General features: G+C 71.3%; 195 protein-coding genes, 5 tRNA genes, 2 pseudogenes and 1 riboswitch (1 of these 203 cut by a window edge). Of the genes and pseudogenes, 133 read left to right on the top strand and 69 right to left on the bottom strand.

Annotated features, from left to right (window positions below; all coding sequences use genetic code 11):
* The 6 genes from ABFX81_RS34680 to ABFX81_RS34655 form a co-directional block, all read right to left on the bottom strand.
* Positions 1 to 956 carry the 5' portion of an ABC transporter ATP-binding protein gene (locus tag ABFX81_RS34680; protein ID WP_346139172.1) on the bottom strand. It extends 13 nt beyond the left edge of the window, so the window shows 956 of its 969 coding nt (coding positions 1–956); its start codon is at positions 954 to 956; its stop codon lies beyond the left edge, outside the window.
* Positions 946 to 2,700, bottom strand: a complete 1,755-nt coding sequence (locus ABFX81_RS34675; RefSeq protein WP_086844502.1) for an ABC transporter permease subunit — start codon at positions 2,698 to 2,700, stop codon at positions 946 to 948. The genes ABFX81_RS34680 and ABFX81_RS34675 overlap by 11 nt, the downstream gene beginning before the upstream one ends.
* Positions 2,701 to 2,708: 8 nt before the next feature.
* Entirely contained in the window at positions 2,709 to 4,202 is a 1,494-nt protein-coding gene (locus tag ABFX81_RS34670) for an ABC transporter substrate-binding protein (RefSeq protein ID WP_086844500.1), read from the bottom strand.
* 100 nt (positions 4,203 to 4,302) lie between these two features.
* Positions 4,303 to 4,533: a phosphatase PAP2 family protein gene (locus ABFX81_RS34665; RefSeq protein ID WP_346139171.1), complete on the bottom strand. Its 231-nt coding sequence runs from the start codon at positions 4,531 to 4,533 to the stop codon at positions 4,303 to 4,305.
* On the bottom strand, positions 4,533 to 5,591 hold the full coding sequence (locus ABFX81_RS34660; RefSeq protein ID WP_346139170.1) for a phosphatase PAP2 family protein: 1,059 nt from the start codon (positions 5,589 to 5,591) through the stop codon (positions 4,533 to 4,535). The genes ABFX81_RS34665 and ABFX81_RS34660 overlap by 1 nt, the downstream gene beginning before the upstream one ends.
* A 102-nt stretch (positions 5,592 to 5,693) precedes the next feature.
* Complete coding sequence (locus tag ABFX81_RS34655) at positions 5,694 to 7,052, bottom strand: helix-turn-helix domain-containing protein (RefSeq protein WP_086844498.1); 1,359 nt, start codon at positions 7,050 to 7,052, stop codon at positions 5,694 to 5,696.
* A 190-nt stretch (positions 7,053 to 7,242) separates the two neighbouring features.
* Here ABFX81_RS34655 and ABFX81_RS34650 point away from each other — a divergent pair, with 190 nt between their 5' ends.
* The 4 genes from ABFX81_RS34650 (at position 7,243) to ABFX81_RS34635 (ending at position 10,901) form a co-directional block, all read left to right on the top strand.
* Positions 7,243 to 8,169, top strand: coding sequence for a proline dehydrogenase family protein (locus tag ABFX81_RS34650; protein WP_086844496.1), 927 nt, complete (start codon positions 7,243 to 7,245; stop codon positions 8,167 to 8,169).
* A 104-nt stretch (positions 8,170 to 8,273) separates the two neighbouring features.
* Positions 8,274 to 9,905: an L-glutamate gamma-semialdehyde dehydrogenase gene (pruA, locus tag ABFX81_RS34645; protein WP_086844494.1), complete on the top strand. Its 1,632-nt coding sequence runs from the start codon at positions 8,274 to 8,276 to the stop codon at positions 9,903 to 9,905.
* Positions 9,906 to 9,978: 73 nt separating this feature from the next.
* Positions 9,979 to 10,521, top strand: coding sequence for a GNAT family N-acetyltransferase (locus ABFX81_RS34640; RefSeq protein WP_086844492.1), 543 nt, complete (start codon positions 9,979 to 9,981; stop codon positions 10,519 to 10,521).
* A gap of 248 nt (positions 10,522 to 10,769) precedes the next feature.
* Positions 10,770 to 10,901, top strand: coding sequence for a hypothetical protein (locus ABFX81_RS34635; RefSeq protein WP_005479955.1), 132 nt, complete (start codon positions 10,770 to 10,772; stop codon positions 10,899 to 10,901).
* A gap of 80 nt (positions 10,902 to 10,981) precedes the next feature.
* On the opposite strand, the gene ABFX81_RS34630 is transcribed toward ABFX81_RS34635, so the two are convergent.
* A complete protein-coding gene (locus ABFX81_RS34630) occupies positions 10,982 to 12,550 on the bottom strand; it encodes a fibronectin type III domain-containing protein (RefSeq protein ID WP_086844490.1) in 1,569 nt (522 codons plus the stop codon).
* A gap of 165 nt (positions 12,551 to 12,715) precedes the next feature.
* On the opposite strand from ABFX81_RS34630, the gene ABFX81_RS34625 reads away from it, so the two are divergent.
* The 6 genes and pseudogenes from ABFX81_RS34625 to ABFX81_RS34600 all read left to right on the top strand — a co-directional run bounded on the left by ABFX81_RS34625 (position 12,716) and on the right by ABFX81_RS34600 (position 20,081).
* Entirely contained in the window at positions 12,716 to 13,759 is a 1,044-nt protein-coding gene (locus tag ABFX81_RS34625) for a 3-isopropylmalate dehydrogenase (RefSeq protein WP_037668111.1), read from the top strand.
* A 242-nt stretch (positions 13,760 to 14,001) separates the two neighbouring features.
* Positions 14,002 to 15,090 (top strand): branched-chain amino acid aminotransferase, encoded by a 1,089-nt coding sequence (locus ABFX81_RS34620; RefSeq protein WP_086844488.1) that lies wholly within the window; start codon positions 14,002 to 14,004, stop codon positions 15,088 to 15,090.
* Positions 15,091 to 15,220: 130 nt separating this feature from the next.
* Positions 15,221 to 15,360, top strand: a pseudogene (locus ABFX81_RS34615) (transcriptional regulator); the annotation flags it as partial.
* Positions 15,361 to 15,487: 127 nt separating this feature from the next.
* Positions 15,488 to 16,729: a PD40 domain-containing protein gene (locus tag ABFX81_RS34610; protein WP_086855350.1), complete on the top strand. Its 1,242-nt coding sequence runs from the start codon at positions 15,488 to 15,490 to the stop codon at positions 16,727 to 16,729.
* A 300-nt stretch (positions 16,730 to 17,029) separates the two neighbouring features.
* The gene (cimA, locus tag ABFX81_RS34605; RefSeq protein ID WP_086855349.1) at positions 17,030 to 18,634 is read left to right on the top strand and encodes a citramalate synthase; all 1,605 of its coding nucleotides are present in this window, start codon (positions 17,030 to 17,032) and stop codon (positions 18,632 to 18,634) included.
* A gap of 94 nt (positions 18,635 to 18,728) precedes the next feature.
* Entirely contained in the window at positions 18,729 to 20,081 is a 1,353-nt protein-coding gene (locus tag ABFX81_RS34600) for a hypothetical protein (RefSeq protein ID WP_346139169.1), read from the top strand.
* Positions 20,082 to 20,588: 507 nt separating this feature from the next.
* Here the strand turns inward: ABFX81_RS34600 and ABFX81_RS34595 are convergent.
* Entirely contained in the window at positions 20,589 to 21,761 is a 1,173-nt protein-coding gene (locus ABFX81_RS34595; protein WP_086855356.1) for a Cmx/CmrA family chloramphenicol efflux MFS transporter, read from the bottom strand.
* Positions 21,762 to 21,917: 156 nt separating this feature from the next.
* Positions 21,918 to 22,856, bottom strand: a complete 939-nt coding sequence (locus ABFX81_RS34590; protein ID WP_346139185.1) for a DMT family transporter — start codon at positions 22,854 to 22,856, stop codon at positions 21,918 to 21,920.
* A 73-nt stretch (positions 22,857 to 22,929) separates the two neighbouring features.
* On the opposite strand from ABFX81_RS34590, the gene ABFX81_RS34585 reads away from it, so the two are divergent.
* Complete coding sequence (locus ABFX81_RS34585) at positions 22,930 to 23,532, top strand: TetR/AcrR family transcriptional regulator (protein ID WP_428837245.1); 603 nt, start codon at positions 22,930 to 22,932, stop codon at positions 23,530 to 23,532.
* A gap of 53 nt (positions 23,533 to 23,585) precedes the next feature.
* Positions 23,586 to 24,158, top strand: coding sequence for a YdeI/OmpD-associated family protein (locus tag ABFX81_RS34580; protein WP_086855357.1), 573 nt, complete (start codon positions 23,586 to 23,588; stop codon positions 24,156 to 24,158).
* A gap of 57 nt (positions 24,159 to 24,215) precedes the next feature.
* On the opposite strand, the gene ABFX81_RS34575 is transcribed toward ABFX81_RS34580, so the two are convergent.
* From ABFX81_RS34575 to ABFX81_RS34560, 4 genes are all read right to left on the bottom strand, one after another.
* A complete protein-coding gene (locus ABFX81_RS34575; RefSeq protein ID WP_086855358.1) occupies positions 24,216 to 25,001 on the bottom strand; it encodes a trypsin-like serine protease in 786 nt (261 codons plus the stop codon).
* 217 nt (positions 25,002 to 25,218) lie between these two features.
* The gene (locus tag ABFX81_RS34570; RefSeq protein ID WP_086855359.1) at positions 25,219 to 25,818 is read right to left on the bottom strand and encodes a YceI family protein; all 600 of its coding nucleotides are present in this window, start codon (positions 25,816 to 25,818) and stop codon (positions 25,219 to 25,221) included.
* 494 nt (positions 25,819 to 26,312) lie between these two features.
* Positions 26,313 to 26,543, bottom strand: coding sequence for a DMT family protein (locus ABFX81_RS34565; RefSeq protein WP_086855360.1), 231 nt, complete (start codon positions 26,541 to 26,543; stop codon positions 26,313 to 26,315).
* Positions 26,544 to 26,556: 13 nt separating this feature from the next.
* The gene (locus ABFX81_RS34560; RefSeq protein ID WP_086855361.1) at positions 26,557 to 26,775 is read right to left on the bottom strand and encodes a hypothetical protein; all 219 of its coding nucleotides are present in this window, start codon (positions 26,773 to 26,775) and stop codon (positions 26,557 to 26,559) included.
* Between the two features lie 365 nt (positions 26,776 to 27,140).
* On the opposite strand from ABFX81_RS34560, the gene ABFX81_RS34555 reads away from it, so the two are divergent.
* The 4 genes from ABFX81_RS34555 to ABFX81_RS34540 all read left to right on the top strand — a co-directional run bounded on the left by ABFX81_RS34555 (position 27,141) and on the right by ABFX81_RS34540 (position 32,420).
* On the top strand, positions 27,141 to 27,992 hold the full coding sequence (locus ABFX81_RS34555; protein ID WP_346139168.1) for an SDR family NAD(P)-dependent oxidoreductase: 852 nt from the start codon (positions 27,141 to 27,143) through the stop codon (positions 27,990 to 27,992).
* 93 nt (positions 27,993 to 28,085) lie between these two features.
* The gene (locus tag ABFX81_RS34550; RefSeq protein WP_086845289.1) at positions 28,086 to 30,452 is read left to right on the top strand and encodes a polysaccharide lyase family 8 super-sandwich domain-containing protein; all 2,367 of its coding nucleotides are present in this window, start codon (positions 28,086 to 28,088) and stop codon (positions 30,450 to 30,452) included.
* A 154-nt stretch (positions 30,453 to 30,606) separates the two neighbouring features.
* Complete coding sequence (locus tag ABFX81_RS34545; protein WP_086845285.1) at positions 30,607 to 32,190, top strand: carboxyl transferase domain-containing protein; 1,584 nt, start codon at positions 30,607 to 30,609, stop codon at positions 32,188 to 32,190.
* A 35-nt stretch (positions 32,191 to 32,225) separates the two neighbouring features.
* Positions 32,226 to 32,420, top strand: coding sequence for an acyl-CoA carboxylase subunit epsilon (locus tag ABFX81_RS34540; RefSeq protein WP_346139167.1), 195 nt, complete (start codon positions 32,226 to 32,228; stop codon positions 32,418 to 32,420).
* 56 nt (positions 32,421 to 32,476) lie between these two features.
* Here the strand turns inward: ABFX81_RS34540 and ABFX81_RS34535 are convergent, their stop codons facing one another.
* The 9 genes from ABFX81_RS34535 to ABFX81_RS34495 all read right to left on the bottom strand — a co-directional run bounded on the left by ABFX81_RS34535 (position 32,477) and on the right by ABFX81_RS34495 (position 46,252).
* A complete protein-coding gene (locus ABFX81_RS34535; protein WP_346139166.1) occupies positions 32,477 to 35,497 on the bottom strand; it encodes an NACHT domain-containing protein in 3,021 nt (1,006 codons plus the stop codon).
* 78 nt (positions 35,498 to 35,575) lie between these two features.
* Positions 35,576 to 36,157 (bottom strand): GTP-binding protein, encoded by a 582-nt coding sequence (locus ABFX81_RS34530; RefSeq protein ID WP_014675207.1) that lies wholly within the window; start codon positions 36,155 to 36,157, stop codon positions 35,576 to 35,578.
* Positions 36,138 to 36,722, bottom strand: coding sequence for a DUF742 domain-containing protein (locus ABFX81_RS34525; protein WP_086840352.1), 585 nt, complete (start codon positions 36,720 to 36,722; stop codon positions 36,138 to 36,140). Before ABFX81_RS34525 ends, ABFX81_RS34530 begins: the two co-directional genes overlap by 20 nt.
* 94 nt (positions 36,723 to 36,816) lie before the next feature.
* Positions 36,817 to 37,230, bottom strand: a complete 414-nt coding sequence (locus ABFX81_RS34520; protein ID WP_004983065.1) for a roadblock/LC7 domain-containing protein — start codon at positions 37,228 to 37,230, stop codon at positions 36,817 to 36,819.
* A 10-nt stretch (positions 37,231 to 37,240) separates the two neighbouring features.
* Positions 37,241 to 40,576: a sensor histidine kinase gene (locus ABFX81_RS34515; protein WP_346139165.1), complete on the bottom strand. Its 3,336-nt coding sequence runs from the start codon at positions 40,574 to 40,576 to the stop codon at positions 37,241 to 37,243.
* 377 nt (positions 40,577 to 40,953) lie between these two features.
* Positions 40,954 to 41,529 carry an ATP/GTP-binding protein gene (locus tag ABFX81_RS34510; protein ID WP_086840356.1) on the bottom strand — a complete coding sequence of 192 codons (576 nt, stop codon included), beginning with the start codon at positions 41,527 to 41,529 and terminating at the stop codon, positions 40,954 to 40,956.
* Positions 41,510 to 41,905 (bottom strand): DUF742 domain-containing protein, encoded by a 396-nt coding sequence (locus ABFX81_RS34505; protein WP_053668780.1) that lies wholly within the window; start codon positions 41,903 to 41,905, stop codon positions 41,510 to 41,512. The genes ABFX81_RS34510 and ABFX81_RS34505 overlap by 20 nt, the downstream gene beginning before the upstream one ends.
* Before the next feature lie 111 nt (positions 41,906 to 42,016).
* Positions 42,017 to 42,430 (bottom strand): roadblock/LC7 domain-containing protein, encoded by a 414-nt coding sequence (locus tag ABFX81_RS34500; protein WP_020271453.1) that lies wholly within the window; start codon positions 42,428 to 42,430, stop codon positions 42,017 to 42,019.
* Positions 42,431 to 42,439: 9 nt separating this feature from the next.
* Positions 42,440 to 46,252, bottom strand: a complete 3,813-nt coding sequence (locus ABFX81_RS34495; protein ID WP_086840358.1) for a nitrate- and nitrite sensing domain-containing protein — start codon at positions 46,250 to 46,252, stop codon at positions 42,440 to 42,442.
* Positions 46,253 to 46,853: 601 nt separating this feature from the next.
* On the opposite strand from ABFX81_RS34495, the gene ABFX81_RS34490 reads away from it, so the two are divergent.
* The 10 genes from ABFX81_RS34490 to ABFX81_RS34445 all read left to right on the top strand — a co-directional run bounded on the left by ABFX81_RS34490 (position 46,854) and on the right by ABFX81_RS34445 (position 53,208).
* A complete protein-coding gene (locus tag ABFX81_RS34490) occupies positions 46,854 to 47,045 on the top strand; it encodes a hypothetical protein (RefSeq protein ID WP_167537232.1) in 192 nt (63 codons plus the stop codon).
* 172 nt (positions 47,046 to 47,217) lie between these two features.
* A complete protein-coding gene (locus tag ABFX81_RS34485; RefSeq protein ID WP_086840360.1) occupies positions 47,218 to 47,994 on the top strand; it encodes a fumarylacetoacetate hydrolase family protein in 777 nt (258 codons plus the stop codon).
* Positions 47,987 to 49,471 (top strand): glutamate--tRNA ligase, encoded by a 1,485-nt coding sequence (gltX, locus tag ABFX81_RS34480; protein ID WP_086840363.1) that lies wholly within the window; start codon positions 47,987 to 47,989, stop codon positions 49,469 to 49,471. Before ABFX81_RS34485 ends, gltX begins: the two co-directional genes overlap by 8 nt.
* 177 nt (positions 49,472 to 49,648) lie before the next feature.
* Positions 49,649 to 51,865: a T9SS type B sorting domain-containing protein gene (locus ABFX81_RS34475; RefSeq protein ID WP_346139164.1), complete on the top strand. Its 2,217-nt coding sequence runs from the start codon at positions 49,649 to 49,651 to the stop codon at positions 51,863 to 51,865.
* A gap of 29 nt (positions 51,866 to 51,894) precedes the next feature.
* Positions 51,895 to 52,626 (top strand): HAD-IA family hydrolase, encoded by a 732-nt coding sequence (locus ABFX81_RS34470; RefSeq protein ID WP_086840367.1) that lies wholly within the window; start codon positions 51,895 to 51,897, stop codon positions 52,624 to 52,626.
* A gap of 91 nt (positions 52,627 to 52,717) precedes the next feature.
* A tRNA-Gln gene (locus ABFX81_RS34465) sits at positions 52,718 to 52,789 on the top strand.
* 40 nt (positions 52,790 to 52,829) lie between these two features.
* Positions 52,830 to 52,902 (top strand) — tRNA-Glu (locus ABFX81_RS34460).
* Positions 52,903 to 52,942: 40 nt separating this feature from the next.
* A tRNA-Glu gene (locus ABFX81_RS34455) sits at positions 52,943 to 53,015 on the top strand.
* 20 nt (positions 53,016 to 53,035) lie between these two features.
* Positions 53,036 to 53,107 (top strand) — tRNA-Gln (locus ABFX81_RS34450).
* Between the two features lie 28 nt (positions 53,108 to 53,135).
* A tRNA-Glu gene (locus tag ABFX81_RS34445) sits at positions 53,136 to 53,208 on the top strand.
* A gap of 193 nt (positions 53,209 to 53,401) precedes the next feature.
* Here ABFX81_RS34445 and ndgR read toward each other — a convergent pair.
* Entirely contained in the window at positions 53,402 to 54,118 is a 717-nt protein-coding gene (gene ndgR / locus ABFX81_RS34440) for an IclR family transcriptional regulator NdgR (protein ID WP_020270051.1), read from the bottom strand.
* Positions 54,119 to 54,315: 197 nt separating this feature from the next.
* On the opposite strand from ndgR, the gene leuC reads away from it, so the two are divergent.
* The 4 genes from leuC to ABFX81_RS34420 all read left to right on the top strand — a co-directional run bounded on the left by leuC (position 54,316) and on the right by ABFX81_RS34420 (position 57,624).
* Positions 54,316 to 55,746 carry a 3-isopropylmalate dehydratase large subunit gene (leuC, locus tag ABFX81_RS34435; RefSeq protein WP_086840369.1) on the top strand — a complete coding sequence of 477 codons (1,431 nt, stop codon included), beginning with the start codon at positions 54,316 to 54,318 and terminating at the stop codon, positions 55,744 to 55,746.
* Between the two features lie 5 nt (positions 55,747 to 55,751).
* Positions 55,752 to 56,345, top strand: coding sequence for a 3-isopropylmalate dehydratase small subunit (gene leuD / locus ABFX81_RS34430; RefSeq protein ID WP_086560324.1), 594 nt, complete (start codon positions 55,752 to 55,754; stop codon positions 56,343 to 56,345).
* Between the two features lie 276 nt (positions 56,346 to 56,621).
* Positions 56,622 to 56,852 (top strand): SCO5555 family protein, encoded by a 231-nt coding sequence (locus tag ABFX81_RS34425; protein WP_020270054.1) that lies wholly within the window; start codon positions 56,622 to 56,624, stop codon positions 56,850 to 56,852.
* Between the two features lie 136 nt (positions 56,853 to 56,988).
* Positions 56,989 to 57,624 carry an HU family DNA-binding protein gene (locus ABFX81_RS34420; RefSeq protein ID WP_086840371.1) on the top strand — a complete coding sequence of 212 codons (636 nt, stop codon included), beginning with the start codon at positions 56,989 to 56,991 and terminating at the stop codon, positions 57,622 to 57,624.
* Positions 57,625 to 57,695: 71 nt separating this feature from the next.
* Here the strand turns inward: ABFX81_RS34420 and ABFX81_RS34415 are convergent, their stop codons facing one another.
* Both ABFX81_RS34415 and cofC read right to left on the bottom strand, forming a co-directional pair.
* Positions 57,696 to 57,899: a hypothetical protein gene (locus ABFX81_RS34415; protein WP_086840373.1), complete on the bottom strand. Its 204-nt coding sequence runs from the start codon at positions 57,897 to 57,899 to the stop codon at positions 57,696 to 57,698.
* 9 nt (positions 57,900 to 57,908) lie between these two features.
* Complete coding sequence (cofC, locus tag ABFX81_RS34410) at positions 57,909 to 58,547, bottom strand: 2-phospho-L-lactate guanylyltransferase (RefSeq protein WP_086840375.1); 639 nt, start codon at positions 58,545 to 58,547, stop codon at positions 57,909 to 57,911.
* Between the two features lie 158 nt (positions 58,548 to 58,705).
* Between cofC and ABFX81_RS34405 the strand changes: the two genes are divergently transcribed.
* Genes ABFX81_RS34405 through ABFX81_RS34395 form a run of 3 tightly spaced genes read left to right on the top strand, consistent with a single transcriptional unit; the run spans position 58,706 to position 61,751 of the window.
* Positions 58,706 to 59,527, top strand: coding sequence for a 1-acyl-sn-glycerol-3-phosphate acyltransferase (locus ABFX81_RS34405; RefSeq protein WP_086840377.1), 822 nt, complete (start codon positions 58,706 to 58,708; stop codon positions 59,525 to 59,527).
* Positions 59,524 to 60,534, top strand: coding sequence for an NAD(P)H-dependent glycerol-3-phosphate dehydrogenase (locus ABFX81_RS34400; RefSeq protein ID WP_086840379.1), 1,011 nt, complete (start codon positions 59,524 to 59,526; stop codon positions 60,532 to 60,534). Before ABFX81_RS34405 ends, ABFX81_RS34400 begins: the two co-directional genes overlap by 4 nt.
* A 59-nt stretch (positions 60,535 to 60,593) precedes the next feature.
* Positions 60,594 to 61,751, top strand: a complete 1,158-nt coding sequence (locus ABFX81_RS34395; protein WP_086840381.1) for a D-alanine--D-alanine ligase — start codon at positions 60,594 to 60,596, stop codon at positions 61,749 to 61,751.
* A 62-nt stretch (positions 61,752 to 61,813) separates the two neighbouring features.
* Here the strand turns inward: ABFX81_RS34395 and ABFX81_RS34390 are convergent, their stop codons facing one another.
* Positions 61,814 to 62,335 carry a DUF3515 domain-containing protein gene (locus tag ABFX81_RS34390; RefSeq protein WP_346139162.1) on the bottom strand — a complete coding sequence of 174 codons (522 nt, stop codon included), beginning with the start codon at positions 62,333 to 62,335 and terminating at the stop codon, positions 61,814 to 61,816.
* 20 nt (positions 62,336 to 62,355) lie between these two features.
* Positions 62,356 to 62,589 (bottom strand): Lrp/AsnC family transcriptional regulator, encoded by a 234-nt coding sequence (locus tag ABFX81_RS34385; protein WP_003997603.1) that lies wholly within the window; start codon positions 62,587 to 62,589, stop codon positions 62,356 to 62,358.
* Between the two features lie 206 nt (positions 62,590 to 62,795).
* Here ABFX81_RS34385 and ABFX81_RS34380 point away from each other — a divergent pair, with 206 nt between their 5' ends.
* Together ABFX81_RS34380 and thiD are read left to right on the top strand one after the other, a co-directional pair.
* On the top strand, positions 62,796 to 63,761 hold the full coding sequence (locus ABFX81_RS34380; protein WP_086840385.1) for a thiamine-phosphate kinase: 966 nt from the start codon (positions 62,796 to 62,798) through the stop codon (positions 63,759 to 63,761).
* On the top strand, positions 63,758 to 64,549 hold the full coding sequence (gene thiD / locus ABFX81_RS34375; protein ID WP_086840387.1) for a bifunctional hydroxymethylpyrimidine kinase/phosphomethylpyrimidine kinase: 792 nt from the start codon (positions 63,758 to 63,760) through the stop codon (positions 64,547 to 64,549). Before ABFX81_RS34380 ends, thiD begins: the two co-directional genes overlap by 4 nt.
* Positions 64,550 to 64,664: 115 nt before the next feature.
* Here thiD and rpmB read toward each other — a convergent pair whose 3' ends face one another.
* Positions 64,665 to 64,850: a 50S ribosomal protein L28 gene (rpmB, locus tag ABFX81_RS34370; protein ID WP_004924906.1), complete on the bottom strand. Its 186-nt coding sequence runs from the start codon at positions 64,848 to 64,850 to the stop codon at positions 64,665 to 64,667.
* 248 nt (positions 64,851 to 65,098) lie between these two features.
* Here rpmB and ABFX81_RS34365 point away from each other — a divergent pair, with 248 nt between their 5' ends.
* Positions 65,099 to 67,036, top strand: coding sequence for a DAK2 domain-containing protein (locus ABFX81_RS34365; protein ID WP_086840389.1), 1,938 nt, complete (start codon positions 65,099 to 65,101; stop codon positions 67,034 to 67,036).
* A gap of 24 nt (positions 67,037 to 67,060) precedes the next feature.
* Here ABFX81_RS34365 and ABFX81_RS34360 read toward each other — a convergent pair whose 3' ends face one another.
* Together ABFX81_RS34360 and ABFX81_RS34355 are read right to left on the bottom strand one after the other, a co-directional pair.
* Positions 67,061 to 70,021, bottom strand: coding sequence for a hypothetical protein (locus ABFX81_RS34360; protein ID WP_086840391.1), 2,961 nt, complete (start codon positions 70,019 to 70,021; stop codon positions 67,061 to 67,063).
* Positions 70,018 to 71,856 (bottom strand): HSP90 family protein, encoded by a 1,839-nt coding sequence (locus tag ABFX81_RS34355; RefSeq protein WP_086840394.1) that lies wholly within the window; start codon positions 71,854 to 71,856, stop codon positions 70,018 to 70,020. Before ABFX81_RS34355 ends, ABFX81_RS34360 begins: the two co-directional genes overlap by 4 nt.
* Before the next feature lie 188 nt (positions 71,857 to 72,044).
* Between ABFX81_RS34355 and ABFX81_RS34350 the strand changes: the two genes are divergently transcribed.
* The 8 genes from ABFX81_RS34350 to mutM all read left to right on the top strand — a co-directional run bounded on the left by ABFX81_RS34350 (position 72,045) and on the right by mutM (position 80,488).
* A complete protein-coding gene (locus ABFX81_RS34350) occupies positions 72,045 to 75,296 on the top strand; it encodes a helicase-related protein (protein ID WP_086840396.1) in 3,252 nt (1,083 codons plus the stop codon).
* An 80-nt stretch (positions 75,297 to 75,376) separates the two neighbouring features.
* Complete coding sequence (gene rsmD / locus ABFX81_RS34345) at positions 75,377 to 75,964, top strand: 16S rRNA (guanine(966)-N(2))-methyltransferase RsmD (protein WP_086840399.1); 588 nt, start codon at positions 75,377 to 75,379, stop codon at positions 75,962 to 75,964.
* A gap of 26 nt (positions 75,965 to 75,990) precedes the next feature.
* On the top strand, positions 75,991 to 76,470 hold the full coding sequence (gene coaD / locus ABFX81_RS34340) for a pantetheine-phosphate adenylyltransferase (protein WP_086840401.1): 480 nt from the start codon (positions 75,991 to 75,993) through the stop codon (positions 76,468 to 76,470).
* A gap of 121 nt (positions 76,471 to 76,591) precedes the next feature.
* The gene (locus tag ABFX81_RS34335) at positions 76,592 to 77,707 is read left to right on the top strand and encodes a cell division initiation protein (RefSeq protein ID WP_086840403.1); all 1,116 of its coding nucleotides are present in this window, start codon (positions 76,592 to 76,594) and stop codon (positions 77,705 to 77,707) included.
* Positions 77,708 to 77,836: 129 nt separating this feature from the next.
* Entirely contained in the window at positions 77,837 to 78,481 is a 645-nt protein-coding gene (locus ABFX81_RS34330; RefSeq protein ID WP_059421930.1) for a YceD family protein, read from the top strand.
* A 2-nt stretch (positions 78,482 to 78,483) separates the two neighbouring features.
* Positions 78,484 to 78,657, top strand: coding sequence for a 50S ribosomal protein L32 (gene rpmF / locus ABFX81_RS34325; RefSeq protein WP_003951102.1), 174 nt, complete (start codon positions 78,484 to 78,486; stop codon positions 78,655 to 78,657).
* Between the two features lie 19 nt (positions 78,658 to 78,676).
* A complete protein-coding gene (gene rnc, locus ABFX81_RS34320) occupies positions 78,677 to 79,513 on the top strand; it encodes a ribonuclease III (protein WP_373304907.1) in 837 nt (278 codons plus the stop codon).
* Positions 79,514 to 79,627: 114 nt separating this feature from the next.
* Entirely contained in the window at positions 79,628 to 80,488 is an 861-nt protein-coding gene (mutM, locus tag ABFX81_RS34315; protein ID WP_086840407.1) for a bifunctional DNA-formamidopyrimidine glycosylase/DNA-(apurinic or apyrimidinic site) lyase, read from the top strand.
* Here the strand turns inward: mutM and ABFX81_RS34310 are convergent.
* Positions 80,478 to 80,876 (bottom strand): winged helix-turn-helix transcriptional regulator, encoded by a 399-nt coding sequence (locus ABFX81_RS34310; protein WP_086840409.1) that lies wholly within the window; start codon positions 80,874 to 80,876, stop codon positions 80,478 to 80,480. The genes mutM and ABFX81_RS34310 overlap by 11 nt on opposite strands.
* Before the next feature lie 69 nt (positions 80,877 to 80,945).
* On the bottom strand, positions 80,946 to 82,091 hold the full coding sequence (locus ABFX81_RS34305; RefSeq protein ID WP_086840411.1) for a CAP domain-containing protein: 1,146 nt from the start codon (positions 82,089 to 82,091) through the stop codon (positions 80,946 to 80,948).
* Positions 82,092 to 82,253: 162 nt separating this feature from the next.
* Between ABFX81_RS34305 and ABFX81_RS34300 the strand changes: the two genes are divergently transcribed.
* From ABFX81_RS34300 to ABFX81_RS34285, 4 genes are all read left to right on the top strand, one after another.
* Positions 82,254 to 82,535, top strand: a complete 282-nt coding sequence (locus ABFX81_RS34300) for an acylphosphatase (protein WP_086840414.1) — start codon at positions 82,254 to 82,256, stop codon at positions 82,533 to 82,535.
* A 381-nt stretch (positions 82,536 to 82,916) separates the two neighbouring features.
* Positions 82,917 to 83,120, top strand: coding sequence for a hypothetical protein (locus tag ABFX81_RS34295; protein ID WP_086840416.1), 204 nt, complete (start codon positions 82,917 to 82,919; stop codon positions 83,118 to 83,120).
* A gap of 210 nt (positions 83,121 to 83,330) precedes the next feature.
* A complete protein-coding gene (gene smc / locus ABFX81_RS34290) occupies positions 83,331 to 86,909 on the top strand; it encodes a chromosome segregation protein SMC (protein WP_086840418.1) in 3,579 nt (1,192 codons plus the stop codon).
* A gap of 222 nt (positions 86,910 to 87,131) precedes the next feature.
* On the top strand, positions 87,132 to 88,550 hold the full coding sequence (locus ABFX81_RS34285) for a sugar porter family MFS transporter (RefSeq protein ID WP_086840421.1): 1,419 nt from the start codon (positions 87,132 to 87,134) through the stop codon (positions 88,548 to 88,550).
* Between the two features lie 336 nt (positions 88,551 to 88,886).
* Here the strand turns inward: ABFX81_RS34285 and ABFX81_RS34280 are convergent, their stop codons facing one another.
* Positions 88,887 to 89,858, bottom strand: coding sequence for an LLM class flavin-dependent oxidoreductase (locus ABFX81_RS34280; protein ID WP_346139161.1), 972 nt, complete (start codon positions 89,856 to 89,858; stop codon positions 88,887 to 88,889).
* Between the two features lie 150 nt (positions 89,859 to 90,008).
* Here ABFX81_RS34280 and ftsY point away from each other — a divergent pair, with 150 nt between their 5' ends.
* Positions 90,009 to 91,208 carry a signal recognition particle-docking protein FtsY gene (gene ftsY / locus ABFX81_RS34275; RefSeq protein ID WP_346139160.1) on the top strand — a complete coding sequence of 400 codons (1,200 nt, stop codon included), beginning with the start codon at positions 90,009 to 90,011 and terminating at the stop codon, positions 91,206 to 91,208.
* Positions 91,209 to 91,325: 117 nt separating this feature from the next.
* Here ftsY and ABFX81_RS34270 read toward each other — a convergent pair whose 3' ends face one another.
* Positions 91,326 to 91,991, bottom strand: coding sequence for a bifunctional DNA primase/polymerase (locus ABFX81_RS34270; protein WP_346139159.1), 666 nt, complete (start codon positions 91,989 to 91,991; stop codon positions 91,326 to 91,328).
* A 445-nt stretch (positions 91,992 to 92,436) separates the two neighbouring features.
* On the opposite strand from ABFX81_RS34270, the gene nsdA reads away from it, so the two are divergent.
* The 5 genes from nsdA (at position 92,437) to ffh (ending at position 100,063) form a co-directional block, all read left to right on the top strand.
* Positions 92,437 to 93,936 (top strand): transcriptional repressor NsdA, encoded by a 1,500-nt coding sequence (gene nsdA, locus ABFX81_RS34265; protein WP_346139157.1) that lies wholly within the window; start codon positions 92,437 to 92,439, stop codon positions 93,934 to 93,936.
* Positions 93,937 to 94,274: 338 nt separating this feature from the next.
* Positions 94,275 to 95,618, top strand: coding sequence for an ammonium transporter (locus tag ABFX81_RS34260; RefSeq protein WP_086843215.1), 1,344 nt, complete (start codon positions 94,275 to 94,277; stop codon positions 95,616 to 95,618).
* Complete coding sequence (locus ABFX81_RS34255) at positions 95,615 to 95,953, top strand: P-II family nitrogen regulator (RefSeq protein WP_003993253.1); 339 nt, start codon at positions 95,615 to 95,617, stop codon at positions 95,951 to 95,953. Before ABFX81_RS34260 ends, ABFX81_RS34255 begins: the two co-directional genes overlap by 4 nt.
* Positions 95,954 to 95,981: 28 nt before the next feature.
* Entirely contained in the window at positions 95,982 to 98,429 is a 2,448-nt protein-coding gene (locus tag ABFX81_RS34250; RefSeq protein WP_086843214.1) for a [protein-PII] uridylyltransferase, read from the top strand.
* An 83-nt stretch (positions 98,430 to 98,512) separates the two neighbouring features.
* Positions 98,513 to 100,063 (top strand): signal recognition particle protein, encoded by a 1,551-nt coding sequence (gene ffh / locus ABFX81_RS34245; protein ID WP_086843212.1) that lies wholly within the window; start codon positions 98,513 to 98,515, stop codon positions 100,061 to 100,063.
* 116 nt (positions 100,064 to 100,179) lie between these two features.
* Here ffh and ABFX81_RS34240 read toward each other — a convergent pair whose 3' ends face one another.
* Positions 100,180 to 100,782 (bottom strand): hypothetical protein, encoded by a 603-nt coding sequence (locus ABFX81_RS34240; protein WP_086843210.1) that lies wholly within the window; start codon positions 100,780 to 100,782, stop codon positions 100,180 to 100,182.
* Positions 100,783 to 100,918: 136 nt separating this feature from the next.
* Positions 100,919 to 101,773 (bottom strand): methyltransferase domain-containing protein, encoded by an 855-nt coding sequence (locus ABFX81_RS34235; RefSeq protein WP_086843208.1) that lies wholly within the window; start codon positions 101,771 to 101,773, stop codon positions 100,919 to 100,921.
* A gap of 199 nt (positions 101,774 to 101,972) precedes the next feature.
* On the opposite strand from ABFX81_RS34235, the gene proS reads away from it, so the two are divergent.
* From proS to ABFX81_RS34145, 18 genes are all read left to right on the top strand, one after another.
* A complete protein-coding gene (proS, locus tag ABFX81_RS34230) occupies positions 101,973 to 103,388 on the top strand; it encodes a proline--tRNA ligase (RefSeq protein ID WP_086843221.1) in 1,416 nt (471 codons plus the stop codon).
* Positions 103,389 to 103,639: 251 nt separating this feature from the next.
* The gene (locus tag ABFX81_RS34225; protein ID WP_086843206.1) at positions 103,640 to 104,248 is read left to right on the top strand and encodes a hypothetical protein; all 609 of its coding nucleotides are present in this window, start codon (positions 103,640 to 103,642) and stop codon (positions 104,246 to 104,248) included.
* Positions 104,249 to 104,543: 295 nt separating this feature from the next.
* Positions 104,544 to 104,963, top strand: coding sequence for a 30S ribosomal protein S16 (rpsP, locus tag ABFX81_RS34220; RefSeq protein ID WP_010044494.1), 420 nt, complete (start codon positions 104,544 to 104,546; stop codon positions 104,961 to 104,963).
* Between the two features lie 2 nt (positions 104,964 to 104,965).
* Complete coding sequence (locus ABFX81_RS34215) at positions 104,966 to 105,205, top strand: RNA-binding protein (RefSeq protein WP_005479813.1); 240 nt, start codon at positions 104,966 to 104,968, stop codon at positions 105,203 to 105,205.
* An 80-nt stretch (positions 105,206 to 105,285) separates the two neighbouring features.
* On the top strand, positions 105,286 to 105,882 hold the full coding sequence (rimM, locus tag ABFX81_RS34210) for a ribosome maturation factor RimM (protein ID WP_086843204.1): 597 nt from the start codon (positions 105,286 to 105,288) through the stop codon (positions 105,880 to 105,882).
* The gene (gene trmD / locus ABFX81_RS34205) at positions 105,882 to 106,715 is read left to right on the top strand and encodes a tRNA (guanosine(37)-N1)-methyltransferase TrmD (protein WP_086843202.1); all 834 of its coding nucleotides are present in this window, start codon (positions 105,882 to 105,884) and stop codon (positions 106,713 to 106,715) included. Before rimM ends, trmD begins: the two co-directional genes overlap by 1 nt.
* Positions 106,716 to 106,851: 136 nt before the next feature.
* Positions 106,852 to 107,202, top strand: a complete 351-nt coding sequence (gene rplS / locus ABFX81_RS34200) for a 50S ribosomal protein L19 (protein ID WP_086843200.1) — start codon at positions 106,852 to 106,854, stop codon at positions 107,200 to 107,202.
* Between the two features lie 45 nt (positions 107,203 to 107,247).
* Positions 107,248 to 107,973, top strand: coding sequence for a signal peptidase I (gene lepB / locus ABFX81_RS34195; RefSeq protein WP_086843198.1), 726 nt, complete (start codon positions 107,248 to 107,250; stop codon positions 107,971 to 107,973).
* Complete coding sequence (lepB, locus tag ABFX81_RS34190; protein ID WP_086843196.1) at positions 107,966 to 109,057, top strand: signal peptidase I; 1,092 nt, start codon at positions 107,966 to 107,968, stop codon at positions 109,055 to 109,057. Before lepB (ABFX81_RS34195) ends, lepB (ABFX81_RS34190) begins: the two co-directional genes overlap by 8 nt.
* Positions 108,945 to 109,907 carry a signal peptidase I gene (gene lepB / locus ABFX81_RS34185; protein ID WP_086843194.1) on the top strand — a complete coding sequence of 321 codons (963 nt, stop codon included), beginning with the start codon at positions 108,945 to 108,947 and terminating at the stop codon, positions 109,905 to 109,907. Before lepB (ABFX81_RS34190) ends, lepB (ABFX81_RS34185) begins: the two co-directional genes overlap by 113 nt.
* A 51-nt stretch (positions 109,908 to 109,958) precedes the next feature.
* A complete protein-coding gene (gene lepB, locus ABFX81_RS34180) occupies positions 109,959 to 110,738 on the top strand; it encodes a signal peptidase I (protein ID WP_086843192.1) in 780 nt (259 codons plus the stop codon).
* The gene (locus tag ABFX81_RS34175) at positions 110,728 to 111,252 is read left to right on the top strand and encodes an NUDIX domain-containing protein (RefSeq protein ID WP_086843190.1); all 525 of its coding nucleotides are present in this window, start codon (positions 110,728 to 110,730) and stop codon (positions 111,250 to 111,252) included. Before lepB (ABFX81_RS34180) ends, ABFX81_RS34175 begins: the two co-directional genes overlap by 11 nt.
* Positions 111,253 to 111,308: 56 nt before the next feature.
* Positions 111,309 to 111,617, top strand: coding sequence for a DUF2469 domain-containing protein (locus tag ABFX81_RS34170; RefSeq protein WP_003993268.1), 309 nt, complete (start codon positions 111,309 to 111,311; stop codon positions 111,615 to 111,617).
* Between the two features lie 107 nt (positions 111,618 to 111,724).
* Complete coding sequence (locus ABFX81_RS34165) at positions 111,725 to 112,087, top strand: YraN family protein (RefSeq protein ID WP_346139156.1); 363 nt, start codon at positions 111,725 to 111,727, stop codon at positions 112,085 to 112,087.
* Positions 112,087 to 113,712 carry an ATP-binding protein gene (locus ABFX81_RS34160; protein ID WP_086843186.1) on the top strand — a complete coding sequence of 542 codons (1,626 nt, stop codon included), beginning with the start codon at positions 112,087 to 112,089 and terminating at the stop codon, positions 113,710 to 113,712. The genes ABFX81_RS34165 and ABFX81_RS34160 overlap by 1 nt, the downstream gene beginning before the upstream one ends.
* Positions 113,709 to 114,869: a DNA-processing protein DprA gene (gene dprA, locus ABFX81_RS34155; protein ID WP_086843184.1), complete on the top strand. Its 1,161-nt coding sequence runs from the start codon at positions 113,709 to 113,711 to the stop codon at positions 114,867 to 114,869. Before ABFX81_RS34160 ends, dprA begins: the two co-directional genes overlap by 4 nt.
* Before the next feature lie 272 nt (positions 114,870 to 115,141).
* On the top strand, positions 115,142 to 115,984 hold the full coding sequence (gene whiG, locus ABFX81_RS34150; protein ID WP_086843182.1) for an RNA polymerase sigma factor WhiG: 843 nt from the start codon (positions 115,142 to 115,144) through the stop codon (positions 115,982 to 115,984).
* Between the two features lie 94 nt (positions 115,985 to 116,078).
* Positions 116,079 to 116,636, top strand: coding sequence for a TetR family transcriptional regulator (locus tag ABFX81_RS34145; RefSeq protein WP_086843180.1), 558 nt, complete (start codon positions 116,079 to 116,081; stop codon positions 116,634 to 116,636).
* Positions 116,637 to 116,686: 50 nt separating this feature from the next.
* On the opposite strand, the gene ABFX81_RS34140 is transcribed toward ABFX81_RS34145, so the two are convergent.
* The gene (locus ABFX81_RS34140) at positions 116,687 to 117,265 is read right to left on the bottom strand and encodes a peptidoglycan DD-metalloendopeptidase family protein (RefSeq protein ID WP_086843178.1); all 579 of its coding nucleotides are present in this window, start codon (positions 117,263 to 117,265) and stop codon (positions 116,687 to 116,689) included.
* 273 nt (positions 117,266 to 117,538) lie between these two features.
* Here ABFX81_RS34140 and rpsB point away from each other — a divergent pair, with 273 nt between their 5' ends.
* The 6 genes from rpsB (at position 117,539) to ABFX81_RS34110 (ending at position 122,890) form a co-directional block, all read left to right on the top strand.
* Complete coding sequence (gene rpsB / locus ABFX81_RS34135; RefSeq protein ID WP_086843176.1) at positions 117,539 to 118,468, top strand: 30S ribosomal protein S2; 930 nt, start codon at positions 117,539 to 117,541, stop codon at positions 118,466 to 118,468.
* Positions 118,469 to 118,643: 175 nt separating this feature from the next.
* Entirely contained in the window at positions 118,644 to 119,480 is an 837-nt protein-coding gene (tsf, locus tag ABFX81_RS34130) for a translation elongation factor Ts (RefSeq protein ID WP_086843174.1), read from the top strand.
* A gap of 184 nt (positions 119,481 to 119,664) precedes the next feature.
* On the top strand, positions 119,665 to 120,423 hold the full coding sequence (gene pyrH / locus ABFX81_RS34125; RefSeq protein ID WP_010044452.1) for a UMP kinase: 759 nt from the start codon (positions 119,665 to 119,667) through the stop codon (positions 120,421 to 120,423).
* A gap of 167 nt (positions 120,424 to 120,590) precedes the next feature.
* Complete coding sequence (gene frr, locus ABFX81_RS34120; protein ID WP_059422066.1) at positions 120,591 to 121,148, top strand: ribosome recycling factor; 558 nt, start codon at positions 120,591 to 120,593, stop codon at positions 121,146 to 121,148.
* Entirely contained in the window at positions 121,148 to 122,299 is a 1,152-nt protein-coding gene (locus tag ABFX81_RS34115) for a phosphatidate cytidylyltransferase (RefSeq protein WP_086843172.1), read from the top strand. The genes frr and ABFX81_RS34115 overlap by 1 nt, the downstream gene beginning before the upstream one ends.
* A gap of 132 nt (positions 122,300 to 122,431) precedes the next feature.
* Positions 122,432 to 122,890: an SRPBCC family protein gene (locus ABFX81_RS34110; protein ID WP_086843219.1), complete on the top strand. Its 459-nt coding sequence runs from the start codon at positions 122,432 to 122,434 to the stop codon at positions 122,888 to 122,890.
* A gap of 29 nt (positions 122,891 to 122,919) precedes the next feature.
* On the opposite strand, the gene ABFX81_RS34105 is transcribed toward ABFX81_RS34110, so the two are convergent.
* On the bottom strand, positions 122,920 to 123,696 hold the full coding sequence (locus ABFX81_RS34105) for a methyltransferase domain-containing protein (RefSeq protein WP_086843170.1): 777 nt from the start codon (positions 123,694 to 123,696) through the stop codon (positions 122,920 to 122,922).
* A 196-nt stretch (positions 123,697 to 123,892) separates the two neighbouring features.
* Between ABFX81_RS34105 and ABFX81_RS34100 the strand changes: the two genes are divergently transcribed.
* The 6 genes from ABFX81_RS34100 (at position 123,893) to ABFX81_RS34075 (ending at position 130,350) form a co-directional block, all read left to right on the top strand.
* A complete protein-coding gene (locus ABFX81_RS34100; RefSeq protein WP_086843169.1) occupies positions 123,893 to 124,246 on the top strand; it encodes a DUF1330 domain-containing protein in 354 nt (117 codons plus the stop codon).
* 182 nt (positions 124,247 to 124,428) lie between these two features.
* Complete coding sequence (rlmN, locus tag ABFX81_RS34095) at positions 124,429 to 125,535, top strand: dual-specificity RNA methyltransferase RlmN (protein ID WP_086843166.1); 1,107 nt, start codon at positions 124,429 to 124,431, stop codon at positions 125,533 to 125,535.
* A 40-nt stretch (positions 125,536 to 125,575) separates the two neighbouring features.
* A riboswitch (TPP riboswitch) is annotated at positions 125,576 to 125,682 on the top strand.
* A gap of 124 nt (positions 125,683 to 125,806) precedes the next feature.
* On the top strand, positions 125,807 to 126,844 hold the full coding sequence (locus ABFX81_RS34090) for a thiamine ABC transporter substrate-binding protein (RefSeq protein WP_346139183.1): 1,038 nt from the start codon (positions 125,807 to 125,809) through the stop codon (positions 126,842 to 126,844).
* Positions 126,820 to 128,508: an ABC transporter permease subunit gene (locus tag ABFX81_RS34085; RefSeq protein WP_086843161.1), complete on the top strand. Its 1,689-nt coding sequence runs from the start codon at positions 126,820 to 126,822 to the stop codon at positions 128,506 to 128,508. The genes ABFX81_RS34090 and ABFX81_RS34085 overlap by 25 nt, the downstream gene beginning before the upstream one ends.
* On the top strand, positions 128,508 to 129,527 hold the full coding sequence (locus ABFX81_RS34080; RefSeq protein WP_086843159.1) for an ATP-binding cassette domain-containing protein: 1,020 nt from the start codon (positions 128,508 to 128,510) through the stop codon (positions 129,525 to 129,527). Before ABFX81_RS34085 ends, ABFX81_RS34080 begins: the two co-directional genes overlap by 1 nt.
* A 25-nt stretch (positions 129,528 to 129,552) precedes the next feature.
* Entirely contained in the window at positions 129,553 to 130,350 is a 798-nt protein-coding gene (locus ABFX81_RS34075) for a maleylpyruvate isomerase N-terminal domain-containing protein (protein WP_086843157.1), read from the top strand.
* 69 nt (positions 130,351 to 130,419) lie between these two features.
* Here ABFX81_RS34075 and ABFX81_RS34070 read toward each other — a convergent pair whose 3' ends face one another.
* The 7 genes from ABFX81_RS34070 to ABFX81_RS34040 form a co-directional block, all read right to left on the bottom strand.
* Positions 130,420 to 131,148 (bottom strand): LAETG motif-containing sortase-dependent surface protein, encoded by a 729-nt coding sequence (locus ABFX81_RS34070; RefSeq protein ID WP_346139155.1) that lies wholly within the window; start codon positions 131,146 to 131,148, stop codon positions 130,420 to 130,422.
* Positions 131,149 to 131,295: 147 nt separating this feature from the next.
* Positions 131,296 to 132,417, bottom strand: coding sequence for an SLOG cluster 4 domain-containing protein (locus ABFX81_RS34065; protein WP_086843155.1), 1,122 nt, complete (start codon positions 132,415 to 132,417; stop codon positions 131,296 to 131,298).
* Positions 132,418 to 132,442: 25 nt separating this feature from the next.
* Positions 132,443 to 132,850 (bottom strand): VOC family protein, encoded by a 408-nt coding sequence (locus ABFX81_RS34060; RefSeq protein ID WP_086843153.1) that lies wholly within the window; start codon positions 132,848 to 132,850, stop codon positions 132,443 to 132,445.
* 119 nt (positions 132,851 to 132,969) lie between these two features.
* Entirely contained in the window at positions 132,970 to 134,502 is a 1,533-nt protein-coding gene (locus ABFX81_RS34055) for a hypothetical protein (RefSeq protein WP_346139153.1), read from the bottom strand.
* The gene (locus tag ABFX81_RS34050; RefSeq protein ID WP_086853995.1) at positions 134,484 to 135,233 is read right to left on the bottom strand and encodes an ATP-binding cassette domain-containing protein; all 750 of its coding nucleotides are present in this window, start codon (positions 135,231 to 135,233) and stop codon (positions 134,484 to 134,486) included. The genes ABFX81_RS34055 and ABFX81_RS34050 overlap by 19 nt, the downstream gene beginning before the upstream one ends.
* A gap of 207 nt (positions 135,234 to 135,440) precedes the next feature.
* A complete protein-coding gene (locus tag ABFX81_RS34045) occupies positions 135,441 to 136,802 on the bottom strand; it encodes an aspartate aminotransferase family protein (RefSeq protein WP_346139152.1) in 1,362 nt (453 codons plus the stop codon).
* Positions 136,803 to 136,821: 19 nt separating this feature from the next.
* Positions 136,822 to 137,361 (bottom strand): Lrp/AsnC ligand binding domain-containing protein, encoded by a 540-nt coding sequence (locus ABFX81_RS34040; protein ID WP_086853998.1) that lies wholly within the window; start codon positions 137,359 to 137,361, stop codon positions 136,822 to 136,824.
* Between the two features lie 164 nt (positions 137,362 to 137,525).
* On the opposite strand from ABFX81_RS34040, the gene ABFX81_RS34035 reads away from it, so the two are divergent.
* From ABFX81_RS34035 to ABFX81_RS34025, 3 genes are all read left to right on the top strand, one after another.
* Complete coding sequence (locus ABFX81_RS34035; protein ID WP_086854000.1) at positions 137,526 to 138,965, top strand: gamma-aminobutyraldehyde dehydrogenase; 1,440 nt, start codon at positions 137,526 to 137,528, stop codon at positions 138,963 to 138,965.
* 109 nt (positions 138,966 to 139,074) lie between these two features.
* Positions 139,075 to 139,602 carry a hypothetical protein gene (locus tag ABFX81_RS34030; RefSeq protein ID WP_086854002.1) on the top strand — a complete coding sequence of 176 codons (528 nt, stop codon included), beginning with the start codon at positions 139,075 to 139,077 and terminating at the stop codon, positions 139,600 to 139,602.
* Positions 139,603 to 139,730: 128 nt separating this feature from the next.
* On the top strand, positions 139,731 to 141,374 hold the full coding sequence (locus tag ABFX81_RS34025) for a sigma-70 family RNA polymerase sigma factor (protein ID WP_086854003.1): 1,644 nt from the start codon (positions 139,731 to 139,733) through the stop codon (positions 141,372 to 141,374).
* On the opposite strand, the gene ABFX81_RS34020 is transcribed toward ABFX81_RS34025, so the two are convergent.
* Both ABFX81_RS34020 and ABFX81_RS34015 read right to left on the bottom strand, forming a co-directional pair.
* The gene (locus ABFX81_RS34020) at positions 141,319 to 142,065 is read right to left on the bottom strand and encodes a glycerophosphodiester phosphodiesterase (protein ID WP_346139151.1); all 747 of its coding nucleotides are present in this window, start codon (positions 142,063 to 142,065) and stop codon (positions 141,319 to 141,321) included. The genes ABFX81_RS34025 and ABFX81_RS34020 overlap by 56 nt on opposite strands.
* Entirely contained in the window at positions 142,062 to 143,180 is a 1,119-nt protein-coding gene (locus tag ABFX81_RS34015) for an adenosine deaminase (RefSeq protein ID WP_086854005.1), read from the bottom strand. The genes ABFX81_RS34020 and ABFX81_RS34015 overlap by 4 nt, the downstream gene beginning before the upstream one ends.
* Before the next feature lie 182 nt (positions 143,181 to 143,362).
* Here ABFX81_RS34015 and ABFX81_RS34010 point away from each other — a divergent pair, with 182 nt between their 5' ends.
* Positions 143,363 to 143,998: a DUF4190 domain-containing protein gene (locus tag ABFX81_RS34010; RefSeq protein ID WP_346139150.1), complete on the top strand. Its 636-nt coding sequence runs from the start codon at positions 143,363 to 143,365 to the stop codon at positions 143,996 to 143,998.
* Between the two features lie 68 nt (positions 143,999 to 144,066).
* A complete protein-coding gene (locus ABFX81_RS34005; RefSeq protein WP_150483300.1) occupies positions 144,067 to 144,531 on the top strand; it encodes a DUF4190 domain-containing protein in 465 nt (154 codons plus the stop codon).
* Positions 144,532 to 144,584: 53 nt separating this feature from the next.
* Here ABFX81_RS34005 and ybiA read toward each other — a convergent pair whose 3' ends face one another.
* Complete coding sequence (gene ybiA / locus ABFX81_RS34000) at positions 144,585 to 145,154, bottom strand: riboflavin biosynthesis intermediates N-glycosidase (protein WP_086848835.1); 570 nt, start codon at positions 145,152 to 145,154, stop codon at positions 144,585 to 144,587.
* Between the two features lie 200 nt (positions 145,155 to 145,354).
* Here ybiA and ABFX81_RS33995 point away from each other — a divergent pair, with 200 nt between their 5' ends.
* The 7 genes from ABFX81_RS33995 to ABFX81_RS33965 all read left to right on the top strand — a co-directional run bounded on the left by ABFX81_RS33995 (position 145,355) and on the right by ABFX81_RS33965 (position 153,120).
* Entirely contained in the window at positions 145,355 to 146,890 is a 1,536-nt protein-coding gene (locus tag ABFX81_RS33995; protein WP_086848833.1) for an aminobutyraldehyde dehydrogenase, read from the top strand.
* 56 nt (positions 146,891 to 146,946) lie between these two features.
* Positions 146,947 to 148,194, top strand: a complete 1,248-nt coding sequence (locus tag ABFX81_RS33990; RefSeq protein ID WP_086848831.1) for an extracellular solute-binding protein — start codon at positions 146,947 to 146,949, stop codon at positions 148,192 to 148,194.
* Positions 148,195 to 148,200: 6 nt separating this feature from the next.
* The gene (locus ABFX81_RS33985; protein WP_086848829.1) at positions 148,201 to 149,346 is read left to right on the top strand and encodes a polyamine ABC transporter ATP-binding protein; all 1,146 of its coding nucleotides are present in this window, start codon (positions 148,201 to 148,203) and stop codon (positions 149,344 to 149,346) included.
* A complete protein-coding gene (locus tag ABFX81_RS33980; protein ID WP_086848827.1) occupies positions 149,346 to 150,275 on the top strand; it encodes an ABC transporter permease subunit in 930 nt (309 codons plus the stop codon). Before ABFX81_RS33985 ends, ABFX81_RS33980 begins: the two co-directional genes overlap by 1 nt.
* Positions 150,276 to 151,076: an ABC transporter permease subunit gene (locus ABFX81_RS33975; RefSeq protein WP_086848825.1), complete on the top strand. Its 801-nt coding sequence runs from the start codon at positions 150,276 to 150,278 to the stop codon at positions 151,074 to 151,076.
* Positions 151,077 to 151,094: 18 nt separating this feature from the next.
* Positions 151,095 to 152,522, top strand: a complete 1,428-nt coding sequence (locus ABFX81_RS33970) for an FAD-dependent oxidoreductase (RefSeq protein ID WP_086848823.1) — start codon at positions 151,095 to 151,097, stop codon at positions 152,520 to 152,522.
* A 142-nt stretch (positions 152,523 to 152,664) separates the two neighbouring features.
* Positions 152,665 to 153,120 carry a bifunctional DNA primase/polymerase gene (locus tag ABFX81_RS33965; RefSeq protein ID WP_086848839.1) on the top strand — a complete coding sequence of 152 codons (456 nt, stop codon included), beginning with the start codon at positions 152,665 to 152,667 and terminating at the stop codon, positions 153,118 to 153,120.
* A 3-nt stretch (positions 153,121 to 153,123) separates the two neighbouring features.
* Here ABFX81_RS33965 and ABFX81_RS33960 read toward each other — a convergent pair whose 3' ends face one another.
* On the bottom strand, positions 153,124 to 153,792 hold the full coding sequence (locus tag ABFX81_RS33960) for a phosphatase PAP2 family protein (RefSeq protein WP_086848837.1): 669 nt from the start codon (positions 153,790 to 153,792) through the stop codon (positions 153,124 to 153,126).
* Positions 153,793 to 153,855: 63 nt separating this feature from the next.
* Between ABFX81_RS33960 and ABFX81_RS33955 the strand changes: the two genes are divergently transcribed.
* A complete protein-coding gene (locus ABFX81_RS33955) occupies positions 153,856 to 155,682 on the top strand; it encodes a DapH/DapD/GlmU-related protein (RefSeq protein ID WP_086848821.1) in 1,827 nt (608 codons plus the stop codon).
* Positions 155,683 to 155,689: 7 nt separating this feature from the next.
* Here ABFX81_RS33955 and ABFX81_RS33950 read toward each other — a convergent pair whose 3' ends face one another.
* Positions 155,690 to 156,019 carry a winged helix-turn-helix transcriptional regulator gene (locus ABFX81_RS33950; RefSeq protein WP_086848819.1) on the bottom strand — a complete coding sequence of 110 codons (330 nt, stop codon included), beginning with the start codon at positions 156,017 to 156,019 and terminating at the stop codon, positions 155,690 to 155,692.
* A 144-nt stretch (positions 156,020 to 156,163) separates the two neighbouring features.
* On the opposite strand from ABFX81_RS33950, the gene ABFX81_RS33945 reads away from it, so the two are divergent.
* Positions 156,164 to 157,057, top strand: a complete 894-nt coding sequence (locus tag ABFX81_RS33945) for an NAD(P)-dependent oxidoreductase (protein WP_346139147.1) — start codon at positions 156,164 to 156,166, stop codon at positions 157,055 to 157,057.
* Here ABFX81_RS33945 and ABFX81_RS33940 read toward each other — a convergent pair.
* Both ABFX81_RS33940 and gabT read right to left on the bottom strand, forming a co-directional pair.
* Positions 157,057 to 157,281: pseudogene (locus ABFX81_RS33940) on the bottom strand (phosphatase PAP2 family protein); the annotation flags it as partial. The gene ABFX81_RS33945 and the pseudogene ABFX81_RS33940 sit on opposite strands and share 1 nt — an antisense overlap.
* A 186-nt stretch (positions 157,282 to 157,467) precedes the next feature.
* Positions 157,468 to 158,802 carry a 4-aminobutyrate--2-oxoglutarate transaminase gene (gabT, locus tag ABFX81_RS33935; protein WP_346139146.1) on the bottom strand — a complete coding sequence of 445 codons (1,335 nt, stop codon included), beginning with the start codon at positions 158,800 to 158,802 and terminating at the stop codon, positions 157,468 to 157,470.
* A 267-nt stretch (positions 158,803 to 159,069) separates the two neighbouring features.
* On the opposite strand from gabT, the gene ABFX81_RS33930 reads away from it, so the two are divergent.
* From ABFX81_RS33930 to ABFX81_RS33920, 3 genes are all read left to right on the top strand, one after another.
* Positions 159,070 to 161,265 carry an ATP-binding protein gene (locus ABFX81_RS33930; RefSeq protein WP_086855211.1) on the top strand — a complete coding sequence of 732 codons (2,196 nt, stop codon included), beginning with the start codon at positions 159,070 to 159,072 and terminating at the stop codon, positions 161,263 to 161,265.
* A gap of 124 nt (positions 161,266 to 161,389) precedes the next feature.
* Positions 161,390 to 163,063, top strand: a complete 1,674-nt coding sequence (locus tag ABFX81_RS33925; RefSeq protein WP_346139144.1) for a PucR family transcriptional regulator — start codon at positions 161,390 to 161,392, stop codon at positions 163,061 to 163,063.
* A 120-nt stretch (positions 163,064 to 163,183) separates the two neighbouring features.
* Complete coding sequence (locus ABFX81_RS33920; protein ID WP_086850916.1) at positions 163,184 to 164,629, top strand: aldehyde dehydrogenase family protein; 1,446 nt, start codon at positions 163,184 to 163,186, stop codon at positions 164,627 to 164,629.
* 97 nt (positions 164,630 to 164,726) lie between these two features.
* On the opposite strand, the gene ABFX81_RS33915 is transcribed toward ABFX81_RS33920, so the two are convergent.
* Entirely contained in the window at positions 164,727 to 167,561 is a 2,835-nt protein-coding gene (locus tag ABFX81_RS33915) for a glycoside hydrolase family 3 C-terminal domain-containing protein (protein WP_086850918.1), read from the bottom strand.
* A 370-nt stretch (positions 167,562 to 167,931) separates the two neighbouring features.
* On the opposite strand from ABFX81_RS33915, the gene ABFX81_RS33910 reads away from it, so the two are divergent.
* From ABFX81_RS33910 to ABFX81_RS33880, 7 genes are all read left to right on the top strand, one after another.
* Complete coding sequence (locus ABFX81_RS33910; RefSeq protein ID WP_086850920.1) at positions 167,932 to 169,623, top strand: extracellular solute-binding protein; 1,692 nt, start codon at positions 167,932 to 167,934, stop codon at positions 169,621 to 169,623.
* Between the two features lie 27 nt (positions 169,624 to 169,650).
* Positions 169,651 to 170,685, top strand: coding sequence for an ABC transporter permease (locus ABFX81_RS33905; RefSeq protein ID WP_086850922.1), 1,035 nt, complete (start codon positions 169,651 to 169,653; stop codon positions 170,683 to 170,685).
* Complete coding sequence (locus ABFX81_RS33900) at positions 170,682 to 171,617, top strand: carbohydrate ABC transporter permease (protein ID WP_086850924.1); 936 nt, start codon at positions 170,682 to 170,684, stop codon at positions 171,615 to 171,617. Before ABFX81_RS33905 ends, ABFX81_RS33900 begins: the two co-directional genes overlap by 4 nt.
* 110 nt (positions 171,618 to 171,727) lie before the next feature.
* Positions 171,728 to 173,926 (top strand): exo-alpha-sialidase, encoded by a 2,199-nt coding sequence (locus ABFX81_RS33895; protein ID WP_086850925.1) that lies wholly within the window; start codon positions 171,728 to 171,730, stop codon positions 173,924 to 173,926.
* Positions 173,926 to 175,905, top strand: a complete 1,980-nt coding sequence (locus ABFX81_RS33890) for a beta-galactosidase (protein ID WP_086850927.1) — start codon at positions 173,926 to 173,928, stop codon at positions 175,903 to 175,905. Before ABFX81_RS33895 ends, ABFX81_RS33890 begins: the two co-directional genes overlap by 1 nt.
* Positions 175,902 to 178,094 carry a glycosyl hydrolase family 95 catalytic domain-containing protein gene (locus ABFX81_RS33885; RefSeq protein WP_346139142.1) on the top strand — a complete coding sequence of 731 codons (2,193 nt, stop codon included), beginning with the start codon at positions 175,902 to 175,904 and terminating at the stop codon, positions 178,092 to 178,094. The genes ABFX81_RS33890 and ABFX81_RS33885 overlap by 4 nt, the downstream gene beginning before the upstream one ends.
* Before the next feature lie 35 nt (positions 178,095 to 178,129).
* Positions 178,130 to 178,843 (top strand): GH12 family glycosyl hydrolase domain-containing protein, encoded by a 714-nt coding sequence (locus ABFX81_RS33880; protein WP_086847556.1) that lies wholly within the window; start codon positions 178,130 to 178,132, stop codon positions 178,841 to 178,843.
* Between the two features lie 34 nt (positions 178,844 to 178,877).
* Here ABFX81_RS33880 and ABFX81_RS33875 read toward each other — a convergent pair whose 3' ends face one another.
* From ABFX81_RS33875 to ABFX81_RS33865, 3 genes are all read right to left on the bottom strand, one after another.
* Positions 178,878 to 180,065: a sulfotransferase gene (locus tag ABFX81_RS33875; RefSeq protein ID WP_086847558.1), complete on the bottom strand. Its 1,188-nt coding sequence runs from the start codon at positions 180,063 to 180,065 to the stop codon at positions 178,878 to 178,880.
* 109 nt (positions 180,066 to 180,174) lie between these two features.
* The gene (locus ABFX81_RS33870) at positions 180,175 to 182,217 is read right to left on the bottom strand and encodes a TIM-barrel domain-containing protein (RefSeq protein ID WP_086847560.1); all 2,043 of its coding nucleotides are present in this window, start codon (positions 182,215 to 182,217) and stop codon (positions 180,175 to 180,177) included.
* A 143-nt stretch (positions 182,218 to 182,360) separates the two neighbouring features.
* Positions 182,361 to 183,374, bottom strand: a complete 1,014-nt coding sequence (locus tag ABFX81_RS33865; RefSeq protein ID WP_086847563.1) for a LacI family DNA-binding transcriptional regulator — start codon at positions 183,372 to 183,374, stop codon at positions 182,361 to 182,363.
* A gap of 334 nt (positions 183,375 to 183,708) precedes the next feature.
* Here ABFX81_RS33865 and ABFX81_RS33860 point away from each other — a divergent pair, with 334 nt between their 5' ends.
* The 7 genes from ABFX81_RS33860 to ABFX81_RS33825 all read left to right on the top strand — a co-directional run bounded on the left by ABFX81_RS33860 (position 183,709) and on the right by ABFX81_RS33825 (position 192,991).
* The gene (locus ABFX81_RS33860) at positions 183,709 to 185,649 is read left to right on the top strand and encodes an acyl-CoA dehydrogenase family protein (RefSeq protein WP_086847565.1); all 1,941 of its coding nucleotides are present in this window, start codon (positions 183,709 to 183,711) and stop codon (positions 185,647 to 185,649) included.
* Between the two features lie 94 nt (positions 185,650 to 185,743).
* A complete protein-coding gene (gene dxr / locus ABFX81_RS33855) occupies positions 185,744 to 187,000 on the top strand; it encodes a 1-deoxy-D-xylulose-5-phosphate reductoisomerase (RefSeq protein WP_086847567.1) in 1,257 nt (418 codons plus the stop codon).
* Between the two features lie 8 nt (positions 187,001 to 187,008).
* Positions 187,009 to 188,301 (top strand): site-2 protease family protein, encoded by a 1,293-nt coding sequence (locus ABFX81_RS33850; protein WP_086847578.1) that lies wholly within the window; start codon positions 187,009 to 187,011, stop codon positions 188,299 to 188,301.
* A 168-nt stretch (positions 188,302 to 188,469) separates the two neighbouring features.
* Positions 188,470 to 189,627 (top strand): flavodoxin-dependent (E)-4-hydroxy-3-methylbut-2-enyl-diphosphate synthase, encoded by a 1,158-nt coding sequence (gene ispG, locus ABFX81_RS33845; RefSeq protein ID WP_086847569.1) that lies wholly within the window; start codon positions 188,470 to 188,472, stop codon positions 189,625 to 189,627.
* Positions 189,628 to 189,808: 181 nt separating this feature from the next.
* Complete coding sequence (locus tag ABFX81_RS33840) at positions 189,809 to 190,657, top strand: GNAT family N-acetyltransferase (RefSeq protein WP_086847571.1); 849 nt, start codon at positions 189,809 to 189,811, stop codon at positions 190,655 to 190,657.
* Between the two features lie 30 nt (positions 190,658 to 190,687).
* Positions 190,688 to 191,218 (top strand): GNAT family N-acetyltransferase, encoded by a 531-nt coding sequence (locus tag ABFX81_RS33835; protein WP_086847574.1) that lies wholly within the window; start codon positions 190,688 to 190,690, stop codon positions 191,216 to 191,218.
* Between the two features lie 72 nt (positions 191,219 to 191,290).
* Entirely contained in the window at positions 191,291 to 192,991 is a 1,701-nt protein-coding gene (locus ABFX81_RS33825) for a proline--tRNA ligase (RefSeq protein WP_346139141.1), read from the top strand.
* Between the two features lie 39 nt (positions 192,992 to 193,030).
* On the opposite strand, the gene ABFX81_RS33820 is transcribed toward ABFX81_RS33825, so the two are convergent.
* The 3 genes from ABFX81_RS33820 to ABFX81_RS33810 are packed head-to-tail and all read right to left on the bottom strand — an operon-like array spanning position 193,031 to position 194,979.
* Positions 193,031 to 193,930, bottom strand: coding sequence for an aminoglycoside phosphotransferase family protein (locus ABFX81_RS33820; RefSeq protein ID WP_346139139.1), 900 nt, complete (start codon positions 193,928 to 193,930; stop codon positions 193,031 to 193,033).
* A gap of 48 nt (positions 193,931 to 193,978) precedes the next feature.
* Positions 193,979 to 194,443 (bottom strand): DUF4439 domain-containing protein, encoded by a 465-nt coding sequence (locus ABFX81_RS33815; protein WP_086854354.1) that lies wholly within the window; start codon positions 194,441 to 194,443, stop codon positions 193,979 to 193,981.
* Positions 194,440 to 194,979: a hypothetical protein gene (locus tag ABFX81_RS33810; RefSeq protein ID WP_086854355.1), complete on the bottom strand. Its 540-nt coding sequence runs from the start codon at positions 194,977 to 194,979 to the stop codon at positions 194,440 to 194,442. Before ABFX81_RS33810 ends, ABFX81_RS33815 begins: the two co-directional genes overlap by 4 nt.
* A 371-nt stretch (positions 194,980 to 195,350) precedes the next feature.
* Here ABFX81_RS33810 and rimP point away from each other — a divergent pair, with 371 nt between their 5' ends.
* From rimP to ABFX81_RS33765, 9 genes are all read left to right on the top strand, one after another.
* Entirely contained in the window at positions 195,351 to 195,851 is a 501-nt protein-coding gene (gene rimP, locus ABFX81_RS33805) for a ribosome maturation factor RimP (protein WP_086854356.1), read from the top strand.
* A 2-nt stretch (positions 195,852 to 195,853) separates the two neighbouring features.
* On the top strand, positions 195,854 to 196,855 hold the full coding sequence (gene nusA / locus ABFX81_RS33800; RefSeq protein WP_086605958.1) for a transcription termination factor NusA: 1,002 nt from the start codon (positions 195,854 to 195,856) through the stop codon (positions 196,853 to 196,855).
* A 102-nt stretch (positions 196,856 to 196,957) separates the two neighbouring features.
* Complete coding sequence (locus tag ABFX81_RS33795) at positions 196,958 to 197,254, top strand: YlxR family protein (protein ID WP_086854357.1); 297 nt, start codon at positions 196,958 to 196,960, stop codon at positions 197,252 to 197,254.
* Positions 197,255 to 197,402: 148 nt separating this feature from the next.
* The gene (gene infB / locus ABFX81_RS33790) at positions 197,403 to 200,507 is read left to right on the top strand and encodes a translation initiation factor IF-2 (protein WP_346139138.1); all 3,105 of its coding nucleotides are present in this window, start codon (positions 197,403 to 197,405) and stop codon (positions 200,505 to 200,507) included.
* A gap of 256 nt (positions 200,508 to 200,763) precedes the next feature.
* Positions 200,764 to 201,057: a DUF503 domain-containing protein gene (locus ABFX81_RS33785; RefSeq protein WP_150483333.1), complete on the top strand. Its 294-nt coding sequence runs from the start codon at positions 200,764 to 200,766 to the stop codon at positions 201,055 to 201,057.
* Between the two features lie 44 nt (positions 201,058 to 201,101).
* Positions 201,102 to 201,554 (top strand): 30S ribosome-binding factor RbfA, encoded by a 453-nt coding sequence (gene rbfA / locus ABFX81_RS33780; RefSeq protein WP_346139137.1) that lies wholly within the window; start codon positions 201,102 to 201,104, stop codon positions 201,552 to 201,554.
* The gene (gene truB, locus ABFX81_RS33775; RefSeq protein ID WP_086855638.1) at positions 201,551 to 202,456 is read left to right on the top strand and encodes a tRNA pseudouridine(55) synthase TruB; all 906 of its coding nucleotides are present in this window, start codon (positions 201,551 to 201,553) and stop codon (positions 202,454 to 202,456) included. The genes rbfA and truB overlap by 4 nt, the downstream gene beginning before the upstream one ends.
* 246 nt (positions 202,457 to 202,702) lie before the next feature.
* Positions 202,703 to 206,203, top strand: coding sequence for a trypsin-like peptidase domain-containing protein (locus tag ABFX81_RS33770; protein ID WP_346139136.1), 3,501 nt, complete (start codon positions 202,703 to 202,705; stop codon positions 206,201 to 206,203).
* A gap of 168 nt (positions 206,204 to 206,371) precedes the next feature.
* Positions 206,372 to 207,328: a bifunctional riboflavin kinase/FAD synthetase gene (locus ABFX81_RS33765; protein WP_059418506.1), complete on the top strand. Its 957-nt coding sequence runs from the start codon at positions 206,372 to 206,374 to the stop codon at positions 207,326 to 207,328.
* A 25-nt stretch (positions 207,329 to 207,353) separates the two neighbouring features.
* Here the strand turns inward: ABFX81_RS33765 and ABFX81_RS33760 are convergent, their stop codons facing one another.
* Positions 207,354 to 207,959 carry a TetR/AcrR family transcriptional regulator C-terminal domain-containing protein gene (locus tag ABFX81_RS33760; RefSeq protein WP_086852505.1) on the bottom strand — a complete coding sequence of 202 codons (606 nt, stop codon included), beginning with the start codon at positions 207,957 to 207,959 and terminating at the stop codon, positions 207,354 to 207,356.
* A gap of 186 nt (positions 207,960 to 208,145) precedes the next feature.
* Here ABFX81_RS33760 and ABFX81_RS33755 point away from each other — a divergent pair, with 186 nt between their 5' ends.
* On the top strand, positions 208,146 to 208,856 hold the full coding sequence (locus tag ABFX81_RS33755) for an NAD(P)H-binding protein (protein ID WP_086852494.1): 711 nt from the start codon (positions 208,146 to 208,148) through the stop codon (positions 208,854 to 208,856).
* 38 nt (positions 208,857 to 208,894) lie between these two features.
* Here ABFX81_RS33755 and ABFX81_RS33750 read toward each other — a convergent pair whose 3' ends face one another.
* The 7 genes from ABFX81_RS33750 to ABFX81_RS33720 form a co-directional block, all read right to left on the bottom strand.
* On the bottom strand, positions 208,895 to 209,896 hold the full coding sequence (locus tag ABFX81_RS33750) for an oligopeptide/dipeptide ABC transporter ATP-binding protein (protein ID WP_086852496.1): 1,002 nt from the start codon (positions 209,894 to 209,896) through the stop codon (positions 208,895 to 208,897).
* Positions 209,893 to 210,942, bottom strand: coding sequence for an oligopeptide/dipeptide ABC transporter ATP-binding protein (locus ABFX81_RS33745; RefSeq protein WP_086852498.1), 1,050 nt, complete (start codon positions 210,940 to 210,942; stop codon positions 209,893 to 209,895). Before ABFX81_RS33745 ends, ABFX81_RS33750 begins: the two co-directional genes overlap by 4 nt.
* Complete coding sequence (locus ABFX81_RS33740; RefSeq protein ID WP_086852499.1) at positions 210,939 to 211,853, bottom strand: ABC transporter permease subunit; 915 nt, start codon at positions 211,851 to 211,853, stop codon at positions 210,939 to 210,941. The genes ABFX81_RS33745 and ABFX81_RS33740 overlap by 4 nt, the downstream gene beginning before the upstream one ends.
* A complete protein-coding gene (locus ABFX81_RS33735) occupies positions 211,850 to 212,896 on the bottom strand; it encodes an ABC transporter permease subunit (RefSeq protein ID WP_086852501.1) in 1,047 nt (348 codons plus the stop codon). The genes ABFX81_RS33740 and ABFX81_RS33735 overlap by 4 nt, the downstream gene beginning before the upstream one ends.
* An 18-nt stretch (positions 212,897 to 212,914) precedes the next feature.
* A complete protein-coding gene (locus tag ABFX81_RS33730) occupies positions 212,915 to 214,768 on the bottom strand; it encodes an ABC transporter substrate-binding protein (protein ID WP_086852503.1) in 1,854 nt (617 codons plus the stop codon).
* Positions 214,769 to 215,064: 296 nt separating this feature from the next.
* Complete coding sequence (locus ABFX81_RS33725) at positions 215,065 to 219,054, bottom strand: SCO5717 family growth-regulating ATPase (RefSeq protein WP_428837244.1); 3,990 nt, start codon at positions 219,052 to 219,054, stop codon at positions 215,065 to 215,067.
* Positions 219,055 to 219,408: 354 nt separating this feature from the next.
* Positions 219,409 to 219,720: a DUF397 domain-containing protein gene (locus tag ABFX81_RS33720; protein ID WP_086850422.1), complete on the bottom strand. Its 312-nt coding sequence runs from the start codon at positions 219,718 to 219,720 to the stop codon at positions 219,409 to 219,411.
* Positions 219,721 to 220,094: 374 nt separating this feature from the next.
* Here ABFX81_RS33720 and rpsO point away from each other — a divergent pair, with 374 nt between their 5' ends.
* The 5 genes from rpsO (at position 220,095) to ABFX81_RS33695 (ending at position 225,523) form a co-directional block, all read left to right on the top strand.
* On the top strand, positions 220,095 to 220,382 hold the full coding sequence (gene rpsO / locus ABFX81_RS33715) for a 30S ribosomal protein S15 (RefSeq protein WP_059415298.1): 288 nt from the start codon (positions 220,095 to 220,097) through the stop codon (positions 220,380 to 220,382).
* Between the two features lie 298 nt (positions 220,383 to 220,680).
* Positions 220,681 to 222,897, top strand: coding sequence for a polyribonucleotide nucleotidyltransferase (locus ABFX81_RS33710; protein WP_086850423.1), 2,217 nt, complete (start codon positions 220,681 to 220,683; stop codon positions 222,895 to 222,897).
* Positions 222,894 to 224,273: an insulinase family protein gene (locus ABFX81_RS33705; RefSeq protein ID WP_086850424.1), complete on the top strand. Its 1,380-nt coding sequence runs from the start codon at positions 222,894 to 222,896 to the stop codon at positions 224,271 to 224,273. The genes ABFX81_RS33710 and ABFX81_RS33705 overlap by 4 nt, the downstream gene beginning before the upstream one ends.
* Before the next feature lie 28 nt (positions 224,274 to 224,301).
* Positions 224,302 to 225,054, top strand: coding sequence for a 4-hydroxy-tetrahydrodipicolinate reductase (gene dapB, locus ABFX81_RS33700; RefSeq protein ID WP_086850425.1), 753 nt, complete (start codon positions 224,302 to 224,304; stop codon positions 225,052 to 225,054).
* A 13-nt stretch (positions 225,055 to 225,067) separates the two neighbouring features.
* Positions 225,068 to 225,523, top strand: a complete 456-nt coding sequence (locus ABFX81_RS33695; RefSeq protein ID WP_086850426.1) for a tetratricopeptide repeat protein — start codon at positions 225,068 to 225,070, stop codon at positions 225,521 to 225,523.
* A gap of 82 nt (positions 225,524 to 225,605) precedes the next feature.
* Here ABFX81_RS33695 and ABFX81_RS33690 read toward each other — a convergent pair whose 3' ends face one another.
* Positions 225,606 to 226,160: a hypothetical protein gene (locus ABFX81_RS33690; RefSeq protein ID WP_086850427.1), complete on the bottom strand. Its 555-nt coding sequence runs from the start codon at positions 226,158 to 226,160 to the stop codon at positions 225,606 to 225,608.
* A 112-nt stretch (positions 226,161 to 226,272) separates the two neighbouring features.
* On the bottom strand, positions 226,273 to 226,512 hold the full coding sequence (locus ABFX81_RS33685; protein WP_086850428.1) for a hypothetical protein: 240 nt from the start codon (positions 226,510 to 226,512) through the stop codon (positions 226,273 to 226,275).
* A gap of 177 nt (positions 226,513 to 226,689) precedes the next feature.
* On the opposite strand from ABFX81_RS33685, the gene thyX reads away from it, so the two are divergent.
* The 3 genes from thyX to ABFX81_RS33670 all read left to right on the top strand — a co-directional run bounded on the left by thyX (position 226,690) and on the right by ABFX81_RS33670 (position 230,382).
* Positions 226,690 to 227,430: an FAD-dependent thymidylate synthase gene (gene thyX, locus ABFX81_RS33680; RefSeq protein WP_086850429.1), complete on the top strand. Its 741-nt coding sequence runs from the start codon at positions 226,690 to 226,692 to the stop codon at positions 227,428 to 227,430.
* Positions 227,431 to 227,641: 211 nt separating this feature from the next.
* A complete protein-coding gene (gene dapA, locus ABFX81_RS33675; RefSeq protein ID WP_086850430.1) occupies positions 227,642 to 228,541 on the top strand; it encodes a 4-hydroxy-tetrahydrodipicolinate synthase in 900 nt (299 codons plus the stop codon).
* 155 nt (positions 228,542 to 228,696) lie between these two features.
* Positions 228,697 to 230,382: an RNase J family beta-CASP ribonuclease gene (locus ABFX81_RS33670; RefSeq protein WP_086850431.1), complete on the top strand. Its 1,686-nt coding sequence runs from the start codon at positions 228,697 to 228,699 to the stop codon at positions 230,380 to 230,382.
* The last annotated feature ends 304 nt before the right edge of the window (positions 230,383 to 230,686 follow it).

Here is a 230,686-nt window from a genome sequence, read left to right as displayed (position 1 = left end):
CGCTCCTTCAGGAACAACTCGGCGGCCGGGTGGGGGAGTTCCTCCCAGCGGTGGCAGGCGACCAGGCGGCCGGAAACCTGCTGGGGCTCCGGTTCCGCCGTGCGGCAGGGGTCCGCCGCGAGCGGGCAGCGCGGTGCGAAGGCGCAGCCCGGCGGAAGGGCGCCCGGGGCGGGCGGGGTGCCGCGCAGGGCGGGGAGGCGACGGCCCGGGGGCGCGTTCTGCGGGAGGGACGCCAGCAGTCCGGCCGTGTAGGGGGCGCGGGGGCGGGTCAGCACCTCGTCGGCGGCGCCGAGTTCGGTGAGGCGTCCGGCGTACATGACCAGCACCCGGTCCGCGTGGCCCCGCACGACGTCCATGTCGTGCGTGACCAGGACGAGCGCGGCGCCGACCGCCTCCCGTTGCTCGGCCAGCAGCCGCAGCACCTGGTCGCGGCGCTCCTGGTCGAGGGCGGTGGTGGGTTCGTCGGCGACCACGATGTCCGGTTCGTTGATCGTGGCCATGGCGATCACGGCCCGCTGCCGCATGCCGCCGGAGTACTCGTGCGGATACGCCCGCGCCCTGCGGGCCGCGTCCGGGATGCCCACCCGGTCCAGGGCCGCGACCGCCCGGGCCCGGGCCTCCTTGCGGGAGACGCCGGCCACCGACCGTACGGCGGCGGCCAGTTGGTCGCCCACCGGGTGCACGGGGGACAGCGCCGACAGGGCGTCCTGCGGGACCAGGGAGATGCGGCGGCCGCGGTGGGCCGAGAGGTCCGGGCGGATCGTCCCGCTCGTGGTCGCGTCGCGCGGCAGCATGCCGAGGAGGGCGCGGGCCGTGAGGGACTTGCCCGCTCCCGACTCGCCGACGATCGCCAGCACTTCGCGGGGACGGACGTCGAAGGACAGGCCGCGCACGGCCTCGGCCCCGTCGAAGGCGATCCGCAGCTCGCGCACCGACAGCAGTGGCTCAGACTCCAACGGGGGCCTCCTTCTTGACCGGAGCCGGGGTGGCGCGCCGCCGTACCCTCCGGCCCTGGGTGAGTGCCGCGCCCGACACCGCCAGTCCCGCCAGCAGGGCCAGCGCCACCGCCGGGGCGAGGGCCGCCCACGGGGCGCGTTCCACATAGGCGCGGGACTCGTCGAGCAGCAGACCCCACTCGGGGGCGGGCGGCTGGGCGCCCAGGCCCAGGAAGCCCAGCGAGGCCAGGGCCAGGGCGATGCCCGGCAGGCGCAGCAGGGCGTGGCGGGCGACCGGGGCGGCCACGGACGGCAGGACGTGCCGGGTGAGGATCCAGAACGGGCTCGCCCCGATGGCCCGTTGGGCGGTCAGGAACGCCGACGCACGCACCTCCTGCACCAGCGCCGCCGCGTGCGCGGACAGGGCCGGCCAGGAGATCAGCGCGACCGCGAGGGCCGCGCCGCCGGTGCCGGGACCGGCGGCCGCCGCGACCAGGATGCCGACGATCACCGGGGGCAGGGCGTTGGCGATGTCCGCCGCGCCCTCCGCGATCCGGGGCAGGAAGCCCAGGGCGAGCGCGATCAGCAGGCTCAGCAGGCAGACGGCCGCCGCCGTGCCGACCGTGGAGGCGGCGCCGTGGCCCAGCCGGGCGAGCACGTCACGGCCGAGACCGTCGGTGCCCAGCGGATGCGCCCAGGAGGGCGCGGCCAGCCGGTCCATGGTGTTCACGGCGTACGGGTCGCGCAGCAGACCCCAGCCGATGGTCACGGCGAGGACGGTGAACAGCGACAACGGGATCGCGGGATGGGCGCGCACCGGCCGTGCCGGAGGCAGCGACAGCGAGGCGTCGCGCAGGGCCGGGCCCAGCAGCCGCCGCCGGGCGAGCGCCGCCAGCGCGCCCGTGACCAGGCCCAGCGCGAGCAGCGCCAGCACCGCCCCCTGGAGCAGGGGCAGGTCCTGTGACTTGGCCGCGCCGAGCGCGGTACGGCCGATGCCCGGCACGGCGAAGACCGTCTCCACGGCGACCGCGCCACCGGTGAGCCCCACGGCGACCATCCCGAACTGCGGGACCAGCGGCGGAAGGACGCGCCGCAGGGCCGCCCCGGCGATCCGCGCCCGGCTCACCCCGGCGCCCCGCCACAGCTCCACCCACCGCTCGTCGAGCACGGCGGGCAGCGCGTCCGCGACCAGCCGGCCGAGCAGCCCGCCGCCGGGGACACCGAGGGCCACGGCGGGCAGGACCATGTTCTCCGGCCCCACCCAGCCCGACGTCGGCAGCCACCCCAGCCACACCCCGAACACCAGCAGCGCGACCGTGGCCAGCAGGAACTCGGGCACGGCGGCCAGCATCGCGGCCCACGCCCCGGCCGAGGCCCGGCCCCGCACCAGCACGGGCGCCACCAGCGCGCACGCCAGCAGCAGTGCCACGCCGAGCGAGGCGCCCATCAGCGCCAGCGACACCTGGATCCCGGAGACCACGGAGGGCAGGACCTCGGTGCCCGAGACCCAGGACGTGCCGAGGTCACCGCGCAGCAGGTCCGAGGCCCAGCCGCCCAGCAGGGACAGCGGGCCGGCGTCGAGACCGAGGTCCCGTCGTACGGAGTCCAGGGCTTCCTCGGTCGGGTCCTGCTCGGCGGAGCGGGCCCGCAGCACGGCCAGTGCCGGGTCCCTGCCGGAGAGCCAGGGCAGCAGGCCGACGGCGGCCAGGACGGCGATGAGGCAGAGGAGACGGGTCAGCGTGGCGGCGTCCGCCAACCGCCTCATGGGGACCTTCACTTGACGTAGGTGTCCGCCGTGACCAGCTCCCGCTCGCGCGGGTCGTGGGCGGCACCGGTCACACCGGAGGCGTCGCCCTGGATCACCCGCTCGTGCAGCATGGGCACGGCCGCGTCCGTGCCGAGTACGGCGGCCTCGGCGGCGACGACCGCCTTGCGCCGGGCGTCGCCGGTCGGCGTCTCGCCGGCCTTCTTCAGGGCCTTGTCCACGGCCGGGTCCGCGAGCTGGGCGATGTTGAAGGAGCCGTCGGAGGCGAAGTCGCTGTAGAGATAGGCGGCCGGGTCGCCGGAGTCGAGGACGGTGGCGCGGGAGAGGATGAACGCGTCGAACCGGCCCGCCAGCGCGTCGGACTCGATGTTGGCGTACTCGCGGGCGTCGAGCTTCACCTTGAACCCGGCCTTCTGGAGCTGCTGTTGCAGCGCGGCGGCGACCTCGGGCAGCTCGGCGCGGTCGGTGAAGGTGCCGATGGTGATCGTCTTGCCGGCCGGGTCGCCGGCCTCGGCCCGCCGCACCGGCTTGCGCAACTCGGCCGCCCACGGCAGGGCGGGGCCGAGCAGCCCCTCGGCGACGTCGGCGCGCCCCTCGTACACGCCCTTCACGATCGACTCGGCGTCGATCGCCTCACGGGCCGCCGCCCGCACCGCGGCGTCCTTGAAGGGGCCCTTCTCGGTGTTGAGGTACAGGGTGTTGGTGCGCGGCATCGGGACCTCGGTGATCAGGTCCTGGTCGAGGACGGCGGCCTGCGACACCGGCACCGCCTCGACGATGTCGGCTTCGCCACTGCGCAGGGCCGCGGCCCGGGCTGTGCCGTCCGGCACGAACCGGACGTCGATGCCGGGGGCCTTGGCCTTCTTCCCCCAGTAATCGTCGTAGCGGTCGAGGGCGGCGGAGGAGGTGCCGTTGACCTTCGTCAGCTCGAAGGGACCGGTGCCCGCGCCGACGGGACTGACGGTCTTCCCCTGGTAGGCCTTGGCGGCCAGGATCGACAGCTGCGGGGAGCTGAGCCGCTGCGGGACCAGGGGGTCCTCGGTGGCGGTGGTGACGGTGACCTTGTCGCCGTCGGCCTTCACGGTCAGGTCCACGCCGTCGAGAATGCGGGGCTTGGGGGAGGCTGCGGCGGCCTTGGTGAGGGAGTTGACGACGGCTTCGGCGGTGAGCTTCGTCCCGTCGTGGAAGGTGACGCCGTCGCGCAGGGTGAAGGTCCAGTTCCGGCCGGACTGGGCCCACTCGGTGGCCAGCGCCGGCTCGGCGTCACCGTCCGCGTCCAGTTTCACCAAGGTCTCCGCCGTGGACCAGCGCGACAGCTTGAAGGCGTCGTCCGACAACGGCGACAGCCCCGAGCGGGGTGGCTGCATCATCGCGACGCGTACGCGCTTGCCCCCTGCCCCGGAGTCGTCCGTGGCCGACTGCCCACCGGAGAAACAGCCGGTGAGCAGGGCGGAGGCCGCGGTGACGGCGGCCAGGGGGATGAGTCGGGCGGGGACGCGCACGGGGACACCTCGGTCAAGGCCTGGTAAATGGTTGAACGCGCCATGACCGTAGCATGATGACAATCGTTTTCAGAAGTGGCCGATCTTGAGGTGTCTGATTTCAGCGGACGGGGCGGAAGTACCTCCGCAATGCCCAGGCGGCGAGCCGGCGGCCGGTGGCGTTGCCCACCTCGTCGGCCGTCCGGGTGTGGATGCCGCCCCAGACCCGGGCGTCGACGACGCCCTGCTCGTACGCGTGGGCGTAGCGGTAGTGGCGGGAGGCGCCGGTGGTGGTCGACCGGATGTGCAGGTCGACGCGGGAGGTGCCGAGGATCCCGGTCAGCATGCGCATCAGCGCACCGCCCATGGTGGCGTGGCCGCTGAGGTAGTCGGGGTGCGCCGGGGTGACGAGCAGCGGCTCCCAGTGCCGGTCCGCCCGGGTCGCCGGGTTGCCGTCGGTGTCCGCTTCCCGGATGGCGGTGACGGGCCGCCAGGCGCCGTAGTGGAGTTTGGCGTCCCAGGCGGCGATGACGGCGTCGGCCTGTGCCGTGTTGGCCGCCGCGTACAGGCGTGCCGTCTCGGCGATGTCGAATCCGTGCCGGGTGCGTGGTCGCCCAGAGCCCCTTGCAGGTCCAGGTTGGTGAAATACCGTGCCGTGTCCGTCTGTTCGGGGGTCCGGTGCGAGCCGGTCCGGCCTCCGTAGGCCGCCAGTTCGTGGAGGTCCCTCGCGTACCGGGCGGAGCGGAGCGCCGGCGGCGGGCCGGGGCGGAACTGGTGCGGGGAGTCCAGCAGCAGCGGCCGGACCCTGCCGATCCAGGCGCTGGCGAAGGGCTCGTGTCCGGGCGGGGTGGGGCGCCAGACGCCGGGGCGCGGGCGCGCGGGAAACGGCACGGACGCGCCGCGGCCGTCATCGCGGCGGAGGTCGATGATGTGGTCGGCGGCGGACTTCCCGAACGCGACGCCCCGGTCCTCGGCCTCGCCGTCGGGGATCTTCGCGAGCGTGCCGGTCAGGGCGGTGTCCAGCCGGGGCGCGGCCCCGGGGAAGTGGTGGCGCAGCACCTGGTGGGCCGCCGAGGCGGCAGCCGCCGCGGACGAGGCCGTACGAGGTGCCCGCCCGTCCCACTTGTACGGGGTGAAGCGGCCCTCGATGCCGACGACGGCGTTGTAGACGGCGGTGGAGACGTACGCCTCCCAGATGAACATCTCGGCCGGGCCCGGGCGGGCCTCGGCCTCGATGGTGGTCTCCGCCGTGCGCATCCACTCGATGATGGCCGACGCGTCGGACGTCGCTCCCGCGGGACGGTCCTCCCCGGCACTGGCGTGGGCGCCCGGCAGCGCGAGTGCGAGCACCCCGCAGGCCAGCCCCGCCACCACCGTTCGCGTCGCAGACCAGGCGCGTCGGTTCCGCACGTGAACTCCTCCCAGTCGTTGGCACACCAGGAGAACCGTGACCGGGCTCGGCTTCCGACGGAGCGCGGGTCCGCCCTGAAACCGCCCGTTCGGGCGACGGACTCACTCGGACGGCCTGGTGTCCTGCCCCTGTGCCAGCCGGGCTCCCTTCAGCGCCATGTGCAGGAGCAGGCGGTCCTCGCCGTCGTCCAGGTCCAGGCCGGTGAGCTTCTCGATCCGGGACAGGCGGTAGTACAGGGTCTGGCGGTGGATGCCCAGCTCGGCGGCGGCCCGGGCGGCCTGGCCGGCGCAGTCGAGGTAGACCTCGGCGGTACGGGCGAGCTCCTGGTGGACGGGGAAGAGCAGGGCGTGCACCGCCGGGTCGCGGGCCACCTCCGGCGGCAGCGCGGTGAGCATCCGGAACGGCCCGATCGACGCCCACTGGGCGACGGGCCCCAGCCGGGGCTCGGCCGACGCGGCCCGCGCCGCCGCCGACGCCTCCCGCCAGGCCGTTCCCAGCTCGGCGAGGCCGGAACGGGGCGTTGAGAGACCGGCGGCGGCGGACCCGACCCCGGCGCCCGCCCCGCGCGAGGCGCCACCGGTCGCTCCGCGAGGGGTGGGGCCGGGGGAGGTGAGGTCTGTCGGTCTACCTGATGTGCCGGTCGCTCCGTGCGAGCCCGGGCCGGTCGGCGCCCGCCCCGTGCCGTCAGCCGGACCGCTTCCTCCGCCCGCCCGCTCCAGCAGACGGGCTGCCGCTGTCGTCGCCGGAGTCAGTACGTCGGCCGAGCGCAGGCGGATCAGGACGGCCACGCACTGGGACGACGCCCCCCACGGCAGGGTGCACATGGCTGTCGCGCCCGGCATCGTGCGGACCGACGGGGCGTCGTCGGGGTCGGCCGTGGGCCAGGGGGCGACGCAGAGCACCGTGTGGAGGCCGTCGGCGCGGGGGCCGAGGGCGGTGCGGAGTTCCGCGATGGCCATGTCGCGCTGCCAGTCGCGGTCGGCGGTGAGGACGGCCCGCAGCTCGCGGCTGAGGTCGGCACCGTGCTGGGCCTCGTCCGCGAGCAGCGCGCCGATCCGGGCCGTGACCCGCATGGCGGCGGACAGCTGGCCTTCGCTCGGGCCGGGATCGTCGTCGAGCAGCCAGACGTAGCCGTGGACCACTCCCCGGTGGCGGACGGGCAGGCAGATCCGGCCCCGGTACACCCCGGCCTCCGGCGTCGGCGGGATACGGACCGGGCCGGTCGCGCGCGTGATGCCGAAGCCCTCGAACCACGCCCGGACGGCCGCCGTCGAGCGGCGGGTGAGGATCGAGCGGGTGCGCACCGGGTCCAGGGCCGACGGATCGAGATCGCCCTCACTGTCGTACGCGCCGAAGGCGATCAGCTCGAAGTCCCGGTTCTCCAGCGTCGCGGGCGCCCCGAGCAGCTCGGAGATCTCGTCGACCAGCTCCTCGTAGTCATCCCTGTGTTCCGACGTCATCCGGGCATTGTCCCGCACCCGAGGGGACCCTTCATACATCTGTCTGAGATCTGCGGCACGGATGCGTGACAGCTGTCGATGGCCGACAGTCGGAGGGATCCTTAGGTTTCACGGTGGTTCTCCGTGCCGTACCCGAAGCGTCATCCGCCCGGCGTCCGGCCATCCGTTGGTTGTGCTCTGGAGGTGCCCCGTGCTGGGTCCCGTGATTCTCGCCGCGTCGCGCAGCGACCGGATGCGACGCCTGGTTTCGGCGGCACCGGTGACCAAACAGGTCGTCGACCGATTCATCGCGGGCGAGGGCGTCGACGACGTCGTGCCGGTCATCCGGGAGCTCACCGGGCAGGGCCTGGAGCTGACGATGGATGTCGTCGGCGAGGACATCACCAACCCCGCTCAGGCCGCCGCCGCACGGGACGCCTACCTGGAGCTGATCGACCGCCTGAAGCCGCTGGAGCTCGGCACCCGCGCCGAGATGTCCGTGAAGCTGTCGATGTTCGGGCAGGCCCTGGACGGCGGCCACGAACTGGCCCTCGCCAACGTCCGCCCGGTCGTCGAGGCTGCCGCCGAGATCGGCACGACGGTCACCCTGGACGCCGAGGACCACACCACCCTCGACTCGATGTTCGCCATCCACGAGGAGCTGCGGAAGGACTTCCCGCAGACCGGCTGCGTCATCCAGGCGTACCTCTTCCGCACCGAGGCCGACGCCCGCCGCCTCGCCGCGAACGGCAGCCGGGTACGCCTGGTCAAGGGCGCGTACAAGGAGCCGGGCTCGGTCGCGTATCTGGACGAACACGAGATTGATCGGGCATACGTTCGGGTCCTCAGGACGTTGATGGAGGGGGAGGGGTACCCGATGATCGGGTCCCACGACCCGCGCCTGATCGCCATCGGCCAGGAGCTCGCCCACCGCGCCGGGCGAAAGCTCGACGAGTACGAGTTCCAGATGCTCTACGGCATCCGCACCGAGGAGCACCTGCGGCTGGCCGCCGAGGGCCACCGGATGCGCGTGTACACCGCGTACGGCACCGACTGGTACGGCTACTTCATGCGCCGACTCGCGGAGAAGCCGGCCAACCTGCGCTTCTTCGCCCGCTCGATGCTGACAAAGGGCTGAGGCCCGACAAGGACCGAAGCCCGACAAGGGCTGAGGCTCACCGAGGACTGAGGCTCGTCAAGGGCTGAGACCGAATCACCGCTCAGTAAGGAGTTACGGAAAACATGGACGCTGTGACCCAGGTCCCCACCCCCGTCAACGAGCCGGTGCACGGCTATGCCCCCGGCTCGCCCGAGCGTGCCCGGCTGGAGGCCAGGCTGAAGGAGCTGGCCGACAACCCCGTCGACCTGCCCTGCACCATCGGCGGCGAGAAGCGGATGGGCGGCGGTGAGGCCTTCGAGGTCGTCCAGCCGCACAACCACAAGGCCGTGCTCGGCACGTACCGCAACGCCACGCAGGCGGACGCCCAGGACGCCATCGACGCGGCCCTGGCCGCCGCGCCCGCCTGGCGTGCGATGTCCTTCGACGACCGCGCGGCGATCATCCTGCGCGCCGCCGAGCTGCTGTCCGGCCCCTGGCGCGAGACGCTCGCCGCCTCCACCATGCTCGGCCAGTCCAAGACCGCCCAGCAGGCCGAGATCGACACGCCCTGCGAGCTGATCGACTTCTGGCGGTTCAACGTCTCCTACGCCCGCAAGCTCCTGGCCGAGCAGCCGCCGGCCAACTCCCCGGGTGTGTGGAACCGTCTGGACCACCGCCCGCTGGAGGGCTTCGTCTACGCGATCACGCCCTTCAACTTCACCGCGATCGCGGGCAACCTGCCGACCGCCCCGGCCCTGATGGGCAACGTCGTCGTCTGGAAGCCGTCCCCGACGCAGACCCACGCCGCCGTGCTGCTCATGCAGCTCCTGGAGGAGGCGGGCCTGCCCAAGGGCGTCATCAACCTCGTCACCGGTGACGGCATCGAGGTCTCCAAGGTCGCCCTGGAGCACCGTGACCTCGCGGGCATCCACTTCACCGGCTCGACCAAGACCTTCCAGTACCTGTGGAAGACGGTCGGCAACAACATCGAGAAGTACCGCACCTACCCGCGTCTGGTCGGCGAGACCGGCGGCAAGGACTTCCTCGTCGCCCACCCGTCGGCGGACCCGGCCATCCTGAAGACGGCGCTCACCCGCGGTGCCTTCGAGTACCAGGGCCAGAAGTGCAGCGCCACGTCCCGGGCGTACGTCCCCGCCTCGATCTGGAACTCCGGCTTCAAGGAGGAGTGGGCCGCCGAGGTCGACGGCATCAAGATGGGTGACGTCACCGACCTGTCGAACTTCATCGGCGCCGTCATCGACGAGCGTGCCTTCGCCAAGAACAAGGCCGCCATCGACCGGGCCAAGGAGGACCCCTCCTGCACGATCGTCGCGGGCGGCACCTATGACGACTCCGAGGGCTGGTTCGTCCGCCCGACGGTCATCGAGTGCACCGACCCGGAGAACGAGGTCTTCCGCACCGAGTACTTCGGCCCCGTCATCGCCGTGCACGTCTACGAGGACGACAAGTACGACGAGATGCTGACGCAGATGGAGTCCGTCTCCGACTACGCCCTGACCGGCTCGGTGATCGCGAACGACCGCGCTGCGGCGGCCTACACGGCCGACAAGCTCCGCTACGCGGCCGGCAACTTCTACATCAACGACAAGTCGACCGGCGCCGTCGTCGGCCAGCAGCCCTTCGGCGGCGGCCGTGCCTCCGGCACCAACGACAAGGCCGGCGCCCCGCAGAACCTGATGCGCTGGACCCTGACCCGCGCCATCAAGGAGACGCTGGTCCCGCCGACCGACTACACCTACCCGCACATGGGCTGAGCCCCGTGGCACCGACGGGCCAGGTCACGAAATGACCTGGCCCGTCGGCATGTCCGCGGGGAAGACTGGGCCGATGACCACCCGCGCGCGCACCGCCCACACCGCCGACCTCACGCCCGCCGAACTCGACGCCGTGCGGGCCCTGCTGGACGCCGCCTTCGACGGCGACTTCGGCGACGAGGACTGGGACCACGGCCTCGGAGGCATGCACGCCCTCGTGCACGACGGCTCCGGGCTCGCCGCGCACGGGGCGGTCGTGATGCGCCGGGTGCGGCACCGCGGCCGGTGGCTGCGCGCCGGGTACGTCGAGAACGTCGCCGTACGCGCCGACGCCCGCCGTACCGGCCTCGGCGGGCAGGTCATGGCGGAGCTGGAACGCGTGATCGACCGCGCCTACGACTTCGGGGCCCTCTCCGCCAGCGACGACGGTGCCCGGCTCTACACCTCCCGCGGCTGGCGACTGTGGCGCGGCCAGGTGCACGCCCTCAGCCCGCAGGACGGCGTCGTCCGCCTGCCGGAGGAAGAGGACAGCACCTACGTCCGGCCCGCCCTCGCGGGCTCGCTCGACCCCGCGCAGGAACTGCTCTTCGACTGGCGTGACGGAGACGTGCTCTAGGAATCACCACAGGTCAGCGCGGTGTGATGCAGTCCACCGTCTCAGATAGTAGGAAGTCCGAGTAATTGTGGAGACAGACGCTCCGGCCTCCCTTAGTTTTGTAGGAGCCGAACGTCTCGCTCGACCAAGCGAATGGCGGTCGTGAGCCGGGCCCCGCGCAGGCAACCCCTGCGGCACCGCTCCCCGCCCCATCCGGCGTCTCGTAACCCTCCCTGTGCACTCCGTGCTGTCGAAGGAGTCGATTCACCATGGCCGAGACGACCGTCCGCCGCCGAGTCCGTCACGTCTCCCGTACGACCGAGTCCGACCGCAAGAACGCCGCCGCCGCGCTCCAGCGCGCCCTCGACCGCAGGGACAACGGCGGATCCACCGGTCACTGAGGTCCTGAGCGCATTCACCGGTCACTGAGCCGCAACACCCCTGGTCCGGGAGCCGCACCCGACGAGGCGCGGTGCGGGGCTCACGCCCCGCGCCGCACCTCGAAATGGTCGATCCGCTCACCGCTCGACGCCAGCGCCGACACCTTCAGCCTCGCCGCGGCGCCGCTCTCCGCCTCCACGGAGAGGAACGAGAAACCGCGGTAGCGCACCCGCGACCACTGCACCGACTCCGCCTTGGTGTCCCGGGACTTCGTCCACCGGAACGTGTCGACCGACTCGCGGTCGGCGGTGTTCCTCTCGTAGCTCTCCTTCACGCCGTCGGGGAAGCCGTACAGCTCCTTGCCGCCACCGCCGGCCGTGACGTACACGATCCCGTCCCGCCGTGGATCCGTCGTCCCGCCGACCGGAACCGGCCTGCCCACCTCGCCGTTCCGGATGGCGTCGGTGCGCTCGTAGACGTGGTTGTGCCCGTTGATCACCAGGTCCACCTGGTGCTTGGCGAACAGCGGCAGCCACTCGGCACGCACCCCGCCGTCCGAGGCGTGCGTGGACGTCGAGTACGCGCAGTGGTGGAAGAAGACGACGACGAAGTCGACGGAAGCGTCGTCCCGCAGTTCGCCGAGCTTCCCGTCCAGCCACTTCGTCTGCCGCCCCTCCGTGTAGCCGAAGTTGGCGGGGATCTCGTACGACACGTCGTTCGCGTCCAGCGCGACCACGCCGACGTTGCCGTACGTGAAGGCGTACACCCCCGGTGCCGTGCGCGCGTCGAAGCCGCTCTCCGGCAGGGAGAAACGGGCGAGTTGGCCGCCGTAGCCGTCCGGCGAGTACCAGGCCTCCATGTCGTGGTTGCCGGTCGTCACCATCCACGGCACCGACCTGGCCACCGGCTCGGTCTGCTTCAGGAACCGGTCCCACTGCCCGGCGTCGAAGACGTCCGACTCCTTGCCCTTGCCGGTCGGGTCGGCATAGCAGATGTCGCCGGCGTGGAGGTGGAACGCCGGGCCCCGGCGCAGCAGCAGACGGTCGTTGAGGGCCGCCTCCTCGCCGACGCCCTGGTCGCCGAACGCGGTGAACACGAACCGCTCGGGCGGATTGGCCGGGGCCGTGCGGAAGGACGTGACGGTCGACCGGTGCCCCGGGGACGCCGGATCGAAGCCCTCGTGGCCGACGCCGTAGTAGTACGTCGTGTCCGGGCGCAGGCCGTCCAGGGCCGCGTGCAGGTAGTACTGCTCGACCGCCGGCCGTACGCCCTTCAGCTCCGGGGTGTGCAGGTCGCGCAGCTCCGCCTCGATCTTGCGCCCGATGTCGTCGGGGCGCAGGCCCACCCGGACGTACGGCCTGCGCACCGCCAGCGGTACCTGCCAGGAGATCCGCATCTGCGTCTTCGGGTCGGCGCCGAAGGCGAGATGGCGGCCGAAGGGCGTGATGTGGGAGCCGGGCGCCTTCGACGTGCTCGGCGACGGGCTCCTGGTCGCCGTACCGCCCGCCGGCCCGGAGCCGGAACAGCCGGTCAGCAGACCTCCCGCGACCGCGCCCGCCGTCACCAGCGTGCGGCGCCGCGACAGCCGCGTGCGCAGGTACTCGTGCTGTTCCGCCATGCTCATCCGGCGCGCGAGCTCGGGCGGGATGCCGAAGTGGGGGATCTCCATGTCGGGTCAATTTCCCAGCGAACGCCAACATCCGCCCCACATACGGGTGAACGGAATCCGTCGGCCGCGTGCGCTCCGCCGGGCGGGTGCCGTGTCGCCTGCCCTGCGCTGTCCGCATCACGGACACCCCGTGTCATCACATGGGACGAGGAGTAGGGTGCCCGCATGTCTCGCAGCATCAATCTCGCAGTGATTCCCGGTGACGGCATCGGCCAGGAAGTCGTGGCCGAAGGCCTGAAGGTCCTCTCCGCCGTCCTTCCGCAGGATGTGAAGCTGGAGACCAAGGACTACGACTTCGGCGCCAAGCGTTACCACGCCACCGGTGAGACCCTCACCGACGCCGACCTCGACGCCCTGAAGAAGCACGACGCCATCCTGCTCGGCGCGATCGGCGACCCGAGCGTGCCGTCCGGCGTCCTGGAGCGCGGCTTCCTGCTGAAGCTCCGCTTCGCCTTCGACCACCACGTCAACCTGCGTCCCTCGAAGCTGCTGCCGGGTGTCGCCACCCCGCTGGCCGGCGAGCCGCAGATCGACTTCGTCGTGGTCCGCGAGGGCACCGAGGGCCCGTACACCGGCAACGGCGGCACGATCCGCAAGGGCACCGAGCACGAGGTCGCCACCGAGGTGTCCGTGAACACGGCCTTCGGTGTCGAGCGCGTGGTCCGTGACGCCTTCGCGCGTGCTCAGGCCCGCCCGCGCAAGAAGCTGGCGCTGATCCACAAGAACAACGTGCTGACCTTCGCGGGTCACCTGTGGACCAACATCTTCAACAAGGTGGCCGAGGAGTTCCCCGAGGTCACCACCGAGTACATGCACGTCGACGCGGCGACCATCTACCTGGTCACCCAGCCCGAGCGCTTCGACGTGATCGTCACCGACAACCTCTTCGGCGACATCATCACCGACCTCGCCGCGGCCGTCTCCGGCGGCATCGGCGTGGCGGCCTCCGGCAACATCAACCCGTCCGGAGAGTTCCCCTCGATGTTCGAGCCCGTGCACGGCTCGGCCCCGGACATCGCCGGCCAGGGCAAGGCCGACCCGACCGCCACGGTGCTGTCCGTCGCCCTGCTCCTGCGCCACCTCGGCTACGAGGCCGAGGCCGCCCGTATCGACGAGGCGGTCTCCGCCGACCTGTCGGAGCGCACCGGCAAGCCCGCCCGCTCCACCTCGGAGATCGGCGACGCGCTCGCCGTACGAGTAGCCGGCTGACCCGCCGCTGCTTCACCCAAGCCGCCGGGTCGCATCCGCACCCGGCGGCTTCCGCATGTTCCCGCCGGGTGTCACCATCGACCACCGGGCCGCATTCACCCCGTTCCGTCCTCCGTCGCCCCCGGGCGATAATCGAACGCGAGGCCGCGGAACGAGGGAATGCTCGGACGTCCTAGCACTGGTCACCATCAGAGCTGTACCGAGCGCGGCCCGTCACTACAACCGGTGAAGGACTTCAATCCATGACGACGCCCACGATCGAGCTCAAGCCGTCCGCCAACCCGCTCTCCGCCGCAGACCGGGAGGCGATCCTGGCCAACCCCGGGTTCGGCCGCCACTTCACCGACCACATGGTGACGATCAAGTGGACGGAGGGCCGCGGCTGGCACGACGGCCAGCTCGTGCCGTACGCGCCGATCTCCCTCGACCCCGCCACCACGGTCCTGCACTACGCGCAGGAGATCTTCGAGGGGCTGAAGGCCTACCGCCGCCCCGACGGCTCGGTCGCCACGTTCCGGCCGGAGAAGAACGCCGAGCGCTTCCAGAGCTCCGCGCGCCGGCTGGCGATGCCCGAGCTGCCGGTCGAGACGTTCATCGAGGCGTGCGACGCCCTGGTGAAGCAGGACAAGGCGTGGGTGCCGGCGCACGGCGGGGAGGAGTCCCTCTACCTGCGCCCGTTCATGATCGCGACCGAGGTCGGGCTGGGTGTGAAGCCGGCCAACGAGTACCTGTTCCTGGTCATCGCCTCCCCGGCCGGCGCGTACTTCCCGGGCGGCGTCAAGCCGGTCTCCATCTGGGTCTCCGAGGACCGCGTCCGCGCCGTGCCCGGCGGCATGGGCGACGCCAAGACCGGCGGCAACTACGCGGCGTCCCTGCTGGCGCAGGCCGAGGCCGCGACCAAGGGCTGCGACCAGGTCTGCTACCTCGACGCGGTCGAGCACAAGTGGGTCGAGGAGCTCGGCGGCATGAACCTGTACTTCGTCTACGGCAACAAGATCGTCACGCCGTCCCTCACGGGCTCCATCCTGGAGGGTGTCACGCGGGACTCGCTGCTCGCCGTCGCCCGTGACCTCGGGTACGAGGCCGAGGAGGGCCGGGTCTCGGTCGACCAGTGGCAGCGGGACTCGGAGAACGGGTCGCTCACGGAGGTGTTCGCCTGCGGTACGGCCGCGGTGATCACGCCGGTCGGTACGGTGAAGCGCGCCGGGGCCGAGTGGCGGCAGAGCGGGGGAGAGCCGGGCGAGGTCACGCTCCGGCTCCGCCAGGCGCTGCTCGACATCCAGCGCGGTACGGCGGAGGACAAGCACGGCTGGATGCACCAGCTGGGTTAGGCGGCACTCGGCGTCGGTGCCGGACTCGCCGGGGCTCCGCCCCGGACCCCCGGCCCACGCCCGCCCACCCCCCGGACTCGGTCGGCCAAGAAGCCGCGTTTGCCGCATCCGCGCCCCGAACGCGGCCACCGACCGGTTCGCCGCCCGCCTGCGGGCGCTGCTGGACGGCTTCGCCATCCATGTGGCGATCGGCCTGCGCGGCACGGACCGGGCCAAGTCCTGCGGCACGTGCACGAGTTCCTCGCCGACAGCCTCCTCGCGGACGCCTGAACACCTGCCCGGGTTGTACTCGATATGACGGATTGACCCTGTGATCCGTGGTGCTGTTGGCTCTGGGGGAGCCCTCGGCGCGGGGCCGGGGGAGAAGCGTCAACGGGGAACACAGGGGGAACAGCACATGACCAGCACCAGGAGGGCCACGTCCGTCGCGCTCGGCGTGGCCCTGGCCGTCACGCTCGGCGGTGTCGCCGCGCTGCCCGCCACCGCCGCCGATGCGGTGCCACGGACCGAGAAGGCGAGCGTCGCCCCAAACGGCACCGACGGCAACGCCCCTTCCGGCGGGCCGAGCCTGAGCGCCGACGGCCGCCGACTGGCCTTCGTCTCCAGCGCCGACAACCTCGTCGCCGGCGACACCGACGGCGCCGCCGACGCCTTCGTGCGCGACCTGAAGACCGGCACGACCCGGCTGGCCAGTACCGCGGACAGAGGCTCGGTCGACGACGTCGCCCTCAGCGGCAACGGCCGGTACCTGGCCTTCGGCGCCACGGACGGTGACGGCCGCAGCCACATCTGGGTCAAGGACCTGAAGTCCGGCGCCCTCCAGCGCATCAAGGACACCGTCGCCACGGGCTACGACACCGGCAGGCAGCCCGCCATCAGCGCCGACGGCCGCTACGTCGCCTTCGTCGCCCAGCAGTCCGGACCCGCGGAGGGCGAGGACCGCTGGGGACGCGTCTACCGCGTCGACCGCACCAGCGGCGAGGCCGTCCGCGTCAGCCAGGTGCCCGCCGCCGGCGACCGGAAGACCGCCGCCACCCGCCCGTCCATCAGCGCCGACGGCAAGCGCGTCGGCTACCAGTTCTTCGTCCCGCACCCCGCCTCGGGCGACTGGAGCGACGCCTGCGTCCGGGACGTGCCGAGCGGCGAGCTGTTCCACGCCGACCGGGCACCGGACGGTCTGAAGTCCGACGGGCAGACCGAGTCCCCGCAGGTCAGCGCCGACGGCCGGTACGCGGTCTTCAACTCCCTCGACTCGCAGCTCACCCCGGGCGACACCAACAAGGGCCACAACGTCTTCGTCCGCGACCTGAAGACGGGCGGGCTGCGCCGGATCGACGCCGCCGACCCGGCCGCGTTCACCGCCCACCCGCGGCTCGGCGCCGACAGCCGGCACCTCGCCTTCGTCTCGTCCGACCCGGGCGACACGGACCGCACGACCCGCGCGTACGTACGTGACCTGCGCACCGGGCGCACGGTCCTGGCCAGCCCGGACGCCGAGGGCGGCCCGAACGACCAGAGTGTGTCCGCCCCGGTCCTCGACCGGCACGGCCGTACGGTCGCCTTCAGCAGCTCCTCGCCCGACCTCGTCCCCGGCGACACGTACGACACCTCGCACGTCTACGTCCGTCACATGAGGTGACCGACCGCATCCTGAGACACCCGTGAGCGAGGCGCGGGGGTTGTGCCAGACTGCCCCCGTGCTCTCGTTCGCCATGATTATTGGCAGCAGGCGCGCCGGTCCGCAGTGACCGCCACGTACGACCAGGTACGGGCGGACACCGTCGTCCTCGACCCGCGCGCAGACCTCTCGCACCCGCGAGAGGTTTTTCGCATTTCTGGCCCACCCACAGCCGGAGGCGAGAGCGCGAGGGAGTATGTGAGGGCGGTGGAGCCGGTCATTCCGGTACGACCGAGATCCCATCCTCAGGAGCCTTGACACATGACCGCACCCAGCGAGCTCGACGATTCCTTCCACGTCTTCGACACCACCCTGCGCGACGGTGCCCAGCGGGAGGGCATCAACCTCACCGTCGCCGACAAGCTGGCCATCGCGCGGCACCTGGACGACTTCGGCGTGGGCTTCATCGAGGGCGGCTGGCCGGGCGCCAATCCCCGGGACACCGAGTTCTTCGCCCGCGCCCAGCAGGAGATCGACTTCCGGCACGCCCAGCTCGTCGCCTTCGGCTCCACCCGCCGCGCCGGCACCACCGCCGCCGAGGACCCGCAGGTCAGGGCGCTCCTGGACTCCGGCGCGCAGGTGATCACGCTGGTCGCCAAGTCGCACGACCGCCATGTCGAGCTCGCCCTGCGCACGACCCTCGACGAGAACCTGGCGATGGTCCGCGACACGGTGTCGTTCCTGAAGGAGCAGGGCCGCCGGGTCTTCGTCGACTGCGAGCACTTCTTCGACGGCTACCGCGCGAACCCCGAGTACGCCAAGTCGGTCGTCCGTACGGCCTCGGGGGCCGGCGCGGACGTGGTGGTCCTCTGCGACACCAACGGCGGCATGCTCCCGGCGCAGATCCAGGCGGTCGTCGGCACGGTCCTGGCCGACACGGGCGCCCGGCTCGGCATCCACGCCCAGGACGACACGGGCTGCGCGGTGGCGAACACGCTGGCCGCCGTCGACGCGGGCGCGACGCACGTCCAGTGCACGGCCAACGGCTACGGCGAACGCGTCGGCAACGCCAACCTCTTCCCGGTCGTGGCGGCCCTGGAACTCAAGTACGGCAAGCAGGTCCTGCCCCAGGGGCACCTGCGCGAGATGACGCGCATCTCGCACGCGATCGCCGAGGTCGTCAACCTCACGCCCTCCACGCACCAGCCCTACGTCGGTGTCTCGGCCTTCGCGCACAAGGCCGGTCTGCACGCCTCGGCCATCAAGGTCGACCCCGACCTGTACCAGCACATCGACCCCGAGCAGGTCGGCAACACCATGCGGATGCTGGTCTCCGACATGGCCGGCCGCGCCTCCATCGAGCTCAAGGGCAAGGAACTCGGCATCGACCTCGGCGACGACCGCGAGCTGGTCGGCCGGGTGGTCGAGCGGGTGAAGGAACGCGAACTCAAGGGCTACACGTACGAGGCGGCGGACGCCAGCTTCGAGATCCTCCTGCGCACCGAGGTCCAGGGCAAGCCGCTGCGCTACTTCGAGGTCGAGTCCTGGCGTGCCATCGTCGAGGACCGGCCCGACGGCTCCCACGCCAACGAGGCCACGGTCAAGCTCTGGGCCAAGGGTGAGCGCATCGTCGCCACGGCCGAGGGCAACGGCCCGGTCAACGCGCTGGACCGGGCCCTGCGCGTGGGCCTGGAGAAGATCTACCCGCAGCTCGCCAAGCTGGACCTGGTCGACTACAAGGTCCGCATCCTTGAGGGCAAGCACGGCACCAGCTCGACGACCCGCGTGCTGATCTCCACGTCCGACGGCACGGGCGAGTGGTCGACGGTGGGCGTGGCGGAGAACGTCATCGCCGCGAGCTGGCAGGCCCTGGAGGACGCGTACACGTACGGGCTCCTGCGGGCGGGAGTGGCCCCGGTCGAGTAGGCGGGTGGCGACGGCGCCTTCCGCGCCGTCGCCTCAGCCGATCCATTGCGTCCGTCTGTGTCGATTCTGTGCCGATTCGGGTAGCTTCGAACATATGAAGGCCGCAACGGTGCGTACCCTCGTACGTTTGCTGATCGTGCCGGTCGTCGCCGTACTGGCGGCGCTCATGGTCGGTGCGCCCGGTGCGCACGCGGCCACCGACCTCTCGAAGGTCGCCGAGGAACTGCGTGAGAACCCGGTCTACGTCGATCCGGCCGCCTCCGGCCAGCTGGCCGAGTCGGACGCCGAGGCGCTCGCCGACAAGATCAAGGACGCGGACAAACCCGTCTTCGTGGCCGTTCTCCCGGCAGACTTCCCCACACAGGACCTCTTCCGTAACCTCCGCACCGAGACCGGCGTCACCGGCCTGTACGGCATCCGTGCCGGCGACGAGTTCGACGCCCGTGCGGACAGCTCGGTGATGAGCCCCCAGGCGGTGTCGAACCTGGTCACGGCCGTCGGGGGCGCGGGCGACGCCAAGGCCCAGCTGAACGACTTCGTCGACGACGCCCTGCGCAACGTGGGCGGCTCGGCTCCCAGCAGCTGGAGCGACGGCTCGGGCACCGACGTGCCGGTCGGCGGCCTGGTCACGGTCGGCGCACTGGTCGCGGCCGGCGGCGCGGGCGCCTACGCAGTGGCCCGCCGTAACCGCCGCCGCCACGAGGAGGAGCAGCGGGCCGCGCTGGAGAAGCTGCGCGTGGTGGTCGACGAGGACATCACCGCCTTCGGCGAGGAGCTAGACCGCCTCGACTTCCACCCCGGCGAACCCGGCGCCGACGACGCGATGCGCGCCGACTACGAGCGCGCCCTGGACTCCTACGAACAGGCGAAGTCCTTGATGGCCGCCGCGACGAAACCGGAGGACGTGCGGGCCGTCACCCAGGCCGTGGAGGACGGCCGGTTCTCCCTGGCACGACTCACGGCCCGCCGCGAGGGCGGTCCGCTGCCGGAACGCCGCCCGCCCTGCTTCTTCGACCCCCGCCACGGCCCCTCGGTCGCCGACGCGAGCTGGACGCCACCGGGCGGCGCCACACGCGACGTCCCCGTCTGCGCGGCCGACCGGACCCGGCTCTCCGAGGGCCGCGACCCGGTGATCCGCGAGGTCGACACCGAGTACGGCCGCCGCCCGTACTGGGAGGCCGGCCCGGCGTACGGCCCCTGGGCAGGCGGCTACTTCGGCGGCGGCATCCTGCCCGGCCTCCTCATCGGCACCATGCTCGGCAGCATGATGGCCGCCCCCGCCTACGGGGCCGACTACGGCGCCGGCTACGGCGACTTCGGCGGCTACGAGGGCGGCGACGTCTCCGGCGCGGACTTCGACAGCGGCGACTTCGGGGGCGGCTTCGGCGACGGTGGTTTCGGCGGCGGCGACTTCGGTGGGGGAGGGGACTTCGGGGGCGGGTTCTGACGGGAGTTCTGACGGGAGCGGCACAGTGCCCGGCGTCCGTGCCGGAGGTCGGTGCCTGGCGGCCTCCGGCACGGGTGCTTCGGTGACAGGTCGGTGCGTGGCGGTCTCCCGGCCAAGGGCCCCGGCCACAGGTCAGCGCCCGACCGCATTCCGGCCCGGTACCCCGGGCACAGCTCGGTGCCTGGCGGCTCCCGGCCCGGCGTCCCGGCCACAGGTCAGCGCCCGACCGCATCCCGGCCCGGGGCCCCGGCCACAGGTCAGCGCCCGACCGCATCCCGGCCCGGGGCCCCGGGCACAGCTCGGTGCCTGGCGGCTCCCGGCCCGGCGTCCCGGCCACAGGTCAGCGCCCGACCTCATCCCGGCCCGGGGCCCCGGCCACAGGTCGGTGCCTGGCGGCCCCCCGGCCCGGCGTCCCGGCCACAGGTCAGCGCCCGACCGCATCCCGGCTCGGTACCCCGGCCACAGGTCGGTGCCTGGCGGCCCCCCGGCCGGCGCCCCGGCCACAGGTCAGCGCCCGGCCGCCTCCCGGCCCAGCACCCGTTCCCGCTCCCGTGACGCGACCCCGGCCACCACGCCCGCCAGCGCGACCAGGCCCGCGCTGACCCACACCGGCGACCGGTACCCGAACCCCGCGCCGATCACCAGGCCACCGGCCCACGGGCCCAGCGCGGCACCGACGTTGAAGGCGGCCGTGGCGAAACCACCGGCCAGCGTGGGTGCGCCCGGCGCCGCGTACAGCACCTGGGAGATCAGCGTGGAGCCGACGCCGAAGGACAACGCGCCCTGGGCGAAGACGAGCCCGAGGGCCAGGACCGGGTGTCCGGCCCCGACGGCCAGGAGGCACCAGCCCAGGCACACGGCGACGCCCCCGCCGGCCAGGACCGCCGCGGGGCGCCGGTCGGCGAACCGCCCCGCGGCGGTCACCCCCGCGAACGCCCCGGCCCCGAACAGCGCGAGCACACCCGGAATCCAGGCGCTGCCCAGCCCCGTCACCTCGGTGACCAGCGGCGCGAGATAGGTGAAGGTGCAGAACGTCGCGCCGTTCACGAGGCCGCCCAGCAGCAGCGTGACGACCAGCCGAGGGCTGCGCAGCGACCGGAGTTCACCGCGCAGCGCGGGCGGCGCACCCCCGGCCGTACCGCCCGGCACCGACCTCGCCACCGCCGCCAGCGCGGGCAGCGACACCAGCGCCACGGCCCAGAAAGCCGCACGCCAGCCCCACAGCCCGCCCAGCACGGCCCCGGCGGGCACCCCGGCCACGCACGCCAGCGTCACGCCGCCCAGCAGCATGGACGTCGCCCGCCCCTTCGCGTCCGCCGGGACCATGTCCACGGCGGTCACGAGGGCGACGGCGAGGAACCCGGCGTTGGCGAGCGCCCCCACGACCCGGGTGGCGAGCAGTACCTCGAAACTGCCGGTGAGAGCACCGGCGACATGGACGGCGAGAAACACGACGAGGAACGGCAGCAGCGCGCCCCGCCGCGGCCAGCGCCGGGCGAGCCCCGCCACCAGCGGCGCCCCTACGACCATCCCCACCGCGAAGGCGGAGGTCAGCGCCCCCGCCGCGGGAACGGACACCCCCAGATCCCGCGCGATGTCCGGCACGAGACCGGACAGCATGAACTCGGACGTTCCCTGGGCGAACACGGCGAGGCCCAGCAGAAGAAGAGCGAACGGCATGAAGAAACTCCGCACCCTGAAGAGACGTCGGACACGACAGGTCGGACGACTTCCGGCAGCGGAGCGAACGGGCTTCAGCGGCCCGGCATCACGAGCAGCCACCGGAGAGCCGGTGGCCGCACTCTGGACGCCTCGGGGCTGGACATGCGCGAGACGTTAGACGGGCCCGGCGGCCCGGGTCCACCGGTTTTCCCCCGGCTCGCCTCGCGCGGCGGTCACAGCCGTGTCCTTCCGGCCGCCACCGCGGTGGACGACGACCACGGCCACCAGGCAGACGGCCAGGCCGAGAGCGGTCTGCACGCCGAACGGCTCACCGAACGCGAGCGCGCCCCAGACGGCCGTGACCGGGGCCATGAGGAACATCAGCGTGTTCACCTTCGTCACCCCGGAGCGCTTCAGGATGAGCCAGTACAGCCCGTACCCGCCGAACGTGGACAGACCCACGAGCCACGCGACGGCCACCCAGAACCCGCCCTCGGCGGGCGGCGCGGCGGCTCCGGTGCTCAGGGCCAGCGCGGAGAAGAGGACGGCGCTGGTGGCGCAGTGGACGGTCAGCGACACCGAGGGGGCGACCCGCGAGCGGGACCGGCTCTCCAGGAACGTGGCCGCGACCAGGGACAGCATGCCGAGCAGCGGGACGGCGTACGCCCACCAGGCCACGCCGGTCCCGGCCGCGGCGTCGGCCAGGGTGACCACGGCGACGCCGCTCAGCCCCAGACCGAGGCCGATCCACTGCCGGCCCGAGACGTACTGTCCCAGCAGCGGCCCCGCGAGGGCCCCGGCGACGAGGGGCTGGACCCCGTCGATGAGCGCCGTCGTGCCGCTGGAGACGCCGAGCTGGATGGCGTAGTAGACGCTGAGCAGATAGCCGCTCTGCGACAGCACGCCGATGACGGCCTGCCGGGTCAGGTCCCGGGCGGTGAGCCCTCGCCAGGCCGGGCGCATGACGACGGCGACGGCGACGAGGACGACGGCCAGCGGCAGGAAGCGCCACATCAGGACCGTGATCGCGGACGCGTTGCCCGCACCGAGCTTGGCCCCGATGAACCCGGAGCTCCAGCAGAGGACGAAGGCGACGGAGAGCAGGATGTTCACGGACACCACAACCAGTAGACAGATCGGTATACCCGTTCCCCGCCCACTATACAGATCGGTATACTTGGGTGTCATGGGTACCACCGCCACCACCGCGGCCACTGCCGGGAGTCCGCGCCGGATCGCGATGACGCCCGCCGCCCGTCGCGTCCTGGCGGCGGCCGCCCGGCTGTTCTACGAGCGCGGCATCCACGCCGTCGGGGTCGACCTCATCGCCGCCGAGGCCGGGGTGACGAAGAAGACCCTCTACGACCGGTTCGGCTCCAAGGAGCAGATCGTCGTGGAGTACCTCGCGGACCGCGACGAGCGCTGGCGGGCCTTCCTCGCCGAACGCCTCGACGCGGCCGGACCGGAGCCGGGGGAGCGCGTCCTGGCCGTCTTCGACGCCACGGGCGCCTGGGCGGCGGAGCTCAGCCCCAAGGGATGCAGCATGGTCAACGCCCACGCGGAGATCAGCGACCCCGCCCACCCGGCCCACCCGATCATCGCCGGGCAGAAGCAGTGGATGCTCGCCCTCTTCACCCGCCTCGCCTCGGACATCGACCGGGAGGGGGCCGACGCCATGGCCCGGGCGCTGATGCTGCTGCACGAGGGGGCGCTCGTCGCGCACGGCCTGGGCATCTTCCCGGACGCCGTCGCGCACGCCCGCGAACAGGCACGCGCGCTGCTGTCGTAGCGGACACGCCGTAGCGGACAGGATCTGTCCTAACCGGTCCCTACGGTGGTGCCATGACCGCCTCCGGAGACCCACTCCCCTTCGCGACCGTCGCCGACCTGGACTCCTGGCTGACCGCACACCCCGCCCCGCATCCGGGCCTCTGGGTCAAGGTCGCCAAGAAGGGCTCGGGCATCCCTTCCGTCAGCGCCGCCGACGTCAACGACGTGGCGCTGTGCCACGGGTGGATCACCGGGCAGCGCAAGGGACTCGACGAGTCGTACTACCTCCAGAGGATCACCCCGCGGCGCCCGGGCAGCCTCTGGTCCGTGGTCAACGTCCGGCGGGTCGGGGAACTGACCACCGCCGGGCGGATGCGGCCCGGCGGGCTCGCGGAGGTGGCGGCCGCGCGGGCGGACGGACGGTGGGAGGCGGCGTACGCGTCCCAGCAGGAGGCCGAGGTCCCGGAGGACCTCGCGGCGGCACTGGCGCGGAGCCCGCGGGCCGCGGCGGCCTTCGAGGCGCTCGGGCGGACCGACCGGTACCTGGCGATGCTCGGTGTGCTCCGCGCCCGGACCTCGCGGAGCCGGGCGGCGCAGGTGGCGGCGGCGGTCGCGAAGCTGGAGTCCGGCCGCAAGGCCCGATAGGGCGGGGGAAGGGCCCGGCACCGTACGGCGCCGGGCCCGCAGGATGTGGGGGCGGGGTCAGAGTGTCGACGCCGCCGAGGCGATGGCGGAGGCGAACGTCGAGACCTCCGTGTAGACGCCGGGGGCCTCGGGCCGGGCGCAGCCGTCGCCCCAGCTGACGATGCCGACCTGGATCCAGTTGCCGGAGTCGTCCTTGCGGAACATCGGGCCGCCGGAGTCGCCCTGGCAGGTGTCGACACCGCCCGCGTCGAAGCCGGCGCAGATCTCCTCGTTCGCGACGAGGCCGCTGTACAGGCCGCCGTAGGCCTTGCAGGCGGCGTCGCCGACGAACGGCACGGTCGCCTTCAGCAGGTAGCGCTGCTGGGAACCGCCCTCACGGTTCGCGCCCCAGCCCGCGACGGTGAAGTCGCCGGTGTTGTACTGCGCCGTGGTGGCGATCTTCAGGGTCGGCAGGTTGATGGGCTGGGCGAGCTTGATGAGCGCCCAGTCCTTGCCGGTGCCGTTGTAGCCGGGGGCGCGGAGCACCTTGGTGGAGCGGACCTGGACGCGGCCGCTGGTCGACTGGAGGTCGACGACCCCCGCCGTGGCGGTGATGCTCGTGTTGTTGCCGGAGCGGCCCACGCAGTGCGCGGCCGTGAGCACGATCTGCTGGGTGTAGAGCGCGCCGCCGCAGCCCATGGAGAGCCGGACCATGAACGGGAACTCGCCCTGCGCGGCCCGCGTCCCGCCGACGACGGGCGACGGGGCGGCCTGCGCGGCGGAGACGGGCTGAAGGCTGGCGATGGCGAGTGCGGCGGCGCCGAGGGCCGCGCATCTCTTGAGGGCCGTGAGGAGTCTCTTCAACGTGATGCCTTCCGTGGGGGGTTGACTGGGGAGGTGCAACCGAAGCATCAAATTGACGGGCGCATGACAGCAGCTGGGCAAAAAGAAAAGTCCATGTGCTGGCATGGACGGGTCAAAATTGTGCTGCTGGATTATGAGAACGCCGCCGGTCCTTCCACAAGAGGTGCGATCCGGCCAGTCCGGCCCGGCGGTACGCCGCCGGGCCGGCCGCGCGGGCTCACGCGTTCCTGATCGCCGAGATGTCGAAGTTGAGCTTGATCTTGTCGGAGACCAGGACGCCGCCGGTCTCGAGGGCGGCGTTCCAGGTCAGGCCCCACTCGGAGCGCAGGATCTCCGCCTTGCCCTCGAAGCCGACGCGCTCGTTGCCGAAGGGGTCCTTCGCGGCGCCGTTGAACTCGAGGTCGATGGTCAGGGGGCGGGTCGTGCCGAGGATCGTCAGGTCGCCGGTGATGCGGTAGTCCTCGCCACCGAGGGACTCCGCCTTGGTGGAGCGGAAGGTCATGGTCGGGAACTCGTCCGCCTTGAAGAAGTCCGAGCTCTTGAGGTGGCCGTCGCGGTCGGCGTTGCCCGTCTCGATGCTGTCCATCACGACGTCCAGGGAGGCCGTGGACAGGGAGGGGTCGGTGCCGTCGAGGTGGAGCGTGCCCGTGAAGTCCTGGAAGCTGCCCTTGACGTTGGTGACCATGGCGTGCCGGGCGACGAAGCCGAGCGCCGAGTGCGCGGGGTCGATCGTGTAGTCGCCGGTCAGGGCGGCCAGGTCCGGCTGCGCGGCGTCGGTGGTGGCGGTCGCGGTGTCCTTGCGGCTGAAGATGCTCATGGGGGTACGCCTCCTGCGATGAATGTTGAACGTTTAACTATGTAACGCGACCCACCGTAGACCTATTCCGGTTCAACGTTCAACATTCTTGGCGGGCGTGTCGCGATTGGGCCCGCGGCGCCAGTGGTACCCGGTGATCACGACCTCGGTCGCGGTCCTGGTCGAGCTGCTGCGGAGCGGCACGTCGGGCGGCCATGTGAAGTGCTGGGAGCGTTTCGCGGAGAGCGCCGCCCGCCTCCCGGAACGACTGCCCGGCGGCGTCCGGTCCGGCCTCGACCTGACCGTCTACTTCCTCGGCGAGCGCGAACGGGTCGACGTCCTCTCGCCGCGCGTGCGCGTCGTCACGCTCCGCCCGGTGCTCGGCACGGCCGCCCTGACCTCGGCCGACGGCGCGGAGGACGGCACCGATCTCGCCCCGTACCACCCAGGGCTCGCGGCCCTGCTCCCGCGCAGCCGCGCCGACAGCGGTACGGCGAAGACCGGTTCGGCGACGATCAGCGGCTGCACCAGACTGAGCGGCCCGCCAGCGCCAGCGACTGGAAGCCGTAGGCGAGTACGGCCAGTCCGATGCCGCCCAGCCACACCCGGTCACGCGCCAGATGGACCAGCAGGCGCGGTGACAGCGCCTCCGCGTCCGGGCGCCCGCCCGCGGCCCACTGCTGGAGCACTCCGGCCACGGCGAAGCAGACACCGGCGGCGAGGGAGGCCAGGACCGCGATCGGCATGCCGGGGCGGGAGTCAGCCGGTCGTCCGCCGGGACGGCGGGCCCTGCGTGTGGATGTACAGCGCCCGCCGGTCGTGGACGCCGAGGTGCCGCGGCAGGGGTGGTTCGCAGCGCACCGGCCGGCCGTGGTCGGCGAACCGCCGGCGCGGGTCGCAGACCTGGCTGAACTTCCACAGCACGCGGGCGATCTCCGAGCACATCAGGGCGCTGGGACGGACGAACAGCACACGCATGGTCACCTCGCCACGAGGGGCCGTACCGGACACGGGTGCCCCCTACGTAACCCGGCGCGGCCATTCCGTGTGGCGCCCATACCGCCGCCTGGCGGCACCCGGCGGCACGCAGGGGTGGTCCTGTCGCATCCCGTGTGCGGGGCGCCGGTCCGCAGACCGCCCACGGCACGGCGCACACCGGACCGGGTGGGCCCGGCCCGCCCGGTCCGGCCCCTGCACTGGCGCGGAACCCCGCAGTGGCGGTGTCCTGGAAGACGAGGTTCCGTTTCAAGGGACCGGCAGGCAGACGACGGGGTTCCGTTCCCAGGAACCCGCACCGAGACAGCCGAGACCACGGCGGACGTACAGCGCAGGGAGACCGACCGATGACACTCACCGGCTCCGGCTCGGCCTACGACCCACCGGCGGGCCCCGCCCCACGCCGTCCCGCTGCCCCCTCCCCGGCGCGGGAGCACGGGCCACCGCGGCGCCTGGACCGGCGCGTGGCCCTCGTCACCGGGGCCTCCTCGGGCATCGGGGCGGCCACGGCACGGCGGTTCGCCATGGACGGCTGGCAGCTTCTCCTCACCGGGCGCGACCGGAACCGCCTGGAGCAGACGGCGTCGGGCACCTCGGCCGTCGTGCTGCCCGCCGACCTCGCCGCCCCGGACGGTCCGCGCCTGCTGGCCCGGTCCGCGCTGCACACGACCGGCCGGGTCGACGTCCTGGTCGCCGGGGCGGGCATCGGCTGGGCGGGCCCGTTCGCCGCCATGCCGCACACCGACATCGACCGCGTGCTGGCCCTGGACCTCAACGCCACGCTCCACCTCGTGCGCGAGGTCCTGCCCTCCATGATCGCGGCCCGGCAGGGCCGGGTGGTACTGCTCGGCTCGATCTCGGGCTGCGTGGGCGTACGCGAGGAAGCCGTGTACTCCGCAGCCAAGGCCGCCCTGGCCACCTTCTCCGAGGCGCTGCGGCAGGAACTGCGCGGCACGGGCGTGGGCGTGACCCTCGTGGTGGCCGGCCCCGTCGACACGCCCTTCTTCGCCCGCCGCGGCAGGCCCTACGACCGCTCCCGTCCCCGGATGATCTCGCCCGGCTGCGTCGCCCGGGCCATCTGGGAGGCCGTACGCGAGGAGCGCGACCTGGTCTACATCCCCGCCTGGGTGGCCCTCCCGGACCGCCTCCGCGCCCTGGCCCCGAGGATGTTCAGACGCCTGCTCAACCGCTTCGGCTGACCCGGCCTCAGGCCCGGGGCACGTTCCGCCGTTCCGGTCACTCCGGCCGGATCCTCCGTTCAGGTGACCGCCTCCCCGTGGTAGGGCATGGGCATGACTCCCCAGCGTCGCGTCTTCTCCCGCCGCACGGCACGGCCCCACCCCGGCCGCCGCGCCCTGCTGCTCGCGGCCGCGGCCCTGGCGGCGACCGGCGGCACGACGCCCACACCCCGCGGCGCCGACGCCCGGGACGCCGGCACCGACCCGTACGACACCCTCCGCCGCCGCTGGCTCGGCATCGCCCTGGGCACCGGTTACGACCCGGCCGCGCAGCCGTACGCCTCCCGCCTCGCGGAGACCGGCGAGGTCGCCCGCGGTCTGCACTCCACCATGGCCCCGGCGGCGGACTCCCTCTGGCCCGGCCGCCCCTTCGACCCGCCGGCCGGCATCACCATGAGCTACAGACGCCTGTGGACCATGACCCAGGCCCACGTCCAGCGGGGCACCGGCTCGACCGCCGACCCGGACCTCCTCGCCGGCATCCTGCGCGGCCTCGACCACCTCTCCGCCACCGTCTACAACCCCGCCACCACCCGCTACGGCAACTGGTGGGAATGGCAGATCGGCAGCCCGCGCCTGCTCATGGACATCACGGCCGCCCTGTACGAGCACCTGGGCGACGACCGGATCCGGGCCGCCTGCGCCGCCGTCGACCACTTCGTCCCCGCCTCGGCCCTCGGCGACTACTCCGGCACGTCCACCGGCGCCAACCGCGTCGACCTGTGCCGCTCCGTCGCCCTGCGCGGCATCCTCGGCCGCGACCCGGACAGGATCGCCCTCGCCCGCGACGCGCTCTCCCCGGTCCTCCCGTACGTCACCCGGGGCGACGGCCTCTACGCCGACGGCTCCTTCGTCCAGCACACCTGGGTCGCCTACTCGGGCACGTACGGCCAGGTCATGCTCGACGGCCTCGGCCGCCTCTTCGCCCTGCTCGCCGGATCCGACTGGGAGGTCACCGACCCGAACCGGCAGATCGTCCTCGACAGCGTCGAGCACGCCTACGCACCGCTCATCCACGACGGTCTGGTCATGGACAGCGTCAACGGCCGGGCCATCAGCCGCGGTCTGCTCACCGCCGACGACCGCGCGGTCATGCGCGGCGACCACTTCCACGGCCGGCAGCTCATCGCGGCCATCTCGCTCCTCGCGGCCGGCGCGAGCCAGGCGGAACGCGACCGCTGGCACGCCCGCATCAAGGGCTGGATCGAACGGGCCACGGTCACCCCGATGCTGACGGCACGCCAGTTCGGCGTCGCCGACCTGGCCCGGCTGCACGCGATCGCCGCCTCGCCCGTCCCGGCCGCACCCGAGCCGACCGGTCACCGCCTCTTCGCCGCCATGGACCGCGCCGTCCACCGCCGCCCCGGATTCACCGTGAACATCGCCATGGCCAGCGACCGCATCGCCCACTACGAGTGCGGCAACGGCGAGAACCCACGCGGCTGGCACACCGGTGCGGGCATGGTGAGCTGGTGGGCCGGCGCGAGCGACCAGTACACCGACTGGTTCTGGCCGACCGTCGACTGGTACCGCCTGCCCGGCACCACCGTCTCCACCAAGCGCCTCGCCGACCGGGAAGGCGGCGAGTGGGGCACGGCCCGCCCGGACGCGCGCTGGGTCGGCGGCACCACCGACGGCGAGTACGCGGCAATCGGCCAGCACCTCAAGGGCCTCGGCTCCACCCTCCAGGCCCGCAAGTCCTGGTTCTGCGTCGCGGACGCGGTGATCTGCCTGGGCGCCGGGATCAGCTGCTCCGACGGCGTCCCGGTGGAGACGATCGTCGACAACCGCAACCTCGGCGCGTCCGGCACCCAGACCTTCGTACGGGGCCCGGGCTGGGCCCACCTGGAGGACCACGGCGGCTGGGTGCTGCTCCACGGCGAGCCGAAGGCGCTGCGCGAGGACCGCACCGGCGCCTGGTCCGACATCAACACCGGCAGCGCACCCGAGCGGCGCACCCGCCGCTGGCAGACTCTCTGGCTCGACCACGGCACCGACCCTGAGGACGCCACCTACGCCTACCTCCTCATGCCCGGCGCGTCCCGCCGCGAGGTCGCGCGCCGCGCCGCCGACCGCCACTGGATGTCGGTCCTCGCCAACGACGCCGGCCGGCAGGCGGTCACCGTGCCCTCCCTCGGCCTGACGGCCGCGAACTTCTGGCAGGCCGGTACGGCGGGCCCGCTCACCGCCTCCGCCGGCGCGAGCGTGCTGACCGTCCGCCGGGGCCGTACCGCCACCCTCTGCCTGAGCGAACCACGCCGTACGGGTGAACCTCTGGAGATCACCTGGAACCGCCCCGTCCGCCGGGTCCGCCACGCGGACGAGACGGTCGAAGTACTGTCCACGGGACCCCGGCTGCGCCTGCGCGTCACCCCGGGGAAGGCATGCGCCACGCACATCTGTGAGATGACTCTCGGCTGACGGCTTTGTTCGACCTCTACAACACACACGCCCCCTGAGCAGTCAGAAGGGCTGCACCCCGCCATGGTTCTGTTCAGGGGTACCAGGAAAACACGCCGGAGACTGTGAGGAGTCGACGGCCCGTAATCCTTGGTCGGCTTCGTAAGGTCGCTACATGACCGTTTTGGATGAGGCGCCGGGTGAGCCGACCGACGCGCGCGGACGCGTGGCCGAACTGCACGAGATCCGTGCGCAGGCGGTGGCCGGACCGAGCGAGAAGGCGACCAAGGCGCAGCACGCCAAGGGCAAGCTGACCGCGCGGGAGCGCATCGAACTTCTCCTCGACCCCGATTCCTTCCGCGAGGTCGAGCAGTTGCGGCGGCACCGGGCCACGGGATTCGGCCTGGAGGCCAAGAAGCCGTACACCGACGGCGTGATCACCGGGTGGGGCACGGTGGAAGGCCGGACGGTCTTCGTCTACGCCCATGACTTCCGCATCTTCGGCGGCGCGCTGGGCGAGGCCCACGCCACGAAGATCCACAAGATCATGGACATGGCCATCGCGGCCGGTGCCCCGCTGGTGTCGCTGAACGACGGCGCGGGCGCCCGCATCCAGGAGGGCGTCTCGGCGCTCGCGGGCTACGGCGGCATCTTCCAGCGCAACACCAAGGCGAGCGGGGTCATCCCGCAGATCTCGGTGATGCTCGGCCCGTGCGCGGGCGGCGCGGCCTACAGCCCGGCCCTCACCGACTTCGTCTTCATGGTCCGCGACACCTCGCAGATGTTCATCACCGGCCCGGACGTCGTCAAGGCGGTCACCGGCGAGGAGATCACACAGAACGGCCTGGGCGGCGCGGACGTGCACGCCGAGACGTCCGGCGTCTGCCACTTCGCCTACGACGACGAAGAGACCTGCATCGCCGAGGTCCGCTACCTCCTGTCCCTCCTGCCGCAGAACAACCGCGAGAACCCGCCGCGCGCGGAGTCCGCGGACGCGGTGGACCGCCGTTCGGACGTCCTCCTGGACCTGGTCCCGGCGGACGGCAACCGGCCGTACGACATGACCAAGGTCATCGAGGAGATCGTCGACGACGGCGACTACCTCGAGGTCCACGAGCGCTGGGCGCGGAACATCATCTGCGCGCTCGGCCGGATGGACGGCCAGGTCGTCGGCATCGTCGCCAACCAGCCCCAGGCGCTCGCCGGTGTCCTGGACATCGAGGCCTCCGAGAAGGCGGCCCGCTTCGTCCAGATGTGCGACGCCTTCAACATCCCGATCGTCACTCTTCTGGACGTCCCCGGCTTCCTCCCGGGCGTCGACCAGGAGCACGGTGGCATCATCCGCCACGGCGCGAAGCTCCTGTACGCCTACTGCAACGCGACCGTGCCGAGGATCTCGCTGATCCTGCGCAAGGCCTACGGAGGTGCGTACATCGTCATGGACAGCCAGTCCATCGGTGCCGACCTCACCTACGCCTGGCCGACCAACGAGATCGCCGTCATGGGTGCGGAGGGTGCGGCCAACGTCATCTTCCGCCGCCAGATCGCCGAGGCAGAGGACCCGGAGGCCATGCGGACCCGCATGGTCAAGGAGTACAAGTCCGAGCTGATGCACCCCTACTACGCGGCCGAGCGCGGCCTGGTCGACGACGTCATCGACCCCGCGGAAACCCGCGAGGTGCTGATCAAGTCCCTCGCGATGCTCCAGACCAAGCACGCCGATCTGCCCTCCCGCAAACACGGCAACCCTCCGCAGTAACACGGCGGACATCTCTCTCACGGAGACTGACACCCATGGACACCCCTGACATCCGCGTCGAGAAGGGCCACGCCGAGCCCGAGGAAGTCGCCGCCATCACGGCGATCCTCCTGGCCCGCGCCGCCGCCCACCCCACGGACCCGGCCCCGACGCACCGCGGCCGCGTGAAGGCCGGCTGGCGTCGCCTGGAACGCGAGCCGGGCTTCCGCGCCCCGCACAGCTGGCGCTGACTTTTTCACGCCCTTGCGGCCCCGTTCTCCTTCGGGAGGGCGGGGCCGTTGCGTTGTCATTCGAAGGTGACCTTCACGCCCGGGAAGTCGAGCTTGGCGAGGTCGTCAGGGAGGCCGCAATCCCTCAAGGACACGCGTCTCACAGTGGGTGGAAGGAAGGTGCCGGCCTTCAGCCAGGCGGTCACATCGACGCGCGTGAGGCGCAGGTGCGTCAGCAGGGGCAGGGTGAGCAGGGCCTGCACATTCTGCGGCAGGCAGAGGACATCGGCGTGCAGGTTCAGCCACCTGATCCGCTCGTGTGCGAGCGGAGCGAGATCGAGGGAGGCGTCGAAGTTGAGCACGCTCAGGTAGTTCACCTTCGGGCCGAGGCACAGCTCGCGGAGGTCCGGCAGGCAACGGTAGCCGAGATGGAGGACGTCCAGTTCCGAGAGCTCACCCAGGACATCGGCGTTCTTGAGCGACGCACGGCCGCCCAGCCCGAGTCGGAGTAACGAGTGTTGAGTCGTGAGCCTCGACAGGTCCACCTCGCCGCGAAGGGCGACGATGGTGAGCTCCTTCAGCGGGTGCAATTCGCCGAGAACTGTCAGGTCCGTCATGAACTGGGAAATCCACAGGTCGTCAATGCCAGGCAAGCGTCCCACTGCCCGCAACTGGCCGGAGTGCGTGACCTTGACCTGTCGGCCGGTCAGCGGCACCCCCGCCAGAACCTCGTCGGCATAGGAATCGGCGTCGAAATACCCCCACCCCTCGATGAGCGCGTCGACCACCGCCCCCCGACAGTCCCCCGCGTACCCCGCCAGAAGCCCCAGCGCCTCCACCCCACCGATCAACGCCACCGTCCGCACGGTCTGCGCCGCGGCCTTCTCCGTCAGCTCCCCCAAAGACCGCGGCAGCCTCCGCAGCAGACTCGACCCCACCGCCGCCAGCGCCGGCGGATCGGTCGGCCGGCGTGCGGGCAGGAGGCACGACACCGCGTCCTCCAACCGGACGGCCAGCCCCTCGGAAACCTCCGGCAACGTCTCTTGGCAGGACGCCGCCAGCAACCGCAGCGTCCGCGCGTGCCGAGGCTCCCGCTCCGCCCGGTCGAGGATGCCACCCAGCAGTTCCTCCCGCTGGCGGGCGTTCGCATGGCCGGCCGCCATGATGACCGTCTCCCGCCACAGATCCAGATGCGCCCGCCCGGCCAGGCTGCCCATCCGGTCCTCCTCGGCCGCCTCCTCCGCGGCGAGGTACTCCTGGAAGGTCCGGTGCACGAAGTCCAGACGGGCCTCGGCGGGGGAACGGAGGATCCCGGAACGGTGCCGCAACTGGTCCAGGACCTGCCCGCCCTCCAGGCCGTCCAGGTGTCTCATCGCCCGCAGCTTCCGGCCGACGTGCACGGTGGCCTGCTCCACGGAGATCTCGCTGCGGTTGTTGTCCGACAGCCGCCAGGCCAGGTCCCGCAGGAGGACGAGCTTGTCGCTGAGGCTCAGCTTGCTGTCCACCGCGCTCGGCACGTTCCGGTCGGCGTCGCGGTCATGGACCAGGGTGTGCAGCGCGTTCCGGTACAACTCCATGCGGTCGCGCGGCAGTTGCCTGCCCCGGTTGAGGTGCATGGCGCACAGCATCGCGGCCAGCAGGGGAGTGCCCGCCAGCGACTGGAGGTGGGGACGGTCCTTCAGGCTGGTCAGCAGGGACTGCTCGTACAGCGGGAGGTCGTCCACGGGACAGGGCAGGTCGTCGCCGAGCTCCCGCACCGCCTGGTGCCACTGCCGTACGAAGGCCGCCAGGTCCGGCGGGCTCATACGGTCCAGGTGCAGCGCCGTGAAGTGCTCCCCGCGCAGCCAGTCCGCGCCGGCGGCGGCAGGGCGGGAGGTGACGACCACCCGCACCTCGTCGTACGCCACCAGCAGCTTGCGCAGCCAGTCCCGGACCGCCCGGCGCTCCCGGTCGAGAAGTTCGTCCACGCCGTCGATCAGCAGCAGGGCCCGGCCCGAGTCGAGCTGCCGCTCCACCCAGCCCTTGGGCATGATGCCGGTGATGGGTCCGGCGATCCCGTCGAGCATCGCGTCCGGATTCGGCGGCGTGCGGCCGCTGTACTCCCGCAGCTTGACGAAGACAGGCGTGAGGCCGTTCCAGTCGGACAGCTCCCCGGAGAAGGCACCGCGTGCGGCCGTCACCGCCAGCCACCGCAGCAGGGTCGTCTTGCCCGAGCCCGCCTCGCCGCGCAGCAGCACCCGCGAGGCCCCGCTGAGCCCGGCCTCCACCCGCATCCCGGAGCTCTCGGCCCCGGCCTCCTCCCAGTCGCTCATGTCGGGCCGCAGCCGCGACAGGGAGCGGACGGTGCGGCGCCGGCTCCCGTCGTCCCCGGTGGCCCGCAGACTCACGTACGCCGCCGACAACCGCACCCGGGGCCCCGCCGCCCGGTCGGACGTGCGCCGGAACAGCTCCACCTCGTCCAGGTCCCGGCTGACCAGCTCCAGGTACCGGCGCCGGAACGCCGTGTCCTGGTCCGTGCCGTCCGGCGCGAGCAGGGAGCGGTCCGGCAGCCGCTCCAGGAGCCGGGCCACCTCGGCGCCGAGCGTGGCCGTCCGGGCGAGGAGCTCGGCCGCCGCCCTTTCCTCGAAGACCGGCAGGCTCCGCACGATCCGCACGTAGTACTCGACGCACTCGGCGAAGAGCACCTCGTACAGACGGGACTCCGCCTCGTTCAGGCCCACCGGCGCCGGCACCGACCCGGTGATACGGCGGATCAGCTCAGCGGCGTTCGCATCCGCCGCGAGCACCGCCTCGTCGGAGAGGTCCGCCCGCGCGAACGTGTCGCACACCGCGTCGATCACGGCCTGCCTGCCGGATTCGTCCAGTCCCCGGAACTCGTGCTCCAGGTAGGGCTCCAGCCGGTCGAACACGGCGTCGGTGATCTGCCCGAACTGCCGCTCCACACTCCGTTGCAACCGCAGCCCGGGCACCCGTACCCGCACCAGCTCCGCCAGCGTCAGATGCCGCTCCTGCTGCCGCCGCCTGCCGCCCAGCCAGATGTCCGCCGCCGTCTTCGCCACGGTCGTGCCCAGCCGTAACGCCGCCGCCTCCGCGCTCATCGCGCCCCCTCCCCAGAAACACCTGCGGCCCCCACTCCTCCCACAGGAGGAACGGGGGCCGCAAGGCGAACGTGCCGATTACCGCAGGCGTGCCATCAGCGCGTGCTCGACCAGCGTGATCAGCGCCGACTTCGCGTCCGCGCGGTGGCGGGCGTCGGTCGTGATGATCGGGGTGTCGGGGCCGATCTGGAGGGCTTCCCGGACCTCGTCGGGCGTGTACGGCTGCTGGCCGTCGAAGCCGTTGAGGGCGATGACGAACGGCAGGCCGCTGTTCTCGAAGTAGTCGACGGCGGGGAAGCAGTCGGCGAGCCTCCTCGTGTCGACCAGCACGATCGCGCCGATGGCGCCGCGCACCAGGTCGTCCCACATGAACCAGAACCGGTCCTGACCGGGCGTACCGAAGAGGTACAGGATCAGGTCCTGGTCCAGGGTGATACGGCCGAAGTCCATGGCGACCGTCGTGGTCGTCTTGTCCCCGGTGTGGGTGAGGTCGTCGATGCCGGCCGAAGCTGACGTCATGACGGCCTCGGTACGCAGCGGGTTGATCTCCGAGACGGCCCCGACGAACGTGGTCTTGCCCACGCCGAAGCCACCCGCCACCACGATCTTCGCCGAGGTGGTGGAGCGGGAAGGACCGCCGCTAGAGCTTGCGAAGTCCACTGAGCACCCTTTCGAGCAGTGTCACGTCTGGCTGGCCGCCGGCGTTCTCGTCGCCGCCGGGCTGATGGATGGCGACCAGTCCCGCCTCCGCCAAGTCGGCGACGAGGATCCTGGCCACGCCGAGAGGGATCGTGAGGAGCGCCGAGATCTCGGCGACCGACTTGATTTCCCGGCAGAGGTTGCAGATCCGCTGATGCTCGGGCAACTGGCCCTGCATCTGGTGCGGCTGCGCAGTGGTGTGCACCAGCGCCTCGATGGCGAGCTGGTAACGCGGGCGGGTCCGGCCACCGGTCATGGCGTACGGACGCACCAACGGGTTGTGGTTGTTCGACGCCCCACCGGGCGACGGCTCTGGGGTGCGGCGCTGCGGCTGCACGGGCTGGATGCGCGGCGCCGGCGGCTGGTCGTACGGCGACGGGCCGGGGCCCTGTGGCGCGTAGGGCTGCCGGTGGCTCGGTGCGGAGGGAAAGTTGTAACGGTTCGGGTTCTGCCCACCGTCGCCCTGACCCTGGGCAGGGCCGTACGACCAGTTGCCCGAAGACGAACCGCCTGGGGGTGTTGCCACTTTCTCCTCCTCCGACTGTGCCTGGCACCCATCGCTGTGGAGCCGCGTCCCGAAACCTTACGGCCACGGGACGCCAAAACGCACCGTCCGTCTGTTAGTTGAGCAGGCTCCCCTGGAGCTCCGCACGAAGGTCCGGTGTCAGGACCGTACCGGCTCGGTCCACGAGCAGCGCCATCTCGTATCCGATGAGGCCGATGTCCGCCTCCGGATGTGCGAGAACCGCGAGCGACGAGCCGTCGGAGATGGACATGATGAACAGGAATCCCCGCTCCATCTCCACAACCGTCTGATTGACGCTTCCACCCTCGAAGATCCGGGAGGCGCCTGCCGTCAGAGACGTCAGACCGGAGGCGACGGCCGCGAGCTGGTCGGCACGGTCGCGGGGGAAGCCTTCGGACATCGCCAGAAGGAGTCCGTCGGCGGAGACCACCACCGTGTGGGACACCCCCGGGGTGTTGTCCACGAAGTTGGTGATCAACCAGTTCAGGTTCTGTGCCGCCTGGCTCATCGGGCTCACACTAACGCTCCTGGTTGTAGGTGCTGTCAGGACCGAAGCCCTGGCCGTTCGTTTCACTGCCTGCGCTGCGTCCACGCTGTACGCCGCGGCGCAGGTTGCTCAGCCTGCCCCGGACGTCCTCCGGGGCGCGGGAGACCTGTGGGCCTCCCTGGGGAGTGCTCTCGGCGGAACCCTCGATGAGGTTGGCCTTGGGCACCCGCCTCGGCAGGCCGGAGGAGGTGACCCCGCCCGCCTTGGGCTTCCGGAGCTGCGAGGCCTGCTGCCACCGCTCGTCGTTCGCCGAGCGCCAGTCGCGGTCGCCGTTGCTCTCCGGGGTGGAGGCCGGAGGCTCCTGGCTCGCGTGCCGGGCGCCGCCCGTGCCGTTCGCACCGCTCGCGGCGGCCCCGCGGCGGGGAAGCCCGGCGTCGGTCAGCGAGGGTGCGGCGGCTTGGGCCTGTCCCGGACGGTCGAAGCCTACGCGGTCCTGCTCACTTGCGTCAGCGGCCTGCGCAGATTCCGTTTCCTGGGCCTCAGAAGGGTACTGGCTCGGGTAGCCGTTCTGGTAACCGTCCTGCTGGGGCCAGTCGTCCTGGTAGCGCCGCTGCTCGAAGGCGGCGAAGCTGCCGGGCGCACCCGCACCCTGCGACGAGGGCTCTTCCTGGGCCGGCTCCGCATAGGAGGAGTGGTCCGGGTAGCCGCCGTTCGGCGAGAAGGTGTCGTTCTGCGGCAGGCCGCCGTTCGGCGCGTAGTACTGCTCGTCGTACGCGCCCCGCTGCGGCTCCTCGTAGGCCGTCTGCCGCTGCTGCTCGTACGACGCCTGCTGCTCCTGGTACGACGCCTGCTGCTCCTCGTACGGCGCCTGACGGTCGTACGCGGACGGCTGCTGCTCCGGGTAGCCGGACTGGCCCGTGTCGTAGGCCTGGCCGGCGTCGTAGCCCTGCCGGCCGTTGTACTCGTCGGGGTATCCAGGGGCCTCGGTGGGCTCCTGGTCGCTCTGGCGGCCGGGGAGCTCGGGCTGGGTCGACTGGGCCTCCAGGGCCGCCCGGCGCTCCTCGCGCATCAGGGAGCGGCCGACGGGGTCCAGCTCGCGTATGTCGTCGGGGACGTCGGAGTAGCGGCTGTCGTCGAAGCCGAGCTCCGCCGCCGTGCGCATGGGCTGCTGGTTGAAGTTCTCGCCGCCGAAGTTCTGCTCCGGGATGATCTGCGAGACGGTGAACTCGTCGCGGTCCACGTGCTGCTCGCCGCCACCACCGTGGGTGATCGCGTCGGGCAGCATGACGAGCGAGGTCGTGCCCGCCTGCTCGCCCGAGGGGCGCAGCTGGACGCGGATGCCGTGCCGGTCGGACAGCCGGCCGACCACGAACAGGCCCATGCGCTGCGAGATCGCGGCGTCCACGGTCGGCGGGTTGGCCAGCTTGTGGTTGATGTCCGCGAAGTCCTCGGCGGTCAGGCCGATGCCCTTGTCGTGGATCTCGATCATCACGCGGCCGTCGGGGAGACGGGTCGCGGTGACGCGGACCTTGGTCTGCGGGGAGGAGAACGTCGTGGCGTTCTCCAGCAGCTCGGCGAGCAGGTGCACGAGGTCGGTCACGGCCCGGCCGTGGATCTCGGCCTCGGGGACGCCGGACAGCTCGATGCGCTCGTACTGCTCCACCTCGGAGGAGGCGGCGCGCAGCACGTCGACCAGCGGGACCGGCTGGTCCCAGCGGCGGCCGGGCTCCTCGCCGGCGAGGACGAGGAGGTTCTCGCCGTTGCGGCGCATACGGGTCGCGAGGTGGTCCAGGCGGAAGAGGTTCTCCAGCTGGTCCGGGTCGGCCTCGTTGTTCTCCAGGTCGGTGATCAGGGTCAGCTGGCCCTCGATCAGCGACTGGTTGCGGCGCGACAGGTTGGTGAAGATCGCGTTGATGTTGCCCCGCAGCAGGGCCTGCTCGGCGGCGAGCCGGACGGCCTCGCGGTGGACCTGGTCGAAGGCGCGGGCGACCTCGCCGATCTCGTCCGTGGTGGTGATCGGGATGGCCTGGACACGGGTGTCGACGCGGCCCGGGTCGGTGCGCGAGAGCTGGTCGACCAGCATCGGCAGGCGCTGCTCGGCGATGCCGAAGGCGGCGTTGCGCAGCTGGCGCATCGAGCGGCTCATCTGGCGGGCCACCGCGCCGGCCAGGATGAAGGCCAGGAGCAGGGCGACCACGACGGCGGCACCGGTGATGTAGGCGTCGCGCTGGGCGTCGTCGGCGATGTCGGACGCTTCGCTCACGGCCTTGTCGGCCAGGTCCGTCTCGATCTTCTCGTAGGCGTTGAACTTGAGCGTGTTGACCGCCCACCAGTTCTCGGCGGTGACGCCCTGCTCGGCGAGGGCGGCGCGGGCGCTCGGGTCCGTGGTCTGGAGCGTCGCGACGGCCGAGACCATCGTCTCCGGCTTGGACGGCGGGGCGACGTAGTCCGGGTTCTTGGCCTTGGCCTCCCGGGCCATCGCGGCGCCGTCGGTCTTGAGCCTCGCCTCGGCCGCCCTGAGCTTGGCCGCGTCCTGCTCGGTACCGCCGCCGATGTACTCCTGCACGGCGATGCGCTCGAGGTAGGCGTACGAGGACAGGGCGATGCGCTGGCTGGCCAGGTTGCCCTCGTCCGGGCCCGGCTTGGTCAGGATGTGCATGCCGATGGAGCGCTGGAGCGACAGGGCCGCCTTGGTGAGCTCGATGGCGTACACGGTCCGGCCGTAGCTGGTGATGTTGCCGGTGCCGAGGCCCAGCTCGTTGGCGAACTCCGTCAGCGGGTGGGCGACCTCGACGTAGCCCTCCTCGGTCTGCACGCCCTTGAGCTTGGAGGTGTACGCGACCTGGCGCAGGGTCTGGAGCTTCGGCTCCACCTCGCGGAACAGCTTCAGCCGGCGCTCCAGTCCGGGCTTCTCCGGCATGCTCTGGGCCGCGGCGTCGAAGGCGTCGGCCGCCTCGTCGGTGGCCTTGCGGACCTGGGTGACGGTCGCCTTGTCCTGGGAGTTCTGGGCGCTGCCCTTCAGCAGGGGCGCAGCGGAGGTGTCGCGCTCGTTGTAGAGGGCGTTGGCGTACAGCAGGGAGGCCCGCACCAGACGCGCGGTGTTCTCCGCGTCCTCGGCCTCCTGCCAGGTGTCGATCGAGCTCTTCACCTGGAAGCCGCCCATGACGAGGCCGACGAGCACGGGTATGAGCAGGATCGCGTTGAGCCTGGTCGCCACTCGCCAGTTGCGCGGGGAGAGACGGCCGCCGCTCTGGGCGGGCGCGGCCGATGGCTCCGAACCGGGCACGGGGGCGGGCGCCGCTGTGCGCGGCGGCGGGGTGAAGTTGCCCCGGGCCGACGGCTCGGGACTGTTCTTGCTTCGCCTCACTCGACCAACAACCTCTCGGCGGTCGGCACCAACGTTGTGCCGCAGTTTCTCAGAGCCCGGTACGCCATCGACTGACGTGTACGTCATTGACTATTGGGCAGTTCAGGCATTCCAGCACGACGACCTGCGCTCTTCCAAACAGTCCGAGGTGGGGATTCCGAGGGATGTAAGCCCCAGATAAAACGGTCATAAAGAACGAGCCCCGCCAAAAGGCGGGGCGATTGTGCGCGCAGCGAGACCGGATGTGCGCGACGCGTGGCCGTACCACCAGATTCCTCTGCCGAAACGTTATGAACACCTTGGCCGACCGTGTCAAAGGACACAGTCGGCTCCGGTGCATCTACGACAACTGCCGTATTGCGCTTCTGAATTGGGTGCTACCTCAGCCGTGCCATCAGAGCGTGCTCGACCAGCGTGATCAGGGCACTCTTCGCGTCGGACCGGTGCCGGGCGTCCGTCGTGATGATGGGTGCGTCCGGACCGATCTGGAGAGCTTCCCGCACTTCATCGGGGGTGTAGGGCTGCTGGCCGTCGAAGCCGTTGAGGGCGATGACGAAGGGCAGACCGCTGTTCTCGAAGTAGTCGACCGCGGGGAAGCAGTCGGCGAGACGGCGGGTGTCCACCAGCACGACGGCGCCGATCGCGCCGCGCACCAGGTCGTCCCACATGAACCAGAAGCGGTCCTGACCGGGCGTACCGAAGAGGTACAGGATCAGGTCCTGGTCCAGGGTGATACGGCCGAAGTCCATGGCCACCGTGGTGGTGGTCTTGTCCCCGGTGTGCGTGAGGTCGTCGATGCCCGCGCTGGCGGAGGTCATCACGGCCTCCGTGCGCAGCGGGTTGATCTCCGAGACGGCGCCGACGAACGTGGTCTTGCCCACGCCGAAGCCGCCCGCCACCACGATCTTCGCGGAGGTGGTGGAACGACCCGCGTCAGAGCTTGCGAAGTCCACTGAGCACCCTTTCGAGCAGTGTCACGTCCGGTGCGCCGGTGGCATCGTCGCCGCCCGGCTGGTGGATCGCGACGAGACCGGCCTCGGCGAGGTCCGCGACCAGGATCCGCGCCACACCCAGCGGCATGTTGAGCAGGGCCGAGACCTCGGCGACCGACTTCACCTCACGGCACAGGTGGCAGATGCGCTGGTGCTCCGGGAGCAGCCCCATGAGCGCCGCGGGATCGGCGGTCGTGCTGATCAGTGCCTCGATGGCCAGTTGGTATCGCGGCCGCGTCCGGCCGCCCGTCATGGCGTATGGCCGGACCAGCGGCTGGTCGCCCTCGTCCTCGTACGGCTCCGCGTACGGATCATGAGAGGCGGGGGGCGGGGTCATGGGTCCTCCGGGCGGGACAACAAGTCGGTCAGTCGAGCCGTCTGACGAGGCCTGTGTGGGGTGTGTGGCGGCCGGACGGTGATGTGGTGAGACGGGTGGTGCCGGGGCCGATCAATGGAGCAGACTGCCTTGGAGCTCAGCTCGCAGGTCGGGGGTGAGGACCGCGCCCGCGCGGTCGACCAGGAGCGCCATCTCGTAGCCGACGAGGCCGATGTCGCATTCGGGGTGAGCGAGGACGGCCAGCGACGAGCCGTCCGAGACGGACATGAGGAAGACGAATCCCCGCTCCATCTCCACGACCGTCTGTGCCACGTCGCCGCCCTCGAAGATCCGGGAGGCGCCTGCCGTCAGGGACGTCAGACCGGAGGCGACGGCCGCGAGCTGGTCCGCGCGGTCGCGCGGGAAGCCCTCCGACATCGCCAGGAGGAGTCCGTCGGCGGACACGACGACGGTGTGGGACACCCCGGGGGTGTTGTCCACGAAGTTGGTGATCAACCAGTTGAGATTCTGTGCCGCCTGGCTCATCGGACTCAACTAACGCTCCTGCTGGTGAGAGGGCCGAGGGAAGCTGCCGGTCTGGGTGGACCCGGCCTGACGACCCTGTGCAATACCGCGGCGGAGATTGGTCAGCCGACCGCGGACGTCATCGGGGGCACGAGAGATCTGCGGACCGCTCTGCTGGGGCTGCTGCTGAGCCGTGCCCGGAACGAGGTTCGCCCGGGGCACCCGGCGCGGCAGGCCGGAGGTGGTGACACCGCCGGCGGCGGGCTGGCGGACGCGCTCGGCCTGGCGGACGAGGTCGTCGTTCGGCGAGCTGCGCCAGCCGGCGGGGGCGGACCGCTGCGGACCGCCGGCTCCCTGCGGCTGCTGCGGGGCCGGAGCCGAGCCGTTGCTCTGCTGCTCCTGCTGCCCCTGCTGGCCGTGGAACCAGTTGGTCTCGAGCGTGTCGTACAGCGGCGTACGCCCGTCGCCCGGACCGGTCGCCGGCGGCAGGGCCTCGGGCTCCTGCCGTGCGGGCCGTGCCTGCGGGGCGGGCGGACGCGGGGCGCCGAAGTCGGCCCCGCCGCGGGCGCCGTTGACCTGCGGCCGCTCGAACTGGCCCGTGCCCGCCGGGTCGGCCGGAGTGGCCGGACCGGGGAGGGTGGGCCGACCGGAGCCGTTGTCCTGGCGCGGCGCGGGGTACTGGCCGGTCGAGCCGTTGTCGTAGGACTGCGGAGCCGGGTACTGGCCCGTGGAGCCGTTGTCCTGGCGGGGTGCCGGGTACTGGCCCGTGGAGCCGTTGTCGTAGGACTGCGGAGCCGGGTACTGGCCCGTCGTGGACGACGGGTCGCGGTGGCCGCCCGGGGCGGTGCCGTAGACGTCCGGGCGGACGAACTGGCCCGAACCCTGCGAACCGTCCGTGCCGGGAAGGCCGAAACGGTCCGAGTGCTGGGGGCCGCCCGTGCCGTAGTCGGCCGGAGAGCCGGGGCCCTGCCGGTCGTCGTCGCGAGGAACGGCGGGGATCTCCGCCGTCGAGCCCGGTCCCTGGCGGTCGTCGATGCGGGGCATCTGAGAGGTCCGGGAGACGTCCGGCTCCTCGTGCCCGCGCGGGGTGTCCAGCGAGGCACGCGGCACCGGCGGCTGGGCGTTCTCGTCGCTCCAGCTCGGCACGCGGGGCTGCGGGTCACCGCCGGGCAGCTCGGCCCGCGGACCGCCGCGCGGCGGCAGCTGCGGCCGACGGCCCTGGCCCTGCTCGGCGTTGCCCGGGCGCTGCCGGCCCCTGCCCCTGCCCTGACCCTGGTCCTGCGGTCCGTTCGTACCCGCGGCCTGCAGACCCTGCGGAGCACCCGGCGCCTGACCGTACCCGGCACCGGCGGGTGCCGGACGGCCCTGCGGCGGCGCGGGCGGAGCGCTCTGCTCGAACAACGACGGGGACTTGTCGGGACCCTGCGGTCCGCGCCCTCCGCCCGGACGTGCACCGTCCGCGTCCCGCCCGGGCAGCGCGGCCCGCGGACCCTGGCCGGCGCCGAGCCGGCCACCGCCGGACGACGCACCGCCACCGAAGCCGCCACCGGAAGCACCGGCTCCGAGGGCGCCACCGCCCTGGCCGCCGGCACCGGCGGCACGCCGGGCCGCGGCCGCACCCGCGGCGGCCTGCGCGGCGGCCGGACCGCCACCGCCGACCGGCGGCTGACCGCCCTGCTTGGGCTGGGGCTTCCTGCCGCCCTGGGCGACGTCGACGGGGAGCATGACCAGCGCGGTCGTACCACCGGAGTCGGACGGGCGCAGCTGGATGCGGATGCCGTGCCGCTGCGACAGCCGGCCGACCACGAACAGACCCATGCGGCGGGAGACGGAGACGTCCACCGTCGGGGGAGAGGCGAGCCGCTCGTTGATCGCCGCCAGGTCCTCCGGCGACAGACCGATACCGGTGTCGTGGATCTCGATCAGTACGCGGCCGTCGGGCAGCGCGTGACCGGTGACCTTGACCTTGGTCTGCGGCGAGGAGAACGAGGTCGCGTTCTCCAGCAGCTCGGCGAGCAGGTGCACGAGGTCGTTGACCACGCGGCCGGCGACCTCGGTGGTCGGCACGGAGGCCAGCTCGATGCGCTCGTACTGCTCCACCTCGGACGCGGCGGCACGCAGCACGTCGACCAGCGGGACCGGGCGGGTCCACCGGCGGCCGGGCTCCTCACCCGCGAGAACCAGCAGGTTCTCACCGTTACGGCGCATACGCGTGGCGAGGTGGTCGAGCTTGAACAGCGAGGACAGCTGGTCCGGGTCGGCCTCGCGGGACTCCAGTTCGGAGATCAGCGACAGCTGGCGCTGGATCAGACCCTGGGAGCGGCGCGAGAGGTTGGTGAACATCGCGTTGACGTTGCCCCGCAGCAGGGCCTGCTCGGCGGCGAGGCGGACCGCCTCGCGGTGCACGTCGTCGAAGGCCGCGGCCACCCGGCCGATCTCGTCCCGGGAGTGCACACCGACCGACTCCACGGACGTGTCGACGTCCTGCGGGTCGGACTCGGAGAGCTGCTTGACCAGCTCGGGCAGCCGGTCGGAGGCGACCTTGGTCGCGGTCTCCTCCAGGCGGCGCAGCGAGCGGATCATGGAGCGGGCCACGACGAAGGCGCCGACCAGCGAGACACCGAGCACGATGAGGATCAGGGCACCGGAGATGATCGCGTCGCGCTCGGTGGCGCTGCGCAGCTCGCGGGCCTTCTGTTCCATCTCCTCGAGCAGGGTGTGCTCGATGTTCTTCATCTGCTGGATCTTGGTGGAGCTGTCGTCCAGCCAGTCGCGGTAGGACCGCTTGTCCTGCTGGGCGAGACCGCTCGCGGAGACCAGGGCCCGACCCGCGTAGGTGTCGGTCGCCTTGATCGTGGAGTTGCCGCCGTCCTCGATGGGCTTGAGCAGCTCGGCGGCGGCGTCCTCGCCGTAGATGCTCTTGAAGCTGCGGATCTCGGAATTCTGGCTCTCCAGGGCCGACTCGGCGTAGAGCCGGTCGTTCGGCGAGAGCTTGCCGGTGGTGGTGTTGCTCGCCGGCAGCGCCGCCGCCAGGGCCGCGCGCTGGATCGAGGAGTACTCCTTGGCGGAGGAGAACGCCGCGAGCGCACGCGTGCGCTGGATCATGTCCGGGTTGCTGGTCGCCTCGGCCATGTCCTGGGAGAGGTCGATCAGGTTCTCGATCAGACGGTGGTACGCCTCGATCGTCTGCGTGGAGTTGTCCTCGGAGGCGTAGGCACCCTTGCGGATCTGCTCCAGGTCGCCCAGCTCGCCGGCGAGCTGGATGAGGTACTCGCGGACGCCCTTGAGGTTGCCGTCCTTGCTGGCGGTGTCGATCTGCTCGGAACTGTCGAGGAAGTTCTTCCGCGCCCGGTCGGTCTTCTCGCGCAGGCCCTTGACCGTGAAGTCGGTGGCCTTGCCGCCGTGTGCCAGCGGGCCGGCCGACTGGTCGCGCTCCTCCTGGAGGGCGGCGGACAGCTCGGTGGCCTGCTTGGTCATGTCCGTCAGCAGCTTCATGTTGTCGAGCTGCTGGATGTCGTCCATGGACTGGTTGATACGCAGCGCGCCCAGCGAGGTGGCCGCGACCACCGGGAGGGCGAGCAGCGAGACCAGACGGGTGGAGATGCGCCAGTTGCGCAGGGCTATTCGCGGGCCGGGGCCGGACGGGCCGGCCGGCGGCTTCAGGGGCGGAGCCGGGCTCGCGGGCCCGGTGGGGGCCGACGCGCCGGGGCGCCCGGGGCGTTCCCCGCCGTCACCCGCCGGGCCCTGGTTCTGGGCGTGCTGGGCCGAGGGACCTCGGTTGGTCCCGCCGTGCGGCTCCGGCTCCGCCGAAGCGCTGCCATCCCTCTTGAAACGTCCCTGCACTAGCGTCGCAACCTCTGGACCAGGCGCCCCATCGCGTGAACGGCGGGGCACGGTGTCGGCGTTCTGGGGACGCCCTGAGTACGCCCCCGTGGTGGTCGTGAGTGACCGGCGCTGGCTCCCCCTTCTCACCGCCACTCGGCGCGTCTGTGCGCCCCCTGTGCGCCGGCTCGATCCTGCGGCGGTCCGTGGCATTCCAGCACAGCACAGGATCTCCAACAAGGCTCGTATGCCAGGCCGTGACATAGGTGACACCACGTGAGTGCCGAATCACCGGACGTAGAGAGCGAGTTCGCCCATTTCGGACGTATGCCCGCGAGTCGCCGAGGCGTCATGGGTGTCCCAGTCGCCATGATCAGCAGCGGAATGAGGGCTTCAGGGGGTCAATGTCCGTTTCGTTGAGGTCGGACGCGAGCCCGGATTGACCGATTTGCCCCCTGATTCGTGAGAAAACTCACATGCTGATCATGAGGTCCTCGCGATTACGCCGGGAATCCCATGTTTAGCCTGACGCTTTACAGCGATGGCAAAACCGACAACCCGCGCCCGTGCGAGGGTCCCAGCGTCCTCCCGGCGCCTGTCACAGAACAGGATCAAGTAAACAGTGAAGACGACGACGATGTTCCACAAGATCGCCAACCCGCGACGCACGACGCTGGCGCACCTGGACGACGCCGACGAACTGCAGACGCCGGAACTGCCGGAGCACCGCGTCGAACTCCCCACCCAGACTGCCAACCCCAAGCGCACCATCCTCACCGAGGTCCCCGTCGCGGCCGCCGCTGCCGCGGAGTGACACCAGGGAGTACGCGCACCGGCCGCCGGATGCTCACGGCGGCGGGACATCAGCATCGAAGGGGCGCCCCGGCGACGAGGCGCCCCTCCGTGATGCGCGCGGCGCGGACCCTTCCCCGCGTTAGCCTGGAGCGTCAGACTCCAGCCGCTTCAGTCAAGGGGCCAAGCATCCCGTGCGCATCGCCAGATTCTCCATCGACGGGAACGTCGCCTTCGGCGCCATCGAGGGCGAGAAGCAGGACGAACTCGTCCTGGACATCATCAAGGGCATCCCGTTCGCGGACTACGAGCTCTCCGGCACGAAGGTGCCGGTCGGCAAGGTGAGGCTGCTGCCGCCGGTGCTGCCCAACAAGGTCGTGGCCTTCGGCCGCAACTACAGCGAGCACGCGCGCGAGCTGGGCCATGAGGTGCCCGACGCCCCGTTCGCCTTCTTCAAGCCGTCCACCTCGGTGATCGGCCCCGGCGACGAGATCCAGTACCCCTCCTTCTCGCAGGAGGTGCACCACGAGGCCGAGCTGGCCGTGGTCATCGGCCGGATGTGCCGCGAGGTCCCGCGCGAGCGCGTCAAGGACGTGATCTTCGGCTACACCTGCGCCAACGACATCACCGCCCGCGACGTCCAGAAGCGCGAGAAGCAGTGGGCGCGGGCCAAGGGCTTCGACACCTCCTGCCCGCTCGGCCCCTGGGTGGAGACGGACCTGGACCCGGGCGACCTGACCATCCAGCTCACGGTCAACGGCCAGCAGCGCCAGCTCGGCCGCACCAGCGAGATGGTCCACTCCATCGAGGACCTGATCGTCAACATCTCCGAGGCCATGACGCTGCTCCCCGGCGACGTGATCCTCACGGGCACCCCGGCTGGGGTCGGCCCCCTGAACGTCGGCGACGAGGTCGCCGTCACCATCGAAGGCATCGGCACTCTCACCAACAAGGTTGTCAAGCGTGGCTAGCGCACCCGGCTCTCCCGTACGCGTCCGTTTCTGCCCGTCGCCCACCGGTAACCCCCACGTGGGCCTGGTGCGCACCGCCCTGTTCAACTGGGCGTTCGCCAAGCACCACCAGGGCACGCTGGTCTTCCGCATCGAGGACACCGACGCGGCCCGCGACTCCGAGGAGTCGTACACCCAGCTCCTCGACTCGATGCGCTGGCTGGGCTTCGACTGGGACGAGGGCCCCGAGGTCGGCGGCCCGCACGCGCCCTACCGCCAGTCGCAGCGCATGGACCTGTACAAGGACGTCGCGGCCAAGCTCCTGGACGCCGGCCACGCCTACCACTGCTACTGCTCCCAGGAGGAGCTGGACACCCGCCGCGAGGCCGCCCGCGCCGCCGGCAAGCCCTCCGGCTACGACGGCCACTGCCGTGAGCTGACCGACGCCCAGGTCGCCGAGTACAAGGCCCAGGGCCGGGAGCCCATCGTCCGCTTCCGGATGCCCGACGAGACGATCACCTTCACGGACCTGGTCCGCGGCGAGCTGACCTTCACCCCGGAGAACGTCCCGGACTACGGCATCGTCCGCGCCAACGGAGCCCCGCTCTACACGCTGGTCAACCCGGTCGACGACGCCCTGATGGAGATCACCCACGTCCTGCGCGGCGAGGACCTGCTCTCCTCCACCCCGCGCCAGATCGCCCTGTACAAGGCGCTGATCGAGCTGGGCGTCGCCCAGCAGATCCCGTCCTTCGGGCACCTGCCGTACGTGATGGGCGAGGGCAACAAGAAGCTCTCCAAGCGCGACCCGCAGTCGTCCCTGAACCTCTACCGCGAGCGCGGCTTCCTCCCCGAGGGCCTGCTCAACTACCTCTCGCTGCTCGGCTGGTCCCTCTCGGCCGACCAGGACGTCTTCACGATCGACGAGATGATCGCGGCCTTCGACGTCGCGGACGTCAATCCCAACCCGGCCCGCTTCGACCTGAAGAAGTGCGAGGCCATCAACGGCGACCACATCCGCATGCTCGACGTGAAGGACTTCACGGAGCGCTGCCGCCCGTGGCTCCAGGCGCCGTTCGCCCCCTGGGCCCCGGAGGCCTTCGACGAGGCCAAGTGGCAGGCCATCGCACCGCACGCCCAGACCCGCCTCAAGGTGCTCTCCGAGATCACCGACAACGTCGACTTCCTGTTCCTGCCGGAGCCGGTGGAGGACGAGGCCAGCTGGACGAAGGCCATGAAGGAAGGCTCGGACGCCCTGCTGCGCACCGCCCGCGAGAAGCTGGAGGCGGCCGACTGGACCTCCGCCGAGTCGCTCAAGGAGGCCGTCCTGGCCGCCGGCGAGGCCCACGGCCTCAAGCTCGGCAAGGCCCAGGCCCCGGTCCGTGTCGCCGTCACCGGCCGCACGGTCGGCCTGCCGCTGTTCGAGTCGCTGGAGGTCCTGGGCAAGGAGACGACCCTGGCCCGTATCGACGCGGCACTGGCGAAGCTGGCCGCGTAACGCGCACACGGCACACACGGCACGGCGAGGGCGGCGCCCGAAGCGGGCGCCGCCCTCGCCGTGCCGCCCACCCGTCACCGGGAGTTCATCCTTCCGGCCGGCTCCTGTCCCCGGGAGAGACGTTGGATGCCCCCTGTGCACACGGTGGCCGTGTGCACCCAGGAACCGGGGGGGTGCATGAGCCGTTCACGAAGACTCGTCCACGCGGCCGTCGGCGGGGTGGTGGTCCTGTCCTGCACCGTACTGACCGCACCCGCACAGGCGGCACCCGAGGCCGACGAGCCGGTCGGCACGGTGCGGCTCGTCACCGAGAAGCGCGTGACCGTCGACTACCCGTGGGCCGGCGCGTCCGGCTTCCAGTACCGGCCGGGGACCACCTCGGTCACCACCGTGGACTACCCCGACGCGGTCCCGCCCGCCCACGCCGGTCCGGACGACCTGGCCAGCGGCACCGACGTCGTGAACACCCGCGACGGCCGGACCGTCACCCAGCGGCACCGCTCCACGGGCGTCACCGCCACCGTCACGATCCCCTCCGGCCACGCCTACCGGGCCGCCGCGGGCTGGAGCGTGCTGACCATGGACGGCACCGGCGCCCTGCACGTGCTGCGCGCCGCCGAGGGCACCCTCACCGAGGACACCCCGGTCACCGGCTTCCCCGCCGGCGCCCGGCCCGTCCTGTACCGCACCGGCGGCTCGGTCGGCCGTCTCGCGATCGTCTACGTGCTGGACGGCAAGACGTCGGTGGGTCTGGTCGACCTCGCCGACGGTGCCTTCCGCACCTACGTCACCAGCGACGAGGCGACCCCGCAGCTCGCCTTCAACGACCGCTGGCTCGTCGCCGACTGGAAGGCGATCCGGGTGGACGCCGAACCCGGCGCCGAGCCCACCGCCCTCACCAGGGCCGACGCCCGGCCCGAAGCCGTCGTGGGCGACCAACTCCTGCTCGGCAACCCGACCTTCGTCCAGGGCGGCACCGAGGCCGCGCTCACCGCCCGCTCCCTGGTCACCGGCGCTTCGAGCACCGTGCTCACCTCGTCGTTCGGCGGCATCGACCCGACCCTGGACGGCGGAGCGCTGGCCACCGCCGGCCCCTCCAGCCTCAACTGGAACATCCACCGGATCACCCTCACCGATACCGGCGGACTCACCACCACCGAGGTGGCCCGGGTCCCCGCCGCCGCGACCGGAGTGCAGGGACTGGCCGTCGCCGGCGGCGAGTTGTTCCTCCACGGCGCGACGCCGGGCGGCTCGCTCCGGTACAGCGGCTTCCAACTGGACGCCGACGGCCGGCCCACCGGTGCGCAGACCCCCCGCAGCCCGGCGCTGAGCGGCACCACCTGCCTCCCCGGCGACGCCGCCTGCCCCCAGCTGGAGGCCCTCGGCGACGGCCGGGTCGGCTACCTGTGGACCGACTCGGCGGGCCAGGAGTCCGTCCTCAACGTCGGCCTCGACAGCACCACCATCCTCAGCGGGCCCACGGACGGCGACTCCGGCGGCCGCCTCGCCGGCGGCACCGGCCGCTACGTGCTCTACAACGGCTCCTCCGGCAAGCAGCGGCTCGTGGACTTCGCGCGCGCCGCGACCGGCGGCGAGACCACCCTCACCCGCGACCGCACCGCGGCCGCCGTCTGGGGCCAGACCCTGTGGACCCCGGGCAGCACCCAGGGCTCGGTCACCGGCCGCAACCTCAAGACCGGGACGACCACCACCCTTGCCACCGGCGCCCCCTGCACCCCCACCGACATCCAGGCCGTCAACACCTGGCTGTACTGGACCTGCGGCGGCACCGCGGGCGTCTACGACCGCGCCACCAGCCGAAAGATCACGGTCCCGGCCGACCACGGCCCGGCCCGCCTCGCCGACGGCTTCCTCCTCCGTGAGAACCGCACCACCCACGAACTGCTGCTCACCGACTTCCACACCGGCACGGCGACCACCCGCACCCTGGTGAAACTGCCGGCCACGGACCAGAACACCGGCGGCAGCAACGGCCGCTGGGCCGTCGACCGCTTCGGCGGCCACATCGCCTACCTCAACGGCACGTACGGCGAGGTCTCGATCGTCGCCGGCGGCGTCCCCACCTCACCGCTCGCGCAGATGGAGGCCCAGGTCTACTCGCCGTCCGTGATCGGCAGGTCGATGCCCTGGTCACCGGTGTGGCAGCTGAACAAGCCGTCCACCTGGACCCTGACCCTGACCAAGGCCTCGGGCACGGTCGTCCGCACCCTGACCGGCGCCTCCACCGGAGCCGCCGTACGCCCGGCCTGGGACGGCACCACCGACACCGGCGCCGGAGCCGGGTCCGGCCCCTTCACCTGGCGGCTCACCGCCCACCCCCGCGACGGCCGGGGCCCTCACCTCACACTCTCCGGCACGATGACCCTGGGCTGAGAGCACCCGGCAGTGGGTACGGTCCGACCATGAGGATCCACGCCGTGGTCTGGGACGTCGACGACACCCTCTTCGACTACACCACCGCCGACCGCCTCGGCATGCGCGCCCACCTGACGGCCGAGGGCCTGCTCGACGACTACGACACCGTCGAGCAGGCCATCACCCGCTGGCGGGAGATCACCGACGCGCAATGGGCGCGCTTCGCGGCCGGTGAGGCCACCTTCGAGGACCAGCGGCGCGACCGCGTACGGGTGTTCCTCGGCCAGGACCTCACCGATGCCGAGGCCGACGCGTGGTTCAGGCGGTACCGCGCCCACTACGAGACGGCCTGGGCCCTCTTCCCGGACGTCCTGCCCGTCCTCGACGCCCTCGCCGCCAGTCACCGGCACGCCGTGCTGTCCAACTCCAGCCTCCACGTCCAGGACCGCAAACTGCGCGTCCTCGGCGTCCACGACCGCTTCGAGAGCATCCTGTGCGCGGCCGAGCTCGGCGTCTCGAAACCCGAGGCCGGGGCGTTCCTGGCGGCCTGCGCCGCCCTCGACCTGCCGCCGCACCAGGTCGCCTACGTCGGCGACCACCCGGAGATCGACGGACGGGGTGCCGCCGACGCCGGGCTGCTGTCGGTGTGGATCGACCGCGGGGGGGCGTACGCCACGATCGACCCGCCCGTCGGGCCGCACCGCATCGCCTCCCTCGACGAACTGCCTTCTTTGCTCGGCCCGGATAGTCGTTTTGGAGCCCCGTCCACCTTCAGGTAATGTTCTTCCTGCGCCGCGGGGAGCGGGCCGGAAGGCAGGAACCCCAGGCGCATTACTAGAACAAGATCCCCTCAGGGGGCTTGCGTTCCAGTGGCCTATGGTGTAATTGGCAGCACGACTGATTCTGGTTCAGTTAGTCTTGGTTCGAGTCCAGGTAGGCCAGCTCGCAGAGCTCATCTGCACCAGCGGATTCCGATCCGCAAGCCCCCGTTGTGTAGCGGCCTAGCACGCTGCCCTCTCAAGGCAGTAGCGCCGGTTCGAATCCGGTCGGGGGTACTGGTTCCGAAAGATCGACGATCATCTCGGGACTGCTAGGGCCCCCGTTGTGTAGCGGCCTAGCACGCCGCCCTCTCAAGGCGGTAGCGCCGGTTCGAATCCGGTCGGGGGTACTGACTGGTCTAAACCACATTGGTCTATGGTGTAATTGGCAGCACGACTGATTCTGGTTCAGTTAGTCTTGGTTCGAGTCCAGGTAGACCAGCTCGGACCTGCGGAAACGCAGAGTCCAGGCCCCCGTTGTGTAGCGGCCTAGCACGCCGCCCTCTCAAGGCGGTAGCGCCGGTTCGAATCCGGTCGGGGGTACACACAGGAAAGGCCCTCCACTTCGGTGGGGGGCCTCTTGTGCATGTCCCTGCTTTTTAGGGGCGCGGGGAACTGCGCGACCAGCCACGTACGGCCGGCACTCGACACGAAACCGCAAGCTGCCATGGCGCCTGGTCGGGAAGAGCCTGCCGCGGCGTTGAGGCCGACCCTCCCCGAGAACACCCCGTTGGTTTCAGCCGGTGCGCCGCAACGCCTCGGAGAGGCGCCCGGCCGCATCGATCACAGCCTGCGCATGCATACGGCCAGGATGACGCGTCAACCGCTCGATCGGCCCGGACACCGACACCGCGGCGACCACACGGTTGGAAGGGCCCCGCACCGGCGCGGAGACCGACGCGACCCCCGGCTCGCGCTCGCCGATCGACTGGGCCCAGCCCCGGCGACGTACGCCCGACAGGGCCGTCGCCGTGAAGCGCGCGCCCTGGAGGCCGCGGTGCAGCCGCTCCGGCTCCTCCCAGGCCATCAGGATCTGCGCCGAGGAACCGGCCTTCATCGTGAGCGTCGAGCCGACCGGGACGGTGTCCCGCAGGCCGGACAGACGCTCCGCCGCGGCGACGCAGATGCGCATGTCGCCCTGGCGACGGTAGAGCTGCGCGCTCTCGCCCGTGACATCACGGAGGTGGGTGAGCACCGGGCCCGCGGTGGCGAGGAGACGGTCCTCACCCGCGGCCGCGGCGAGTTCTGCCAGGCGAGGGCCGAGAATGAAACGGCCCTGCATGTCGCGCGCCACCATGCGGTGGTGTTCCAGCGCCACGGCCAGGCGGTGGGCCGTGGGTCGTGCCAGTCCGGTGGCGCCGACCAGGCCCGCGAGGGTGGCCGGACCGGACTCCAGAGCGCTCAGGACGAGGGCCGCCTTGTCCAGAACGCCGACGCCGCTACTGTTGTCCATGAAACGATACTCGCGTCTCACTCTGTGAAACGCAAGTTCAAATTCTCGTGGAACCCGCCACTCTGGAAGACACGAAGTCACAGTGGCCCGTGACGTACGGGCCTGGCGGCGGTTGCCCGGAAACGCAGGGGCGCGGGCCCGCCTCTTCAAGATCTCTAGTTGGGTCGGCGGACCGTCGTCGACCGGAGGGAACAGCGATGGGTAGGACACTCGCGGAGAAAGTCTGGGACGACCATGTCGTCCGGCGCGCGGAGGGCGAGCCCGACCTTCTCTTCATCGATCTGCACCTGCTGCACGAGGTGACCAGCCCGCAGGCCTTCGACGGCCTGCGCAAGAGCGGCCGCAAGGTCCGGCGCCTCGACCTCACCATCGCGACCGAGGACCACAACACCCCCACCCTCGACATCGACAAGCCGATCGCGGACCCGGTCTCCCGGATCCAGCTGGAGACGCTGCGCAAGAACGCCGCCGACTTCGGCGTGCGGCTGCACCCGCTGGGCGACGTCGAGCAGGGCGTCGTGCACGTCGTCGGCCCGCAGCTGGGTCTGACCCAGCCGGGCACCACCGTCGTCTGCGGCGACTCCCACACCTCCACGCACGGTGCCTTCGGCGCGCTGGCGTTCGGCATCGGCACCTCCCAGGTGGAGCACGTGCTGGCCACCCAGACGCTGCCGATGTCCCGCCCCAAGACCATGGCGATCACCGTCGACGGCGAACTGCCCGACGGCGTCACGGCCAAGGACCTGATCCTGGCGATCATCGCCCGGATCGGCACCGGCGGCGGCCAGGGTTACGTCCTGGAGTACCGCGGCGAGGCCATCGAGAAGCTGTCGATGGAAGCGCGCATGACCATCTGCAACATGTCGATCGAGGCCGGCGCCCGCGCGGGCATGATCGCCCCGGACGAGACCACCTTCGCGTACCTCAAGGGCCGTCCGCACGCCCCCGAGGGCGCGGACTGGGACGCCGCCGTCGAGTACTGGAAGACGCTCAGGACGGACGAGGACGCCGAGTTCGACGCCGAGGTCGTCATCGACGCCGCCGAACTGTCGCCGTTCGTCACCTGGGGCACCAACCCCGGCCAGGGCGCACCGCTTTCGGCGTCCGTCCCCGACCCTGCTTCGTACGAAGACGCATCGGAGCGCTACGCCGCCGAAAAGGCCCTGGAATACATGGGGTTGGAGGCCGGCCAGCCGCTGCGCTCCATCAAGGTGGACACCGTCTTCGTAGGCTCCTGCACCAACGGCCGCATCGAGGACCTGCGCGCCGCCGCCGAGCTGATCAAGGGCCGCAAAGTCGCCGACGGCGTACGGATGCTGGTCGTCCCGGGCTCCGCGCGGGTGGGTCTCCAGGCCGTCTCCGAGGGCCTGGACGTCGTCTTCAAGGACGCCGGCGCCGAGTGGCGGCACGCGGGCTGCTCGATGTGTCTGGGCATGAACCCCGACCAGCTCGCCCCGGGGGAGCGCTCCGCGTCCACCTCCAACCGCAACTTCGAGGGCCGGCAGGGCAAGGGCGGTCGTACGCACCTGGTGTCGCCGCAGGTCGCGGCCGCTACGGCCGTCCTGGGTCACCTGGCCTCCCCGGCCGACCTGTCCGCCGCCGACACCCGTACGCCCGCTGGAGTCTGAGAATCATGGAAGCCTTCACCACCCACACCGGCCGGGCCGTCCCGCTGCGCCGCAGCAACGTCGACACCGACCAGATCATCCCCGCCCACTGGCTCAAGAAGGTCACGCGGGACGGGTTCGAGGACGGGCTGTTCGAGGCCTGGCGCAAGGACGCGTCGTTCGTGCTCAACCAGCCCGAGCGGCAGGGCGCGACCGTCCTGGTCGCCGGCCCCGACTTCGGCACCGGCTCGTCCCGCGAGCACGCCGTCTGGGCGCTGCAGAACTTCGGCTTCAAGGCCGTGATCTCCTCCCGCTTCGCCGACATCTTCCGCGGCAACTCGCTCAAGAACGGCCTGCTCACGGTTGTTCTGGAGCAGAAGATCGTGGACGCGCTGTGGGAGCTCACGGAGAAGGACCCGCAGGCCGAGATCACCGTCGACCTGGTCGCCCGCGAGGTGCGCGCCGAGGGCATCACCGCCTCCTTCGAGCTGGACGAGAACGCCCGCTGGCGGCTGCTGAACGGCCTCGACGACATCTCGATCACCCTCCAGAACGAGGCGGACATCGCCGCGTACGAGGCGAAGCGCCCGTCGTTCAAGCCGCAGACGCTGCCGGTCTGATCCGGAGCATGAGCCGCCGCCCCTGAACAAGGCGACTTTCGGCCACCGCAACACCCCTCTGTACCCCCGATCAGCCCGATCGGGGGTACAGGCTTTTCTGCACCCGAACGGCCCTGCCCGCCCTGAACTCGGCAGTCAACTTCCCACGTTAAGCCGGTGGTTGTTGGGGTACGCGAGATGTACAGCCGTGACTTCCGTGTGCGCCCGGAAGACCGTTTGAGGCGGCAGTTGTCCCCTGCGCAGGCGACAACTCGCCCCAGATGGCACAATCTGTGCATGGAACACGACGGCCAACTCGAGCTCTATACGGCAGTCGCGGGCCAACTCAAGGAAGCGCACGCAAGGGTGCGCGCACTGCAAGTCCCGGAGGGCGTACGGATGGCGCTGACCCGGAAGCTGCTGGTCATTACGGCCGCGGCCAAGCACGATCTCGCCGACGCGGCAAGGCGGCTTGATCGGTTCACTGCGGACCTCGACGAGGGACGTCTCCCCGACGAGGAACGCTGAACCGGACGACACCGCCGAGTTCGTTGCGGCACAAGGGTGATAAGCCCGTTTCGTGTTTGATTTGCGGTATATATCTGCCTAACGTGCGAAAAAGCTTGAACACTTTCGTTCTGGCGATGTCTCCGAAGGGGAAGACGTGAACAAGGCGCAGCTCGTAGAAGCGATTGCCGACAAGATGGGCGGCCGACAGCAGGCCGCCGATGCTGTCGACCATGTACTGGACGCCATCGTCCGCGCGGTCGTCGCTGGTGAGAGGGTCTCCGTCACCGGCTTCGGTTCCTTCGAAAAGGTCGACCGTCCGGCCCGCTACGCCCGTAACCCCCAGACGGGCGAGCGGGTTCGGGTCAAGAAGACCTCCGTTCCGCGCTTCCGCGCGGGCCAGGGCTTCAAGGACCTGGTCAGCGGCTCGAAGAAGCTGCCGCGCGGCGGCGAGGTCTCCGTCAAGAAGGCTCCGAAGGGCAGCCTGACCGGCGGCGCCGGCGCTACGGTCAAGAAGGCCGCCGCGAAGAAGGCGACCGCCAAGACGGCCGCCGCGAAGAAGGCCACGGCCAAGAAGGCACCGGCGAAGAAGGCCACCACCAAGACGGCGGCCGCGAAGAAGACCACGGCCAAGAAGGCTCCGGCCAAGACCACGACGGCCAAGACCACCGCCGCGAAGAAGACCACCGCCAAGAAGGCACCGGCGAAGAAGGCGACCGCCAAGAAGGCGCCCGCCAAGAAGTCGACGGCGCGCAAGACCACCGCGAAGAAGACCACCGCCCGCAAGAAGTAGGGGCGCTGGGGCACTCACGCGCCGGGCCGGACTCCCTACGGAGTCCGGCCCGCGGTGTGTTCAGGGAGTGGTCAGAGGGTCTGGAGGGTCACCAGAGTGATCCGGAGGTCCTCCTTCGCGCCCTCCACCTCGATCCGCACCCGCTGTCCCGGGCGCAGCAGTCTCAAGCCGCCCGCGTCGAACGCCGCCGCGTCGAAGCGCACCGGGGTGCCGTCGTCCAGGAGCACCTGCCCGCTGCGGCTTTCGGGGTCGTACGTGTACGCGGTCGCCTGCATGGTCGCAGCCTACTGCCCGGGTATCAGCAACCGCGCGGCGGCCGCGGCCGTATGAGGGCCGACTCCCAGGGCCAGCGCGGTGCGCAGGTCGTCGCCGGTGTCCACGTCCTGGCGTACGGAATCCACGCCGGTGAGCGACAGTTCCACGGCCCCGGACGCTCGGTGCCGGGCACGGGAATCGATACCGAAAGCCGGGGACAATTGCCGGCCCGGGGCGGCGGCCAGCAGAGTCGTACCGATTGCGGCCGCGTCCGGGAGAAAAGCGCGCGGGAATTGAGCGGCGCCGTCGAGTACCCGGGCCAATTCCGGCGGGCGCAGCGCCGGCAGGTCGGCGTTGAGCGCGGCCACCGGGCTTTCGGGACGTGCGGACCGTACGGCCCCCGCCGCGTGTGCGAGGGCGGCGTTGAGGCCGCTTCCCGGCTCGTCGGGGATGATCGCGGCGCCCAGTGCGGCCAGCTCGCGGCCGGCCCGGGCGTCGTCCGTGACGACTGCCACATCGCGTACCGCCGGGCACGCCAGCGCGGCCGCCACCGTGTCCTGGGCGAAGGCGAGCGCCAGGTCCGGCCGCAGCCCGTCGTCAGCGGTGTCCGCCAGCCTGCTCTTGGCCTGGGCCAGGGGCTTCAGGGGTACGACCAAGGTCCACTGCACAGATGTTCCGTCCCTCTCTTGTCGCGGTCATTGTCACCCGGGGCCGACGGCGCCCGGCGTGTCGGGGCGTACGGTGTTCTCGACAGACCGGCGGCCTGGGGCGACACTTGTGCGGCCCCCCGTGGCCCCCGCATCAGGCCCTAGAGGAAGGTGTCCGCGTGCCCCGCCGCAGAATCGGCTTCTGGTACCGCTTCGCCGCGGTGATCTGCAAACCGCCGCTGGTGGTTCTGCTCAGGCGGGACTGGCGAGGAATGGAGCACATTCCGGCCGAGGGCGGATTTATCACCGCGGTGAACCACAATTCGCATATCGACCCCTTCGCTTACGCGCACTTTCAGTACAACACCGGGCGCGTCCCGCGATTCCTCGCGAAGAGCGGGCTTTTCAAGAAGGGATTCGTCGGCGCCGCGATGCGCGGCACCGGGCAGATTCCCGTCTACCGCGAGAGCACGGACGCGCTGAGCGCCTTCCGGGCCGCGATCGAAGCCGTGGACCGCGGGGAATGCGTCGCCTTCTATCCCGAGGGCACCCTCACCCGCGACCCGGCGGGCTGGCCCATGACCGGCAAGACCGGGGCCGCCCGCGTCGCCCTCCAGACCAAGTGCCCGGTGATCCCCGTCGCCCAGTGGGGCTGCAACGAACTGCTGCCGCCGTACGCGAAGAAGCCGCACCTTCTGCCGCGCAAGACGCACCGCGTGCTCGCCGGACCGCCGGTGGACCTCACGCGGTTCTACGACCGGGAGATGACCACGGAGCTCCTGAAGGAGGCCACCGACGTCATCATGGCCGCCATCACCCGCCAGCTGGAGGAGATCCGCGGCGAGAAGGCGCCCGAGACGCCCTACGACCCGCGCCGGGAGCGGATCGAACAGCGGCACCGCACCCAGGCGCAGACGCAGCGGGGCGCGCAGCAGGCGGCATCGCAGGTGCAGTCGGCACAGCCGGCGCAGTCGGCACAGGAAGAGGGGCTGGGCAAGTGAGCAAGCCGGTCAAGGCGGCGGTCCTGAGCGCCGGTTCGTGGGGCACGGCCTTCGGCATGGTGCTCGCCGACGCCGGGTGCGAGGTCACCCTGTGGGGGCGCCGCCCGGAGGTCGTGGAGGCGATCAACTCCACCCGCACCAACCCCGACTACTTCCCGGGCGTCGAACTCCCGGAGAACGTGCGGGCCACCACGGATCCCGCGGCAGCCGCCGCGGACGCGGACTTCACGGTCCTCTCGGTCCCCTCGCAGACCCTGCGCGGCAACCTCGCCGACTGGGCCCCGCTGCTGGCCCCCGGCACGGTCCTCGTGTCGCTGATGAAGGGCGTCGAACTCGGCTCCGCGATGCGCATGAGCGAGGTCATCGACGACGTCGCCAAGGTCGGCCCGGACCGGATCGCCGTGGTCACGGGGCCCAACCTGGCCCGCGAGATTGCCGCGCGGATGCCGGCCGCCGCCGTGGTCGCCTGCACCGACGAGGCCGTCGCCCAGCGACTCCAGGTCGCCTGCCACACGCCGTACTTCCGCCCGTACACCAACACCGACGTCGTCGGCTGTGAACTCGGCGGCGCGGTCAAGAACGTCATCGGCCTGGCCGTCGGCATCGCGGACGGCATGGGGCTCGGCGACAACGCCAAGGGCTCGCTCATCACCCGCGGTCTCGCCGAGACCACCCGGCTCGGCATCGCCCTCGGCGCCGACCCGCTGACCTTCTCCGGACTCGCGGGCCTGGGCGACCTGGTGGCCACCTGTTCCTCGCCGCTGTCCCGCAACCACACCTTCGGCACCAACCTCGGCAAGGGCATGACGCTCCAGGAGACCATCGCGGTCACCAAGCAGACCGCCGAGGGCGTCAAGTCCTGCGAATCGGTGCTGGATCTGGCCCGCCGGCACGGCGTCGACATGCCCATCACGGAGACGGTCGTCGGCATCGTGCACGAGGGCAAGCCTCCGGTGGTGGCCCTCAAGGAGCTGATGTCGCGCAGCGCGAAGCCGGAACGACGCTGAGCGACGCGGGTCCGGGGGCGCTGTATCCCGGCCTTACCAACGGGTACTCTCAACGCGATATGAGCACCGAGAACCTCCCCCAGAGCCCCGAGCAGCCGTCTCGTAAGCCGCGTGTGGCCGTCGTGTTCGGCGGGCGCAGCTCCGAACACGGGATCTCCGTGGTCACCGCCGGCGCCGTCCTCAAGGCCATCGACCGGACGAAGTACGACGTCCTGCCGATCGGCATCACCCAGGACGGCCGCTGGGCGCTCACGGCGGACGAACCGGAGCGGATGGCGATCATCGACCGGCGCCAGCCGAGCGTCGACCTGCTCGCCGAGTCCGGCGAGGGCGGAGTGATCCTCCCGGTCGACCCCGCCAGCCGCGAAGTCGTCTACAGCGAGCCGGGATCGGTCCCCAAGGCGCTCGGCGAGGTCGACGTGGTCTTCCCGGTGCTGCACGGCCCCTACGGCGAGGACGGCACCCTCCAGGGCCTCCTGGAGCTCTCCGGCGTCCCGTACGTGGGCTCGGGTGTGCTCGCCTCGGCCGTCGGCCAGGACAAGGAGTACATGAAGCGGGTGTTCACCTCGTTCGGGCTGAAGGTGGGCCCGTACCTGGTGATCCGGCCCCGTGAGTGGCAGCAGGACGAGCCGGCCGCCCGCAAGAAGATCGTCGACTTCGCCGGGGAGCACGGCTGGCCCCTGTTCGTGAAGCCCGCGCGCGCCGGTTCGTCGATCGGCATCACCAAGGTCGACGACCTCTCCGGCCTCGACGAGGCGATCGCCGAGGCCCAGCGGCACGACCCGAAGATCCTGGTGGAGGCCGCGCTGCGCGGCCGCGAGATCGAGTGCGGCGTCCTGGAGTTCGAGGACGGCCCCCGGGCCTCCGCCCCCGCCGAGATCCCCTCGCCGGACGCGCACGCGTACTACGACTTCGAGGCCAAGTACATCGACTCCACGCCGGGGATCGTGCCGGCGCCCCTCACGCCCGAGGAGACGGCCGAGGTCCAGCGCCTGGCGGTCGACGCCTTCGAGGCGGCCTCCTGCGAGGGCCTGGTCCGCGCGGACTTCTTCCTCACCGAGGACGGCGAGTTCGTGATCAACGAGATCAACACGATGCCCGGCTTCACGCCCATCTCGATGTATCCGCAGATGTGGCAGGCGAGCGGAGTGAGCTACCCGGAGCTGGTGGACCGGCTGGTGCAGGCGGCGCTTCGCCGTTCAACGGGTCTTCGCTAGGAACAGTCTCAGGACGGCATTCACAGCGCGGCATTCACAGCGCGGCGCTCACAGAACGGCGCTCAGGAGGCGATCCCCTCGGGGATCGCCTTCTTCACGGCCGAGGCCAGATCGATCAGGACACCGGAGCTGTCCACCCCTTCCGGCACCCCGACCTCGACATATGCCTCCCGGTTGGCGGTGGTGAACCGGTACGCCCCGTCGTCCTGCTTCTCCATCAGCCAGTCGACCCCGTTCACACCCCCGGCGACCGCATCCGGATCGTGCCCGTCGGCCACCTTCGGATCGACCATCTTCGGCGGCTGAGGCACACCGCAGCGAAGTATGATCGCCGGGCTGCCCCAGCCCGCCGTCAGCGCCGACGCCGGCTCGGGATCCTCGCGACGCTCTCCGTCCACCTTCGCGGGCAGTACCTTGTCCAGGTTCCGGCACAGTTCCGTGACCTTCGCGTCCGGACCGGGAACCGCCGCCGACGCGCTGTCGTCTGCTGAGGAGCAGCCCGCAGCAGTGATCAACAGCGCGAGAGCGGGCAGGCGGAGGAAAACGCGGAACACAGAGCGGTGCCGGTGACGGAAAGAGTTCACCGGCACAGGGTAGACGGGGGTTACAGATGGACGACCGGGCAGGTCAGGGTGCGGGTGATGCCGTCCACTTGCTGGACTTTGGCGACCACCATGCGTCCGAGGTCGTCGACGGTGTCGGCTTGGGCCCGCACGATCACGTCGTAGGGTCCTGTCACGTCCTCGGCCTGGATGACTCCAGGAATCTTGCTGATCGTCTCGGCGACGGTCGACGCCTTGCCGACCTCCGTCTGGATCAGGATGTACGCCTGTACCACGGAACCTCCAGGGCGGCCACGAGGATCATGTGGGGAAAAGGAACGCCACGGTATCGCGTCGCCGCTCGCCGCGGGGAGACCTGCGGGGACCGGGTCTTGCGCGCCGGGGTGCAGGTCCGGCAGAACTTGACGGTCACTTCGACCGTAGCGAGGACCGAGAGGCCTCGCGACCGGGCACGGACAGGGACAGAAGGGGAGAAAGGGCAATGAAGGGCACTGTTGGTGAGCTCGGTGAGTTCGGGCTCATCAGGGAGCTCACCTCCCGTCTGACCACCACCCCGGCGGTCCGGGTCGGCCCCGGCGACGACGCCGCCGTGGTGGCCGCGCCCGACCGCAGGGTGGTGGCGAGCACGGACATCCTGGTGGAGGGCCGGCACTTCCGCCGGGACTGGTCGACGGCCTACGACGTGGGCCGCAAGGCGGCGGCGCAGAACCTCGCCGACATCGCCGCCATGGGCGCCGTACCGACCGCGCTGCTGCTCGGTCTCGTCGTTCCGGCCGAGCTTCCGGTGACGTGGCCGAGCGAGCTGATGGACGGCCTGCGCGACGAGTGCCAGGTGGCCGGTGCCGCCGTGGTCGGCGGTGACGTCGTACGCGGCGACTCGATCATGGTGTCGATCACCGCGCTCGGCGATCTGCGCAACCAGGAGCCGGTGACGCGAGGGGGCGCGCGGCCCGGCGACCTCGTCGCGGTGACGGGCTGGCTGGGCTGGTCGGCGGCCGGGTACGCGGTGCTGTCGCGCGGGTTCCGTTCGCCGCGCGCCTTCGTGGAGGCCCACCGGCGGCCCGAGCCGCCGTACCACGCGGGTCCGGCCGCCGCCGGGCTCGGGGCGACCGCGATGTGCGACGTGAGCGACGGGCTGATCGCCGACCTCGGGCACATCGCCGAGGCCAGCAAGGTCCGCATCGACATCCGCTCCGGGGCGATCGACATCCCCTCCCAGATGAACGACATCGGGCAGGCCGTCGGCGTCGACCCCATGCAGTGGGTGCTGACCGGGGGAGAGGACCACGCGATCGTGGCGACCTTCCCGCCGGACGTGAAGCTGCCCGCCCGCTGGAAGGTCATCGGCGAGGTCCTCAACCCCTCGGCGCTGCCCCAGGTGACGGTCGACGGGGCGCCGTGGACCAGCAAGGGCGGCTGGGACCACTTCGGGGACATGGACTCATGATTCCCAACGTCCTCACGGTGGCGGGCTCCGACTCGGGCGGCGGCGCCGGCATCCAGGCCGACCTGAAGACGATGCTCGCGCTCGGCGTGCACGGCATGAGCGTCCTCACGGCGGTGACCGCGCAGAACTCCCTCGGCGTGCAGGGGGCTTGGGAGCTGCCGGTGGAGGCGGTACGGGCCCAGTACCGCAGTGTCGTCGACGACATCGGCGTCCAGGCGGTCAAGACCGGGATGCTGGCCTCCGCCGAACTCGTGGAGGCGGTGGCCGACTTGATCGCGGCCACGGACGCCCCGGCGGTCGTCGACCCGGTGGGCGTCTCCAAGCACGGCGACTCCCTGCTCGCCGCCTCGGCCCTGGACTCCGTCCGTACGAAGCTGCTGCCGGTGGCGACGGTCGCCACCCCGAACCTCGACGAGGTGGCCCAGCTGACGGGTGTGCGCGTCGAGTCCGAGGAGCAGCTGCGGCGGGCCGCGGCGGCCGTGCTGGGGTACGGGCCGCGGTGGGTGCTGATCAAGGGCGGTCACCTGTCCGGGGACGCCGTGGACCTGCTCACGGACGGCTCCGAGGAGCACTGGCTGCGGGCGCCTCGCCACGACAACCGGCACACCCACGGCACGGGCTGCACCCTCGCCTCCGCGATCGCGTCACAGCTCGCCAAGGGACACTCGGTGCCGGAGGCGGTGGCGGCGGCCAAGGAGTACGTCACCGGGGCGATCGCGGCCGGGTTCGCGCTCGGCGGGGGGATCGGGCCGGTGGATCACGGCTGGCGGTTCCGGCGCGGTTCCTGAGCACCGGGGCCGGTTCCTGAGCATCAGGACAGTGTCAGGACATGGCAAAGAGCCGGTCCACCGAGGTGGACCGGCTCTCTGAGCGAACCAGCAGTGGCCGCGCGCTAGCTGAGCGTCAGCGCGAGACCTTGCCGGCCTTGATGCACGAGGTGCAAGCGTTCACGCGCTTCGGCGTCCCGCCCACCACGGTACGCACACGCTGGATGTTCGGGTTCCAGCGGCGGGGCGTACGGCGGTGCGAGTGCGAGATGTTGTTGCCGAAGCCCGGCCCCTTGCCGCAGACGTCGCAGTTGGCAGCCACGGGTCACTCCAAAGACTTCAGATGCACTTACGGTTGATCCCGGCATGCCGGGATCCGGATGAGAGGATCTGAGTGGCGCTGCCAGGGGAATGGCCCGATTCGGATCGGGCAACCGGAGCAGCATACAACGACTGCGCCCGTGCAATGAAACTACCATGGTCGGCCCGGGGTCTCTCCCGGCCCACTTCCGGTGGACACCACCCCGCGGTCTACGCTGCGTGCCACGTCCAGCAGCTCAGGGAGGCGCAGTGGCGCAGGTGCCGCAGACATTCTTCGATGCTCTCGCGGTGCGCACCTGGTGCGGTCTCGCACTCGAGACGCTGGGGCGGGCGCGTGAGGAGATCGACGCGATCAACGTCTATCCGGTCGCGGACGGGGACACCGGCACGAATCTGTATCTGACCGTGGAGTCAGCCGTGGCGGCGGTCGAGGCCGTGTTCGCGGGGCACGCGGCGCGGTCGGGCCCCGAGGGGCCGACGCTGGCCGACACCGCCCGGGCGATGGCGCACGGGGCGCTCATCGGGGCCCGTGGGAACTCCGGGACGATCCTCGCCCAGCTATTGCGCGGCATGTCCCAGGTGCTGGCCGAGGGCGGCACCGCGCAGGCCGGCGGCGAGAGCGCGCACGCCGACGGCCGGGGCCTGCGGCTGGCCCTGCGGCACGCGGCCGACTCCGCCCGGCAGGCCGTGGCCCGCCCCGTCGAGGGCACGGTCCTCACGGTCGCCTCGGCCGCCGCCGACGCGGCCTGCGGTGCCGAGGGCGACTGCGGGACGGTGGCCCGGGCGGCCTATGAGGGAGCGCGCGCGGCGCTGGCCGCGACGCCGGGCCAGCTGCCCGTCCTGGAGCGCGCCGGGGTGGTCGACGCCGGTGGACGGGGGCTGGTGGCGGTGCTCGGGGCGCTGGTGGAGACGTTCACGGGGGAGCGGCCGCGGGAGGCGGCCGCGACGGTGACGGCGGGTGCGCTGCGGGTGGGCGTGGGGTCGACGAGCGGGGTGGTGTCCGAGGCCGGGGGGCCCGGAGCCCTGACGGCTGGGAACTCTGGGGGCCCTGGGGGCAGTGGGGAACCGTACGCGCGCGTGGTGCCCGGTCAGGCGGACGGTTCGGCATCGGGTGTGCCCGCAGGGCCGGCCGGGGACTCGCAGGGCTCGTACGAGGACGCGCGGGCCCCGCACGCACGCGTGGAAGCCGCCGAAGGGCCCGCCCCGGCCGTCGGCGCCCCGCGCGGGGAGTGTGCGGACGATGCCGCCGCGGCCGACGCGGACGGCCCCGCCTTCGAGGTGATCTACCTGCTGGAGGCCGAGGACACGGCCGTGGAGCGGTTGCGGGAGCGGCTCGACGGGCTGGGGGACTCGCTCGTCGTGGTCGGCGGCGACGGGCTGTGGAACGTCCATGTCCATGTCGACGACGCGGGCGCCGCCGTCGAGGCCGGTATCGAGGCCGGGCGGCCCTACCGGATCCGGATCACGCACTTCGGCGCCGGGGACGTGCACACCACCGGCGCCGAGCGTCCTCCCCGCGAGCGCGCCCAGCGTGCCGTCGTGGCCGTGGTGCCCGGCGAGGGCCTGGCCGGGCTGTACACCGAGGCCGGCGCGACCACCGTGCTCGCGCGCCCCGGGGAGCCGCCGGCGAGCGGCGAGCTCGTGCAGGCCGTGCGGCGGGCCCACGCGCGCGAGGTCGTGCTGCTGCCCAACGACGCCGAGCTGCGCCACACCGCCGCCGCGGCGGCCGAGCAGGCTCGAACCGAGGGCATCCGCGTGGCCCTCATCCCGACCCGCTCGGCGGTCCAGGGCATCGCGGCGCTGGCCGTGCACGAGCCGGAGCGCCGCTTCGACGAGGACGTGGTGTCGATGACCTCGGCGGCCGGCGCGACCCGCTACGCCGAGGTCACCGTCGCCGAACGCCAGGCCTGGACGATGGCCGGCATCTGCCAGGCCGGCGACGTACTCGGGCTGATCGACGGCGACGTCGCCGTGATCGGCTCGGACGTCACGGCCACCGCCGAGACCGTCCTGGACCGCATGCTCGCGGCGGGGGGCGAGATGGTCACCCTGGTGCTCGGCGACGAGGCTCCCGGCACCATCGCCGAGCACCTGGAGGGCCGGGTCCGCGAGGGATACCTCGCCGTCGACACGGTCGTGTACCGGGGCGGGCGGCAGGGCGCCGTGCTGCTCATCGGCGTGGAGTAGGCGGAGCCGCTCCCGCTCGTACTCCTACTCGACGAGGCGGAGCACCTGCTCCGCCTCCGCCCGCCGGGCCCGCACCGCCTCGCCGTCGCCGTCCCCGTCGTCGGTCTCCGACGGGTCGCGTCCGTCGTACGCCGCCAGCACCGCACGCGCGCGTGCCGCCGCGTCGTCCGGGCGGCCCAGTTCGGCCTCCAGCCGGCCCGCGGCGAGCTCGGCGCCGGTGCGGCTGTGCAGGGCGGCGTCCCCGAGGGAGGCGAACACCTCGGCCGACCGCAGCACTTGGGACAAGGCCTCCTCGAACACGGCCCGGGCCGAGGCGTCGTCGGCGTCGTCGGAGACGGAACGGGCCAGCAGGTCGCCGAACTGCCCCTGCGTATGGCCGAGTTCGGCGACGAGCTGCTGCCGGGACTCCGTGTCGGACGCCCTGTCCCGTGCCGCCTCACCCTCCCGAATCGCCTCCGCCATCAGGGCGCGGGCCTCCTCCAGGCCGTCCCGCGCGCGCAACGCCAGCCAGGCGCGGGCACGCAGGGAGCGGATCAGCCCGTGGACGTTGCCGAGTTCGCGCCACAGGTCGCCGGCGCGCGCGTAGGCCCGGTCCGCCTCCTCGGCCAGCCCGGCCTGTCCCAGGGACTCCCCGGCCAGGTGGGCCAGGGTCGCGTGGTCGTGCTGCTCGGGCCAGTGCCGGGCGATCTCGGCGGCCTGGAGACGCCGTTCGGCGGCGGCGTGGTGCTCGCCGAGTTCGCTCAGGCAGTCGCCGAGCCACCACTGCGTCTGCACGATCGCCCCGTCGCCGTGCGTCTGGGCGGTCAGGTCGGGCAGCGCCGACTCCAGCACCTCCGCGGCCTCGGCCCACCGCCCCTGCCGCAGCAGCAATCCGCCGAGCTGCTGCCGGGCCCAGGCGCCCAGGGTCGCGCTCTCGCCCGCCTCGTCTGCCCAGTGCGCGGCCTCCAGGGCATGCTGGGCGGCCTCCACGGCATCGCCCCGGCCGCCGGTCAACTCGGCGAGCTGGAGGTGCAGCTGGGCCCGTCCGGGTGCCTCCAGCTGGGCCCCGCCGTGCTCCAGGGCCGCCCGCAGCGCCCGTTCCGCCTCGGCCATGTCGCCGAGGTGGTGGGCCAGGGAGGCCAGCCGGGCCTCGTACTCCACCGCGAACCACGGCAGTCCCGCCGCGACGAACGCCGCCGCGCCCCGCGCGAACAGTCCCGCGGCCGCCCTCAGATCCCCGCGCAGTCCGGCCAGCTCGGCGAGCATCGCCTGCGCCTCGGCGGCCCGCGCGGCCAGCCGCACGTCCTCCCCGGCCCGCCCGTCGACCAGTGCCAGGACCTCCCGGACAGCGGCTTCGGCCTCGCCGAGCACCGCCTCCGGGCCGTCACCCTCGGCGTCACCCTCTGCGCGACCTTCCCCGGCCTCGTGCGCCCGGCGCATCAGGATCCGGGCCCGGCCCATCAGGACGGACGCCGTCTGCCGTATCCCGGTGTCGCCGGCGGCGTACAGCGCGAGGACCTCGTCGCAGGGACCGGACACCGCCGCGAGTGCCGCGTCCACGTCACCCCCGAGAGCACGTACGTACGCCGCACGCGCGCGTGCCGCCAGGGCCTCACCGGCATCACCCGCCGCCGCGTACAGCTCCGCGGCCCGTTCGAAGAGGGCGGCGCCCTCCGGGCCGAGGCCCATCGCCTCGTGGTCGGCCAGCTCGGCCCGGTCGCGCGGGTCCAGCTCCACGCCCTCCGCGGCGTCGGCGACCGCCGCCCACGCCTCCACGGCGTTCGGCCGCAGGTTGTCCGACAGCCGCCGTGCCTCGGCCAGCAGGGCGGGCAGATCCGGCTGCCCGGTCGCGGCGGCGGTGACCACCGGGGGAGCGGGCGGCGGTGCCGGCCGTACGGACCGCACCCCGAGCGGCAGCCGCTCCACCAGCGGGCGCTGCTCCATACGCGCGCGTGCCCGCTCGCTGACGTACGTCGTGCCGTTGCGCTCGTCGAAGCGGGCCGCCAGGGCGAGGGCCTCGGCACGCGCGTGCGCGGCCAGCGCACGGGCGGTCCACTCACGGCCGGCCGGGCCGGGCACCTGCCGGTCGCCCAGCCCCAGCGCGGTCAGACGGTCCATGAGCAGGGTCACCACGCTCATGAAGTCCAGCCTGCTCTGCGGCTGCCCGTCGTCGGTGAAGTACGCCGGCCGCTCCGCGAGCAGTTCCAGACCGCGCGCCTCGTTGCCGGTCAGTACACAGAACTCGACGTGCTCCGCGTAGGCGCCGCGCATGCTCTCCATGGCCCGCACGAGCCGCAAGCCCCGCAGATGGTTCCCACGGGCCTCGTCCAGCCGGCCCAGCCGCAGCAGCGGCACCAGGGAGGAGGCCAGGGCCGCGTGCGGCTCATGGGCGCAGGCGTACTCGCCCTCCAGCACCGGCCGCCACAGCTCCAGCGCCCGCGCGTCCCGGCCCCGCTCCGCCTGCCACCAGCCCTGCCCGTGCAGTTCGCAGGCGTGGCAGTCGGACATGCGGTCCCGGTCCGCGGCCAGCCACGCGGCGTACGCCCGCTCGGCCCGCGCCAGGTCCCCCACGTGCGCGGCCACACTGTGCTCGGCGCTGCGCACGGCCCGCTCGGAGTATCCGGCGAGCCGGTAGCGGTGCTCCATCTCGCCGAGCCACTTCTCGATCGACGCGAGCGGGATGTGCGGCTGGTCGAGCATGCCGGACGACACCCACTTGAAGACCCAGTGCAGCGTGTGGGTCTCGTACTCGTCGAAGTTCTCGGGCCGTTCGTCCCACATGCGCAGCAGGCGGGCGAAGGGGACGAACATCTTCCCCTTCTCGGAGCTGTAGTTGTAGACCTTCAGCTGGTGTCCGAGCGCCTCGATCACGGCGAGCGGGACGTTCAGCTTCTCGGCGGCGGCCAGCAGTTCCTCGGCACGCGCGTTGCGGGCCGGGCCCTCCGGCTGCCCCGAGTTCTCCGCCATCGCCCGGCGCAGCGCGTCGAAGTCGGTGATCTCGCTCATGCCTGACCGTCCTCGCTGTGCGTGGCCCACTCCAGGAGGCCGATGAACGCGCGGTTGAGCAGCGCCGAGTCGGCGGGCCTGAGCGGCCGCTGCGCCATCAGCAGCGCCTGCCCGTACAGCGATTCCGTGGCGGTCCCGATCAGCTCCGGGTCGTGCAGCGAGCTGATCCGCCGGACGAGCGGGTTGAGGTGGTTGAGCACCAGACGCGCGCGTGGGGCGCTGCCGCGCAGGGAGCCGAGGATGCCCGCCCACAGGTCGTCGGCCTGTGCCTCGGCGTCGGCCCGGGCCTGTTCGTGCCGTGCGTCCCGGTCGTCGAGGTGCAGGGCGGGCAGGGAGAGCGGGTGGAAGGCCCGCAGCACGACGTCACAGCCCAGCGGGTCGAGCCGGGCCCGCGCCGCCGCCAGGAAGCCCGACAGGGCCAGCTCCTCGGCCGGGTCGACCGCGTCCAGATGCGCGGTCACGGTCTCGGCGTCCAGCTCGGCGACCACGGTCCCCGGCCGCACCGAGGGCAGCGCCTCCACCAGCTCGCTGTCGTACGTGTAACCGCCGTTGATCACGCCGATGCCCTGCGCGGACGCGATCGGCGCGACCTGCCGGTACTCCTCGACGGTCCGCGTGAAGTGCACCACCGGGTGCCGCTGCGCGAACTCCTCCAGGGACAGCCGCCCGTCGGTCGTCTCGAAGGGCAGCCACGGCAGCATCGTGCGCAGCATCTCCCGGTCGTGCCGGGCCAGGGACTTCACGCCGAGGTGGTGCACCGCGAGGAACGCGGCCAGCCGCTCCGGATCACCGGCGGCCAGACCCGTCAGCCAGGCCCGGATCCGCTCGCCCAGCGCCTCCCGTACGGCGGCCAGCGTCTCGTCCTCGTACAGCGCCTCGCGCGAGGCCGTCGGCCGCAGACTGTCCGTGTCCAGGACACAGCGCACGAAGAACGCCCAGTCGGGCAGCAGCTGTTCGGCCCGCTCGGTCAGCAGCATGCCCTTGAGGTGCACGCGGTGCCCCGCGCGCTGGGCCGGGCTGACCGCCGACGGCAGCACGTACGCCACCCCGCGGACGCCGGCCAGCGGCACGGACAGGTCGATCGTGTCCAGCGGGGTGAAGCCGAACAGCTCGTGGCAGTGCCGGGCGAGGGCGACACGGCGGGCGGCCGGGCTCGGATACGACCGGTCCCAGGGCGCCGGCAGGTCGGTGACCGGCTCGTCGCCCACCCGGACGTCGTACGGCAGCAGCGACCCGAAGTCCCGGGCCAGCGCCTCGACCCGCTCGGGCGTGAGCCACTCCGCGGCTCCGGCCCGCGCCACCAGATGCACGGTGGTGCCCGGTTCGGGACGCTCGGCGTCCGGCAGCGTCCGCACGGTGTACGAGCCGTCGTCGGACGCCGTCCACTCCACCGGCGGCGCTCCGGGCGTACGGGCGCTCCGGCTGACCACCCGGATCCGCTCGGCGACGACGAAACAGGCCAGCAGGCCGATGCCGAACTGCCCGAGGAACTCGGAACGCGCCTCCTGAAGGCCCTCGGCACGCTTGGAACTGCGCCCGATCGTGGCGAGCAGGTCGTGCACGTCCGCCTCGGTGAGCCCGACGCCGGTGTCCTCGACGCGCAGGGCGCCGCCCTCCGCGGACAGCCGCACCCGGGCCGGAGCGTCGGGTTCCGTCGTACGTCTGGCGGTGATGGCGTCCACGGCGTTCTGCAGCAGCTCCCGCAGATACACCTTGGGGCTCGAGTAGAGGTGGTGGGAGAGCAGGTCCACCAGACCACGCAGGTCGACCTGGAACGTATGAGGTGACTGGGGCGAATGGGATGCCTGGGATACCTGTGAGGTCTGGGAGTCCATCTTCACGGCGCCGGTGGGGGACTCGCGACGGCGCGGGGTCGGGCGGTCCCGGTGAGGCGGTGACCGCGAAAGAGGGCCGGGAGCGCGTCATCCTAAGGCCCGAACCAGCCGCCTGACCAGGGATTTCCGGGACGTATACGGCGACCTGCGCCACGGCCTCTACGGCATTGTCAGTGGCGTGGTGTGCAATGGATCTCGTGCCCGCACTTCACGAACCCCTGCGACAACCACTGAAGTCGGTGCTCGGCCCCGCCACCGCGAAGGTGATGGCCGAGCACCTCGGCCTGCTCACCGTCGGCGACCTCCTCCACCACTACCCGCGCAGATACGAGGAGCGCGGCCAGCTCACGCACCTCGCCGACCTCCCCATGGACGAGCACGTCACGGTGGTCGCCCAGGTCGCCGACGCCCGCCTGCACACCTTCGCCTCCGCCAGGGCCCCGCGCGGCAAGGGCCAGCGCCTGGAGGTCACGATCACGGACGGCAGCGGCCGCCTCCAACTGGTCTTCTTCGGCAACGGCGTTCACAAGCCCCACAAGGAGCTCCTGCCGGGCACCCGCGCGATGTTCGCGGGCAAGGTCTCCCTCTTCAACCGCCGCCTCCAACTGGCCCACCCGGCCTACGAGTTGCTGCGAGGCGACCCGGAGGAGTCGGTCGAGACATGGGCCGGCGCCCTGATCCCGATCTACCCCGCCACCGCCAAGCTGGAGTCCTGGAAGGTCGGCAAGGCGCTCCAGACGGTCCTGCCCACCGCCCAGGAGGCCGTCGACCCGCTGCCGGAATCCCTGCGCCGGGGCCGCGGCCTGGTCCCCCTCCCCGAGGCCCTCCTGAAGATCCACCGTCCGCACACCAAGGCGGACATCGAGGACGCCCGCGCCCGCCTCAAATGGGACGAGGCCTTCGTCCTCCAGGTCGCCCTGGCCCGCCGCCGTCACGCCGATGCCCAGCTCCCGGCGGTCCCCCGCAAACCCAGCCCCGACGGCCTCCTCACGGCCTTCGACGCCCGCCTCCCGTTCACCCTCACCGAGGGCCAGCAGCGGGTCTCCCGGGAGATCTTCGAGGACCTGGCGACGGAGCATCCGATGCACCGGCTGTTGCAGGGGGAGGTCGGATCGGGCAAGGCCCAGCCCCTCGACTCGCTGGTGCTCACACCCACGGGTTTCCGTCCCATGGGGGATCTGCGGGTGGGCGACGAGGTGGTGGTGCCGGACGGGGACATCGCGCTGATCGACGGCGTCTTTCCTCAGGGAGAGCGCGATGTGTGGCGCTTGGTCCTGTCCGACGGGAGTTCCGTCGAGTGCGACGACGAGCATCTCTGGATCGTCGGCACGAGCTGCGGTTGGCACCGTGGTCAGGCTCCCAAGATCATGACGACCCGGGAGATCCGTCTCGACACGTTCAAGGCCAACGGGTCGTCGAAGTGGTACATCCCGCCGGCAAAGCCGGTCGATCTCGGCGGCGACGCCGGGCTGCCCCTCGACCCGTACCTGATCGGACTGCTGCTGGGGGACGGTTCGTTCCGGCACAATCTCCGTCTTTCCACCATCGACGACGAGATCCGTGACGCGGTAGCGGCGGCAGTAGCGCCCGAATGCCGACTGGTACCGGTGAAGGGATCGCACTGTGACTACACGATCCAGCTCAAGCAGCGTGCCGGGGGAGTGCGCAACCCGGTGATCCAGGTCCTTCGCGAGTTGGGCCTCTGGGGAACGACGTCCCACGACAAGTTCGTCCCCCGGGATTTCAAGAACGCTCCGATCAAGGACCGTCTCGCGGTGTTGCAGGGGCTTCTGGACACGGACGGCACTGTCCAAGCCGACGGCATGAACATCTCCCTCTGCTCGGCTTCGCGCCGACTCGCGGAGGACGTCGCATGGCTCGTACGTTCTCTGGGCGGGCGGGCGCGAGTGCTGCCGAAGAAAGCCGCGTACAACGTGCAGGTGTCCCTGCCGGACGCTTACGCCCCGTTCCGGCTCACCCGCAAAGCAGAACGCTTGCGTCCGAGGCCTAAGTACAACACGTTCCGACGCGGCATCCGGGCGGTCGAGTACGTGGGGCGGAAGCCCGTCCAGTGCATCAGCGTCGCCCACCCGAGCCATGCATACGTCACCGACAACTTCACCGTCACCCACAACACCATGGTCGCCCTGCGCGCCATGCTCGCCGTGGTCGACGCGGGCGGCCAGGCCGCCATGCTCGCGCCCACCGAAGTGCTCGCCCAGCAGCACCACCGGTCGATCGTCGAGATGATGGGCGAGCTGGCCGAGGGCGGCATGCTGGGCGGGTCCGAGCAGGGCACCAAGGTGGTGCTGCTCACCGGGTCCATGGGCGCGGCCGCCCGCCGCCAGGCCCTGCTCGACCTCACCACCGGCGAGGCCGGCATCGTCATCGGCACGCACGCGCTGATCGAGGACAAGGTGCAGTTCCACGACCTGGGTCTGGTCGTCGTCGACGAACAGCACCGGTTCGGCGTCGAGCAGCGCGACGCCCTGCGCGGCAAGGGCAAGCAGCCCCCGCACCTCCTGGTCATGACGGCCACGCCGATTCCGCGCACGGTCGCCATGACGGTCTTCGGCGACCTGGAGACCTCCGTCCTCGACCAGCTCCCGGCCGGCCGCTCGCCGATCGCCAGCCATGTCGTCCCGGCCGCCGACAAGCCCCACTTCCTGTCCCGCGCCTGGGAGCGGGTCCGCGAGGAAGCGGGCAACGGCCATCAGGCGTACGTGGTCTGCCCCCGCATCGGCGACGAGGAGGACGACCCGAAGAAGACCGGCAAGAAGAAGCCCCCGGAGGCCGCGGCGCCCCCCGAGGACGCCGCCGAGAAGCGCCCGCCCCTCGCCGTCCTCGACGTCGCCGAACAGCTCTCCAAGGGCCCTTTGAAGGGCCTCCGCGTCGAGGTGCTGCACGGCCGCATGCACCCCGACGACAAGGACGCCGTCATGCGCCGCTTCGCCGCCGGTGACACGGACGTCCTGGTCGCCACCACGGTCATCGAGGTCGGCGTCAACGTCCCCAACGCCACCGTGATGGTGATCATGGACGCCGACCGCTTCGGCGTCTCCCAACTCCACCAGCTGCGCGGCCGCGTCGGCCGTGGCTCGGCCCCCGGCCTGTGCCTCCTGGTCAGCGAGATGCCCGAGGCGAGCCCCGCCCGCCAGCGCCTGAACGCGGTCGCCTCCACCCTCGACGGCTTCGAACTCTCCCGCATCGACCTGGAACAACGCCGGGAGGGCGACGTCCTCGGCCAGGCCCAGTCGGGCGCCCGCACCAGCCTGCGGATGCTCGCGGTCATCGAGGACGAGGAGATCATCGCCGAGGCGAGGGAAGAGGCGACAGCGGTGGTGGCCAAGGACCCGGAGCTGACCAACCTCCCGGCCCTGCGGACAGCGCTGGACGCCCTCTTGGACGAGGAGAGGGAGCAGTACCTGGAAAAGGGGTGACAGGTATTGCCCCAAGGGGCGCGGGGAACTGCGCGACCAGCCACAATGAACCTGAAGCCGCCCACACCCAAGGACCACAGATGACCCGCGTGATCGCCGGCACGGCCGGCGGACGCCGCCTGGCCGTCCCGCCAGGAACAGGAACCCGCCCCACATCGGACCGCGCCCGAGAGGGCCTGTTCTCCACCTGGCAATCCCTCCTCGGCGGCCCCCTGAAAGGCGAACGCGTCCTCGACCTCTACGCGGGATCAGGAGCCGTAGGCCTGGAGGCCCTCTCCCGAGGCGCGGGCCACGCCCTCCTCGTCGAGGCCGACGCGCGAGCGGCCCGCACGGTCCGCGACAACGTGAAGTCCCTCGGACTCCCCGGCGCCGAGGTCAGATCAGGCAAAGCGGAACAGATCATCCGCACGACACCCCCAGGCGACCCGTACGACCTCGTCTTCCTCGACCCGCCCTACGCCGTCACGGACGACGATCTTCGCGAGATCCTGCTCACACTCCGCTCGGAAGGCTGGCTCGCCGAAGAAGCCCTCGTCACCGTGGAGCGCAGCACCAGAGGCGGTGAATTCCGATGGCCCGAGGGTTTCGAAGCCCTTCGGTCCCGTCGGTACGGCGAGGGAACGTTTTGGTACGGTCGCGCCGCCTCTACGTGCGAAGACGCACGATGACCGGACCGGAGAGCGAGGGATCACAAGTGCGCCGCGCCGTATGTCCCGGGTCGTTCGACCCGATCACCAACGGACACCTCGACATCATCTCCCGCGCCTCCAGGCTGTACGACGAGGTCTACGTCGCGGTGATGATCAACCAGTCGAAGAAGGGCCTGTTCGAGATCGACGAACGGATCGACCTGATCCGCCGGGTCACCGCCGAGTACGGCAACGTCCGCGTCGAGGCCTTCCACGGCCTGCTCGTCGACTTCTGCAAGCAGCGCGAGATCCCCGCCATCGTCAAGGGTCTGCGCGCGGTCAGCGACTTCGACTACGAGCTCCAGATGGCCCAGATGAACAACGGCCTCTCGGGCGTGGAGACCCTCTTCATACCCACCAACCCCACCTACAGCTTCCTGTCGTCCTCCCTGGTCAAGGAGGTCGCGACCTGGGGCGGGGACGTCTCGCACCTGGTTCCCGCGGAGGTCCTCCAGGTCCTCGGCGAGCGCCTGCGGAAGGACTGAACACGCCCCGGGCGCCCCACGGGACCCTGACACCTCGTCACCCGGTGTTCCCCGGGGACCCCGTGGCCGTACAGTCGTCCCGTCCGTCTCCAACGCATCTGTAGAGAGTGGCGAGCACACGGTGGACGTGCAGAAGAAGCTCGACGAGATCGTCGCCGCGGTCTCCGGCGCCCGGTCCATGCCCATGTCGGCCTCGTGCGTGGTCAACCGCGCCGAACTGCTCTCCATGCTGGAAGAGGTGCGCGCGGCGCTGCCCGGCTCCCTCGCCCAGGCGCAGGAGCTGATCGGCGACCGTGAGCAGATGGTCGAACAGGCCCGCCAGGAGGCCGAGCGGATCATCCAGAGCGCGCACGCCGAGCGCGGCTCCCTGATCTCCGACACCGAGGTCGCCCGCCGCTCCCAGGCCGAGGCCGACCGGATCCTCGCCGAGGCCCGCCGGGAGGCGGAGGAGATCCGCGCCGAGGCCGACGACTACGTCGACTCCAAGCTCGCCAACTTCGAGGTCGTCCTCACCAAGACCCTGGGCTCGGTCGGCCGCGGCCGCGAGAAGCTCCTCGGCACCGGCCCGGGCACCGACGAGCAGGGCTACCAGGACGAGGACGCCCCCGAGCGCAGCCACGACCCGGAGACCCAGCGCCGCAGCGCCGACGAGTACGTCGACGTCAAGCTCGGCGCCTTCGAGGCGGTCCTCGCCAAGACCCTGGACGCCGTCGGCCGCGGCCGGCAGAAGCTGCACGGCCGGATCGCCACCGACGACCTCGGCGCCCTCGCCGACGACACCGGCACCGTCCAGCACACCAGCGACGCCGACTACCTCGCCGGCCTGGCCGCCCTCGCTGAGGAGAAGCCCCCGGCCGAGCAGCCCGCCCAGCAGCAGGACTACGGCCGGCCGCAGCCTGCCTACTCCCCCACCTCCGGCTACGCTCCGGCGGGAGGTGCCCCCATCCAGCAGCAGCCCGACCCCTACGGCGGCTACCCGCAGCAGCCGTACGCCGCCCAGCAGGACGCCTACGGCTACCAGGCCGATCCCTACGCCTACCAGGGCTACGACCCGCAGCAGCCCGCGTACGACCCGAACCAGGCCCAGCAGGCGCAGGAGCCCCAGCAGCCACAGCACGGGCATCAGAACCCCCAGAGCCACCAGGGATACGCCCTGGACGAGACCAGCCTCTTCGACACCGGCATGATCAGCGCCGAGCAGCTCCGGGCTTACGAGCAGGGCCGCGGCAACGGCTGAGCACCGGATTGGGCCGACAGGCAAAGGTCCAGTATCCTGGCTCTTCGGTCGCGCGTACGTCCGCGATCAACGCTGCCCGGGAACACCGAAGGGCGGCGTCCCCCTCAGCTCGGCAGATCGAAAGCAGGAATGGCTCTGAACGCCCGCCTCGACCACCGCAACCCCCTCGTGTTCGACACACACGAGCTGGGCCGGCGGCCCGGTGCGCTACAGCGCCTGACCCGCACGGTCGACGCTCCCAAGGACTTCGGCATCAAGGAAGTCATCGGAGTGCCGGAAGGCGCCCCGGTGGAGCTCGAACTGCGGCTGGAGTCGGTCATGGAAGGGGTGCTCGTCACAGGCACCGCCCGTGCCGCCGCCGAGGGGGAGTGCGTAAGGTGTCTGGAGCCGCTTCAGCTCGACGTCGAAGCGGAGTTCCAGGAGATGTTCTCGTACCCTGACGCCGACGACCGGGGCCGCGTGATCGCGGAACCGGGCGACGACGCCGAGGACGACGAGGACAGGCTCTTCCTCGAGGACGGCCTGTTCGACCTCGAGCCCGTGCTGCGTGATGCGGTGGTGCTCGCACTGCCGATGCAGCCGGTGTGCCAGGAAGACTGCCCTGGTCTGTGTGCCGAGTGCGGCGCACGGCTGGCGGACGACCCGGACCACCACCATGACGCCGTCGACATCCGTTGGGCGGCATTGCAGGGACTCGCCGACACCATGTCGGACGGCGAGAAGGACGAGATGAGCGGCGCCGAACCGGGCGTCGACGAGAAGCAGGAGAAGTAGCCGTGGCTGTTCCGAAGCGGAAGATGTCGCGCAGCAACACGCGCCACCGCCGGTCGCAGTGGAAGGCTGCGGTCCCCACCCTGGTTGCGTGCGAGCGCTGCCACGAGCCCAAGCAGCAGCACATCGCGTGCCCCTCTTGCGGCACTTACAACAAGCGCCAGGTCCTCGAGGTCTGAGCGGCTGGTGAGAGGCACTGTGTCCACGCCTAAGAACAAGTCCTCCCGCGTGAGCGGGAGCGCAACGGCGGACAACCAGGCCTCGTCCCACACGCTTCTGGAAGGGCGGCTCGGCTACAAGGTCGAGTCCGCCCTTCTGGTGCGAGCACTGACCCACCGGTCGTACGCATACGAGAACGGCGGTCTGCCGACCAACGAGCGCCTGGAGTTCCTCGGGGACTCCGTGCTCGGCCTGGTCGTCACGGACACGCTGTACCGCACCCACCCCGACCTGCCTGAAGGCCAGCTGGCCAAATTGCGGGCCGCGGTGGTGAACTCGCGTGCGCTTGCGGAGGTGGGGCGCGGGCTCGACCTGGGCTCCTTCATCCGGCTCGGCCGGGGCGAAGAGGGCACGGGCGGCCGGGACAAGGCGTCCATCCTCGCCGACACCCTCGAAGCGGTGATCGGCGCGGTCTACCTCGACCAAGGGCTGGACTCGGCGGCGGAGCTGGTGCACCGCCTGTTCGACCCGCTGATCGAGAAATCCTCGAACCTCGGAGCCGGCCTGGACTGGAAGACCAGCCTCCAGGAGCTCACCGCGACCGAAGGGCTCGGCGTGCCCGAGTACCTGGTCACGGAGACCGGCCCCGACCACGAGAAGACCTTCACTGCTGCCGCCCGCGTCGGAGGCGTCTCGTACGGCACCGGCACCGGCCGCAGCAAGAAGGAGGCGGAGCAGCAGGCCGCCGAGTCCGCGTGGCGGTCCATCCGGGCCGCGGCGGACGAGCGCGCCAAGGCGGCCAAGGCCGCAGAGGCGACGCAGACGGCGGCGGCTCAGGCCGCCCACACGGCCGTCGACGGCAGCGTCGACGGCTGACAGCCACCGCCCGGCACCCCAGCCGGGCGGTCGGCACAGCACAGCGCACCCGAGCGCCCGCCCCTGCCCGGGGCGGGCGCTCGGGTCATCCGCAGGTACGTGACGGGGGACCCCATGCCCGAGTTGCCCGAGGTAGAGGTCGTACGGCGCGGTCTGGAGCGGTGGGTCGCCCACCGGACCGTCGCCGAGGCCGAGGTGCTGCACCCGCGCGCGGTGCGCCGCCACCTCGCGGGCGCCGACGACTTCGCGCACCGCTTGAAGGGCCACCGCATCGGCGTCCCGAGCCGCCGCGGCAAGTACCTGTGGCTGCCCCTGGAGGACACGGACCAGTCGATCCTGGCCCACCTCGGCATGAGCGGACAGCTGCTGGTCCAGCCGCAGACGGCCCCGGACGAGAAGCACCTGCGCATCCGCGTCCGCTTCACCGACGCCCTGGACACCGAGCTCCGCTTCGTCGACCAGCGCACCTTCGGCGGCTTGTCACTGCACGACAACACCCCCGACGGCCTGCCCGACGTCATCGCCCACATCGCCCGCGACCCGCTCGACCCGCTCTTCGACGACGAGGCCTTCCACCGGGCGCTGACCCGCAAGCGGTCCACGATCAAGCGGGCCCTGCTCGACCAGTCGCTGATCAGCGGCGTCGGCAACATCTACGCGGACGAGGCCCTGTGGCGGGCCCGCATCCACTACGAACGCCCGACCGCGACCTTCACGCGCCCGCGCAGCCTGGTGCTCCTGGGCCATGTCCGGGACGTCATGAACGCGGCCCTGGCGGTGGGCGGCACCAGCTTCGACAGCCTGTACGTCAACGTCAACGGCGAGTCGGGCTACTTCGACCGGTCCCTCGACGCGTACGGCCGCGAAGGCCTGCCCTGCCGGCGCTGCGGCACGCCGATGCGCCGACGGCCCTGGATGAACCGGTCGAGCTACTACTGCCCGAAGTGCCAGCGGCCCCCGCGGATCACGTCCTAGCGGCGTCGTACCGCTCCCGCGCGGCCAGTACGTCGTCCATGCTGCCCTCCACGAAGTGGATCAGGGCGAGCAGCCGCTCGGCCACGCCGTGTCCCAGCGGTGTCAGTTCGTAGTCCACGCGGGGCGGGTTGGTCGGCTGCGCCTCGCGGTGCACCAGGCCGTCGCGCTCCAGTGCGTGCAGCGTCTGGGACAGCATCTTCTCGCTGACGCCGTCGACGCGGCGACGCAGTTCGTTGAAGCGGAGCGAGCCCTCGTACAGGGCGCCCAGCGTCAGTGCGCCCCAGCGGCCTGTGACGTGCTCCAGCGTGCCGCGCGAGGGGCAGACTCTGGCGAACACGTTGTACGGGAGGTCGTCCAGCCCCGCCGTGAGCTCCTGGGTCGTGGTCATATGCCCAGCCTACGCCAGCGCAGCGCTAGCCAACAGGTTGCGCTAACTTTTGGTTAGCGTGAGACCGGCCTAGTAGCCGAAGTTCTGGGTCCACCACGGGCCGCCCGACCCGAACTCGACACCGACGCCCAGCGTCTTGAAGTCGCAGTTCAGGATGTTGGCGCGGTGGCCGGGGCTGTTCATCCAGGCGTCCATCACGGCCGCGGCGTCGGCCTGGCCGCGGGCTATGTTCTCCCCGCCGAGGTTGGATATCCCGGCCTTCTCGGCCCGGTCCCACGGCGTCCTGCCGTCCGGGTCGGTGTGGTCGAAGAAGCCCCGCGCGGCCATGTCCTCGCTGTAGTTCTGCGCCAGCCCGGTCAACGCGCTGTTGGCGGCGAGCGGACTGCAGCCCACCTGCGCCCGCTCCTCGTTCACGAGCTTGAGCACCTGGGCCGCGGTGGCGGACTCCTCGGAGAGGGCGGCGGGCGCGCTGGGCTTCTGCGGCGCCTTCGTGGCCGTACGGGAGGGGGTGTTGTCCGGCTTCTCGCGGGGGGTGACCGCCGGCTTCTTCTTCTCCGGGGTCTTCTCCGGCGTCGTCTCCGGGGTCTTCTCCGGCGTCTTCGTCGGCGCGGCCGACGACTTCGAGGCGGACGGCGACGGCGAGAGGGAGCGCTCGGCGTCCCGGCTCGTGGGCGCGCCGTCCCGGCCGTCGGCACTGCCGGTGGTGCCGCCCTGCTCGGTCGGGGTGTTCGTCGGCGTGTCCCCGGCCTGCACCTTGTCGGCGCCGCCGTTGTCCCCGCCGAGCTTGTAGTTCTCGAGGCCGGGCACCGCGCCCGTGGCGACCGCGACCGTGCCGAGGGCGACCGCCGCGGACACACCGAGCAGCCCGGTGCGCATCGGCCGCGCGGCCTTCTTCCGGCGGCGGTGCGAGCCTGAGCGCCGGGCGCCGCCGTCGGGCGTGAAGCCGCCGTCGGCGAAGACGGCCGTCTCGGCGGTCCTGGCGTCATGGCCGCCACCCGGCTCGGAGGCGCCCGCGGCGAACAGGTAGGCCTCGCTCTTCGCGTAGGTGTCGGCGTACGCCTCGGGGTTCAGGTAGGGCGCGATGCCCATCGTCGGGCCGTCACCCGCGGTGGAGTGCAGCGCGTCGTGGCCTGTCACGGAGCCGTCGGCGTGCGTGATCCCCGTGGCGCGGCCCGTGGCGGCACGGCCGGCGGCGGAGCGTCGGTGGCGTCCCATGTCCTGGCCTTCCTCGTCCTGGCGGTCGACTCGTCCTCGAGATCAACACCAAACTCACGCGATCGTGTGAGTTTCATATGAGATTCGTTGGGTGGGGACGGTACCGCATGGCGCAAGTGGAGGAAGTGTCCGGAGGGGAGATCGGGCGGTTAGGTTGCAGTCATGAGCGAGGATGTGCGACTGGTCGCCTGGGTGCGTGGACGCGTCCAAGGTGTGGGTTTCCGCTGGTTCACACGGGCCAAGGCCCTGGAGATCGGCGGCCTGAGTGGTTTTGCTCTCAATTTGGGCGACGGACGCGTCCAAGTGGTCGCGGAGGGCGCGCGAGAGGGCTGTGAAGGCCTGCTGGAGTGGCTCCAGGGTGACGACACGCCCGGCCGCGTGGACGGCGTCACCGAGATCTGGGACACACCCCGTGGCGGCTACGAGGGCTTCGCCATCCGCTGATCCCGCACCGCCGGGCGGCCCCGTGGGCCCCCCGCGGACCGGTCGCCGAAGGCCGCCCAGGACGGAAACTCGCTGGTGATTGCAAGAATCACTTGCCTTGGCAGGCCGCACACGCAAGGATGATCGTCACGCCCCGAGGGCCCCGCAGAAGCCGCAGCACCGCCGTTCCAGGCCGTGTGCGCCCGGGTCGTCCGCCAATACGGGGCGTGATCGTGTTGACCGTCAAACTTTTTGGTGAGACGCTGAAAGCACCCCGCGCACCTAGCTGTTTGGCATGGCTGAACGGCAGCACAACTCCAGGCCCTGCCAAGACTGCGGGTGCGGAATCCCTCACGACCCACACCGCATCGGTCGGTCACTCATTGTGGAGGACCATCCATCATGGCAAAGGCGCTTCTCGGTTACGTCGGCGGCTCCGACCCTCGACTCCTCGCCGAGATGCGACGGCTCCAGCAGCGCGTCCAGGACCTGGAATCCGAAATCGTACGGATCCAGGCCGAGAACGAGGCGCTGACGGCTGCCGCTTCTCACGACAGGATCATGGAGAGCGTTGACGCACACCAGGCGGAGCCTGCGCTCACCTGATCACTGCACCGCTCCACAACAGCACGGCAGTGGTTGGGCCGCCCGTCATAACCGCTGAGTTGTCAGAAGTGCAAGGGACGCCGTAGGCGTCCCTTCTTTCTTGCCCCCGCATCCTTTCACCGTCTTTAACGTCTGGTCTGCCCTGAGCGTTCAGTGGCGAAACCGTGGGTTCATGGAGTGAGACGAACCCGAGCGGTAGAGTCCGGCGGCGTGCACCTCAAGGCCCTGACCCTCCGCGGGTTCAAGTCGTTCGCCTCGGCGACCACACTCCGGTTCGAGCCGGGGATCACGTGCGTCGTCGGACCGAACGGCTCGGGCAAGTCCAACGTCGTCGACGCGCTCAGCTGGGTCATGGGCGAGCAGGGCGCCAAGTCGCTGCGCGGCGGCAAGATGGAGGACGTCATCTTCGCCGGCACCACCGGCCGCCCGCCGCTGGGCCGCGCCGAGGTGTCCCTGACCATCGACAACTCCGACGGGGCCCTGCCCATCGAGTACGCCGAGGTCACCATCACGCGGATCATGTTCCGCAACGGCGGCAGCGAGTACCAGATCAACGGCGACACCTGCCGCCTCCTCGACATCCAGGAACTGCTCTCCGACTCCGGCATCGGCCGCGAGATGCACGTCATCGTCGGACAGGGCCAGCTCGACTCCGTGCTGCACGCCGACCCGATGGGCCGCCGCGCCTTCATCGAGGAGGCCGCCGGCGTCCTCAAGCACCGCAAGCGCAAGGAGAAGGCGCTGCGCAAGCTGGACGCGATGCAGGCCAACCTCGCGCGCGTGCAGGACCTCACCGACGAACTCAGACGGCAGCTCAAGCCCCTCGGCCGCCAGGCCGCCGTCGCCCGCCGGGCCGCCGTCATCCAGGCCGACCTGCGCGACGCCCGCCTGCGCCTGCTGGCCGACGACCTCGTACGGCTGCGCGAAGCCCTCAAGGCCGAGGTCGCCGACGAGGCCGCGCTGAAGGAACGCAAGGAGGCCGCCGAGCAGGAGCTGCGCAAGGCGCTCCAGCGGGAGGCGCTCCTGGAGGACGAGGTACGGCAGCTCACGCCGCGCCTCCAGCGCGCCCAGCAGACCTGGTACGAGCTCTCCCAGCTCGCCGAGCGGGTGCGCGGCACGATCTCGCTGGCCGACGCCCGCGTGAAGAGCGCCACCTCCGCGCCCCCCGAGGAACGGCGCGGCCGCGACCCGGAGGACATGGAGCGCGAGGCCGCCCGCATCCGTGAGCAGGAGGCCGAGCTGGAGGCGGCCCTGGAGGCGGCCGAACGCGCCCTGGAGGACACGGTCGCCCACCGCGCCGAGCTGGAACGCGCCCTGACCCAGGAGGAACGGCGCCTCAGGGACGCCGCCCGCGCCATCGCCGACCGGCGCGAGGGACTGGCCCGGCTCAGCGGCCAGGTCAACGCGGCCCGCTCCCGCGCCGCCTCCGCCCAGGCCGAGATCGAACGCCTGGCCGCCGCCCGCGACGAGGCGCAGGAACGTGCCGTCGCCGCGCAGGAGGAGTACGAGGCACTCAAGGCCGAGGTCGACGGCCTCGACGCCGGAGACGCCGAACTCGCCGAGCGGCACGAGGCCGCGAAGCAACAGCTCGCCGAGGCCGAGGCCGCCCTCACGGCAGCCCGCGAGGCCACCACGGCGGCGGAACGCAGGCGCGCCGCGACCCAGGCCCGCCACGAGACCCTGGCCCTCGGGCTGCGCCGCAAGGACGGCACCGGGATACTGCTCGCGGCGAAGGACCGTCTCTCCGGCATCCTCGGCCCGGCGGCGGAACTCCTGACGGTGACCCCGGGGCACGAAGTCGCCCTCGCGGCCGCCTTCGGAGCCGCGGCGGACGCGATCGCGGTGACGAGCCCGTCTTCGGCGGCAGACGCGATCAGACTCCTGCGCAAACAGGACGGAGGCCGGGCGACTCTGCTCCTGGCAGGAGACGCTCACCCCAGGGGCGCGGGGAACGGCGCGACCGGCCACAACGGTCCCGCAGCCGCACGACATCCCTTCGCCGCCGACCTGGTCCGCGGCCCCGCCGACCTCATGCCTGCCGTCCGACGGCTGCTCCACGGCATCGTCGTCGTCAGCACCCTCGAAGACGCCGAAGACCTCGTCTACGCCCACCCCGACCTCACCGCCGTGACGGCCGAAGGCGACCTCCTCGGCGCCCACTTCGCCCACGGCGGCTCCGCAGGCGCGCCCAGCCTCCTCGAAGTGCAGGCCTCCGTCGACGAGGCCGCCGCCGAGCTGGAGGAGCTGGCCGTCCACTGCGAGGAGCTGGCCGAGGTCCAGCAGGAGGCCGTCGAACGGCGCACGGAGTGCGTGGCGCTGGTCGAGGAGCTGGGGGAGCGGCGCCGGTCCGCCGACCGGGAGAAGTCCGCCGTCGCCCAGCAGCTCGGCCGGCTCGCCGGGCAGGCCCGGGGGGCCGCGGGGGAGGCCGAGCGGTCCACCGCCGCCGCGGCCCGGGCACAGGAGGCCCTCGACCAGGCACTCACGGAGGTCGAGGAACTCGCCGAGCGGCTCGCCGTCGCCGAGGAGATGCCGATCGAGGAGGAGCCCGACACCTCCGTACGGGACCGGCTCGCCGCCGACGGGGCCAACGCCCGCCAGACGGAGATGGAGGCCCGCCTCCAGGTCCGTACGCACGAGGAACGGGTGAAGGGCCTGGCCGGACGGGCCGACTCCCTGGACCGGGCCGCCCGCGCGGAGCGCGAGGCACGCGCGCGTGCCGAGCAGCGGCGGGCCCGGCTGCGGCACGAGGCGGCCGTCGCCGAGGCCGTCGGCTCGGGTGCCCGGCAGCTGCTCGCCCACGTCGAGGTCTCCCTCGCCCGTGCCGACGAGGAACGCACCGCCGCCGAGGCCGCCAAGGCCCGCCGCGAACACGAACTCGCCCGCGCCCGCACCGAGGGGCGCGATCTCAAGGCCGAACTCGACAAGTTGACGGATTCGGTCCATCGCGGCGAGGTACTCGGGGCCGAGAAGCGGCTGCGGATCGAGCAGCTGGAGACCAAGGCGCTGGAGGAGCTGGGTGTCGAACCGGCGGGGCTGGTGGCGGAGTACGGACCGCACCAGCTCGTGCCGCCCTCGCCCCCCGCCGAGGGCGAGGAGCTGCCGGAGGATCCGGAGCACCCGCGCAACCGCCCCAGGCCGTTCGTCCGGCCCGAGCAGGAGAAACGCCTGAAGGCCGCCGAACGCGCCTACCAGCAGCTCGGCAAGGTGAACCCGCTCGCCCTGGAGGAGTTCGCGGCGCTGGAGGAACGTCACCAGTTCCTCAGCGAGCAGCTGGAGGACCTCAAGAAGACGCGGGCGGATCTCCTCCAGGTGGTGAAGGAGGTCGACGAGCGCGTCGAGCAGGTCTTCACCGAGGCCTACCGGGACACGGCCCGGGAGTTCGAGGGCGTCTTCAGCCGGCTGTTCCCGGGTGGGGAGGGGCGGCTGATCCTGACCGACCCCGACAACATGCTCACCACGGGCGTGGACGTCGAGGCCCGGCCGCCGGGCAAGAAGGTCAAGCGGCTGTCGCTGCTCTCCGGCGGGGAGCGGTCGCTGACGGCCGTGGCGCTGCTCGTGTCGATCTTCAAGGCCCGGCCCAGTCCGTTCTACGTCATGGACGAGGTCGAGGCCGCACTCGACGACACCAACCTCCAGCGGCTCATCCGGATCATGCAGGAGCTCCAGGAAGCCTCCCAGCTGATCGTGATCACCCACCAGAAGCGCACGATGGAGGTCGCCGACGCGCTCTACGGCGTCTCCATGCAGGGCGACGGTGTGTCGAAGGTCATCAGCCAGCGCCTCCGCTAGATGAGTGTGGCCTACACCGGTCTCACCTGCGACTCTCGGTGACTTCAATACTTGAACACATCACCGTCACATTCCTGCCTCAGATTCACAGCTGCCGACCTATTGACTTCGAAACTTGAAGGCATAGTCTCGGCAACGTTCCTTTTACCTTCAGGTACCTTCAGGTGGCACCTCGAAGGCTGATTCGCTCCGGCAGCGTTGCCGGTGGCCCGAGGAGTACACGTGACCAGCACAGCGCAGGCATCCAGGTCAGGAGCCAGGACGGCTCATCCCGATCATCTCGGGCACGTCATCTTCATCGCGGCGGCGGCCGCGATGGGCGGTTTCCTCTTCGGCTACGACAGCTCCGTGATCAACGGCGCCGTCGAGGCCATCCGCGACCGCTACGACGTCGGCTCCGCAGCCCTGGCCCAGGTCATCGCCATCGCCCTCATCGGCTGCGCCATCGGCGCCGCGACCGCCGGCCGTATCGCCGACCGCATAGGTCGCATCCGGTGCATGCAGATCGCCGCCGTCCTCTTCACCGTCAGCGCCGTCGGCTCCGCGCTGCCGTTCGCGCTGTGGGACCTCGCCTTCTGGCGCGTCGTCGGCGGCTTCGCCATCGGCATGGCCTCCGTGATCGGCCCGGCCTACATCGCCGAGGTCGCCCCGCCCGCCTACCGCGGCCGGCTCGGCTCCTTCCAGCAGGCCGCGATCGTCATCGGCATCGCCGTGTCGCAGCTGGTCAACTGGGGTGTACTGAACGCCGCCGACGGCGACCAGCGCGGCAAGCTGATGGGCCTGGAGGCCTGGCAGGTCATGCTCGGCGTCATGGTCGTCCCGGCCGTCCTCTACGGGCTGCTCTCCTTCGTCATCCCCGAGTCCCCGCGCTTCCTCATCTCCGTCGGCAAGCACGAGCGCGCCCGGGAGATCCTCACCGAGGTCGAGGGCAAGGACGTCGACCTGGACGCCCGTGTCACCGAGATCGAGCACGCCATGAAGAGCGAGCACAAGTCCAGCTTCAAGGACCTGCTCGGCGGCAGCTTCTTCTTCAAGCCGATCGTCTGGATCGGCATCGGCCTGTCGGTCTTCCAGCAGTTCGTCGGCATCAACGTCGCGTTCTACTACTCCTCGACGCTGTGGCAGTCGGTCGGCGTCGACCCGACGGACTCGTTCTTCTACTCCTTCACCACCTCGATCATCAACATCGTCGGCACCGTGATCGCGATGATCTTCGTCGACCGCGTCGGCCGCAAGCCGCTGGCCCTCATCGGCTCGGTCGGCATGGTGATCGGTCTCGCGCTGGAGGCCTGGGCGTTCTCCTACGACCTGGTCGACGGCCAGCTGCCCGCCACCCAGGGCTGGGTCGCCCTGATCGCCGCGCACATGTTCGTGCTCTTCTTCGCCCTGAGCTGGGGCGTGGTCGTCTGGGTCTTCCTCGGCGAGATGTTCCCGAACCGGCTCCGCGCCGCCGCCCTGGGCGTGGCCGCCGCCGCGCAGTGGATCGCCAACTGGGCCATCACCGCGAGCTTCCCGTCGCTGGCCGACTGGAACCTGTCCGCGACCTACGTGATCTACACCGCGTTCGCCGCGCTCTCCATCCCGTTCGTCCTGAAGTTCGTCAAGGAGACGAAGGGCAAGGCGCTGGAGGAGATGGGCTGAGCCCGTCCCGCACACTCGGGGAGAAGGGCCAAAGTCCCCGCTGCCCCTCTCCCCGTAACCCGCCGTCGCCCCGGTTCGGCCACTGCCCGAGCCGGGGCGGCGGTCTGCTGTCTCACGGATCAGAACGCCGGCGCCGCTTTCCAGGGCGCGCAGGGCCGTCGCCTGGATGGTGCGCAGCCGGCGCCAGGACTCAAAACCGGCCGAGTCGTCGCACCCCTCGGTGACGTCCAGACCCGCCACTCGCCGTCCGCGTCCCGCACGAGCACATCCACCGCCAAGGTCATGCGCGCAGTGCATCACCGGCGGGCGCAGACACTCCACCGGACAGCGGGAGGGTCAGCCCGCCAGCTCCGGCAGCACCCGCTCCGCGAACAGTTGCAGACTCCGCCACCCCTCCTCCACCGGCATCCCGCCCGCCAGCGGATGCAGGACGAAGGAGTCCAGCCCCAGCCCCGCGCACTGCTCCGGCGTGAGGATCCGGTACACGCCCTCCGCGCGCAGATCCGCGACCGTCGTCGCCGCCGACTTCACCGCCGAGCGCACGCCGCCCGACTGCCAGGAGGCGTACGTCCGCGCCTCGTGCAGGAAGTGCTCGCCGTACTCCGCCCAGGCCCGGTCCGGATCCTCGGCCACATGCAGCAGCGGTGTCTCGGCGGCGGGCATCATCACCCAGCCCTCGGTGCCGTACTCGAGGAGCCGTTCCTTGTAGTACGCCTCCAGCTCCGGCAGGTGCGCGCTGGGGAAGAAGGGCAGACCGAGCCGGGCGGCCCGGCGGGCGGCGGCCTTGGAGGAGCCGCCGACCAGGAGCAGCGGGTGGGGCTCGGTGTACGGTCGCGGGGTGATGCGGACCGTGCGGCCCCGGTAGGAGAAGGGCTCGCCGGTCCAGGCCGCGAGCAGCGTCTCCAGCAGCTCGTCCTGGAGCCGCCCGCGCCGGGCGAAGTCCACTCCGAACAGGTCGTACTCCTCGGGCCGGTACCCGATCCCGGCGACCGTCACCAGCCGGCCGCCGCTCAGCAGGTCCAGCACGGCGATCTCCTCGGCGAGCCGCAGCGGGTCGTGCAGCGGGCCGATGACCGCCGACACGGTGACCGCGACACGCCGGGTCGCGCCGAAGACCGCCCCCGCGAAGGCGAACGGCGACGGCAGCCAGTTGTTGTCGGCCCCGTGGTGCTCCTCCGTCTGCACGGTGGTCACGCCCCGGTCGTCGGCGTACGAGGCCATCTCCAGGGCCGCCCGGTAACGGGCACCGAGCTCGGCGGGGGAGGCCCCGGGAGCGACGAGGTTGAAGCGTACGACCGAGACGGGCATGGGACGTCTCCCTTCACCGGGCGGGTGTCCGGAGGACGTTAGCTGACGGGGCATCAGACATCCAGGGGTGTGGAGATCCGGCGGCCCTCGTCCCGGGAGGGCGGTGCGAGCAGCGTGACCCGGGGCCCCATGACTGATACTGGACGCGTTATGGACATCGTCATCCTTGCTGTAGTCATCGCCGTGGTCGTGCTCGGCGCGCTCGGCGGGCTCATCGTCGGCAGCCGGCGCAAGAAGCAGCTGCCCCCGCCCCCGCCCGCAGCGCCCGACATCACCACCCCACCGGCCGAGCCGCACGTCGGCGACGAGGCCGAGACGCCGCGGGAGGAACCGCGGCGCACGATAGAGGAGGTGGATCTCCCGGACGGCTCGGCTCCGGTCGTCGTCGAGGAGCCGCCCACCGAGGCTCCCGAGATCGAGGTCCCGGAGCCCACCGCCGGCCGCCTGGTCCGGCTGCGGGCCCGGCTCTCCCGCTCGCAGAACGCTCTCGGCCAGGGCCTGCTGACCCTGCTGTCGCGCGAGCACCTCGACGAGGACACCTGGGAGGAGATCGAGGACACCCTGCTCACCGCCGACGTCGGCGTGCAGCCCACCCAGGAACTGGTCGAGCGTCTGCGTGAGCGGGTGAAGGTCCTCGGCACCCGCACCCCCGAGGAACTGCGCACCCTGCTGCGTGAGGAAATGATCACGCTGGTCGGCCGCGACATGGACCGCACGGTCAAGACCGAGCCGGAGGACCGCAAGCCGGGCATCGTGCTGGTCGTCGGCGTCAACGGCACCGGCAAGACCACCACCACCGGCAAGCTCGCCCGTGTCCTGGTGGCCGACGGCCAGAGCGTCGTCCTCGGCGCCGCCGACACCTTCCGGGCCGCCGCCGCCGACCAGCTCCAGACCTGGGGCGAGCGCGTCGGCGCCTACACCGTGCGCGGACCGGAGGGCGGCGACCCGGCCTCCGTCGCCTTCGACGCGGTCAAGGAGGGCAAGGAGATGGGCGCGAACGTCGTGCTCATCGACACCGCCGGCCGCCTGCACACCAAGACCGGCCTGATGGACGAGCTCGGCAAGGTCAAGCGGGTCGTGGAGAAGCACGCCCCGGTGGACGAGGTGCTGCTCGTGCTCGACGCCACCACCGGCCAGAACGGCCTGGTCCAGGCCCGGGTCTTCGCCGAGGTCGTCGACATCACCGGCATCGTCCTCACCAAGCTGGACGGCACGGCCAAGGGCGGCATCGTGGTCGCGGTCCAGCGCGAGCTGGGCGTTCCGGTCAAGCTGGTCGGGCTCGGCGAGGGCGCGGACGACCTGGCGCCGTTCGAGCCGGAGGCGTTCGTTGACGCCCTTATCGGAGAATGAGCTGCGGACAGCATCGGAGCGTGGGCTCCTGACGTCCGTATACAGCAGGGAAGCGCCCGCCCCCGAGGTGCAGTCGGGGTCGGGCGCTTCGCTGTGCGGGGCGCCGGCCTAGGGGCCCTACGCCCGTGACCGGTGCGCCACATACGCCAGCGTGCCCAGGACCAGGCGGGCCTCCGGCGGCCTGGATGCCGAGTCCAGGGCGGGGGAGCGCAGCCAGCGCACCGGGCCGAGCCCGCCGTGGTCCGAGGGCGGTGCCGTGATGTGCGTGCCGGGGCCGAGGCCGCGCAGGTCGAGGGCGGCCGGGTCGTCCCAGCCCATGCGGTAGAGGAGGCCGGGCAGGTCGGCTGCGGCGCCGGGGGCGACGAAGAACCGGGCGCGGCCGTCCGGGGTCACCGCGACGGGGCCGACGGGCAGGCCCATGCGCTCCAGCCGGGCCAGAGCGCGGCAGCCGGCGGGTTCTGCCACCTCGATGACGTCGAACGCCTGGCCGACCGGCAGCATCACCGAGGCGCCGGGGAATTCGCCCCAGGTCTCGGTCACCTCGTCCAGCGTCGCCCCGGCGGGGATCACCGGCGCGAAGTCCAGCGGATGCGCGCCCGGCGCCGGGCAGTCGCGGCGGCCGCAGGAACAGGCGCCCGCCGCGGCCCGGGCGCCCGGCACCACGTCCCAGCCCCACAGGCCGGTGTATTCGGCCACGGCGGTGCCGTCCGACGTGCGGCCGCGGCGGCGTGAGCCGGACCGGATGTCGCGCATGCCCCGGCTGATGCCGATCGTGAAGCCCATGCCCCCTCCAACGGGTCCGGCCCACCGCTGGTTACGCAGCGGACGCGAGACGTGACTCTCTGTTTCCGCCTTCCCGACGGCGAACGGTTCACTCGGCGTCCGGAAGTGCCCAGGGTGGTGTGCCTGGCGACACGCGCCCCCGAGTGCATCGCTGCACCCGCTCCTGGGTGTCCTGTGTCAAGTGAATCGCGGTGACGCGTGGGTGAGTTCATTCGTTGGGGTGGCGAATGGTGGCGTTTCCGTGTGAGCCGTGGCTGAACGGGTGATCGTAGGATTACTTTGTGTGCACGAGTCCTGGGGGCACATGCGCATGTGGGTATGCCGGAGGCAAGTCGGTATTCCGTTCGAAGGGTGACAAGGGCCGGACGGACGGCCGTACGAACCGGCATGCTGATAGGCCTTGGCGCACTCGGCGACAAGTGGTCTCAGGGATGGGGGCGTTCCAGTGAGCGGCAACGGCGGAAGCGGGACGGACGCTGCAAACGCGACGCACACTGACAAGCGCCCGAACGAGCTGCTCACCTCCTGGTTCGTACGCAGTGGCTGGTCCAAGGGCGAGCTGGCCCGCCAGGTCAACCGCAGGGCACGCCAGCTCGGCGCCAACCACATCTCCACGGACACCTCGCGCGTGCGCCGCTGGCTCGACGGCGAGAACCCTCGCGAGCCGATCCCCAGGATCCTGTCCGAGCTGTTCTCGGAGCGCTTCGGCGTCGTCGTCTCCGTCGAGGACCTGGGACTGCGCACCGCGCGCCAGTCCCCCTCCGCGACCGGCGTCGACCTGCCCTGGACGGGCCCGCAGACCGTGGCCCTGCTCAGTGAGTTCTCGCGCAGCGACCTGATGCTGGCGCGGCGCGGCTTCCTCGGGAGCTCGCTGGTCCTGTCTGCGGGCCCGGCCCTCATCGAGCCCATGCAGCGCTGGCTCGTCCCCTCGCCCCCGGCCCCGCGGTCGGAGCCCGAGCCTGCGGGCGGCCCCTCCGGGCGGGCCCGCGGCCGGCTCTCCGCGCCGGAGCTGGACCTGCTGGAGTCCACGACCGTGATGTTCCGGCAGTGGGACGCCCAGTGCGGCGGCGGCCTGCGCCGCAAGGCGGTCGTCGGGCAACTGCACGAGGTGACGGACCTGCTCCAGGAGCCCCAGCCCGAGGCCACCACCCGGCGCCTGTTCAAGGTCGCCGCCGAACTCGCCGAGCTGGCCGGCTGGATGTCGTACGACATCGGGCTCCAGCCGACCGCGCAGAAGTACTTCGTCCTCGCGCTGCACGCCGCGAAGGAGGCCGGTGACCGGCCCCTCGGTTCGTACGTGCTGTCCAGCATGAGCCGGCAGATGATCCATCTCGGCCGGCCCGACGACGCGCTGGAACTGATCCACCTCGCGCAGTACGGCAGCCGGGACTGCGCCAGCCCGCGCACCCAGTCGATGCTGTATGCGATGGAGGCCCGCGCCTACGCCAACATGGGCCAGCCCGGCAAGTGCAAGCGGGCGGTCCGGATGGCCGAGGACACCTTCGCCGAGGCCGACGAGTGGGACGAGCCCGACCCCGACTGGATCCGCTTCTTCTCCGAGGCCGAGCTGTACGGGGAGAACTCGCACTCGTACCGCGACCTGGCCTACGTCGCCGGCCGCAGCCCGACGTACGCCTCGCTGGCCGAGCCCCTGATGAAGCGGGCCGTGGAGCTCTTCGCCGAGGACGACGAGCACCAGCGGTCGTACGCGCTGAACCTGATCGGCATGGCCACGGTGAACCTCCTCCAGCGCGAGCCCGAGCAGTGCACGGTCTTCGCCTCCCAGGCCATGCAGGTCGCCAAGAAGGTCCGCTCCGAGCGGGTCAACACTCGTATCCGAAAGACGGTCGACACGGCCGCGCGCGACTTCGGTGACCTCGGCGAGGTCGTCGACCTCACCGAGCGGCTGGCCGCCGAGCTGCCCGAGACGGCAGAGGCGGTCTGAGCCCGGCTCTCCGGGCATCTGACCGCCCCCTGAACCCCGGCCGCGGCCGGCCCTCCCGAACCGCCCGACTCGGCTCCCCCATGCCAGGTCACCGGAAGGCCGACCGCGGCCGGACCCGCTTCCGCGCGGAAGATTGCGTCACGATAACGATCGACGCGCCCACAATCCGGCAGTTCATCGAGGCGTAACACAGAGAGCGCCTTCGTCACGGCGGCGAAACAACGAGGGGCTTCCACCGAAACCGCGCTGCGCCAATCTCGTGGCGCATAACCGGCCCACCCCTCATTCCGCTCAAGGCTTCGCCCGCACGGGGCCGTACCAACGACGAGGAGACGCCGATGGCACCAGCCATCACCCTTGCCGCAGAAGCACCCAAGCTGTCTGCCGCCAACACAGGGTTCATGCTCATCTGTTCCGCCCTGGTGATGCTCATGACCCCGGGCCTGGCCTTCTTCTACGGAGGCATGGTCCGCGTCAAGAGCACCCTGAACATGCTGATGATGAGCTTCATCAGCCTGGGGATCGTCACCATCCTGTGGGTGCTGTACGGCTTTTCCATGGCGTTCGGCACCGACTCCGGCAGCCTCATCGGCTGGAACTCCGACTGGGTCGGCCTCGGCAACATCGGCCTGACCGAGCTGTGGCCCGGCTACACCATCCCGGTGTTCGTGTTCCTGGTCTTCCAGCTGATGTTCGCGATCATCACGCCCGCCCTGATCAGCGGTGCCCTCGCCGACCGCGTGAAGTTCAGCGCGTGGGCGCTGTTCGTCGCCCTGTGGGCCACGGTCGTCTACTTCCCGGTCGCGCACTGGGTCTGGGGCACCGGCGGCTGGGCCTTCGAGCTGGGTGTGATCGACTTCGCCGGTGGTACGGCGGTCCACATCAACGCCGGTGCCGCCGCGCTCGGCGTGATCCTGGTCATCGGCAAGCGCGTCGGCTTCAAGAAGGACCCGATGCGCCCGCACAGCCTGCCGCTGGTCATGCTCGGCGCCGGTCTGCTGTGGTTCGGCTGGTTCGGCTTCAACGCCGGCTCGTGGCTCGGCAACGACGACGGTGTCGGCGCGCTGATGTTCGTCAACACGCAGGTCGCCACCGCCGCCGCCATGCTGGCCTGGCTCGCCTACGAGAAGATCCGCCACGGCGCGTTCACCACGCTGGGCGCCGCCTCCGGCGCGGTCGCGGGCCTGGTCGCCATCACCCCGGCCGGCGGCGCGGTCACCCCGCTCGGCGCGATCGCCGTCGGCGTCATCGCCGGTGTCCTGTGCGCCATGGCCGTCGGCCTGAAGTACAAGTTCGGCTACGACGACTCTCTCGACGTCGTCGGTGTCCACCTGGTCGGCGGTGTCGTCGGCTCCCTGCTGATCGGCTTCTTCGCCAGCGGCAAGGGCCAGTCCGAGGTCGAGGGCCTCTTCTACGGCGGCGGCCTGACCCAGTTCTGGAAGCAGTGCGCCGGTGTCTTCGCGGTGCTCGCCTACTCGCTGATCGTCTCCGCGCTCCTCGCCTTCATCCTCGACAAGACCATGGGTATGCGGGTCACCGAGGACGATGAGGTCGCCGGCATCGACCAGGCCGAGCACGCCGAGACCGCATACGACTTCAGCGGCGCCGGTGGCGGTGCCGCCAAGACCGCCGCCGTCGCGGCCGCCGTGGCCGGAGCCGAGAGCAAGAAGGTGGACGCATGAAGCTCATCACCGCCGTCGTGAAGCCGCACCGGCTCGACGAGATCAAGGAAGCCCTCCAGGCCTTCGGCGTGCACGGCCTGACGGTCACCGAGGCCAGCGGCTACGGTCGGCAGCGGGGCCACACCGAGGTCTACCGCGGTGCCGAGTACACCGTCGACCTGGTCCCGAAGATCCGCATCGAGGTCCTCGTCGAGGACGACGACGCCGAGCAGCTGATCGACGTCGTGGTCAAGGCGGCCCGCACCGGCAAGATCGGTGACGGCAAGGTCTGGTCCATCCCGGTCGACACGGCCGTACGGGTCCGGACCGGCGAGCGCGGCCCCGACGCGCTCTGAGGCAGGCAAACAGAACAGGAGTCGCTGGGTGACGGGTACGGACGTGCAGAAGGAAGCAGAGGACTCGGGACCCAGCGGCTACGCGGCGGCCCGGCTGCGTCTCCTCACCGAGGAGGCGCGGTCCGGGCCGCCGCGCCGTGCGGCCCTGGCCGAACTGACCGACGACTGGCTCACCGGCCTGTTCACCGCGGGCTCGGAGGGGCTGCGCGGGGTCTCCCTGGTCGCCGTCGGCGGCTACGGACGCGGCGAACTCTCCCCGCGCAGCGACCTCGACCTGCTCCTGCTGCACGACGGCAGCGACCCCAAGGCGGTCGCCGCCCTGGCCGACCGGCTCTGGTACCCCGTGTGGGACCTGGGCCTGGCCCTCGACCACTCCGTCCGCACGCCCGCCGAGGCCCGCAAGACCTCCGGCGAGGACCTCAAGGTGCAGCTCGGCCTGCTGGACGCCCGGCACCTCGCCGGTGACCTCGGCCTCACGGCCGGACTGCGTACGGCCGTGCTGGCCGACTGGCGCAACCAGGCGCCCAAACGCCTGCCCGAACTCCAGGAGCTGTGCGCGGAACGCGCCGAGCGCCAGGGCGAGTTGCAGTACCTTCTGGAACCCGACCTGAAGGAGGCCCGCGGCGGGCTGCGCGACGCCACCGCCCTGCGCGCCGTCGCCGCCTCCTGGCTCGCCGACGCCCCGCGCGAGGGCCTCGCCGACGCCCGGCGCCGGCTCCTCGACGTACGGGACGCACTGCACCTGGCCACCGGGAGGGCGACCGACCGGCTCGCCCTCCAGGAGCAGGACCAGGTGGCCGCCGAGCTCGGTCTGCTCGACGCGGACACGCTGCTGCGGCAGGTGTACGAGGCGGCGCGGCTGGTCTCGTACGCCAGTGACGTCACCTGGCGCGAGGTGGGGCGCGTGCTGCGATCGCGCGCCGTGCGGCCCAGGCTGCGCGCCATGCTGGGCGGCGGGAAGCCGACCGCCGAGCGTTCTCCGCTGGCCGAGGGCGTCGTGGAGCAGGACGGTGAGGTGGTGCTCGCCCGTGCCGCACGCCCCGAGCGCGACCCCGTACTGCCGCTGCGCGCCGCGGCCGCCGCCGCTCAGGCCGGACTCCCGCTCTCCCTGCACGCTGTACGGCGCATGGCGGCCACCGTGCGCCCGCTGCCCACGCCCTGGCCCGCCGAAGCGCGCGAGCAGCTCGTGACCCTGCTCGGCTCCGGCCGCCCGACCATCGAGGTCTGGGAGGCGCTGGAGGCCGAGGGGCTCATCACGCGGCTGCTGCCGGACTGGGAGCGGGTGCGCTGTCGCCCGCAGCGCAACGCCGTGCACATCTGGACCGTGGACCGGCATCTCATCGAAACCGCCGTGCGCGCCTCCGAGTTCACCCGCCGCGTCAGCCGCCCCGACCTGCTGCTGGTCGCCGCGCTGCTGCACGACATCGGCAAGGGCTGGCCCGGCGACCACTCGGTGGCCGGCGAGATCATCGCCAAGGACGTGGCCGCCCGCATCGGCTTCGACCGCCACGACGTGACGGTCGTCGCCACCCTCGTCCGGCACCACCTGCTGCTCGTCGAGACCGCCACCCGGCGTGACCTGGAGGACCCGGCCACCGTGCGCTCGGTCGCCGAGGCCGTCGGCTCCCAGGGCACCCTGGAGCTGCTGCACGCGCTCACCGAGGCCGACGCCCTGGCCACCGGCCCGGCCGCCTGGTCGTCCTGGCGCGGTTCGCTCGTCGCCGACCTGGTCGAGCGGGTCTCGGCGGTGCTCGCCGGGGACGTCCCGGCCGACCCCGAGGATGCCGCGCCGACCGCCGAGCAGGAGCGGCTCGCCATCGAGGCGGTCGCGACGGGCAGCCCGGTCCTCTCCCTGCGGGCGCAGACCGAGCCGCCCGCCGGGCAGGAGCCCTCCGGCGACCCCGAGCCGCTCGGCGTGGAACTGCTCATCGCCGTGCCCGAGCAGCCGGGCGTGCTGCCCGCGGTGGCCGGTGTCCTCGCCATGCACCGGCTGACCGTACGAACGGCGGAGCTGCGGTCCCTGACCCTCCCGGACGGTGTCGACGGCACCGTCCTGCTGCTGGACTGGCGGGTCGCCGCCGAGTACGGCTCCCTGCCGCAGGCCGCCCGGCTGCGGGCGGACCTGGTGCGGGCGCTGGACGGCTCCCTGGACATCGCCGGCCGTCTCGCCGAACGGGACGCGGCCTATCCGCGCCGCCGGGGCGTGGTGGCCCCGCCGCCCCGGGTGTCGGTCCACCCGGCCGCCTCCCGGCTGGCCACCGTCATCGAGGTCCGCTCCCAGGACGCCCCGGGCCTGCTGTTCCGCATCGGCCGCGCCCTGGAGGACGCGAGCGTACAGATGCGCAGCGCGCACGTCTCGACGCTCGGCGCCAACGCCGTGGACGCCTTCTACGTCACCGGCCCCGAGGGCGCGCCGCTGCCCGGGGACGAGGCCGAGTCGGTGGCGCGGAAGCTGGAGGAGACCCTGCGTGGGTGAGGGCGACCCGGCGACTTGTCACGCCGGGATACCCTGGAGGGCGATTCCCCAGTCTGTCTCCGACCCCGAGGACCGCGAGCGCCGTGTTCGATACTCTTTCCGATCGCCTCTCAGCGACCTTCAAGAACCTGCGCGGCAAGGGACGGCTCTCCGAGGCGGACATCGACGCCACGGCGCGCGAGATCCGGATCGCGCTGCTTGAGGCGGATGTGGCGCTTCCGGTCGTCCGGACGTTCATCAAGAACGTCAAGGAGCGTGCCCTCGGCATCGAGGTCTCCAAGGCGCTGAACCCGGCCCAGCAGGTCCTCAAGATCGTCAACGACGAACTGGTCACCATCCTCGGCGGTGAGACCCGGCGCCTGCGCTTCGCCAAGCAGCCGCCCACCGTGATCATGCTGGCCGGTCTGCAGGGTGCCGGTAAGACCACCCTCGCGGGCAAGCTCGGCCGCTGGCTGAAGGAGCAGGGCCACTCCCCGCTGCTGGTCGCCTGTGACCTCCAGCGCCCGAACGCCGTGAACCAGCTCAGCGTCGTCGCCGAGCGCGCCGGTGTCGCCGTCTACGCGCCCGAGCCGGGCAACGGCGTCGGCGACCCGGTCAAGGTCGCCAAGGACTCCATCGAGCACGCCAAGTCCAAGGTCCACGACATCGTCATCGTGGACACCGCCGGCCGCCTGGGCATCGACCAGGAGATGATGCAGCAGGCCGCGGACATCCGGGACGCGGTGAGCCCCGACGAGATCCTGTTCGTCGTCGACGCGATGATCGGTCAGGACGCCGTCAACACCGCCGAGGCCTTCCGCGACGGCGTCGGCTTCGACGGCGTGGTGCTCTCCAAGCTCGACGGTGACGCCCGCGGTGGTGCCGCCCTGTCGATCCGGCAGATCACCGGCAAGCCGATCATGTTCGCGTCGAACGGCGAGAAGCTCGACGACTTCGACGCCTTCCACCCGGACCGGATGGCCTCCCGCATCCTCGACATGGGTGACCTGCTCACCCTGATCGAGCAGGCGGAGAAGACCTTCGACCAGGCCGAAGCCCAGAAGATGGCCGAGAAGCTGGCCTCCAAGAAGGGCCAGGACTTCACCCTCGACGACTTCCTGGCCCAGATGGAGCAGGTCAGGAAGATGGGCTCCATCTCCAAGCTGCTCGGCATGCTCCCGGGCATGGGCCAGATGAAGGACCAGATCAACAACCTCGACGAGCGGGACGTCGACCGCACGGCCGCGATCATCAAGTCGATGACCCCGGCCGAGCGCCAGGAGCCGACGATCATCAACGGCTCGCGCCGCGCCCGTATCGCCAAGGGCTCCGGCGTCGAGGTCAGCGCGGTGAAGAACCTGGTCGAGCGGTTCTTCGAGGCCCGCAAGATGATGTCCCGCATGGCCCAGGGCGGCGGCATGCCCGGGATGCCCGGCATGCCGGGCATGGGCGGCGGTCCCGGCCGGGCGAAGAAGAAGCAGAAGCAGGCCAAGGGCAAGCAGCGCTCCGGCAACCCGATGAAGCGCAAGCAGCAGGAGCAGGAGGAGGCCGCCCGCCGCGCGGCCGCCGCCGAGGGCGGCAACGCCTTCGGGCTGCCGCAGCAGGGCGCCAAGGACTTCGAACTCCCCGACGAGTTCAAGAAGTTCATGGGCTGACCCAAGAAGTCCACCGGCTGACCGCCCGTTCCCGTACGACCCGGGGTTCTGAACGGCACTGAGGGCGCCCCCCTTCGAAAGGGGGCGCCCTCAGTGGTTCGTCGCCGGCGCGCCGGTCAGGCGTTCGGGAACTTCCAGATGTAGGGCTCGCCGTCTTCCTCGGACCAGTGGACCTCGACGCTCTTGGCGTTCGCCGGGATCACGTACGTCTCGCAGAAGACGTGGCTCTCGCCCTGCTTCCAGCTCTCGACGTCGTACGGGTCCTCGCAGCCCGCCGTGTCCTCGGACGCGCCGATGAGGACGCTGCCGCGCCGCCCGTCGGCGAAGACCGTGGTGCCGTCGTGCACGTCCGAGCCCTCGGTGAGGGCCGGCCCGCTCTTGTGCGTGTACTTCACGTGGGCGACGGCCAGCACCATGCCCTTGACCTTGTCCGGCTCCGACACGGCCTTGGCGGCCTCCGCCTCGGTGCCCACGTCGACCTTCTGCGCCACGACGTCGTAGGTGACCTCGCCCGGGTCCTCCGCGACCTTGCCCGTGGCGCTCTCGCCGGTCCCCAGCTCGCCCCCGGACGCCGGCTCCGGCGACGGGAAGACCTTGGCCTTCTCGGTGTCCGGGCTCTTCGCGTCGGCCTTGTCGTCGCCGCCACCGCAGGCGGTGAGGGCCAGGGCGAGAACGGCGACGGGCGCGACGAGACGCAGCGCGGTCTTGTGGTGCGGCAAAACAGCTCCTGTATGCAGATGTGTAGGTCCCCCGAGCGGTGGATCACATTAAGCGTTCATGATCCACCTGGTGAAACCCAAAGGACCCCATGGTGCCTTCTTCACACCATTCACACCTGCACTGAAGACCTGTTCGTCATCGTGTCCGGGCGATCAGATACCGGAACACGTTCGGCATCCACACCGTCCCGTCCTGCCGCTGGTGCGGGTGCAGAGCCTCGGTCAGCTCCTTGTCCACCTGCACCTGGTCCGTCGCCGTGATCGCCGCGTCGAACAACCCCGTCGACTTGAGCCCGCGCACCGCGCTGTCCACATCGGCGTACCCGAAGGGGCACGCCACCCGCCCGGACCCGTCCGGCTTGAGACCGGCCCGCTGGGCGACGTCCTCCAGGTCGTCGCGGAGGGCGGGGCGCCAGCTGCCCGTGCTGCGCAGCGGCTCCGCCAGCTTGGTGGCGACCCGCAGCACGGACGTCGTGGCGCACCGCTCCGGCGGGCCCCAGCCCGCCAGCACCACGGCCGCTCCGCGCCCCGCCAGCGGCGTCGCCTCCGCGAGCAGCCCGCCCAGCCCCTCCGAGTCGCCCGCGAGGCACCCGATCGGCTCGAAGGCGGTCACCAGGGTGTACGCGGGAGCGCTCGGCTCCTCGGTGTCCCGGGGTGAGCCGTCGACCAGCCGGGCGCCGGCACGCGCGTGCGTGGCCCCCGCCTCGGGCAGCAACCGCTGCCGTGCGAGGGCCATTCTTTCGGGGGAAGCGTCGACACCGGTGACCGCCGCTCCCCGGGCGGCGGCCATCAGCAGGGCGAGTCCGGAACCGCAGCCGAGGCCGAGCAGCCGCGTCGTGGGACCCACGTCCAGTCGCTCGTAGACGGCCTCATAGAGCGGTACGAGCATCCGCTCCTGGATCTCGGACCAGTCACGCGCGCGTGCACGCAGGTCCACGCGGGGTGCGGCCCCCGCGTGAGGCAGGTGCTGCCGCACGAGCGTAGGTGTCATAAGTAAGCGCCCCAATCCGCCGAGAGTTACCTCTTGCCCGATTCCATGGCCCCCGTGACAGTGCGCTCGCACTACCCCCGTATGCCAGGAAACTCCCCCCTCGACCTGTCGTCCAGTGGAATGCGGCCCGGTATATGAGTTGTCATGTGCCTATGGCGAGATTTCACATTCCGGCAACGTGGGCCCGTACCATCTCGCCATGGCCAAGGCACCCGTACTCACCCCCCAGGCGGACGATTTCCCGCGCTGGTACCAGGACTTGATCACCAAGGCGGAGCTCGCCGACAACGGACCAGTGCGCGGCACCATGGTCATCCGGCCGTACGGGTACGGGTTGTGGGAGCGGATGCAGGCCGAGATGGACGCCCGCATCAAGGAGACCGGCACTCAGAACGCGTACTTCCCCCTCCTGATCCCGCAGTCGTACCTCACCCGCGAGGCGGACCACGTCGAGGGCTTCGCGCCGGAGCTCGCGGTCGTCACGCACGGCGGCGGCAAGGAGCTGGAGGAGCCGGCGGTCGTCCGGCCCACCTCCGAGATGATCATCAACGACTACTTCTCGAAGTGGGTGCAGAGCTACCGCGACCTGCCCCTGCTCATCAACCAGTGGGCGAACGTCGTCCGCTGGGAGCTGCGGCCCCGCCTCTTCCTGCGGACCACCGAGTTCCTCTGGCAGGAGGGCCACACCGCGCACGCCACGTACGAGGAGGCACGCGACTTCGCCGCGCACATCCACCGGCAGGTCTACGAGGACTTCATGGTGAACGTCCTCGCGATGGACGTCGTCCCCGGCCGCAAGACCGTCAAGGAGCGGTTCGCCGGCGCGATCAACACCCTCACGCTCGAAGGCATGATGGGCGACGGCAAGGCCCTCCAGATGGCCACCAGCCACGAGCTGGGCCAGAACTTCGCCAAGGCCTTCAACACGCAGTACCTGTCGAAGGACGGCCGGCAGGAGCTGGTCTGGCAGACCTCATGGGGTTCCACCACCCGCATGATCGGCGCCCTGGTGATGATGCACGGCGACGACAACGGCCTGCGCGTCCCGCCGAGGCTGGCACAGACCCAGGCCGTGGTGCTCGCGATCAAGGGCGACGAGGCGGTTCTGGCCAAGGTCCGCGAGATCGGCGACCGGCTGAAGGCGGCCGGGATCCGTGTCCAGGTCGACGACCGCACCGACACCCCCTTCGGCCGCCGTGCCGTCGACTGGGAGCTCAAGGGTGTGCCGGTCCGCATCGAGATCGGCCCGCGCGACCTGGAGAACGGCACCGCGATGCTGGCCCGCCGCATCCCGGGCGGCAAGGAGCCGGTCTCCCTGGACACCCTGGTGTCGCTGCTGCCGAAGGTCCTCGAAGAGGACCAGGCGCTGCTGCTGAAGCAGTCCCGGGAGCGCCGCGAGTCCCGTACCACCGAGGTCGCGACGATCGACGAGGCCGTCGAGGTGGCCGGCGCGGGCGGCTGGGCGCGCATCCCGTGGGCGGTGCTCGGCGAGGAGGGCGAAGCCAAGCTGGCCGACCACGCGGCGACCGTACGGTGTCTGGTCGCCGAGGACGGGTCGGTGCCGGACGCCGACGACGCACCCGGTAACGTCGCGGTCGTCGCACGCGCTTACTGAGTTGGGGCGCAAGGCGACCGAAATGCCTCTTGCGTAACCGCGGACCCCAGAATCCCCGGCGTGCGGACGTCATCTACGCGCCGGGGCGTACGCGGGACTACGCACCAACTTGTGGTGAGCTGCGAGGCTTCACCCCAGATCAGCGCACCCGCCCTCGTCGGGACGCATCAGAGGCAACTGACGGGTACGTGCAAATTATTTGGGATGCCCCGGAATCGGAACACTGGGGCACCCCGGCTCGTTGTCATTACGTGAGCACGACACAGACACCACCTGTTCTCGCCGCAGAGCTGGCACAGGCGTGGGCCGACATTCAGCGGTACCACCCCGAGCTGCCCGACCTTGCCGCGCCAGAGTCCCTGATCGGGGAGTCGTCGTCCGCGTGCGGTCACGAGCTCTCCTTCGAGCGACTGCTCCATGAGGCAGTCCATGGCATCGCCGCCGCCCGCGGCGTCCGCGACACCTCCCGTGCCGGCCGCTACCACAACCGCAGATTCCTCGCGATCGCCGAGGAGCTGGGCCTGGACCACCCCGAGGAACCGCATCCCAGCAGCGGCTTCTCCCTGGTCACGCTCAACCCCGAGGCGAAGCGCCGCTACCGCCCGACGATGGAGCGCCTCCAGCGCGCCCTGAAGGCCCACACGGCCGCGACCTCATCCGACACCTCCCGCACCTTCCGGGGCCCGGCCGCCCGGCACGGCTCCTCCGGTGGCGGCGTCCGCGTCAAGGCGGTCTGCGACTGCGGCCGCAACGTACGCGTCGTGCCCTCGGTCCTCGCCCAGGCACCGATCGTCTGCGGCGGCTGCGGAAAGCCGTTCCGGATCCCGGACGTCGTGGGAGCGGGGGCGGTGGCCGGCTGACGTCCACCACCGGCATCTCGTGGCTGCCGGTCGGGACAGCACTCGCCACTGCCGGGCCGGGCACCCGACGTACCTCACCTCCACGCCGGGTGCCCCCTCAGCATGCCCGCAGGGCAGCGAGCCCCTCGGTCAAGGACGCCCGGCAGGGTGTGGCACAATGGCTAGCTGTACTCGACAGCCGCACAGGAACCCTCTCGCCTCCGGCTGACGCGTCCATCGGGCACTCGGGTACCGCAACCCCACGCGGCTTTTCTCGCCGTGCCCAACCACGTCAAAACCAGGAGAACCCACTCCCGTGGCAGTCAAGATCAAGCTGAAGCGTCTGGGCAAGATCCGTTCGCCTCACTACCGCATCGTCGTCGCCGACTCCCGTACCCGTCGTGACGGTCGTGCGATCGAGGAGATCGGCAAGTACCACCCGACGTACAACCCGTCGGTGATCGAGGTCGACGCCGAGCGCGTGGCGTACTGGCTCGGTGTCGGCGCGCAGCCGACCGAGCCCGTGATGGCCATCCTCAAGAAGACCGGCGACTGGCAGAAGTTCAAGGGCGAGCCCGCCCCGGCTCCGCTGCTGACGCAGCCCGAGAAGGCCGCGCGCCCGTCGTTCGAGGCCATCGGCGGCGACGACGAGGGCAAGGGTGAGGCGATCACCCAGAAGAAGAAGGCTGAGAAGAAGGACGAGGCCGCCGCTGAGTCCGCTTCGACCGAGGCCTGAGCATGCTCGAGGAGGCTCTCGAGCACCTCGTGAAGGGCATCGTCGACAACCCTGACGATGTGCAGGTCGCCTCGCGCGACCTGCGCCGCGGGCGAGTGCTCGAGGTCCGGGTCCACCCGGACGACCTCGGCAAGGTGATCGGCCGCAACGGCCGCACCGCACGCGCCCTGCGTACCGTCGTGGGCGCCATCGGCGGTCGCGGTGTCCGCGTCGACCTCGTCGACGTGGACCACGTCCGCTGACGCTTATCGCAACCGGCTCGGGCCGGGGAAGGCCTGAGGGCCGTCCCCGGCCCGCAGTCGTATGACAGGAGACTGGACACGTGCAGCTGGTAGTCGCACGGATCGGCCGTGCCCATGGCATCAAGGGCGAGGTCACCGTCGAGGTACGGACCGACGAGCCGGAACTGAGGCTCGCCCCCGGCGCCGTACTCACCACCGATCCCGCTTCCACGGGACCGCTCACCATCGAGACGGGCCGCGTCCACAGCGGTCGTCTCCTGCTGCGCTTCGAGGGCGTCAGCGACCGCACCGGCGCCGAGGCCCTGCGCAACACCCTCCTGATCGCCGACGTCGACCCGGAGGAACTGCCCGAGGGCGAGGACGAGTACTACGACCACCAGCTCATCGACCTCGACGTGGTCACCGCGGACGGCACGGAGGTCGGCCGGATCACGGAGATCTCGCACCTGCCCACCCAGGACCTGTTCATCGTGGAGCGCCCCGACGGCAGCGAGGTGATGATCCCCTTCGTCGAGGAGATCGTCGCCGAGATCGACCTCGAGGAGCAGAAGGCCGTCATCACCCCGCCGCCGGGCCTGATCGACGACCGCGCCGAGATCGCCTCCAGCCGGGAGGACGCCTCCGGCGGGGAAGACGCCTCCGGCCGGGAAGACGTCTCCAGCCGGGAAGAGTCGTAATGCGCCTCGACGTCGTCACGATCTTCCCCGAGTACCTGGAACCGCTGAACGTCTCCCTCGTGGGCAAGGCACGCGCGCGTGGACAGCTGAACGTACACGTCCACGACCTGCGTTCCTGGACCTACGACCGCCACAACACCGTCGACGACACGCCCTACGGCGGCGGTCCCGGCATGGTCATGAAGACCGAGCCCTGGGGAGAGGCGCTGGACTCCGTCCTGGCCGACGGCTACGAGGGGGGCTCCCGCGCGCCGGCCCTCATCGTGCCCACGCCCAGCGGCCGCCCCTTCACCCAGGAGCTCGCCGTCCACCTCTCCGAGCGCCCCTGGCTGATCTTCACGCCGGCCCGCTACGAGGGCATCGACCGTCGGGTCGTCGACGAGTACGCGACGCGGATGCCGGTGTACGAGGTGTCCATCGGCGACTACGTCCTGGCCGGCGGTGAGGCGGCCGTCCTGGTCGTCACGGAGGCCGTGGCGCGGCTGCTGCCCGGCGTCCTGGGCAACGCCGAGTCCCACCGGGACGACTCCTTCGCGCCCGGCGCCATGGCGAGCCTGCTGGAGGGGCCCGTCTACACCAAGCCGCCCGAGTGGCGCGGCCGGGACATCCCCGACGTGCTGCTCAGCGGCCACCACGGGAAGATCGCCCGCTGGCGCCGGGACGAGGCCCTGAAGCGCACCACGGCGCACCGGCCCGACCTCATCGAGCGCTGCGACCCCAAGGCCTTCGACAAGAAGGACCGCGAGATGCTGTCCATCCTGGGCTGGGCGCCGGATCCGGCGGGGGAGCCGTACGGCCGATTTTGGCGCAGGACCGACGGCGTGGAAGAATAGCGAGCTGTTGTGCGTCCGTCCGGCGCGCGCCCCTGCCACAGGGGGAGACGACGCCCGCTCCGACCCGCACAGCCCTGAATCCGAAACACCTAGTTTCCGTTGATGACCTGTGGCATCAGCGAGGAAAGCAGACGAAATGTCTCACCTGCTCGACACCGTCGACTCCGCGTCGCTGCGCAGCGACGTCCCCGCCTTCCGCCCGGGCGACACGGTCAACGTGCACGTCCGCGTCATCGAGGGCAACCGCTCCCGTGTGCAGCAGTTCAAGGGCGTCGTGATCCGCCGCCAGGGCTCCGGCGTGCGCGAGACCTTCACGGTCCGCAAGGTCTCCTTCTCCGTCGGCGTCGAGCGCACCTTCCCGGTGCACACCCCGATCGTGGAGAAGATCGAGCTCGTCACCAAGGGTGACGTCCGCCGCGCCAAGCTGTACTTCCTGCGCGAGCTGCGCGGCAAGGCCGCGAAGATCAAGGAGAAGCGCGAGAACTGAGCGCTCTCCGGGGTTCGCGTCGGGGCCGGATAGCATCTGGCTCCGATGGACACCGAAGCTCAGCCGACGGAGCGCGACCGCTCCTCCCGCCCTTCCGATTCCGAGGACAACTCGGATCCCGGAGGGCCGGAGGAACGGTCGCGTTTCGCGTTGTCGCGTGTCACCGCGTGGGTCCCGGGCGGCCGGATCACTCTGACACTGCTGGCCTGCCTGCTCTTCCTGCTGCTGCTCAGCACCTTCGTGCTGCGGCCGTTCCAGATTCCCAGCGGATCCATGGAACAGGGATTGAGGATCGGGGACCGGGTTCTCGTAAATAAGTTGGCGTACCGTTTCGATGCCGAGCCGCGGCGGGGAGACATCGTCGTGTTCGACGGGACCGGGTACTTCGGGCACGCGGCCTACATCAAACGCGTTGTCGGCGTGGGAGGAGACCACGTCGTCTGCTGCGACAAGGAGGGGAGGATCCAGGTGAACGGCCGGCCGGTCGACGAGTCGGGCTTCCTCTACCCCGGCGACAGCCCCTCCACGGTGCCCTTCGACGTCGCCGTCCCCGCCGGCACGCTGTTCGTCCTCGGTGACCACCGCGACGATTCCAGCGACTCCCGCGACCATCTCGGTTCACCGGGCGGCGGCATGGTCCCGGTCGACGAGGTGATCGGCCGCGCCGACTGGATCGTCTGGCCCTTCGGCCACGCCGCCCGGCTGCACCGCCCGGACGCGTACGCGCGCGTGCCCGCTCCCGCCCCCGGAAGGGCGGGCGCCCATGGGTAACCGCGGCAAACCGCGCGGCGTCCCCGCCAGCCCCGCGGACAATCTGCTGCCCACCGGCGCCCGGCGCGCCGCCAGCCCCTCCGGCGGCCGTACGCGCGCCGAGCGGCGCAAGCTCCAGAAGAAGGTCAAGCGGCGCCGCAGGCGCGGTGCCGTCAAGGAGATACCCCTCCTCGTCGGCGTCGCCGTCCTCATAGCGCTCGTGCTGAAGACGTTCCTCGTCCAGGCCTTCGTCATCCCGTCCGGCTCCATGGAGCAGACGATCCAGATCGGCGACCGCGTCCTGGTCGACAAGCTCACCCCGTGGTTCGGCTCCAAGCCGCAGCGCGGGGACGTCGTCGTGTTCAAGGACCCCGGCGGCTGGCTCCAGGACGAGCAGACCACCCTTCCGAAGGACGACCCCATCGTCATCAAGCAGGTCAAGGAAGGGCTCACCTTCATCGGCCTGCTGCCGTCCGACGACGAGAAGGACCTCATCAAGCGGGTCGTCGGCGTCGGCGGAGACCGCGTCAAGTGCTGCGATGCGCAAGGACGCGTGACCGTCAACGGCATCCCGCTGGTCGAGGACTACCTGTACCCCGGCAACGCCCCGTCCGACACGCCGTTCGACATCACGGTCCCGCCGGGCCGGCTGTGGGTGATGGGCGACCACCGGAACAACTCCGCGGACTCCCGCGCCCACCAGGACACCGACTACGGCGGCACGGTCTCCGAGGAAGAGGTTGTGGGCCGCGCCATGGTCATCGCCTGGCCCTTCGGGCACTGGACCACCCTGGAGGAACCGAACACCTACGCCTCCGTGTCCGACTCGGCCACCGGGTCGACCGCTGCTCCCGACCTGTCGCATAGGGTTGCCTCCTACGATTCGAACGGAACGATCCAGCTCCCGACCCCTGCGGAACTCCCGCTCGTTATGGGAGTGGTGGGCCTGCGTCGTGTATGGGGCAGGCGGCGGCACAGAGTGAGGAGTTGGCGTGGGGGATGTGGCGGTTGGCGCACGGTCCGGACACGACGGCGAGGAGCACCGCGGACGCCCCGCGGAATCCGCCGTCCCGGCCGCGGACAGCGCCGTGACCCCCGGGAGTGACTCCGGGGCAGCCGAGGACGGCAGGGTGACAGGCGAGTACAGCACAGCCGAGGGCGAGGGACCGGGCGGACCGGCCCGGACGCCGAAGAAGCCGCGCTCCTTCTGGAAGGAGCTGCCCATCCTGATCGGCATCGCGCTGGTGCTCGCGCTGCTGATCAAGACCTTCTTGGTGCAGGCGTTCTCCATCCCCTCCGACTCGATGCAGAACACACTCCAGCAGGGCGACCGCGTCCTGGTCGACAAGCTGACCCCCTGGTTCGGCTCCGAGCCCGAGCGTGGCGAGGTCGTCGTCTTCCACGACCCCGACAACTGGCTGGCGGGCGAGCCGGTGGCGGATCCGAACGCCTTCCAGACGTTCCTCAGCTGGATCGGCCTCATGCCGTCCGCGGAGGAGAAGGACCTCATCAAGCGGGTCGTCGGCGTCGGGGGCGACACGGTCGAGTGCAAGGGCACGGGCCCGCTGACGGTCAACGGCAAGGCGCTGGACGAGCGGTCGTACGTCTACGCCGGCAACACGCCGTGCAGCGTCGACGACCAGGGCGGTCAGTTCAAGGTGAAGGTCCCCGAGGGCTACATCTGGGTCATGGGCGACCACCGGCAGAACTCCCGGGACTCCCGCTACAACCAGGCGGACAAGCACAACGGCATGGTCCCGGTGAAGGACGTCGTGGGCCGGGCCATCGTCATCGCCTGGCCGGTCAACCGCTGGGACAACCTGCCGGTGCCGGACACCTTCGACCAGACCGGACTCAACGCCCAGCCGGCCGCGGCCGGTCTGACGGCGGCGCCGCAGGGGCTGGCGCTGCTGGGGGTGGTGCCGGTGGTGCTGTGGCGCCGCCGGAAGCAGTGATCCCGACGGTGGGCTGACCCCGGTCGGTACCCCCGGGTAGGGTGCGGACCCATGGGTGGCGAGAGCATGACGCACACGGCCCCGCGCAGCGGTGGCACAGGCTCGGGCCCGGTGGGCAGCCGGACCGGACAGCGGTTGTCCGGGCTGGCCGTCGCACTGGGCCTTGTGCTGTTCCTGGGGGGTTTCGCCTGGGCAGCGGTGGTCTACCTGCCGTACACCGTGCCCACCAGCTCGATGACGCCGACGATCGACGCCGGCGACCGGGTGCTGGCGCAGCGCGTCGACGGCGCTGATGTGCGCCGCGGTGATGTCGTCGTGTTCAAGGACACCACCTGGGGCAACGTGCCGATGGTCAAGCGCGTGGTGGCCGTCGGCGGCGACACGGTCTCCTGCTGCCAGGACGGCAAGCTGAAGGTCAACGGCAAGGAGATCGACGAGCCGTACCTGGCCGACGGCACACCGGCGGAGATCACCGGCTTCCCGACCGTGAAGGTCCCCGAGGGGCGCCTGTTCCTGCTCGGCGACGAGCGCGGCAGCTCCGTGGACTCCACCGCCCACCTGACCGACGCCGCCAGTGGCTCGGTGGCGCGCGGCGCCGTGGAGGCCCGCGTGGACGCCGTCGTCTGGCCCATGAACGGCCTGCTGGAGCGCCCCACCGGCTTCGAGGCCCTCGGCACCCTTTCTTCGCCCGGGCCGCTGCGCACGATCGCCGCCCTGGTGATCGCCGGCGCCGTGCTCGTCCTGGGCGGAGGCGCCTACGGCCCCGTCGCCAAGCGCGCGGGCGCGGCCCGGGCCCGGCGGGCGAGCGCGGAGCCCGCAGGTGTCCGCTGAGGCCGTGCGGGCGGGCCAGGACGGCTACGAGGGCGGGCTGCGCAAGGTCGCCCGGGTCGTGCTGCTGGACCCGCAGGACCGCATCCTGCTGCTGCACGGGCACGAGCCGGACGATCCGGCCGACGACTGGTGGTTCACCCCCGGCGGCGGTGTGGAGGGCGACGAGACCCGTGAAGAGGCCGCCTTGCGGGAACTCGCCGAGGAGACGGGCATCACCGAGGTCGAGCTCGGCCCGGTGCTGTGGCGGCGGATGTGCTCCTTCCCGTTCGCGGGCCGTCGCTGGGACCAGGACGAGTGGTACTTCCTGGCTCGTACGGACCGTACGGTGATCGAGGCCGCCGGGCTGACCGAGCTGGAGCGGCGCAGTGTCGCCGGAGCGCGCTGGTGGACGTGTCCGGAACTTTGCCGGGCACATGAGACGGTGTATCCGACGAGACTCGCCGGGCTGCTGCGCACGCTGCTCGACGAAGGTCCCCCGGCCAGGCCCGTGATCCTTGACCCGGAAATCGTCTAGGGGCGCACGGGACTGGCGCACAATGGTGGGATCGCACGGCTGAAGGGGAACATGCCATGAGCGCCGAGGACCTCGAGAAGTACGAGACCGAGATGGAGCTGAAGCTCTACCGGGAGTACCGCGATGTCGTCGGTCTGTTCAAATACGTGATCGAGACCGAGCGGCGTTTCTACCTGACCAACGACTACGAGATGCAGGTGCACTCGGTCCAGGGTGAGGTGTTCTTCGAGGTGTCCATGGCGGATGCCTGGGTGTGGGACATGTACCGGCCGGCGCGGTTCGTGAAGCAGGTCCGGGTCCTCACGTTCAAGGACGTGAACATCGAGGAGCTGAACAAGAGCGATCTCGAGCTGCCGAGCGGGTGACGTTCACCCAGGAGGGTGACGGGGTTTTCCACAGCCGCTGAGCTGTCCACCAAGATCCACTTCGTGGGGGCGGCTGCGTGATCGTTGGCGCCGGAGGTGGTGCCGACATGAACGCACGCAGTGCGATGGGCAGGTACGGAGAGACCCTGGCGGCCCGGCGGCTGACGGAGACCGGAATGAAGGTCCTGGAGCGCAACTGGCGCTCGGGCCGGACCGGTGAGATCGACATCGTGGCCAGGGACGGGGACGTCCTGGTCGTCTGCGAGGTGAAGACCCGCAGGGAGGGTCCCTTCGAGCATCCGATGGCCGCCGTGACCCCGCAGAAGGCGGAGCGGCTGCGGGACCTCGCCGAGCGGTGGATCCAGACGCACGGGGGCGCACCGCCCGGCGGCGTCCGCATCGACGTGGTCGGGGTACTGCTGCCGGCCCGCGGCGCGGCCGTGGTCGAGCACGTGCGGGGGGTGGCCTGATGGCATTCGCCCGTACGTGCTCGGTGGCGCTGGTGGGCGTCGAGGGCGTGGTCGTCGAGGTCCAGGCCGACCTGGAGCCGGGTGTCGCGGCGTTCACGCTGGTGGGGCTGCCCGACAAGAGCCTGACGGAGAGCCGGGACCGGGTGCGCGCCGCGGTCGTCAACTCGGGCGCGGCCTGGCCCCAGAAGAAACTCACGGTCGGCCTGAGCCCGGCCTCCGTGCCCAAGAGCGGCAGCGGCTTCGACCTGGCCGTCGCCGCGGCGGTCCTCGGCGCGTCGGAGCGCATCGACCCCCGGGTCCTCGCCGACATCGTGATGATCGGGGAACTGGGGCTGGACGGGCGGGTGCGGCCGGTGCGGGGAGTGTTGCCGGCGGTGCTGGCGGCGGCGGACGCCGGGTACGAGCAGGTGGTGGTGCCGGAGTGTGCCGCCGCAGAGGCGTCCCTGGTGCCCGGGGTCTCCGTACTGGGCGTCCGGAGCCTGCGCCAGCTGATCGCCGTCCTGGCCGACGAACCCGTGCCCGACGAGGATCCGGACGAGCAGGGCCGCCCGGACCCGCTCCTCGCCGGCCTGCGCATGCCGGGCACGGGCGCCGCCACGGGCATGCACAGCGTCGGCGCGGCCCAGCACGAGCCCGGCCACGACCTGGCGGACGTCGTCGGGCAGACCTCGGCGCGCACGGCGGTGGAGGTGGCCGCGGCGGGCGGACACCACCTGTTCCTGGAAGGGCCTCCCGGCGCCGGCAAGACGATGCTCGCGGAGCGGCTGCCCGCCATCCTGCCCCGGCTCGGCCGGCAGGAGTCGCTGGAGGTCACCGCGGTCCACTCGGTGGCGGGCCTGCTGCCCCCGGGCAAGCCTCTGATCGACGTCGCCCCCTACTGCGCCCCGCACCACTCGGCCACCATGCAGGCTCTCGTCGGCGGCGGCCCGGGCATCGCGCGGCCCGGCGCGGTGTCGCTGTCCCACCGGGGTGTCCTGTTCCTGGACGAGACACCTGAATTCAGCAGTCACGCCCTGGACGCCCTGCGCCAGCCGCTGGAGGCGGGGCATGTCGTCATCGCGCGCAGTGCGGGAGTGGTGCGCTTCCCCGCGAAGTTCCTGATGGTGCTCGCGGCCAACCCGTGCCCGTGCGGCCGGTTCTCGCAGCGTGACGACCTGTGCGAGTGCCCGCCCTCGGCGATCCGCCGCTACCAGGCCAGGCTCTCAGGCCCGCTGCTCGACCGGGTCGACCTGCGCGTCGAGGTGGACCGCGTCACCCGCACCGAGCTGACCGCCTCCGGCGCACGCGGCGAGTCCACCGCGACGGTCGCCGACCGGGTACGGGCGGCCCGGGAGCGGGCCACGGAGCGCCTCGCCGGCACTCCGTGGCGCACGAACAGCGAGGTACCGGGGCGCGAGTTGCGCAGCCGCTGGTACGCCGCGCCCGGGGCGATGGACGAGGCCGAGCGGAACCTGGAGCGGGGCGTCCTGACCGCCCGCGGCCTCGACCGGGTCCTGCGCGTGGCCTGGACCGTCGCCGATCTCGTCGGCCACGACCGGCCCGACGCGTCGGACGTCGCCCTCGCGCTCCAGCTGCGCACCGGTGTCCCCAGGGGCGTCCCCATGGCCCTCGGAGCGCTGACATGAGCGTCGCCGGCGAGCCGGACGAGGAGCTGCTCGCCCGGGTCCTTCTCACCCGTGTCATCGAGCCCGGTGACGAGGTCGGTGGCCGGTGGGTGCGGGAGCTCGGGGTGCGGGGCCTGGCCCGGCGGCTGGCGGAGGGCGGGCGGCCCTTGGCCGGGGTGAGCGGGAAGCGGTGGCAGGGCCTGCTGGCCAGGGCCGAGACGGCTCGGCCGCGTGAGGACCTCGCCGTCGCCCGGGCGGCCGGAGTGCGGTTCGTCGGGCCGGGGGACTCGGAGTGGCCGGGGCAGCTCGACGACCTCGGGGATGCCCGGCCGCTGGGGCTGTGGGTGCGCGGGCGGGCCAGCCTGCGGATGTGGGCCCTGAAATCGGTGGCTGTCGTCGGCGCCCGCGCCTGCACCGAGTACGGGGCGCACATGGCGGGCACCCTCGCCGCCGGCCTGGCCGAACAGGGCTGGATCGTGGTGTCGGGCGGCGCCTACGGAGTCGACGGCGCCGCCCACCGCGGCGCCCTCGGCGCGGGCGGCGCCACCGTCGCCGTCCTCGCCTGCGGCGTCGACCGCCCCTACCCGCGCGGGCACACCCGGCTGATCGGCAGGATCGCGGAACAGGGATTGGTCATCGGTGAGTTGCCGCCCGGTGATCACCCGACACCGAGCCGGTTCATCCTGCGGAACCGGGTGATCGCGGCACTCACCCGCGGCACCGTGGTCATCGAGGCCGCCCACCGCAGCGGCTCCCTGGTCACCGCACGGGCGGCACAGCGCCTCGGCCGGCACACCATGGGGGTACCGGGCCCGGCCACCAGCGCTCTGTCCGCCGGGGTGCACGAGCTGCTGCGCGGAGAGGCGGCGCTGGTCACCGACGCCGCGGACGTCATCGAACTGGTCGGCGACATCGGACAGCTGGCCCCCGACCGGCGCGGCCCCGTCCTGCCCCGGGACCTGCTGGAACCGGCCGGCCGGCAGGTGCTCGCCGCGCTGCCGGGCGGCCGGGCGGCCCGGCCGGACGAGATCGCGCGCCGCGCACAGACGACACAGGACGACGCGATCGCCCGACTGTACGAACTCCGAGCACTCGGTTACGTCGAACGACACGGCGACGGCTGGAAGTTGACACGCCAGGCGGTGATGTCGGTCCGCGGTGGTCCCGGACCATGCTGACCGCGTCCGTTCGGCCGTCCGGGGGAACCCCGACATCCCTTGGAAATTCGCCCAGTTGGGGTTCTCAGGTGATCACACGGAGCGAACTCGCCGACCCGGTGGGACGCCGTTCGGAACGTATCCGCGTTCGCCTTGACCTCCGTCCTTCGCGCACCGCGACACCGCAGTCACGCTACGCTCACGAGGATCCCGACACGGACAGGCAACTCGACATCAGACAGACAGCCCACCCCAGCAGCACCACTCCGCAGCAGAACGGCACAAGGCGACGAATGCCCCAGCACACCTCCGGGTCCGACCGGGCGGCGATCCCCCCAGCCGCCCGTGACGGTGGCAGCGTGCGGCCGCCCGCTCCCTCGACACTCGACGAGCTGTGGCGGTCGTACAAGGCGACGGGGGACGAGCGGCTGCGGGAGCAGCTGATCCTCCACTACTCGCCGCTCGTGAAGTACGTCGCCGGCCGGGTCAGCGTGGGCCTGCCGTCCAACGTCGAGCAGGCGGACTTCGTCTCGTCCGGGGTGTTCGGGCTGATCGACGCGATCGAGAAGTTCGACATCGACCGCGAGATCAAGTTCGAGACGTACGCGATCACCCGGATCCGGGGCGCGATGATCGACGAGCTGCGGGCCCTGGACTGGATCCCCCGGTCGGTCCGGCAGAAGGCGCGCAACGTGGAGCGCGCCTACGCCACGCTGGAGGCGCGGCTGCGGCGGACGCCGACGGAGGGCGAGGTGGCCGGCGAGATGGGCATCGCGGTGGAGGAACTCCACGCGGTGTTCAGCCAGTTGTCGCTGGCCAACGTCGTGGCCCTGGAGGAGCTGCTGCACGGCGGGGGCGAGGGCGGCGACGGGCTGAGCGTCATGGACACGCTGGAGGACACCGCCGCCGACAACCCCGTGGAGGTCGCCGAGGACCGGGAGCTCCGCAGATTCCTCGCGCGGGCGATCAACACGCTGCCCGAGCGGGAGAAGACCGTGGTCACGCTGTACTACTACGAAGGGCTCACCCTGGCCGAGATCGGGAACGTGCTGGGCGTGACCGAGAGCCGGGTCAGCCAGATCCACACCAAGTCGGTGCTCCAGCTGAGAGCGAAACTAGCGAGCTTCGGCCGCTGACCTGGCCGGAAGGCGACGGCCTGACGGGAGCCCCTCCCGCCCGGCCTGGCGCGTCCGTAGAGTGGTTGACGTGCCAAGGATTCGAGCGGCCTCCGTGGCCGAGCACCGGTCGATGCAGCGAGCCGCCCTGCTGGACGCGGCTCGTTCCTTGTTGTCCGAGGGCGGTACGGAGGCGCTGACCTTCCCGGCCCTCGCCGAGCGGACGGGCCTCGCGCGCTCGTCCGTCTACGAGTACTTCCGGTCACGGGCGGCCGTGGTCGAGGAACTGTGCGAGGTCGACTTTCCCGTCTGGGCGGCGGACGTGTCGGCGGCGATGGAGCGGGCGGACACGGCCGAGGCCAAGGTCGAGGCGTATGTCCGGCAGCAGCTGGAGCTGGTGGGGGACCGGCGGCATCGGGCCGTGGTGGCGATCTCGGCGAGTGAGCTCGACGCCGGGGCCCGGGAGAAGATCCGGGCGGCCCACGGCGGGCTGGTCGCGATGATCGTCGAGGCGCTGGGTGAGCTGGGGCATGAGCAGCCTCGGCTGGCGGCGATGCTGTTGCAGGGGGTCGTGGACGCGGCGGTGCGGCGGATCGAGCTGGGGGCCGCTGAAGACCCTGGGGCGATCGCCGATGCCGCGGTGTCCATGGCCCTGCGGGGTGTGCGGGGCTGAGCGGCGTTGGTGCTGGGGGCGGGTGGGTGCGCGGCGACGAAAGCCCGCAGTCAGGGAGTCCCGTAGACCGGCAGTAGTCGCGAGGGGCCTTGGTGCAGGAGCCACGGCGGCAGGAGCATCAGCGGGTTCACGTAGGTGTCACCCCTGCGCAGGCCCCAGTGCACGCACGTGACCGTGCAGTGCGAGCCCGTGGCGTCCACTGTGCCGATCACCTCGCCCGGTGCCACGTCCTCGCCCTCCTCCACCGCCGCCGTCACCGGCTCGTAGGTCGTGCGCAGAGGTGGTTCGCCCGTCCCCGTCAGCTCCACCGAGACGACCCCTTTGCCAGCCACCCGGCCGGCGAACGACACCCGGCCCGCCGCCACCGCCCGTACCGGCGCCCCCGGGGCTGCCGCCAGGTCCACGCCTCGGTGGCCCGGGCCGTAGGCCGTCGCCGGAGGTTCCCAGCCGCGGAGGACCCGAGGGAGTGAACCGACGGGCCAGGTGCGGCCGACCGTCGGCACGGTGACGTCCGCCTGGGGCTCGTCCGCCGCGAACAGGGGCGGCGGAGGGGCCAGCAGGACGGCCGCCGCCATGACCAGCACCAGGACCAGGCGCGTACAAACAGGCACACATCGCTTCGCTCGCATGCGGAAAGCGTCCTGGACCGCCGCCCGCCACCGGCCGTGGCTGTGGACCGCCGCGCGGTTGTGGACAACGGCGTCACCCGGTGCCCCGCGGGTCCCGTACACTTCTGGTGGCGATCCGGGTCACCGGGTCGACTTCGCACGCCCCGATACGCACCCCGGCAACGGGCCGTATCAGCGCCCCTCGGTCCCTCGTGGCACGGCGCGCAGCGGGCGTCAGGCGCGGGAGCCGTCCGGCATCCGCGGCACAACCGAGAAGCACAAGGAGATACGGCCATGGCCGTCGTCACGATGCGGGAGCTGCTGGAGAGCGGCGTCCACTTCGGTCACCAGACCCGTCGTTGGAACCCGAAGATGAAGCGCTTCATCTTCACGGAGCGCAACGGCATCTACATCATCGACCTGCTCCAGTCGCTGTCGTACATCGACCGCGCCTACGAGTTCGTCAAGGAGACCGTCGCCCACGGCGGCACGGTCATGTTCGTCGGCACGAAGAAGCAGGCGCAGGAGGCCATCGCCGAGCAGGCCACCCGTGTCGGCATGCCCTACGTCAACCAGCGCTGGCTGGGCGGCATGCTCACCAACTTCTCGACCGTCTACAAGCGTCTGCAGCGCCTCAAGGAGCTCGAGCAGATCGACTTCGAGGACGTCGCCGCGTCCGGTCTGACCAAGAAGGAGCTTCTCGTGCTCTCGCGCGAGAAGGCCAAGCTGGAGAAGACCCTCGGTGGTATCCGCGAGATGCAGAAGGTGCCCAGCGCCGTCTGGATCGTGGACACCAAGAAGGAGCACATCGCCGTTGGTGAGGCCCGGAAGCTGAACATTCCGGTCGTCGCGATCCTCGACACCAACTGCGACCCCGACGAGGTCGACTACAAGATCCCGGGCAACGACGACGCGATCCGCTCCGTCACCCTGCTCACCCGTGTCATCGCGGACGCCGTCGCCGAGGGCCTCATCGCCCGCAGCGGTGTCGCCACCGAGGGCAAGGGCGAGAAGGCCGCGGGCGAGCCGCTCGCCGAGTGGGAGCGCGACCTGCTCGAGGGCGAGAAGAAGGCCGACGAGGCCGCCCCCGCCGCCGAGGCCGCCCCGGCTGCTGAGGCCGCTCCGGCCGCCGAGGCTGCTCCGGCCGCTGAGGCCGCCCCCGCCGAGGCCGAGGCCGAGAAGCCCGCCGAGGGCGAGAAGGCCGCCGAGGCCGAGCAGGCCTGACCCGTCAGTCCGAGTTGACGGCGGGAGCGGTACTGAAGCCAATAGCGCCTCCGGCGCGGTGAAGTCCGCTCCCGCCGTTCACCCGTAGGTCAGCGGAAGGACAGCGTCCCCCGGCTCCATGGGGCACATCCGCAGATCTTCGATCTTCCAGACTTCGAGAGAGATTCACAGACTCATGGCGAACTACACCGCCGCCGACGTCAAGAAGCTCCGTGAGCTCACGGGCGCCGGCATGATGGACTGCAAGAAGGCGCTGGACGAGGCCGAGGGCAACGTCGAGAAGGCCGTCGAGGCGCTCCGCATCAAGGGCCAGAAGGGCGTCGCCAAGCGCGAGGGCCGTTCCGCCGAGAACGGTGCCGTCGTCTCGATCATCGCCGACGACAACTCCTCCGGTGTCCTCGTCGAGCTGAAGTGCGAGACGGACTTCGTCGCCAAGGGTGACAAGTTCCAGGGCGTGGCCACCGCCATCGCCGAGCACGTCGCCAAGACCTCCCCGGCCGACCTCGAGGCCCTGCTCGCCTCCGAGATCGAGGCCGGCAAGACCGTCCAGGCGTTCGTGGACGAGGCCAACGCCAACCTGGGCGAGAAGATCGTCCTGGACCGCTTCGCGCAGTTCGCCGACGGCTACGTGACCGCGTACATGCACCGCACGATGCCCGACCTGCCCCCGCAGATCGGTGTCCTCGTCGAGCTGGACAAGCCGAACGCGGAGATCGCCAAGGGCGTCGCCCAGCACATCGCCGCCTTCGCGCCGAAGTACCTCTCCAAGGAGGACGTGCCGGCCGAGGTCGTCGAGTCCGAGCGCCGCGTCGCCGAGGAGACCACCCGCGCCGAGGGCAAGCCCGAGGCCGCCCTGCCGAAGATCGTCGAGGGTCGCCTCAACGGCTTCTTCAAGGACGCCACGCTGCTCGGCCAGCCCTACGCGCTCGACAACAAGAAGTCCGTCCAGAAGATCCTGGACGAGGCCGGTGTCACCCTGAAGCGTTTCACGCGCATCAAGGTCGGCATCTGAGTCCGTACAGCGATCGACGCCCGACCCCGATAGGGTCGGCAGCAGTCGTCCGTGTACGCCGTCACATGGGTGGCGGACGACAGCAGATCTGACGAGGAGGCCATTGCCGTATGGGATGTGAACCACGCCCCACCGGCAATGGCCTTCTTCGTATGTGCAACACGTGAAAGAGGCGGGATCCCCCATGACCACCAAGGCCCAGAAGAGCGACGACGGCAAAGTACGCGGCCGGTTTCTGCTGAAGCTGTCCGGAGAGGCCTTCTCCGGCGGTGGCGGCCTGGGCGTCGACCCCGACGTGGTGCACAAGATCGCCCGCGAGATCGCGGCCGTCGTGCGCGACGGTGCGCAGATCGCGGTCGTCATCGGCGGCGGCAACTTCTTCCGCGGTGCCGAGCTCCAGCAGCGCGGCATGGACCGGGCCCGCTCCGACTACATGGGCATGCTCGGCACCGTCATGAACTGCCTGGCCCTCCAGGACTTCCTGGAGAAGGTGGGGGTGGACTGCCGCGTGCAGACCGCCATCACCATGGGCCAGGTGGCCGAGCCGTACATCCCGCTGCGCGCCGTACGGCACCTGGAGAAGGGCCGTGTGGTCATCTTCGGTGCCGGTATGGGCATGCCGTACTTCTCCACCGACACCACCGCCGCCCAGCGCGCCCTGGAGATCGACGCCGAGGCGCTGCTGATGGGCAAGAACGGCGTGGACGGGGTCTACGACTCCGACCCGAAGACCAACCCGGACGCCGTGAAGTTCGACCACCTCGGCTACGGCGAGGTCATCACCCGCGATCTGAAGGTCGCCGACGCCACGGCCGTGACGCTGTGCCGCGACAACAAGCTCCCGATCGTGGTCTTCGAGTTGCTGGCTGAGGGCAACATCGGGCGCGCCGTCAAGGGTGAGAAGATCGGCACGCTGGTGGGGGACCCCGGCAGCCGGGACTGAAGTCCCCGAGAACAACCCCGTCCGGGGGACGGACGGGACGGAGCCGGGCCGGGGGATGGACAATGTCCTGCCGGTCGGGAACCGTGCAGGAAGAAGACGCGACGCAGCCGGCCGCCGCCCCACATGGAACCGCAGCCGGGCCTACTCAAGACACGCAGGAGCAAGTGGTGATCGAAGAGACCCTCCTCGAGGCCGAGGAGAAGATGGAGAAGGCCGTCGTGGTCGCCAAGGAGGACTTCGCCGCGATCCGCACCGGCCGTGCGCACCCGGCGATGTTCAACAAGATCGTGGCCGACTACTACGGCGCGCCGACCCCGATCAACCAGCTGGCCTCGTTCTCGGTGCCCGAGCCGCGCATGGCCGTGGTGACCCCGTTCGACAAGAGCGCGCTGCGCAACATCGAGCAGGCGATCCGCGACTCCGACCTCGGCGTCAACCCGAGCAACGACGGCAACATCATCCGGGTGGTGTTCCCCGAGCTGACCGAGGAGCGCCGCCGCGAGTACATCAAGGTCGCCAAGAGCAAGGGTGAGGACGCCAAGGTCTCCATCCGCTCCGTGCGCCGCAAGGCCAAGGACGCCATCGACAAGCTGATCAAGGACGGCGAGATCGGCGAGGACGAGGGCCGCCGTGCGGAGAAGGAGCTCGACGACACCACCCACAAGTACGTGGCGCAGGTGGACGAGCTCCTGAAGCACAAGGAAGCGGAGCTGCTCGAGGTCTGATGAACGACTCTTCCTGGGGGGCGCCGCCGCAGGCCGGGTACTGGGGGCCCACCGACCAAGGGCATGGCCAGGGGCACGCCCACAGCCCTGGCCACGCCCCCAGCCCTGGCCATGGGTACGCCCAGGGGGCCGCTCCGGCGGGTCCCGCATACGATGCGCATGATGGACGCGCGCCTCAGACTCGCGCCATGCCCATCGTGCCCGACGTAGCCGCGTACGGCGGAGACCAGGATGACGACCGGGGGGCTGCTCGGCTGAGCGGCTCCCCGGTCCGGAACGAGACGAATCCGGAGCCCATGCCCGACGCCGCAGAGCCGGCACCCAAGCCGCAGAAGAAGAGCGCGGGTCGCGACCTGAGTGCCGCGATAGGGGTCGGGGTCGGGCTGGGCGCCGTGATCGTCGCGTCGCTGTTCGTCGTCAAGGCCGTGTTCGTCGGCGTGGTCGCGGTCGCCGTCGTGGTGGGCCTCTGGGAGCTGACCAAGCGGCTGGACGAACGCAAGGGCATCCGGGCGCCCCTCGTGCCGCTCGCGCTCGGCGGTGCCGCGATGGTCGTCGCCGGGTACGTCCGGGGCGCCGAGGGTGCCTGGGTCGCCATGGCGCTCACGGCACTGGCCGTGCTGGTGTGGCGCATGACGGAGCCGCCCGAGAACTACCTCAGGGACGTCACGGCGGGCGTCTTCGCCGTGTTCTACGTGCCGTTCCTGGCGACCTTCGTCGCGATGATGCTGACGGCGGACGACGGGCCGCAGCGGGTGCTGACGTTCCTGCTGCTCACGGTCGTCAGCGACACCGGTGCCTACGCGGTCGGCTGGCGTTTCGGCCGTCACAAGCTCGCCCCGCGCATCAGTCCCGGAAAGACCCGCGAGGGTCTGCTCGGCGCGGTCGCCTTCGCCATGGTGGTGGGCGCGCTGTGCCTGGAGTTCCTCATCGACGGCGGTGCCTGGTGGCAGGGACTGCTGCTCGGCCTCGCGGTCGCGGTCAGCGCCACGCTCGGCGACCTCGGCGAGTCCATGATCAAGCGGGACCTCGGCATCAAGGACATGGGCACGCTGCTGCCGGGTCATGGCGGCATCATGGACCGGCTGGACTCGCTGTTGCCCACGGCTCCTGTGGTGTGGCTGTTGCTCGTGCTCTTCGTCGGGTCCGGCTGAGGCGACACGGCTCTACGGTTCGTATGGCGAGCCCCCGTCCGATGACCGGCGGGGGCTCGCTGCCGTTGTGCGGAGGTGCCTGCGGCGTCACCAAGTGGGACGATTCAGGTGTACGCCGCAAAGGGGGACATCATGTCCAGCATTCGACAGACCATCGATGTCGACCGGCGTCCCGAGGACGTCTACGACTACGTCACGGACGCCCAGCGGCTGCCGGAGTGGCAGCTGAGCGCCGTGTCCGCGGAACGCCTCGACGAGGGGCCCGTCGGCGTCGGCTCCCGGATGCGGGTCACCCGGCACATCGGCCGCCGGGTCATGCCGATGACCATGGAGGTCACGGAGTACGACCCGCCGCACAGCTGGGGCATGCGGGGTGTCGACGGACCCGTCCGGGCACGGGTGCACGGCGAGGTCGAGCCGTTCGACGAGGGGCGGCGCTCCCACGTGACGATCGAGGTCGACTTCGAGGGTCACGGCGTCGGCAAGGTCCTCGTCCCGCTCGTCGTACGCCCCCAGGTCCGCAAGGAACTGCCGCGCAACGAGCAGATCCTCAAGGACCGGCTGGAGCACACGGGAGAGGAGGGCCTCTGAAGAAGTACGGCCGACTTGTGAGGCGACACCTACTCACCGGCGCGGGCCACGAGCAGCGGCTGGAAGAAGCGCGTCTCCTGCGGCATCCGCCACTCGGCGTCGACGAACCCGGCCTCGGCTGCGAGGCCGGCCAGCCGGTTCTGGCCGAGTGCCCAGTAAGTGGTACGGCGGACCTGGACACGCCATTCGCCGCCTGCCGGGAGGAGTTGGAAGTGCTCCAGGTCGTAGTGCTCGCCGTCGTCGTGCCAGTGCCAGAGCTGAAAGGTGACGGTCCGTTCTTCGCCCTCGGCGCGGTCGACGTTCCTGTGGACTTGAGGAGGCGTCGAAGCCGGGCGGTCGCGCAGCAGGTCGTCGTAGGGGCGCGTGCTGACCAGCAGCAGCCCCTGGGGACGCAGCACGCGGCGCATCTCTGCCAGGGCGGCGTACACATCCTGCTCAGTCAGCAGGTGAGGCAGCGAGTTGTCGGCGCAGACGACCGTGTCGAACCGGTCATCAGGAAAGGGGAGGCGTCGCATGTCGGCAGCGGCCGTGCGCAGGCTCAGCCCCCGGCGGGCGGCCTCACGCGCAGCGCGGGCGGCGGCGCGGGGGCTGAGGTCGGTCCCGGTGACCCGGTGCCCGCGCAGCGCCAGACCGATGGCCTGCGTACCGATGCCGCAGGAACAGTCCAGGACCGCCGCCCGATCTTGACCGATCAGGGCGTCCAGGGCGCCCCCCTGCCGACGGATGCTCGCGTCCCAGTCTGAATAGATCAGGTGGTAGTCGTCAGCAAGGTCGTCGTAGAAGTGCGCCACCGATGTCTCGGGCATGGCCCGAGATTAACTGTGCCGTCGGGCTTTGGAGAGAGGGGCGGCAGGTAGGCCGGCTGTTTCGGGCGGCGCCTCGAAGGAGCGACCAAGTCGGACCTGAGCGGTCCGTCCGGCGCTTACCTCGAAGGTAATCGCGGCGTGCGCAGCGCGCGGCTACGTTCAAGCCGTCGTACCGGAGCGAACGAAGGAAGCGGACGTGCCCGCATATGGCTTTGCCCACCTACGTGATCGCCGTCACCACCCTGACGTCCTTGAGTACTTGGAACGCATCCAAGACACCCTCGACCCATTTGACGGCCGCTTCCTCATCCACGGCCCGCCGACTGAGGTGGTGGAGGGGAGCTGGCCAGGCAGCATGGTGCTGATTGAGTTCCCCGGCCTGGCGGAGGCCCGCGCCTGGTACGCGTCCCCCGCGTACCAGGAGATCCTGCGACTGCGGACCGACCACATCGACGGGGACGTCGTGCTGGTCGAGGGCGTTGGTTCCGGGTACGACCCGCGTGAGCGTGCGGTGAAACTCAGGGCAGAGACGACCGGGGAACGGGCCTAGTGGCTCGGCCCGGAACGCTGGACGGCCTTCGGCGAGGGTTCACATGCTCGGAGTGTGACGGGCAGGAACGAGGCACCTCGGTGATCAACTGAGAGGTCTGTCGTGCAAGTACCACAGGCGTCGCAGTCGTAGCGGGCGACAGTCTCAGGTCACCCAAGTCGATCTGCGACACTGGTACGGCCATGCCTAAGCCCGGAGAACTCACTTTCGTCGCCCCCCGCGGAGCCAAGAAGCCGCCGCGGCATCTCGCCGACCTCACTCCTGCCGAGCGCAAGGAGGCCGTGGTCGCTGTCGGGGAGAAGCCGTTTCGTGCCAAGCAGCTCTCGCAGCACTACTTCGCGCGGTACGCGCACGATCCGGAGCAGTGGACCGATATCCCGGCCGGCTCCCGTGGCCGGCTCCAGGAGGCGTTGCTCCCCGAGTTGATGACCGTCGTGCGGCACCTGTCGACCGACCAGGGCACCACGCGCAAGACGCTGTGGCGGCTGTTCGACGGGACGCTCGTCGAGTCCGTGCTGATGCGCTACCCGGACCGGGTGACCATGTGCATCAGCTCGCAGGCCGGGTGCGGGATGAACTGCCCGTTCTGTGCGACCGGGCAGGCGGGGCTCGACCGGAATCTGTCCACCGCCGAGATCGTGCACCAGATCGTGGACGGTATGCGGGCGCTCAGGGACGGTGAGGTGCCGGGCGGGCCGGCGCGGCTCAGCAACATCGTGTTCATGGGCATGGGTGAGCCGCTCGCCAACTACAACCGGGTCCTCGGCTCCATCCGGCGGCTCACCGACCCCGAGCCCGACGGGCTGGGGCTGTCGCAGCGCGGGATCACCGTCTCGACGGTCGGTCTCGTCCCGGCCATCCACCGGTTCTCCGACGAGGGCCTCAAGTGCCGCCTCGCGATCTCGCTGCACGCCCCCGACGACGAGCTGCGCGACACCCTCGTGCCCGTGAACACGCGGTGGAAGGTCCGGGAGGTGCTGGACGCAGGCTTCGAGTACAGCGCCAAGTCCGGACGCCGGCTGTCCATCGAGTACGCGCTGATCCGGGACATCAACGATCAGGCCTGGCGCGGTGACCGGCTCGGGCGGATGCTCAAGGGCAGGCCCGTGCACGTGAACCTGATCCCGCTCAACCCGACGCCCGGGTCGAAGTGGACGGCTTCCCGGCCGGAGGACGAGAAGGCGTTCGTGGAGGCCATCGCCGCGCACGGTGTGCCGGTGACGATCCGGGACACCCGTGGTCAGGAGATCGACGGGGCGTGTGGTCAGCTCGCGGCGACCGAACGGTAGTCTGACCGGCGTAAGCACAACCGTATTTTCCGACACCTTCATATTCCGACAGGGGAGCGCCACAGCGCTGAGAGTGCGGCACACGGCCGCAGACCCTCCGAACCTGGCCCAGGTCATTCTGGGTAGGGAGATCGGTCATCACTCGAGCTGTTGCGCCCTGCCCGGGAATCCCAGGGATCCCGGGCAGGGCCGCGTCTTCTCCTGGTCCTCCAGGAGGAATCCAGTGAGCAACAACATCAAGCGGCTGACGGCGGTGGCCGTCGGGCTCGGCATGGCCGGCACGCTCGCCGCGTGCGGGTCGTCCGACGGCGGCCAGGGGTCCGGCGACTCCAAGACCGTGACCCTCGTCAGCCACAACTCGTGGGCCGCCTCGAAGGGCGTCATCGCGGCGTTCGAGAAGCAGTCCGGCTACAAGGTGAACGTCCTCGAGGACGGCGACGCCGGGCAGGCCGTGAACAAGGCCATCCTGACCAAGGACAACCCGCAGGGCGACGTCTTCTTCGGCGTCGACAACACGCTGCTGTCCCGCGCACTCGACAATGGCCTGTTCCAGCCGTACGAGGCGAAGGGCTCGGACCGGATCGCGCCGGAGTACCGGGCCGACCAGGACAAGCACCGGGTCACGCCCGTGGACACCGGCGACATCTGCGTCAACTACGACAAGAAGTACTTCGCCGACCACAAGCTCGACCCGCCGCGGAGCTTCGACGACCTGGTCAAGCCCCAGTACAAGAACCTCCTGGTCACCGAGAACGCCTCCACCTCCTCGCCCGGCCTCGGCTTCCTGCTGGGCACCGCCGCCAAGTACGGCGACGGGGGCTGGGAGGGGTACTGGAAGAAGCTCAAGGCCAACGGCGTGAAGGTCGTCGACGGCTGGGAGCAGGCCTACAACGAGGAGTTCTCCGGCTCGGCCGGCGGGAAGAAGGCCAAGGGGGACCGGCCGCTCGTCGTGTCGTACGCCTCCTCGCCGCCCGTCGAGGTCGTCTACACCGACCCGAAGCCCAGCACCGCGCCGACCGGGGTCGCGCAGGGCACCTGCTTCCGGCAGGTCGAGTACGCCGGGCTGCTGAGCAACGCCAAGAACACCAAGGGCGGCAAGGCGTTCCTCGACTTCCTGATCAGCGAGCGGTTCCAGGAGGACATGCCGCTCAACATGTACGTGTACCCGGTGCGTGAGGGCGCCCAGGTGCCGCCGGAGTTCGTGAAGTACGGGCCGCAGGCGAAGGACCCGGAGACCATGGACCCGGCGAAGATCGCCGACCGCCGTGACCAGTGGGTCAAGTCGTGGACCTCGCTCGTACTGAAGTAACGGGACCAACCGAAGCAGCCGTCGGCAGGGACCGGCGCGGGAGCGCGGCGCGGCTCGGGCTCCTCGCCCTGCCCGTCGCGTTCTTCGCGGTCTTCTTCGCCTACCCCGTCGCCGCGATCGTCGCGCGCGGTCTGGAGGTCGACGGCGTCTGGCAGTTCGGGCGGATCGGGGAGGTGCTGGCGCAGTCCGACGTCCGGCACGTCCTGTGGTTCACCACCTGGCAGGCGGTCGTCTCGACGGTGCTCACGCTGCTGGTCGCGCTGCCCGGCGCGTACGTCTTCGCGCGCTTCGACTTCCGCGGCAAGCAGGTCCTGCGGGCGGCGGTGACCGTGCCGTTCGTGCTGCCGACGGTCGTCGTCGGTACGGCCTTCCTGGCGCTGGTCGGGCGGGGCGGGCTGCTCGACGAGCTGTGGGGCGTGCGGCTGGACACCACCGTGTGGGCGATCCTGCTCGCGCACGTCTTCTTCAACTACGCGGTCGTCGTACGGACCGTCGGCGGGCTCTGGGCGCAGCTCGACCCGCGGCAGGAGGAGGCCGCCCGGATGCTCGGCGCGTCGCCGCTGCGGGCCTGGCGGCAGGTCACGCTGCCGGCGCTCGGTCCCGCCGTGGCCGCCGCCGCGCTCATGGTCTTCCTGTTCACCTTCACCTCCTTCGGTGTCGTCCAGATCCTCGGCGGGCCCACCTTCTCGACCCTGGAGGTGGAGATCTACCGGCAGACGTCGGAGATCTTCGACCTGTCCACGGCGGCCGTGCTGACGTTGATCCAGTTCGTCGCGGTGGGCGCGATCCTCGCCCTGCACGCCTGGACCGTACGACGGCGGGAGACCGCGCTGCGGCTGGTGGACCCGTCCGTGACCGCGCGCCGACCGCGCGGCACCGGGCAGTGGGCGCTGCTGGGCGGGGTGCTCGTCACCGCCGTCGTGCTGCTCCTGCTGCCGCTCGCGGTGCTGGTGGAGCGGTCCCTTGACGCGCCCGGCTTCGGCTACTACCGGGCCTTGACCAGGGACGACGGTGGGGTGTTCCTGGTCGCGCCGATCGAGGCGATCGGCAATTCCCTGTCGTACGCCGTCGCCGCCACCCTCATCGCCGTGGTGATCGGGGGGCTCGCATCCGTCGCGCTCACCCGCCGGGACGCCGGGCGGTTCGTGCGCGGCTTCGACGCGCTGCTGATGCTGCCGCTCGGGGTGTCCGCGGTGACCGTGGGCTTCGGGTTCCTGATCGCCCTGGACGAGCCGCCGCTGGATCTGAGGTCCTCGTGGATCCTGGTGCCGCTCGCGCAGGCACTGGTCGGTGTGCCGTTCGTCGTGCGGACGATGCTGCCCGTCCTGCGGGCGGTGGACGTGCGGCTGCGGGAGGCGGCCTCGGTGCTGGGGGCCTCGCCCTGGCGGGTGTGGCGTGAGGTGGACCTGCCGATGGTGCGGCGGGCGCTGCTGATCGCGGCCGGGTTCGCCTTCGCGGTGTCGCTCGGGGAGTTCGGGGCGACGGTGTTCATCGCGCGGCCCGACAACCCGACGCTGCCGGTGGCCGTGGCGCGGCTGCTGGGGCGGCCCGGGGAGCTCAACTACGGTCAGGCGATGGCCCTTTCAACGATTCTGATGGTGGTGTGCGCCGTGGCCCTGCTGGTGCTGGAGAGGCTTCGCACCGACCGGAGCGGGGAGTTCTGATGCTGCTGGCCCTGGAAGGCGCGACGGTCCGTTTCGGCGGGCGTGCCGTGCTGGACGCCGTCGATCTGGAGGTCGCCGAGCACGAGGTCGTGTGCGTGCTCGGACCCAGCGGCAGCGGCAAGTCGACGCTGCTGCGGGCGGTGGCGGGGCTGCAACCGCTCGACTCCGGGCGGGTGTCGCTCGACGGACGCGACCAGGCGGGCGTGCCCGCGCACCGGCGCGGGGTCGGGCTGATGTTCCAGGACCACCAGCTGTTCCCGCAGCGGGACGTGGGGGGCAACGTCGCCTTCGGACTGCGCATGCACGGGGCGTCGAAGCGGCAACAGGCTGAGCGCGTACAGGAGTTGCTGGACCTGGTCGGCCTGCCGGGCGCGTCCCGCCGGGCCGTCGCGGCGCTGTCCGGCGGGGAGCAGCAGCGGGTGGCGCTGGCCCGTGCTCTGGCGCCGAGCCCCCGGCTGCTGATGCTGGACGAGCCGCTGGGGCAGCTCGACCGGTCGCTCAGGGAGCGGCTGGTCGTCGAACTGAAGGAACTCTTCGGCCGTTTGGGCACGACGGTGCTCGCCGTGACGCACGACCAGGGGGAGGCCTTCGCGCTGGCCGACCGGGTCGTGGTGATGCGGGACGGGCGGATCGCCCAGTCCGGTACGCCTCTTGAGGTGTGGCAGCGGCCGGCCGACGCGTTCGTGGCCCGCTTCCTCGGCTTCGAGAACGTCGTCGAGGCGACGGTCGGGGCGGAGGCCGCGGACACGCCGTGGGGCAAGGTGCCGGTGCCGGAGGACGCCCCGCAGGGCACGCGGACCCTGCTCGTGCGGCCCGCCGGTGTGCGCCTGGTGCCCGCCGGCGCGGGCCTGCGCTGCACGGTGACCGCGCGCACCTTCAAGGGCACCCATGTCGCCGTCCACCTCCAGCCGGAGGACGGCCCGCGCCTGGAGGCGGCGTGCGCGCTGCGGGCGGCACCGGAGACCGGGGACGAGGTCGGGGCGGAGTTCGACGCTGCCGAAATCGTGGTGCTGGGCTGATCGGCTGCCGCCTAGGGTGCGGGGCATGACGTTACTCGCACACGAACGCTACTGCGACGAAATCGCCCACCAGGTCGGCCTGTTGAGGTCCGTGGTCACGTCCGGCGCCGATCTGTCCGGCACGGTGCCGACCTGTCCGGACTGGTCGCTGGAGGACCTGGTCCGGCACACGGGCGGCGCCCTGCGCTGGGTGGAGTTCATCGTGCGGACCCGGGCCGAGGAGGAGGTGCCCGAGGAGCGGGTGCCTGGCCTCGCCGGACCCGGAACCCGGGGTGACGCCGCCGTACTGGACGCATGGCTGACGGAGAGCGGCGAGCAGGTCGTCGCGGCGCTGCGGGAGGCCGGGCCGGACACGAAGGTGTGGAGCTGGGCGGGGATCCTCAACTCCGGGTTCTGGGCCCGCCGGATGACACACGAGATCACCGTGCACCGCGCGGACGCCACGCTCGCCGCCGGACTGCCCTACGAGGTCGCGCCCGACGTCGCCGCCGACGCGATCGACGAATGGCTCCAGATCGTCGAGTTCGTCCAGCGGACGGCACCGCACGACGCGGCGCGGGAACTGCGCGGCCCGGGCCGCAGCATCCACCTGCACGCCACCGACACAGGGCCGGGCCTGAACGCCGAGTGGCTCATCGAGCTCACCGAGGACGGTGTCGCCTGGCGCCGCGGCCACGAGAAGGCCACCGTCGCCCTGCGCGGTCCGCTCACCCCCGTCCTGCTCGCCTTCTACCGCCGGCTGCCGCTGGACGCCCCGGAGTTGGAGGTGCTGGGGGAGCGGGAACTGCTGGAGTTCTGGCTGGAGCGGGCGACCTTCGGTTAGGGCCGGGAACAGGCGATGGCCCGCCCCCGCGAAGGGTACGGGCCACCACCGGGCGCTGATGCGCGGGCGTCAGCTGTCGCTGTTGCTCGCCCCGCGACGGCGCATGCCGAAGAACACAGCGCCGCCACCGACGACGACCAGGGCCGCCGCGATGCCGGCGATGATGCCGGTGTTGGAGTCGGCACCGGTCTCGGCGAGGTTGGAGTCACCGGCCGCCGGCGCGGGCGCGTTGCCCGCCGGCGTGGTGCTCTCGCTCTCCGACGGCGCCGGAGCCGGGGTGTCGGCCGGGGTGTCGGTCTCCTCGGCAGGCTTCGACGGGGAGGCCGACGGGGTCGGCGTGGCCGGCTCGGTAGCCGGCGGCTTCTCCTCTTCCTTCTTGCAGGCCGTGGCCGGGGTGACGAGGTTCGGCTTGATGTCCTCGTCGACGTACGGAGTGGCCTTGACGTGGATGCGGTACTCCGCGTTCGGCTTCCAGTCCTCGGCGAAGGTGATGGTGGTGCCCTCGCGCGAGCCCTTGACCACCTGCTCGCCGACCTTCTTGACGTCGGCGCCGTTGTTCTCGAGGTACACGGTGACGGTCGCCGGGATGCCGGCGGGGTCCACGTCGGTGACGGTGATGACGCCCTTGCCGCCATCGCACTTCGCCTCGGCCGAGAACTCGTTGATGTTGCAGGCGAGCGCGTTGCCGGCGGTGCCGAGCGCGAGCGCGGCCGATGCGGAGGCGACACCGAGGATCCGCAGGGAACGTGCGACGGTACGACGCGATGCCGTACGGCGTGATACGGACAGAACTGCCACGTTTGTCCTTTACAGGATGCGCAAATGCGGGGGGTGGAGGCAGTGTTGACTGGACATCAGCACTACCGGGAGGCTCACAGGTCTATAAGCGCCGCATAAGTAGTGTCAACGCATATGCAGGTTGCAAGCACTTGCTTTGCCAGCTTATTAACCGCCGAGACGTTTCAACGCCTCCGGCGCCTCCTCGATCCGCTCCACCAGCGCGATCCGCGCCTCCATCGAACGGCCGCCGGCCAGCGACCGGAGCAGCGGCCACGTCGGCAGCTTCTCGGTCCAGTGCACCCGGTTCACGAGCACCATGGGCGTCGGCTCGCCCCGCGACTCGTAGTAGTTGGGCGTCGCGTTGTCGAAGATCTCCTGTACGGTGCCGGCGGCCCCCGGCAGGAACACCACACCTGCGTTCGACCGGGCCAGCAGACCGTCCTCGCGGGTGGCGTTGGCGAAGTACTTGGCGATGTGCGACGCGAAGGCGTTCGGCGGCTCGTGGCCGTAGAACCACGTCGGGATGCCGACGGAACGCCCGCCCTGCGGCCAGCGCGTGCGTATCTCGAAGGCGGCCGTCGCCCACTGCGTGATCGACGGCGTGAAGCGCGGTGCCTTGGCGAGCAGTTCGAGCGACTCGGTGAGCATCTCCTCGCCGAACGGGGCGGCGTACGCGCCGAGGTTCGCCGCCTCCATCGCGCCCGGGCCGCCGCCCGTGGCGACCGTGAAACCGGCGCGGGCCAGCTCCCGGCCCAGCCGTGCCGCCCCCGCGTACTCCTCCGTGCCGCGGGCCATCGCGTGGCCGCCCATCACGCCCACGACCCGGGCGCCGGACAGGAGTTCGTCGAGTGCGTCCGAGACCGAGTCGTCGTGGACCGCGCGCAGCATGGAGGCGTAGATGTCCCGGTCCGCCTTCGTGCGCTGGAACCAGGCGTACGCCCGGGCGTCGGGTGTGGCCTCGTAGCCGTCCGGCAGCGACTCGAAGAGCTCGTCCGGCGAGTAGACGTGGCCGCGGTACGGGTCGAAGGGCAGGTCGGGGACCGGCGGGAAGACCAGGGCGCCGTCCGCGCGGACCTTCGCGGCGGCCTCCTCGCGCATCGCGCAGCCGAGGAAGACGGCGCCCGCCGTGTCCGTGGTGAGCAGTTCGCGCGTACGGTCCGTCAGGTCGACGGCCTGGACGCGGTGACCGGCGAGCGTGCCGCGCGCGGAGACGGTCGCGTCGAACTCCTCGAGTGTCTCGATCTCACGGTCGTCGTGGTGGGCCGCATGGGCGGGCATCGTCTGCACCCGCCCATGCTGGCACAGCCACGTCTCAGCCCTCGACTGCCGACGGGTCCATCCACACGACCTCGAAGGTGTGGCCGTCCGGGTCGTCGAAGGCGCGGCCGTACATGAACCCGTGGTCCTGGGTCTCGCCGGAGACGGAACCGCCCGCCGCGACCGCCTTCTCGACCAGCTCGTCGACCTTCTCGCGGCTCTCGGAGCTCAGCGCGATCAGCACCTCGCTGGTCTTCTTCGCGTCCGCGATCTCCTTCTTGGTGAACTGGGCGTACTTCTCCTTGGTGTGCACCATGACCACGATGGTCTCGCTGATCACGACCGAGGCGGTGCTGTCGTCGCTGAACTGCTCGTTGATCGAGTAGCCGAGCTCCGTGAAGAACTTCTTCGAGGCGTCGAGGTCGCTGACACACAGGTTCACGAAGATCATCTGCTGGTACATGCGGGGTCTCTCCCATCAAGTCCGTGTCGTTACGTGGGGATAGACCGGGGGCCTGTGCGGAACTCATCGCCGCACGGAGATTTTTTCCGTACGAGTTTTCCAGCGGGCTTCAGCGGGCTTCAGCGGGCCAGCGGCAGCGCCGCCAGCTCGGCGACCGTCAGGGTCAGCGGGCCGAACAGGGCGAGCAGCGCGCCCGCGCGGAGGGCGGCGGCGCTCCGCAGCATCGTCGCGGGGGCGCCGAGGCGCAGCAGCGCGGCGGTGGTGTCGGCGCGGGCCTGGCGGGCCTCGACGGCGGACGTGAGGAGCGTCCCCATGGTGCAGCCGGTCACCAGCAGTACGCCGAGCGTGGTGAGCGGACCGAGCGACAGCCCGTCCGGGGCGTGCAGCAGTGCCATGGCGTACGCGGCCGCCAGCACGGCGCAGACCACGCCCAGGGGGCGGCCGATCCGGTCGGCCTCCGCCATGAGGATCCGGCCGGCCAGGAGCCGGAGGGCGCCGGGGCGGGCCGACTGGAGCAGCCGTCCGCACAGATGGGTCAGGCCCGGACCGGCCAGGGCCAGGCCGACGGCGGCCAGCGCCCAGCCCGCCAGGACGCCGGGGGAGGCGCCGGAGAAGGTGAGGTCGGGGGGCGTGGGGGCGGTGCGGCTCGTGTAGGTCTCCACGGCGAGGCCCGCGGCCAGGACGGTGATGCCCCACGGGAGACCGGAGGGGGCGGCGGTGGGGGAGTTGCCGGACAGAGCGGTGTCCGGCAGGGCCACTTCGGACACCGCGGTGTCGGGTGTCGCGGTGTCCCCGGCCGCGTGCGCGGCGCTCCCGGCCGGGATCACGACGCTCATGGCGTCCGGTGCCGCCGTCCGAGGTCCGGACGGCTCGGCGGGGTCCTCGACCGTGCTCACCGTGCCCGCGGCGCCCCGGGTGGCCGAGCCCGTGGCCGCCGCCGGGACGGACGTGCCGGTACGCCCGGACGGCGGCCCGCCGTTGTGCCCGGCGGGCTCGGTGGGTTCGGCGGACCCGGTGGCAGGACTGTCCGTGGGGCGGACGATCTGCCGGCCGAATCGGCCGTACGCCCCGAAGGTCTCGTGTGTGCTCGTGCTCCGGTTCGCGCCGAATCGGCCGTACGCCCCGGCCGCCCGGGACGGGGCCGGCCCCGCCTCCGTCGGCCGCAGCGCCAGCGCCACCGCCACCGACGCGGCTCCGGGCACGATCGAGAGCAACATCAGGGCTGCCGGGAGCGGCAGCGGCCGGTCCGCCGCGAGGGACTCGGCGGCCGCGCCGTCGAAGGGCATGCCCGTCAGGTCGCCGCGCAGGTGCAAGAAGAACAGCAGGGCCAGCATCGAGCCCAGGGTGCAGGACAGGGCCGTCGTCGTCGCCGAGACGGCCATCAGGCGCAGCGGGCCGAGGCCGATCGCCGAGAGGCCGGGGCGGGGCTTCGTACCGGGGTCGGTGCGGGCCACCGCGACCGCGAAGTACACCGTCGCGGTCAGCGGAGCCACGCACCAGGCCAGGCGCAGCAGGGCGGCGCCGGGGTGGCCCAGCGCGTATCCCAGGGTGCAGAGCAACAGGAATCCCGTCCCCGCCGAGGCTGCTGCGACCAGGAGGCGGCGCAGCTGGACGGCGGGGTGGGAGCCGCGGGTCAGACGGAGAGCGAGCACGCGGCCCGGCCTTCCGTCTCGGTGGGCCCGGCGACCGGCGGCAGGTGCACCGTCTGCACGCGCCGCCCGTCGAGCAGGGACACCGTGCGGTCGGCGAGCGCCGCCGTCTCCGGGTCGTGCGTGGCCAGGACGACCGTGATGCCGTGGGAACGGGCCGCCGTGGTGAGGGTGCGCAGCGCATGGGCGCGGTCGGCGCGGTGCAGGGCCGCCGTGGGCTCGTCGGCGAACAGTACCGACGGGGCGGGGGCGAGGGCACGGGCGATGCACACCCGCTGCCGCTCGGCCTGGACCAGCTGGTGCGGGCGTTTGCGGGCGCTCCCGCCGATGTCCAGGCGCTCCAGCCACTCCAGGGCCGCCTTCTTGGCGCGGCGCCTGCTGGTGCCGCGCAGCATCAGCGGCAGGGCGGTGTTCTCCCAGGCGTTGAGCTCCGGGACCAGCGAGGGCGCCGGGTCGATCCAGCCGAAGCGGTCGCGGCGCAGCCGCTCGCGGGTGAGGTGGCCCATGGTGTGCACGGGCATGCTGTTGAACCAGACCTCGCCGCGCCGGACGGGCACCAGGCCGGACAGGCACCGCAGCAGGGTCGTCTTGCCGCTGCCGCGCGGGCCGCTGACGGCGAGGATCTCGCTCTCCCGGACGCCGAGCGAGACACCGCTGAGCGCGGGGGAGCCGTCGTCGTGCTGGAAGTGCAGGGCGCGTGCCCAGAGCACGTCGTTGTCCGGCGGGGCCTCCATGGGCGTACACCTCGGTTCAGATCCGTAGTTCCCGTGCCATCCCCCGTGCGGGGGAACGAAGGCGGGGCCGATCGGTCACTGGGCACGCTAGGCAGAGCGCGGCGGGACGCCGGACAGCACGCGGCCCCGGGGCGCCGTTTCTCACTCGAACGGGGGGCACCGGGGCCGGTGTTGATCATCCAAACAGACGATCGGAGCGACGGTCGGTCAGAGCTTGGTCCACGCCTCCGAGAGGGTGGCGCGCAGGATCTGCTCGATCTCGTCGAACGTCGACTGGTCGGAGATCAGCGGCGGGGCGAGCTGGACGACCGGGTCGCCGCGGTCGTCGGCACGGCAGTACAGGCCGTTCTCGTACAGCTTCTTGGAGAGGAAGCCGTACAGGACGCGCTCGGTCTCGTCCGCGTCGAAGGACTCCTTGGTCGCCTTGTCCTTGACCAGCTCGATGCCGTAGAAGAAGCCGTTGCCGCGGACGTCGCCGACGATCGGCAGGTCGTGGAGCTTCTCCAGGGTGGCGCGGAAGTTGCCCTCGTTGTCCAGGACGTGCTGGTTGAGGTTCTCGCGCTCGAACAGGTCGAGGTTGGCCAGGCCCACGGCCGCGGAGACCGGGTGGCCGCCGAAGGTGTAGCCGTGCAGGAAGGTGTTGTCGCCCTTGTAGAACGGCTCGGCGAGGCGGTCGGAGACGATGCACGCGCCTATGGGGGAGTAGCCGGAGGTCATGCCCTTGGCGCAGGTGATCATGTCCGGGACGTAGTCGAACTTGTCGCAGGCGAAGTACGTGCCCAGGCGGCCGAAGGCGCAGATGACCTCGTCGGACACGAGCAGCACGTCGTACTGGTCGCAGATCTCGCGCACGCGCCGGAAGTAGCCGGGCGGGGGCGGGAAGCAGCCGCCCGCGTTCTGCACCGGCTCGAGGAAGACCGCGGCGACCGTGTCCGGGCCCTCGAAGAGGATCTGCTGCTCGATCTGGTCGGCGGCCCAGCGGCCGAAGGCCTCGGGGTCGTCACCGTGGATCGGCGCCCGGTAGATGTTCGTGTTCGGGACCTTGTGGGCGCCCGGCACCAGGGGCTCGAACGGCGCCTTCAGAGCGGGCAGACCGGTGATGGACAGGGCACCCTGCGGCGTGCCGTGGTAGGCGACCGCGCGGGAGATGACCTTGTGCTTGGTGGGCTTGCCGACCAGCTTGAAGTACTGCTTGGCGAGCTTCCAGGCGGTCTCGACCGCCTCACCGCCGCCGGTGGTGAAGAAGACCTTGTTCAGGTCGCCCGGGGCGTGGTGCGCGAGGCGCTCGGCCAGCTCGACGGCCTTGGGGTGGGCGTAGGACCAGATGGGGAAGAACGCCAGCTCCTGCGCCTGCTTGGAGGCGGTCTCGGCGAGTTCGACCCGGCCGTGCCCGGCCTGCACCACGAACAGGCCGGCGAGACCGTCGAGGTAGCGCTTGCCCTGGTCGTCGTAGATGTACGTGCCCTCGCCCCGGACGATGGTGGGGACGGGGGACTTCTCGTACGACGACATGCGCGTGAAGTGCATCCACAGGTGGTCGTACGCGGTCTGGGAGAGGTCCTTGCTCACGGCTATCGGGTCCTCACGGTTATCGGGTTCCCCACATGTAGGTCTGCTTCTTGAGCTTGAGGTAGACGAAGCTCTCGGTGGAGCGCACTCCGGGGACGGCCCGGATGCGTTTGTTGATGACCTCCAGGAGGTGGTCGTCGTCCTCGCAGACGATCTCCACCATCAGGTCGAAGGAGCCCGCGGTCATCACCACGTACTCGCACTCGGACATGGCCGTCAGCGCGTCCGCGACCGACTCCACGTCGCCCTCGACGTTGACGCCGACCATCGCCTGTCTGCGGTAGCCCACGGTGAGCGGGTCCGTGACGGCGACGATCTGCATCATGCCCTGGTCGAGCAGCTTCTGGACGCGCTGGCGCACGGCCGCCTCGGACAGGCCGACGGCCTTGCCGATGGCGGCGTACGGCCGGCGGCCGTCCTCCTGGAGCTGCTCGATGATGGCGAGGGAGACGGCGTCCAGCTGCGGCGAGCCGCCGTTCCTGGACTCGCGGGAGGGCTCGCGGTGCTCCCGCGAGCCCTTCTGGTCTGCGCTTCGACTGGCCACGAGGTCACTGTGCACGAGGTCTCGACACTTCCGCAAGCCTCGATCGATGAAATCCGTTGTTTCAGTAGCTGACTCCTGCGGATTCCGCACGATCGAAGGGAGCGGGGGTGTTGAAAACGTGGGTCGGCCGACTAGGGTGGGTGTCTCAAGTACTGGACATCCGAACTGGAGGGCCGGCAGTGAGCACCGAGCTGCGTCGTCTGCGCAACTACATCGGCGGTGAGTTCCGGGACGCCGCCGACGGACGGACCACCGAGGTGGTCAATCCCGCGACGGGCGAGGCGTACGCGACCGCTCCGCTGTCCGGGCAGGCGGACGTGGACGCCGCGATGGCGGCGGCCGCCGAGGCCTTCCCCGGCTGGCGCGACACCACGCCCGCCGAGCGCCAGAAGGCCCTGCTGAAGATCGCGGACGCCTTCGAGGAGCGCGCCGAGGAGCTGATCGCGGCCGAGGTGGAGAACACGGGCAAGCCGGTCGGGCTGACCCGCTCCGAGGAGATCCCGCCGATGGTCGACCAGATCCGCTTCTTCGCGGGCGCGGCGCGGATGCTCGAGGGCCGCTCGGCCGGTGAGTACATGGAGGGCCTGACCTCCATCGTGCGCCGCGAGCCGGTCGGGGTCTGCGCGCAGGTCGCGCCGTGGAACTACCCGATGATGATGGCCGTGTGGAAGTTCGCCCCGGCGATCGCGGCGGGCAACACGGTCGTGCTGAAGCCGTCCGACACCACCCCGGCGTCCACGGTGCTGATCGCGGAGATCCTCGGCGGGATCCTGCCGAAGGGCGTCTTCAACGTCATCTGCGGCGACCGCGAGACCGGCCGCATGATGGTCGAGCACGAGATCCCGGCGATGGCCTCCATCACCGGTTCCGTACGGGCCGGCATGCAGGTCGCCGAGTCCGCGGCCAAGGACGTCAAGCGCGTCCACCTGGAGCTGGGCGGCAAGGCGCCGGTCGTGGTCTTCGAGGACACCGACATCGCCAAGGCCGTCGAGGACATCTCGGTCGCGGGCTACTTCAACGCCGGCCAGGACTGCACGGCCGCCACGCGGGTCCTGGTCCACGAGTCCATCCACGACGATTTCGTCTCCGCGCTGTCGAAGGCCGCCGCCGAGACGAAGACCGGGCAGCCGGACGACGAGGACGTGCTGTTCGGTCCGCTCAACAACCCCAACCAGCTCAAGCAGGTCGAGGGCTTCATCGAGCGGCTGCCCGCGCACGCGCGCGTGGAGGCCGGCGGCAAGCGGGTCGGCGACAAGGGCTACTTCTACGCGCCGACCGTCGTCTCGGGCCTCAAGCAGGACGACGAGATCATCCAGAAGGAGGTCTTCGGCCCGGTCATCACCGTCCAGTCCTTCCGCGACGAGGACCAGGCGGTGGAGTGGGCCAACGGCGTCGAGTACGCGCTCGCCTCCTCCGTGTGGACCAAGGACCACGGCCGCGCCATGCGGATGTCCAAGAAGCTCGACTTCGGCTGCGTCTGGATCAACACGCACATCCCGCTGGTCGCCGAGATGCCGCACGGCGGCTTCAAGAAGTCCGGCTACGGCAAGGACCTGTCGGGGTACGGCTTCGACGACTACACGCGCATCAAGCACGTGATGACGTCGCTGGACGCGTAGGCGCCGGATCTCGTTGCGCGGCCCCGGGCGGGGTGTACCTCGCCCGGGGCCGTTCGCGTGTGCGCAGACCTATTTTTGAACATGTTCAATACGGGCGTAGAGTGCCGCCATGAGCGACAGAGCCGCCCTGGTGAAGGGCATCCGTGCGTGGCTGGTCTTCTTCGTCGTCTGCCTGGTGCTCAGCGGCGCCACCGCCTTTCCCCTGGTGCACGAACTGCGCTGGACCGAGGACCTGCTGCACGCGCTGTCCGCGGGCGAGTACCTGCCGGGTCTGACCGACTGGATCGAGCGGGTCCGGGCCGGGCTCGACGAGGCCGATGCCGAGTACCCCTTCCTCCTCTACGGCACGGACTGGCTGGCCTTCGCGCACCTGGTGATCGCGGTCGCCTTCTACGGGCCCTACCGCGACCCGGTCCGCAACATCTGGGTCGTCGAGTTCGGGATGATCGCCTGCGCGGGGATCATTCCGCTCGCCCTGATCTGCGGGCCGATCCGCCAGATCCCCTTCTGGTGGTCGGTGATCGACATGTCCTTCGGAGTGCTCGGGGTGATCCCGCTGTACGTCGTGCGGCAGCGGATCAAGCGGCTGGAGGCCCTGACCGTGCCGGCGGCCGCCACCCCGGCGCTCGGCGGCTGAGAAAAAGTGTTATCCCGAGAACCTTCACGCCGTCTCCCCGCATGTGATCCCCCACATAGCCAAGACCCCCGTCCTGCCTGAGAGGGTGCGTGCGGAAAAGTACTGATCCCAGCCGTCGAGAGGCCACCGTGGACAGTCAGCACTGGCGCGCGACCATCACGGCGGCGCAGTCCGGCGACCGGCAGGCGCTGGACGAGCTGGTCGCGGGCTGGCTGCCGCTGGTCTACAACATCGTGGGCCGGGCCCTGAACGGGCACGCCGACGTGGACGACGTCGTCCAGGAGACCATGCTGCGCGCGGTCGACAACCTGGGCTCGCTGCGTGACCCGGACAGCTTCCGGTCCTGGCTGGTGGCGATCGCCATGCGCCAGATACGCGACCGGGCCCGGCGCCGGACGGCGGACCGGCTGGAGGAGGCACCGGCCGCCGACTTCGCCGAACTGACCGTGCTGCGGCTCCAGTTGGAGGGGCAGCGGCGCGAGGTCGCCGAGGCCGCGCGGTGGCTCGACGACGAGGACCGGCAACTGCTGTCGCTGTGGTGGCTGGAGGTCGCGGGCGAACTGACCCGGCGCGAACTGGCCGCCGCCGTCGGCGTCACCCGGCAGCACGCCGCCGTGCGGGTGCAGCGGATGAAGGAGCGCCTGGAGACCTCGCGCGGCATCGTCCGAGCCCTGGACGGCGCCTGCCCCGACCTGCGCGAGCTGACCGGCCGCTGGAACGGCCGGCCCGACTCGGTGTGGCGCAAGCGGCTGGCCCGGCACATCCGGGGCTGCGGCTACTGCGGCGGCACCCACGAGACGGTCGTACCGGCGGAACGCCTCCTGGTCGGCATCGCGCTCGTCCCGCTGCCCGTCGGGTTCACGCTGTCGCTCGCCTTCGGCGGCAAGACGGCCGTGGCCGCCACCTCCGCCGGGTGGTCCGCCAAGCTGCTGGGCGCGCTCACCAAGCCGGCCGTCGCGATGACCGCCGGCGCGACGATCGTCGCGGGCGGCGCCTACGTCGTCACCCAGCCGCCCGACGCCCCGCCTCCCCGGGCCGTGGTCACCCCCACGGCGACGGCCACGTCCGAACCGCAGCCCTCCGCCACGCCCACTCCCACTCCCACCCCCACGCCCTCACCGTCGGCGAAGCGGAAGGCCGACCTGTACGGCACGGTCGTGGACGCCGTCGACCGCGCCCCCGACCCGGACGCCAGACCCGCGGCCCTGCCCCGCCGCCCCGAGTCCGGCATCACCAGCACCGGCGGCCCGAGGGCCGTCATGCAGCACCGTGGCGACAGCGTGACGCTGAGCGGCCGGGGCTATGTCCTGGTCCGCTGGCAGATCTCGCCGCACGCCCGGCCCGGCGGGGTGGTCATGCCGACCTGGACCGGCCTGAAGGGCAAGCTGTTCCACGTGGCCTCCGGCGGCTCGCGCCGCATGGACGACCCGCTGCCCGGCGCCCCGAACGGCTACGCCACCGGCATGGGCGGCCCGGACATCGGATACGCGGTGCTGCCGCCCGGCACCCAGCAGATGTGGCAGAACGAGTACTTCTACGTCGACGGCACCGTCACCCTCACCCAGAACGAACGCGGCTGCGACTACGGCATCGCCGTCTTCCCGTCCGACTGGGAGGCCGTGGACAAGGACGTCAACGAGGGCCCCGCCCAGGGCGCCATCCGCTACGGCCTCGTCCGCGACACCGGCACGGACAGCGCGCCGGTGCCGCAGTACGTCACGCGCTCGACCCCGGCCGATCCGGCGACCGTCCCGCAGCGCTCGCGCGTGTAGCGCACAGCACGTCGACGCGGTTGGTCGTGATCGAGTCCACCCCCGCCCTCAGCAGCCGTCGCATGGCGCGGCGCGTGTCGGGGGTCCAGACGGACAGCAGGTAGCCGTCGCGGTGGACGCGGTCGGCGAGAGGGCGGTCCACCAGCGGGAAACGGTAGTTGAGCCAGCGCGGGCGGATCGCCTCCAGCAGGACGGGCCGGGGCGGGGCCAGTGTCGTCCAGGTGAGCGCGATCTCCGCGGCCGGGTCCGCCGCGCGCACGGCGAGCATGGCGTCGGCGCCCGCGCAGTAGTAGACGCGGTCCGCCGCCCCGGCCTCCCGTACGGCGTCCATCACCCGCCGCACCGCCCGTACGTCGGGTGAGCCGGGAAGGTCGATCATCACCCGGTGGCCGTCGGTCGCGGCCAGCGCCTCCGTCAGGGCCGGAACCCCGCCGCCGGTCAGTCCGCGCACCTCCTCCCAGGACAGCGCGAGCACCGGCCGCTCCTGCTCCCAGAGCCGCTTCAGCGTCCCGTCGTGCAACAGCACCGGCACGCCGTCCCGGGTCAGCCGTACGTCGATCTCCACCGCGTCCGCGCCCCGGTCGAGCGCGGAACGCAGCGAGGCGACGGTGTTCTCGCGGTGTCGGTACGGGTCGCCCCGGTGGGCCACGGCGGTCACGGGCCGCCCGGGGCGCTCGGGTGAGGACGTCACCGGCCGAGCCACCCCGCGGTGTACGTGTCGATCTCCTCGTTGATCCGGGCCTTGCCCGCGGCGTCCAGGAAGGACGCCCCGACGGCGTTCTTCGCCAGCTCGGCCAGGCCCCGCTCGTCGAGGTCGAGCAGCCGGGCGGCGACCGCGTACTCGTTGTCGAGGTCGGTGCCGAACATCGGCGGGTCGTCGGAGTTGATCGTGACGACGACCCCGGCCTCGGCGAACTCCTTGATCGGGTGTTCGTCGAGGGTGCGGACCGCGCGCGTGGCGATGTTGGAGGTCGGGCACACCTCCAGCGGGATCCGGTGCTCGGCGAGGTGCGCGAGGAGCTTCGGGTCCCGCGCGGAGCTGGTGCCGTGACCGATGCGCTCGGCCCGCAGGTGCGTGAGAGCGTCCCACACCGTCTCCGGGCCGGTGGTCTCACCGGCGTGCGGTACGGAGTGCAGCCCGGCCGCGATCGCCCGGTCGAAGTACGGCTTGAACTGCGGACGCTCCACGCCGACCTCGGGGCCGCCCAGACCGAAGGAGACCAGACCCTCCGGGCGCAGCCGGTCGTCGGTGGCGAGCCGGGTCGTCTCCTCGGCGGCTTCGAGCCCGGCCTCGCCGGGGATGTCGAAGCACCAGCGCAGCACGGTCCCGAAGTCGGCCTCGGCGGCCTTGCGGGCGTCCTCGATCGCGTCCATGAAGGCGCGCTCGTCGATGCCGCGGCGGGTGGAGGAGAACGGGGTGATGGTCAGCTCGGCGTACCGCACCTGCTGGCGGGCCAGGTCACGGGCGACCTCGAAGGTCAGCAGCCGGACGTCCTCCGGGGTGCGGATCAGGTCGACGACCGACAGGTACACCTCGATGAAGTGGGCGAAGTCGGTGAAGGAGAAGTAGTCGACCAGGGCGGCGGGATCGGTCGGGACCTTCGAGTCGGGGTGGCGGGCGGCCAGCTCGGACACGATCCGGGGGGAGGCGGAGCCCACGTGGTGCACGTGCAGTTCGGCCTTGGGCAGACCGGCGACGAAGGCCTTCAGGTCGCGTGGGGCGCGGGGGTCGACGAGATGCTCGGTCAAGGGTTCCTCCCCGGAACGGCGCCCCTGCCGGCGCGTGGCGGGCGGGGCGCGGGTGATCGGCTGATCGGTGACTCGGGTCTCATCGTAGGCGCTGGATCAGCGCCCCTCAGGGGCGCGGGGCTGTACCGGGACGCGGCTCCGCCGCGTGGGCGCGACCAGCCCCGACGCAACCCCGCACTGTGGCCCGCACCGAACGGCCCCGTAGCATGGCGGCACGATCGACCCAGGGGGGATGCACCATGACGGACCCGACGCAGCCCGGCGGAGGCGGCCACGACCCGTGGGCGCCCCCGGAGAACCGGCCGTCACTCGACAAGGACCAGCCCCCCACCGCAGGGCCGCCCTCCGTGCACGACCAGGCCACGGTCACCTCGATGCCGAGCGCGGGCTTCACGCCACCCGCCGGCACGCCGCAGTTCGACACCTCGGGCACCGGCGCCGTCCCGCCCCCGCCCGCCGCCCCCACCGGCCCGGCGGTAACCGGCGGCTACGGCTACCCCGGCTATCCCCAGGCGGGCTACGGCTGGCCCGGCATGCCGCCGGCCCCCCAGAACGGCATGGGCGTCGCCGCCATGGTGCTGGGCATCATCTCCTGCACCCTGTTCTGTCTGTACGGCGTGGTCTCCCTGGTCACCGGCATCCTCGCCGTCGTCTTCGGCATCAAGGGCCGCAAGCGTGCCGAGGCCGGAGTGGCCTCCAACCACGGTCAGGCCCAGGCGGGCCTGATCATGGGCATCATCGGGATCATCCTCGGCATCGCGGTGATCGTCCTGATAGCCGTCGGCATCACGGCCGCGATCAACAACGACGAGCCGTACGACGACCCGTACTACGGCGCGCGCGCCCCGGTCGCCACCGTCCCGTCCCACCACTGAAACAGCCGTACTGCGCGGCGGACTTGGCCACTACGATTCCCTGGTCTGACAACGGAGGGGAGATCGTCATGTCCAACACCAATCCCACGCCCGGTGGGTTCGGTCCGCCGTCCCAGCCCCCGCAGCAGCCGGCCCCCGGCTACGGCTATCCGCAGCAGGGCGGCCCCGGCTACGGCTACCCCCAGGGCGGCCCCGGCTACCCGGCCGCACCGCCGGTGGGCTACCCCCAGGCGCCCGGCTACGCGATGCCCGCGCAGCCGAGCAACGGCATGGGAACCACGGGGCTGGTGCTGGGCATCATCGGCGTGGTGTGCAGCGTGACCTTCATCCTGTGGTTCTTCGGCGTGATCCTGGGCATCCTGGCGATCATCTTCGGAGCCATCGGCCGGGGCAAGGCCACCCGGGGCGAGGCCACCAACAAGGGCGCGGCGACCGCCGGACTGGTCTGCGGCATCATCGCCACCGTGATCCTGCCGCTGCTGGGCTTCCTGCTCTTCGCCAGCATCATGGGCGGGCTCGGCGCGGCTGCCTGAAACTGCTGCCGCACGGGGGCCGGTCCCATGGGCCGGCCCCCGACGCATGCCACCTATGTCTCGCGCAGTCGCTCCCGCGCCTCCATCAGCGCGAAGCCCAGCAGGTTCGGCCCCCGCCACCGCTCCGGATCCATCGCCGCCTCGTCGTCCGCGGCCAGCCCGATGCCCCACACCCGGTCCACGGGACTCGCCTCGACCAGCACTCTCCCGCCCGTGCCCAGCAGAAATCCCCGCAGCTCCGGATGCGCGCCGAACTTGTGGACGCTGCCCTCCACGACGATCCGGAACCGCTCCCGCCGCCATATCGCCTCGTCGAAGCCGCGCACCAGCCGCCCGGCCTTCTTCGCCTCGGCGGGGTGCCCGGCGGCGAGCACGGCACGCTCCGCCGCCGCGTCCTCGAAGAGCCGGGCCTTGCCCGCCATCATCCAGTGCTCGGCCGTCGCGTACTCCACGCCGTCCACCGTGAACGGCGCCGGCCACCACTGGCTCAGACAGCTCGGCCCGACGCGGCCGTCCGGCCGCGGCCGGTGCCCCCAGAAGTGCAGATACTTGATCCTCGCGCCGGTGCGGACCGCCCTGATCAGGGCGTCCCGGGAACCGACCGCCCCCGTGATCTCCTCCATGCACGCGAGTCTGGCACGCACCACTGACACAGCGTCCTGCCTTTTCCTGGCGGACTCGACACCTGGTCGACAGATTCCGTCGCGTAACCAAAAATCAACAACGGAATCCCTTGTTGGAGTGACATCCCTCTGTCAGGATCGGCACTCAAATCGAGCCTGAGCCACGCCGGCCCCACCACGGGGACACGGAGGAGAGCGACATGCACAACCCGGGCACCGCCATCCCGGACCGATTCCCGGCCGAGGAGCGCTTCGCGGAGGGCGCGCAGTACATCGCCGGCCGCCTGACCAGGGGCACCTCCGGCCGCACCCACGCGGTCGTCGACCCGGCCTCGGGCGAGGAGGTGCTCCGCTACGAGCTGGCGGGGACGGCCGACGTCGACCGGGCCGTGGCAGCCGCCCGCGAGGCCTTCCCGGGCTGGGCGGGGACCACCCCGGGCGAGCGTTCCGACGCCCTGCACCGGTTCGCCGCGGTCCTGGCCGACCGTGCCGAGGACTTCGCCCGCGCCGAGTCGCTCCAGTGCGGCAAGCCCCTGAAGCTGAGCCGCGAGTTCGACGTGCCCGGGACGATCGACAACACCGCCTTCTTCGCCGGTGCCGCACGGCTTCTCCAGGGCCAGTCCGCCGGTGAGTACTCCGGGGACCACACGTCGTACATCCGGCGCGAGCCCATCGGTGTCGTCGGTTCCGTCGCGCCCTGGAACTACCCCCTCCAGATGGCCGCCTGGAAGGTCCTGCCGGCGATCGCGGCGGGCAACACGATCGTCCTGAAGCCCGCCGAGCTCACCCCGCTGACCTCGCTGCTCTTCGCCCAGGCGGCCACGGACGCCGGGATCCCGGACGGTGTGATCAACATCGTCACCGGCACCGGCAGGGAGGCCGGTGAGCACCTCGTCGGCCACCCCGACGTGGCCATGACCTCCTTCACCGGCTCCACGGCCGTGGGCAAGCGCGTCGCCGAGATCGCCACCGCCACCGTCAAACGCCTCCACCTGGAGCTCGGTGGCAAGGCGCCCTTCGTGGTCTTCGACGACGCCGACCTGGAGGCCGCCGCCCACGGCGCGGTCGCCGGCGCGCTCATCAACACCGGGCAGGACTGCACGGCCGCCACGCGCGCGTACGTGCAGCGACCGCTGTACGACGCCTTCGTGGAGCGGACGGCGGCGCTCATGGAGACGGTCCGGCTCGGCGACCCCTTCGCCGTCGGTACGGATCTCGGCCCGCTCATCTCGCACGTCCAGCGCGACCGGGTCGCCGGTTTCGTCGACCGGGCACGTGCCTACGCGCGCGTGGTGACCGGAGGCGAAGCACCAGGGGGCGAGTTGGCCAAGGGCGCCTACTACCGGCCCACCCTCATCGCCGACGCCGCCCAGGACAGCGAGGTCGTCCAGTCCGAGATCTTCGGACCCGTCCTGGTCGTGCTGCCCTTCGACACCGACGACGAGGGCATCGCGCTCGCCAACGACACCCCGTACGGGCTCGCTGCCTCCGCCTGGAGCCGGGACGTGTACCGGGCGAACCGGGCCACGCGCGAGATCAAGGCAGGGTGCGTGTGGGTCAACGACCACATCCCGATCATCAGCGAGATGCCGCACGGCGGCTACAAGTCCTCCGGCTGCGGCAAGGACATGTCCGCGTACTCGTTCGAGGAGTACACCCAGATCAAGCACGTCATGTTCGACAACACCGCGGTGGCCGCGAAGGACTGGCACCGCACCGTCTTCGGGGACCGATAGTCGTTTGCAGGCCGCCTGACCAACGGCCGCCCACCCTCCGAAAGGGCACCACGCGCATGGAGCAGTACGAGCCCGACCGCCTGTCCCCGGCCCAAGTGGCCGCCATGCGGCGCAGCTTCAGGAACGGCAGGGCCGCCCTCACCCGGCGGTCGCTGCTGCGCGCCTCCGCGGGCGGGGCGCTCGCGGCCGGCGGACTCGGGACGCTGAGCGCCTGCGGCATCCCGGCGGCGGGCCGGTCGCAGGGCGGCGTCCCGGCGGAGGACCGCTCGGCCAAGGAGAAGACCGTGAACTTCTCCAACTGGACCGAGTACATGGACGTCGACGACAGCGGCAAGCACCACCCGACGCTGGAGCAGTTCACGAAACGCACGGGCATCAAGGTCAAGTACACCGAGGACATCAACGACAACAACGAGTTCTTCGGCAAGATCAAGCCGCAGCTCGCCGCGGGCCAGGACACCGGCCGCGACATCATCGTCCTCACCGACTGGCTGGCCGGCCGCCTCATCCGCCTCGGCTGGGTGCAGAAGCTCGACCCGGCCAACCTGCCGCACGCCTACGCCAACCTGTCGGCCCAGTTCCGCAGCCCCGACTGGGACCCGGGCCGCGCCTACTCCTACGTCTGGCAGGGCATCTCGACGGTCATCGCGTACAACAAGAAGGCCCTCGACGGCGTCGAGGTGAAGTCGATATCGGACCTGCTCGACAACCCCAAGCTCAAGGGGCGGGTCGGCTTCCTGTCGGAGATGCGCGACAGCGTCGGCATGACGCTGCTCGACATGGGCAAGGACCCGGCGGACTTCACCGCCGACGACTACGACGCGGCCATCGCCCGGCTCCAGAAGGCCGTCGACAAGGGCCAGATCCGCCGCTTCACCGGCAACGACTACACCTCCGACCTGACCAGCGGCGACTTCGCGGCCTGCGTCGCCTGGGCCGGGGACGTCGTCCAGCTCAAGGCGGACAGCCCCGACATCGACTTCCTCATCCCGGACAGCGGATACATGACGTCGACCGACAACCTGCTCATCCCCAACAAGGCCCGGCACAAGACGAACGCCGAGCGGCTCATCGACTTCTACTACGAGCCGAAGCCGGCCGCCGAACTCGCCGCGTACATCAACTACGTGTGCCCCGTCGACGGCGTGAAGGGCGAGCTGGCGAAGATCGACGAGGACGCGGCGAACAACCCGCTGATCATCCCGGACAAGGCCATGGCCGCCAAGTCGCACGCCTTCCGCTCGCTGAGCTCGAAGGAAGAGACCGAGTTCGAAGAGAAGTTCGCGAAGCTGACGGGGGCGTGACCCAAGATGACGAACAAGACAGACCCCACCGGCGACGTCCGCCTGACGGGCATATCCAAGACCTACGGCGCCTTCACCGCCGTCCATCCGCTCGACCTGACCGTTCCGCAGGGCTCCTTCTTCGCCCTCCTCGGAGCCTCCGGCTGCGGCAAGACCACCACCCTGCGCATGATCGCCGGCCTGGAGGAACCTTCCACCGGCACCGTCTCGCTGGGCGGCCAGGACGTGACCGCGCTCCCGCCGTACAAGCGGCCCGTGAACACGGTCTTCCAGTCCTACGCCCTCTTCCCGCACCTCGACATCTTCGAGAACGTCGCCTTCGGCCTGCGCCGGCGCGGCATCAAGTCCGTGAAGAAGCAGGTCGGGGAGATGCTCGACCTGGTCCAGCTCGGCGAGCAGGCCCGCAAGAAGCCGCACCAGCTCTCCGGTGGCCAGCAGCAGCGCGTCGCCGTGGCCCGCGCGCTGATCAACCACCCCAAGGTGCTGCTCCTCGACGAGCCGCTCGGCGCCCTCGACCTGAAGCTGCGCCGCCAGATGCAGCTGGAGCTCAAGCGCATCCAGACCGAGGTCGGCATCACCTTCATCCACGTCACGCACGACCAGGAGGAGGCCATGACCATGGCCGACACGGTCGCCGTGATGAACGCGGGCCGCGTCGAACAGCTCGGCTCACCGGCCGACCTCTACGAGAACCCGCGCACCACCTTCGTCGCCAATTTCCTCGGCACCTCCAACTTCATCGAGGCCGAGGTCGACTCCAGGAGCGGCGAGGAGATCGTGCTGAAGGCGGGCGGCGGCAAGCTCGTCCTGCCCGAGGCCCGGTGCGGCGCGCCCACGACGACCGGCGGCAAGGTGCTCGTCGGCGTCCGCCCGGAGAAGATCTCCCTCACCCACGCGGACGACGCCGGAGAGATACCCGACGGCCGCAACCGCATCACCGGCCGGATAGCCGACTCCAGCTTCATCGGCGTCTCGACGCAGTACGTCGTCGACAGCCCCGTCTGCTCCGACTTCGAGGTCTACGCCCAGAACATCGACCGCGACCCGCGGCTCGTGCCGGGCGCCGAGGTCGTCCTGCACTGGAACCCGGCCCACACCTTCGGCCTGGACGCGGACCAGGACGCCGACGCCGGAGTGGAAGAGGCGGCCTGATGTCGACACTCACCGAGGCGCCACCGCCGCTCGCACCACAAGCTCCCGAGCCGAAACCCCCGAAGCGCCGGGGCCGCTGGACCCCGTACTGGCTGCTGCTCCCCGGCGTCCTCTGGCTGCTGGTCTTCTTCGCGCTGCCGATGGTCTACCAGGCCTCCACGTCCGTGCAGACGGGCTCCCTGGAGGAGGGCTACAAGGTCACCTGGCACTTCGCCACGTACTGGGACGCGCTGTCCGCGTACTGGCCGCAGTTCGTCCGGTCCGTGCTCTACGCGGGCACCGCCACGATCCTGTGCCTCCTGCTCGGCTACCCGCTCGCGTACCTGATCGCCTTCCGCGCGGGCCGCTGGCGGAACCTGATCATGATCCTGGTGATCGCGCCGTTCTTCACCAGCTTCCTGATCCGCACCCTGGCCTGGAAGACGATCCTCGCGGACGGCGGCCCGCTCGTCGGCGCCCTCGACACGCTGCACGTCCTGGACGTCACCGGCTGGCTCGGCTGGACCGCCGGCGACCGGGTCCTCGCCACGCCGCTCGCGGTGGTCTGCGGACTGACGTACAACTTCCTGCCGTTCATGATCCTGCCGCTCTACACCTCGCTGGAGCGCATCGACGGCCGGCTCCACGAGGCCGCCGGTGACCTGTACGCCCGGCCCTGGACGACCTTCCGCAAGGTCACCTTCCCGCTGTCGATGCCGGGTGTCGTCTCCGGCACGCTGCTGACCTTCATCCCGGCCACCGGCGACTACGTCAACGCCGACCTGCTCGGCTCCACGGACACCCGCATGGTCGGAAACGTCATCCAGACGCAGTTCCTGAGAGTGCTCGACTACCCGACCGCCGCGGCGCTCTCCTTCATCCTCATGGCGGCCATTCTCCTCATGGTCACCCTCTACATCCGCAGGTCCGGGACGGAGGATCTGGTCTAAATGCCCTTCGTCAACTGGCTGAAAAGAAATCTCGTCGTCATCGCGGGACTGCTGACGCTCGGTTATCTGCTCCTGCCGAACGTCATCGTCACGGTGTTCTCCTTCAACAAACCGAAGGGGCGCTTCAACTACGAGTGGCAGCAGTTCTCCCTGGACGCCTGGAAGGACCCGTGCGGGGTCTCCGATCTGTGCGGCTCGCTGTCGCTCAGCCTCCAGATCGCGTTCTGGGCGACCCTCGGCGCCACGCTCCTCGGCACGCTGATCGCCTTCGCGCTGGTCCGCTACCGCTTCCGCGCACGCGGTGCCGTGAACTCGCTGATCTTCCTGCCGATGGCGATGCCCGAGGTCGTCATGGCCGCCTCGCTGCTCACCCTGTTCCTCAACATGGGCGCCCAGCTGGGCTTCTGGACGATCCTCATCGCGCACATCATGTTCTGCCTGAGTTTCGTGGTCACGGCCGTCAAGGCGCGCGTGATGTCGATGGATCCCAAACTGGAGGAGGCGGCGCGGGACCTGTACGCGGGCCCTTTCCAGACCTTCGTCCGGGTCACCCTGCCGATCGCGGCGCCGGGGATCGCGGCGGGCGCCATGCTCGCCTTCGCCCTCTCCTTCGACGACTTCATCATCACCAATTTCAACGCCGGCTCGACCGTCACCTTCCCCATGTTCGTCTGGGGCTCGGCGCAGCGCGGAACGCCCGTCCAGATCAATGTCATCGGGACGGCCATGTTCATCGTCGCCGTACTGTTCGTCCTGGCTTCCATGGCCGTCGGTAATCGCCGCAACAGACAAAAGGCATAACCGTAGGGAGTTGAAATCATGGCCCCGAGCGCCATGAATCAGCCGTACCAGTGGATTCGTTCGCTTTCCGACGCCCAGCCGGTCCCGTACTGGCTGGACGACCCGGGCAGGCCCCGCCCCGAACCCGCCCTCACCACCTCCGAGACCTGCGACCTGCTGGTCGTGGGCGGTGGCTACAGCGGACTGTGGACGGCGCTGATCGCCAAGGAACGCGACCCTGAGCGGGACGTGGTGCTGGTGGAGGGCCGCGAGGCGGGCTGGGCCGCCTCGGGCCGCAACGGCGGATTCTGCGCCGCCTCCCTCACCCACGGCCTGCCCAACGGCCTCGCCCGCTGGCCGGAGGAGATCCACAAGCTCCAGGAGCTGGGCGCCCGCAACCTCGACGAGATCGAGGCGGCGGTCGCCCGGCACTCCATCGACTGCGACTTCGAACGCACCGGCGAGATCGACGTCGCCACCGAGCCGTACCAGGCGGCGGAACTGCGCGACTGGCACGCGGAGACGGTCCGCCGGGGCCTCGCCGAGGACGTCGAGTTCCTGGACGCCGAGGCGGTCCGGGAGCAGGTGAACTCACCGACCTTCCAGGCGGGCCTGTGGGACCGCAGGGGCGTGGCGATGCTGCACCCGGCGAAACTGGCCTGGGGCCTGAAGCGGGCGTGCGTGAAGCTGGGAGTCCGCGTCCACGAGCACACCCCCGCGCTGACGCTGAAGCCGTACGGGGCCGGCATGGCCGTACGCACCCCCTACGGCCGGATCCGCGCCCGCCAGGTCGCCCTCGGCACGAACGTCTTCCCGAACCTGGTCAGACGCGTCCGCTCGTACACCGTCCCGGTCTACGACTACGCCCTGATGACCGAGCCGCTCACCCCCGGGCAACTCGCGTCGATCGGCTGGAAGAACCGCCAGGGCCTCGGGGACAGCGCCAACCAGTTCCACTACTTCCGCCTGTCGGCCGACAACCGGATCCTCTGGGGCGGCTACGACGCGGTCTACCCCTACGGCGGCCGCGTCCGCGCCGAGTACGACGACCGCCCGGAGACCTACGCCAAGCTCGCCGGACACTTCTTCACCTGCTTCCCGCAACTGGAGGGCGTCCGCTTCACCCACGCCTGGGGCGGCGCCATCGACACCTGCTCCCGTTTCTCGGCGTTCTTCGGCACCGCCCACCAGCAGAAGGTCGCCTACGCGGCGGGCTACACGGGCCTGGGCGTCGGCGCGACGCGCTTCGGCGCCGAGGTGATGCTGGACCTGCTGTCCGGCGAGCGCACGGAACGCACGGAACTGCACATGGTCCGCAGGAAACCCCTGCCCTTCCCGCCGGAACCCTTCGCCTGGACGGGCATCGCCCTCACCAAGTGGTCCCTGGCCCGCGCGGACGCCCAGGGCGGGCGCCGCAACCTGTGGCTGCGCACGATGGACCGGCTGGGGCTGGGCTTCGACAGCTGAACCGGCGAGGTGTGAGACGGTTCACTCCAACGAGGGGCCAGAACCCGCGTAATGACCGCGAGGAGACCTCCCTCTCCCTCGTGACGTCCTCGGAACGCCCTGCGCGTTCTCGAGATTCACGAGTGAGATGGAGGTCTTCCTGATGACCGGTGCGAAGACGGCGGTCGAGTGGCTCTCGTCCGTCGCACCCGACCCCGAGGCCTGCCGCCGGGAGTGGGAGCGCAGCCCGCTCGGGGTGGCGCTGCTCCCGGCCGGCAGCGCGTGGGACGTGCTCATCCTGCCCGGCGAACTCGGCTACGCCACGCTCGACGTGCTCAGCCGGGTGCTCGACCAGCCGGGCCCCGTCCTCGTCGACTTCGGCGACGCGCGCATGGGGTTCTTCGTGCCGCCGGGCACCGCGGCCCGCTGGCTCGGCACGGGCATCCGCACGGCGGGCCCCGGCACCTGGATCGTCGTGCCGTACCCGGGCCGTTCCTCACCCGGCGGAGTCCGCTGGCTGGTCCCCCCGGACGGCTCGGGCACCCTGACGGACCCGGCCCTGCTGGAACTGGCGATGCACGAGGCGGCGGCGGGACTGGCCACGGAGAACGACGGTTAGGCCCTACCGGGGCCGCTCGGGCGGCGTCGGCCGTCTCAGGAACAGCCACAGCGACGACAGCAGCACCGCGCACAGACACCAGCTCGCCACCACGTCCAGCGGCCAGTGGTAGCCGCGGCGGACCAGGCCGTAGCTCGCGCCGAGTACCAGGACGAGGCAGGCGGTGACCAGGGCGCGGCGTGCGGGAGGCGTGCGGAGCCGGGGGAGCAGGAGCAGGGTCGCGCAGCCGTAGGCGACGGCGGCCGTGGCGGTGTGGCCCGAGGGGTAGTAGCCGGTGCCGGGCGGGACGACCGGGGTGCCCGGGCGGTCCGTGAGTTCCTTGAGCGGGATGATCAGTGCCGGGACCAGGGCCATGAGGAGGGCCGCGGCGGTGACGGGCAGCCACCAGCGGCCCGCACGGCGGGTTCGCAGGGCGACGTATCCGAGCACGGCGGCGAGGACCGGGACCGCGACTTGGACGTTGCCGAGGTCGGAGAGGAACTCGGAGAGACCGTCCGGGTGGACGAGGCCGCGGCTGACGCGCTCGTCGAGCCGGACGAGCGGACCGTCCGCGACCACCTGCCAGGTGATCAGGGCGAAGAGGAGCACCGGGAGGCCGAGCAGAAGGGCCGGGAAGCGCGGGTGCCGCGCGGTGGTGGGCTCGTCGAGATCCTGGTTCCCGGAGATCGGCATGGGACCAAGCTTGGCACGGGCACAGATGCCCCTGTCCGCCCGCGCGTCCCAGTGGAGGATCACGTGAACCAGCAGAAGACCGACGACGACGGCCTCTTCGACCACTGTCCGTGGCTCTACGCGGAGCAGGCATCCCAGCGGCAGCGGGCGGCACAGGAGCGGCGGCGGGAGCGGCTGCTCGGGGGAGCGGGGTCGGTACGGCTCGGTGAGGGTTGCTTCGTCGCGGAGACGGCCGCGGTGTACCCGGACGTCCTGCACCTGGGCGACCGCTCGTACATCGCGGCCCACGCCTACGTCACCGGTGACGTACGCACCGGCGCCGACTGCACGATCAACCCCTTCACCGTGGTGCGCGGCACCGTCACCCTCGGGGACGGGGTACGCATCGGCGCCCACAGCTCGCTGCTCGCCTTCAACCACGGGACCTCGCCCGACCTGCCGGTCCATCAGCAGCCCGTCACCAGCCGCGGGATCACGGTCGGCGACGACGTGTGGATCGGTTCCCACGTGGTCGTCGTGGACGGGGTCACGATCGGCGACCACTGCGTCGTCGGCGCCGGCGCGGTCGTCACGAAGGACCTGCCCGCGTGGACGGTGGCGGCCGGCAACCCGGCCCGACGGATACGCGACCGACGGGAGCCGCGCGGGGCGGCACAGGGCGCCGAGGTGTCGGGCGGAGTGGCGCCGGGTGGTGCGGCGTCGGGCGGTGAGGCGGCGGGTCCGCGGAGTCGGCCTGCGGCAGCGCCGCCGACAGGGCCGCCGCGAGGCGCACCGCACCCCGCCGTGAAGGAACAGGAGCCGTCGGCGCTCGCCGGTGACCTGTCCGCGTTCGCCACCGCCGCCCGCGCGCAGGCCGCCGACCTGCTCGGCCGCTGCCGGCAGCCCGGCACCGGCCGGTACGTCGACCGGCCCGGTGCCGAGCCGACCGTGCGGGCGCACTGCGACGCCGTCGAGATCGCGGAGCTGCTCCTCGGTCAAGCGCCGCCCGATCTGCCCGCTGCCGAGCACGCGGCACGGCTGCGTGCGCTCCAGGACCCCGTCACCGGACTGGTCCCCGAGTATGGCGCGCCGCCGCCGGTCCCCCGTCCGGCCGGGCTGCCGGAGGACGGGGCCTCGGCCTATCACGTGCTGTGCGTGGGCTACGCGCTGGACCTGCTCGGCAGTTCCTTCGCCCACCCGGTCCACACGGTGCGCACCACCACGGCGGACCGACTGGTCCGGCATCTGGCCGAGCTGCCCTGGCGCGACCGCGCCTGGCACGCCGGGGCGTGGGTCGACTCCTGGTCCACCGCCGCGCACTGGAATTTGCGCCTCGGTACGGAGGCGGCCGCCCCCGGGGCGCTGGAGGCGCTCTTCGGCTGGCTGCACACCCACGCCGATCCCTGGACGGGCATGTGGGGCTCGCCCACCCCCGAGTCCGGGCGCCTCCAGATGGTCAACGGCTACTACCGGCTCACCCGGGGCTCGTGCGCCCAGTTCGGCCTGCCCGTACCGTACGCGGAGCGCGTGATCGACACCGTCCTCGACCACGTGCGCGACGCCCGCCACTTCGCGCCCGGCCGGGAGAACGCCTGCAACGTGCTGGACGTGATCCACCCCTTGTGGCTCTGCGCCCGGCAGACCGGCCACCGCGCCGAGGAGGCCCGCTCCTGGGCGGCGAACCAGCTCACCGCCGCCCTGCGCCGCTGGCACCCGGGCCGGGGCTTCCCCTTCGGCCCCACTCCCGACGGCACCGGCCCGGGCCGTGAACCCGGGCTCCAGGGCACGGAGATGTGGCTCGCCATCGTCTGGCTGCTCGCGGATCTCGTCGGCCTCGCGGACGTCCTGGGATACCGCCCGCGCGGGATACACCGACCGGAACCGGCCCCGCCCGCCGAAGGAACGGCATGATTCCCGCTCACGGAATGGCTGCGATCCGCTCCAGGTTCTCCTCGCCCCATTCGCCGAGGGGCGCCATCGCCGCGTTGAGGGAATGGCCGAAATCGGTCAGCGAGTACTCCACCTTCGGAGGCACCTGATGATGCACTTCGCGGTGCACGAGACCGCTGTGCTCCATCTCGCGGAGCTGGAGAATCAGCATCCTTTCGCTGATGCCGGCAACGGTCCGCCTCAACTCCCCGAAGCGTAAGGGCCCTTCGCCGAGCGAGAACAGAATCAGGCCCTTCCACTTTCCGCCCATGACGGCGATGGCGGCGTCCAGTCCACACGTATACGTGCGTTTCGTCATTCGGCCCTCCCACGAACAAGAATGTCAGTACCCGAGGAAAATGTAGGTACTTGAGGGAATGTACGCGATCACCCAGCATGGATTCCCGTACGGAGAACGCTCCCGTACGGAGAACTCCCGTACGGAGAACAAGGGAGAGAAAACATGGCTGGGGACAACCGCACGTCGGTCACCGTCGTCGGACTGGGTTCCATGGGCCGGGCACTGGCCGAGGCGTTCGTGGCGGCGGGGCACCCGACGACCGTCTGGAACCGCACCCCTGGCCGGGCCGGGCCGCTGGTGGACCAGGGGGCGCTGCACGCCGCGTCCATCACGGACGCGGTCGCGGCGAGCGGACTGGTCGTCACCTGCCTGACCACCTTCGAGGACACCCGCGCGGCGCTGGAGCCCGCCGCGCGTGCCTTACGGGGACGAACCCTCGTCACCCTGAACAGCGGCTCCCCGGCCGGCGCCCGTGAGACGGCCGCGTGGGCCGGCGCGCACGGCGCCCGTCTGCTCACCGGCGCGGTCAAGAACGTACCGGCGGCGGTGGGAGCACCGGACACGCTGCTCTACTACAGCGGCGACCGGGCCGTCTTCGAGGAGTACGAGGAGACCCTGAGGGTGCTGGGAGGCGACACCGTCCACCTCGGGGAGGAACCCGATCTCGCCGCGCTGTACGAGATGGCGGTGGGCGCGATGCTGCTGCCCGCGCTCGTCGGCTTCTTCCAGGGTGCCGCCGCCGTCCAGGCACGCGGACTGCGAGTGGACTCGATGGTGCGGTTCGCCGGCAAGTGGCTGGACATGATCAAAGCGCTGCTGCCGGTGTACGCCGCGGAGATCGACAGCGGTGACTACAGCGATGCCGCCAGTTCGGTGAACCTCTTCCTCGCGGCCGCGGTCCATGACGACGACCTGAGCGAGGAGACGAACGTCGACACCACCTGGCTGGCCCCCCTGCACGATCTGGTGCGCCGGGCGGCCGAGGCGGGCCACGGTGAGCACAGCGTCTCGGCGCTGACCGAGGTACTCAGGAAGTCGCCGCACAGCGGGGCGTAGAGGGAGGTCGGCCGCCCCGGAACAGGGGGGGTGGTTCCGGGGCGGCCGTCCGGACCGGAACGTCGCGCGCCCCGGGGGGTTTGGGGCGGGCGACTGTCCGATCGGTGAGGAGATCCAGAGCCTCAGGCTCCGGTTGTGTGCGCGAGGGCACGACCAGGTCGAAGCTGGGGAGGCCCCGGCCTGATGTCACCCACAGTCCCCTGTGGGCGGGGTGTATCTCTCATCTGGGTAGAACCTACGACAGGGGCTCGGCGGAGGACAGGCCGTAGGGCCCCCTGTCATCCACCTCGCACACCTTCTTCACACGCTCTGCCGCTCACCGCCCCGGTAGCGGAACCGGAGCGGCTCACCTGCCCCGAGGCCGGCTCAGATGCGCGCGATCCGGCGCCGGGGCGGACGAGAAGCCGACGTCAGATACGTGCGAAGGCCTGCTCGATGATGTCGAGGCCCTCGTTCAGCAGGTCCTCGCCGATCACCAGCGGGGGCAGGAACCGGAGCACGTTGCCGTAGGTGCCACAGGTCAGGACCAGCAGGCCCTCGGCGTGGCAGGCCTTGGCGAGCGCGGCGGTCGCCTCGGGGTGGGGCTCCTTCGTCGTACGGTCCTTGACCAGCTCGATGGCGATCATCGCGCCACGGCCACGGATGTCGCCGATGACGTCGAACTTGTCCTGCATGGCGGACAGGCGCGCCTTCATGACGGCCTCGATGTTCTTCGCCCTGGCGTTGAGGTCGAGCTCCTTCATGGTCTCGATCGCGCCCAGGGCGCCCGCGCAGGCGACCGGGTTACCGCCGTAGGTGCCGCCCAGACCGCCGGCGTGCGCGGCGTCCATGATCTCGGCGCGCCCGGTCACGGCGGCGAGCGGCAGACCGCCGGCGATGCCCTTGGCGGTGGTGATCAGATCCGGGACGACGCCCTCGTCCTCACACGCGAACCACTGGCCCGTACGGCAGAAGCCGGACTGGATCTCGTCGGCCACGAAGACGATGCCGTGGTCGGAGGCGAACTTGCGGATCGCCGGCAGGAAGCCCTTGGCCGGCTCGATGAAACCGCCCTCGCCGAGCACCGGCTCGATGATGACCGCGGCGACGTTCTCCGCGCCGACCTGCTTGCTGATCTGGTCGATGGCCTGCGCGGCGGCCTCGGGACCGGCGTTCTCGGGACCGGTCGGCCAGCGGTAGCCGTACGCCACGGGAACGCGGTACACCTCGGGCGCGAACGGTCCGAAGCCGTGCTTGTACGGCATGTTCTTGGACGTCAGCGCCATGGTCAGGTTGGTGCGCCCGTGGTAACCGTGGTCGAACACCACGACGGCCTGCCGCTTCGTGTACGACCGCGCGATCTTCACGGCGTTCTCGACGGCCTCGGCGCCGGAGTTGAACAGCGCGCTCTTCTTGGCGTGGTCACCCGGCGTCAGCTCGGCGAGCGCCTCGGCGACCTCGACGTAGCCCTCGTACGGCGTGACCATGAAGCAGGTGTGGGTGAAGTCGGCGAGCTGCGCGGACGCCCGGCGCACGACGGCCTCGGCGGAGGCGCCGACGGAGGTCACGGCGATGCCCGACCCGAAGTCGATCAGCCGGTTGCCGTCGACGTCCTCGATGATCCCGCCACCGGCCCGCGCCGTGAACACGGGCAGCACGGACCCCACACCCTGCGCGACCGCGGCGGTACGGCGGGCCTGCAACTCCTGCGACTTCGGTCCGGGAATGGCGGTGACGACGCGGCGCTCCTGCGGAAGTGCGGTCATGCGGGGCTCCTGGGGTGGTGCGGACGGGGTGTGTACGGACGGGGGTGTGCGGACACTTCGCTTCTTTTCTCGCAGGCTAGGGCGGGGCGAGGGGGGTGGGCATGCTCCATGTGGGCGTTGTCGGAGGAGCGGCTTGTCCGGGGTGGACATGGCGGTCTCGTGGGCTGGTGCCCATGCCCCGGCCGTGTAAGCGGTGAACTCCCCAGGGGAGGGCGTTAGATTGGCTCGCGGACGGTCGACGGAGCAGCTGGTCAGGGGGCAAGGGCGATGGACAGCGACGGGACGCAGGAGGCGCGGGGTACGCATGCGAACCCGGTGCCGCGTCCGGCGGGGCCGCCGGAGGTGCCCGCGGTGCCGCCGAACGGCCACAGCGCGCCGCCGAACGGCCATGGCGCCGCGCCGGGCGTGTCCCCTGTGCCGCCCCGGCCGACCCGGGCGCCGGGGGTGCCCCCGATGCCGGACGGCTCCTCCTTCCTGACCTGGCTGCGCACGCCCCGGCCCGAGGCGCCGCCGGGCGTGTGGCGGTTCGGGCACCGGCCGCGGCCGGCGGAGCAGCCCGAGGAGATCCCCACCCGGCAGCTGCTGAGCGGGGCGCTGATCGCCTTCCTGGTGGGTTGGCTGATCTGGTCGCTGCTTCAGAACGGCTACCTCGGCAACTGGTGGTGGGTGCCGTTCGACCTGATCGTTCCCGACGCGTGGCGCGGCGCCGACAGCGGCATCGGCGAGACCGGCACGTTCGTCGTGTACCGGGGGTACGAGCTGCTCGTCGCCCTGGCGATCATGGTCGGGGTGAGCCGGCTCGGCCGCTGGGGCGAGGTGTGGCGCCGCTTCGTCGCCCCCCGCTTCCGCCGACCGGAGTCCCAGGAAGCCCAGCCGAGTGCTCAGGACGATCCGTCCCAGTGGAACGAGCTCCGCGCCGCCGGAGCCGTCGACGCCGCCGAGCGGCTCGCCGCCGAGGTCCGCTCCGGGCTCATGGGGGACGTCGACCATGCCCGGATCCTCCGTGCCTGGCAGGGCGTGCGCACCGGACGGCACAGCCTCGCCACCTTCAGCTCCACCGTCCTGCGGGACGGCGCCGCCGCCTGCCTCCACCCCTCCGGGGAGCGCGACCTGCCGGCCCGCCTCGCGCGTCACGACCTGATGACCGGCCAGGTACGGCTGGGTACGACCGTGGACGACTCCCGCAACCCCTACACCTACCGCGGGGCGGGCCTGGGCCTCGGGCCCGATCTGCTCGGCACCTCGCTCGTGGCCGTCGGCCCCGCCGGCTCCGGTAAGACCGGCACCGTCGTGCGGCCGCTCGCCGAGTCGCTGTGTCTGCACGCTCTCGCCGGGCGGGCCGCCGTGGTCGTGGTCGGGGCGGCGGGGGCCGGGCTCGGGCCGGCCGACGCGTATGACGTCGTCGTGCGGATCGGGAACCAGGAGTCGGAGTACGACCTGGATCTGTACGGAGGGACGGGCGACCCGGACGAGGCCGCGGCCGTGCTCGCCGAGGCGCTGGTGGGGGATCTCGCCGATCCGCACCCGGGCAGTGACAGCCGGCGTTCCACGACCGTGCTCGCCCAGCTGCTCGGGCCGTTCCGTGCCGTGCACGGGCGTTTTCCGTCCGTACCGGAGCTGCGGCAGCTGCTGGACGGGGCGCCGGGACCGCTGGCCGCGCTGCGGCAGGGGCTTCAGGACGCCGGGCAGGAGTCGCTGCTGCGCGAACTGGACGCGCGGGAGCGGCAGATGGGGCAGCCGGGCGATGTCGGCGGGGTGCTCGCGGATCGGGTCGCGCTGCTCGACCGGCCCGCCTTCGCCTCCTTCTTCGACACGTCCGGGAGCACCCGGCCCTTCACCCTCAAGGCCCTCGACCATCCCGTGCGGGTGCGTATCGACCTGCCCGAGCGCGGGCACGCCGACGCCTCCCGGATGCTGGCGCGGCTGGTGCTCGCGCAGTTCACGGCGAGTGTCGCCGTACGGGAGGACCGGTCGCTGTTCGCCTGTCTGGTGATCGACGACGCGACCGGCGTGGTGACGCCCGAGGCCGTGCGCGGCATCCAGCGGCTGCGGTCCGGCAATGCCGGGGTCGTGCTGACCCTGCGGACGCTGGACGACGTGCCCCGGCCGCTGCGCGGGCCGCTGCTCGGGGCCACCGGCTGCCGGATGGCCCTGTCGGGGCTCACCCCGTGGGACGGGCAGGACTTCGCCGAGGTCTGGGGCAAGGAGTGGACCGAGGCCCGGGACGTCACCGACCGGCAGATCATCGCGGAGACGCCCGCGGGCAAGGCGGTGCACATGCTGCGCCGGGTGATCACCGGCAAGGCCCCGACCGCGCGGGCGGTGACCGTGCGGCAGGTCGAGCGCGAGCGCTGGTCCGCCTCCGAGCTGGCGCACGGGGTGCCGGCCGGGCACGCGGTGCTGTCGCTGACGGATGTGAAGGGCGAGCACGCGCCACCGCTGCTGGTGGACCTTCGGGGCTGACGTCTTCCGGCAGGCGCCGGTACGCGGGGATCGTACGGTGAGGCAGAATCGTCACAGGTCGTTCATACGTGGCGGCCAAAAGACCACAAAGATCACACAGCCCTGACGCAGACCTGAAGGCCTCATGCCCCCGACGCTCGCCTCGCTCGTCCACCACTCCGCGCTGAAACTCACCGTGCGGGCGGGCGGAGACCGCCTCGACGTGCCGGTCCGCTGGGCGCACGTCAGCGAGCTCGCCGACCCCGTGCCCTACATGGAGGGCGGGGAACTGCTGCTGATCACCGCGCTCAAGCTGGACGCCGAGGAGCCGGAGGCCATGCGCCGCTACATACGGCGGCTGGCCGGAGCCGGGGTGGTCGGGCTCGGCTTCGCCGTCGGCGTCAACTACGAGGAGATCCCCAAGGCGCTCGTCGACGCGGCCGAGGAGGAGGGCCTGCCGCTGCTGGAGGTGCCGCGCCGGACGCCGTTCCTCGCCATCAGCAAGGCCGTGTCCGCCGCGATCGCCGCCGACCAGTACCGGGCCGTCACGGCCGGGTTCGCCGCACAGCGGGAGCTGACCAGGCAGGCGCAGACGGGCGGACCCGAGGGGCTGCTGGCCGCGCTGGCCTCCCAGGTCGACGGATGGGCCGCGCTGTACGACGCCTCGGGCGCCGTCGTCGCCACGGCACCCGAGTGGGCCGGGCGGCGGGCCGCGCGGCTCACCGGCGACGTGCAGCGGCTGCGGGAGCGGTCCGCGCCCGCCTCGTCCGTGGTCGGCGGACCGGAGAACGAGGACCGGGTCGAACTGCACACCATCGGCACCGGCCGGCGTCCCCGGGCGGCCCTCGCCGTGGGCACCGCCGCCGCCCTCGGCACCGCCGAGCGCTACGCCCTCCACTCGGCCATCGCCCTGCTGACCCTGACCACGGAACGCTCGCGGTCCCTCCAGGCGGCCGAGCAGCGGATCGGCGCGGCGGTGCTGCGCATGCTGCTGGCCGGGGAGCCGGACCACGCGCGCGCGGTCGCCGGGGACCTGTACGGCGGGCTGCTGGACGCGCCGTTCCGGATGCTGGTCGCGGAGCGGGTACCGGTGTCGGCCTCGGCCGCGCTGGCCCGTGCCGAGGCCCGGACGGGCGGCCCGGCCGCCGACCGGCCCTCCGCCGCCGCTCTCGCCGCGGCCGACACGAACGGCGACCCTCTCGCGGCGCTCACCGACGTCATGGAGTCCGCCGCGGCCCGGGCCGGCGAGGCCGTCCTCGTCGTGCCGGAGGGGGAGCGGCTGGTGGTGCTGGCCGCGGACGGCGGTGCCGCCGCGGCGGCCTGCGGGGAGTACGCGGCCGCCCTGGAGTCGGCCCGGGCCGGCGTGCGCGAGAAGGTGCCGGGCGGCGAGGAGGACGAACTGGTCGTGGGCCTGTCGGCGCCGGCCGGGCCGATCGCCGCGTCCGCCGCGTACAAGCAGGCCGAGCAGGCGCTGTCGGTGGCGCGGCGGCGCGGGCGCGTGCTCGTGGAGCACGAGCAGATGGCGGCCGGATCCGTGCTGCCGCTGCTGGCGGACGACGCGGTACGGGCCTTCGCCGACGGCATGCTGCGGCCGCTGTACGAGCACGACGCCACGGGCCGCGGCGACCTGGTCGCCTCCCTCCGCGCCTGGCTGTCCCGGCACGGCCAGTGGGACGCGGCGGCGGCCGACCTCGGCGTCCACCGCCACACCCTCCGCTACCGCATGCGGCGCGTCGAGGAGATCCTCGGCCGCTCCCTGGACGACGCCGACGCGCGGATGGAGCTCTGGCTCGCCCTGAAGGCGGTCAGCTCCGAGTAGCCAGACCGTAGTGTGCCCGGCCCTTATTGCTACGCCCCGGACAAACGACCTTCGGCCACCCCGCCCCTACCGTGGAACCGCAGCACAGATCACCCCCAACGCCGAAGGGCCGGAACCAACATGACTTCCACCCACGCCTTCTGGCTCGCCGGCCGTGAGGCCACCGGCGAGGACACCTTCGATGTCACCTCCCCGTGGGACGGGCGGCTCGTCGGCAAGGTGAGCGTGCCGACGGACGCGCAGGTCGAGGAGGCCGTGGCCGCCGCGTACGCCGTACGGGACGAGTTCGCCGCCACCCCGGCCCACGTCCGCGCCGCCGCCCTCGACCACGTCAGCAGGCGCCTCGTCGAGCGCACGGAGGAGATCGCGCAGCTGATCTCCGCCGAGAACGGCAAGCCCCTCAAGTGGGCGCGCGGCGAGGTCGGCCGGGCCGTGTCCGTCTTCCGCTTCGCGGCCGAGGAGGCCCGTCGGTTCAACGGCGGCGAGGCCCAGCGCCTCGACACCGACCTCGGCGGCCAGGGCCGGCTCGCCCTCACCCGCCGCTTCCCGAAGGGCGTGGTGCTCGGTATCGCGCCCTTCAACTTCCCGCTCAACCTCTGTGCCCACAAGGTCGCCCCGGCCATCGCCGCCGGCGCCCCGATCATCCTCAAGCCGGCCCCGGCCACCCCGCTGTCCGGCCTGATCATCGGCGACCTGCTGGCCGAGACCGAACTGCCCGCGGGCTCCTGGAGCATCCTGCCCGTCGCCAACGACAGGATGCCCGCCCTGGTACAGGACGAGCGCCTGCCCGTGATCTCCTTCACCGGCTCCGAGAAGGTCGGCTACGCGATCATGGACTCGGTGCCGCGCAAGCACTGCACCCTGGAGCTGGGCGGCAACGGCGCGGCCGTCGTCCTCGCCGACTGGGCGACCGAGGAGGACCTGGACTGGGCGGCGAACCGCATCGCCACCTTCTCCAACTACCAGGGCGGCCAGTCCTGCATCTCCGTCCAGCGGGTCATCGCGGACGCCTCCGTGTACGACCGGCTGCTGCCGCGCATCGTCGCCGCCGTCGAGGCCCAGGTCACCGGCGACCCGAGCGACGACGCGACCGATGTCGGGCCGCTGGTCAGCGAGGACGCCGCCAAGCGCGTCGAGGCGTGGGTCCGGGAGGCGGTCGACGCCGGTGCCGCGCTGCTCACCGGCGGCAAGCGCGACGGCGCCTCCTACGCGCCGACCGTGCTGGCCGGCGTACCGGCCGACGTCACCCTCTCCTGCGAGGAGGTCTTCGGACCGGTCCTCACCGTGCAGAAGGTGAACGGCGAGGCAGAGGCCTTCGCCGCCGTCAACGACTCCAAGTACGGCCTCCAGGCAGGCGTTTTCACCCACGACCTCCAGACCGCCTTCCGGGCCCACCGCGCCCTGGAGGTCGGCGGCGTCGTCGTCGGCGACGTCCCGTCCTACCGCGCCGACCAGATGCCGTACGGCGGCGTCAAGCAGTCCGGCGTGGGCCGCGAGGGCGTGCGGTTCGCGATGGAGGACTACACGTACGAGCGCGTGATGGTCCTCACCGGCCTCAGCCTCTAGCTCATGGGAACCATTTTCATATAGAGTGGACGAAGAGGCCCGGCACCGATGCCTTCCGGTGCCGGGCCCCTTCTCTTTGCCGGCCTGCTCCGGACCCTCAACCGGAGAAGCCGACGTGCGCGAGCCGCAGCGGGCCGCGCAGTCTCAGGTGCACGTCATGGAGCCCCGCGGCGGCGACGGGCACGCCGAGCGAGACGTAGTCGTACGGGCCTGATGTCGGGGCGGCGGTCGACAGCACCGCGAGCGCCGGCCCGCCGTCGAGGGACAGCTCGACCGAGCCCTCACCGGCCACCTCCACCGTCACGCCGGAGATGCCGGGCCCGAAGTCGCAGGCGCGGTAGATCAGTTCGCCCGCCGTCCCGTCCGCCGGCGTCACCGCGTCGCCCGACACCTTCGTACGGTCGACGATCTCGATGCCGCTCTGCTCGTCGAAGCCGGCCGCGGCCAGGCCGCCCGCGACGACCGCGCGCGGCAGGGCGGGCTCGCCGTCGAGCGTGACGGTCGTCCGCAGCCGGACGTCCTCGCTGGAGGCCCCCGCCAGCAGCTCGTAGGCGCCCGGCTCCAGACGCCACCGGTCCTGGGCCACGTCCCAGAACTCGAAGGCGGACAGCGGGACCTGGAAACCCAGCTCCGCGGTCGCGCCGGGGGCGAGGGTGACGCGGCGGTGGTCCAGCAGCTCGCGGCGGGGACGCGGGACGGACGGGCCGACCGCCCGGGTGTAGAGCTGCGCGACCTCGTCGGCGGTGACGTCACCTGTGTTGGTGACCGTGAAGGAGACGCGCACCGACCCGTCCTCCACGCGGGCCGTCAGGCCGTCGTACGCGAACGACGTGTACGACAGGCCGTGCCCGAAGGGGAACAGGGGCGTGCCCTCGAAGTACAGATACGTCTGCCGGCTCCCGACCACGTCGTAGTCGAGGAGGCCGGGCAGGTCGGCGTCGTCGGCGTACCAGGTCTGCGGGAGGCGGCCGGCGGGGGAGACGTCACCGGCCAGCACGCGGGCCAGGGCGGTGCCGGCCGCCTGGCCGCCGTGCGCGGTCCACAGCACGGCCGGGAGGTCTGCCGGGTCGACCGCGTACGGGTAGGCGGAGACCAGCGCCAGCACGGTCGCCGGGTTCGCCGCGCGGGCGGCCCGCAGCAGCCGCTCCTGGTGCCCGGGCAGCCGCAGGGTCGTGCGGTCCTCGGTCTCGCGGCCGTTGATGTGCGGGTCGTTGCCCGCCACCACCACGACCACGTCCGCCTGCGCGGCGGCACGTGCCACCGCCTCCTCGCCGCGCTCGACGACGACCAGCTCGAAGACCTCGGGATCTTCCTCGGCAACCTTCACGCCGTCGGCGGAGACACACACGTGGCGACCCGTCCCCAGGTGCTTCAGGAGGTGCCCGTTCTCGTGCGGTTCCAGACGGAACGTCTCCTGGACGATCCAGCCCCCCGGCTGGTCGGCGGAGGCGCGGACACAGCCGTCGTCGGCGACCGAGAGGTAGCGGCCGTCGGGCGCGCGCAGGGTCAGCACACCCTCGCCCCAGTCGACCAGCGCCAGCTCGGTGCCGGTCGCGTCGGTGGTGAGCGGGGGCAGGTCCGTGCGGCCCGCGAGCAGGGCCGGGTCGAGGGCGCCCTCGGCGCCGCGCACCTCGTCGTCGGCGTCCGCCTCGGGGACGTGCAGGAAGGTCCCGGCCGAGGTCTTCAGCCGGACCCGGTCCACGCCCTCCGCGAACTCCACCCGCTCCGTCCCGAACCGCTCGTACAGGCCCTCCAGCGGGGTCGAGCGGTGGATGAGCGTGCCGCTGTACCAGTCGCGCTTGCACTCGTCGGCGAGCAGACCGACCACCGCGACCCGGGTGTCCGGGGCGAGCGGCAGCAGCCCGTCGTTCTTCAGCAGCACGACGGCCTGCTCGGCGGCCTCCTGCGCGAGGGCGCGGTGCGCCGGGGTGTCGAACTCGCTGGTGGCGTCGTGCGGGTCGTACTCCGGGTCGAACTCGCCGAGCCGGAAGCGGACCGAGAGCTGCCGGCGCACCGCCGTGTCGACGTCGGCCTCGGTCAGCAGCCCGCGCTCCAGGGCGCCTCGCAGGCGGCCGATCATCTGCGAGGAGTCCGTGCCGTGGTCCGTGAAGCTGTCGACGCCCGCCACGAGGGAGGCCGCGGTGGCCTCCTCGTGCGTGTCGAAGTAGTGCTCGGAGTCCACCAGGTTGCTCGGCGCGCCCGCGTCCGAGCAGACCAGCAGGTCCTCGTCGGTCCAGGCGCGCAGGTGCTCGCCCAGGTACGGGGAGACGTGGTTGGGGCGGCCGTTGACGAGGTTGTACGCCGGCATCACTCCGGCCACCGCACCCGCCTCGACCGTCTCGCGGAAGGCACGCAGGTCGTACTCGTGCAGCACGCGCGGGCGCACCGAGCTCGACGTCGTGGACCTGTCCGTCTCGTTGTTGTGGGCGAGCCAGTGCTTCAGCACGGGCGCCGCGCGCCAGTAGGTCGGGTGGTCGCCGCGCAGGCCGTGCGTGTAGGCGGTGGCGATCGCCGAGGTGAGCTTCGGGTCCTCCGAGTAGCCCTCCTCGTTGCGGCCCCACAGGGGGTGGCGCAGCAGGTTGACGGTCGGCGCCCAGACGTTGAGGCCGACCCGGTCGTCCTTGGCGCGCAACGCGCGGACCTCCTTGGACACCGCGTCGCCGACGCGCCGCACCAGCTCCGGATTCCAGGTGGCACCCAGGCCGACAGCCTGCGGGAACACCGTCGCCGGGCCCATCCACGCCACGCCGTGCAGGGCCTCCTGGCCGGTGCGGAAGGCGGCGATGCCGAGCCGTTCGACGGCGGGCGCGAACTGGTGCAGGAAGGCGATCTTCTCCGCCGGCGTGAGCCGCGACAGGAGGTCGTCGATCCGCTTCGCGAACGGCAGGCGCGGATCGCGGAACGGCGGACTGGGCGGCGTGTGTGCGGTCACGTGGGATCCCTTTGCGGTGGAGCGGCGAGGCGCTTTCGAAGCGCTTCGATGCTCATTCGACGTGGGGGCGGGTGTCAAGACACCGCGGCGCAACAGCTCCGGCCTTTCGGCGGTGTTGCAAGCCGCATACGCGTCACATCACGCTTGTGCACACCCGCGAGGAATCTTGGAATCGCCCCTTGTGCGCCCCTGGGTGTTCACTTAACCTCGCAGCAACATCGAAGCGCTTCGACTATGAAGTCCGCCACCCGGTGGTGCGCACTCCTCGTCACGCGTCGGAGTATCGCTTCGGCTCAGCCAGTTCCACTCGAGACACCGCAGCCGACGGCCCACCGCCGGGTGTCCTGGTGCGCCATGAAGGGTTGACGCAATGACGCCGAACGCCGCCTCCGCCTCCTCCGGACCGAGCCGGAGAAGTTTCCTCGCCTCCACGGCGGTCGCCACCGCAGCGGTGGCGGGGGGAATGCCGCTGCTCTCCGCCTGCGGCGGTTCGGGCGGCGGGGGGCAGGACGGCACCACGTCGGGGAAGGACGCGAAGAAGATCCTGCCGGCCTTCGTGGCCAGCAACGTGGTGAAGCCGGACATCCCGGCCAAGAACGGCTCGGCGATCGGTTTCACCAGCAAGCTCGACCTGGCCACTTTGAAGACCTCGGTCACGAAGAAGCTCGGCAAGGGTGGCAAGGTCACCGTCATGGCGCCGTTCTGGGGCTCGCCGCCGAAGCAGAACAACGCCTACTACACGGCGATGAACGACCTGATCGGCGTCGACGTCGTCTGGCAGAACCAGGACGGCAACACCTACGACCAGAAGCTCGGCGCGGTCCTCGCCTCCAGCGACGTCCCGGACGTGGTGGTCGTCCCCGGGTGGAACATGGGCGGCAAGATACCCAGCGCCATCATCAGCAAGTTCGCCGATCTCGGCCCCTACCTGTCCGGGGACAAGGTCAAGGAGTACCCGAACCTCGCGGCGATCCCGACCGACGCCTGGCAGCGCTCCATCTTCGGCGGCAAGCTGCGCGGCCTGCCCATGCCGGCGCCGTCCGCCCCCTCCATGGTGCCCCTGTACCGGCAGGACATCTTCGAGAAGGAGGGCTACGAGGTCCCGAAGTCCTGCGACGAGTTCATGGCCCTGGCCAAGGAGATCACCAACGCCAAGGCCAAGCGGTGGGCCTGCCTGGACATGAAGTGGACCGCCTTCCAGGCCTTCGGTGTGCTCTCGGGCAGCGAGAAGCCGCTCGGCTGGAACCTCGTCGACGGCAAGCTCGTCAACCGCATCGAGACCGAGGAGTTCCTCGAGGCGCTGGAGTGGTCCCGGAAGCTCTTCGCCGCCGGGGTCGTCCACCCCGACTCCAAGATGGGCAAGAACGCCCCCGACCCGGGTCCCAAGTTCGCGGCGGGCGAGTTCCTGATCTACCCCAACAACATCTCCCAGTGGTGGGGCCGCACCGCTGAACAGGCCACTCAGAACCCGGACTTCAAGATCTGGGGCATGGACGTCTGGGGCCACGACGGCGGCGACCCCATCCTGTGGGCCGACCAGCCCGCCGGCATCTTCGCCTTCGTCAGCAAGAAAGCCTCCGAGTCGGTCATCCGCGACGTGCTGGCCGTCGCCAATGTCACCGCGGCGCCGTACGGCACCAAGGAGTACATGATGACCAACTACGGCGTCGAAGGCACCCACTACACCGTCAAGGACGGCGTCCCCGTCAAGTCCGACAAGGGCAACATCGAGGTGATGAACGCCTACGTCATGGTCGCGAGCCCCGCCGCGACCCTCGCGCACCCTGACTTCCCCGAGGTCGCCAAGGGCCAGGTCGAGTGGCAGCAGCGCATGGGCGCCCTCGCCAAGAAGTCCTCCTTCTGGGGCATGCAGATCACCGAGCCCGCCCGGTACACCAACCTCTCGAACGACGTCGAGCAGCTCGAGGACGACATCGTCCGCGGCCGGAAGAAGATCAGCGACATGCAGCAGTTCGTATCCGACTGGAAGAGCAAGGGCGGCGACAAACTGCGCGACTGGTACCAGAAGCTTCTCGACGAGAACGGCTCGGCGGCGAGCTGACCAGGCTCTGAGGCAAGGAGAACTGCCGTGTCCCACAGCACGGTGCCTCGGAGCAGCACCGAGGCCGGAACGCCCGAGAAGGTCCCGGTGGCGTCCGGTGACACCACCGGTTTCCGGGAGAAGCCACCTGCGGGCAAGCTGAGCCTCCGGCACAGGTTCCGACGCGATCGCGTCCTGGTGCTCATGACGCTGCCGGCCGTCCTGCTGGTGCTGGTCTTCAACTACCTGCCCATCCTCGGCAATGTCGTCGCCTTCCAGGACTACGACCCCTACATCAGCGACAACGGCATCATCTCCATCCTGAACAGCCCCTTCGTGGGCGTGGAGAACTTCCAGCGGATCTTCGAGGACTCGGCCTTCTGGAACGCCGTCGAGAACACGTTGGTGCTGTTCTTCGTCCAGCTCCTGCTGTTCTTCCCGATCCCGATCCTGCTCGCTCTGCTCATCAACAGCGTGGTCCGGCCTCGCGTGCGGGCCGTCGCGCAGGCGGTGCTCTACCTGCCGCACTTCTTCTCGTGGGTGCTGGTCATCGCCGTCTTCCAGCAGATGTTCGGCGGCGCGGGAATGCTCTCCCAGCTGCTGCGCCAGAACGGGTACGACGGCATCGACATCATGACCAACCCGGACACTTTCCCCTTCCTGCTCACCGCGGAGAGCGTGTGGAAGGACGCCGGGTGGGGGATCATCGTCTTCCTCGCCGCCCTGGCGTCGGTCAGCCCGGACCTGTACGAGGCCGCCGCGATGGACGGCGCGGGACGCTGGCGCCGCATGTGGCACGTCACCCTCCCCGCCCTGCGGCCGGTCATCGCGCTCCTGCTCGTGCTGCGCGTCGGCGACGCCCTGACCGTCGGGTTCGAACAGATCCTGCTGCAACGCGACGCCGTCGGACCGGGTGCGGGAGAGGTCCTCGACACCTTCGTGTGGTGGAACGGCGTGCGCAACCAGGACTTCAGCTACGCGGCCGCCGCCGGTCTCATCAAGGGCGTGGTCAGCATCGGCCTGGTCCTCGCCGCGAACAAGGTGGCCCATCTCATGGGCGAGCAGGGGGTGTACAAGAAGTGACCGCCGTCATCGAGAAACCGGCGAACAAGTCGCGCCCGTGGGCCGCGCCGCCCCGCCCCGCGTGGGAGGAGGAGCCTTCCAAGGCCGGCCTCGCGGGCAAGGGCATCGCCCTGTCGTTCGCCTGCCTGGCGATCCTCTTCCCGCTGTGGATCGTGATCGTCACCAGCCTGTCCTCGCGGAAGACCATCGACGAGGCGGGGGGCCTGGTGCTGGTGCCCAAGGGCATCACTCTCATCGCGTACCAGGAACTGCTCAGCGGCGGCCAGGTCACCCGCGCCGCGATCATCAGCATCCTCGTCACCCTGGTCGGCACGCTGTTCTCCATGGCGGTGTCCGTGCTGTGCGCCTACGGCCTCTCCCGGAGCGGATCCCTGGGCCACCGCTGGATCCTGATGACGCTGCTGGCGACCATGTTCTTCAGCGCCGGCCTCATCCCCACGTACCTGCTCGTGCAGTCCCTCGGCCTGATGGACAGCTATCTCGCGCTGATCCTGCCGAGCGCGATCAGCGTCTTCAACATCCTGGTCCTGCGCGGCTTCTTCATGGGGATCTCGCAGGAACTCATCGACAGCGCACGTATCGACGGTGCCGGAGACTTCCGCATCCTCCGGCAGATCGTCATGCCGCTGTCACGGGCCGTCCTCGCGGTGATCACGCTGTTCTACGCCGTCGGGTACTGGAGTGCCTGGTTCAACGCGTCGCTCTACCTGAACGACCAGGACATGATGCCGTTGCAGAACGTCATGATCCAGCTCGTGCAGAAGCAGGAAGCACCGGTCGGCCTGGGCCAGGCCATCAAGACCGGTCAGCTGTCGGGGCTGGCGGTGCAGATGGCGGTCATGGTGATGGCCCTGTTGCCGGTTGCCGTGCTGTCGCCCTTCGTCCAGCGGCACTTCAAGAAGGGCATGCTCACGGGGGCCGTGAAGGGCTGACCTCAGGGCTGCCGGTTGTTCGTCGTCCGGGGCTGCTTCGCGGCTTGTCGCGCAGTTCCCCGCGCCCCTGAGGGCACCTACTTCCCCCTCCTGCGAGAACGAGGTATGTCATGAGCACGTTTCACCTCAGCAGACGTTCCGTGCTGGCCGGGACCGCGGTCGCCGCCGCAGCCGTCTCCCTGCCGCTGGCCCAGGGACGCGCACAAGCCACCGCCACCCCCGCGAAGAACGGGTACCGCTGGCGCAGCGCCGCCCAGGGCGGCACCGGTTTCATCACCGGCGTGCTGTTCCACCCCTCCACCAAGGGGCTCGCCTACCTCCGCACCGACATCGGCGGCGCCTACCGCTGGGACGACCGGACCGACCGGTGGATCCCGCTGACCGACCACCTCGGCTGGGACGACTGGAACCTGCTGGGCGTGGAGGCCATGGCCGTCGACCCGGCGCATGCGAACCGGGTGTACCTCGCCCTCGGCACGTACGCCCAGTCCTGGGCGGGCAACGGGGCCGTGCTGCGGTCCGAGGACCGTGGGGCCACCTGGAAGCGCACCGACCTCACCGTGAAGCTCGGCGCCAACGAGGACGGGCGCGGCTGCGGTGAGCGGCTGCTCGTCGACCCGCGCGACAGCGACACCCTGTGGCTCGGTACCCGGCACGACGGGCTGCTCAAGTCGACCGACCGGGGCGCCACCTGGCAGGCCGCCACCTTCCCGGCCACCCCCAGCGCCACCGGCCAGGGCATCACCCTCCTGGTCGCCGCGGGCCGCAGCGTCTACGCCGGCTGGGGCGACTCCGACGGCACCTCCCCGAACCTCTACCGCACCACCGACGGCACCACCTGGGAGGCCGTCCCCGGGCAGCCCGCCGGCACCGCCGCCAAGGTCCCGATCCGGGCCGCGTACGACCGGCACGCGCGCGAGCTGTATGTGACGTACGCCAACGCCCCCGGCCCGAACGGCCAGTCCGACGGCAGCGTGCACAAGCTGCGCACCACGAGCGGGAAGTGGACCGATGTCACGCCCGTGAAGCCGGGCGGCACGACGGCCGACGGCTCCGCCGACGCCTTCGGCTACGGCGGGGTCGCCGTCGACGCCCGCCGCCCGGGCACGCTCGTCGTCTCCACCAACAACCGCTGGGCCGAGATCGACACCGTGTTCCGCTCCACCGACGGCGGCCGCACCTGGACGTCCCTGAAGGACAAGGCCGTCTTCGACGTGTCCGAGACGCCGTACCTCAAGTGGGGCGGGGACGAGCCCAAGTTCGGCTGGTGGATCCAGGCCGTCGCCCTCGACCCGTACGACTCCCGGCACATCGTCTACGGCACCGGCGCCACCCTCTACGGCACCCGCGACCTCAAGAACTGGGCCCCGCAGATCCGCGGTGTGGAGGAGGCGTCCATCCGTCAGCTGGTCTCGCCCCCGACCGGTCAGGCGCACCTGCTCAGCGGGTCCGGTGACATCGGCGTGATGTACCACGAGCGGCTCACCGCCTCCCCGTCGCGCGGCATGGCGTCGAACCCCGTGTTCGGCACGGCTACGGGCCTGTCGCTGGCCGCAGCGAAGCCGTCGTACGTGGTCCGGTCCGGCTGGGGGGACAACGGCAACGGCGCCTTCTCGAACGACGGCGGCAAGACCTGGGCCCCCTTCAAGGCCCAGCCGGACGTCGCCAAGACCGCGCCCGGCCCGATCGCCACCAACGCCGACGGCAGCGTGCTGCTGTGGTCCTTCGGCACGGCCAACCCCGGCTACCGCTCGGCGGACAACGGCGCCGGCTGGGAGGAGGTCGCCTCCTTCCCCAAGGGCGCCGCCCCCGTCGCGGACCCGATCGACCCCACCCGCTTCTACGCCTTCGACACCACCACCGGCACGCTGTTCGCCAGCACCGACAGCGGCCGGACCTTCACCGCGGGGGCCACCGGCCTGAACTCCGGCGACACCGAGTTCCAGCTGACAGCGGCCCCCGGGCGCTCCGGCGACCTGTGGCTGAGCCTGAAATGGAACGGGCTGTACCGCTCCACCGACGGCGGTGCGACCTTCACCAAGGTCGGCAGCTGCTGGGCGTCGTACACCCTCGGCTTCGGCAAGGCCGCCGAGGGCGCCTCCTACCCGGCGGTCTACATGGTCGGCTCCACCGAGAGCATCACCGCCGTGTACCGCTCCGACGACGAGGCGAAGAGCTGGACCCGGATCAACGACGACCAGCACCAGTGGGGCTGGATCGGCGCGGCCATCAGCGGGGACCCGCGCGTCTACGGCCGCGTGTACATCGCCACCAACGGGCGCGGAGTGCAGTACGGGGAGCCGGCCTGATGACCGGCAGGAAACAGCCCGCTCTGAGCGATGCCACCCGGGGGCGCCTCCTCTTCGGCGGCGACTACAACCCGGAGCAGTGGCCGGAGGAGACCTGGCACGAGGACGTCCGGCTGATGAAGGACGCCGGCGTCAACTCCGTCACCCTCGGGGTGTTCTCGTGGTCGAAGCTCGAACCGGAACCCGGCGCACGGGAGTTCGGCTGGCTGGACACGCTGATGGACCTGATGCACGAGAACGGCATCGGTGTCGTCCTCGCCACCCCCACCTCCTCGCCCCCGCCCTGGATGGGACGGCTGCACCCCGACACCCTGCCCGTCACCGAGGACGGCCGCACCGAGTGGTGGGGCGGCCGGCAGCACTTCTCGCATTCCAGCGCCACCTACCGGCGCTACGCCGCCGCCATCACCGAGGACCTGGCCGCCCGCTACGGCGGCCACCCGGCCCTGACGATGTGGCACATCAACAACGAGTACTGCACCTTCGACCACGGCGACGAGGCCGCGGCCGCCTTCCGCCGCTGGCTGCGCGAGAAGTACGGCACGCTCGACGCACTCAACGAGGCCTGGGGCACCGCCTTCTGGAGCCAGGGCTACGACTGCTGGGACGGCATCCTGCCGCCCCGCCTGCCCCACTACATGCGCAACCCCGGCCAGGTCCTGGACTTCCGGCGCTTCACCTCCGACATGCTCCTGGAGTGTTACACCGCCGAGCGGGACATCGTCCGCCGTCACACCCCGCACCTCCCGGTCACCACCAACTTCATGCCGCTGTGGTTCGGCCAGGACGGCTGGCGCTGGGCGGCGGAGGAGGACGTCGTCTCCGTCGACATCTACCCCGACCCGCGCGACCCGCTCGGCGCCCAGAACGGCGCGCTCGTCCAGGACATGACCCGCTCCCAGGCGCGCGGACCGTGGATGCTCATGGAGCAGGCGGCCGGGCCGGTCAACTGGCGTGGTGTGAACCACCCCAAACCGCGCGGCCTCAACCGGCTGTGGTCCCTCCAGGCCGTGGCCCGGGGTGCCGACGCCGTCTGCTACTTCCAGTGGCGGCAGTCCCGGCAGGGCGCGGAGAAGTTCCACTCCGGGATGGTCAGCCACGCGGGGGAGGAAGGCCGTACGTACCAGGAGGTCAAGCAGCTCGGCGCGGACCTGGCGAGGATCGCACCCCAGGTGACCGGCCGGCACATCACCGCGAACGTCGCCGTCCTGCACGACTGGAACGCCTGGTGGGCCGGCGCCCAGGACGGCCGCCCGTCCAGCCGGGTGGAGTACCCGGACGTCCTGCGCGCCTGGCACCAGGCCCTCTGGCGGGCGCACCTGACCTGCGACTTCGCCCACTCCGAGCACGATCTGACGCCGTACTCGGTGGTCGTCGTGCCCCAGCTCTACGCACTCACCGACGCGGCGATCGACAACCTCCTGGCCTACGCCCGCGGCGGCGGCACCCTGGTCTGCGGCTTCCTGACCGGCGTCGCCGACGAGGACGACCGGGTGCGCCCCGGTGGCATGGACGCCCGGCTGCGGGAGCTGTTCGGCATCCGTACCCTGCACGAGTGGTGGCCGCTGGACGCGGACGAGACCGTCGCGTGCGAGGGCTTCCGGGGCACGCTGTGGTCCGAGGAGATCGAGCCCGCCGATCCCGACCACACGGCCTGCTACAAGGGCGGCGAACTGGACGGCATGCCCGCCGTACTGCGCAAGGGCCGGGCCTGGTACGTCTCCACGCTCCCGGAGCCCGAGGCCCTGCGCGAGCTGCTGGCCCGGATCGCCGGTGACGCGGGCGTCCGGCCGGTGCTCGACGGCCTCCCCGAGCAGGTCGAGGCCGTCCTGAGGGGCGAGGTGCTGTTCGTGCTCAACCACGGCCGCGAGCCGGTGACCGTCGAGGTCCCCGGCACGCACCAGGACCTGCTGACGGGGTCGGCCGTCACCGACCGGGTCACCCTCGGCCGCTACGGGGCGGCGGTGCTCCGGCCATGACCGACGACTCCGCACCCGCCCACGGCACGTGGGAGCCCCACCCGGCAGCGCGCTGGGAGGACGGCTTCCTGAGCGGCAACGGCCACCACGGCGCCCTCGTGTTCGGCGACCCGAACGACGAGCGGGTCGTCGTCACCCACCACACCCTGGTACGGCCCAACGGCAGGGACCCCCGGCCCCCGCAGCTCGCCGCAGACCTCCCCGCCCTCCAGGACCGCCTCCTCGCGGGCGACACGACCGCGGCCGAGAGCTTCACCGACGGCCGGCCGCTCCAGTGGGTGCAGCCCTTCCACCCCGCCTTCCAGATCCGGCTGCGCCGGCCGCCGGGCGACTGCCCCGGCTACCGGCGCGACGTCGACTTCACCACCGGAGTCGTGCGGGCGGCCTGCACCGGCTGGAACAGCCGCCTCTTCGTCTCCCGGGCCGACGACGTGATCGTCCGGCAGGTCACCGGGCCCGGCCTCACCCTCGACATCGACCTGGACCACCGGCTGCCCGGCGCCCCCGCCGGACTGGGCGTCGGTCACGGAGCCGTCCTCACCCCCGAGGGTGCCCTGCTGAGCCTGCGCGCCCGCTACCCGGACAGCGACCTGGCCTGCACCGGCGTCACCCTGCTCGCCGTCACGGGCGGCACCACGACCCTCACGCCCCCCGGCGTACACGTCGAGGGAGCACGCTCCGTGCTGCTCCTCACCCGGGTGCACCGGCACACCGGCGAGCTGGACGTGGTCGCCGAGGGGCGTGCCCTGCGCGACCTGCTCACCGGGTACGACGAACTCCTCGGCCGCCACGCCGCCCTGCACCGCACCGCCTACGAGCGCGTCACCCTCGACCTGGCCGCCGACCCCGCCGAACGGGCGCTGCCGGGCTCCGAGTTGCTGAAACGGCCCCGCAGCGCCGCCCTGCTGGAGCGCCTGTTCGCGGCCGGCCGCTACCACCTGCTGTCCGCCAGCGGCCTCTTCCCGCCCCGCCTGACCGGACTGTGGACCGGCGACTGGAACACGGCCTGGTCGGGAGCGTTCACCAACGACGCCAACCTCAACCTCCAGACCGCGTCGGCCGCTGCCGCCGCCCTCCCCGAGGTCACCGAGGCCCACGCGAACCTGATCCACCGCCAGTTGCCCGACTGGCGCGACAACGCCCGCGCCGTCTTCGGTACCCGGGGCGCCGTCGCCCCCGCCCACACCGACGGCGAGTCCGGCCACTCGTACCACTTCAGCCGCGAGTACCCGCTGCACCTGTGGACCGCCGGCGCCGACTGGCTGCTCAAACCGCTCGTCGACCACGACGAGACCCACGGCACCCGCGACCCGCGCACCGCCGCCGCGCTCGCCGAAGCCGCCCTGTTCTACGAGGACTTCCTCACCCGCACGGACGAGGACGGCCGGCTCGTCGTCGTCCCCTCCTACTCCCCGGAGAACCGCCCCGCCAACGCGAGCTGGGGCACCCTCAACGCGGCCATGGACCTCTCAGCGGCCCGCCACGCCCTGCGCACGGCCGCCGCCTGCCACCCGGGCCCCGACGCCGACCGCTGGCAGGCCCTGGCCGACCGGCTCCCCCCGCACCGGATCAACGAGGACGGAGCCCTGGCGGAATGGGCCTGGCCGGGCCTGGAGGACTCCTACGACCACCGCCACCTCAGCCACCTCTACGGCGTCTGGCCGCTCGACGAGATCACCCCCTACGACACCCCCGAGCTCGCGGCCGCCGCGCACCGCGCCCTCGAACTGCGCGGCGCCGAGAACGACTCCGCGCACGGCCACCTGCACCACGCGCTCATCGCGGCCCGGCTCAGGGACGGCGACCGTGTCGCCCACGCCCTCGGCCAGGTCCTGGACGGCGACTTCTTCCACGCGTCCCTGATGAGCGCCCACTACCCGAACCGGAACGTCTACAACGCCGACGCCGCGCACACCCTGCCCGCCGTGCTGATCGAGATGCTCGTGCAGTCCACTCCGGACCGGCTGGTCCTGCTGCCCGCGCTGCCGACGGCGTACCCCAGCGGCGCACTGCGCGGTGTGCGCACCCGGTTCGGGGCCGAGATCGACCTCACCTGGTCCCCGGACGGCGCGGCCGCCGTCATCCGGCCGGGTCGCACCCACCGCGTCGAACTGCGGACTTCCTCCGGCACGGAATCCCTCCACCTGGCCGCCGGAGAAGACCACGCCCTCACCCTGAGGGAGTGGTAGTTCCCCCCATCCCCCCACCCCATGGAAGGGACACCATGGCATCACGCACCTTGAGCAGGGTCACCAAGGCCCTGCTCGCTCCCGCCCTGGCGCTCGGCGCCACCATAGGCCTCGCCTCCGCCCCCGCCTCCGCGGCCGTCTGGAACTCCTGCGACCAGTGGGGCAACACGAGCCTGAACGGCTACACGCTCTACAACAACATCTGGGGCTCCGGCGCCGGCAGCCAGTGCGTCTGGGCGAACTCCGGCACGAACTGGGGTGTCTGGGCCGACCACCCCAACACCGGCGGCATCAAGTCGTACCCGAACTCCAAGAAGGTGATCAACAAGTCGATCGACTCGCTGCGCTCCCTCTCCAGCAGCTACAACGTCTCCGTCCCGTCGTCCGGCGCGTACAACTCGTCGTACGACGTCTGGGACACGGACTACGACTACGAGATCATGCTCTGGGTGAACTACAACGGAGCGGTCGGCCCGATCGGCACCTCCCAGGGCTCCGTCAGCCTCGGCGGCCACACCTGGAACGTCTACAAGGGCAGCAACGGCAGCAACGAGGTCTTCTCGTTCCTTCGGACGTCCGACTCCAACTCCGGCACCGTCAGCATCCTGCCGATCCTGAAGTGGATCAAGGACACCAAGCGCTGGATGGGCAACGAGACCATCGGTGACGTCCAGTTCGGCTACGAGGTCACCTCGTCGTCCGGCGGACTCAACTTCACCACGAACAACCTGACGGTCAGCAGCAGCTGACGCCTCCCGGGGCCGGGGCCGGCCGCGCCGAGCTTCAGGCGCGGTCGACCTCGGCCCGCAGCGCGTTGTAGTCCGCGAACGCCGACTCGACCTCGGCGCGGGTCAGGCCGTAGTGGGACAGGTCGTAGGTGTGCTTGCGGGTGCCCTTGGGGCGGGCGACGGCCGCGGGGAGACGGGCCGCGTCGGCCTCGGTCCAGGGGGCTCCGACGGCCGCGTGGAGCTTCGGAGCGCCGGTCGCCGGATCGGAGCCGAGCCAGGCGTAGGGGGCGTCCACCAGCTGCTCCGCCGGGATGGCGGCGCGGGCCGCGAGGCCGCGCGTCATGGCACGGCTCAGCAGGCCGAGCCAGGTGGCGCCGATACCGGCCAGGTCGAGCGGGCGGGTGCTGACGGCCATGCCGTGCTCGATCAGCGAGCAGAAGGACGCCACGACGGTGACCGGGTCGCGGTGGCACCACACGATCGTGGCGTCGGGGAAGACCGTGCACAGCGCGTCCAGGTTCTCCAGGTGCATCGGGGACTTCAGCACCCAGCGCCGCCGCGGACGGCCGTACTGGAGCACCTGGTAGACCTGCTTGAGGTGCCGGTAGTCGGCGACGAAGTCCCGCCCGCAGTGCCAGGCCAGGTACTCGGGGATACGGGCCTGGGAGAACGGCATCAGGGCGTGCGGGAGCGCGAACGTGCACTCCTCGGGCCCCTCGGCGGCCATCGCGTGGATGTCGCGGAAGCGCGGCGTGAAGAGGTTCGTGCCCTGCACCAGCCGGCGCCCGGCCGTGATCGCCCTGCGCCGCTGCCGGGGCGGCAACTCCAGGTCGGGCCCGAGCAGTTCCCACAGCAGGGGACACCGGTGCTCGTCCGAGATCGACAGCACGGTGTGGGTGACGGTGGTGGCGGTGCGCGGCAGCCCCACGACGAACACCGGCTTCTCGATCGGCTCCTGCTCGATCTCCGGATGCTCGGTGATCAGCCGCCGCACCCGGGCCCGGTTGGCGAGGTGCCGGCGCACGTGGACCTGCGCCGACTGCCAGCCGACCGGGGTGAGGTTCTCGGCCTTCGCCCACCACCCCAGCAGCGACCGGAAGCCGTCGACGAACTCCCGGTCTCCCGGCGCCTCACCGGCCTCCACCACGATGCGGTCGAAGATCCGGTCCGGGTCCCGACGGGAGCCGAAGCCCGGCCGCAGCAGCAGATTCGCCAGCGTGAGGGGGAGCGGAGACGTGGACACGCAGGGAACCTATCCTCTCGAACACGCCTGTGGTGGACGGAAGTTGGCCGAACAGGCGAAAGGGGTGGCCGGAAGACCTCCATCGATCCGGCCACCCCTGACGACACGGCTACTCCGCTACAGGCAGCCGTGCCCCGTCCCGCAGGAACAGCGGGATGCGGTCCAGCGGGGCGTCGACCGTCACGGACCGGCCGCCCTCGTACGTCTCACCCGTCCACGCGTCCGTCCAGACGGCCCCCGCCGGCAGGTACGCCGTACGGGCGGTGGCGCCGGCGGTGAGCACCGGGGCGACCAGCAGGTCCGGGCCGAAGAGGTAGGAGTCGTCGACCGACCAGGCGGCCTGGTCGTCCGGGAACTCCAGGAACAGCGGCCGCATCACGGGCAGGCCCTCCTCGTGGGCCTCCCGCATGACGCGCAGGACGTACGGCTTCAGGCGTTCGCGCAGCCGCAGGTACTTCTCCAGGACGGCCAGCGCTTCCTCGCCGTACGACCACACCTCGTTCGGGCCGCCGGTCATCTCCGGGCCCAGCGGCATGCCCGGGTCGCGGAAGCCGTGCAGGCGCATCAGCGGGGACAGCGCGCCGAACTGGAACCAGCGGACCATCACCTCCCGGTACGCCGGGTCGTCCGGGTCGCCGCCGTGGAAGCCGCCGATGTCGGTGTTCCACCACGGGATACCCGACAGCGCGGTGTTGAGGCCGGCCGCGATCTGGCGGCGCAGGGTCGGGAAATCCGTGCCGATGTCACCGGACCACAGGGCGGCGCCGTAGCGCTGACTGCCCGCCCAGGCCGAGCGGTTGAGGCTGACCACCTCCTCCTCGCCGGTGGCGACGAGCCCCTCGTAGAACGTGCGGGCGTTCTCGGCCGGGTAGATGTTGCCGACCTCCAGGCCGGGGCCCGCCCAGTAGCGCAGGTTCTCCTGGAAGCCCGGCTTCAGCTCCGGCTCGCAGGCGTCCAGCCAGAACGCCGTGATGCCGTACGGGTCGAGGTAGTTCTCCTTCACCTTCGACCACACGAAGTCCCGGGCGTCCGGGTTGGTGGCGTCGTAGAAGGCCACCTGGACCGTGGAGGCGACCTCCTTGTCGGGCCAGTCGGCGTGGGCCATCGGGCCGTACTGCGTACCGATGAAGTAGCCGCGCTGCTCCATGACCGGGTGGTTCTCGCTCAGCGGCGACACCGAGGGCCAGACGCTCACCACCAGCTTGATGCCGAGCTCCTCCAGCTCGCGCACCATCGCCGCCGGGTCCGGCCACTCCTTCGGGTCGAACTTCCACTCGCCGAGGTGCGTCCAGTGGAAGAAGTCGCACACGATCGCGGAGATGGGCAGGCCCCGACGCCTGTACTCCCGTGCCACCGCCATGAGTTCGTCCTGGGTGCGGTAGCGCAGCTTGCACTGCCAGAAGCCCGCCGCCCACTCCGGCAGCATCGGCGTCCGGCCGGTCACCGCGCTGTAGCGGCGCTGGGCGGCGGCCGGGTCGCCCGCCGTGATCCAGTAGTCGATCTGCCGGGCCGAGTCGGCGACCCACCGCGTGCCGTTGTGCGCGAGCTCCACACGGCCGATCGCCGGGTTGTTCCACAGCAGGGTGTAGCCGCGGCTGGAGGTCAGCACCGGGATGCCGACCTCGGCGTTGCGCTGCACCAGGTCCAGGACCAGGCCCTTCTGGTCGAGGCGCCCGTGCTGGTGCTGGCCGAGGCCGTACAGCTTCTCGTCGTCGTACGCGGCGAAGCGCTGCTCCAGGCGGTGGTGGCCGTTGCCGACAGCCGTGTAGAGGCGGGAGCCGGGCCACCAGAAGTGGGCGCGGTCCTCGGCGAGCAGTTCGGCGGAGTCCTCCGTCCGCAGGAAGCGGACCAGGCCCTCGGCGCTCACCTCGACGGTGAGCGCGCCGACGGTGAGCTGCCCGCGCCCGTCCTCGATCTTCACGGTGGACGGCGAAACGGGGGCCTCGTCGAGGAGCGCGCCCGGGAGCCCTTCGAGCACCGGGCCGCCGAGCCGGGCCCGCACCCGGACCGCGTCCGGACCCCACGGCTCGATCCGTACGGTCTCCTGACGGCCGCTCCACTCCAGCGCGCCGTCCCGCTCGCGGAACGTGCCGACGGTGGGGGAGGACTGCGCCAGGCTCACCTGGGTCTGGGTTTCAGCAGGCTGATTCACGTGGCGGGCTCCTGTGCTCCTGGGGGAGTGCAGACAGAGGTGTTCAGACAGAGGTGTTCAGGCAGAGGCGCGCAGACATGGCGGTGCCCTGGGAGGAGGGCGGTGGACGGTGAGCGGGAGAAGGGCGTGTGCCTACGACGTGCTTACGGCCGGGTGGGCGCGGGACCCGTGCTGCCCCGGACCGTCAGCTCGGGCGCGATCAGCACGACCTCGTCGCTGCCGCGCCCCTCGAACTTGGCGACCAGGTGTTCCACGGCGTGCCGGCCCATCTCCTGCGCGGGGATGGCGACGGACGTGAGCCGCACCGAGGCCTGCGTGGCGACCTGGTCGGGGCAGATCGCGACCACCGACACGTCCTCGGGCACGGCCCGGCCCTGCTGCCGCAGCAGCGCGAGCAGCGGCTCGACCGCCGACTCGTTCTGCACGATGATCCCCGTGGTCCCCGGGCGCTCGTCGAGGATCCGGGCGAGCGTCACGGCCATCGCGTCGTACCCGCCGTCGCACGGCCGGTGCAGCAGCCGCACGCCCAGCTCCCGGGAACGGGACCGGAGCCCGTCGAGGGTACGCTCGGCGAAGCCGGTGTGCCGCTCGTAGACGGCCGGGGCCTCGCCGATGACAGCGATGTCCTGGTGGCCCTGCTTCGCCAGGTGCTCCACGCACAGCGCGCCCGTCGCCCGGAAGTCCAGATCGACGCAGGTCAGCCCGTTGGTGTCGGCGGGCAGCCCGATCAGCACGGAGGGCTGGTCCGTCGCGCGCAGCAGCGGCAGCCGCTCGTCGTCGAGCTCGACGTCCATCAGGATCATCCCGTCGGCGAGCCCGCTCCCGGCGACGCGGCGCACCGCGTCCGGGCCCTCCTCACCGGTGAGCAGCAGCACGTCGTACCCGTGCGTCCGCGCGGCGGTGGCCACCGCGATGGCGATCTCCATCATCACGGGCACGTACATGTCCGTGCGCAGCGGGACCATCAGCGCGATGATGTTCGACTTGCTGCTGGCCAGGGCGCGGGCCCCGGCGTTCGGGTGGTACCCGAGCTCGCGGATGCTCCGCTCGACCCGCTGCCGGGTGTTCGCGGAGATGGACCGCTTGCCGCTGAGGACATAGCTCACCGTGCTCGCCGAGACTCCGGCGTGCTGGGCGACCTCGGCGAGGGTGACCATCCAGCTCTCCAAGCTTTGTGAAGCGCTTCGACGATGCGCGTTACTGATATGGGTGGGTGAGGGTGGTTCGACAGTAGCTCCAGCGGGAGTACGTGTCCATAGGTTGTCGAAGCGCTTCGATACCTATTTCTCGGAGGGGCGTCCGACTCCTGGCCGGCACCTTGATGCAACACCGTCGTCAGGCCCCCGACAAGTCCGGGAGCGTTCCGCCCCCTTCGGCTGAACGGACGCGCGAGGACTGGTGGGAGCGTCCGGTTTCGGGTACCAACGATCCAGTAGCACTGATCGGTAACGTACGGTCCTCAACAGCCCTATATGCGGCGAGGTGACCCTCATGTCCGCTTCCACCACTCCCTCCTCCCGTCCCGCCGTCACCGAGCGGGAAGCCCGTGAGGTGGCGGAGGCCGCCCGGGAGCAGCACTGGCGCAAGCCCAGCTTCGCCAAGGAGCTGTTCCTCGGCCGCTTCCGGCTCGACCTCATCCACCCCCACCCCCTTCCGGCCGACGAGGCGGCCCAGCGCGGCGAGGAGTTCCTCGCCAAGCTCCGCGACTTCGTCGAGACGAAGGTCGACGCGGCCCTCATCGAGCGCGACGCCCGCATCCCCGACGAGGTGATCGACGGGCTGAAGGAGCTCGGCGCCTTCGGCATGAAGATCGACACCAAGTACGGCGGCCTGGGCCTCACGCAGGTGTATTACAACAAGGCGCTCTCGCTGGCCGGCTCCGCCAGCCCCGCGATCGGCGTGCTGCTCTCCGCGCACCAGTCGATCGGCGTGCCGCAGCCGCTGAAACTGTTCGGCACGCAGGAACAGAAGGAGCGCTTCCTGCCGCGCTGCGCGCGCACGGACATCAGCGCCTTCCTGCTCACCGAGCCCGACGTCGGTTCCGACCCGGCCCGCCTCGCCACCACCGCCGTGCCCGACGGGGACGACTACGTCCTCGACGGCGTGAAGCTGTGGACCACCAACGGCGTCGTCGCCGACCTGCTGGTCGTCATGGCCCGGGTCCCGAAGGGCCAGGGCCACAAGGGCGGCATCACGGCGTTCGTCGTGGAGACCAACTCGCCCGGCGTCACCGTCGAGAACCGCAACGCCTTCATGGGCCTGCGCGGCATCGAGAACGGCGTCACCCGCTTCCACCAGGTCCGCGTCCCCGCCGCCAACCGCGTCGGCGAGGAGGGCCAGGGCCTGAAGATCGCCCTGACCACGCTCAACACCGGGCGGCTCTCCCTGCCCGCCTCCTGCGTCGCGGCCGGCAAGTGGTGCCTGAAGATCGCCCGGGAGTGGTCGGCGGCCCGCGAGCAGTGGGGCAAGCCCGTCGCGCACCACGAGGCGGTCGGCTCCAAGATCTCCTTCATCGCGGCCACCACCTTCGCCCTGGAGGCCGTGACGGACCTGGCCTCGCAGATGGCCGACGAGGACCGCAACGACATCCGCATCGAAGGCGCCCTCGCCAAGCTCTACGCCTCCGAGATGGCCTGGACGATGGCCGACGAGCTCGTCCAGATCCGCGGCGGCCGCGGATTCGAGACGGCCGAGTCCCTCCGCGCCCGCGGCGAGCGCGGCGTCCCCGCCGAGCAGCTCCTGCGCGACCTGCGCATCAACCGCATCTTCGAGGGCTCGACGGAGATCATGCACCTCCTCATCGCCCGCGAGGCCGTCGACGCCCACCTCTCGGTCGCCGGCGACCTCATCGACCCCGAGAAGTCCCTCGGCGACAAGGCCAAGGCGGGCGCGAACGCGGGCGTCTTCTACGCCAAGTGGCTCCCCAAGCTGGTCGCGGGCCCGGGCCGGCTCCCCACCTCCTACGGCGAGTTCAAACGCGAGGTGGACCTCTCCGGCCACCTGCGCTACGTCGAGCGCACCTCCCGCAAGCTCGCCCGCTCCACCTTCTACGCCATGTCCCGCTGGCAGGGCCGCATGGAGTCCAAGCAGGGCTTCCTCGGCCGGATCGTCGACATCGGCGCCGAACTGTTCGCCATGAGCGCGGCCTGTGTACGCGCCGAACTGCTGCGCAGCCAGGGCGACCACGGCCGCGAGGCCTACCAGCTCGCCGACGTCTTCTGCCGCCAGTCCCGGATCCGGATCGAGGAGCTCTTCACCCGCTTGTGGACCAACACCGACGACCTCGACCGCAAGGTCGTCAAGGGCGTCCTGTCGGGCACGTACGAGTGGCTGGAGCGCGGCATCGTCGACCCGTCGGGCGAGGGACCGTGGATCGCGGACGCGACACCGGGACCGTCCCGGAAGGAGAACGTGCACCGGCCGATCCGCTGACCGGTCACCCCAGGGGCGCGTGCCCGCACGGCACGCGCCCCCGTGAGGGGGATGCGCTGTCCTCACACGCCACGCTTACGGCAACAATGGAGCAATGAGCGACAGTCCAGCCCCCCTCGCCGACCCGCACCTCGTCTACGACCCGGTGGCGGGCGACGGCCCGAAGGACGTGGTGATCCTCGGCTCCACCGGGTCCATCGGCACGCAGGCCATCGACCTCGTGCTGCGCAACCCCGGCCGGTTCCGGGTCACCGGCCTGTCCGCCAACGGCGGCCGGGTCGCGCTCCTCGCCGAGCAGGCGTACCGGCTGCGGGCGCGCACGGTCGCCGTCGCCCGCGAGGACGTCGTACCGGCCCTGCGCGAGGCGCTCACCGCGCAGTACGGCACGGGCGAACCGCTCCCCGAGATCCTCGCCGGCCCGGACGCGGCCACGCAGCTCGCCGCGTCCGACTGCCACACCGTCCTGAACGGCATCACCGGCTCCATCGGTCTCGCCCCGACCCTGGCCGCCCTGGAGGCGGGCCGCACCCTCGCGCTCGCCAACAAGGAGTCGCTCATCGTGGGCGGCCCGCTGGTCAAGGCCCTCGCCAAGCCCGGGCAGATCATCCCGGTCGACTCCGAGCATGCCGCCCTCTTCCAGGCCCTGGCCGCCGGCACCCGCGCCGACGTCCGCAAGCTGGTCGTCACCGCCTCCGGTGGTCCCTTCCGCGGCCGTACGAAGGCGGAGCTGGCCCACGTCACCGTCGAGGACGCCCTCGCGCACCCCACCTGGGCCATGGGCCCGGTCATCACGATCAACTCCGCGACCCTGGTCAACAAGGGCCTGGAGGTCATCGAGGCGCACCTCCTCTACGACATTCCCTTCGACCGCATTGAGGTGGTCGTGCATCCCCAGTCGTATGTCCACTCGATGGTTGAGTTCACGGATGGATCGACACTGGCCCAGGCGACCCCGCCCGACATGCGCGGGCCCATCGCCATCGGCATCGGCTGGCCCGAGCGGGTCCCCGACGCCGCGCCCACCTTCGACTGGAGCAAGGCCTCGACCTGGGAGTTCTTCCCGCTCGACAACGAGGCCTTCCCGTCGGTGAACCTCGCCCGGCACGTCGGCGAGCTCGCGGGCACCGCCCCGGCGGTGTTCAATGCGGCCAACGAGGAGTGCGTGGAGGCGTTCCGTCGGGGCGCACTGCCCTTCAACGGGATCATGGAGACCGTCACGCGGGTCGTCGAGGAGCACGGCACCCCGCGTACGGGAACCTCACTCACCGTGTCGGACGTCCTCGAAGCGGAGACCTGGGCGCGGACCCGGGCCCGGGAACTGGCGGCACAGACGGCGGAGGCCCGTGCATGACGACCCTGATGTTCATCCTCGGCATAGGCCTCTTCGTGGTCGGCCTGCTGTTCTCGATCGCGTGGCACGAGCTGGGGCACCTGTCCACCGCCAAGCTGTTCGGCATCCGCGTGCCGCAGTACATGGTCGGTTTCGGCCCGACGATCTGGTCGCGGAAGAAGGGCGAGACCGAGTACGGGCTCAAGGCCATCCCGTTCGGCGGCTACATCCGCATGATCGGCATGTTCCCGCCCGGCCCCGACGGCCGTCTGGAGGTCCGCTCCACCTCCCCGTGGCGCGGCATGATCGAGGACGCCCGCTCGGCCGCGTACGAGGAGCTCAGGCCGGGTGACGAGAACCGCATGTTCTACACGCGCGCGCCCTGGAAGCGCGTGATCGTGATGTTCGCGGGCCCCTTCATGAACCTGGTCCTGGCCGTGGCGCTGTTCCTCGGCATCCTGATGGGCTTCGGCATCACCCAGCAGACCACCACGGTCAGCTCCGTCTCCCAGTGCGTCATCGCGCAGAGCGAGAACCGCGACAAGTGCCAGAAGGGCGACCCGGCCGCCCCGGCCGCCGCCGCGGGCCTCAAGGCGGGCGACAAGATCGTCTCCTTCAACGGCGTGCCGACCGACGACTGGAACAAGCTGTCCGACCTGATCCGCGCCAACCCCGGCAAGGAAGTGCCGATCGTCGTCGACCGCAAGGGCCAGGACGTCACCCTGCACGCGAAGATCGCCACCAACCAGGTCGCCAAGAAGGACTCCGGCGGACAGATCGTCGAGGGCCAGTACGTCCAGGCCGGATTCCTCGGCTTCAGCGCCGCCACCGGCGTGGTCAAACAGGACTTCGGCGAGTCCGTGACCTGGATGGGCGACCGGATCGGCGAGGCCGTCGACTCCCTGGCCGCCCTGCCCAGCAAGATCCCGGCCCTGTGGAACGCGGCCTTCGACGGCGCCCCGCGGGAGGCCGACTCCCCGATGGGCGTGGTCGGCGCGGCCCGCGTCGGCGGCGAGATCTTCACCCTCGACATCCCGCCCACCCAGCAGCTGGCCATGGCCCTCATGCTGGTCGCCGGCTTCAACCTCTCCCTGTTCCTGTTCAACATGCTCCCGCTGCTGCCGCTCGACGGCGGCCACATCGCGGGCGCGCTGTGGGAGTCGTTGCGCCGCAACATCGCCAAGGTGCTGCGCCGGCCGGACCCGGGGCCCTTCGACGTGGCGAAGCTCATGCCGGTCGCCTACGTGGTCGCCGGGATCTTCATCTGCTTCACGATCCTGGTCCTGATCGCGGATGTGGTTAACCCGGTGAGAATCTCCTAGTCATACGGCGTTCGAGGCGGCCCGGCACACTTTGTGCCGGGTCGCCTCCCATTGAGTGGCAATGCGACTGGGATGTGCCCGCGCCAAGGCATGTGCCGTAATCTCGAAGCTCGGAGCCCGCTGCTCACGGGACCGGACCTTGATCCACGACTTGGGGTTGCACAGCAGATGACTGCGATTTCTCTCGGCATGCCGTCCGTTCCGACCAAGCTCGCCGAGCGCCGGAAGAGCCGCCAGATCCAGGTCGGATCCGTGGCCGTCGGCGGAGACGCCCCTGTCTCGGTCCAGTCGATGACGACGACGCGGACGTCGGACATCGGCGCGACCCTCCAGCAGATCGCCGAACTCACCGCGTCCGGCTGCCAGATCGTCCGGGTCGCCTGCCCGACCCAGGACGACGCCGACGCCCTCGCCACCATCGCCCGCAAGTCGCAGATCCCGGTCATCGCCGACATCCACTTCCAGCCGAAGTACGTCTTCGCCGCGATCGAGGCGGGCTGCGCGGCGGTCCGCGTCAACCCCGGCAACATCAAGCAGTTCGACGACAAGGTCAAGGAGATCGCCAAGGCGGCCCGGGACCACGGCACCCCGATCCGCATCGGCGTCAACGCGGGCTCCCTCGACAGGCGCCTCCTCCAGAAGTACGGCAAGGCGACCCCCGAGGCCCTGGTCGAGTCGGCCCTGTGGGAGGCGTCCCTCTTCGAGGAGCACGACTTCCGGGACATCAAGATCTCCGTCAAGCACAACGACCCGGTCGTGATGATCGAGGCGTACAAGCAGCTCGCCGAGCAGTGCGACTACCCCCTGCACCTCGGTGTGACGGAGGCCGGTCCGGCCTTCCAGGGCACGATCAAGTCGGCGGTCGCCTTCGGCGCGCTGCTCAGCCAGGGCATCGGCGACACGATCCGCGTCTCGCTGAGCGCGCCCCCGGCCGAGGAAGTGAAGGTCGGCATCCAGATCCTGGAGTCGCTGAACCTCAAGGAGCGCGGCCTGGAGATCGTCTCCTGCCCCTCCTGCGGCCGTGCCCAGGTCGACGTCTACAAGCTGGCCGAAGAGGTCACGGCCGGCCTCACCGGCATGGAGGTCCCCCTCCGCGTCGCCGTCATGGGCTGCGTCGTCAACGGCCCCGGCGAGGCCCGCGAGGCCGACCTCGGCGTCGCCTCCGGCAACGGCAAGGGCCAGATCTTCGTCAAGGGCGAGGTCATCAAGACCGTCCCCGAGTCCAAGATCGTCGAGACGCTGATCGAAGAGGCGATGAAGCTCGCCGAGCAGATGGAACAGGACGGCGTCGCCTCGGGCGAGCCGTCGGTGGCGGTAGCGGGCTGAGGTTTCCAGAGCCGCCGGTTTTCCCCGCGTCCTTCTTGGGGGGCGCGGGGAACTGCGCGACAAGCCACAACGAACCCGCACCCGCGGCTGAACCGTTCCTCCCGAGCTCCAAGGCGCCCGGCCCAAGCAGCGCAGCTATAGTGCGGAGACCAAGCAGACCCGAGTGTGTGAGGCCCCGCCCGTGTTGACGCAGACGACCTCCCGGGTCCTCGAACCGAGCGACCTGGACGCCGCCCTCGCCATACTCGACCGCGAGCCCGTCGCGAACGCCTTCGTGACCTCCCGCGTGCAGATCGCCGGCCTCGACCCGTGGCGCCTCGGCGGAGAGATGTGGGGCTGGTACGAGGACGGCATGCTGACGTCCCTGTGCTACGCGGGCGCCAACCTCGTCCCGATCTGCGCCACCCCGCGCGCCGTCCGCGCCTTCGCCGACCGCGCCCGCCGGGCCGGCCGCCGCTGCTCCTCCATCGTCGGCCCCGCCGGCTCCACCGCCGACCTGTGGCGGCTCCTGGAACCCCAGTGGGGCCCTGCCCGGGACGTCCGCCGCCACCAGCCGCTCATGGTCACCGACCGCCTTCCGGACGGCATCGCCCCGGACCCCTACGTCCGTCGCGTCCGCAAGGACGAGATGGAGAAGATCATGCCGGCGTGTGTGGCGATGTTCACCGAGGAGGTCGGCGTCTCCCCGCTGGCCGGTGACGGCGGCCTGCTGTACCAGGCCCGCGTCGCCGAACTCGTCGGCTCCGGCCGTGCCTTCGCCCGCTTCGACGCGGACGGCAAGGTCGTCTTCAAGGCCGAGATCGGCGCCGCGACCGACCGCGCCTGCCAGATCCAGGGCGTGTGGGTGGCCCCCGAATACCGGGGGACCGGCTTGGCGGCACCCGGCATGGCGGCGGTCCTTCGCTACGCCCTGGCCGACGTCGCCCCGGTCGTCAGCCTCTACGTGAACGACTTCAACACGGCGGCCCGCAGGACGTACCAGAGGGTGGGCTTCCAAGAGGTCGGCGCCTTCATGAGCGTGCTGTTCTGACAACGGGCACCCCCCTGTAGGCTCCCCGCCATGGACCTGGTGATCGGCCCCCTCGACCTCTCCGCCCACGTCGACGAGGCCCTGGCAGTCCAAGCCGTGGCCTTCGGCCTCGGCCCCGACGAGGTCGCGGTCCGCCGCCAGATCGTCCTGCGCCACATGACCTACCCGGGGGCCAGGGCCCTCGGCGCGACAGTCGGCGGGGACCTCGTCGGCTTCGTCTACGGCATGCCCAACGACCGCACCCACTGGTGGTCCACGGTCGTGGAGCCGTACCTCAGGGCGAACCACCACGACCACTGGCTCGACGACGCGTTCGTGATCACCGAACTGCACGTCCACCCCGCCCACCAGAACCGCGGCATCGGACGCTCCCTGATCACCACGATCACCGACGGCGCCGCCGAACCCCGCTCGATCCTCTCCGCGATCGACACCGAGAGCCCGGCCCGCGCGCTCTACCGCTCGCTCGGCTACCGGGACCTTGCCCGCCAGGTCCTCTTCCCGAGCGCCCCCAAGCCGTACGCGGTGATGGGTGCCCCGCTCCCGCTCCTGCGCCGCTGACCGATTTCCACCGCCAGGTACCCCCCGGATAACCTCCTGCCATCACCTACATTCAGCAGGAGCAGATAAGCCATGGCGAACGTACCGGTCCAGCGCATGTCCCAGTTGATGGCGAAGACGTTGCGCGACGACCCGGCGGACGCCGAGGTCCTCAGCCACAAGCTCCTCGTCCGCGCCGGATACGTGCGCCGCACCGCCGCCGGCATCTGGAGCTGGCTGCCGCTCGGCAAGCGCGTCCTGGCCAACGTGGAGCGCATCGTCCGCGAGGAGATGGACGCCATCGGCGCCCAGGAGGTGCTGCTCCCCGCCCTGCTGCCGCGTGAGCCGTACGACGCGACCGGCCGCTGGGACGAGTACGGCCAGGAGCTCTTCCGCCTCCAGGACCGCAAGGGCGGCGACTACCTCCTCGGCCCCACCCACGAGGAGATCTTCACCCTGCTGGTGAAGGACCAGGCGTCCTCCTACAAGGACCTGCCGGTGATCCTCTACCAGATCCAGCACAAGTACCGTGACGAGGCCCGGCCCCGCGCGGGCATCCTGCGCGGCCGCGAGTTCCTGATGAAGGACTCCTACTCCTTCGACACCGAGGACGAGGGCCTCGCCCGGTCCTACGCCCTGCACCGCGAGGCCTACCAGAAGATCTTCGCGCGCCTCGGCCTCGACTACCGCATCTGCGCCGCCACCGCCGGCGCGATGGGCGGCTCCAAGTCCGAGGAGTTCCTCGCCCCGGCCGAGGCCGGAGAGGACACCTTCGCCGACTGCCCGAACTGCGACTTCGCCGCCAACACCGAGGCGATCACGTACCAGCTGAAGTCCGTCGACGCCGCGGACGTCCCGGCCGCCGAGGACATCCCGACCCCCGACACCCCGACCATCGAGACCCTCGCCGCCTCCCTCGGCGTCCCGGCCTCGGCGACCCTGAAGAACCTCCTCGTCAAGGTCGACGGCGAGATCGTCGCCGTCGGTGTCCCCGGCGACCGCGAGGTCGACCTGGACAAGGTCGAGGCGCACTTCGCCCCGGCCGTCGTCGAACTGGTCACCGAGGCCGACTTCGCGTCCCGTCCCGACCTGGTCCGCGGCTACGTCGGACCGCAGGGCCTGGACAAGGTCACGTACATCGCCGACCCGCGCGTGGCCCCCGGCACGTCCTGGATCACCGGCGCCAACAAGCCCGGTACGCACACGAAGAACGTCGTCGCGGGCCGCGACTTCGAGGTCGGCGGTTACGTCGACGTCGTGGTCGTGCAGGAGGGCGACCCCTGCCCGAAGTGCGGCACGGGCCTCGTGCTCGACCGGGCCATCGAGATCGGCCACATCTTCCAGCTGGGCCGCAAGTACACCGACGCCCTCAAGCTCGACGTCCTCGGCCAGAACGGCAAGCCCGTCCGCGTCACCATGGGCTCCTACGGCGTCGGCGTCTCCCGCGCGGTGGCCGCCCTGGCCGAGCAGACCGCCGACGACAAGGGCCTGTGCTGGCCCAAGGAGGTCGCCCCGGCCGACGTCCACGTGGTCGCCGCCGGCAAGGCCCTCCAGACGGAACTGGCCCTCGACATCTCCGGGAAGCTGGCCGCCGCCGGTGTCCGCGTCCTGGTCGACGACCGCCCCGGCGTCTCCCCGGGCGTCAAGTTCACCGACTCCGAGCTGATCGGCGTACCGCAGATCCTGGTGGCCGGGCGGCGCGCGGCCGACGGCGTGGTGGAGCTGAAGGACCGCCGCACCGGCGAGCGCGAGGAGCTGACGGTCGAGGAGGCCGTCGCCCGGCTCACGGCCTGAGTCACCGTGCTCTGTGAGCGCTCCGGCCCTGCGGAGCGCTCACAGCCAGCCCGCGAACTCCAGCAGCAGTTCCGCGTCCCGGGGCCGCCCCACCCGCCCCGCCCGCACGCCCGACTCCACGGCCCGGAACAGCGTCCAGCCCCGCAGCCGCTCCTGGTCCACGTCCAGGGACTCGGCCAGCCGCTTGACCCGCCGACGGGTCGTCGCCGCACCCGACGGCTGCGCGATCAGGTCCTCCACCCGGTCGCGGACCAGCCGGGCCAGATCGAACGCGCACTCGCCGACCACCGGGTCTGGGCCCACGGCCAGCCACGGCATCCGCTCCCCGGAGAGCACCTTGCTCTGCCGGAACGTGCCGTGCAGCAGCCGGTGTTCGGGCGGCGCGGCCAGCAACTCCTCGCGTGCCGCGAGCGCCAGACCGACCAACGGGGCCACCTCGGGATCGGCCTGCGCCCGGGCCCGCATCGCCTCGGCCTGCCGTCCGGTCCGCTCGGCCACGGTCTCGAAGGGGAAGTCGGCAGGCGGCTCCACCCACAGCCGCCGCAGCGTCCCCGCCGCCTCCAGCAGCGCCTTCGCCTCCGGCAGCGACCGCACCGACACGTCCGGATGCAGCCGCTCCAGCAGCAGCACGCCCTCAGCCGTGAAGGGTTCCAGCAGCTGTACGGCACCCCGCCCGCCCCAGTGTGCGAGCGCGGCCCGCTCCGCCTCCGGGCGGGCCCGGCCCGGCGCCAGCTTCAGCACCGCGGGCGCTCCGTCGGCCGTCCGCACCAACACGACCAGGCTGCTGCGCCCACCGGGCACCTGCACCCGCTCCACGGTCAACTCGCGTAGCGCGACGGCCTGCTGCGCCGCCTCGGGCAGCTTCTCCAGCCAGTCGTCACCGTCCGGTGCCGTCTCACCGAGCGCCCTGACCAGACGCTTCGGCGGTTCGAAAACCATGCGCGAGTCGTTCCCTTCGTGCTGTCCGCGGTGCGCGCCCTGCGCGGGTCACGCCGTCGGCGCCGCCAAGGGCGAGGCCGTGCCGGCCCGCTCGGCGAGCCCAGGGAAGGCTACGCTCTCGCCGCGCCAGCGCACCGCCCGCACCGCCGCCTCCCGCAGCGCCTCGGCCGCGAGGGCCCGCCGCCCGCCGCCCGCCGCGCGCACCAGGTCCGAGTACACCCCGGCCAGCCGGTCCTCTAGCTCGGCGGCGAGCCGCACGGCCGCCGGCGCGTCCGGCACCGGGAACGGCAGGGCGTACCCGGCGGCCGCCGCCACCGGCCTGCCCCCCAGGTCCTTCACCTCGCGCACCAGCGCGTCCCGGCGCGCCCTGTGCGCGTCGTACGCCGCCCGTGCCTCGGCGCGCTGCCCCTCGCCGATCCGCCCGCCGACGACGCCGTACCCGTACACCGCCGCGTGCTCGGCTGCCAGCGCCGCCTGGAGGGCCCGCAACTCTCTGTCCTTCGCCTCGCTCACGCGCCACCCTCCGTCAGCAGATACACGTGCGCCGCCCCGGCCGCCGCCACCGAGGCCAGCAGCCGCGCCAGCTCGCCCGGCATGTCCAGCAGCGCCTTCGCCCGCCGGTCGGCGAGCTCCCGCTCCGCGACGGCCAGCGAGACGAGTGCGTCCTTGTCGTCGGCCGGCACGGCGGCGGCCGAGGGGGCGGCGGAAGAGGAAGAAGGGGAGGAGGAAGGGGAGGAGGACGCCTTCCGGCCCGGACTCCCTCCGAGCGCCTGCGCGTGCCGTACGGCCTCCGCCCGCAGCGGCCGCAGCCGCTCCGCGAGCCCCGGGTGGGCGGCGATCACGGCGTCGTACCGCTCCACCAGCTCCTCGCTGTCCCGCGCCGCACGCGCGCGTGCCCGGCGGTCGGCCGCCGACGGGCCGTCCTCCGGGTCGCCCGGGCCGTCACCTCCGGCGGTGCAGCCGGCCAGGGCGAGGGCCGCCGGACCGACGGCGAGCAGACTCCTTCTGCGCGGTCCCGAGCGGGCGCGCGGTGATGAGGGGAACGGCACGTCAGACGTCCTCGGGGGGCTCGAACGAGAAAGAAGCGGCTCTGAGGGCCCTTCTGATGGATCTCCGCAGCGTCGCGACGCCCGGCACGCACGCTCGCCGCACGGTGCGCAGGGCCAGGTGGCTCCGCCACATGACCCTCCGCACCGCACGCCGATCGCACGCATCGAACGCCGCTCCTTCTCCTGCGGAGATCCATCAGAAGGGCCCTAGGGCTGAACGCCCGTGATCACGGTACCCGGGCCTCCGCGCGAGACCACTCAGCGGCACCGTTCGTCACGGGGTGGACGGCAACACACCCCGCGACCGGATACCCTTTGATCAGACACGCGACCCATCCCACAACAGCACACGCGGCCGAGGAGTCACCCGGATGAGCACCACCCAGAGCGAGAGGCTGCGAGAACTGCTGGAACCGCTCGTCACATCCCAGGGCCTGGATCTCGAAGAGATCGAAGTGGACTCCGTCGGTCGCAAGCGTGTGCTGCGCGTCGTCGTCGACTCGGACACGGGCGCGGACCTGGACCAGATCGCCGATGTGAGCCGCGCGCTCTCGGCGAAGCTCGACGAGACGGACGCGATGGGCGCGGGGGAGTACACCCTCGAAGTCGGCACCCCGGGCGCGGAGCGCCCCCTCACGGAACACCGGCACTACGTCCGCGCCACGGATCGGCTGGCGAAGTTCCAGCTGGCCGAGGGCGGCGAGCTGGTCGCCAGGATCCTGAAGGTCGACGACGAGGGCATCGACACCGAGGTGCCCGGGGTCAAGGGCCGCAAGGCCACCACGCGCAGACTCGCCTTCGACGACATCGTCCGGGCACGCGTCCAGGTCGAGTTCAGCCGCAAGGACAACAAGAAGGAAGAGGAGGCGTAGCCGTGGACATCGACATGAGTGCCCTGCGGGGCTTGGTTCGGGAGAAGGAGATCTCCTTCGACCTGCTGGTCGAGGCGATCGAATCGGCCCTCCTCATCGCCTACCACCGCACCGAGGGAAGCCGCCGCCACGCGCGCGTGGAGCTCAACAAGCAGACCGGCCATGTGACCGTGTGGGCGAAGGAGGACCCCGACGACCTCGAGGAGGGCCAGGAGCCCCGCGAGTTCGACGACACCCCGTCCGGCTTCGGCCGTATCGCCGCCACCACGGCCAAGCAGGTCATCCTGCAGCGCCTGCGCGACGCCGAGGACGACGCGACGCTCGGCGAGTACGCCGGCCGCGAGGGCGACATCGTCACCGGCGTGGTCCAGCAGGGCCGCGACCCGAAGAACGTGCTCGTCGACATCGGCAAGCTCGAGGCCATCCTGCCGGTCCAGGAGCAGGTGCCGGGCGAGACCTACCCGCACGGCATGCGGCTGCGCAGTTACGTCGTCCGGGTGGCCAAGGGCGTCCGCGGCCCGTCCGTGACGCTGTCCCGGACGCACCCCAACCTGGTGAAGAAGCTCTTCGCCCTGGAGGTGCCGGAGATCGCCGACGGGTCCGTGGAGATCTCCGCGATCGCCCGTGAGGCCGGTCACCGCACGAAGATCGCCGTACGGTCCACGCGGTCCGGCCTGAACGCCAAGGGCGCCTGCATCGGCCCCATGGGCGGCCGCGTGCGCAACGTGATGGGCGAGCTGAACGGCGAGAAGATCGACATCGTCGACTGGTCGGACGACCCGGCCGAGATGGTGGCGAACGCGCTGTCCCCGGCCCGCGTCTCCAAGGTGGAGATCGTGGACATGGCGACGCGGTCGGCCCGTGTGACCGTCCCCGACTACCAGCTGTCCCTGGCCATCGGCAAGGAAGGGCAGAACGCCCGCCTCGCGGCCCGGCTGACCGGCTGGCGGATCGACATCCGGCCGGACACCGAACCGGCCGGGGACGACCGGGCCGGGGAATAGATCCAAGCCGCGGGTCGTTCAGATCGCGACAGGTTCGGGCGCGGCAACTGTTCGAATCCTGCCCCAAAGGGGTGAGGCGCCTACGGGGAGGTAGACTTAACGGTGTCTGGCCGGACGCGCACCCGCGCATGCCCTGAACGCACCTGTGTGGGGTGTCGGGAGCGAGCGGCCAAGGCCGATCTTTTGCGGGTCGTGTTGATCGAGGGTGCGTGCGCCCCTGATCCACGCGGTACGCTGCCCGGCCGGGGTGCGTATGTGCATCCCACACCGGTCTGTCTTGACCAGGCGGTACGCCGCCGGGCGTTCACGAGGGCACTGCGCGCCCCGGGAGCGCTCGACACAAAGGCGTTGCGTCGATACGTCGAGCAGGCAACAGTTGCCGATCAGGCAACACGGTAAGAACGTGCCGCACGGAACCCCCCGTGCGGTCTAGGTACCTCGCGAGTCGAAAGCAGGTCGAGATTGCGATGAGCACTCGATGAGTACGCGATGAGTACGCCCATGAACTAGCGACGGTCCGGCTTCACCCGGACCTCAAAGGAGCGAAGTGGCTAAGGTCCGGGTCTACGAACTCGCCAAGGAGTTCGGTGTCGAGAGCAAGGTCGTCATGGCCAAGCTCCAGGAGCTCGGTGAATTCGTCCGTTCGGCGTCTTCGACCATCGAAGCGCCCGTTGTACGCAAGCTGACTGACGCATTCCAGCAGGGCAACGGCGGCGGCAAGTCCGCCCCCGCCCGCAAGGCTGCCCCGGCGAAGCCGGCAGCCCCCTCCCCGGCGCAGGCTGCCCGTCCGGCCGCCCCGCGCCCGCCGGCCCCCAAGCCGGCAGCCGCCGAGAAGCCCGCGGCTCCGGCCGCACCGGCCTCTCCCGGCCCCCGTCCCACCCCGGGCCCGAAGCCCGCGCCGCGGCCCGCCCCGGCGTCCCCGGCTCCGACCACGCCCGAGTTCCAGGCACCCCCGTCAGCCCCCGCCGCGCCGGCCGCCTCGCAGGGCTCCGGCCCGCGTCCGGGCGCTCCGCGTCCGGCCGGCCAGTCGCCGCGTCCGGGTGCTCCGCGCCCGGGTGGTTCCGGCCAGGGTGGCCAGGGTCGTGGTGACCGTGGCGACCGTCCCGGCGCCTCGCGTCCGGGTGGCGGTGCCCCGCGTCCCGGTGCCCGTCCGGCGGGTCCCCGTCCGGGCAACAACCCGTTCACCTCTGGTGGCTCCACCGGCATGGCGCGCCCGCAGGCGCCCCGTCCGGGCGGTGCCCCGCGTCCCGGCGGCCCCGGTGCCCCCGGCGGTGCCCCGCGTCCGCAGGGCCAGGGCCAGGGCGGTAGCCGTCCGCAGGGTGCCGGCGGCGGTCCTCGTCCGCAGGCTCCGGGCGGCGCGCGTCCCACGCCGGGCGGTATGCCCCGTCCGCAGGGCGGCGGTCCGCGTCCCGGCGGCGGTCCCGGCGGTCCGCGTCCGAACCCCGGCATGATGCCGCAGCGTCCGGCTGCCGGTCCGCGTCCCGGTGGCGGTGGCCCCGGCGGCCGCGGTCCCGGTGGCGGTGGCCGTCCCGGCGGTGGCGGCGGCGGTCGTCCGGGTGGCGGCGGCTTCGCCGGCCGTCCCGGTGGCGGTGGCGGCGGTTTCGCCGGTCGTCCCGGTGGTCCCGGTGGCGGTGGCGGCGGTTTCGCCGGTCGTCCCGGTGGTCCCGGCGGCGGTGGCCGTCCCGGCTTCGGTGGCCGTCCCGGCGGTCCCGGTGGCCGTGGTGGCACGCAGGGCGCCTTCGGTCGTCCCGGCGGTCCCGCGCGTCGTGGCCGCAAGTCGAAGCGGCAGAGGCGCCAGGAGTACGAGGCCATGCAGGCCCCGTCGGTCGGCGGCGTGATGCTGCCTCGCGGCAACGGCGAGACCGTTCGCCTGTCGCGTGGTGCGTCGCTCACCGACTTCGCGGAGAAGATCAACGCCAACCCGGCGTCGCTCGTCGCGGTCATGATGAACCTCGGCGAGATGGTCACTGCCACGCAGTCCGTCTCCGACGAGACGCTCCAGCTCCTCGCCGACGAGATGAACTACACGGTTCAGATCGTCAGCCCCGAGGAGGAGGACCGCGAGCTCCTGGAGTCCTTCGACATCGAGTTCGGCGAGGACGAGGGCGACGAGGAGGACCTGGTGGTCCGCCCGCCGGTCGTCACCGTCATGGGTCACGTCGACCACGGTAAGACCCGGCTCCTCGACGCCATCCGCAAGACGAACGTCATCGCGGGCGAGGCCGGTGGCATCACCCAGCACATCGGTGCCTACCAGGTCGCGACCGAGGTCAACGAAGAAGATCGCAAGATCACCTTCATCGACACCCCGGGTCACGAGGCGTTCACCGCCATGCGTGCCCGTGGTGCGCGGTCGACCGACATCGCGATCCTGGTCGTCGCGGCCAACGACGGCGTCATGCCGCAGACGGTCGAGGCGCTCAACCACGCCAAGGCGGCCGACGTCCCGATCGTCGTCGCGGTCAACAAGATCGACGTCGAGGGCGCCGACCCGACCAAGGTGCGCGGTCAGCTCACCGAGTACGGGCTGGTGGCCGAGGAGTACGGCGGCGACACGATGTTCGTCGACATCTCCGCCAAGCAGGGTCTGAACATCGACTCCCTGCTGGAGGCCGTGATCCTCACGGCCGACGCCTCGCTCGACCTGCGGGCCAACCCCCACCAGGACGCGCAGGGCATCGCGATCGAGTCCCGTCTCGACCGCGGCCGCGGTGCCGTGTCGACGGTCCTCGTCCAGCGCGGCACGCTGCGGGTCGGCGACACCATGGTGGTCGGCGACGCGTACGGCCGAGTCCGGGCGATGCACGACGACAACGGCAACCTCGTCACCGAGGCGGGTCCGTCGACGCCGGTGCAGGTCCTGGGCCTCACCAACGTCCCCGGTGCGGGCGACAACTTCCTCGTCGTCGACGAGGACCGTACGGCCCGTCAGATCGCGGAGAAGCGTGCGGCGCGCGAGCGCAACGCGGCCTTCGCGAAGCGCACGCGCCGTGTGTCGCTCGAGGACCTGGACAAGGTGCTGAAGGCCGGCGAGGTCCAGCAGCTGAACCTGATCATCAAGGGTGACGCTTCTGGTTCCGTCGAGGCACTCGAGTCCTCCCTGCTCCAGCTGGACGTCGGCGAAGAGGTCGACATCCGCGTCCTGCACCGCGGCGTCGGTGCGGTCACGGAGTCCGACATCGACCTGGCGATGGGCTCGGACGCCATCGTGATCGGCTTCAACGTGCGCGCCGCCGGGCGTGCGCAGCAGATGGCCGAGCGCGAGGGCGTGGACGTCCGGTACTACTCGGTCATCTACCAGGCGATCGAGGAGATCGAGGCGGCCCTCAAGGGCATGCTCAAGCCGGAGTACGAAGAGGTCGAGCTGGGCACGGCGGAGATCCGCGAGGTCTTCCGCTCGTCCAAGCTGGGCAACATCGCGGGTGTGCTCATCCGCTCCGGCGAGGTCAGGCGCAACACCAAGGCGCGACTCCTGCGCGACGGCAAGGTCATCGCGGAGAATCTCAACATCGAGGGTCTGCGTCGCTTCAAGGACGACGTCACCGAGATCCGCGAAGGGTTCGAGGGCGGTATCAACCTCGGCAACTTCAACGACATCAAGATCGACGACGTCATCGCGACGTACGAGATGCGCGAGAAGCCGCGGGTGTAACCCACGGTTCCCAGACCGGCCGACGGGGCCTCGCCCCGTCGGCCGGCTGGCCGTTAAAAGGGGTGCAGGGGACCCAGTCCCCGCCGGGTCCGGGGCGGAGCCCCAGGGGACCGGGCCTCCCGGCCAACCGTGTCGGGCGGGTGGGTGGGCCGAGGAAACCCCGTCGAGCCACCGGCAGGTACGCGGTACCGTTCTTGATGTCCCTGCCCCAACCGCAGGGCCATCGATCCCGTACCGGCGGGTCATCCGGATACACATGTACGTGGGGACGCTGTCCTTCGACCTGCTCCTCGGCGACGTACGGTCGCTGAAGGAGAAGCGCTCCGTCGTCCGCCCCATCGTCGCCGAGCTCCAGCGCAAGTACGCGGTGAGCGCGGCCGAGGTGGATCACATGGATCTCCACCGCAGGGCCCTCATCGGCCTCGCACTGGTGTCCGGCGACGCGGCGCACGTGAGCGACATACTCGACCGGTGCGAACGGCTGGTCGCCGCCCGCCCCGAAGTGGAGCTGCTGTCCGTCAGGCGGCGCTTCCACGGCGAAGACGACTGACGAACCGAGAACGACCCAGACAGGAAAGAACGGGAGACGGACCAGTGGCCGACAACGCGCGGGCCAAGAGGCTGGCGGACCTCATCCGGGAAGTGGTGGCCCAGAAGCTGCAACGCGGGATCAAGGACCCGCGACTCGGCTCGCACGTCACCATCACGGACACGCGGGTCACGGGTGACCTGCGGGAGGCGACCGTCTTCTACACGGTGTACGGGGACGACGAGGAGCGGGCCGCGGCCGCGGCCGGCCTGGAGAGCGCCAAGGGCATCCTGCGCTCCGAGGTCGGCCGGGCCGCCGGCGTGAAGTTCACGCCGACCCTGACCTTCGTCATGGACGCCCTCCCGGACACCGCGCGCGCCATCGAGGACCTCCTCGACAAGGCGCGCCAGTCCGACGAGAAGGTGCGGGAGGCGTCCGCGGGCGCGAAGTACGCCGGCGACGCCGACCCGTACCGCAAGCCGGACGAGGACGACGAGACGGACGACACCGCCGAATGACCCAGAAGCACACCACGCCCGACGGCCTCGTCATCGTCGACAAGCCGTCGGGCTTCACTTCGCACGACGTCGTCGCCAAGATGCGCGGCATCGCCAGGACACGACGCGTCGGGCACGCCGGCACCCTCGACCCGATGGCGACGGGCGTCCTCGTCCTCGGCATCGAGAAGGCCACCAAACTCCTCGGCCACCTCGCACTGACCGAGAAGGAGTACCTGGGCACGATCCGGCTCGGGCAGAACACCCTCACGGACGACGCCGAGGGGGAGATCACCTCCTCCACGGACGCCTCCGGGGTCGCGCGCGACGCCATCGACGCCGGTGTCGCCAAGCTGACCGGCGACATCATGCAGGTGCCGTCCAAGGTCAGCGCCATCAAGATCAACGGTGTGCGGTCCTACAAGCGGGCCAGGGACGGCGAGGAGTTCGACATCCCGGCCCGACCCGTCACGGTCTCCTCCTTCGGCGTGTACGACGTCCGGGAGGCCGTCGCCGAGGACGGCACGGCCGTACTCGACCTGGTCGTCTCGGTCGTCTGCTCCTCCGGCACGTACATCCGGGCCCTCGCCCGCGACCTGGGCGCCGACCTCGGCGTGGGCGGGCATCTCACCGCCCTGCGCCGCACCCGCGTCGGCCCCTACAAGCTGGACGCGGCCCGCACCCTCGACCAGCTCCAGCAGGAGCTGACCGTGATGCCGGTCGCCGAGGCCGCCGCGGCCGCGTTCCGCCGCTGGGACGTCGACGCCCGGCGCGCCCGGCTGCTCACCAACGGCGTACGGCTGGACATGCCCGAGGAGTACGCGGGCTCGGGCACCGTCGCCGTCTTCGACCCGGAGGGCCGCTTCCTCGCCCTCGTCGAGGAGCAGCGGGGCAAGGCCAAGAGCCTGGCGGTCTTCGGCTGACAGCCGTCCGCCCGTGGAGCGGCGACCACGGGGTACCTCCACTGCCGCCGCTCCACGGTCCCCCCCTCGGTTCCCCCACCCCTAGGGTGTATCCCGCCGCCTCGGTTCGTTCACCCGTCCGTGCAGGCGCTCGGAGTGAACGGGGGGAGCGGAAGGGGGCGCTTTCGACGAGCGATCTGTCCCGCTGATCATCTCGCCCCTACCGTCGAACGCCAGGGCACGGGTGTACGGCGGGGAGGCTCGACGATGACGTCGCGGAACCGGTCCGGGGAGACACAGGACAGCGCACCAGCATCCCAGGAACGCCCCGGATCAGCGGAGCGCACGACCGAGGGAACCGACAGCGGGGCAGCCGGCCCGGCCCTCGTCCGGATCCACGACCTCGCCGGGCGCCCCCGGGGCACCGGCTTCCTGGCCGACCACCACGGCACGCTCGTCACCAGCCACGAGGCGGTCGAAGGCCTGCCCCGGCTCGTCCTGCACGGGGCCGGGGACCGCCGCCGGGTGGTGTCCGCCGACGCGGTGACCCCGCTCCCCACGCTCGACCTGGCCCTCGTGAGGACCGAGGGCCTCGGCGTGCCGCCGCTGCCCGTCACCGTGCGGGGCCGGGCCGGGACGGGCGCCTATGTGCGGATCGCCGCCGGGGGCTGGCGCGAGGCCAGGGTGCTGGGCTCGACCACCGTGACGTACACGGCCACGGACCGCCTCCACCGCCTCGACGACGCGCTGGAGCTGGCGGTCGGCACGGCAGGGCGGGACGCGCTGCGGCTGGGCGGCGGGGCGGCCGGAGGCCCGGTGCTCGACGCCGTGACCGGTGCCGTCGTCGGAGTCCTCGGCACCGCGCTCCGCTCCGACCACAGCGACGTCGGGTTCGCCGTACCGCTGCATTCCCGGGCTTCCATCGCGGCGGGCCCGGTCGCCGAACTGCTCGCCGAGAACGCGGCGACGGTGCCCGCGTACGGCGCCGATCTCAACCTGGCCGGGGTGCTGGAGCTGACCGGCACCGCGGTGGGGCTGGACGGCCCGCCCGGCGGCACGGGTCTCCCGGAGCCGGTCGAACGGGCGGCCGTGGTGGCCGAGTTCAGCGCGTTCGAGGCAGGCCCGGCAGCCGTGCTCGGCCTCGTCGGGGCGCCCGGCAGCGGTCGTACGACGGAACTCGCCGCGCTCGCCGCGCGCCGCGCCCGCAGCGGGCATCCCACGCTGTGGCTGCGCGGCTGCGAACTGCGGGACGACGACGCCTCGGTGGCCGACGCCGCACGCCGGGCGCTGATGCGGGCCGCCCCTGCCGTGGCCGCGTCCCGGTCCCGTTTCCTGCCGGCCGACCTGGGCGACACCACGCCCGAGCGCCTCGCCCGCCTCGCCGGTGCCCTCGGGCGGCCCCTGCTGCTGCTCCTCGACGGCCCGGAGGAGATGCCCCCGGCGCGGGCTCGCCGCCTGGCCGACTGGACGGAGGGGACGGTGCGGTGGCTGCGGGAGACGGGTGTGCGGCTGGTCGTGGCGTGCCGGCCGGAGTACTGGGAGAGGGCGGGGTTCCCGGCGGAGGTCCTGTACCGGCCGGCCGGTGCCGCGGAGCGGCCCGCGGCCGTGCGTCTCGGCGATCTCACCGAGGAGGAGGCCCGGGAGGCCCGGCTGCGCCACCGCGTCCCGGAGAGCGCCCTCGTCGACGCCGACGCCCGGCACCCCCTCACCCTGCGGCTGCTCGCCGAGATCCGTGACGCGCTCGGTGTCGTCGACGGCCCGGACAGCGCCAGCGCGCCCTCCAGCCCCGACGGCCCCGGGGCCACCGTCGACCGCGACGACGTCTTCGCGGCCTACCTCGACCTGATGTCCCTGCGCGTCGCCGTGCGGCTGGCCGCCGGGAACGGCCTGTGCGGTACGGCCGTACGCCGGCTGGCCGCCAAGGTCGCCGGGCAGGTGCATGAAGCCGCCCGTCGGAGCCTGGGGCCCGGGCCGGGGGACCTGGACCGGGAGGCGTTCGAGGCGGTGTTCCCGTGGGGGCCCGCACCGGCGCGGCTCGGCGGCGGCACCGGATGGGCGTCGGCCGTCCTCGCCGAGGGGCTGCTCGTGCCCGCCGGAGCCGGCTACCGCTTCGCCCACGAGGAGCTCGCCGACTGGCTCCAGGGCCTGCACCTCGACCTCGACGAGGCCCTGGACGCCCTCGTCCACCGTGGGCGGGACGCCCAGTCCGACCCCGTCCCGCACCACCGCATCGGGCCCGTCGTCCAGGCCCTGCTGTTCCTCGCCCGCCACCACGGCCCCGGCCGGCTGGCCTCCCGGCTGACGGACCTGGTGCACGCCCTGGACGCCGATCCACGGTCCTGGTGGGCCGCCCGGCTGCTCGCCGGGACCCTGTCGGCCGTACCCGAGGCGACGCCGTACACGGAGGTGCTGCGGCTGCTCGCCGACCGGATCGTGGCCTGGCGGCGGCAGGAGAGGCCCGTACCGGAGGAGGTCGGGCCCGCCTTCTGGGCCGCCGTACGGCTGCCGGAGGACGAGCGCTTCGCGCTGCTGAGGCGGCTGGTGCACGCCGACGGCCCGCCGTGCGAGGCCGGTCCCCGGTTCCTGGACACCGTCGCCCGCCTGCTGGCCGCCGATCCCACCGCCGTACAGCCGCTGCTGGCCCGCTGGTTCGACGACGACCAGCCGCTGCCCGCCACCCCGCACGCGACCGTGGCCACGGCCGCGCAGGCACTGCTGCACACCCACCGGCACGGCGCGCTGGACGACCTGGCGGACGTGCTCGTCGACCGCGCGCACCGCAGGGCCGACGAGCTGCTCGCCGTGCTGGCCGAGGAGGAACCGTCGGCGGTGTGCCGGGCCGTCGACCGGTGGGCGCGCGACGAGCGGCCGGCGCGACGGAGTGCCGTGGTGGCGCACGGCCAGCGCGTCGCGCCGCACGTGCGCACCGGAGGCGACCGCGCCCTCCTGCGCTACGCGGCCCTCACCCTGCTCGCCCGCCCCGCCGACCGGGCCCTGCACGGCGGCGCACTGGCCCTCCTCGTCCAGGATCCGCACACCCGGGCCCGGTATCTCCCGCGGGCGCTGGAGCACTTCGCGGCGGGCGACCCGCACCTCCCGCCGGACGCGCCGGCCGCCGCCCTCGTGGCCCACCCCGAGCCGGTCCTCGGCGCCTTCGCGGTGCGGCTGGGGCGGCCGGATCCGGAGGAGGCGCTGCGGGCGCTCGCCGACGCCACCCCGCCCGGCCTGGCCCGGCGGGTCGCCGCGCTGGTGGGGCGGGCGGCGGAGCAGCGGCCGGAACTCGCCGGGCACGTGGCCGCGTACGTGGACCAGCGGCTCGACCGGGGCCCTGCCGCCCGGGCCGTGCTCCTGCCGCTGGTCACCGGCCTGCTGGAGGGCGGCCCGGTGCGGTTGCGGTGTGCCCTGGCCGTGGTCCTCACCCCGCCCGGCATCCCCGCCTCCCGCCCGCTGCGCCGCGAGCTGCGCGACGTGCTCCTGGCATGCGAGCACGACACCGACGTCCTGGACGCGCTGCTGCACGCCGCCGCCCGGAACGGCGGCGACGAACTGCGTGACCTCATCCGCCGCGTCGGACTGCTCCTCGTGCGCACCCCGGAGGGCGCGGCCCGCTTCGACCGGGCCCTGGTCGACCTCGGCCGGCACGTGCCGGGCTTCGCCGCACGCGTGGTCCGCTGGCTGGCCGACGCGCCCGGGGACTGGGCGGTGCTGGTCGGGCCGAGCGCCCACCGGACGATCGAGAACCTGGCGGGTGTGAGCGTGCCCGTCTGAGGGGATCCCGCGCACGCCGGAGAGGACGCAGCGTCGTGCGCCCCGTCACAGCCCCCATGCCGATGCGGGCCGGAGACACCCGGCATGGCACCCTTAGACCTGCGTACGAGGCAACCAGCTACCACCACGGACACGGGTTCGACGAGCTTTCGACAAGGAGCAGGCACAGTGCAGCGCTGGCGTGGCTTGGAGGACATCCCCCAGGACTGGGGGCGCAGCGTCGTCACCATCGGCTCCTACGACGGAGTCCACCGCGGACACCAGCTGATCATCCGGCATGCCGTGAACCGCGCCCGCGAACTGGGCGTCCCAGCCGTCGTCGTCACCTTCGACCCGCATCCCAGCGAGGTCGTCCGCCCCGGCAGCCACCCGCCGTTGCTCGCCCCGCACCACCGGCGCGCCGAACTCATGGCCGACCTGGGCGTGGACGCGGTGCTCATCCTGCCCTTCACGACCGAGTTCTCGAAGCTGTCCCCGGCCGACTTCGTCGTCAAGGTCCTGGTCGACAAGCTGCACGCCAAGGCCGTCGTCGAGGGCCCCAACTTCCGCTTCGGCCACAAGGCCGCCGGCAACGTGGAGTTCCTGGCCACGCAGGGCAAGACCTACGACTTCGAGGTCGAGGTCGTCGACCTCTACGTGACCGGCGAGGCGGGCGGCGGCGAGCCGTTCTCCTCGACGCTGACCCGGCGTCTGGTCGCCGAGGGCGACGTCGAGGGCGCCGCCGAGATCCTGGGCCGTCCGCACCGGGTGGAGGGCGTCGTCGTCCGGGGCGCCCAGCGCGGCCGCGAGATGGGCTTCCCGACCGCCAACGTCGAGACCCTGCCGCACACCGCCATCCCCGCCGACGGTGTCTACGCCGGCTGGCTGCACGCCCAGGGCGAGGCGATGCCGGCCGCGATCTCCGTCGGCACGAACCCGCAGTTCGACGGCACCGAGCGCACGGTGGAGGCGTACGCCATCGACCGGGTGGGCCTCGACCTGTACGGCCTCCATGTCGCCGTCGACTTCCTGGCGTTCGTGCGGGGACAGGCCAGGTTCGACACGCTGGACGCGCTGCTGGAGCAGATGGCCGAGGACGTCAAGCGCTGCCGGGAGCTGGTGGCGGCGGCCGAGCGGTCCGCCTGACGGCCCTGGCACATCCGGCCGCTCGCTATGCGCCGGCGGCCTCGTCCGGGTGCAGGGCGTCGAGGATGAGGGCGAGGCCGAAGGCGAACTCGCCGGCGTAGTCGTAGCCGGGCTTGAGGACGTGCTCGGTGGCCAGTTCGGCGAGGTGGGGGTAGGTGTCGGCGGGCATGTCGCGCAGGATGGCGCCCGCCACTTCGTCCAGCTCCGCCGAGCCCCTGAACGGCAGGCTCAGCTCCTGGAGCACGAACCCGTACAGGTAGCTGTCGATCAGCGAGACGGCGTGCGCGGCCATGGGGACGGAGAATCCTCCGGCGCGCAGCGTTCCGATGACGGCGTCGTGGTGGCGCAGGGTCGCCGGGCCGGGCTGGGAGCGGGAGTCCATGAGGCCGACGGCCCAGGGGTGGCGCAGCAGGACGGCACGGGCGGAGTCCGCGCGGTGGCGCAGGGCACTCTTCCAGTCCATGTCGCGCGGCGGTAGGTCGATCTCGCCGAACACCGCGTCCACCATGCCGTCGAGGATGTCTTCCCGGCCCGCGACGTGGTGGTAGAGCGACATCGCCTCGACGCCCAGCGGTTCGGCGATGGCCCGCATCGTGAGCGCGGCCGCTCCCTTCTCGTCCGCCACTGCCATCGCCGTGCGGATCACGCGCTCGCGACTCAGCGGAGTGCGCGCCGACGCCCCCCGCCGGCCCTTGTTTCCCTCGCCCACCCGGGGCCCTCCTTCTGACTTCCTCGTGTGCTCCCTTGACCGCCTTACGGCATAAGGCTAGCTTGCCTTACAACATAAGGTAGGCATCCCGGTGAAAGGGGCCGCGCCATGGACACGGATCGCGTGAAGAGGGTCTGCATCATCGGGGCTTCGGGGAAGCTCGGGCAGTACATGGTCGGCCACGCGCTGGAGCGCGGCTACGAGGTGGTCGGGGTGTGCCGGGAGCGCAGCGTGCCGAAGCTGGCCGCGTTCGAAGGCCGGATGACCGTCGTCCCCGGAGACACGAACGACCCGGAGGTGATCCGGCGGGCGGTCGCCGGGTGCGACGGCGTGCTGACGGTGCTGGTGCCGTGGGGCGTGCGGCAGTACGCGTCGGGCACGGCGCAGGCGGTGCTCGACCACGCACGGCCGGGCGCGCGCCTGGTCTTCTCCTGCGGCTGGCACATCACACGCGACGGCAAGGACAAGTACTCACGGCTGTTCGTCCTGGGCGTCCGGATCGCCACGGTGCTGGCCAAGCTCGTCCGCGCCGTCGAACTCGACGACCAGGTCGAGGCGTGCCGGCGGGTGTTCGCCAGCGACACCCGGTGGACCGTGGTGCGCGGCAGCTCCCTGGAGGAGGGCGAGAGCCAGGGCCTGCCCGTGTGGAGCCGGCACGTGGGCGACCCGGTACTGGCCGGCAACCTGACGCGCCGCGTGGACTTCGCGCTGTTCATGGTGGCAGCGCTCACCGACGACACGCTCGTCCGGGAGGCCCCGGCGATCGTCGGCTGCCGGACGCCCAGCGCCCTGGCCCACGCCGAGGGGTCTCGCACCTGACCGGGCGACGCGGTGAGCAGACGGTCCCGGCTCCGCCCTCAGCGCGTAGCCCAGTGGCATGCCACCTGGGCGGTGCCGCTCCCGTCGAGGATCCCCGGGTCCTGGTTGCGGCACGCGTCCGCGACACCCGCCCGTTCCGCCTCGCCGCTCGCGAGGACCTGGCAGCGGGCGTGGAAGCGGCAGCCGGACGGCACCCGCGACGGGTCCGGGGGCTCGCCGGTGAGGACCACCGGGTTGCCGGGTGCCTCGGGGAGCACCGACAGCAGGGCCTGGGTGTACGGGTGGCGGGGCGCGGTCAGGACCTGCTCCACCGCGCCCGTCTCCACGATCCGGCCCAGATACATCACGGCGACCCGGTCGGCGATGTTCCAGGCCAGTCCCAGGTCGTGCGTGACGACCAGCGCGGACAGGCCCAGCTCGGTGCGCAGCCGCAGCAGCAGGGCGAGGATCTCACCGCGCACCGAGGCGTCGAGGGACGCCACGGGCTCGTCGGCGACGAGGAGTTCGGGTTCCAGGACGAGCGCGCCCGCGATGACGACCCGCTGGCGCTGCCCGCCCGACAGTTCGTGCGGATAGCGCAGGAAGAAGCGCTCCGGGGGCCGTAGCCCGGCCCGGGACAGGGCCTCGGCGACCGCCGTCCGTTCGTCACCGCCGTAGCCGTGGATGCGCAGGCCCTCGGCGACCGCGTCGTACACCGTGTGCCGCGGGTTGAGCGAGCCGCTCGGGTCCTGGAGGACCAGCTGGACGCGCTTGCGGTACGCCTTGAGGGACCGGCCGGAGTACTCCAGCGGGCGGCCGTCGAAGGTGACCCGGCCCGAGGTCGGCTCGACCAGGCCCAGCAGACAGCGGGCCAGGGTCGTCTTGCCGCAGCCGGACTCGCCGACCAGCGCGACGATCTCGCCGGGCCGGATGTCGAGGTCGACCCCGTCCACCGCCCGGGCCCGGGGGCCGCCGTGCCGGCCGGGAAAGGTGACGTGCAGGTCCTGGGCGCTCAGCAGAGGCGCCGTGGTGACCTCGGGTGCCGTGGGGGAGGTGGTCATGGCGTGCTGGGCCTCGCTTCCTCAAGGGCCTCCCCGGTCTCGGGGGTCTCCGGGGCCTGCGCCGCCTGCTCGTCCAAGGCCCGCCCCTCGTCCGCCTGCGGCCCGACCAGGACGCACGCCGCCCGCCGCTCCGGCCCCGCCTCGCGCAGCACCGGGTCCTGCTCGGGGCAGGACTCCAGCGCCACCGGGCAGCGCGGATGGAACGTACAGCCGGACGGCAGCGCCGCAGGGTCGGGCGGGTCGCCCGCCAGCCCCTGCGGCGCGAAGCGGGAGGCCGGGTCGCCGATGCGCGGGAACGCGGCCGACAGGGCCCTGGCGTACGGGTGCCGGGCGTCCTCGTAGACCTGCCGGGCCGGGCCCTCCTCGACCACCCGGCCCGCGTACATCACCGCGAGCCGGTCGCAGGTGTCGGCGAGGACCGCCAGGTCGTGGCTGATCATGATCAGGCCCAGGTCCTGGTCCGCGACCAGTTGTTCGATTAGCCGGAGGATCTGCGCCTGGATCATCACGTCGAGCGCGGTGGTCGGCTCGTCGGCGATGATCAGCCGCGGATCGCAGGCCAGCGCCATGGCGATCATGACGCGCTGCCGCTGCCCGCCGGACAGCTCGTGCGGATAGGCGTCCGCGCGGGCGGCCGGCAGGCCGACGTGCTCCAGCAGTTCCCCGGTCTTCTTCTTCGCCCCGGCCGGGGTCGCCTTCCGGTGCAGCAGGATCGGCTCGGCGATCTGGTCGCCGATGCGGTGCACGGCGTTCAGGGAGTGCATCGCGCCCTGGAACACGACCGAGGCCCCGGCCCAGCGGACCGCCCGCACCCGGCCCCACTTCATCGTCAGCACGTCCTCGCCGTCGAGCAGGACCTCACCCGTGATGCGGGTCCCGGCGGGCAGCAGCCGCAGCAGGGCCAGTGCCAGCGTGGACTTGCCGCAGCCGGACTCCCCGGCGAGGCCGAGCTTCTGGCCGGCGTCCAGGCGCAGGTCCACCCCGCGCACGGCGGCCGCCCCGCCCGCGTACGTCACCGTCAGGTCCCTGACGTCGAGCAGCGTCACCGCGCCACCCCCAGCCTGGGGTTGAGGACCGACTCCACGGCCCGCCCGCACAGCGTGAACGCCAGCGCCACCACGGCGATGGCGATGCCCGGCGGCACCAGGTACCACCAGTCCCCGGCACTGACCGCGCCCGCCTCGCGCGCGTCCTGGAGCAGCCCGCCCCACGACACGACCGTCGGATCGCCCAGCCCGAGGAAGGCGAGGGTCGCCTCGGCGAGGATGGCGGAGGAGATGATCAGGGTCGTCTGCGCCAGCACCAACGGCATCACGTTGGGCAGCACGTGCCGGGACATGATGTGCCAGTGGCCGCCGCCGAGCGCCTTCGCCCGCTCGATGTAAGGCCGCGTCTCCACCGCCAGTGTCTGCGCGCGCACCAGCCGGGCCGTGGTCGGCCAGGTGGTGACGCCGATGGCGACCACGGTCGTGGTCAGCGAGCGGGACATCACCGTGGCCAGGGCGATCGCCAGCACCAGCGTCGGCATGACCAGGAACCAGTCGGTGATCCGCATCATCACCGTCGCGTACCAGCCCTTGAAGTGCCCCGCCGTGACCCCGATCAGCGTGCCGATCGCCACCGACAGCACCGCCGCGAGCAGCCCGACCAGCAGCGACACCCGCGAGCCCCAGACCACCAGGCCCAGCAGGTCCCGGCCGAACTGGTCCGTGCCGAGCGGGAACTCGGCGCTCGGGCTCTGCATCGGGCGGCCCGGGGCGTCGGTCACACTGCTCACGTCGGAGCCGACGATCAGCGGCGCGAACAGCGCCAGCAGCGCGCACAGGGCGAGCGCGGTCAGGCCGTACAGCCCCGCCCGTTCGGCGCGGTACTGCCGCCAGAAGCGGGCGACGGAGGCCCGGCGCCGCTGCCGGGCGAGGGCGCGCGGGCCCGTGCCCGTGCCGGTCGTCGTCGTCATCGGGCCACCCGGGGGTCCAGCAGCGGATAGACCAGGTCGGCGAGGGTGTTCATCACGATCACCGCGGCGGCGAACACGAAGAACAGCCCCTGCACCAGCGGCAGGTCGGGCACGCTCAGCGCCTGGTAGAACAGCCCGCCGAGGCCGGGCCAGGAGAACACCGTCTCCACGAGGATCACGCCCGCCACCGTCCGGCCGAGGTTGATGAAGATCAGCGTCACGGTCGGCAGCAGGGCGTTCGGCACGGCGTGCCGGCGCCGCACCAGGTCGTCGCGCAGCCCTTTGGCCCGCGCGGTCGTCAGATAGTCGCTGCCCATCTCGTCCAGCAGCGCCGACCGGGTGACCAGCAGCGTCTGCCCGTACTCCACGGCCACCAGCGTCACCACCGGCAGCACCAGATGGTGCGCCACGTCGAGGACGTACGCGAAGCCCTCCTCGCCGCCCGACTCCATGCCGCCGGTCGGGAACATGCCCGGGACCGGACCGATACCCACCGCCAGCACGATGATCAGCAGCAGCCCGAGCCAGAAGGACGGGATGGAGTACAGCGTGAGCGCCAGGCCGGTGTTGATCCGGTCGCCGAGCCCGCCGCGCCGCCAAGCCGACCGGGTGCCGAGGAAGATGCCCAGCGCCGTGTAGAGGACGAAAGCGGTCCCGGTCAGCAGCAGGGTGTTCGGCAGCGCCTCGGTGATCTTGTCGACGACAGGGGCCCGGAACTGGTACGACGTCCCGAAGTCGCCGGTGAGCGCCTTGCCGCAGTAGTCCGTGAACTGCCGCCACAGCGGCAGGTCGAGCCCGAACTCCTCGCGATAGGCGGCCAGCTGCTCGGCCGAGACCTGGCGGCCGCCCGTCATGGTCTTCACCGGGTCGCCGGGGATCAGCCGGAAGAGGAAGAAGCTGGTGACGAGCACGGCCAGCAGCGATACGGCCGCGCCCGCCACCTTGCCCGCGAGGTACCGCGGATACGCGGAGCTCCTGCGTGCCCGGGGCCCGGCCGCCGGCTTGCTCTCCTCGACCAGCGCGGGTGTCGCGTCAGCGGTCATCAGTTCCGCTCGCCCGCTCTACTCGCGGTCCTCGGCGGTGGAACGCCGCCGCATCGCCGCGAAGACTCCGAGCCCGGCGAGGACCACGACACCTCCGACGATCCCGGCCACGACCCCCGTCGACGACGCGTTGTCCGACGAGCCGCTCGACTGTGCCGGGACCGCCGACCACCAGCTCCAGTAGCCGTCCTGGCCGTAGATGTTCCCCGCCTTCGCCGGCATGGTCGTGATGGACTCGATCTGGTCCGTCCGGTAGGCCTCGACCGCGTTCGGATACGCCATGACGTTCATGTACCCGAGGTCGTACAGCCGCGACTCCATCTGCTTGACGATGTCCGCCCGTTTGGCGGGGTCGTACTCGGCGAGCTGCCGGGCGTAGAGCTCGTCGTACTTCTTGTCACAGATGAAGTTGTCGGTCGCGCCCGTGTCCTCCGGGGTCGCCGGGAGTGCCCCGCAGGTGTGGATGGACAGCACGAAGTCCGGGTCCGGGTTGACCGACCAGCCGTCGAACGCCAGGTCGTACTTGCCGGCGAGCCAGGGGTCGGTCACGTTGTCCAGGCAGTTGAGCTGGACGCCGATGCCGAGCTCGCCCCACCACTCCTGGAGGTACTTGCCGACCGCCTTGTCGTTCGGGTCGGTGGCGTGGCACAGGACGCGGTAGGTGATGGGCTTGCCGTCCTTGCCGACGCGCTTGCCGTCGCCGTTCTTCCTGTAACCCGCCTGGTCGAGCATCCGGGCCGCCTCGGCCGGGTCGTACGTCAGCTTCCGGTCGCCGGACGGCTTCCAGAAGTACTGCGAGAAGCGCGGCGGGATGTAGCCCTCGCCCTCGACGGCGTGCCCCTGGAACACCTTGTCGATGACGGCCTTGCGGTCGACGGCCTTGAACAGCGCGTTCCGCACCCGCTGGTCCAGCAGGGACGGGTGGCCGTCGCCGAACTTCTTGCCGTTCTTCGCCTTCGCGCCCGGGTTGGTGGCGAGGGCGTAGAAACGGCGGCCGGGGGCGTCGTTGACCTTGATGTTCTCCGCGCCCTCCAGGGACGCCGCCTGAGCGGGCGTCAGGGACGGCGAACCGGCGACGAACGACACCTCACCCTTGCGCAGCGCCGACACCGCCGCGTCCTGGTCCTTGTAGTAGCGGAAGACCAGCTCGTCGAACTTCGGCGATCCGCGCCAGAAGCTCTTGCTGGCCTTGAGCCGGACGTAGCTGTCGGCCTTGTACCCGGTCAGCACGAACGGCCCGTTGCCCACCACCGGGAAGCTCTTGTCGTTGTTGAACTCGGAGAAGTCCGAAACCTTCTCCCAGACGTGCTTCGGCACGATCGGCACATCGAGCGCGGTCATCGTGGCCTGCGGCTTCTTCAGCTCGATGACCAGCTTGGTCGGGCTGGGCACCGTCACCTTCCGGAAGTTGCCGACGTAACTGCCGTTCGCCGTGGCCGCGCCGGAGTCGGTCATCATCTTGTTGAACGTCCACGCAGCGTCCTCGGCCGTGGCCTGCTTGCCGTCCGACCACTTGGAGTTGGAGCGGATCGTGTACGTCCAGGTCAGCTTGTCCGGCGACGGCTCCCACTTGGTGGCCAGACCCGGGATGGCGTGGTTGTCCTTGGGGTCGTAGTTCGTCAGGTACTCGTACATGAGCCGGTGAATGCTCGTACTGAGCAGCCGGACCGCCAGGAACGGGCTGAGCGAGTCCACGCTCTGCGCCACCGCCACGGTCAGCACCTTCTTGCCGTCGTCGGCCGCCCGGGCCTGCCGGGGCGCCGGATCGAGCGGGGTGGCGAGACCGGCGGTGAGGGTGAGCGCCGCCGCTCCGGCCATGGCGACGAGCCTGAGGCCGTGCGGGAGGCTGCGTGTCTGATCTTTCGTGCCCATGGTCGGACCTCGCGTCATCGCTCGGACGGGAAGGACGGGTTGATCAGCTGTCAGTGGATGCTGAGTGTGTATCAGCGGCCGTCTCCACCCGTCAACGGCACGTTCACCCCTTGTGGCCTGCGGAAATAACGAATTGGCGAGCTTTTCACGGTCATTGGTCGAGACCACTGACGCGCCCCTGGCCAGGGCCTGGCAACGGATTTCGCCCCGGAACGCACCGCGGCCCGCGCCGAGTGGGAACGGCGCGGGCCACGAAGGGGATCGGCCCCTCGAAAGGGGCCGATCGGGTGAGGCGACTACTGCGACGGAGGGGGAGGCGGCGGGGTCTGCCCGTCGGGCTGCGCCGGGTGACCCGGCTGCCCGGGCTGCGGGTAGCCGTACCCGGGCTGGCCTGGCTGACCGTGCTGCGGGTAACCGTAGCCCGGCTGCGGTGGCGCTGCCGGGGGCTGGCCGGGCTGGGGGTACGGCTGCCCGGGTTGCGCGGCCGGCTGCCCCGGCTGCCCCGGCTGTCCCGGATGCCCGGGCTGCGGGTAGGGCGGCTGACCTGCGGCCTGCGGGTACGGCTGCCCTGGCTGGGCCGGGGGCTGGCCCGGCTGGGGGTACGGCTGTCCGGGATGGGCGTACGGCTGCCCGGGCTGGGGGTACGGCTGTCCGGGCTGCGGCTGGTGTTGACCGGGCTGAGGCTGCTGGGGGTACGGGCCCGGCTGGCCCGGGACCTGCTGGCCGGGAACCGGCTGCCCGTGGCCCGGCTGCTGGCCGGGATACGGAGGCTGGGGCTGGCCCGGGGCGGGCTGGCCGGGCAGCGGCGGGGCGGCCACCGGCGGCGGGTTGCCGTCGGAGGTCCACAGGCCGTGTGCCTGCTGGTGGCGGGTGAAGTCCTCGGCGACCATCGCCGCGAGGTTGAAGTACGCCTCCCGCACCTTCGGCCGCATCATGTCGAGGTCGACCTCGGCACCGGCGGCGAGATGCTCGTCGAACGGCACGACGATGACGCCCCGGCAGCGCGTCTCGAAGTGCGACACGATGTCGTCGACCTTGATCATCTTGCCGGTCTCGCGCACACCGGAGATGACGGTGATGGACCGGGCGACGAGGTCGGCGTACCCGTGCGCCGACAGCCAGTCCAGCGTCGTACTCGCGCTGCTCGCACCGTCCACCGACGGCGTCGAGATGATGATGAGCTGGTCGGCGAGGTCGAGCACACCGCGCATGGCGCTGTAGAGCAGACCGGTACCGGAGTCGGTGAGGATGACCGGGTACTGCTTGCCCAGCACGTCGATCGCGCGCCGGTAGTCCTCGTCGTTGAACGTCGTGGACACGGCCGGGTCGACGTCGTTGGCGATGATCTCCAGGCCCGACGGCGCCTGGGACGTGAACCGGCGGATGTCCATGTACGAGTTGAGGTGCGGGATCGCCTGGACGAGGTCACGGATGGTGGCCCCGGTCTCGCGGCGCACACGGCGTCCGAGGGTTCCCGCGTCCGGGTTGGCGTCGATCGCGAGGATCTTGTCCTGCCGCTCGGTGGCGAGCGTGGAGCCGAGCGCGGTGGTCGTGGTCGTCTTGCCGACACCGCCCTTGAGGCTGATGACGGCGATCCGGTAGCAGGAGAGCACGGGTGTGCGGATCAGCTCCAGCTTCCGCTGCCGCTCGGCCTCCTCCTTCTTCCCACCGATCTTGAACCGACCGCCGCCGGCCACCGGACGGCTGCTCTTCGCCTTCTGCTTCTTGCTGTTGAGCAGCCGGTCGGAGGACAACTCCACGGCAGCGGTGTAACCGAGCGGCGCGGCCCCCGGGTTGGTCGGCTGCCGCTGGTCGTGCTGCATGGGCTGCGGCCAGGCGGCCCCGGTCCGCGGGTCCACGGGCTGCGGAGGCTGCTGTCCTTGCCCTTCGGGCTGCGGCTGGGCCTGCGCCTGCGGGGGCACTCCGGGGTGGGGGAAGCCGTAGCCGGCCTGGGGGTCGGGAGCGGCCGGGGCGGGCGCGCCGGGGTGCGGGAATCCGTAGCCGTCCTGCGCGTTGGGCGTGGGGGCGGGCGGGGTGTTGGGGTGCTGGGCCGGGGGTTGCTGGGCGGCAGGGCCCGGGGCCTGGGCCTGGGCGGGGGCGCCAGGGTGGGGGAAACCGTAGCCGCCTTGCGCGTTGGGTGCGGCGGCTGAGGGGTTGCCGGGCCCGGGCTGCGGGAATCCGTAGCCGTCCTGCGTGTTCGGGGCCGGAACGGGCGGGGTGTTGGGCTGCTGGGCCGCCGGCTGCTGGGCGGCCTGGGCCTGCGGGGGCACTCCGGGGTGAGGGAAGCCGTAGCCGCCCTGGGCGTCGGGTGCGGCCGGGGTGGGAGCTCCCGGGTGCGGGAAGCCGTAGGCGCCGGGCTGCGGCCCGGGCTGGGCGGGCGGCTGGTTCGGCGGCGTCGGCGCGGCCGGCGGGTTCCAGGCGGCGGGCGCGGGCTGCGGCGCCTGCGGCTGGAACGGCGGCTGCTGAGCCGGAACCGAGGGCTGGGGCGGCACAGGCGGCTGCTCCTGCGCGGCCGTCGGCTGCGGCTGCGCGGGCGCGTTCGGGTCCGTGGGCTGGGCCTGCGGCTGAGGCTGGGGCTGCGGCTGCGCGGGCCACTGACTGGCCGGAGCGGGGGCGGCCGGCTGATACGACGGCGGCAGCGGCGGCATGGCCTGCGGGGCCGGGGGAGTCCAGGCGGGCTGTGCGGCGGGCCCATCCGGCACGGCGGCGTCCTGCGGAAGGCTGTCCTCGGGAGCGGCGTCGGCGGGCACCGCGTCGGCGGGCTCGGAGGCCACGGGCCGGGCGTCGGCAGGCGGGACGTCGGCAGGCTGTGCGGCAGCGGGCGGGGCGTCGTCGGGCTGTGCGTCGTCGGGCTCTGCGTCGGCCGGCTCGGGAGCGGCCGGGACCTCGTCCGCGGGTACCGCATCGGCCGGACCGTCATCGGCTGTCACCGCGTCCGCCGGGACCTCGTCCGCGGGCACGGCAGCCACCGCGTCCGCATCCGCAGGTACGGAGTCGGCAGGCACGGAGTCCACACGCACGGAGTCCTCAGGCTCGGCATCCTGCGGCACGGCCTGGTCCGTCTCCACCTCCGTCTCCACCTCCGTCTCCGCTTCCGGAGCGGCGGCCTCGGGAGCTTCCTCCTCCGGTGCGGTCACCGGGGGGTCCGCGTCCCCGCTGTCGGCATCGCCGGAAGCAGGATCGTCCCCACCGGACACGTCAGCCACATCGACTGCGGCCGCCGTGTCGGACGAGAGGTCCTCGTCGGCGTCGGTCGGAGCGCCCTCGACGTCACCGCCGGACTCCTCGCCCGGCTCCTCCCCGTCAGCCGAGCCGGAAGGGACGACGCTGTCCTCGTCCCTGCTCTTGTCTTCCTCGCTCTTGTCTTCGTCCTGGTCCTCGACGGCCGACTCCGCCCGGGCCTCGGCCTCGGCGGCACGCTCCGCGATCTCCCGCTTCAGGGCGACGGCGGAGAACCGCATCGTGGCACCGCTGTCCAGATCGCCGCCGTTCTCCGGCTCCGCATCATCGGTAACGGGAGCGGCCGGAGCAGCCGGGGGCGTGGCCGGAGCGGCCGAAGCATCGGGAGTGGCCGGAGCATCCGTCGGAGCGGCCGGCGACCACTGCGCCTGATACCCGCCGACGGGGATGTTCGGCACGGCCGTAGGGGAGGCCGGATCCGCCGCGGGCGCCTCGGTCCGCTCCTGCGGCTGCGCCCCCGGGGACTGCGTCCCTTGCGGCTCGAACCCCACGGGAAGCCGGGGCACGGCAGACGGCCCCCCGGCAGCAGGCGCGGGCGGCGTGAAGGGCGCGCCCGGCGAGGGCGCGGGAGGCGCGGGAGGCGTGAACGGAGCACCCGGAGCAGGCGACGGCGCGGGCGGCGTGAAAGGCGCCCCTGGAGCCGGAGAAGGAGCCGGTGCCGGCGCCGAGCCGGAGGCCTGCCCCTGGCCCTGCCTCGGAATGGACGACGCCCCGCCGGAAGGATTGGCATGCGGCGGCGGAGTGAGCCCCGGCAGCGGCGGAACCGGCCCGCTCGGCGCCCCGGAACCCCCCTGCGGACGGGACCCCCCGGGTGCCCCGGAACCACTGGAGCCCTCGGACTGGCCCGCCCCCTGCCCCGAGCTCGAACTACCCGAGGCGTTCTGCGTGTACCAGGCCGGCGGCGCGTAGTCGATGGTGAACTCGCCCGTCACCTCTGCCGCGGACTCCGCGTCGGGCTGGTCATCGCCGGGTGTCGCCCAGCCCCCGCGGTTCCCGTCCCGATCGCTGCTCACAGTGTTCCTCCTGGTGTGGTCGAGCACCCTCATGCCGTGCTGGGGCGACCCTTGCTTGTCGTCCGACGTCGTACGAAGTCGTTCCGAGGCGTATAGAGGTCGTCCGAGGTCGTCCGAATCCAGGCTCCCCCGCTCTCCCCCTGGGACGCCCACCCCTACTCACGGGTTCTGACGTCGCGCCCTGTCCCAGCCTAATCACCACAAGCCCCACCTCGGCAGGCCCGTCCACCCCCGAGCACCTGTCCGCCGCGTCACAACCCGCTCAGAAGCTGCCCGGAAGTGACGTACACAGCACACACTTTGATGAACAAACAGGGCGATCAACGTGAAAGAACCGCAACGAGGGGCAACCGATCACCGGCTGCCCCTCGTCGCGTTCCGCGGGAACTACTGTGACTGCTGCCCGGCCTCCGCCTGCAAGCCCCCGTCGTGCGCCCCCGGCTCCAGATCGAACTCCCCGTCCCGCGCCCCCAGCACGAACGCCCGCCACTCCGCTTCGGTGTAGCGCAGCACCGTGTCCGGGTCGAGCGAGGACCGCATCGCCACGGCCCCCTCGGGCAGGTACGCGATCTCGACCCGCTCCTCGTGCTCCTCGGTGCCCGGCGCGCAGTGCCACTCGACACCGGAGATGTCGAGGGCGTAGAGCTCGTCCCGCTCCCGCTCCTTGCGTGCCTTGATCTCCTCAGCCGTCTCCGCCATGCCGTAGCGACCCCTTCCCGACGTACCGGTTTCGAACGTCCGGATCCGCACGATCAGCGACGTACCGACGACGACGCACGATCAGACGACGACGCCCGAACAACGACGACCGACGCCCGAACAACGACGCACGAACGATCCGAACCTGCTCACCCTAGTGGCCCCGGCCACCCCGCCCGCCGGGTTCGGGGACCAGCGCAAAGGCGCCCCCGACCGCCTGGTACCCTGGTCGACGGCCGTTTGTGTACGCACCCCCGGAGCTCATCGCCCTGGAGGCCGCGCCCAGCGGATCCCCGCCTTCCGAGTCACGGAAGCTCCCCCGAGAAGCAGACCGGGGGCACTCGGTGGCCTGTCACAGACTATGAGGAGTACGCGTGTCGCTCGACGCCGCTACGAAGAAGCAGATCATGTCCGAGTTCGGTACCAAGGAGGGCGACACCGGCTCCCCCGAGGTCCAGGTCGCTCTGCTGTCGCGTCGGATCTCCGACCTGACCGAGCACCTCAAGACCCACAAGCACGACCACCACTCCCGTCGTGGTCTGCTGATCCTGGTCGGTCAGCGCCGCCGGCTGCTGCAGTACCTCGCCAAGAAGGACATCCAGCGCTTCCGTACGCTGGTCGACCGCCTCGGCATCCGCCGCGGTGCGGCGGGCGCCAAGTAAGACGCCGTGAAGGGAGCGGTTCCCGGCAGGAAAGGGGACCGCTCCCTTTGCTGTACGTGCGGAGTGTCACTACTGCTTTGTAGTGTGGTAGCACAACGCAATACGGACGACACAGCACGACAAGAAGAGGAGAAGCGCGCCTAGCCGCCGCCGGTCCTCGGTAGTGGCCCCCGGGGGGAAGCCCCGGGTGCTTCGATCGAAGACCGGCCCGCACCGCACGGAGCGCTTCTCCGCCACCGTCCCCCTGCCACACGGGCAGCGTGGGACGAAAGACGACAAAGTAACGGAGAAAACGCTAGTGGAGAACGAGACCCACTACGCCGAGGCCGTCATCGACAACGGCCCCTTCGGCACCCGCACCATCCGCTTCGAGACGGGCCGCCTGGCCAAGCAGGCCGCCGGCTCCGCCGTGGCGTACCTGGACGACGACACCATGGTGCTGTCGGCCACCACCGCCTCCAAGAACCCCAAGGACCAGCTCGACTTCTTCCCGCTCACGGTGGACGTCGAGGAGCGGATGTACGCCGCCGGCAAGATCCCCGGCAGCTTCTTCCGCCGTGAGGGCCGGCCCTCCGAGGACGCGATCCTCACCTGCCGCCTGATCGACCGCCCGCTGCGCCCGTCCTTCAAGAAGGGCCTGCGCAACGAGATCCAGGTCGTCGCCACGATCATGGCGCTCAACCCCGACCACCTGTACGACGTCGTCGCGATCAACGCCGCGTCCGCGTCCACGCAGCTGGCCGGTCTGCCCTTCTCCGGCCCGATCGGCGGCGTCCGCGTCGCGCTGATCCGCGGTCAGTGGGTGGCCTTCCCGACGCACACCGAGCTCGAGGACGCCGTCTTCGACATGGTCGTCGCGGGCCGCGTCCTGGAGGACGGCGACGTCGCGATCATGATGGTCGAGGCCGAGGCCACCGAGAAGACCATCAAGCTCGTCGAGGGCGGCTCCGAGGCGCCCACCGAGGAGGTCGTCGCGGCCGGTCTGGACGCCGCGAAGCCCTTCATCAAGGTCCTCTGCAAGGCCCAGTCGGACCTCGCCTCCAAGGCCGCCAAGCCGACCGGCGAGTTCCCGATCTTCCTGGACTACCAGGACGACGTCCTGGAGGCGCTCACCGCCGCCGTCAAGCCCGAGCTCGCCCAGGCGCTCACCATCGCCGGCAAGCAGGAGCGCGAGGCGGAGCTCGACCGCGTCAAGCAGCTCGCCGCCGAGAAGCTCCTGCCGGAGTTCGAGGGCCGCGAGAAGGAGATCTCCGCCGCGTACCGCTCGCTGACCAAGACCCTGGTCCGTGAGCGCGTCATCAAGGAGAAGAAGCGCATCGACGGCCGCGGTGTCACCGACATCCGCACCCTGGCCGCCGAGGTCGAGGCCATCCCGCGGGTCCACGGCTCCGCGGTGTTCGAGCGCGGCGAGACCCAGATCCTGGGCGTCACCACGCTGAACATGCTCCGCATGGAGCAGCAGCTGGACACCCTCTCCCCGGTGACCCGCAAGCGCTACATGCACAACTACAACTTCCCGCCGTACTCCACCGGCGAGACCGGCCGCGTCGGCTCCCCGAAGCGCCGCGAGATCGGCCACGGCGCCCTCGCCGAGCGCGCCCTGATCCCGGTCCTGCCGGCGCGCGAGGAGTTCCCCTACGCGATCCGCCAGGTCTCCGAGGCGCTGAGCTCCAACGGCTCGACGTCCATGGGCTCGGTCTGCGCCTCCACCATGTCGCTGCTGAACGCCGGTGTGCCGCTGAAGGCCCCCGTCGCCGGTATCGCCATGGGCCTGATCTCCCAGGAGATCGAGGGCGAGACGCACTACGTCACCCTCACCGACATCCTCGGTGCGGAGGACGCCTTCGGTGACATGGACTTCAAGGTCGCCGGCACCAAGGACTTCGTGACCGCCCTCCAGCTCGACACCAAGCTGGACGGCATCCCGGCCTCCGTCCTGGCCGCGGCCCTCAAGCAGGCCCGTGACGCCCGCCTCCACATCCTCGACGTGATGATGGAAGCGATCGACACCCCGGACGAGATGTCCCCGAACGCGCCGCGGATCATCACCGTGAAGATCCCGGTCGACAAGATCGGCGAGGTCATCGGCCCCAAGGGCAAGATGATCAACCAGATCCAGGAGGACACGGGCGCCGAGATCACGATCGAGGACGACGGCACGATCTACATCGGTGCCGCCGACGGCCCCTCCGCCGAGGCCGCCCGCGCCACGATCAACGGCATCGCCAACCCGACGATGCCCGAGGTCGGCGAGCGCTACCTCGGTACGGTCGTCAAGACGACCACCTTCGGTGCGTTCGTCTCCCTGCTGCCCGGCAAGGACGGTCTGCTGCACATCTCGCAGATCCGCAAGCTCGCCGGCGGCAAGCGCGTGGAGAACGTCGAGGACGTTCTCGGCGTGGGCGCCAAGGTCCAGGTCGAGATCGCCGAGATCGACTCCCGCGGCAAGCTCTCCCTGATCCCGGTCATCGAGGGCGAAGAGAACGATGAGACGAAGGACGACACCGACAAGTGACGTCGAGTAGCTCCCAGGCGACGGCCCGCACCTCCTCCGAGGCGCGGGCCGTCGCCCGTACCCAAACCCTGATCAAGGGCACCAACGGCATCGGCACGGTCCGCAAGACCACCCTCCCCGGTGGCCTGCGCATCGTCACCGAGACCCTGCCCTCGGTCCGCTCCGCGACCTTCGGCATCTGGGCGCACGTCGGCTCCCGCGACGAGACCCCGGCCCTGAACGGCGCCACCCACTACCTGGAGCACCTGCTCTTCAAGGGCACGAACCGCAGGTCCGCCCTGGACATCTCCTCCGCGATCGACGCGGTCGGCGGCGAGATGAACGCGTTCACGGCGAAGGAGTACACGTGCTACTACGCACGCGTGCTCGACACCGACCTGCCCCTCGCCATCGACGTCGTCAGCGACATGCTGACCGGCTCGCTCATCCGCGAAGAGGACGTCAACGTCGAGCGCGGCGCCATCCTCGAAGAGATCGCCATGACCGAGGACGACCCGGGCGACTGCGTGCACGACCTGTTCGCGCACACGATGTTCGGCGACAACTCCCTCGGCCGCCCGGTCCTCGGCACGGTCGACACGGTCAACGCCCTCACCGCCGACCGCATCCGCCGCTTCTACAAGAAGCACTACGACCCGACTCACCTGGTCGTCGCGTGTGCCGGCAACGTCGACCACTCCAAGGTCGTACGGCAGGTCCGCGCCGCCTTCGAGAAGGCCGGTGCCTTCAAGGACCTCGCCGCCGAGCCCGTCGCCCCGCGCAGCGGCCAGCGCGCCCTGCGCACCGCGGGCCGGGTCGAGCTGGTCGACCGCAAGACCGAGCAGGCGCATGTCGTGCTCGGCATGCCGGGCCTGGCGCGCACGGACGAGCGGCGCTGGGCGCTGGGCGTGCTGAACACCGCGCTCGGCGGCGGCATGTCCTCCCGCCTCTTCCAGGAGGTCCGCGAGAAGCGCGGCCTGGCCTACAGCGTGTACTCGTACACCTCGGGCTTCGCCGACTGCGGCCTGTTCGGCGTGTACGCGGGGTGCAGGCCGTCGCAGGTGCACGACGTGCTGAAGATCTGCCGCGACGAACTCGACCACGTCGCCGAGCACGGCCTCTCGGACGACGAGATCGGGCGCGCGATCGGCCAGCTCCAGGGCTCCACGGTCCTCGGCCTCGAGGACACCGGCGCGCTGATGAACCGCATCGGCAAAAGCGAGCTGTGCTGGGGCGAGCAGATGTCCGTCGACGACATGCTGTCGCGGATAGCGTCGGTCACCCCGGACGACGTCCGCTCGGTCGCCCGCGAGATCCTGGGACGGAAGCCCTCCCTGTCGGTCATCGGCCCGCTCAAGGACAAACAGGCGACCCGCCTGCACGACGCCGTCGCCTGACAACCCCCTGGTGAAGGAAGCACAAGAGATGAGCAAGCTGCGCGTGGCGGTCCTCGGCGCCAGAGGCCGGATCGGCTCGGAAGCGGTACGAGCCGTCGAAGCCGCCGAGGACATGGAACTGGTCGCCGCGCTGAGCCGAGGCGACAAGCTGGAGTCGCTGGCCGAGACCGGCGCCCAGGTCGCGGTCGAACTGACCACACCCGACTCGGTCATGGCCAACCTCGACTACTGCGTACGCCACGGCATCCACGCGGTCGTCGGCACCACCGGCTGGACCGACGAGCGCCTCGCACAGCTGAAGGGCTGGCTGGAGCAGTCCCCGGAGACCGGCGTGCTCATCGCGCCCAACTTCTCCATCGGGGCCGTCCTGACCATGAAGTTCGCACAGATCGCCGCGCCGTACTTCGAGTCCGTCGAGGTCGTCGAGCTGCACCACCCGAACAAGGTGGACGCCCCCTCCGGCACCGCCACGCGCACCGCCCAGCTCATCGCCGAGGCCCGCCGCAACGCGGGCTCCGCCCCGGCCCCGGACGCCACGGCCACCGCCCTGGACGGTGCCCGCGGTGCCGACGTGGACGGCGTTCCGGTTCACGCCGTCCGGCTGCGCGGCCTGCTCGCCCACCAGGAGGTCCTGCTCGGCGCCGAGGGCGAGACCCTGACGGTCCGGCACGACTCGCTGCATCACAGCAGCTTCATGCCGGGCATCCTGCTCGGCGCCCGCCGTGTGGGGAGCGTCCCGGGCCTGACCTTCGGCCTGGAACACTTCCTGGACCTGAGCTGAGCCCCTGACCGTCATGCGCGCGAAGCTCACCTACGCCCTCACGGCCGCCGTCCTGGTCGTCTACTTCGTCCTGGTCGGCAGCCGCGGCGTGCTGCTCATCGAGACCGGCACGCCCCTCACCGTCACCTTCGGCGTCGCGGTGCTGATCCTGCCGGTCATCGGCCTGTGGTTCCTGTGGAAGAACACCCAGTTCGTCCGCAGGGCCAACGCCCTCGCCGCCGAACTCGAAGCCGAGGGCGGCCTGCCCGTCGACGAACTGAGGCGCACGCCCAGCGGCCGGATCGAGCGGGACTCGGCCGACGAGGTCTTCGCCAAGCGCAAGGCCGAGACGGAAGCCGCCCCGGACGACTGGCGCACCTGGTTCCGCCTCGCCGTCGCCTACCACGACGCCCGCGACACCCCGCGCGCCCGCAAGGCGATGCAGCGCGCGATCGCCCTGCACGACGGCAAGCGGCCCGAGACGGCCTGAACCGCACCCCACTCGTGCCGGAGGGGCCGGACCGCGAACGGTCCGGCCCCTCCGGCATGAGAATCCGGGATCACCGATGGCGTCAGTGCGGGCGGTACTCGTCCGCCCAGGCCTCGACCGAGTCGGCCGCCCGGTCGAAGGCCTCCACGCGGCCCAGGAAGTCCGCGTTGTGCGTGGTCAGCAGCGCCGGCCCGCCGTCGGGCGACTGTCCCTGCCGGACGAGCAGCAGCGCCTGCCCCTGCACCGTCCGGGGCAGCCCCAGCCAGCGCACCGGCTGCTGCACCGTGCGCACGGCGGCGACCTGGTCCCAGGACGCCGTACGTGTCGTGAGGAAGCCCACCTGCCGCAGCCCGCGCGCGCTCACCCACACGCCCACGCGGAGCAGCCGCAGCGCCCCGGCGATGACGAGCAGCGCGAGCCCGAAGACCACGCCGGCCGAGGCCAGTTCGGCCGTCGCCGCGATGACGACCGCCGCGAACAGGACGAACGAGGCGAGCAGCAGCGCCAGCGCCGCCGCCCCCACCCGCCAGGGCCCGGGCCGGTACGGCCGCCGCCAGCGGTCACGGTCGTCGTACGGCAACGGGACGTCGTCCGCCGCCTCGAAAACGCGGTCGGCCGTCAGGAAGGGCAGGGGCACGGCTGGTCCTCACTCGATCCATGCGTGGGCTGTGCCCGGTGAGGCTACCGATCTGTGTACCCGGTCACCACTGGAGGGGGGCCGGATGGAGTCAGCGCCGGCCTGTGTCGGCTCAGTTCTTCTGAGAGGCCTGCGACTGCTGGGGCTGCGAGCCCGGGTGGTCGCCCGACAGCGCGGGCGTCCCGACGACCAGGGAACCCACGAGCCCCGCCACGATCGTCAGACCCAGCAGCCATCGCCCGGCCATCTGGCTGACGGACAGCCGCTCACGCGGTGGGGGAGTGACATTACTGCGGAACCTGTCGGCCTCGGCGACGAAGGCAAACGGTACGGGTTCACGCCGACCGAACATCAGGGGTGCGTCTCCTTCAAGGGGTGGAACGGATCACTTTCGTCTGTAGAGACGAATGAACTCCCTCAGGGGTGCCCTGTTTCACCAACTTCATTGCGGCACGCCACCGATCGCGCTGATTTCGCCGGGCCGTAGAGTGGCGTCGCCACACGACGAGATGGGAAGGCCCTGCCAACCGTGACCGACACCCCCGCCGACGACCCCAAGCCCAGCTACCGCAGCGATGTGACCGTCGAGCTGGTCAAGCACACCGCGTCCGACGCGGACGTCCTGTTCGCCGCCCGCGTCTCGACCCTCGGCGAGCTGTCCCTGGACGAGCTGAACAAGGACCCCGAGCGCTCCAAGGGCCTGATCAACTACCTGATGCGGGACCGGCACGGCAGCCCCTTCGAGCACAACTCGATGACCTTCTTCATCAGCGCCCCGATCTTCGTCTTCCGCGAGTTCATGCGGCACCGCGTCGGCTGGTCGTACAACGAGGAGAGCGGCCGCTACCGGGAGCTCCAGCCGGTCTTCTACGTCCCCGACGAGTCCCGCAAGCTCGTCCAGGAGGGCCGCCCCGGCAAGTACGTCTTCGTCGAGGGCACCCAGGCCCAGCAGGAGCTGGTCGGCCGCGTGATGGAGGACTCCTACCGGCAGGCGTACGAGGCCTACCGGGAGATGCTCGCCGCCGGCGTCGCCCGCGAGGTCGCCCGAGCGGTCCTCCCGGTCGGCCTGTACTCCTCGATGTACGCCACCTGCAACGCCCGCTCGCTGATGCACTTCCTCGGCCTGCGCACCCAGCACGAGCTGGCCAAGGTCCCGTCCTTCCCGCAGCGCGAGATCGAGATGGTCGGCGAGAAGATGGAGACCGAGTGGGCCAGGCTCATGCCGCTCACCTACGCTGCCTTCAACGCGAACGGGCGCGTGGCGCCGTAACGCGCCCCCGTTCCCCGATCAGGCACAGATGTACGGTTCAGCCGCACGAAGTGTCCGTATTGCGGCATTTCGAGAAGTTCATCTAGCCTGATCAAACGGGCCCGGCACTGCTTGAACCCCCGAGCAGGCAGTGCCGGGCTCCATCTTTGTCACGACTTGTCGCCTCCCCCTAGGGCAGACCCGGTCCTGAGCAACGAGTAGCGTGTAACCCATGGCTCCGACCTCGACTCCGCAGACCCCCTTCGGGCGGGTCCTCACCGCCATGGTCACGCCCTTCAAGGCGGACGGCGCACTCGACCTCGACGGCGCGCAGCGGCTCGCCACCCACCTGGTGGACGCAGGCAACGACGGCCTGGTCATCAACGGCACCACGGGCGAGTCGCCGACCACCAGCGATGCGGAGAAAGCGGATCTCGTACGGGCGGTCCTCGAAGCCGTCGGCGACCGCGCCCACGTCGTGGCCGGAGTCGGCACCAACAACACCCACCACAGCATCGAACTCGCCCGCGCGGCGGAGCGCACCGGCGCACACGGCCTGCTCCTTGTGACCCCGTACTACAACAAGCCCCCGCAAGAGGGCCTCTACCGGCACTTCACGGCTGTCGCCGACGCCACCGAGCTGCCGGTCATGCTCTACGACATCCCCGGCCGCAGCGGCGTCCCGATCAACACGGAGACGCTCGTCCGCCTCGCCGAGCACCCCCGGATCGTCGCCAACAAGGACGCCAAGGGCGACCTGGGCCGGGCGAGCTGGGCCATCGCCCGCTCGGAGCTCGCCTGGTACTCCGGTGACGACATGCTGAACCTGCCGCTGCTCTCCGTGGGCGCCGTCGGCTTCGTCTCAGTCGTAGGCCACGTGGTCACCCCGGAGCTGTGCGCCCTGGTCGAGGCGTACACCTCGGGCGACGTCCAGAAGGCCACCGAGATCCACCAGAAGCTGCTCTCGGTCTACACGGGCATGTTCCGCACCCAGGGCGTGATGACGACCAAGGCGGCGCTCGCGTTGAAGGGCCTGCCCGGCGGGCCTCTGCGCGCCCCCATGGTCGAGTGCGCGCCCGAGGAGATCGAGCAACTCAAGATCGATCTTGCCGCCGGCGGGGTACAGCTCTGACATCAGACTTCGCGCGGACCCTCGCGCACCAGCTTCACAACTGAATAGGCGGGCCACCGGTGCCCGCACCACTCCATACGACAACTGCTTCTGCACGAACGTCATGCGCGCCACGTGCCCTACCGGTACGTGGCGCGCGTGGTGAGGAGAGTCTTTTGAGTCATCCGCACCCCGAACTCAGCCCGCCCCCGCCGCTCCCCGAAGGCGGCCTGCGGGTCACCCCGCTCGGCGGCCTCGGCGAAATCGGCCGGAACATGACGGTCTTCGAGTACGGCGGCCGCCTGCTGATCGTCGACTGCGGAGTGCTCTTCCCCGAGGAGGAGCAGCCCGGAATCGACCTGATCCTGCCGGACTTCTCGTCCATCAGGGACCGCCTCGACGACATCGAGGGCATCGTGCTCACGCACGGCCACGAGGACCACATCGGCGGCGTCCCCTTCCTCCTGCGCGAGAAGCCGGACATCCCGCTGATCGGCTCCAAGCTGACCCTCGCCCTCATCGAGGCCAAGCTCCAGGAGCACCGCATCCGCCCCTACACCCTCGAGGTGGCGGAAGGGCACCGCGAGCGCATCGGCCCCTTCGACTGCGAGTTCGTCGCGGTCAACCACTCCATCCCGGACGCGCTGGCCGTCGCCATCCGCACCCCCGCGGGCATGGTGGTCCACACCGGCGACTTCAAGATGGACCAGCTCCCCCTGGACAGCCGCCTCACGGACCTCCACGCGTTCGCACGCCTGAGCGAGGAGGGCATCGACCTCCTGCTCTCGGACTCGACGAACGCCGAGGTCCCGGGCTTCGTCCCGCCCGAGCGGGAGATCTCCAACGTCCTGCGCCAGGTCTTCGCCGGCGCCCGCAAGCGCATCATCGTCGCGAGCTTCGCCAGCCACGTCCACCGCATCCAGCAGATCCTGGACGCGGCGCACGAGTACGGCCGCCGCGTCGCCTTCGTCGGGCGCTCGATGGTCCGCAACATGGGCATCGCGCGAGACCTGGGCTACCTGAAGGTCCCCCCGGGCCTGGTCGTGGACGTCAAGACGCTCGACGACCTCCCGGACAGCGAGGTGGTCCTCGTATGCACGGGCTCCCAGGGCGAGCCCATGGCGGCCCTGTCGAGGATGGCCAACAGGGACCACCAGATCCGCATCGTCCAGGGCGACACGGTGATCCTGGCGTCGTCCCTGATCCCCGGCAACGAGAACGCGGTCTACCGCGTGATCAACGGCCTGACCCGCTGGGGCGCCAACGTCATCCACAAGGGCAACGCCAAGGTCCACGTCTCCGGCCACGCGTCCGCGGGCGAACTGCTGTACTTCTACAACATCTGCCGCCCGAAGAACCTGATGCCGGTGCACGGCGAATGGCGCCACCTGCGCGCCAACGCCGAGCTGGGCGCCCTGACCGGCGTACCGCACGACCGCATCGTCATCGCCGAGGACGGCGTCGCCGTCGACCTCGTCGAGGGCAAGGCCAAGATCTCCGGCAAGGTCCAGGCGGGGTACGTCTACGTCGACGGCCTCTCGGTCGGCGACGTGGGAGAGCCGGCCCTCAAGGACCGCAAGATCCTCGGCGACGAGGGCATCATCTCGGTCTTCGTGGTCATGGACTCGTCCACCGGGAAGATCACCGGCGGCCCGCACATCCAGGCCCGCGGCTCCGGCATCGAAGACTCCGCCTTCGGAGACGTGATCCCCCGGGTCACGGAGGTACTCGAACGGTCCGCCCAGGACGGAGTGGTCGAACCCCACCAGCTCCAGCAGCTCATCCGCCGCACGCTGGGCAAGTGGGTCTCGGACACCTACCGGCGCCGGCCGATGATCCTGCCTGTGGTCGTGGAGGTCTGACGGTCCGTCGGGCCTGACAAGGCGCCAACTGGGAGCGGGGCTCCTCGATTTGCATCGAGGAGCCCCGCTCCAGTAGGTTTACAACTCCTCCCGACGGGGCACCCGGCCAACTCCAGTGCTGGGAACCGCGCTCCGGTGAGGGATGGAAATCCGACTCAGAAACTTCTGATAAAGTCGGAACCGCCGGAAAGGGAAACGCGGAAGCGGAAACCTGGAAAGCACCGAGGAAATCGGGTCGAGAAAAGATCTGATAGAGTCGGAAACGCAAGACCGAAGGGAAGCGCCCGGAGGAAAGCCCGAGAGG

This window comes from Streptomyces coeruleofuscus, from assembly GCF_039532725.1.
GTDB lineage: Bacteria > Actinomycetota > Actinomycetes > Streptomycetales > Streptomycetaceae > Streptomyces > Streptomyces coeruleofuscus.
This window is presented reverse-complemented; position numbering and strand designations above follow the sequence as displayed.

Coding starts and splice junctions, on each gene's coding strand:
- ABFX81_RS34675 (WP_086844502.1), bottom strand. CDS start 2,700: ATGAGGCGGTTGGCGGACGCCGCCACGCTGACCCGTCTCCTCTGCCTC.
- ABFX81_RS34665 (WP_346139171.1), bottom strand. CDS start 4,533: ATGCGCATGCTGACCGGGATCCTCGGCACCTCCCGCGTCGACCTGCAC.
- ABFX81_RS34655 (WP_086844498.1), bottom strand. CDS start 7,052: ATGACGTCGGAACACAGGGATGACTACGAGGAGCTGGTCGACGAGATC.
- pruA (WP_086844494.1), top strand. CDS start 8,274: ATGGACGCTGTGACCCAGGTCCCCACCCCCGTCAACGAGCCGGTGCAC.
- ABFX81_RS34640 (WP_086844492.1), top strand. CDS start 9,979: ATGACCACCCGCGCGCGCACCGCCCACACCGCCGACCTCACGCCCGCC.
- ABFX81_RS34635 (WP_005479955.1), top strand. CDS start 10,770: ATGGCCGAGACGACCGTCCGCCGCCGAGTCCGTCACGTCTCCCGTACG.
- ABFX81_RS34630 (WP_086844490.1), bottom strand. CDS start 12,550: ATGGAGATCCCCCACTTCGGCATCCCGCCCGAGCTCGCGCGCCGGATG.
- ABFX81_RS34625 (WP_037668111.1), top strand. CDS start 12,716: ATGTCTCGCAGCATCAATCTCGCAGTGATTCCCGGTGACGGCATCGGC.
- ABFX81_RS34620 (WP_086844488.1), top strand. CDS start 14,002: ATGACGACGCCCACGATCGAGCTCAAGCCGTCCGCCAACCCGCTCTCC.
- ABFX81_RS34610 (WP_086855350.1), top strand. CDS start 15,488: ATGACCAGCACCAGGAGGGCCACGTCCGTCGCGCTCGGCGTGGCCCTG.
- cimA (WP_086855349.1), top strand. CDS start 17,030: ATGACCGCACCCAGCGAGCTCGACGATTCCTTCCACGTCTTCGACACC.
- ABFX81_RS34600 (WP_346139169.1), top strand. CDS start 18,729: ATGAAGGCCGCAACGGTGCGTACCCTCGTACGTTTGCTGATCGTGCCG.
- ABFX81_RS34595 (WP_086855356.1), bottom strand. CDS start 21,761: ATGCCGTTCGCTCTTCTTCTGCTGGGCCTCGCCGTGTTCGCCCAGGGA.
- ABFX81_RS34585 (WP_428837245.1), top strand. CDS start 22,930: ATGGGTACCACCGCCACCACCGCGGCCACTGCCGGGAGTCCGCGCCGG.
- ABFX81_RS34580 (WP_086855357.1), top strand. CDS start 23,586: ATGACCGCCTCCGGAGACCCACTCCCCTTCGCGACCGTCGCCGACCTG.
- ABFX81_RS34570 (WP_086855359.1), bottom strand. CDS start 25,818: ATGAGCATCTTCAGCCGCAAGGACACCGCGACCGCCACCACCGACGCC.
- ABFX81_RS34565 (WP_086855360.1), bottom strand. CDS start 26,543: ATGCCGATCGCGGTCCTGGCCTCCCTCGCCGCCGGTGTCTGCTTCGCC.
- ABFX81_RS34560 (WP_086855361.1), bottom strand. CDS start 26,775: ATGCGTGTGCTGTTCGTCCGTCCCAGCGCCCTGATGTGCTCGGAGATC.
- ABFX81_RS34555 (WP_346139168.1), top strand. CDS start 27,141: ATGACACTCACCGGCTCCGGCTCGGCCTACGACCCACCGGCGGGCCCC.
- ABFX81_RS34550 (WP_086845289.1), top strand. CDS start 28,086: ATGACTCCCCAGCGTCGCGTCTTCTCCCGCCGCACGGCACGGCCCCAC.
- ABFX81_RS34545 (WP_086845285.1), top strand. CDS start 30,607: ATGACCGTTTTGGATGAGGCGCCGGGTGAGCCGACCGACGCGCGCGGA.
- ABFX81_RS34540 (WP_346139167.1), top strand. CDS start 32,226: ATGGACACCCCTGACATCCGCGTCGAGAAGGGCCACGCCGAGCCCGAG.
- ABFX81_RS34535 (WP_346139166.1), bottom strand. CDS start 35,497: ATGAGCGCGGAGGCGGCGGCGTTACGGCTGGGCACGACCGTGGCGAAG.
- ABFX81_RS34520 (WP_004983065.1), bottom strand. CDS start 37,230: ATGAGCCAGGCGGCACAGAACCTGAACTGGTTGATCACCAACTTCGTG.
- ABFX81_RS34505 (WP_053668780.1), bottom strand. CDS start 41,905: ATGACCCCGCCCCCCGCCTCTCATGATCCGTACGCGGAGCCGTACGAG.
- ABFX81_RS34500 (WP_020271453.1), bottom strand. CDS start 42,430: ATGAGCCAGGCGGCACAGAATCTCAACTGGTTGATCACCAACTTCGTG.
- ABFX81_RS34475 (WP_346139164.1), top strand. CDS start 49,649: ATGAGCCGTTCACGAAGACTCGTCCACGCGGCCGTCGGCGGGGTGGTG.
- ABFX81_RS34470 (WP_086840367.1), top strand. CDS start 51,895: ATGAGGATCCACGCCGTGGTCTGGGACGTCGACGACACCCTCTTCGAC.
- ndgR (WP_020270051.1), bottom strand. CDS start 54,118: ATGGACAACAGTAGCGGCGTCGGCGTTCTGGACAAGGCGGCCCTCGTC.
- leuC (WP_086840369.1), top strand. CDS start 54,316: ATGGGTAGGACACTCGCGGAGAAAGTCTGGGACGACCATGTCGTCCGG.
- leuD (WP_086560324.1), top strand. CDS start 55,752: ATGGAAGCCTTCACCACCCACACCGGCCGGGCCGTCCCGCTGCGCCGC.
- ABFX81_RS34425 (WP_020270054.1), top strand. CDS start 56,622: ATGGAACACGACGGCCAACTCGAGCTCTATACGGCAGTCGCGGGCCAA.
- ABFX81_RS34415 (WP_086840373.1), bottom strand. CDS start 57,899: ATGCAGGCGACCGCGTACACGTACGACCCCGAAAGCCGCAGCGGGCAG.
- ABFX81_RS34395 (WP_086840381.1), top strand. CDS start 60,594: ATGAGCACCGAGAACCTCCCCCAGAGCCCCGAGCAGCCGTCTCGTAAG.
- ABFX81_RS34380 (WP_086840385.1), top strand. CDS start 62,796: ATGAAGGGCACTGTTGGTGAGCTCGGTGAGTTCGGGCTCATCAGGGAG.
- thiD (WP_086840387.1), top strand. CDS start 63,758: ATGATTCCCAACGTCCTCACGGTGGCGGGCTCCGACTCGGGCGGCGGC.
- ABFX81_RS34360 (WP_086840391.1), bottom strand. CDS start 70,021: ATGAGCGAGATCACCGACTTCGACGCGCTGCGCCGGGCGATGGCGGAG.
- ABFX81_RS34355 (WP_086840394.1), bottom strand. CDS start 71,856: ATGGACTCCCAGACCTCACAGGTATCCCAGGCATCCCATTCGCCCCAG.
- ABFX81_RS34350 (WP_086840396.1), top strand. CDS start 72,045: ATGGATCTCGTGCCCGCACTTCACGAACCCCTGCGACAACCACTGAAG.
- rsmD (WP_086840399.1), top strand. CDS start 75,377: ATGACCCGCGTGATCGCCGGCACGGCCGGCGGACGCCGCCTGGCCGTC.
- ABFX81_RS34330 (WP_059421930.1), top strand. CDS start 77,837: ATGGCTCTGAACGCCCGCCTCGACCACCGCAACCCCCTCGTGTTCGAC.
- mutM (WP_086840407.1), top strand. CDS start 79,628: ATGCCCGAGTTGCCCGAGGTAGAGGTCGTACGGCGCGGTCTGGAGCGG.
- ABFX81_RS34310 (WP_086840409.1), bottom strand. CDS start 80,876: ATGACCACGACCCAGGAGCTCACGGCGGGGCTGGACGACCTCCCGTAC.
- ABFX81_RS34305 (WP_086840411.1), bottom strand. CDS start 82,091: ATGGGACGCCACCGACGCTCCGCCGCCGGCCGTGCCGCCACGGGCCGC.
- ABFX81_RS34300 (WP_086840414.1), top strand. CDS start 82,254: ATGAGCGAGGATGTGCGACTGGTCGCCTGGGTGCGTGGACGCGTCCAA.
- ABFX81_RS34295 (WP_086840416.1), top strand. CDS start 82,917: ATGGCAAAGGCGCTTCTCGGTTACGTCGGCGGCTCCGACCCTCGACTC.
- ABFX81_RS34280 (WP_346139161.1), bottom strand. CDS start 89,858: ATGCCCGTCTCGGTCGTACGCTTCAACCTCGTCGCTCCCGGGGCCTCC.
- ftsY (WP_346139160.1), top strand. CDS start 90,009: ATGGACATCGTCATCCTTGCTGTAGTCATCGCCGTGGTCGTGCTCGGC.
- ABFX81_RS34270 (WP_346139159.1), bottom strand. CDS start 91,991: ATGGGCTTCACGATCGGCATCAGCCGGGGCATGCGCGACATCCGGTCC.
- ABFX81_RS34260 (WP_086843215.1), top strand. CDS start 94,275: ATGGCACCAGCCATCACCCTTGCCGCAGAAGCACCCAAGCTGTCTGCC.
- ABFX81_RS34255 (WP_003993253.1), top strand. CDS start 95,615: ATGAAGCTCATCACCGCCGTCGTGAAGCCGCACCGGCTCGACGAGATC.
- ABFX81_RS34235 (WP_086843208.1), bottom strand. CDS start 101,773: ATGACACCTACGCTCGTGCGGCAGCACCTGCCTCACGCGGGGGCCGCA.
- proS (WP_086843221.1), top strand. CDS start 101,973: ATGGCCAAGGCACCCGTACTCACCCCCCAGGCGGACGATTTCCCGCGC.
- ABFX81_RS34215 (WP_005479813.1), top strand. CDS start 104,966: ATGCTCGAGGAGGCTCTCGAGCACCTCGTGAAGGGCATCGTCGACAAC.
- trmD (WP_086843202.1), top strand. CDS start 105,882: ATGCGCCTCGACGTCGTCACGATCTTCCCCGAGTACCTGGAACCGCTG.
- rplS (WP_086843200.1), top strand. CDS start 106,852: ATGTCTCACCTGCTCGACACCGTCGACTCCGCGTCGCTGCGCAGCGAC.
- lepB (WP_086843198.1), top strand. CDS start 107,248: ATGGACACCGAAGCTCAGCCGACGGAGCGCGACCGCTCCTCCCGCCCT.
- lepB (WP_086843196.1), top strand. CDS start 107,966: ATGGGTAACCGCGGCAAACCGCGCGGCGTCCCCGCCAGCCCCGCGGAC.
- lepB (WP_086843192.1), top strand. CDS start 109,959: ATGGGTGGCGAGAGCATGACGCACACGGCCCCGCGCAGCGGTGGCACA.
- ABFX81_RS34170 (WP_003993268.1), top strand. CDS start 111,309: ATGAGCGCCGAGGACCTCGAGAAGTACGAGACCGAGATGGAGCTGAAG.
- ABFX81_RS34165 (WP_346139156.1), top strand. CDS start 111,725: ATGAACGCACGCAGTGCGATGGGCAGGTACGGAGAGACCCTGGCGGCC.
- ABFX81_RS34160 (WP_086843186.1), top strand. CDS start 112,087: ATGGCATTCGCCCGTACGTGCTCGGTGGCGCTGGTGGGCGTCGAGGGC.
- dprA (WP_086843184.1), top strand. CDS start 113,709: ATGAGCGTCGCCGGCGAGCCGGACGAGGAGCTGCTCGCCCGGGTCCTT.
- whiG (WP_086843182.1), top strand. CDS start 115,142: ATGCCCCAGCACACCTCCGGGTCCGACCGGGCGGCGATCCCCCCAGCC.
- ABFX81_RS34140 (WP_086843178.1), bottom strand. CDS start 117,265: ATGCGAGCGAAGCGATGTGTGCCTGTTTGTACGCGCCTGGTCCTGGTG.
- rpsB (WP_086843176.1), top strand. CDS start 117,539: ATGGCCGTCGTCACGATGCGGGAGCTGCTGGAGAGCGGCGTCCACTTC.
- tsf (WP_086843174.1), top strand. CDS start 118,644: ATGGCGAACTACACCGCCGCCGACGTCAAGAAGCTCCGTGAGCTCACG.
- pyrH (WP_010044452.1), top strand. CDS start 119,665: ATGACCACCAAGGCCCAGAAGAGCGACGACGGCAAAGTACGCGGCCGG.
- ABFX81_RS34115 (WP_086843172.1), top strand. CDS start 121,148: ATGAACGACTCTTCCTGGGGGGCGCCGCCGCAGGCCGGGTACTGGGGG.
- ABFX81_RS34110 (WP_086843219.1), top strand. CDS start 122,432: ATGTCCAGCATTCGACAGACCATCGATGTCGACCGGCGTCCCGAGGAC.
- ABFX81_RS34105 (WP_086843170.1), bottom strand. CDS start 123,696: ATGCCCGAGACATCGGTGGCGCACTTCTACGACGACCTTGCTGACGAC.
- rlmN (WP_086843166.1), top strand. CDS start 124,429: ATGCCTAAGCCCGGAGAACTCACTTTCGTCGCCCCCCGCGGAGCCAAG.
- ABFX81_RS34090 (WP_346139183.1), top strand. CDS start 125,807: ATGGCCGGCACGCTCGCCGCGTGCGGGTCGTCCGACGGCGGCCAGGGG.
- ABFX81_RS34080 (WP_086843159.1), top strand. CDS start 128,508: ATGCTGCTGGCCCTGGAAGGCGCGACGGTCCGTTTCGGCGGGCGTGCC.
- ABFX81_RS34075 (WP_086843157.1), top strand. CDS start 129,553: ATGACGTTACTCGCACACGAACGCTACTGCGACGAAATCGCCCACCAG.
- ABFX81_RS34060 (WP_086843153.1), bottom strand. CDS start 132,850: ATGTACCAGCAGATGATCTTCGTGAACCTGTGTGTCAGCGACCTCGAC.
- ABFX81_RS34050 (WP_086853995.1), bottom strand. CDS start 135,233: ATGGAGGCCCCGCCGGACAACGACGTGCTCTGGGCACGCGCCCTGCAC.
- ABFX81_RS34030 (WP_086854002.1), top strand. CDS start 139,075: ATGAGCGACAGAGCCGCCCTGGTGAAGGGCATCCGTGCGTGGCTGGTC.
- ABFX81_RS34010 (WP_346139150.1), top strand. CDS start 143,363: ATGACGGACCCGACGCAGCCCGGCGGAGGCGGCCACGACCCGTGGGCG.
- ABFX81_RS34005 (WP_150483300.1), top strand. CDS start 144,067: ATGTCCAACACCAATCCCACGCCCGGTGGGTTCGGTCCGCCGTCCCAG.
- ybiA (WP_086848835.1), bottom strand. CDS start 145,154: ATGGAGGAGATCACGGGGGCGGTCGGTTCCCGGGACGCCCTGATCAGG.
- ABFX81_RS33995 (WP_086848833.1), top strand. CDS start 145,355: ATGCACAACCCGGGCACCGCCATCCCGGACCGATTCCCGGCCGAGGAG.
- ABFX81_RS33990 (WP_086848831.1), top strand. CDS start 146,947: ATGGAGCAGTACGAGCCCGACCGCCTGTCCCCGGCCCAAGTGGCCGCC.
- ABFX81_RS33985 (WP_086848829.1), top strand. CDS start 148,201: ATGACGAACAAGACAGACCCCACCGGCGACGTCCGCCTGACGGGCATA.
- ABFX81_RS33980 (WP_086848827.1), top strand. CDS start 149,346: ATGTCGACACTCACCGAGGCGCCACCGCCGCTCGCACCACAAGCTCCC.
- ABFX81_RS33975 (WP_086848825.1), top strand. CDS start 150,276: ATGCCCTTCGTCAACTGGCTGAAAAGAAATCTCGTCGTCATCGCGGGA.
- ABFX81_RS33970 (WP_086848823.1), top strand. CDS start 151,095: ATGGCCCCGAGCGCCATGAATCAGCCGTACCAGTGGATTCGTTCGCTT.
- ABFX81_RS33965 (WP_086848839.1), top strand. CDS start 152,665: ATGACCGGTGCGAAGACGGCGGTCGAGTGGCTCTCGTCCGTCGCACCC.
- ABFX81_RS33960 (WP_086848837.1), bottom strand. CDS start 153,792: ATGCCGATCTCCGGGAACCAGGATCTCGACGAGCCCACCACCGCGCGG.
- ABFX81_RS33950 (WP_086848819.1), bottom strand. CDS start 156,019: ATGACGAAACGCACGTATACGTGTGGACTGGACGCCGCCATCGCCGTC.
- ABFX81_RS33945 (WP_346139147.1), top strand. CDS start 156,164: ATGGCTGGGGACAACCGCACGTCGGTCACCGTCGTCGGACTGGGTTCC.
- gabT (WP_346139146.1), bottom strand. CDS start 158,802: ATGACCGCACTTCCGCAGGAGCGCCGCGTCGTCACCGCCATTCCCGGA.
- ABFX81_RS33930 (WP_086855211.1), top strand. CDS start 159,070: ATGGACAGCGACGGGACGCAGGAGGCGCGGGGTACGCATGCGAACCCG.
- ABFX81_RS33925 (WP_346139144.1), top strand. CDS start 161,390: ATGCCCCCGACGCTCGCCTCGCTCGTCCACCACTCCGCGCTGAAACTC.
- ABFX81_RS33920 (WP_086850916.1), top strand. CDS start 163,184: ATGACTTCCACCCACGCCTTCTGGCTCGCCGGCCGTGAGGCCACCGGC.
- ABFX81_RS33910 (WP_086850920.1), top strand. CDS start 167,932: ATGACGCCGAACGCCGCCTCCGCCTCCTCCGGACCGAGCCGGAGAAGT.
- ABFX81_RS33895 (WP_086850925.1), top strand. CDS start 171,728: ATGAGCACGTTTCACCTCAGCAGACGTTCCGTGCTGGCCGGGACCGCG.
- ABFX81_RS33890 (WP_086850927.1), top strand. CDS start 173,926: ATGACCGGCAGGAAACAGCCCGCTCTGAGCGATGCCACCCGGGGGCGC.
- ABFX81_RS33885 (WP_346139142.1), top strand. CDS start 175,902: ATGACCGACGACTCCGCACCCGCCCACGGCACGTGGGAGCCCCACCCG.
- ABFX81_RS33880 (WP_086847556.1), top strand. CDS start 178,130: ATGGCATCACGCACCTTGAGCAGGGTCACCAAGGCCCTGCTCGCTCCC.
- ABFX81_RS33865 (WP_086847563.1), bottom strand. CDS start 183,374: ATGGTCACCCTCGCCGAGGTCGCCCAGCACGCCGGAGTCTCGGCGAGC.
- ABFX81_RS33860 (WP_086847565.1), top strand. CDS start 183,709: ATGTCCGCTTCCACCACTCCCTCCTCCCGTCCCGCCGTCACCGAGCGG.
- dxr (WP_086847567.1), top strand. CDS start 185,744: ATGAGCGACAGTCCAGCCCCCCTCGCCGACCCGCACCTCGTCTACGAC.
- ABFX81_RS33850 (WP_086847578.1), top strand. CDS start 187,009: ATGTTCATCCTCGGCATAGGCCTCTTCGTGGTCGGCCTGCTGTTCTCG.
- ispG (WP_086847569.1), top strand. CDS start 188,470: ATGACTGCGATTTCTCTCGGCATGCCGTCCGTTCCGACCAAGCTCGCC.
- ABFX81_RS33835 (WP_086847574.1), top strand. CDS start 190,688: ATGGACCTGGTGATCGGCCCCCTCGACCTCTCCGCCCACGTCGACGAG.
- ABFX81_RS33825 (WP_346139141.1), top strand. CDS start 191,291: ATGGCGAACGTACCGGTCCAGCGCATGTCCCAGTTGATGGCGAAGACG.
- ABFX81_RS33820 (WP_346139139.1), bottom strand. CDS start 193,930: ATGGTTTTCGAACCGCCGAAGCGTCTGGTCAGGGCGCTCGGTGAGACG.
- rimP (WP_086854356.1), top strand. CDS start 195,351: ATGAGCACCACCCAGAGCGAGAGGCTGCGAGAACTGCTGGAACCGCTC.
- ABFX81_RS33785 (WP_150483333.1), top strand. CDS start 200,764: ATGTACGTGGGGACGCTGTCCTTCGACCTGCTCCTCGGCGACGTACGG.
- truB (WP_086855638.1), top strand. CDS start 201,551: ATGACCCAGAAGCACACCACGCCCGACGGCCTCGTCATCGTCGACAAG.
- ABFX81_RS33770 (WP_346139136.1), top strand. CDS start 202,703: ATGACGTCGCGGAACCGGTCCGGGGAGACACAGGACAGCGCACCAGCA.
- ABFX81_RS33760 (WP_086852505.1), bottom strand. CDS start 207,959: ATGGCAGTGGCGGACGAGAAGGGAGCGGCCGCGCTCACGATGCGGGCC.
- ABFX81_RS33755 (WP_086852494.1), top strand. CDS start 208,146: ATGGACACGGATCGCGTGAAGAGGGTCTGCATCATCGGGGCTTCGGGG.
- ABFX81_RS33750 (WP_086852496.1), bottom strand. CDS start 209,896: ATGACCACCTCCCCCACGGCACCCGAGGTCACCACGGCGCCTCTGCTG.
- ABFX81_RS33740 (WP_086852499.1), bottom strand. CDS start 211,853: ATGACGACGACGACCGGCACGGGCACGGGCCCGCGCGCCCTCGCCCGG.
- ABFX81_RS33735 (WP_086852501.1), bottom strand. CDS start 212,896: ATGACCGCTGACGCGACACCCGCGCTGGTCGAGGAGAGCAAGCCGGCG.
- ABFX81_RS33730 (WP_086852503.1), bottom strand. CDS start 214,768: ATGGGCACGAAAGATCAGACACGCAGCCTCCCGCACGGCCTCAGGCTC.
- ABFX81_RS33725 (WP_428837244.1), bottom strand. CDS start 219,054: ATGAGGGTGCTCGACCACACCAGGAGGAACACTGTGAGCAGCGATCGG.
- ABFX81_RS33720 (WP_086850422.1), bottom strand. CDS start 219,720: ATGGCGGAGACGGCTGAGGAGATCAAGGCACGCAAGGAGCGGGAGCGG.
- dapB (WP_086850425.1), top strand. CDS start 224,302: ATGAGCAAGCTGCGCGTGGCGGTCCTCGGCGCCAGAGGCCGGATCGGC.
- ABFX81_RS33695 (WP_086850426.1), top strand. CDS start 225,068: ATGCGCGCGAAGCTCACCTACGCCCTCACGGCCGCCGTCCTGGTCGTC.
- ABFX81_RS33685 (WP_086850428.1), bottom strand. CDS start 226,512: ATGTTCGGTCGGCGTGAACCCGTACCGTTTGCCTTCGTCGCCGAGGCC.
- dapA (WP_086850430.1), top strand. CDS start 227,642: ATGGCTCCGACCTCGACTCCGCAGACCCCCTTCGGGCGGGTCCTCACC.